Source organism: Candidatus Seongchinamella marina (assembly GCF_026262685.1).
Classification (GTDB): Bacteria; Pseudomonadota; Gammaproteobacteria; order Pseudomonadales; family Halieaceae; genus Halioglobus; species Halioglobus marinus.
Map to the genome: position 1 here is coordinate 230687 of NZ_SHNP01000004.1, position 230686 is coordinate 461372.

The window sequence follows — 230686 nt, forward strand, 5'->3', positions numbered from 1 at the left end:
GAGCTTGTAGGAATTCATAGTTTTACCTCCGAGAGGCGTTATACCAGAGGGCACAGCGCCGCACCAGTAATCGCCACCTTCACTCTCCCTTAAACTGCGGCTGGCGCTTATCGCGAAAGGCCCTGGGGCCCTCCCTCGCATCCTGACTCATCATCACAGCAGCTGCTTGCTCCATTTCGTAATGGAAAGCGTCAGTCCAGGGTAGTGTATGGGTTTCAAGCGCTGTTCGTTTTATCGCTTGCAAAGCCAGGGGCGCCTGTCGGCAAACATTGTCTGCATAATGTTCGGCCCTGGCCTGCAGTTCGCCAAACGGCACGACCTCAGATACCAGGCCCATAGCCAGGGCTTCGGCGGCGTTGATGGGTTCGCCACCCAGTAAAATTCGCATCGCGTGCGCCCAGGGTAACTGCCGCGCGAGTCGCACCATGGAGCCGGCACCGGGAACAATCCCCAGCTTGGGCTCGGGAAGTGCAAACTGGGCATGATCTGCTGCAATGCGAATATCGGTGGCCTGCAACAACTCAGTGCCGCCGCCCAGTGCTCGCCCATTAATCGCAGCAATAATCGGCTTGAGCAGGGGCTCACCTTTTAACATAATTTTTTCAGGGATAGCGGGGTCTGCGAGCAAACGCTCCTCTACTGGGTTCTCTGGTTGCCTGGCCCCGGTCCAGAGGGGAATCACCTTGCCGAGATCTCCGCCACAACAAAAATCCTCTTTCCCTGCTCCCGTGAGAACAGCCACTCTGATGTCATCATCGTCGCGAACCTCCTGCCAGGCATCTGCCAGTTCCACGAAGGCGTCCCCATCGAGCATATTTTTCGCTTGTGGACGGTTTAACGTAATCCAGGCCTGCTGTCCGCGCTTTTCCAGGGTGATGGCTGTCATCTGCAGTACTCCTTATTGTCGCCACTTTCGAGCTTAAGCCAAAGCCTGCTTTCGCGTAAGGCTATCTGCGGGAAAGACTACACAGATTTATCGCTTTAAACTATGCATCAAAGCCCTGCTACTCCTTCCCAAAGCAACTTCACCCCCACGATCATCAAGAAGAAACTAATCACTTTGTAATAAAAAACAGGGTCGGATATTTTCACCAAATAATGGCCAATTCGGACGCCTACCGGAGCCAATGGAACCAGCACCAGCGCACAAACGAGATTCTCTTGACTGAACTGGCCGAGCATTGAATAGGGAACCAGCTTTATTACATTAACGACCGCAAAAAAAATGCCCGCGGTGCCTGCGTAAAGCAGTGGTTTCAATTTTTTAGGCAATAAATACAGTGTAAAAGGCGGTCCACCGGCGTGAATACTAAAGCTGGTGAAGCCGGCGAGAGTGCCAAAAAAACCAGCTGCTCCAGCATTGTGCTGAGCGGCGCTACGAGACTGGAGCCCGGTCAGTTGCTGCACGCCGAATACTAGAGAAAGCACACCGATAAGAATGCGCATGTAATCATCGTTCATGACGTCGGCAGCAAGGTATCCAATACCGATACCCACCAGGGCACCTGGCAGCAGCAGTTTAAGTGCTTGGCGATCAAACTGCCCCCAATAGGTTCTTACGACAAAGGCATCCATCACCACAAGAATTGGCAACAGGACTGCGGCAGCCTGGGTGGGCGACATCACCAGCGCCATCAGTGGTACGGACAATACAGCCACCGCACCGCCAAAGCCCCCCTTGGCGATTCCATACAGCAACACCGCAGGGACACTGACCAGATAAAACGCGGGGTCAGTTAACAATGGTTCGCTCAGCTAATCAGTCCGTACTCATTTTTGAGAACATCAATGATCTCTGCTTTGGGGTTCTGGGAAAGCGAAATAGGTTTGCCCGTGATTTTCTCTGCAATATCGGTATAAGTTGCAGAAACCTGCATCAATACTTCTTCTGGCAGTGCGTTGTCTCTGGCCAGCGCTGTACGCTCTTCCATACGCGCCTTGTTCAGCAGGATATCGGGGTCGGGAAAGTGCTTCAGCAACAATTGGCGGAAGCTCTCTTTGGAGTTTTCCACCACCTTACCGTCACGCCAGGCAGGACCATCCCAGATACGGGAGGAGTCCGGCGTACCCACCTCATCCATATATATCAGTTTTTCCTGGCCTAACTTATCGGTGACGTAGCCAAACTCGAACTTGGTATCGACAAAAACCTGGTCGAGTGTTGCAAGTCTCGCACTAATGAGATCGAAGCCGTCTTTCAGCAGTTTTTCGTAGAGATCTACATCGGTGAGATTATTGAAATGAAAGGCCTGGTAATTGGCTTCGATATTGCCGCGGGTAATGTTCACATCATCAACCGCAGGAACGCCCGGTATGCCTTCCAAAATCCCCTTGGTGGAGGGCGTAATTAGCAGCTCTGGCAATTTTTGATCTTTCTCAAGGCCATCAGAAATTTCAATACCACAGAATTCACGTTCGCCCTTGGCATAGGATCGCCACATCGAACCGGTAATGTACTGCCTGGCAATGGCCTCGATCATTACTGGACGTGCTTTTTGCACAATCCAAACCAGCGGATGTGGCACCTCCAGAATATGACTATCGGCAAGACCCTGGCTGCGAAAACTATCGAACCAGTAATTGGAGATTGCGTTGAGAGCTGCGCCTTTACCAGGCACCCCGTTCATTCCACCCTCACCGTGCCATATACATTCAAAAGCAGAAATTCGATCGGAGATCACCATAATCGCGAGCGGCGCATCGGCCGCCACGTCATAACCACGCTGTGCAATGAGGCGTGCGCTATCGGATTCATTCAGCCAGTAAACCGATCGCACCTTGCCGCTATGGACAGGCGCTCCGGTGCGAATGGGCAGGTCGTTGTTAACAGCCAGTACTTTGTTGGCAAGACTCATGTGAAGGTTCCATTAACGGGTAGTGAAATTACAGCAAGCCCAAGCTTGCCCGGCTCGAGAATTTTAGCAGAGCTGATCCTGAACGACACCTGTTCAAGAGTGCTTTCTTGGGGACTTTTGCGGCCCAGTAGGTGTAGAATGCACGGCGTTGTGAACTGCTTCTGTTGCAAGGGAAAAACCTATGAGCCAAGCCCAAACACCCTACCAATTGCTGGGCGAAGACGGTATCTGTGCACTGACAAACGCCTTTTACGACATTATGGACGAGTTACCTGAAGTGGCCAGCTTGAGAGCGATGCATGCACAAGACCTCACACCCATGAAACAAAAGCTGGCGATGTACCTCATCGGTTGGATGGGCGGACCCCCACGATACGCAGACAAGTACGGTACGGTCTGCATGACCGAGCCCCACGAGCCCTATCACATAGGCCCGGAACAACGTGACCAGTGGTTATTGTGCATGGACAAAGCACTGGAGAAGACCAATGCCAGCGAAGAGTTGGTAGAAATGCTGAAGGTTCCCATGTTCCGGATAGCAGATGCAGTACGGAACCGTGACGGAGCCAGCGCTGCCAGTTCAGATTCAAATATTATCGCCTCCCACTGAGATTTTAACATGCTCCACTCCAAATCGAGCGCGCTAGTCGCGGCTTGCTGGCTTTTGGCAAATCCGCTAATGCTAGCTGCAACAGAAATCTATCAGGAAGAAATACTGGTGTCCGCGAGCCGTTTGCCAGAAAACGCGGCGACGCTGCCGCTGTCATGGGCACGGGTGAACAAAGACGAGTTGGCACTCACCGGTCATGTCCACATTACCGAGGCAATGCAGCGTGTCGCGGGGGCCTGGATCAGCCGCGGCAATGGTCAGGAGAGTCTGCCCTCATTGCGCTCACCCGTGCTCACGGGCGCGGGCAGCTGTGGTGCGTTTTTCATGGCAGCAGATGGTATCAGCCTCAGGGCGCCCGGCTTTTGCAACATAAACCAGCTGTTTGACGCAAACACCGAACAAGCAGCAGCGATCGAAGTCATCAAGGGTCCCGCTACATCGCTTTATGGTTCCAACGCACTTCACGGGGTTATCAATATACTAAGTGCCGCACCTGCGGTAGAAAATGACCTGAGTGTCGAAGCGGGCCCCTATGACTACTATCGCGCTAAGTATGCCTACGGCAGCAGCGGCGACACCCACGGGCTTAGCCTTCGTGCCAACGCCACCACCAACGGCGGCTACAAGGACGACTCAGGCTATGATCAGCAAAAGCTGACATTCCGGCACGATTTTACGGGTACCGAGTGGGACATCAGCAGTGTTCTCAACTACAGCAACCTCAACCAGGAAACTGCCGGCTTCATAAAAGGCTACAAAGCCTACGCGGACGAAGACCTGAAACGACAAAACCCCAATCCCGAAGCCTACAGAGACGCCTGGTCTGTTCTCGCTCACAGCCGCGCCAGCCGGGAACTGGGCGACAACCACCAGCTGATCCTTACCCCGTACTTGCGTGCTAATGACATGGAGTTTCTGATGCATTTTCTGCCCTGGCAACCAGTGGAGGAAAACGGTCACAGAAGCCTGGGATTTCAAGGCGCGATCTATAGCGAACTGGGCCAGTGGCGCTGGATTAACGGCCTGGACGCGGATTACACCGATGGTTGGCTAAAGGAGGTGCAGGCAGACGGGTTTAGCCCTAACCAACCGGCGGGTGTGCACTATGACTACCAAGTCGATGCCACCATGGCGGCAGCTTTCAGCCAGTTTGAATGGGCTCTCAACAAGCTGGAGCTCAGTGCGGGCTTGCGCTATGAGTACAGCCGCTACGACTACGATAACAAAACCGGTGACGGCCCTGCCTGCGCGCCCGAAGCCACTGCCTGTCGTTTCTATCGTCCCGCCGACAGGAAAGACAATTTTAACAACTGGTCTCTCAATGCAGGTGGCAGCTACACCCTGGGAGAAAATCATCAAACCTACTTGCGTTATGCCAATGGCTTTCGCGCGCCCCAAGCCACCGAGCTCTATCGGCTACAAGCCGGCCAACAGGTCGCCGACCTGGATTCTGAAGAGCTGGATAACCTCGAAGTAGGGCTTCGCGGGGTTTTCTCAGACAAGCTGAACTACGACCTGTCTTTATTTTATATGACAAAAGACGATGTCATATTCCAGGATGCCAATCGCCAGAACATCAGTGGTGCAAGTACCAAACACCAGGGTCTGGAATTTAATCTCGGCTATCGCTTCAACGATAACTGGTACGTCAATGGCGTGGGCAGCGTTGCTCGCCACCGCTATGACAGCCGGATTAACCTGCTGGGTTCATCAGGTGACATCAAGGGTAACGATATCGACACCGCCCCGCGCCATTTTGGCAGTGCAAGACTGGGTTGGGAGTTCAACCCGGAGAGTGTGGCCGAGCTGGAATGGGTATACATGGGTTCTTACTATCTCGAACCCGACAATAAACACAGCTATGACGGACATACATTGATGAACCTGCGTGTGAGCTCGCAGTTTTCGTCGCACTGGCGGGGAACCCTGCGGCTGACCAACTTGCTCGACGAGGATTATGCTGAGCGTGCGGATTTTGGCTTCGGCGACTATCGGTACTTTGTCGGGCAGCCTCTGGGTGCCTATGTTGAAGTGGGCTACAGTTTTGGCCGCTAGCAAGTTAATCGACTGAGCGGCTACGCGTCACCGGGGCCGCGCTAGCCATCGGCAACAAAGTCCCGCGGTTAACACTAGCGAATACGAGAAATACCCACGGCATCACGCACTTTGGCCATCAAAACAGAACTATGCTCCCTGGCGCGCTCCGCGCCTTTCAGCAATTCGCTCTCAATATGCCCCGGGTCTTCCATCAGTTCATCGTAACGAACTCGCGCCGGTGCCAACTCAGCATCAATCAATTCAAACAACTGCTTTTTCGCCTCACCCCAGGCAATGCCCTCCTCAAATGCCTTACGCATGCGCGCAGTCTCGGCCGCGTCGGCAAAGGCCGCCCACACCTGGAAAACGGTAGAGTCATCTGGATCTTTGGGTTCGCCGGGCTCAAGCAAATTGGTTTTGATCTTGTTGATGTGCTTGCGTAGTTTCTTTTCCGGCAAGAACAGCGGAATAGTGTTGTTATAGCTCTTGGACATCTTGCGACCATCCAGTCCCTGCAGTACCGCAACATTGTCATCGACCGCGGCTACCGGCAGGGTAAATACTTCGGCAAAGTTGTGATTAAAGCGGCCCGCGATGTCACGGGCCATCTCCACGTGTTGAATCTGGTCACGGCCAACGGGAATACTATTGGCATTAAACATCAAAATGTCGGCAGCCATTAACACCGGGTAACTAAATAAGCCCATGGTGATCGCAAAATCAGGATCTTCACCAGCATCCTCATTAGCCTGCACCGCCGCCTTATAAGCGTGAGCCCGATTCATAAGACCTTTGGCGGCATTGCAATTGAGTACCCAGGTAAGTTCGGGAATCTCGGGAATATCGGATTGACGATAAAATAGGGCGTGGTCAGTATCCAAACCAAGGGCCAGCCAGGTTGCCGCAATTTCCTTAGTGGACTGCCGAACCAGTTCAGGCCCCTGCCCCTTGATCAAGGCATGATAATCAGCGAGGAAGAAAAACGAATCCAGCGTTGAATCTTGCGACGCCGCTATGGAAGGACGGATTGCGCCGACGTAGTTACCTAAATGAGGAGTGCCGGTAGTGGTGATACCGGTGAGCACGCGTTGCTTGGCCATGAACTTTGTCTGTCAGTGGAAAAGGCGCCAATGATACCTAGCTTGGCTGTGGCTGGCTATCCTGCAGTGATTGCAACAAGCGCAGGTAACGTGGCCGCAGCTGCTCAATGCTGTAAGCAGACATATCGATAGGCACTGAGGGCCGGGCTGCCAGTTCCAGCAGAAGTGTTATCGCGGAGTCGGCCTCCTGTTGCAGATTGTCGGGACAGGATTGATACCGGCAATGTTCGGGATACATCTCACGATAAGCCAGACGGTCTGGCACGAGGGGCATACAGCCGGCACGAACCGCCTGCATCACCGCCAAACCCTGAAATTCATGTAACGCCGTTGACAGAATAATATCGGCGCCGGCTTGCAGTGCATGGTAATCGGCGGCGGAGTCCATATAACCAAACTGAACCAGACGGTGCTCGAAATCCCGTTGGATTGCAGAAAACACCGCGGGTGAATTGCGAAACTGTTGCCCGGTAACAGCGAGCTGATAATGGAGCCCTGACGGTTCCAGGCCCTTGAGAATACGATGAAGTCCCTCGCCACCCTTATCGTGCTCAAAGCGAGCGTTCCAAAGAATGCGAAGCGCCCGCGATTTCTCTTCGGGTCGCCACGCGCTAGCCTGTGCCTCAACTACTGGCAACAGTGGCACGGGAAGCACCTCGGTTTTTTCCTCCATAGCATCAACAACACGCTCCGGCACGAAATCAGGCAGACGCGCAAACAACTGGCTACAACCCGATAGAAAGCTGTCTCTGTTGTACGCAGAATTGAAAGCCAGACGATCGGCAGCCATCGCACTGTAAATGCTCACCATTTGCGCTTCCAGCAAGCTGTGCTGCTGGCGATCCTGGGGAAACTCAAACTGGTTTTCATGAAAGTAAAGCAGACTGGGGACACTGGCCAACGCGGGCACAAGCCCCCGCAATGTCGCCAGGTCAACCATGGAAGTAGCAACCAGCAGTTGAAACCCGCTCTCTAAAACCTCCCGCTCAGACACACTCCAAAACAGGGGGTTGCCGCGCACCCTCCAACTGAAGTGCCGGGCAGGCAGCTCCAACTCTACCCATTGCCAATGGGGGAACATCTGCCGTAAGCCGAGCTGCCAGTAGCGATGGCTCTGGGCAGCATAAGCGGATAAAAGAAGAACACGCACAGCGAATCAGCGGGCGCTCAGACTGCCTCGATAATTATAGAAGCGCCTTAACACTTTGCTCAGATTATGAGCATCCGCAGTCCCCGCGAGCTCTCTTATGGAATGCATACCAAAAGTGGGCACGCCGATATCCAGAGTACGCACGCCGACCCCACCCGCAGTTATAGGGCCAATCGTACTGCCGCAGGCCATGTCGGTGCGCACTACAAAAGATTGCACCGGCACCCCCTCCTGCGCCGCCAGCATGCGATAAAGACCGGTGGTCTCAGCGTTGGATGCATACCGCTGGTTGGCGTTAATTTTGATCACCGGCCCTTTGTTGAGGACTGGCCCGTGGTTTTCATCATGTCGATCCGCATAATTTGGGTGTATGCCATGGGCATTATCCGCAGAGATCATCATCGAACGCTCTGTGAGCGCTGCATAAGCGGCCTGGTCATCGCCGGCAATCCGCTTTAGCACTGACTCAAGCAATGGCCCTTGTGCTCCCGCTGCAGACAAGCTCCCCACTTCTTCATGATCATTACAGACCAGCAACACACTGGCGGCACCGTCCCACTCTTGTAGGGCATGCAGACCGGTGTGACAGCTCAGCAGATTATCGAGACGAGCAGATGCAATAAAGTCACCCCGCAGCCCAACGATGGCGGCTGCCTGCGTATCATAAAAACAAAGCTCGTAATCCAGCACCTGCTCAACATCGCAGTCCGGATGCTCATGCAATAAACGCTGATGCAGTAACTCACGGAAGTTGCCTTTTTCACCCTCGGACATTTGACACAACACAGGGGGAATATCTTTTTGCGGATTAATGCTGCGGTTCTTGTTGGCCTCTCGATCTAGATGAATCGCCAAACTTGGAATGGTTGCTATCGCATCTCGAAAATCGATCAGCGCGGTTCTCAGTTCAGCGTTTTTACACTGAAAACTGACTCTTCCGGCCAGAGACAAATCCCGGTCGAACCAGGGATTGAGTAAAGCCCCTCCATAGACCTCTACACCCAACTGGAAGTATCCCTGGCTGGTTTTCTCAGGCGTAGGCTTAACCATAAGGCACGGGCTGTCTGTGTGCGCTCCCACCATACGCAGGCCTTCTGCCGGGCCAGCCTCTGCGCCAATACCAAAAGCAACCAGGGAGCTCCCGTTTCGGGTAAGAAAGTAACGCCCTCCTGCTTGCAACTGCCAGCTTTCATCTTCCATCAACTGCAAAAAACCTGCATCCTGCAGTTGCTTTACCATCTCAGTAACTGCGTGAAAAGGCGTGGTAGCGCGAGCAAGAAATCCGCACAGCTGGCTATTGAACTGTTGCTGATCAGACATCATTTATTCCTCTTGTGAAACGTTTTGACCCATTGCACGCATGCGGGCAAACAAACTGGAAGTATCCCATCGACCACCGCCCATAGACTGTACTTCACTATAGAAGCCGTCCACTAAGGCAGCGACCGGCAAATCGAGCCCCATCGCGTCAGCCTCAGCGAGCACCATCCCCAAATCTTTGCGCATCCAATCGACGGCAAACCCGTGCTCATATTTCCCTGCCAGCATGGTCTGATAGCGATTCTCCATTTGCCAGGATTGGGCTGCCCCCTGAGAAATCACTTCAATAACGGCAGCTGAATCCAGCCCGGCCTGCGCTGAAAACTCCAAAGCCTCCGCGAGTCCCTGCACTATGCCAGCGATACATATCTGGTTCGCCATCTTCGCCAACTGACCACTGCCAGAGGGACCCAGCAGCCGAGCGCAACGGGCATAGCAATCAATGACCGGGAACGCTCGTTCGAACACCGACTGCTCGCCCCCTACCATTACGGTAAGTGCGCCGTTCTCCGCGCCGGCCTGGCCGCCGGAAACAGGCGCATCTAAAAACCCTGAATCAACCTGAGCGGTGGCAACATACAATTCTCTGGCAAGGTCAGCCGATGCTGTAGTGTGATCGATCACAACCGTTCCCGGGGAACAAGCTGTGATGATTCCTTGCTCACCCAACATTACACTCCTGACATCGTCATCGTTACCGACACAAAGACAAACTACTTGAGCGCCGATGACTGCCTGATGTGGCGTTTCTGCTGAGTCTCCCCCATATTGTGCGACCCATTTTTGCGCCTTCTCAGCGGTCCGGTTATAAACAGTCACCTCATGTCCCGCACGCTGCAGATGCCCTGCCATAGGAAAGCCCATGACACCGAGGCCAATAAATGCAAGTTTCATAAACTCTCTCCCAGCTCAGGCCAACCAAACTGCAAACAGAATAAAGGCCAATAAAATGCGGTAGTAGACAAAGGGCATCATGCCAATACGATCGAGCAACCGAAGGAACAATGCGATACAGGCATAGGCTGTAATCGCAGATACAAGCGATGCACAGCCGATCAGCAACCAGTTTACCGGCTCTGCGCTTTGGATCAGCTCCCAGGCTTTAACTGCGCCTGATCCCGATATCACCGGAATTGATAGCAGAAACGAAAAGCGTGCCGCGTCTTTTCGACTCATGTTCAAAAGCAGTGCTGCTGTTATCGTGATCCCGGAACGTGAAACTCCCGGCACGGGCGCCAGCGCCTGCGCCACCCCAATAAACAGGGCTACGCCGAAGCTCAGCGAGCGACTACCAGCTGTAACCCTGGCACGACGATCTGCAAAGCCCAGAAGCAGACCAAATAGCAGTGTCGTCGAGGCAATGACCGGCAGATTACGAGCATGTTCCTCAACAAAACCACCGAGAAACGCCCCCGTCAATCCAACGGGAGTCGATGCGAGCAGCAAATACCACACCGTCCGACTGTCGCCATTGGACGGGGCTCCAGCCAAAGACCGAAGCCAGGCGATCGAAATCAGCCGCAAGTCCTGTCGATAATAGAAGACCACCGCCGCAAGCGTCCCAACATGAACCGCTATGTCAAATGCGAGGCCCTGGTCCGGCCATTCCAGTAGTAACGAAGGTATAACCAGGTGAGCGGAACTGGATATGGGTAAAAACTCAGTGAGTCCCTGTAAAACAGCAAGAACAAGCGCCTGGGGCCAGTCAATCATTCTTGCTTGCCCTGCTCAGCTATCTTTTTCCAATTGATTTCATCTCGTACGTACACCGGTTGCACTTGCCTCGCGGACTGTAACTCGCCTCGTTTCGCAGCCGATAAGGCAAGCGGGATGAGGTCTCTCGCTTCTGGCACCAGCTGCGAATGAGCTTCGTCGATTGCCTCGCGCACAAACTGGGTACTTTCATCCAGAAATTCACAACCGCTCCCCACCGCCGTGACCCCAGTTACGCTTTCCGGCAAGCTCAACTGAGAAGGTGCGCAAGCCTGTGCGGGCCCAAGAGCAACGGGCAGACCATTCTCGACGCGATAACAGGCGCAATAAATCTCATTAATACGCGCGTCGATAGTGCTGAGAATAATATCTCCCTCCCGAACAAGCTCCGTTCGAATCGCCGTTTGTGCCTGACAAGCCAGTGTGGATACTGGAATGGCAGGCAGCCCGCTTGCGTATGCAAGTCCTTGCACGGCACTGGCGGCAATCCGCAATCCTGTGAAAGAGCCGGGACCGGAACCGTAGGCAATAGCCTCCACTCCATGCGCTTGCAGACGCCCGTCCGCAAGCAATTCACGCAACATGCCAAACAGCCTCTGACTGTGCTGGCGAGGGGTGATTTCGTGCTGCTGTTGAAGTTCTGGTTCGCGCCACAGTGCCACGGAGCAAGCTTCCGTCGCAGTCTCGATGGCCAATATGCCTTTCATCGCTTTGTACTTGATTCCGCGGGTAGGTGTTAAACTGAATTATCACACAGCAGCCAGACAGTAAGAACCACCCGTGAGCAATTTCGTGACCAGACCACCCTTAATAAGCGGATTGATACTTGCCGGTGGTGCAGGCCGAAGGGCCGGCGGCCAAGACAAGGGGTTGCTCAATTGGCAAGGTCTACCACTGATCGACCACGTCTATCGCAGAATTGCCCCCCAGGTTAGTGAAGTGCTGATCAGTTGCAATCGCAATCGTGAACGCTACGCTGCACTATCGACAGTGACCAACGCCGACCTTCGCCCCGAATATCAGGGCCCATTAGCTGGTCTGGAGGCGGCCACCGCAGCGATTACCCATCCACTGGTAATGATTGTTCCCTGCGACACGCCTATCTTGCCTGCCAACCTTGCAAAGCATTTACTGCAAGCACTGGCACAATCACCAGAGGAATCTGTAGCCTACGCAAAAACCAGGGATGGCGGGCAATACCTTTGTGCGCTCATGCGCACAGAATGCTTGCTATCACTGCCGGCGTTTCTCGACAGTGGCCAACGCGCAGTTCGTCACTGGTATGAGCAAGTAGGTGCAGTGGCCGTTGATATGGATAACCAATCAGAGAGTTTTCTCAACATAAACGCACTGGCTTAAACCAGAGGGGCAAAAAAAAGCCCACCGACATTGCTGCCGGTGGGCTTTGTTATTCAGCTGCCACTACTTTTTCTTTGCAGCTGCTTTTTTCTTGGGAGCGGCCTTTTTCTTCGCTACCGCTTTTTTCTTGGGAGCGGCTTTTTTCTTCGCTACCGCTTTCTTCTTGGGAGCCGCTTTTTTCTTAGCTACCGCTTTTTTCTTGGGAGCCGCTTTTTTCTTAGCTACCGCTTTTTTCTTTGGTGCGGCCTTCTTGGCTTTTTTCTTGGCCGCAGGCTTTTTCTTAGTCACTGCAGATTTTACTTTCTTAGCAGCAGCCTTCGCCTTAGCCTCAGCTTTCTTTTCCGCAGCCTTGGCCTTCGCTAGCGCCTTTTTCTCTGCTGCAGCGATCTGCTTGGCTATCTTTTTCTCTAGTGCAGCCAGCTTCTTAGCATCTGATTTGGCACGATCCTTCATCCACTTTTCTGCCGCTTTCGCCAGGTGAGCCGCCTTGTCCAGTTCGGCCTTAATCGCCAACTCGGCCTTTTTAGCCAGTGCTTTCTCTTGGGCAGCAACTTTTGCAGCTTTGAGTTTCGCAGCATCTGAAGCGTCTGCTGCCCGCTTTTTCGCCACGCCTAATTTCTCACGCATTGCTTTAATCTTGGCGGAGTTTCTTTTCGATGCATTCTGCGCTGCTTTTACAGCACGCTTGTTGGCGGCCGTTGCTTTCTTAGCGGCCTGCTTGCGAGCTGCATCAATTTTTTTACGCGCAGCTGCAAGCGATTTTTTCTCTGCGTCCAATGCTTTTTGTAATTTACCCATCGCTTCATTCGCACGAGCAACTGCTGGTGAGACTTCCACTTTTTTCGGTGCCGCTTTCTTAGCCGGTGCTTTTCGGGTTGCAGCTTTTTTTGCAGCGGGACGTTTCTTAGCAGGCGCCTTTTTGCGTGAAGCCGGCGCCTTCTTCGCAGTAGTTTTCTTCTTTGCCTTTGCCATTACGTTTATCTCCAGAGTTAATAGTCAGGTAACGCGCCTCAAAAATAGCAACAAAGGTCAACGCTTACAACCATAGTTGACAACAAAAAGATCGTTTAAATCAAGGACCTGCGAAGAAAAAAGCCTTGTGAAAAATTTTTAAAAAAAGAAAAGCAACGCGCTACCTCTTAAAAATCACTGTATTTATAGTGTAAATGGGTTTTTTAGGCATAAAAAAAGAGGAGCTAAGCCCCCCTTTTTCATGCAATTTACGCTACTAGCCGTCGAGTTCCGCAAGCACTGCATCACGAATTTCTTCCACTCCACCAACACCAGGAACGCAATGATAAGCGGGTGAGTTGTCTCCAACCATGTTTTGGTAGAAGTCGATTAAAGGACTGGTTTGGGAATGGTAAACCTCCAAACGTTTGCGCACCGTGGCTTCCTGATCGTCTTCACGTTGCACCAGAGCTTCGTTTGTTTCGTCATCCAGCCCTTCCTGCTGAGGCGGATTGTAGCGCACGTGATAGACGCGTCCAGAGCCGGGATGGACTCTGCGGCCACTCAGCCGGGCCACGATATCTTCGTCTTCAACGGCGATTTCGACGACATGATCAATAGAAACTCCGGCTTCTACCATCGCCTGTGCCTGCGGAATAGTGCGAGGAAATCCATCAAAGAGAAAGCCGTTAGCGCAATCATCTTCGGTGATACGTTCTTTCACCAAGCCGATAATAATATCGTCAGAAACAAGACCGCCTGCGTCCATCACTTCCTTCGCCTGCAAACCTAATTCTGTTTGGGCTTTTACCGCTGCTCGAAGCATGTCACCGGTAGATATTTGCGGAATGCCGAACTTTCCCGTGATGTACTGGGCCTGTGTTCCCTTGCCTGCGCCGGGGGCGCCCAACAAAATCAATCGCATTGGCGAGTTTCCTCGTTTGTGAATGGATGCGGTCTAGCCGCTTCGCAATATAGGTGAAAATGGGTATTTTGAAGGCCAGTAACCATACACAGCGCGCATTTAGGTTACAACCCCTACCTCAGGTAAGTATCAGAGGGCTTTTGCCCTTTCCCAAAGTGAATCCAGCGCAGTCTCATCAAGTTCATGAAGAGGTGTTTCAGCTTTAGCTGCCATCAATTCCATTGCCCTGAAACGCTGTTCAAATTTACTGGAGGATTCTCTTAAAGTGGCTTCGGCATCTAGCTTTAAGTGCCTGCTCAAATTAACGCAGGAAAAGAGCACATCACCCATTTCCTCGCGGACTGCTGCTGCATTATCATTGCCAATAGCCGTGCGCAGTTCTTCTAACTCCTCTTCCAGCTTTTGCATAACTGAGCCGATTTCATGCCAATCAAAACCCACCGCAGCGGCTCGCTTTTGTAATTTCTGCGCCCGAGGCAAGGCCGGCAGCGCTACCGGCACGTCTGCCAGCACACCATGCTGTTCTCTCGCACTGCGTTCCTGTTGCTTTATTGCCTCCCAGCTAGCATTTACATCATCAACACTGACGGAGCCATTGGCGACGCCTTCAATTTCCCCGGCGGCAAACACATGAGGGTGGCGGCGCACAAGCTTTTCTACCAGGGTATTAACTACTTGTTCAAAATTGAACAAGCCCTGCTCGCTACCCAACTGGGCGTAAAACACCACCTGGAACATAACATCGCCCAACTCTTCACCAACGTGGTGATAATCCTCCTGTTCTATGGCGCTTGCCAACTCATAGCACTCTTCAAGAGTGGAGGGAACAATGGACTTGAAATCTTGTTTCAAATCCCAGGGGCAGCCGTGTTTTGGGTCGCGCAGGCGCTCCATGACCCGCAGGAGATCAGCGATTGAATACCGCGGTGTGGACAAAGCTTTATTCATTCACTGACTCTGGCAGCTGCAATAACGTTGTTCAAGCGATTAATCCTCTCCAGCAGCTTGGACAGTGAGCCGAGGTTCGGTACCTCGACTCGCAATCGCATAGTCGCGGTATGGCTCTTTTTATTAGTCTGGGTATTGATCGTAAGAACATTGATGTGGGCATTAGCAAACAGTCCTGTAATATCTCGCAACAGACCATGCCGATCATAGGCTTCAATTGAAACATCAACTTCGTAATTATCAGTCGGGGAGCGGCCCCACTCAACATCGATAACCCGTTCAGGTTGGGCATCCGCCAATTGAACCAGGCGAGCACAGTCGCTACGGTGAATGCTCACGCCCCGCCCCTGAGTAATAAAACCGGTAATTGCATCCCCAGGCAGTGGCTTGCAGCAGCCTGCCATATGGTTGAGCAGATTACCCACGCCCTGGACCTGAACTTCGCCGCGATGACGGGTAGCGCCCGGGCGGGCAAGCTTAAGCTGGGGTTCCTGTCTTCGCTCAATTAGCCCTTGAGCCGCATTAAGCACTTGCGCCGAAGACAAATCACCAGAACCGATTGCGGCATACATGTCCTCCACTTTATTCATTTGTACCTTTCTCGCGATTCGTCGATAGTCGACGCTCGTCAGTGCGAGGCGCTTGAATTCACGATCCAGGAGGTGGCGGCCGGCGTCCACGTTTTCCTCCCTCGCCTGTGCCCGGAACCAGTGCTGTACCTTGGCTCTCGCCCTGGAAGTACGCAGGTAACCCAGACCCGGTTGTACCCAGTCTCTTTTAGGGATTCCTTCTTTGCTGGTGAGGATCTCTACTCTTTCTCCGGTGCGCAATGAGTAGGTCAGCGGCACAATAGAACCGTTGACTTTAGCGCCACGACATCGATGTCCAACTTCGGTATGGACGTGATAGGCAAAATCCAGAGGCGTGGCGCCGTGCGCCAGATTGACAACATCCCCATCCGGGGTAAAAACATACACTCTATCCTGCGCCACATCGAAACTGAATTGCTCGGCGACATCACCACTGTCGCCGGTTTCCTCATGCCAATCCAGAACTTGACGCAGCCAGGCAATTTTCTCTTCATAGCTGCTGGCCATGCCAGGGGTAGAGTCCGACCCTTTGTAGCGCCAATGCGCACAAACACCCAATTCTGCCTCTTCATGCATTTGTCGAGTGCGTATCTGTACTTCCAGAATTTTACCCTCAGGACCAATTACCGCAGTGTGCAGGGAGCGATAACCGTTCTCTTTGGGACTGGCGATATAGTCATCGAACTCATTAGGAATATTACGCCACAGGCCATGCACTAAACCGAGGGTGGCATAACAATCTTTGATTTCTGGCACCAGAATACGCACCGCGCGAATATCATAGACTTGCGAGAAACCAATCCCTTTGCGCTGCATTTTTCGCCATATGCTGTAGATGTGTTTAGCCCGGCCTTCAATTTCGAACTCCAGGCCGGCTTGCTGTAAAACACCGGTCAGCAATGCTTTAACCTCAGCGATAAACTGATCGCGTTCTAGTCGTTTGCCGTCCAGCAAACGTGCGATTTTGCGATAGGCATCGGCGTATATGTAACGAAAGGATAGATCTTCCAACTCCCACTTCAAATGCCCAATACCCAACCGGTGGGCCAAGGGGGCATAGACGTCAAACACTTCCCTTGCTATGGGTTCCCGACGGTCTTCATCGTCTTTGACCGCGCGAATAGCGCATGTGCGTTCCGCTAACTTGATCAGCGCAACCCTAACGTCATCGACCAGGGCTATGAGCATCTTGCGCACATTGTCTTTTTGCGCGTGTGCCTGGCCAAGTACCGGCTGGTCCTGCTGCGGGCGTAGATCTCCGATCGCGGCCATTCGCAGCACCCCGCGCAGCAAACTGGCGACACCCGCGCCAAAGCGCTCCTCAACCTCAGGGATTTCTATCCGTTTTTCGCGCACCGTCCGATACAACATGCCGGCCAGCAAACAGTCAGTGCCGACGTGCAACTCAGCAAGAATAAGAACGACATCAAGTCCCGCCCTGAAGCAGTCGCTTTCGCTGGCCCAGTCATTCTGGTCTTCACCAGGCCCTTCAGACAATGCTCGCACCAGCTCAGCAGTGGCAAGCAACTTCTCATGCTCTCCAGAATCGACATTGGGGGGGAGACTACCCAACCAAACCTCAAGATCGACCTCATGGCGACCGGACTCGTGGTGTGATTGATGCCTAACCTGGACCACGCTAACCCCCTGTAAATACGCCGGTAGACAGATAGCGATCGCCTCGATCGCAAATGATCGCCACGATGACAGCGTCCTCCAGTTCCTGTGATAGACGCAGTGCCGCGACGACAGAACCGCCAGAGGATACGCCACAAAAAATGCCCTCTTCCGCCGCCAGGCGACGCATCATGTGCTCAGAATCTGACTGCGATATATCCATGACCCGATCCACTCTTGCAGCGTCAAATATTGACGGCAAGTAAGCTTCTGACCAGCGACGAATACCAGGGATACTGGAACCGTCTTCAGGTTGCAGCCCGACGATTTGAATTTCAGGGTTTTGCTGCTTCAGGTAAGCTGAGCAACCCATGATCGTTCCCGTAGTCCCCATGGAGCTCACAAAATGGGACACGGTGCCGTTTGTTTGCTGCCAAATCTCAGGTCCTGTCGACGTCAAATGGGCAAGGGGATTGTCCGCGTTGGCAAATTGGTCCAATACCCGACCCTCTCCACGTTCCTGCATCGCCATAGCGAGATCACGAGCGCCCTCCATACCTTCGCCCTGGCTCACTTCTATTAGGACGGCGCCATAAGCAGACATGGCCCGTTTACGCTCGTCGCTCATGTGAGCAGGCATGATTAACAACAAGCGATATCCGCGAATGGCAGCGGCCATTGCAAGCGCGATACCGGTATTGCCACTGGTGGCCTCGATAAGAGTATCGCCGGGGCGGATATCGCCCCTGGCTTCCGCCTGCACTATCATGCTCAATGCAGGGCGATCCTTAACTGAACCGGCGGGATTAGTCCCCTCCAGCTTAAGCAGGATCGTGTTGCTGGTCTCTCCCTGCATACGCTGTAGTCGCACCAGCGGCGTGTTACCTACGCAGGCTTCAATAGTCGGATAATCGCGCATATTTCCTCAGCATCCTCTCGCCGGTGGGCAGTGTAACTTGTCAGGTAACGCCGTGCATTGTAGTGAACGAATTTGTAAGAAAACAGCGGAAAAAAAACGTCAGGCAAGCACCGCAAAAGCGATCACACAGTTCACTTCATCCGCCAGACTGAGCGCCACTCTGGAGCCTCCCCTTTGGCCAGCCACTCGCAAGGCGCCGCCGCTAAGCTCAACGTAAGGTGCACCATTATCATCGTGAGTGATACGGATATCCTGCCAGCTAACACCCCGCCCAATGCCAGTTCCAAGTGACTTGGCTACCGCCTCTTTGGCAGCGAAGCGCTTTGCCAGCAGATTGATCGGGCGGGCACTCGCCGCGTATTCCTCCCGTTCTCCGGGCGTCAGAATACGTTCTACAAAACGATCACCTTGACGCTTTACCACGTCCTCGACGCGCTCAAAATTCAGGATGTCAGTTCCCACTGCAATCATTGGCTTTCTCCGCCCTGCGGGCTACGACCGTGAAACAAATCCCTGCTCTTCAACGGCTCACTACCGAGATACTGTGACAGGACCTCACGCATCAACCGGCGGGCGACACTGCGCGCCTCCCCGCCATATTTGCCTTGAGACAGGAGCAAGAGCTCCGCTCCCGAATAGGCTGGCCGAGCCGGATTTGCGCCCTTCACACCGGCAACCAGGCCACAATCGGGGCTGAAATGATACCAGCCGTCCTCGCTAATTGCTTCACCGCTCAGGCCATCCTCAGCCAGAGAAAAACCGTAGCCCAACTCATCCAGCAGCCCCAGTTCAAAGCGCCGCAAACAGACCTCAACCTGCTCTGCATCACCCAACTCACCGAGCGCTGTGCCATAGTTGGCGAACAGCTGCGGATGAGGGTCGTGACGATGTAAAAGGCGCATCAATAACTCATTGATATACATGCCGCTAAACAAGCGCTCACCGCGCAATTGAGGCGCCACCCCGGCGGGCTCTACATGGGTCAGGGTTTTCATTTCGCTGCGCCCTGAAAATGATAGCAACAGCGGAATGAAAGGTTGTAACAAAGCAACACTGCTGCCGCCTTTAGAGCGCCGGCGCGCTCCCTTACTCACCAGGCTCAGACGACCATGTTCAGCACAGAACACCTCAAGGATCAAACTGCTGTCTCGGTAGGGACGGCTGTGAAGTATATAGCTGGGTTGCAAGCTGACACGCATAGCAGACGACTCAGGTGTCGTCGTAGCCCAGACTGCGCAGGGCACGCTCGTCGTCAGACCAGCCACTTTTCACCTTGACCCAGAGGCGCAACATAACCTTGCAGTCAAACAAGCGTTCCATATCCACCCGCGCTTCGGTGCCAATAGAACGAAGTCGCGCTCCTTTCTCACCAATAATAATTCTTTTCTGCCCCTCACGTTCAACCAGGATTAGTGCCGATATATGGGCGATCTCGTTGTCCAGGCCAAACTCCTCAATTTCCACCGCTACCGAATAAGGCAGCTCATCTCCCAACTGGCGCGTAATTTTTTCACGGACTATTTCAGCGGCGAGGAAACGCTGACTGCGGTCGGTAATTTGGTCTTCCGGGTAAAAGTGCTCAGACTCAGGCATGTACTTAAGAATTTCCTGCTCCAGCATATCAACGTTGCGCTGACGCAATGCCGATACCGGCACTATGGCCTCAAACTCCCCTCGGTCCGCTAATTCCTGTAGATGAGGCAGCAGTATGTTTTTGTCCTCCAGCAGGTCTACCTTATTGACGACCAGCAAAGTGGGAATTCTCGTCCGCTGCACCTGTTCCAGAACCATCTGGTCTTCTTCAGTCCACGCAGTGCGATCAATCAGGAACAAAATCAGATCCACGTGTTTGATGGCGGAACTGGCTGCCCGATTCATATAGCGATTGATCGCTTTTTCCTCGACTTTATGCAGCCCGGGGGTATCGACAAAAATGACCTGGGAGTCGTTCTCAGTTTTGATGCCAAGCACCTGGTGTCGGGTAGTCTGGGGTTTGCGGGAGGTGATGCTGATTTTTTGCCCCAGTATATGATTAAGCAAGGTGGACTTACCCACATTAGGGCGACCCACGATAGCGACATAACCACAGCGTTTACTCTGACTTGCCATGTGTCTCCAGCCTCGCGAGGGCGGTTCGAGCAGCGGCCTGCTCGGCTTTACGCCGACTGCTCCCATCTCCCTCGACGACCAGCACCGGCTTGGCGATGCGGCAAGCAACATAAAACTGCTGTTCGTGGTCCTCACCGACCACCCCCAATAATTCGTATTCGGGCAAAGGGCTTCGGCGGCCCTGCAAATACTCCTGCAACAGGGTTTTGGCATCTTTATCTGCGCCATCGAGGCTTAGCAAATCCAGGCGTTCCCGAAACCAGGTCAGCACACAATTGCGACAGGCCGCGACATCTGAGTCAATTAAAATGGCTCCAGCCACTGCCTCCAATCCGTCGGCGAGAATAGAACCTCGCCGTTTGCCGCCGCTCTTGCGCTCACCAGGTCCCAGTAAAAGATGCTCTCCCAGGTCCAACTCCCTGGCGACCTCGGCCAAGGTGTCTCCTTTGACCAGGGACGCTCGCATGCGGCTCATATCACCTTCTCGGGCATCGGGAAATTGACGGTATAGGGCTTCGGCAATGATGTGGTTGACGATAGAGTCACCGAGAAACTCAAGGCGCTCGTTATTACGCCCACCGACGCTACGATGCGTCAGCGCGAGTTGCAGCAGGCTCTTGTCGGCAAACTGGTAGCCCAGCGCTCGTTGCAAGCGCTCCGAATTTGCCTGCTGGTCGGTCACTTGGCGTTGGGCTGCCCCGCCACAAAGAGCAGGTCATTAAAGTTTAAAACAGCATCAATGCGGCCGGCGATCGGAATTCGAGCTTCATAACTGGCATCAATGAACGTTTTGCCCTTTTCGCGATAAACCTCTACGTCACCGATTTTTATCGCGTAAATTTGATTGGTGTTGAACAGCTTATCGAGCCTCCGACGCACTTGACCGACAGTTGTAGTACCAGGCTGGTGCTCAGCTGCGACCTGGGAAACGATGTCTTTAATCGTAAAGTATTCCGAGTAATGCGGTACCATTTTGACAAAACACATCACGTAAAAACCAAGCATGATTGCGATAGCCAGCATTCCTGGTATCGACATCCCTTTCTGATGCTGCAGTGAGCGCATATCCCTACCCCCCAATTAAATTATTATTCTCATTCTATCAAGCCCACCCGGCTGAAGCTGGGCACGCTGAGGAACGAGTCCCAATGCATCCATATTGCAAAGGCCTTGCCTACTATATCCTTTTCTGGCACCTGACCCCAAACCCGGGAGTCTGAACTGTTATCACGATTATCGCCCATCATGAAATAGTGCCCTGGCTTAACCACTACCGAAAAGTTACTGGGCATGCGGGCCTCGTCGACCTGCATGAGGTGATTGGCATCGCCTAACTGCTCCAGTCCCAGCCGATAACGGGTATTGATGCCAGGGGCAATCGCCAGCTCTTCGCGTCCTATAGCCTTGCCATTAACGAACAAGCGCTTGTTGCGATAACTGACAGTATCACCCGGCAATCCCACTACTCGCTTGATGTAATAGGTCTCATTCATATGCGGAGGAAAAAACACCATGACATCACCACGCTGCGGCTCGTTCAAATCCAGCACCTTAGTGCGTGTCACCGGTAGACGAATGCCATAGTTGAACTTGTTGACCAGAATATAGTCGCCAACCTGCAGGGTGGGCACCATAGACGACGAGGGGATTTGAAAAGGCTCCACAAGGAATGAGCGGAGTACAAAGACGATAAACAGCACTGGAAAGAAAGAGCGTGCATACTCCACCAATATCGGCTCCGATGCCTGGTCTGCGACCCTGGCCTGGAACTGCTGCTGTTGCGGGTTTCCTTCTTTTTCCCAATTTGGATACTTGCCCTGTAATTCAGCAATAATTTTCTTGCGACCAGGCGCAAGAAACAAGCTATCCAGTAACCACACCAGCCCTGACCCACCGACCAGAATGACCAGGATAAGCGGAAAATCTATGGTTGCTCCACCCATTAGCCATCCACCTTGAGCACTGCCAGGAATGCCGACTGGGGAATTTCTACGTTGCCAACCTGTTTCATACGTTTTTTACCTGCTTTCTGCTTTTCCAGCAGTTTCTTTTTACGCGTAGCATCACCGCCGTAACATTTGGCCGTCACATTCTTGCGCAAAGCTTTCACGGTTTGCCGCGCCACAATTTTGCCACCAACGGCAGCCTGAATGGCGACATCGAACATTTGTCGGGGTATCAATTCTTTCATTTTTTCCGTCAACGCCCGGCCGCGATACTGCACGTGATCCTGATGCACAATAACCGCAAGTGCGTCCACCCTGTCACCGTTAATCAATACATCCAGTCGCGATAATCGGGCCGCCTCAAAGCGCTCAAAGCTGTAGTCGAGTGAAGCATAGCCACGGCTAACTGATTTGAGTCTGTCGAAGAAATCCAGTACCACCTCCGCCATCGGGATGTCATAAACAATCGACACCTGGGCGCCGAGGAATTGCATGTCTTTTTGCACGCCCCTTTTTTCCACGCACAAAGTAATCACATTGCCCAGATAGTCCTGGGGAACCAGGATATTACAGCGGGCAATAGGCTCACGCGTCTCTTCGATGTCGCCCACATCTGGCAAAGACGAGGGATTATCGACCCTGACCACGTCGCCATTCTTCTTCTGGATCTCGTAAATCACCGTCGGCGCAGTGGTGATCAAGTCGAGATTATACTCGCGCTCCAGACGCTCCTGAATGATCTCCATATGGAGCATGCCCAGAAATCCGCAGCGAAAGCCAAAACCCAGCGCGTCAGAACTTTCCGGCTCATAAAAAAGCGAGGCATCATTAAGGGTTAGTTTACCGAGCGCATCGCGAAAATCTTCGTAATCATCAGACGAAATTGTAAAAATACCCGCATAAACCTGCGGTTTTACCTGTTTGAAACCTGGAAGTGAGCCCACGTCCGGGCTCTTGTCGTGGACCAGCGTGTCGCCCACGGGAGCACCGTGGATGTCTTTGATCCCGGCAACGACAAACCCCACTTCTCCCGCTTGCAGGCAATCGGTCTCATGTCGTTTCGGTGTAAAGATGCCAACACTGTCGACCTGGTGAGCCTTGCCCAGAGACTTGGCTACGATTTTGTCACGCTTACGCAATACGCCCTGTTTAACCCTGACGAGGGAAACGACCCCGAGGTAGTTGTCAAACCAGGAATCGATAATCAATGCCTGCAGGGGGGCAGCGCGGTCACCTTCCGGAGATGGAATTTCCTCTACCAGGTATTCAAGTGCATCTTCTATCCCCATGCCTGACTTGGCGCTGACCGGGCAGGCATTACTGGAATCGATACCGATGATTTCCTCGATTTCCAGCTTTACCCGGTCAGGATCAGCCTGGGGTAGGTCCATTTTGTTGAGAATGGGAAGTACTTCGAGTCCTTGCTCTATGGCGGTGTAACAATTCGCTACGGATTGTGCCTCCACACCCTGTCCGGCATCGACAACCAGCAGGGCCCCCTCACAAGCGGCAAGGGAACGTGACACCTCGTAGGAAAAGTCCACGTGGCCGGGGGTATCGATAAAGTTGAGTTGATACACTTGCCCGTCACGAGCCCTGTAATCAAGCGTCACACTTTGGGCTTTAATCGTAATTCCACGCTCGCGCTCTATGTCCATGGAATCGAGCACCTGCTCGTCCATCTCCCTGGCACTGAGTCCACCGCAGTGTTGGATAAAACGGTCGGCCAGGGTCGACTTGCCATGATCGATATGGGCGATGATGGAAAAATTTCGGATGTGCTGGAGATCACTCACTCGTTCGGGCCCGGAAAAAGGTCAAGCGGCGACTCCGAAAGAGCCGCTGCAGAAAAACGCGCGATTGTACCCGAATCAGCTTGCGGTCGCTATCCATGCTCCGGCGGTAATCGATATCAATCCTTAAGCTTCAGGCCGATGAACATAGGAGACCCTCGGCGCATCAGGCGCAAAGGGACCGAGCTGCCACTGCTCAATCTATCCACAGCCTTGTCAAAGCTCGAAACCGACTTAACAGGCGTGCTGGCGATCAGGGTGATGATATCCCCGTGCATCACTCCCGCCTGCGCTGCCACGGAACCCGGCACCACCTCGCGGACCAGTACGCCACCGGCGAGTCCCGACCGCTCCAGAACCTCCTGTGGGGCCTCCTCAACGACCAATCCCAGACGGCCTCCCTGGTTTGCTCCGTCCCCTCCTGAGTTGAGGGTATAGCTGTCATCCGCATCCAATCCGCCGACTTCAACCTTGATGGTCTTGGATTTCCTGTCTCGCATCACTACCACCGGGACTCGGCTGCCCGGTGCGATCAAACCCACCACATGGGGCAGATCAGATGATGCCGGAATATCTTTACCGTCGAAGCTGATAATCACGTCACCTTCGCGCAGATCAGCGTCCGCCGCCGGACCACCGGGTGCCAGCTGCACTACCAAAGCTCCGCGAGGGCGTTCAAGACCGAAAGACTCCGCCAAATTTTTGTCCACATCCTGAATAGTCACACCAAGCCAGCCTCGGGTTACGCGACCACTTTCCTCGAGTTGAGCGACTACGTTACGTACCACGCTTACCGGGATAGCAAACGACAGCCCGATAGAGCCGCCACTGCGGGTGAATATCTGCGAGTTAACCCCAACCACTTCGCCTTCAAGGTTAAACAGGGGGCCGCCTGAGTTCCCAGGATTGATAGCTACGTCTGTTTGAATAAAAGGCACGTAATTTTCGCCAGCTTCCGTGGGTAAACTGCGTCCCTCTGCACTCACGATGCCTGCAGTCACTGAGTAGTCAAGGCCGAAGGGAGAGCCAATCGCCAGCACCCACTCCCCGACATCGAGATCATCATGGGGGGCAAGCTCAAGTACGGGCAGCTTACTGGCATCAACCCTGAGCAAGGCGAGGTCGCTGCGGGGGTCTGTTCCCACAACCTGGGCATCGAACTCCCGACGATCACTCATCCGCACCAGAACGCTATCAGCTCCTTCAACGACGTGGTTGTTAGTCACGATTAAGCCGTCCTCTGAAATAACAAACCCTGAACCCATACCCATACGCTGACGGGGTGTTTGAGGCCCCCCTCGAAATTCGAAGAAGCGGCGCAAATACTCGGGCATTTCCTCAGGACCAGGCTGCGCCTGACCGGGCCGGGGACCGCTCGCTTCGACGATAATCTTCACCACCGCCGGAGAACTTTGCTTAACGATATCTGTGAAATCGGGGAGTTGAGCGGCGCTAGCGGCTCGCCCGGTTAACAACAGGGCTATAAACAGCGTGATGTATATCAGTCTTGATAATAAAGTCATTGGTAAATCCGCAATCAGGGAAATGGGATGATGTCACGCAATGCAGGGGTCAACCGAACCGCACTGCCTCGGTGCCATGGTGTAAAACTTTGACAAGCGTTGGCTGCAGATTCTTGTCATCGCGATGCCGGTGAGCGTGCAAGCGCACCAGCACAAACCCTAGTGTAATACCCGCTACCGCGCCAAGCGCACTACCCAGGTCAACATTAGTGGACAACAATTTGGCGCCCAGTGCTGCACTGGCCAACATCAGCAGCAAAGGCAAAATATAAACCACCATGGACCCGCGTAAAATCACTGCCTCAGGTATCGATATGCTTACTTCGTCGTCTACCCGGCAGTCCTGCGGATTAATGCCGCCAGGCAAAGCCCTGATGAGAGAGCGATGACCTTCTGATATCCGGTTGAGCAAACCGTGTCCACAGCCCTTTTGTGCTGCGCAACTTCCGCAGGTGGTCTTGCGGATGGTTTCTACCCATACGGCATCCGTTTCAACCGCAACTACACGACCAGTCTCTAGCAGCATGTCAACGCACCCATTTGACGGAGTCAGCGACCATTCTTGCAGTATTCACTGGCACCTCGCCCACCACTGTCACCAGCACAGGGTCTCCAGACAAGGCCATACCCCGACTATAAGATGTGGTGCTGCCTGCTTGGACCACCCCTTCACCAGGGCGAATTTCACGGTCGAGTGCCTCAATAAATACCGAGAACACGGCCAAGCCGTCGGTATAAGTTTTACGCCCTGCATTACGCTGCTGTGAATCGGTTGCCATAAAACCGCTGGGCAACCACTTCACATCCCAGCCATATCCTGCAGCAGATACCTGCGGCGCATTGTGCCCCGGCACGGGGTGCTGTGCCTCATGCACGAGGTTTGCATCTGCCCCCTCAAGGTCTTTGCCTTTGTACGACAAGTCGGCAAACTGGAATTTTTCCAACACTTTATCCCCACGCCCCATGGTTGCCGTCTTAAGTAACAGGCCAGTCCGGCGGTCCAATTCCATGACGTAGCCATAGCGATACATATCACCGGGCGCAACAATAATGCGAACGGCTTTACGGCCAGCAACCCGTTCACCGTCAGTGACACTAAACCGATAGTGCTCGGCCACACCGCATTCACCGGCGCTGATATCGTCGCCTATGCGCAGCAGCTTATGCCCGGGATGAATACAGTCCAAGGGGTGTTCAGCGCGCACAACTTTGGCACCCTGCCCCGTAAGCTGCGTCATGCTCTCAGTGGTGGTGCCATCGGTAACGGAGTGAGAAACCTGCATTACCTGCATGTCTTCCTCCCCCCTTTGAAAAGTAACAACGCCGTGATAGTTCACCTGATGAACGCTGCGAGACATCTTATCGAGCCATTTGATCGCTTCACTGTCGGCGCCGGGGCAGGCCGCGGAGGCAGCGAGCGATGCAAGCATCAGAAAGACACCGAGCGCGCCCGCGCTAAGCCATTTAATGTATCGCAAAAGAGTCACCGATAATCTACTCGCGAATCTCCGGCACCCGGGCGAATGGAATTAGCCCGTGAGGTGAATTGAGAGCGGAGTGTTCAGCATGTTCCTGCATGTACATTTGCATACGCTGACGCGCCAATTCCTTATAGGCAGTTCGTGCCGCAGGCTGCAAGACGGGTATCGCCTCTGTGCCATAACTCGCTTGCACTGTTGTCGCTCCCAGACTATTGACCAAGCCCACGGGAGAGGCACCTGAAGCAGCGACAGGGCCGCCACTGTATGGCTCTGCGCCACCAATCTGTGCAAGCTGCTGCCCACCAATGACCACGGTGGCTGCGACTGAAGCGGCGACCGCAAAACTGGCCATCGGACGAAACAGTCGTTGCTTCAAAGTTTCTCGAGTGACGCCGGACTCCACTTCAATAGCAGCCCTCACCCGGGATGAAATATCCAGTTGCATGTGACTGACGTCCTGACCCGACATGACTGCACGAGCGGCGTTATAACGCGCCCAGGTTGCCCGAAGCTCGGCATCGCTACCCACCTGCTTAAGCAGACGCTGCAACTCCAATTCATTGGCTTCGTTATCCATCAATGCGGATAATGATTCCCCCAACTGTTCACTCATTTCTTCATTCCTTCACACCCGTGGTGCGTTATCGATATATCGCCGATATTCCAAACTGTTTTTGTCAGTCAAGTCACGTTGCGTCGACCTGTTCTCGTACTTTGTTGTCTATCGCCTCTCGGGCTCGAAAAATTCTCGAGCGGACTGTGCCCACCGGACAATCCATTATGTCTGCGATGTCCTCGTAACTGAGACCGTCAAACTCCCGTAAAGTTACCGCGGTTCGCAAGTCGTCCGGTAAATCGCTAATCGCTGCCTCAACCACCTGCTTAAGCTCTGCGCCAAACAGTGCATTTTCAGGCGTTTCTATATCCCTGAGCGCTGCACCGCCCTCGTAATACTCAGCATCTTCTACGTCCACATCAGATCCCGGCGGTCTGCGAGAACGGGATACCAGATGGTTCTTGGCGGTATTCACCGCGATGCGGTACAGCCACGTATAAAACTGACTGTCACCCCGAAATTTCGGCAACGCTCTATAAGCCTTGATAAAAGCTTCCTGGGCTACGTCCTGCACCTCGTCTGCATCATGCACGTAACGACCGATCAGGCTGAAGATCTTGTGCTGGTACTTTAATACCAGCAAGTCGAAAGCTCGCGAATCACCTGTTTGCACTCTGGCCACGAGCTGCTGGTCCGTCTCGACAGCCGTCACTCCCCTAACCCCCTGTGGTCAGAGGCACCACTGCCCTGACTCTTATATACGTTCTGCCCAAATAGACCGTCAAAGCACACTGGAGTTCACTCGCTATCGGTGAATGGTTCAAAAATGCGGAAAATTGCCTTGGAATGAATTCCACCGTGAGATTTCCTTATTTCGCCAGAGGTCGTATATACTCGCCTGCGGCGTAGAGCCTGGACGCTAAGTCGTTGAGGCACATCATATATTTCACTCCCGAGCGCAGCAAGTGAACAAGACCGTGCCCCAGACCTACAAACACGATGTACTGATTATTGGCAGCGGGGCCGCCGGGCTCAGCCTCGCCCTGCATCTACCCTCCGACTGTCGGGTCGCCCTGCTTTCCAAGGCCGACCTGAATCAGGGGTCCACCTATTGGGCACAGGGCGGCATGGCCGCAGTGCTCCACGACAGGGACACGATAGACGCCCACGTTCAGGACACGCTCAGTGCGGGGGCAGGGTTATGCCAACGTAAGGCCGTTGAATTCACCGTGAGCAACAGCCGACGTTGCGTAGAATGGCTAGTGCAACAGGGAGTCGATTTTGACCTGCGCCAGGACCGGGCTGACGGCAAAGAATTTCACCTGGCAATGGAGGGTGGTCACAGTCACCGGAGAATCATTCATTCCGCCGACCGCACCGGCAGAGCGATTTCCGAGGTACTCACAGAGCAAGCCCTGGCAGCCGATAACATTGAGGTATTCACCCATCGGGTGGCTGTAGACCTGATCAGGGACGAAGATCGCTGCCACGGCGCCTATATTCTCAATCAAAAAACAGAGCGGGTAGATCTCTTCCAGGCTTCTGCGGTCGTGCTAGCGACCGGTGGAGCCAGTAAAGCCTATCTTTATACCAGCAATCCCGACGGTGCCAGCGGCGATGGAATCGCCATGGCTTGGCGGGCGGGATGTCGCGTAGCGAATTTGGAATTTAACCAGTTTCACCCCACCTGCCTATACCATCCGAAGGCCAAATCTTTTTTAGTAACCGAAGCAGTCAGGGGAGAAGGGGGCAAATTGTTACTCCCCGATGGCACTCGCTTCATGGAAAAATTCGATGAACGCGGTGAGTTGGCGCCCCGCGATGTAGTCGCCAGGGCGATAGACCACGAGATGAAACGACTGGGGGCGGACTGCCTGTTTCTGGACATTTCACACAAATCCAGAGAGTTTTTGGAGAGCCACTTCCCCACTGTCATGCAGCGCTGCAGCGAACTGGGCATAGATATGAGCGCTGAACCTATCCCGATTGTACCGGCGGCCCACTATACCTGCGGTGGTATTATTGTCGACACCGCTGGACGCACCGACCTGGTGGGACTATATGCTATTGGTGAAGCCTCTTCCACCGGCCTGCATGGCGCCAATCGTATGGCTTCGAACTCGCTGTTAGAGTGTATTGTGTACGCAGAATCTGCAGCTCAGGACATTGCTGCCAACCTCCCTGACCTACCCCAAACCGCCGTTAGCCACCCCTGGGACGAAAGCCAGGTAACCGACTCGGATGAAGACGTCGTTATTTCTCACAATTGGGACGAATTGCGTCGTTTTATGTGGGACTACGTCGGCATTGTGCGCACCAATAAACGCCTGGAACGAGCCCTGAACAGGGTCAACTTGCTGCAATCAGAGATCGCTGATTATTACGGCAATTACAAGGTTGGGAATGACCTCCTGGAACTGCGCAACCTGGCAATGGTGGCGGAGCTGATGATTCGCTGCGCCATCGAGAGACGGGAGAGCCGGGGTCTGCACTACACCCTCGACTACCCCAATCAGTTAGCTGAGGCAAAAGACACCATTTTGTCGCCATCAAACTCCCCGCTCAAGACGTAAGCGCACCCGCAGGCGCCGCAGGTCACAGGGAGGGGCGCTATCGTTGAAAAGCCAGGCCTGACCCAATTTTCCGGACGCGGACTGCCAGGCCATAAACGTCAACAAGGGCAGGCAATGCGCTCGGCGCAGGTCAACAGGTACCAACTGCCCGTCGGATTCAATGGTCCACTCTCCGCGCCGCCAACGGATGACCACACCAATGTGACGTTGCCGCCGGCTCCGCCAAAGGAGGAGCGCCAGCATAGGCGTCCAAGACACGACCACAATGGGGTAGCCGCCTCGCGCCAGTTCCCACAATGCCAGAACAACAGCAACGATGAAAAGGTACCTTACGCACTCATGCAGGGATGACTCAGCGATCGTCAGGTGAAGTGTGGGTGAAGTCGAGAATTTTTTTGACAATGAGTGCTAGCTCTCGGTCTTGTGGCTGCTCGCGACGCATAAACCACGCAAACAGGTCCTGGTCCTCGCTTAACATCAAGTCCTTGAAACGAATCCGGTCTGCTTCATCCAGAGTAGCGAAGCGAGACTGCACGAAAGGCTCCAGCACCAGATCCAGTTCCAACATGCCGCGTCTTGCAGCCCAGCGCATACGATTAAGTTCTTCGTCCGATACCATGCCAGTTACACACTCAAGTTTACACATCTACAAGCGAACATTATAACGTCATATCTGATCACAAGGGGGCTACTGACAGGATGGTCTCCAGGCCCTATCATTGGTGTCCCGTTTCACCTGAAAGGACCATCCCTTGAGTGCCCACTTCGCTCTTCTAGACTCCGAACAACTGTTGCACATTATCGGCCCTGATACGCTCTCCTTCCTCCAGGGTCAGGTGACCTGCGACACCCGCGAGGTCAGCTCACAACAAGCCGTTGTTGGCGCCTACTGTAATCCTCAGGGACGTATGGTTTGCGATTTTATGCTGGCCGAGCTCGGTGAAAGTCATTATGCGCTGCGCCTGAAAGCGAATACTTTAGCGACGGCGGCCAAAACTTTTAGTAAATACATTGTTTTTTCCAAGGCTGATTTGGAAGCCGAACGTCAAGATTGGCAAGTCATTGGGTGCTGGGGCAATGAAGCCGCGAAGGACCTTGCCAAAGCGGGCTTTGCAATCCCCGAAGCTAAATACCAGGCCGCCACCGGTGACGGTTATGTCGTGGTTCAGATGGACGATGCCGGCACACAATTTGAAGTACTGATTGATACTCAAAACCACAGCGAGCGCTTGAACTCACTTGGTCGAAATTTGAACAGCGGCAAAGAGAGCCAGTGGCAGGCACTGCAAATCCGCGCAGGTATCGGAAGAATAGAACAGGCCAATATTGAGGAGTTGTTACCGCAAATGCTCAACTACGATGTCACCGGACATGTCAGTTTCACCAAGGGCTGCTATACGGGCCAGGAAATCGTTGCCCGGCTGCATTATCGGGGCAAAGCCAAGCGGCGCTTGTACCTAGGCCAATTCGACGAAACGGAATCTCCCGGTGCCGGAGCCGCGCTGTTCTCTAATGCTGCAGAACAAAGCGTTGGCGTCCTGGTTAATGCCGCCAGCGCCGATGGGGGCAACATTTGTCTGCTTTGTGCTACCGAGAAAGGCGTTGAACAAGGGCTGCGCCTTACATCGCAGCAGGGTGCTGAAATTCAAGTACTCGAATTACCCTACGATATTCCTGCGGCGGACTAAGTACTGCGGCTTGCCGCTGCCGCTCCATCACAGCAATAAAGCAAGCCCTCTGAGTTCATAGAGGGCTCTTGCTGCTTACAAATTGGCTTCCACTGCATCCAGGAAGCCATTCATATCGACGATCTTCTCGATTGACGGGTCGCTGGTTTTCCCCTTCAAATCGCCGGTAATGGTGCCCTGCGCAACCGTCTCAATCAACGCCTGCTTGAGTTTGCCTGCATAATCGTCAAGCGCCTGGTTGTCTTCTCTTTTGCCCAGTTCTTCAAGTGCATTGGCGACCGCAAAAATCAACGCTGATGAGTTGAAGTTTGCCTCCTTTCCATCTGTTTCCACATAGCGTAGGTAGAGGTCGTGGGCAGTACCATGGGGCGCCTCATAGAGCATGGAGCCGTCCTTGCTCTTGATGATCGAACTGGCAGTGGCCAGGCTACCGCCCAGGGCCGCAGAAATGTCGGAGAAAATATCTCCATCCAGATTCTGGGCAGGATATAAGCCCCAGCGTGGCGGATCGCAAATCATTTTGCTCAGCTGCCGCGATGGTCTCATTATCATGAAAGACGGAGGTGGTGTATCCAGAGCCGCCAATTCCTTGCGAATTTCCAGAATGATAGAGCTGTAGACCTCGTCGTAATTGACAAACTCTCGCTTCAGCCCAAAGTAAACTTCTTTTTTGCTCAGCGAGGCATCACGAAATACCTGCTTCACCCAATCCTTAATCGCGTCGCGATCGTTCGACATAAACAAGATTGGATCATGCGCCTTCACCGTTCTGGCGTGTTTTTCCTCACCGTCCATAATGACCTTGATAATGCCGTTCTCAGGGGCAGGCGTATTATAACTGCCGTACTGGTCCCCTCCTCCAGCGCTCATGCGTGAGATGGAAACATGAGCTTTTCGCTCGGGCAACCCGTAATGCTTAAGCTGTTGCACCAGCTTATACAGTTTCATCCCGCTGACATTATCGGGGACGCCCCACAGGGCTCGCTCGGGAGGGTTGGATACGATGCGGGCCGCTTGCGCATCAATCAACTCATAGTGGTAATTCAGACCTGCCTCGGCAACCTTACCCCTGTAGTGTTCCGCATAAATGTCCTCGATGGCGGCACGCATCACACCGTCGTAGCCCGACACTACCGTATCCTTGAGGCCAAGATAAATATCGCGTTTCTCATCCAGCGCTCGCTGAAAGAACCGGTGCGCCCAAGCCTTTACTTCTTCAAGGCAGTTGGTAGCGAGCATCCAGGGATCGCCTTTTTTCAGAGTTCTACGGTGCAATTCGACTGGATCGCCAGTTTCGCCAACAAACATAACTTTAGCCACGCCGGTAGCGTTGGATAATTCGCTATAACTGAAGTCAAGGCCACCGCTGTCCATGGTATCGACTTCAATATCGCGATCGACCCAATCAGGCCGAACGCTCTTCAGGTTTCGAAACTCGATGTCTTCGCGCGTGATATTGCCGCCAATGCCTTTACGGATAGCACCGTTCGGAGACTTGGTGGCTAATTTGTCGAGCTTGTCCTCATTCACTTCAGGGTACTTCGCCAGCAACTCGTCCAGTTGGCTACGATTGACCGTCATCCCCGCATTTTTGATGCCAATGCCATGCTGCTTCAGCGCATCAATGGCGTCAATGACCACCTGACCGTTGCTGGTAAATCGCTTTTCGGCCGACAGGTCAACCTCTACCAGTTCTATTTCCAGGCGAGAGGCTACGAACTGTTCGAGAATCCGCTCAAAGGCAATCTGCGCCATTTCATCGCCGTGAAGAATGACCAACGGTTTTTGAACCTTGATTTTCCCGCCCACTGTATTTGCTCCCAATTCCCAAAAAAGCGACACCATAGACGCTATTGATGAAATCTCCTAGTCGATTTTAGTCTATGCTGCGCTACTCGCTTTCGCACAGGCCTGCGATAATGCCCCGATGAGATCCTTCCTGCCCCTGATTCGCGAAGAATGGCGCCTGCTGCTGTTTGGCTTCGCCATGACCTTTGGATCCAGCTTTGGGCAAACCTACTTCATAGGGCTATTCAGTGGCGAAATCCGTGCGGACCTTGACCTCAGCCACGGTGAGTTTGGGGGACTTTACTCAGGCGCAACGCTCGCCAGTGCTTTGTTACTGCTCTGGTCGGGGTCGCTAATTGATCGTATGGATCTGCGCAACTATGCCTTTCTGGTCACCCTTGGCCTGGCTCTGGGGTGCGCCCTGATGGCTGTCAGCACGGGCCCACTGCTTTTGTTCTTTGCCCTGCTGGCACTGCGGCATTTTGGCCAGGGACTAATGAGCATTGCGGGAGCAACTACCATGGTGCGTTATCTGGACCACCACAAGGGCAAAGCCAATGCCCTGGGTGGAATGGGGTACTCACTTTCTGAAGCAACACTGCCGTCCCTGGTCATTGCCTCAATGGTGATTCTGGATTGGCGGCAATCCTGGGTAGTTTGGGGAGCAGCACTGGCGATCACCCTACCCACTCTGGCGCATTTCCTGTTAAAAGACCACACCAGCCGTCACCTGCGCTACCTTCGAGACTTACAATCCAACAACGGTATCGGCGTCGTCAGTTCACGGCGCCAATGGACCCGTTCTGAAGTCATTGGCGACCTGAACTTTTATCTGTTCCTGCCGGTGCTTCTGGCCCAACCATTATTATTTACCGGTTTCATGTTTCATCAGGTGCAACTGGTTCAGGAAAAGAACTGGAGCCTGGCGGCATGGGGCGGTCTCTTCCTGTTTTACGCCTTGCTAAATACCCTTTGCAAGCTGTTAGCAGGGCTTTTGGTAGATCGTTACAGCGCCATTAGACTAGCGCCTTTGATCTGTCTGCCAATGGGCGTTGGACTGATCGTTCTGGCAAGTGAGGATCACTTTTTCGGCGCTATCATCTATATGGGTTTGCTGGCAGTTTCGGTCGGCGTTTATTCCACTTTGTCATCGCCTTTTTTCTCCGAGATGTACGGCACTCTTCACCTCGGTTCCATAAAGTCCTTAACCACTGCGGCCATGGTTTTCGCAACAGCCATCGCGCCGGTTGCCATGGGTTGGTTGGTCGACCGAGGAGTAAGCATGGATACAATGGCGCTGGGAGGCGCGGGCTATACCGTCATTGCCAGCGCCCTGGCCTTCTATGCCCTTTATCGACGTGGGCGCCGCGACTAAAGGTAAACCCAGCGATGCTCGACCAATAGTGTCGACCAGGGTGCCAGTGCTGTTGCCCCGCGCCTGTGGACGTGGTGACGGGTGAACTGATTGCGCCGTAGGCCTGTTTTATTTCTCTGCAAGCAACATATCCTGTGTCTGCCCACACGTCTGTGTAATACAATCGCTGCCTTAATATGTGGCAGCGGGAATATTCATGACCATCCAGAAAACCTACATCGACGCTAACCAATTGTTACTGGACTCCTACGAGCTGGGTCTCATGGTACTGGAAAGCGGCTTTGAGCCTGACTATATCGTGGGTGTCTGGCGCGGCGGCGCCCCTGTCGGTATCGCCATACAGGAGCTACTCAAGTACGGGGGCTTAAATACCGACCATATTGCGATCCGCACATCCCATTACACCGGCATTGAACAGACCAACGAGTCAGTCATCGTGCATGGGTTGCACTACCTGGTCGAAAACGTAAACGCTGATGATAAAGTGCTTATCGTTGACGATGTATTTGATTCTGGCCGCAGTATTCAACAGGTTATCTGGGACCTGGAAAAAAAATGCCGACGCAACAGCCCCACCTTTAAAATTGCCACGCCCTACTTCAAGCCCAGCAATAATAAAACCGAGCTTTCTCCAGATTTTTATCTGCACGAAACCAGCGAATGGCTGGTATTTCCCCATGAACTGGAAGGTTTATCTGCTCGGGAGGTACGCGACGAGAAACCCGGACTGGGCGAAATTAGAGATCGGATCCTAAAGTATCACCAGAGATAGCGTTCAGGCGACTTCTGGTAAAGACCAGTCGATCGCTGATCTGCCGCGTTGCTTAAGATACTCATTGGTCGCCTTGAAATGACCGCAACCAAAAAAACCCCGGTAGGCGCTCAGCGGTGAAGGATGCGGGGCCTTCAGCACGCAGTGGCGATCGGTATCGATGCTTGCGCCCTTGCGCTGCGCATAGTTACCCCAAAGCAAAAAGACAACCGCCTCTCGATCATCATTAATGACCTCGATCACCTTATCAGTAAAAGATTCCCAGCCCATGCCTTCATGCGAAGCTGCCTTTCCACACTCAACTGACAGCACACTATTGAGTAACAAAACTCCTTGATCCGCCCAATTAGCCAGGCAGCCATGAGCGGGAACCGGTAAACCTAATTCCGCATTAATTTCCTGATAAATGTTGTTCAACGAAGGGGGAGTCTTGACACCGGGTTTTACCGAAAAGCACAGGCCATGGGCCTGGCCTTCGCCGTGATAGGGATCCTGCCCAACAATGACCACCTTTACACGATCCAGGGGCGTGTGTGAAAAAGCGCTGTAAAACTGGTCTTCCGCGGGAAAAACAGTCTTCCCCAACTCTTTCTCCGAGTTTATGAACGTCGCCAATTGTCGCATATAGGCTTTATCAAACTCCGGCGCGAGTCGCGCCCGCCAGCCGGGCTCAAGCTGTTCAATGCCTGAGTCCACATTAGTCACAAGCTGCGACCAGGAAAACCTGGTCGACGAAGGCAAGCTCCTCTGCCACTCGAACCGCTTCGCGAGCACCCAACTGTACAGTCGCGATTAGCTTGCTGCGCTCGACTTTGGCAGCAGCAGTGTTTTGGGGTGCGGCCAATGGAGACGCGTTAAAAGCTGCAACGCGCTGCGCACCAGGCGCATTGCCATAAAGCGTATTGCGCATACGGGGTCGCCTGTCGGCGCTGCGAATCTGGGCCTCCATTCTGGCCGGCGGCCACTCCTGGCCATGATCAGAACCAGCAGCGCGAGTAATGCTTTCATTCATGAGAGTGCCGCCTAGGTCATTGCAGCCCGCCTGCAAACAGGCCTGCACCCCGGGTTCACCCATCTTTACCCAGGATGTCTGAATGTTGTCTATCCAACCGTGAAAAACCAGACGGGCAACCGCATGCATCAACACCGCTTCACGAAAAGTAGGGCCTCGACGGGCATTACCCTTGAGATACATGGGAGCTTCCATGTGCACAAAAGGCAACGGCACGAACTCGGTAAAACCACCGGTGCGCTGCTGTAGCGCCCTCAGCTGCAACAGATGATGCGCCCAGTGCCGGGGCTTTTCGATATGTCCGTACATGATGGTTGCTGTCGTTCGCAAACCGATGCTATGGGCGGTTTCCATCACTTCCAGCCACTGCTGACTGTTTAATTTATCGGGACAAAGGCGAGCTCTCACCGCATCGTGCAGGATTTCCGCTGCCGTGCCCGGAAGTGTATTGAGACCAGCGGCCTTCAATTGACGCAGGAAAGTCTCTACATCAAGCCCCAGCGTCTCTGCCCCCTGTAATACCTCCAGTGGCGAAAATGCGTGAATATGCATATCTGGCGTCGCCGTGCGTACGGTGCGCAAAATATCCAGATAGGTCTGGCCCGTGTAATCCGGGTGAATGCCACCCTGCATACAAACCTCAGTTGCGCCACGAGCCCACGCCTCGCGACAGCGCCGTGCAATTTCATCGCCACTGATATCGTAGGGTTTGCCCCGCAGGTTTTCACTGGCTTTGCCTTTAGAAAAGGCACAGAACTGACATTTGAAGTAGCAAACGTTGGTGTAGTTAATATTACGATTAACGACATAACTGACGCGGTCAGCGGCTACGGTTTCTCGCAATTCATTAGCCGCACTCACCAAAAAAGAAAAGTCACGACCCCTAGCCTCAAATAAGCGAACTACCTCTGACTCATCAAGTTCAGCCATGTTCCTGCAGCGTTCAACAATACTTCGCAACTGTGGATCTACATCACGGCCCTGCGGTGCAGCCGTGCTTAACATCAACTGGGTCTCTACCGCTGGCACTGGGCGTTCCTCCCCCGGTACCCAGTCGTCCCGACGCGCAAAGCCCATACTGTCACTTTGATCGAGCACCGCAGCATGCAGCGCTTTATCCAGCCAGCGCTCCGGCGCTTGCGCGTAGGCGGGGTAAATCGTCAGCCGCTGGTCCAGAAACTTACCCGCTGAAGCCGTTTCACGGGCAAGCTTGTCCAGGTGTGGCCACGGCGCCTCAGGATTGACATGATCAGGCGTCAACGGGGAGACACCGCCCCAATCATTAATGCCAGCTGCCACCAGCTGCGGTAATACACCCGGACTCAGATTGGGGGGCGCCTGAATACTCATTTCAGGGCCAAAAACCAACCGAGCCACAGCAATAGTCCACAGCATGTCCTCGAGATTGGGTTCGGGAGCGTTGGCCATCAGGGTGCCGGGTTTAGCACGGAAGTTCTGTACAATCACTTCCTGCAAGTGACCATGGCGAAGATGAACGTCCCGCAAAGACAGCATTGACTCCACACGTTCCCGCCGTGTTTCACCGATTCCAATCAAAATACCCGAGGTAAAGGGCACCGCAGCCTGTCCCGCCAACTCCAGGGTCTCAAGTCGAACGTCTGGATTTTTGTCAGGAGAACCGTAATGAGGCATGCCCTTCTCACACAGCCGAGGCGATGCCGACTCCAGCATGATTCCCATTGAAGCACTGACTTCGCGCAGCGAGGCTATTTCTTCGGCGGTCATACACCCGGCGTTGATATGGGGCAGCAAGCCGGTTTCTGCCAATACCCGACCGGCAACCTCTTTCACATAATCGAGCGTTGACTCATAGCCCATTTCGGCCAGCGCTTTGCGAGCGATGTTGTAACGTAGCTCAGGCTTTTCACCCAGGGTAAACAAAGCCTCCTGACAGCCCATTGCCGCGCCCTCGCGGCATAGCGCGAGCACTTCTTCAACGGGCATAAACGGCTGGTCAATCTTCTTTGGGGTCTGGGCAAAAGTGCAGTAATGGCAAACATCGCGGCACAGTTTGGTCAGCGGAATAAACACCTTGCGTGAATAGGTGATGGTGTTGCCGTGGCCTCTGTCTCGCTGCGCACCAGCGAGCTGTGCCAATTCAGCGGTGTCGATTACGGTAGCCAGTGACAGAGCTTCGGGTCGGTCCGGGAGTTCGCCTCCCACTAGTTTCTCTTTCAGTGCCTGCCATTTATCCGCGCTGGGGGGCATGACTCTCGCAGCCAATTTAGATTCCTGCAAATAGGCGTGCGTGTGTGTCCCCGCATTAGCTTCACCCAGCAGTTGCACCAAATCCATTGGATCGTCGATGTCCAGGGCAATACCAGGTTGCTTGATCACTGCCACAGGCAGGCCTGCTTTTTCCGCCCAGGCGTGGTGCAGGTCACAGCTGCCTTCGCCGAAGTGGAACTGTGGCATGTCATTGACAGCAAACGCCAACAGGTTAGTGCCAACGCCATCATGATCCGTGCCAATAACCAGCCCACCGCGAGCTTTTAACGTGGCCAACACATTGCTCAAGTCATCAGAGCCCAGCGTGGGAATGTCGCCGTGCAGCACCAACAGGCGCTCTGCTCCAGTGCGCGCCAGTTGACTGGCCGCTGCGTCGATCACCGCATTGAGCCCACTCACCTGTAACTCGCCCTCGGCAATAAAGCCAACGCCAAAGGCTTCGGCAATCACCTGGACTTGCGGATCCTCGGACACCAGGCTAATCGCCTCTACTTCTGGATGTCGACACAGCACCTGCAACACATCTCGCACCATGGCGGCCACCAGCGATGAACGTTCTGCTGGCAGCAATACACCGGCGAGGCGGCTTTTTGCCTCTCCAAGCGTTTTTAAAGGCACCAACGCATGTACTAAGGTCACGTCGTCTCCAAAGCCAGGCAGGTTTGCGCCAGCTGAATTTTATCTTCTAGAGTTTTCATTACGGTTGGTGCGATATGCGCTCTCATTCCCAATGCACTGATTTCTGGCGCCAGTGTAGCGTCACTTTGGTCAATCAGGAAGTCATCCACAAGGCCGGGATACTTGTCCACGTAATGCTTGGCTACGCCCAATGCAGTAACCGGCACTGCCAGCTCAGTCATCATTTTTGCCGCAGGGCCCTTGATGGCCTGTCCAGCCACAATCGGTGAGACCATAGTCACCGCAGCGCTCGAGTCTCTGAGTGCGTGCCATATGCCAGATACTTGCAAAATAGGGTCGATGCTGACAAACGGATTGGAGGGGCAAACAATGATGTGGCTGAACTGGTTTGTTGCCAATAATTCCATCACTTGGGCATTCGCCTGCGCCTGCTCTAACCCTTCAAAGCTGAACCCGGTTACCGCCGGTTCGCATTGGCGGCGCACAAAATAGTGCTGGAAAGGCAAGTGCCCTTCAACGCTGTGCACGGTAGTGCGAACAGCTTGATTTGACATCGGGTGAATGTGACTGTTGATTTGCATGCGCCGCGCCAACTCCTGGGTGACGGCGGCTAGGTCTGCACCGCCGGCCAGGCGCTCTGTGCGCCATAAATGCGTTGCGATATCCCGATCACCCAGTCGAAACCAGGTGTCACCGCCCAGTGCCTCAAGTGCTTCCATGGTGTTCCAGCTTTCGCCTTCGAGGCCCCAGCCGAGGGTTTGATTGGAGCGACCGGATAGGGTGTAAAGCAAGGTGTCTATGTCAGGGCTGATAGAGAGGCCCAAATGTTCAAAGTCATCGCCAGTATTAGCCAGCACATGCAGGTCGCCGGGGGGTAGCACACGGTCTAGTCCCAGCGACAACTTGGCGCCGCCAACACCCCCCGAGAGTGCAAGCACACAGCCCGATTGCGCAGTCATCAGCGAAACATATCCATGCTGCGCTCACGCAACAAAGACGTCGATCCGCCATCAAACTCCGGGAACTCGGCCCCACGGACCAGTACCACAGGGCATGCTTCCGCAGCTTGCCCCATCACCAGAGACGCCGCGGCTGCAAGCTCGTCCGCCACCGCAGGCTCCGTTACTTCCAACACATTGCCGAATATGTCCCGTTCGCCTACCTGATTGAACAAGGGGTTCAACCCGGCAGTACCAATAGCGATACCGACCGTGCCATTGCGCCAGGCGCGACCGGCACTGTCATTGATAATAATTTGCGGGGTCACACCGGTGCGTGTACCCAGCGCCCGACGCAGCTCAGCCGCGGATTTATCGGGGTCGTGAGGCAGCAGTAACACCCGTGGATCTTGTTGATCGATACTGATGTTGGATTTATCAATACCGGCATTAGCGTGAACATAGCCATTGCGATGTTCAACAATGACTACTCCCGGTCGCACCCGCAATACCTCTCTGCTCTCTCGTAAAATCAGCTCCGCCTGTCGCGGGTCCTTATTCGCCTGACTGGCAAGTTCCAACGCTGCCGCCGAGGGCTCCACTTCTGACAATAGCGCGTAGCAGTCCTCCGCCTTGGAAACGATTTTCTGGGCAAGCACTAAAATGTCACCCGGGGTCAGGTCCAAGGCGTTATATGCCAACGAAGTGCAGATCAGCTGAGCGAGATCGTCCCCGGGCTCCACCAGGGGAAAATCTACCAGCGGAATCAGTTGCAGCGAGCCTGCCATCGAAACGTGCCTAGTCGTGGTCCAGGCCGGTAATTCGAATACCTGCGTGGCAGCTGTATTGTTTGTTGATCACGATCAGTACCGAGGTCAGTGCCTCCGCCGCGGCTGCGTTGTTGATCATGCCAGCGTGAAAACCGCGCATACCAGCGGCTTCTATCAAGGTGATAACCTGCTCCCGGGCGACCTTCTTGTTGCCACAAACCAGTACGTCACAATCCAAACCACTGCCTTCCTGCAGATGAGCCGCTGCGACGTTTTGGAACGCTGACACTACAGCCACCTCTTCACCGAGCAAATCCTGGGCAATTTGACCTGCGCTGCCACCTTCGGGCAGCTGAACCCTGGCTACCTTGGGTGGCACCAGAGGAACGGTTACATCAATCAGGATCTTTCCCTGCAAAGCCGGCTTGACCAGTTCCAGCGTGCTGGCTTGGTGACTAAACGGGACGGTAATCGCAACGATGTCAGCGGCTTGGGCAGCAGCCAGGTTTTCCATGGCTTGCACACTGATTTCGCCGACGCCTCGCTCTGCCATTACTTCTCGCAGGTCGGCCACTGCCGCCTCAGCCTTCTCCTGGGTTCGCGAACCAATTAGAACCTGGTAGCCAGCCTGAGCCCAGCGACGGGCAAGGCCAGTGCCAAGGTCTCCAGTGCCGCCTAAAATAGCCAGTATGGGTAGTGTTTCTGTTGTCATGATGCGTGTCCTGATAGGGGTAATAGAAAGGAGTACAGCAGTTGCTACCAACTCCACTTAGTCTCTTCTACGCAGAAAGGGCTCAGTCCGCTCAGTTCCCAGCCCCCTTTTGTTAAGTTAGGATTGGCGGCGCCGCAGGCATCTTATGTAAATCACTTGTTGATCACAAGCGCCCAGGGCTTGTCAGCCAGAGGAGTTAAAAGATATGGACAGTACCGCTAAGCTATTAAACCCCAATCCCATGGATTTTGAGGGTAAGGCCATCATTGTCACTGGGGGCGGCAAAGGTATTGGCCGAGGTATTAGCGAGCGCTTCCTCGCAGCCGGAGCCAAGGTGCTGATCTGCGGGCGTTCAGAGCCAGAAAGCCTGCCCAGCGCCGGCGGCAGGCAGGCACTGTTCATCGCCTGCGACGTGAAAAATTTTGAACAGATTGAGGCCTGCGTCGACTATGCCGTCGCTCAATTTGGTCGTCTGGATGTGCTGGTCAACAATGCTGGCGGTGCCCCCCATGCTGATGCCGCCGAGGTATCTCCTCGCTTCTCCGAATCTATTATCCGGCTGAATCTGATCGCACCGCTGAACTTCAGCCAGGCTGCCAACCGTATCATGCAGACTCAGGAAGGCGGTGGCAGTATCATCAATATCGCCAGCGTTAGCACCCTGCGCCCATCTCCGGGGACCGCTGCCTACGGCGCCGCCAAAGCCGGCCTGGTTAACCTTGGAAGTTCACTGGCCGTCGAATGGGCGCCCAAAGTCAGGGTGAACGCGATCATTGTGGGCCTCACTCGCACCGAGCAATCCCATCTCCACTACGGGGATGAGCATGGTATTGCTGCCGTGGAAGCCACCATCCCTATGGGTCGAATGGCCGTTCCTGAAGACATCGGCGACGCCTGTCTGTTTTTGGCTTCATCGCTCGCGTCTTATGTCAGCGGCACCAGTTTTGCGGTGCACGGCGGCGGTGAGAAACCCGCGTTCCTGGACGCGGCAAGCCCAGATCAGTAAACAACTGGCGGCTCCTGTTATAATTGCGTCATCAAGTCAGGCAATGAAGTGGATCCGCTGAAGTGAACAAACTGCTGCACCCCCTCTACGGCTATCCTACGGCCGCCCGGGAGTTATTAAACGCGGTTGGTCTATGCGCCCGGCTTATAGGCACTGATCACCAGCCGGACGCCGGTCTGGTTATTCCAAAGGATTTTTTTGGCGTTAACGTAGCACCAGGTGAAGACCCAGCCTGTGATGACTACGTTATCGATCGCCTGCAGGAGTTGGACATACGTCAGGTGCGCATGGACTTCAGTTACGGCAGTGCTGAGGGACCTGCCCATCGATTGCTGGAACGACTACTGGCAGCAGATGTGGAAATCATGTTGGACTTGTTGCCACCGATCGCCCAGGCCCAAATCCTGTTCGAAGATGTGACCGCGCAGCAGCGCTGGCGAGATTTTCTGGAAGACTGTTTCGGTGCCTACCAGGGCAGGGTCAGTCTGTTTGAAATTGGCAATACACCAAACCGAGGGAAATGGTCCGGATTATCCTCTCAAGGTTTTTTGCTGGCCAACATCCTCGGTCAAGAGGTCGCTACAAACTTCGACATACGCTTGGTTGGCCCTAACGTTTCGGACTTTGAACCTCTCTACAATGCCACCTACCTGGGCATGTTTCGACGTCTGGGCGTCACCCCCGATATTCACAGCGACAACCTTTTCGTTGAACGAGTGGTCGAACCCGAGGCCTTTGACCACCGCGTTTTGGGTGCAATGGCACGAAAGCCGTTAAAGCTCAACCTGATCAAAAAGGCACGCATTCTAAAAGCTATTGGCGCTCGAACAGGCACCAATGAGTTGATGTGCACTTACACCTGCTGGACGATCAAAAGACTGCAACGTCGTGCCGCCTGGCCTGAACAAAAGAGAACAGATTACCTGGTCCGCTACCTGGCCCTGGCCGCGGCCAGCAACGCCCTGTCTCGGGTCTACTGGGGACCGTTGATCTGCTCCCGGGATGGCCTGATCGATGATGGCGCGAACGACTATCCGATGATTGACCAAGTCAGTTTCTACGAGAAAGTAAAAGGAAATCCTGAGAACTTTGCACCGACACTCGCTTTTCACGCCATGGCCTATATCGCAAAACGTCTGGCGGGGGCTCAATGCCTCAGTGTAGAGCACGACCCGGACGGCGCCAGCATGTTTCAGTACAGCGACAAAACCGGACGACACTTCATGCTGGCATGGACCCGGGACGGTCAGGTTAAACACCTGGACGCAGTGTTGGCTCAAGGTGTCTTGGACCAAGCTATATTTCGCGATGCCACAGGACAGGAGCTAGCCAACCCACTGGTCATCAACGAGCATCCCATGGTCATCGAACTGCAGGGTCCTTGTCAGACGCAGGCAAGCGATAAATCGCAAAGCCTGTCGATCGACCAGGTTGTCCACCTCTCCTCGCCCCAATGGCAGTCGATCAGTTATAGCGATCTCCACTGGCACGGCGCACACATGTTGAGAGCCGAATCTCGAGAGCAGGATCTGGTTCTGGCCCAGCAGCTGCATCCGGGCAAACTAGAACAGCTAGAAGCAACCCAGGTACTCCGGGACGCCCGCAATCGACTCTGGAATGTTGCTGATCCCCGTGGGATTTGCGAGCAGGTCACAGTCAAGCTCAACCGCGTTAAGGGTATAAAGCACTTCACCTACCGCTTCTATCCCAGCAAAGGCCGTCGCCACTGGAATAACGCTTGCGATATGTTGCGTAAAGGCGTGGCAACCCCCCTTCCAATTGCGTTTTTCGAAGCCCGGCAACAACCTGGAATTCGTGATTCCTGGTATCTGTGCCAGTTCGTACCCGGAGCATTTTCTGCCCGCGATGTGTATGCCTCCATCAACCGGGGTGAGGCCGAATTCGAGGGCTTGGACAAAGAAGCCTGGTTCAGGTTGATTAGCGGGTTTGTATGTAGCATGCATAACAAACAAATCATTCACCGGGATCTGTCCTCAGGTAATTTACTGCTAGTAAAAGATCAGCAGGGCAATGTTTGTCCCATGGCGATAGATATCGGTCGAGTTCGCGCATGGTCAGGCCCCGGATCTAAAGTTCAAACACGTCACCGCATGCTGGACTTGATTAGAATTGCTTACAAACTCAATTGGAATGATCGTCAACGCTTTATCAAGCACTATGAGAATCATCTGGGCAAGTCACTGTCAGCGCTGTGGCGCGTACCCTTTTGGTACTATGACTGCAAACAGACGGTTAAAAAGGCACTCAAGGGCAAGCGTCGCCAGAAGCCAGCCAAACGCTAACCCATCCGGGGCGGTTTGAGGCAACTTGGTTAAAGGTTATACTCGCACCTTTGTCTACTCAATCATTTAGGAACACGATGCCCGGCACCCAGTCACAAGCGTTCCAACATCAGGCAAACCTGGAGTTGGATGGAGGAGCCAGGCTGGCCGGTAAGCTGGGTGCTAACCTCGAAGGTACGCTGCAATTAACTGAGGTTACTCTGTTAGCAGGCACCAGCGATGGTGGCAAGGTCAGTCTGCGTCCTGGCATGAAGGCGCAGCTCTCGCTGCCCGGCGATGACAGTGTCGAGAGTGTGGAAGCGCGCATTGACGGTGTTGCCGGTGGTGTGCTGTCGCTGACTCCCCTGTATCTCGATAAAGAGTCGGCCGAACGATACATACAATCCTTGACTGGCCAGCCAGCCACAATACCTGGGAAATCTGACACTCCCGCCATCACCGGATCCACGGCTGAAAACTCTCGCCTGCTTAAGCAATTCCACAGCGACGCTATTAAACAACTAGCCCGTTATTTCCCCGGCGCTCTCGATGATATGTTGGAAGAGCTATTGGCCCTGTCCAGTCGGATAAAACCGGACGAGAATGGCCGCAACCGAATCTACGACGCCGCAATACTTGTCCGTAGGCGCAAAAACGAAATCTGTAATATCGTTTTTGGAAAGGTCGAAGAGTATTTCCAGCAATTGGTGCCCGGCGAAGACGAGAACGAGGACGAATACTGGCAGCAGGACATCATCAGTCTCGATGAGCTAGGACTGGTGGATCTGTATGAATATGAGGGCCAACTCGCCCTGGATCGTATGGTTGCGCTGGCAGAAGAGCTACACCGGGTCGCGCTCGAATCCCTGGTTGTTCGTTTAGCCAGTCTCATCGACGAAGACCCTTTTGATGTCCGCTTACCAATTCACGCCAGACAGTTGAGCCGCGCGTTCCAGCAATCGATGGAAACCGTTGGTGTCTCCCTGGAGGCAGCACCTGTAGTGCTGGAATACTATTCTCAGCACGTGATCCGTCCACTGAGTCGCTATTACCAACCGCTCAACGCTTACCTGGCCCGCAATGGCGTAAAGCCAAATGTGGAACAACAGGTGCTCGACTCGGGAAGCTTGCTGAAACGCAAGACAAGAAAACCCCGCCGACCGTCTTGGGAAAAAACGCCGGCCACACAAACTACCGGAGATAGCGAATTTCTCAGTGAGGCTGCAGCCGCCCTGGACAACGTCCAAACCAGCGCAGTCAACTCCGCGGATCGCGACCTTGCGATGGACAGCGGATCCCAAGACCTCTACCAGTCAGTGGTCGATGCCCTGAACTTCCGACGTGAGGTAGAGGGCAGATTCGATGGCGCCACAGTAGATGCCAGCACTCCCATGAGTGGCACCTGGGACGGCAGCACCGTGCCCAGCTCAAAAATCGATCAACAGTCCCTTGCCGACGCCAACACTATTGCCCAGGCACTGCGCATTCTGCAAGGCGACAACGCGGTGCACCTCACCATGCAGGGGGAGAGCTCGCTCAGGGAATACCTGGCCAAACACAAAGAGCAATTGACCGGGATTCGAGAAACCAGCGGACTCACCGCTGCAAGTCTCAACCAACTGGACCTGGTTGACAATTTGTTTGGCACCATCAAATCTCAGGTAGACGTAACCCCTGAATTAAAGCCGGCGCTGGCAAACCTGCAAATTCCTCTGGCTCGCCTGGCCCTGCTGGATTCTCGCTTTTTTCTAAACGACGAACACTCCGCCAGAGCCGTAGTGGACAAACTCTCCGGTCTCGCCACCAGCGCAAACTTCCCTAACCGGGCGCTGGAGGACCGCATCAAACAAGTCGTCGATGATATTGTCCAGGACTATGAGACCGACGCTTCAGTATTTGATCGGGCTCTGCAGAACATTGAAAAACTCAGCGAACAGCAAGAGCGCGCGCTTTCTCGCAATATTGAGCGAGTAGTTCGCATTCAGGAGGGCCAGGAAAAACTACAACAAGCGCGGCGGGCGGTTGCCAGTATCATCAACGAGCGCATTCGTCCCCCTGCAGCACCGCGCGTATTGCTTGACCTGGTGGAGTCCGGATGGCGCGATTTAATGGTCCTCACCCACGTCAAAGAAGGGCCGCAGAGCAGCACCTGGTCTGATCAGATCAGCACTCTGGACCAGTTAGCGAGCTGGCTAAATGACAAACAGTCGGGCGAACTCAGTGATGATATGCTGATGCAACTAGGCTTGGAGGCTGAAACGCTAATCGATATGGTGGAGCAGCAGATTGTGCTGGCACTGCCCGCCAGCGTCGATCACCAGGATGTGCTGACGGAGTTACGCGAAATCCTGGCGGGAAACCTGGCCATAGACTCCACGGAAGTCAGCGACGACATTAGCGACAGCGCAGAGTCCGCAAAGGCATTCCGCGCCAAAGTAGATAATCTTCCGCGTCTGCGGCGGTGGGTACGCAGAGTCGAGCAACTGGATAATAATGTCTGGCTGACCTACCGTGATAAAGACGGGCAAAAAAAGCGCATGCAACTGGCCTGGACCAGTCCAGCCAAGGACCGCTATATTTTTGTTAACGAGCGTGGTCAGAAAATTGCAGACCTGAACGCCGTGCAGTTGGCTCGCAAGCTGAGTCGAGGTGTGCAGCCATCTGCGCCAGCCGACAAGCTCTCGGTGATTGACCAAAGCATGTACCAAACTCTGGAGCACGTGCAAAAAAACCTCAGCTTCTCACGTAACCACGACAGCCTTACCAAGCTGATTAATCGGGAAACCTTTCTCGGTCAGATGGGCCAGGCACTGCGTCATGCGCAGCTAAAAAACTCCCGGCATGCTGTGCTGTATATCGACATCGACCAATTCAAACTGGTCAATGAAATTTACGACGAAGTTAGTGGAGACGCAGTGCTGCTTGAGTTTAGTCGACTGCTGGCCCAGCTACACGGGAAAAAATCTTCTTCAGCTCGCATTGAAAACGACCAGTTCGCCGTACTATTGCTTGATCGCGAACTAGATCAGGCGATGCAATTGGCAGAGAGGGTTCGGCAGAATATCGAAGCGGGCAGCATTGAACTGGATGGGGAAAGTGTCTCCTTTACCGTTTCTATCGGTGTTGCTCCAATCCTGGAATACAGCCCGTCGGTGGATCAGGTGCTGGAGTCCGCTCGCACATCCATGGAAATTGCCAAGGAGGAGGGCCGTAACCGGGTTCAGCGTTACGAAGAAGACCAGGCTCTGGCGACCAGTTTCAACAACGACAAATCCAAAACGAAGCAAGACCTTGAGCAGGCGCTTGCCACCGACCGCTTTGTACTTCGAGCCCAACCCATCATGCAAGTCGCTGTTGAAAGTAAACAATCGACGGGGCGCCATTACGAACTACTACTGGGTCTTGCCAATCCTGACGGTAGTATTGCCTCGCCAGAGGAATTCATTCAAAGCGCAGAGCGCTATGGTTTTATGAACCTGGTGGATCGTTGGGTGGTGCAAGAGGCGTTTCGCTGGGTCAGTCAATTAATGGATGAGGAAAAGGAAGTGCCCAACCTGGCTATTAACTTGTCGGGTGGCAGTGTGACTGATGATGACTTCATGGAATACCTGCTGGAACAAATTTCAGAGTTTGGCGTGGGCACCAGTCACATTTGTTTTGAAATCACAGAAACTGGCACCATCTCCAACCTGGTCAAGGCAGCGGACTTTGTGCGCGCCTTCCGCAACATCGGTTGTAAATTTTCCATCGACGACTTTGGGACAGGACTGGCAAGCCACAACTACTTGCGCGAGTTGCCCGTTGATTACGTGAAAATCGATGGCACCTTTGTCACCCATATTCACAAAAACAGAGCGGACTACGCCATGGCTCGCTCTATTAACGACCTGGCCCACTTCCTGGGACAAGAAACCATCGCCGAGTCGGTTGAAAATGATCAAATTATCGAGAAGCTGCATGAGATCGGTGTGGACTACCTGCAGGGCTGGGGAGTGGGTATGCCCAAACTACTGACAGAGGTCACCGAGGACCTCTCGAATATCCAAAAGTAATTTATTCAATGACAGCGGGATCACCAGACCTCAGCTACGACGATCTACTGGGTCTGATCTACGAGGGTCCACTTGAAGATCGTCCTTGGCAAAGCGCCCTGCCCCAACTGCGAAAAATGCTGGATGCTCAGGTAGCGTCATTGGTTGTGCGCCCACCTTCGGATGAGGATCAAGGCGCAATACTCAATAGCGTGCGCCCGGAGCCAGGCGATACTGATGACACGCTCGCCGACCCCAATGCCTGGCAGGCCGCCTCCTATCAAGAGGAGTTCTTTTCGCTTGATCCCTTCGTTAACCTGCCGCTGGATAAGGTGGTAGCTCTCGAAGACGTACTATCTGATAAAGAGCTTGAAGAATCTGATTATTACCGTCATTACCTCCAGCCGGTAGGCCTGTTCCACATACTGGGCGTCGATACTGCAGAGCCAGGCGGTATGCTGGCGCGCTTGCGATTTTCCCGGCGCAGTGATGAGCCTCGCTTCAACGCCGAGGAGCGCCGCCTGTTGGAGCACATTGCCCCACACTTACGACGCGCCATACAAATTTACGCGACGATCAGTCGCAGAACTTCGGAGCGGGACATTTACGCCGGTGCAGTCTCTCAATTGGCAGTGGCGAGCATTATCCTGGATGAGCAGGCTCGGGTACTCAGTGCCAACCCGGTAGCCCAGGTATTATTGGAACAGGGAGATGGTTTGAGCCTGAAAGGCCAATGGCTGCATATCGAAGGCAGGGACATCAATAAAGAACTGCAGCAAGCAGTGGCCAACATTATCCGTGCCCAACACCAGGGTGAGCCCTCTGTAGTGAGGGCCCTGAGAGTTCCCCGTTCATCGGGACGCTCTGACCTGGGGCTGGTGGTACGCCCCGTTCCCGTATCCAAGTGGAGCGAGGGTCAATCAAGCCCCAGTGCGGCCATTTTCATATCCGACCCGGATCTGCACGAATCCGCCTCTCGCCAGACGCTGGCGGAGTTATTCGAACTGACCCCCGCAGAGGCTAATCTGGCCATTCTGTTGGCACGAGGCTTGAGCCTGGCAGAGGTCTCAGACACACAGAATGTCTCGCAACACACCGCCAGGGCTCAGCTAAAATCTATCTTCGCCAAAACTGGGGTCTCTCGCCAAGCCGAACTGGTGCGCCTGGTCATCAAAAGTGTTGCCTCGCTGGGCTAGGCCCCGTAACCGTAACCGTAACCGTAACCAGCGATTTCAACACACTGTGTAAGGCGCCGTTGATTCAGATCAACGTCCGGCAGTGCCGATACTGTTATCGTCACTGTCAATATATTCGAGAGCTTTATCCCCCGATGAACACCGTGCACTCCGACCTTGTCGCTTCTGCCGCCGTAGCCACAAGACATCAGGCCGACATGAATCTGGCTAAAAAATATGCCAGCCAAGGCCCTCGTTATACTTCCTACCCCACCGCTCCCCAGTTTCGCCGGGACTTCCCGATGCAACAGTACCGCGACTGGCAAAACAGTGATGGTGATCATAAACGTGCACCACTGTCGCTTTACCTGCACGTGCCATTTTGCAGCGATATCTGCTACTACTGTGCCTGCAATAAAATCGTAACGCGTAAAAAAAATGTCGCCCAGCAGTACCTGAAAAGTCTGCAGCATGAAATTATTTTGCAGTCTGAGCTGGTTGGCGATCAGCGACCCATCACCCAGATGCACTGGGGTGGCGGCACGCCCACTTACCTGGATCACGCCCAAATCACTGAGCTGATGCACCTGTTGGCGAGCCACTTTCGCCTTCTGGACAAGGGGTACCGCGAGTACTCTATTGAAATTGATCCAAGAACTGTTGAGAACAGCACCATCGCGTTGCTAAAAGGCGTCGGCTTTAACCGAATCAGCCTTGGCATTCAGGACTTTGATCCGCTGGTGCAAAAAACGGTCAACCGAGTTCAGTCCTACCCACAAATTGCGTCACTGGTCGATTGCATTCGCGCTCACAATTATCGATCTTTGAGTTTTGACCTGATCTATGGGCTGCCACACCAGGACCGCCATACCATGACTGAAACGCTAGGCAAGGTCATTTCTCTGCACCCGGATCGCATAGCCTGCTATAACTATGCTCACTTGCCGGAACGCTTCAGCAGCCAGCGAGCCATCGATCGGTTAAGTCTGCCAGAACCAAACGAAAAGCTGCTGCTGCATGAAATCATCAGCCACACTCTGCAGGATGCTGGCTACCTTCATATTGGCATGGACCACTATGTAATGCCGCAAGATGAGTTGGCCGTTGCCCAGGGAGAGGGACGTTTGCAGCGCAACTTTCAGGGCTACTCCCTCCACATGGCCGATGACTTATTGGGGCTTGGAGTCTCCTCTATCAGCCAGATTGGCGATTTCTACCTCCAAAACGAGCGCGAACTGGACGCTTACTACCAATTACTGGATGCAGGCGCGCTGCCTGTGACCCGGGGTTGCCGCGTCAACGATGATGACAAGTTACGTCGACACATCATCATGACACTGATATCAGAGCTGAAACTGGATATCAGTGATTGCAACCGTCAATTCGGTATCGACTTTAGTCACATATTCCAGCGACAGCTGGATCAACTGGCGCCAATGGTCGCCGATCAATTACTGGAGATTTCGGAAAACACGATCAGTGTGACCAAGCGCGGGAGACCCTTCTTGCGAAATATATGTATGCTTTTTGACGCATATTTGGGCACCCATAAAGGTGATGAATCTGCGCCTAAGTTCTCAGCAACTGTATGAATTTGGCACAGAAATCGAATTACAGAATGATGGAAAAATCGTCTATAATTTCGAAGCATTGCAAGGAGAAGCAAATGACGATTCATCTCACACGGGCCCAGGATACGGCCTCCAACCCCTGCACTCATGACTATCAGGTTAATTGCGGGAACTGTCGCCTAAACAGCATCTGCCTACCCCTGGCATTAGAGAGCGATGATATCCAGCAGCTGGACGACATCATCCAGCGAAGCAAACCCTTGCAAAAGCACCAGCACCTGTACCGGGAAAGTGACGATTTTCAATCGGTGTACGCCGTCCGCTCTGGAACTATTAAGGCCTATAAGACGACAGACGATGGTCAAGAACAGGTCACCGGTTTTTATTTTCCAGGGGAGATACTTGGCATGGACGGCATTAGCAACAATGCGCACGCGTCTTCTGCCAAAGCGCTGGAGACCGCTGCCGTTTGCGAGATTCCCTTCGCTTCACTCGAAAAACTCAGCACCTTGATGCCCAACCTTCAGCGCCACTTTTTCAAACTTCTGAGCCGCGAAATCACCGAAGATCAACAATTGATCACGCTGCTGAGTAAAAATTCTGCAGATGAGCGCGTTGCTGCACTCATGCTCAGTATCTCGGGCCGCAACGCCCGGCGCAAACTCAGCGCCACCCAGTTTCGCTTACCTATGTCCCGAGTCGACATAGGTAACTATCTCGGGTTAACCGTTGAAACGGTCTCCCGGGTCTTTAGCCGAATGCAAAAAATGGATGTTTTACGCGTAGACAATAAAGAAATTGAAATCCTGAATCCTCAAGGTTTGCAGGACATGGCGAATCTTGGCAGCTAAAGGCAGGCTCGCCATTAACGCACGCCTTAAACATTCACTTACATTAATTTCTTCAGCCCAACGTACATCAAAGCGAATTGACCTGCTCAAACTGAAATGTCATTGCGCCGCAAACAGAATCGCTTTTGGGGAAACCACATTATAATGATTCAGCACACCTTCGGCTTGTTAGTGAAACCCGGCTCAGGGTATGGCAGAGCGGTCTATTCCCATGGATGATCCAGCGTACGGCCGCAGCCTTGATAATTACGGTCATTAAGTTGAACTTGCACATTGTAAGGAAACTGGTCGCCCTTCATCGTATCGATACACGCGCTCTCAATGACGGTGACATTAATGCTGTCGTCATCGTCTTGAGACAAATAATGCAATTGCTCGCGACCTTCAGTGGTCTGGACATTGCTGAACATGATTTTAGTCGCACCGTAATCTCCGACAAAAAGCAGGTGCTGATCACCGCGCACCTCCAAATGCCACCCTGGCTCATTGCCTACCGCACGAAAATCCACACCGCGCCGTCTGGCATCTTCCCAGGGCGCGCGGACATGATTGATCTGGCAATTTGCATAGCGGACTCCCGCTGCGCTAAAAATCACCTGGTCTCCCTTCGACCAGAAGACGACATCACCCTCCTGGTATTTTGTGCCTGAGGCGGCACGCACCTGTGACAGAATCAGGTAGCGATCTTCAAACCACAAGGCCATTTCTCCTGGCCCTACCCTCGTAATGAATTCTGCATCGTCGCACTCATACACCATTGTCTTGGCCGTGGGGCGGGCATCAGGCTGAAAATCGTCAATTGCACTTGCTGTCACAGCCGGGTCTGTTCCTATCGCACAGGCCGCTATGGAGATGGCCAGAAGCAGTAGCAAAGTTCTTTTCATGGTTTCAATCCCTCCAGATTGACTCTAAGCCTAAGGTGTGCTCAACGAACACCAGCTAAAGGCATGGGTGAAAAAGCGACTAGTCAGGCATAGCAGCGACAAATCGGACGCCGACAAACATAATCAGCCCGCAGGCTCCATCGCCGCTAAAAACTCGAGATAATAAGCCTGCACCTCCAAGGGTGACTCGACCTGAGGGTAATGCCCGATCGCAGGCAAGCGTCTGATAAAGTGTTCACCACCGACAAGCTCCTCAAAGCGCGCCACCATGTGCTCACCTGAAACGGGATCAACACTGCCGTTGATAAGTCCGATGGGACAACAGGCCTGCTGAAGCGCAAGCAGCCAGCGCTCGCGATTGATTCGTCTGTCAGTCATAGAATGAATTAAACGATGCAGATTCCGTTGGCCATTATCAAGGGTGAATAAATCCCAAAATGCATTGAGCTCTTCGTCACTGGTGGGGGTGTCTGGGCCAAAGACCCGGTCAAAGGATTTCCGCATGCTCGCCTTACTAAATGCATGACGAACCAGAAAACCCAAACGGCCCAATAGCAAACGCTGTACTAGCAGTGCATTGTGCGTTTCTGGAAACAAGCCACCATTGAGAAAAAGACAGGACAGCCAGCGGCCTGCCCCCTGCTGCACATTTTGCCTCGCCAGCATTTCCTGCGCTACGGTATCGCCATAGTCGTGGGCCAACACATGGAACTCGTGCAGATTAAGATGACTCACCAAAGCCTCGCACAAATCAGCCTGCTCTACGATACGGTAATCATGAGGGCATGGCTTAGCGCTGAACCCAAAGCCCAACATGTCCATAGCCACCAAACGGTAGTGCTTGTTCAGCTCAGGCCAAATCTTCCACCAGTCCCAGCTGGCAGTAGGAAAGCCATGTATCAGCACAATAGTACCGCGAGGACTTTCAGTGGGGTGTTCGTCAATGTAAAACAAGTTGTGCCCAAGCAGTTCAACTTGCTGCCCTCTAGCTCGCCACTCTTCTATTTGTATCAAACTGATATCCCTTGCGTAAATACTGAACCAACCGTGATGCTCACTCTACCATTATAGAGGCGCCTTGGTGCCTGTCAGTTAATGAAGCGACTGCATCGATTTATCGTTCAAACGGCCAGATCGCAACAGCAACGAGGCCGGTCGGTTTTAAGCACCGTTTATGGACAACCTATGGACAACGAGAATCCTTCCCGGAGATGTCTCCGTACCTTATAGGCAATCAGGAGAACATCATCATGCAAAAATTTATCGTCAATTGCTGGGACGCGGTTATGAATAGCGCCCACAATCCGCTGCGCAATCTCGACCTCGCATCGCAGCATTATTTTATGCAGGTCCTGGGATGGATGTGGAGTATGGTATTTAGCCTAACCTTCTTCTCTATTTTTCACTTTGGGTTGACCTGGATGGCACACTTATTGGTTTTCGGGGGCATTGCCATGACGGTGGCCCTGTTTAAGGAGGCTGAGGCAGATACTGCCCGCCAAGCGATTATCAGTAATGATTTTTCTCACGCCTCAAACTGCATATGGAAGCTTGACAGCGAAGCTTAAACCCAAATCCTAGTCGCTCCAGATTAATCCGGGGCCGTCCAGACTTGGTTCTGGGAGGCCCTTTTTTTTATTGAGGTAACACATGCCCAGATACGCCATCGTTATATCACTCTTCACTCTGTTTGCTTTTGGACTTCCACTGTGGGGCATGCAGAACAACAAATATACATCAGAGGACAATCACGGATGCTCCGGCGAGTGCTATGAGGCTTGGGTTGCGCAAACAGGCGGTGTGGTAGCCCTCGAAACAGCCTCTGCTCAAGCCCGAGCGGAGGCTTCGCCGGAAAAACTGGGTGAACAAGCGTACATCGGATGCATTGCCTGCCACGGTGCCAAGGGTGAGGGTGGCATTGGTCCAATGTTGGCCGGACAGAGTGCGACCGAGATCGCTGCTAAATTGCTCCAATATAAGGCGGGCGAAACACGCGGGAAGCAAAGTTCCTTAATGTGGAGCCAAGCAGGCCTCCTCAGCGACCAGGATATCGACAACATCGGCGCGTTCGTGGAGAGTCTGTAGCAGCGAGTTCCCCGCTGATGATGCAGCGCAATCCAACTGCCCTTCAAAAGCGTAATAACTAGCATGAACCCACCAAACGCCCACGTCCGCCCCGCAGCGCTTTTTTATGATGGTCGCTGCTCTATTTGCACGAAAGAAATGGACCGACTAGGGAGAATGAAAAACGAAGGTCTTGAGCTGATAGATATCCATGCAATGGAGCCTGACCCAGACTTGCCAGCTCCAGATTCGCTTCTGCGGGTGCTACATCTGCGCACGTCAGGCGGCTTGTTCCTGAAGGGTGTGGACGCTAATGTGGCCGCTTGGAGTTTTACGCGCATCGGGCCTCTTTTCAAGTGGATGCAGTGGCCTATTATTGCACCCGTTTTCAACATTTTTTACACCCGCTGGGCCCGCTGGCGGTATGACCGTCTGTACAGTCAGACTTGTTCCGCAAGGGAGACTTAGCGAGATGCGCCTTGATGGCAAGAGTCTGGCCGAGATGGCCAGCCGTCAGAGGGCCGCGTTGGTCAATTCCTTATCGGGCTTCAAATCTGCGAACTTGATCGGTACAACTGCCGCCTCGAGTCAAGATAACCTGTCTATAGTGAGCTCAGTCGTCCACCTTGGGTCCCACCCGCCACTTCTGGCTTTGGTGGTGCGACCAGGGGGTGATGAAAGGCACACACTCGCCAACATCCTCGCAACGCAGCAATACAGCATCAACCACGTCACTCATGACATTGTTGAGGCAGCGCATCAAACAGCAGCTCGCTACCCCCAGCACATCAGTGAGTTTGAGGCCACTGGCCTCACGCCTGAGTGGTGGCCCGGCTTCAATGCTCCGCTGGTTTCAGAGGCCTCGGTGAAGTTGGCTATGCAGTTGCGTGAGCATCAGGAGTTAGCCATTAACGGTACGCATTTGGTCATCGGTGAGGTCATTGGGCTGGAGGTCCCTGACCAGAGCATTAATCATGATTTTTCACTGGATTTAATCGCCACAGGGACGACGGCTTTGTCCGGACTCGACAGCTATCACAGCGTGCAGCTTGAGAAGAAAATGGCCTATGCCAAGCCAGACGTCCCTCCCAGAACGGTGCTCTGAGTGGAAGCTCTTAAGCAGCGGAAAAAGAATCTGAGACGGCTTCTCAGCTACCACGGTGCTCTATTGCTCTGCGTCTTTAGCGCCTTGTTTGGTACTGGAGCTGCATTGGGTGACAGTGAAGCCCTGCCAGCCCCACATTACCAAGCCACTACTGCCAGTCCAGACGGCATAGGCAAGGTCTTCATGGGACGTGAGATCTCCCATGTCATGGGACATAGAGGCGCTAACTGGCTCGAAAGACCACAACGGGTGCAGGAAGAGCGAACGGACCTGCTCATGGAGTCCCTTAACCTGAACCCCTCTGATGTCGTGGTCGATCTAGGCGCCGGAACCGGCTACTTTAGTTTTCCGATGGCGACGAAGGTGCCGGATGGTAAAGTGCTCGCCGTCGATATTCAGCCAGAGATGCTGGCGATTATCGAGCATCGAACCGCCAACTACGGCGTCCCCAATGTAGAAACCGTGCTCGCAAGCGAATGTGATCCCTCGCTGGAGGCAAGCTCTGCCGATGTCGTATTACTGGTAGACGCGTACCATGAATTTTCTTGCCCTTTGGAAGTGATGGCCGGGGTCGTCGCCTCACTGAAACCAGGCGGCAGAGTTTTACTGGTCGAATACCGAGGAGAGGATCCCACTATTGGCATTAAGCCGCTACACACAATGACCCTGGCGCAGGCAGAAAAGGAAATGGCGGCTGTTGGCCTTGCGCTTACGTCTGTCTCAGACGAGTTACCCAAGCAGCACTTAATGACCTTCCAAAAAAAAGAGCACGTGATTGACTAGCGCTTCTGGTGGCTAAGCCTGTCCCTCGCAATAGGCTTCGATACGGTCAAACGCTGGTCGTAAAATAGTGATCGGCTGAGCAAGAGATACTCTGACATAATGTTCGGTGCAATCACCAAAACCGATGCCAGGCAGTACTGAGACACCCTGCTCTGCCAACAAATTCTCGGCGAACGCTAAGCCGTTTGTGCCGGCCAGGTCTACGTGTATCATTACAAACATACCTGCCGCTGGCACGTCGCAGGATAGCCCCAAAATGCCCCCGACGCGTTCACAGACATAATTACGCCGCTGCCTGTATTCCTCGCGAACGCCATTAATGTACTCCTCGTCATTCACCAGGGCATGCGCGGCAGCGTCCTGAACAAACTGGCAACAACCGAAAATCGTCGACGACGTAAAAGCTAATAGACGATCGGCAACTTTTTCCGGTGCTACTGTCCACCCCAATCGCCAGCCTGTCATTGCATGCGACTTGGACATGCCGTCAACGATAATCACATTGTCCAAACTCTGGGCCGCCTTGCGCAACGAGATGTGCTCACCATCAAAGGTGATCATCGAGTAGACCTCGTCACACACCAACCAAATATTCCGCTCCAAACAGAAAGCTGCCAGCTCCTGCAATTTTGCAGCGGGGATAATATTACCTGCAGGATTCCCCGGCGTGTTGATGAACACCAGCCTGGTGGTATCAGTAACGGCCGCCTTAACGCTTGCGAGGTCGAACGTGAAACCCGAATCCACGTCTAACGGCACACCGATTTTGTTGAGCGCCAGGGATTTAAATATGCCGTCGTAACCGACGTACATCGGCTCCATAACGACGATGTCATCGCCGGTATCCAGCAGACAAGCTAGCACCGAATAAATCGCATTAGTCGCTCCCGGGTATATCACCACCTCATCCGGATCGCAGGGTTTGCCAGAGGCTCGCAACTCTATATCGGCTATAATTTCACGTAAGCCCAATTCACCGCGACCGGGCGCATAGTGAGTGCGCCCCTTCTCCAGACTATCGATAGCGGCTCGAATCGTCGTGGGAAGCGTAGCCAGGTCCGGGTCACCTACCGATAACAGATACACGTCTTCGCCATTGCTTTGACGTTCTAGTGCTTCGTCGTGCACTGCCCATACGGGCGAATCGTCTCCTTCTAAACGAGTCGACATTGCACTGAAATGTGCTTCGAAGCTAGAGTTCATCTCGCCGGCCTCTTTATCATAAATTTCATTGCAGAAAATCCTCTTCCCGCGCTTCAATCACCGTGGGGCCGGCAAAGTCCTGAGACGCGACAAGTGCCGCTTCGAGCTCTGACAGTGAGGTTACTTGCACAGCACGACAACCGTAACCTTGGGCGATAGCCAAAAAGTCTGGTGTGTGAATATCACAGGCAATCGGCTTCATTCCCGCAGCGTCAAAATTTTGCGCGATCATTTCGTAGCGTTCGTTATTCCAGACCACGACAGCTACCGACAACTCTGCTTCGACCGCCGTGGATAATTCGTTAATCGTGAATTGCAGTCCACCGTCTCCGATCAAGGCGATTACCGGAGTCTCTGGTAAACCCAGGCGAGCACCAAATGCAGCAGGCAGTGCATAACCCAAGGTGCCATAGCCAGTTGCGGCACTGGCAAAACGCCTTGGTTGTGGCGCGTGATACTGAGCGGCTGCGAAGTAAGCAGGCTGAGTAGAATCCCCCATGACTGCAGCACCCGGGAGAGCTCGCTGTAAAGTATCGAGAAAAACCTGATAGTCACTGGAGTCAAGAGCTTTGAGCTGGTCGTTGACAGCAGCAGTGCGCTCTTGACCGTTGCGTCTGGTCGACTGCAGCAGGGGTAGCAAAGCAGTGATGGCAAGCTCAGCATCAGCACAGATCGCAAGCTCTGGCCTGGCATTTCGACTGAGCTGTGCGCTATCAATATCCACTCGAATGAGCGACCCTCCCAATGAAAATCCCCCATCAAAAAAGAAATCATAGTCGGTTTCACTGAACTCTGTGCCAATGCCCAGAACGACGTCCGCATCGTGATAAAGATCACGCACCGGCTTGTAAGAAGGGCTTGAAGCCACCAATAAAGGATGCCCAGGCGGTATCACTCCTTTTGCATTATGAGTGAGTGTTACTGGAGCATCGACCCGTTCCACCAGCTCTTGAATACTGGTGAAGGCATCCGCGCTGCCTCCGCCCAGGGCGATAACGGGCCGCTTGGCACTTTGCAGCAAAACGGCAGCCCGCTGCAGGGCGTCCAAATTAGCTGCGGGTCTGGTCGGCAGAGACCAGGGTTTAATATCGACAGTATCAGCGGCAGCAGTGATCACATCAATTGGGATGGACAGATGCACGGGGCCAGGGCGCTGGCTACTAAAGATAGAAAATGCTCGGGCCAACACTTCCGGAAGCTGATCAGGGCTCATTAGTGTATGGCTCCAAACGCTGCACTGGGTCATGGCAGCCGCTAGGTTTTCAGTGTCGTGCAGACGACCCTGACCCAAGCCCAGCTGAGCGCGAGCATTATCAGCTGAGATCACCAGCATGGGTACGGAGTCCTGCAGGGCCTGTCCCATGGCGGTCGCTATATTTAGCGCGCCCGGGCCAGAAACAGTGAAGCAAGCCGCGGGCTTGCCGGTGACCCGTGCATAGCCATCTGCCATAAAACCACCTCCCTGCTCATGACGAGGCGTCACGTGGCGGATCCCGGTTTTTGGTAATCCTCTGTAAAGCTCAATGGTATGAGTGCCCGGTATACCGAAAGCAACTTCGATACCATAGGCCTCCAACGCCTGAACCAAGACTTCGCCGCAGGTGATCATCTCACCATTCTCCCATTGTTATCGAATATTTGAATTTTTATAATCAAGGCTTCTGACGCGCATCCTCCCATGACATGTGAAAAAAATCGAGCAAACCCCGGGGTTTCTCATCCTAGCCAGTGATAGGACTCTCTTTTCGCCAACTCTCTTTTTAATTATCGATCACATACGTAGCGGCTCGCAAGCCATTCAATTCTGCGGTGCTTGATAACACGCTGTCACGGGCGTCATAATGATTTTTCAGAATACGCCGATACAGCAGTAATCGACCACACAGGCACTCACAAATGCAGCAAACGCATGAAACCATCAGTTCTGGCAACTGGCCTGACCGATTGATACGAATATTCGGCGATGTAAGACCCGGCGAAGGCCGCATGGTTCTGATGATGTTTTTGAACGTCTATTTTTTGTTAATGGCATACTACATTTTAAAGACCGTGCGTGAACCGCTAATCCTTGCTACTGGCGGTGCAGAGCTAAAATCCTATGCTGCGGCATTTCAGGCCATTGTGCTCGTCGCCTATGTTCCCTTCTATGGCTGGCTCGCCGGCCGTCTTCCACGTCAAAAGCTACTCGTTTATGTTGTTCTTGGGTTTGCTGTCTGCATCGTGCTGTTTGCAGGCGCCCTGTCAATGAAAGTACCGTACATTGGTTTCGCGTTTTACGTATTCCTTGGTATTTTTAGTGTCAGCATGATCGCCCAGTTCTGGTCTTATGCCAACGAACTGTATAACAGAGATACTGGTGAAAGACTCTTTCCATTGATTGCAGTTGGCTCAACCGCCGGCGGACCGGTTGGTGCGGCAGTGGCGGGCTGGCTTTATGGCTCAGGCGTAAGTTCTGTCACCATGATGCATATCGCTGCGAGCCTGCTGCTCGTCCATCTGGCGCTTTACGCCTTGATTATGCACTCTTCATCCACACGTACTGCTATCGAGCAGGAATCAAAACCCCTGACCAACAGCAGTGGCTTTGCACTGGTATTCAAGAGTCGCTATTTGATACTGATTGCCGGGCTGCTGGTCTTGTTAAATGTGGTCAACACAACCGGTGAATATATTCTTAGCCGAGTTGTACTGGATTATGCGGTGGAGCTAGCAGCGGGCAAGGCCGACTTCGATACAGAGGCGTTTATTGGAAAGTTTTATGGCCAATTTTTCTTTTGGGTCAATGTTGCAACTATCGTAATCCAGGCTTTACTTGTCTCCAGACTAGTGAAGTTTTTCGGCATAGCCGGCGTTTTGTTCGCCCTTCCCATCATCGCCTTGGGAACCTATGCATTGCCCTTGCTCGGGGCCAGCGTGATGGTATTCATCGCGACTAAACTCGCCGAAAACTCAACCGATTACTCTGTCATGAATACAGCTAAGCAAATGCTGTGGCTGCAAACCACTCCCGATGAAAAGTACAAAGCCAAACAGGCTATAGATACCTTCTTCGTGCGCGCTGGTGATGTCATCGCCGCCGCACTGGTGTTTGTGGGCACTCAGTTTATTGGCCTGGATTTACTTGGCTTTTCTGCAGTAAACGTTGCCATGATTTTGATTTGGATGGTGGTCGCACACCGACTGCTGCAACAGTACAAACTCCAGTCTCAGGCCAGTAATGATCACTGATGCTGGCCAAGGTAAGCCAGTTTGTCCGCTTAACCTGAAGGCCTGGCTGGCACCTCTGAGAGTACGAATCCAGGCCTGCCAAATACCGTTAATGGGCCGAAGAAAGTCAACCCATGCCGCCCCAGGCTCGCGGCATCTGCATGTTCAAGCGTTCAAGGCCGCCATTGATACCGAGAATATCGCCGGTAACGTAGCTTGCAGCAGGAGAGCATAAATACACTGCACCAAGCGCTATATCTTCAACTTCTCCTAGCCTTCCCATGGGCGTCAGCTCGACCATAGTTTGCTCCACTTCTTGTGTCAGCACTGTATTGAGTGCGTCGGTGCGGGTAGAGCCTACCGCGATCGCATTAACCCTAATTCGGGGGGCAAATTCCTGCGCCAATTCGCGTGTTAACAGGCTTAATGCTCCCTTAGCCGTACCATAGGCCGAAAAGCAGGGGGTAGGTTTCTCCCCAGCGACAGAGGAAATATTCAGAATAGCGCCGTCTTGCTTCTCAGCCAGGTAAGGCGCACAAAGCCGAGAAAGTTCAAACGCTGTTGTCACATTAAACCGCATCGCAGCCTCAAACTCTTTTGCTGAAGTTTGCAGCATCGGTTTGGGCAGAAAACCACCCGCGTTATTGACCAAAATATCAATACGACCAAACCGAGCAATCGTGGCCTCTACCAGGGAAGCCAACTGTTCAAAGTCCAATACATCTGTAGGCATCACCAGTGATTCGCGGCCTAGCAGGGTGATCTCATCAGCCACCCCGTTCAAATCCGCTTTTGTCCTTGCAGCCAGCACAATATTCGCCCCCGCCTCGGCCAGAGCCAGCGCTATGCCCGCCCCTATGCCCTTGCCAGCGCCGGTAATGACCGCCACTTTGCCGTCCAGCCTGAACCTGTCCATCACGCCCATAATCTTATAACCCCATGTCACACAACATTGTTATCACTCCCGCAATTGCAGGGGTTCGGTAATGCGATTGGCCTCGATCGCATCATCGCAAAAAGGCATACGTACCCATTCTTTGCGCGAATAGAGTTCACTCTGATCGCTGTAATATGGCGACTCCGGGTTTATCGATTGGGAGGTTGTAATGATTGCATCCGCAATCGGACAGTCACTCTCATCCCAGGTCACTGTCTGGATATAGGAGTTACCACCGCCGATCGTACGATAGCCACCATCAGACAAGCCAGAGCTTATTGCACCGAACACGCCCATACCGCCATCACCTCCGTGTATGGGCACATCGATTCCATTGCGCAGCAGTACCTGTACTTCTCCCCACGGCGCATCAAAAGCAACGTTAGCGGCATCCAATGCATTTGCCGCTGTCGTTAACGCGCTAAGAATCCGCTCACGGTTCACTTCCAGCGACAGGTCGAAGCCTTTGGGAGTCTCCAATGCCCTGGTCGGATCGAAGTCTTCAAACCAGAGTGATTGATCTGTCACAGCATTTTCAAAGGCAGCACCGCCGGCAGAAATTGCTTTCCAGAATTCGGTAAAGACTTGAGTGCCACGACTGTCAATGTTGGCCAGACGATCCCATTGCGACAGCACGTCACAGGCTCTTTTCCCGCCGGGTGGCGGAAAGATTTCTGGCCATGCAGTTTCTGTACACACAGTAAGCACATCATCCAACGTCAAATCGGCAGCAAACACCCGGTTAGCGTACATCAACTGCTGCAAACTGCTGAGCGTAAACCCCGGGCTGGCGTCAAATCCGTCCGTCCCTTCCAGCCTTTGGCCAACCATCTCATGAGTAATTTGAGTTCTCAGGTTTTGTTGTTGCCCCTCATGGCCGATAAAGCCCATAGTCGTAGGGAAGCCCTCCAGTGGCTGTTCAGGGTTACTAAGCCAGTAGCTGTCATTGCTATTGGCAGCATATTCGGTAGTGAAAAAACTGGGCAAACTAGCAAAGCCGAATAGTCCAGAGTCTTGCGGAGCATCCGCATCGGCTCCCCACTGGCAGTCACTGCGAGTGCCGTCCAGCGCTAAAATCGCGTTATTAGTGAGTGAACGCACCACAGCATTAATGCCGACAATACACTCCTCCATTTTTTTCTCGGTCACATTGGGAATAGCCGAAATTTCTCCGTAGAAAGCATCGCCATTGCGGTCAGCGGCCAAGGAGTGGAACAACGGGTTACCTATCACTTTAAGCGCATCGGCAAACTCTCCGACAGTGGAGGATTTGCCCACATTCACCCACATTTCAATGCCGCGGAGATTTTCCAAATTAGCATCCCGCAATGCATACACAGTGCCCTGGGGTGTGGGCCAACCGTCAAACAGGCTGGCGAACTCGGGGGCGATGCCCCCTGCCGTTGAGGCCAGACTCACAATCAGACCGTATTCCCAGTGGTAAAACGTATGTGTTCTCTCTTCGAAGCTACCATCGGGCATTGCGACTTTGATGGTCACTTCCTCAGGCACAATATCCTTGAACTCCCCGTCTACTTGGTACTGCAAAGGATCGTCAGGATTGAGTTTCAACTCAAACAGGGTAAACCGGCTAGCAAAGCTCACGGTATGGGTCCAGGCCATATCCTTGTTAAAGCCAATTGCAATCTTGGGGAATCCCTTGAGTGCAGCGCCCATAGCATCATATTCACCAGGAATCGTCAGGTGTACCTGATACCACGAACCCACACCAAACCATGGTTGGTGTGGATTACCCAGCAGCATGCCACTGCCTGTCTGGGTCGCGTCTCGCCCCAGCGCAATTGCATTACTACCCTTGTCTGCATTGGCAAAAGCTCGCTGTAAATCGGCAGCAGACACAGGGGCTGGCATTGCAGAAGCGCCAGCTTGCCCGGGACCTTTAGCATCCAAAATGGCTGCTCTGACAATGCCCTGGTCGGTACTGCCCTGCAGCTGAATACGTCGGAAGTACTTCCAAAGATCGACCGCATTGATTTCCCGCACCCAGTCTGCACCGCGGCAGTCGGGGTCAGTTTCCGGCAAATTGTCTACTCCCGTTTCTCGCAGATAACGGTTGTAGCCGGCGGCATATCCCGCTACGAGATCAAGGATGTACTGAGGTTGTTGGCTGAGGTACCGCTCTTCCAGTTGTCCATCGGAATTATTGTTAACCAGGCTAAAAACAAAATCTGTACTCTCGCTGCCGCCCGCCTCGCCAAAAAATTCCAGAGACTGCCCGCTGGCACGAATAATTTCCTCCATCAGCATGCAGTAGTTATCCTCGGCGAAGACATAGCCATGGCCATAACCCAAACTGCCCCAATCCTCTGCAACGATGTGCGGTACACCATACTCGGTTCGGGTTAGCGTTGCGTCGTAGGAAAATTCCTCCACAGGGGGTTCAGTGATCGTATCGTCTGGCGACGTGTCCCTGTCACTGTCGCTGTCGCTGCAGCCCATCAAGCCAACGGATAGAACCAGTAAAAGCAACTGAAGTTGGGTTTTCATCATTATGGATCCACTCTTTACTCTATTTGATGGGGCCCTGTAAGCCGACCTGCATCGGCCCGACCCGTCCGCTTGTATATTGCCATGCTAGCAGCGCACGGAACCACTAACTGATGACCAAATTACCTGAGAGATGCCCACCGCACACGCTATGTCCAAGTTAGTGCGATAGTTTAAACTCAGGTCTCGATTTCAAAGCACTGGCAATAACACCCGTATGAAACTATCCGTTCTAGACCAATCATTGGCAAGGCACGCCGATGACGCCGCAACCGCATTGCAAGAAACACTGACCATGGCCCGTTGGTGCGAGGAGCTGGGCTACGAACGTTTTTGGGTCTCGGAACACCATGCTTTTCGCACAGTCGCAGGTAGCGCTCCGGAAGTGCTCCTTGCCGCGATTGGCGCCGCCACCAACACTATTAGAATAGGCTCTGGCGGGATTATGCTCCCGCACTACAGCCCCTATAAAATTGCCGAAGTTTTTTCAGTACTGGCGAACCTCTACCCGGGCCGAATAGACCTGGGCATCGGGCGCGCACCCGGGGCAGATATGACCACCGCTATGGCCCTGGCCACCGATGGTAGGCCTAAATTTGACCGATTTCCCGAACTCACCACCAAACTGGGAGAATATCTCTGGAGCGAAAATACCCAACCCCTGGTCAGTCCCAAACCGCCACCCGGGCTGCCTCTTTGGATGCTGGGTTCCAGTCCCGACAGTGCTGTGTTGGCTGCCAGCAAAGGACTACCCTACAACCTGGGGCTTTTTATTAACCCGCAGGCAGACAATCGATTGATTAGCCTGTACAAGCAGAATTTTCAGCCCAGCGAGCTGCAACCCGCCCCTCACGCGATTCTAACAATCAGCGTTTTCTGCGCCGAGGATGAAGAGCGAGCCCTAGCATTACAGTTGGCATACGATCTGAACTTGTTCCGGTTTTTCAGCGGCCAAAGCGATGGCAAATCACTCACCCCGCAAGAGGCCTGCGCCTACCCATTAGGGCCGCGTGAAGAAGCGTTTATGAGGAGCCGCGCGCCCAGTAGGGCTGTAGGAACTCCTGAACAGGTTTGGCAACAAATCAGCCAACTGGCTCAGCAGCACGATGCGGATGAAATTATGGCGGTGACTAATATGTATTACTTCGAAGATCGCCGCCGTTCCTTTGAACTACTGATCAAACATCGTTGATACGGCAAAACACTGAGCATAAGCTCCCTCACCTGCAGCGATCACTGATCAGGGCTTGCGCGCTTTTTTTGACATAGCGCAGGCGCTGGCTGCACCTGAAAAAAAACTAGTCGATATAAAGAGTGCCAGACACTATTGCACCTCCGCTAACAATGCCGGTGGTTTTTTATACTCTTGCCGCTTACGCAGCCACTCAAGGGAAACTAACATCAGCCATGCATAAATCGTCACTCCGAGAAATAGCCCTATCCTGATTACTGACGCCTTATAAGGGTCTTTACCATTTGCCGTATCCTCTACCGCAGGACCGATAAAAATAAACAAGGTGACCATCACATTTTGCCAAAAACTCTGGCTAAACCGACTTTCCAGAACCGCGTAGAACTTGGCGACAAAATACATGCTAAATACCAGCGTCCAAAGAAAATACATCCAGAGATTGGGCGCCAGCTTGAGGCAGCACCAAAAAAGGATTGCCACTATTCCCGCCATGCAGGTCGAGCCCAGTAACTCTCTGCCTGCGTGCCTTGCATCGGTTTCGGTAGCCTGCTGCCCCAAGGCAACCGATTTCATAATAATGGGAGCGTAGGCGGTAGGGTTGTAAAGTACGAGTAAATAGCTGGGGAAAATAATAAGGGTAGCGCGCAACGCCAGCCAACTGGACTGCAATCGTTCAGGAGGAGCAGGTGGCGCCGGAGCCGCGTCATCTTCTGGAAATAAGGGATAGACAATCCATTGACAAATCACAGCAATGGCAACGTTGAGCAGAAGAGCGGATATCACCATCATCGCTATACCGTGACCTAGAAGGCCCAGCGCAGAAATCAAGGTAATTCCAACCGTAAGAAACACGCCCACCGGGCCTTTACCCATGTTGAGCGACAGGTAATTGGCAAAGAATAGCCCCATTAGCACCAGCATCAGTGCCGTCATGGGGTAATAGGTCAGCAGCGGAATCAACAACAAGCCAGTGCTAAGAATCATGCCCAGAATCAGAATCAAGCCTATTAAGCCCTTAAACCCCATCGGTGGCTTAGGGGCGGCACCCAACATGAAGGCAAAGAGCGGCGCTATGTAGGGCATGGTATTGGCCATGCCATAACTGACCGCCAAAGAAAGCGCCACGGTCAGGCTCAGCCTGAATACCCGCTTGGCACCGATATGCATCACCAGTGCTCCTCTGCCTAGTATGCGTAAGACATTATGCTCATGAAGCGGATGTAGACCTTACCCAATATCCGCGTTATCCAGGCGCCTTCAGCGTAAGCCATAACAGACGCCTGCCCACCCATTCTCAATTGAGTCATCAAGTCTTCTTGCTTTACATCGAACGTAACGACGACAGGAAAACGTTGCGAGGCACGCAGCCAGTCTCGGTTATTATCAATCGTGGGCAGTGTCCCCGGTTGAGTTGAGCCTCCTGCGCTTACCCCCAACCCTATATTGTCTATTTTTCCATCAAACACCCGGCCCGGCAGTGAATCAAACAGGATTTCTACCGGCGTACCCGCCACGATATTACCGAGGTTATTCTCTGTAAATTCGGCCTGGATCCAAACATCGTTCAAGGATATCAGCGTTATGACAGCCTGCCCCGCGCCGGCAAAAGCGCCTACATCTGCGCGCAAGTCAGTAATTTCTCCGCGATCAGTGGCTGTCACTAGCGTGTTGTCGAGGTCTAACTGCGCCTTATTCACACCCGTGCGCGCGATCGCCAAAATGGTATTTTCTTCTTCGCTGGAGTCACCACCTTTGGCATCAATCGCCTGTTTGATCGCAGCCTCCGACGCTGACACTGCGGCTTTCGATTGATCCAGATTTGCCCTGGAAACCTCAAGGCGTCGCGTAGAAATTGTCCCCGGGTCTTCTTTGTACAGGCGTTCTAGTCGATTGGTATCTTTTTGCGATTTCTCGAGGTTGGCCAGTGATGCACGTAAATTCGCTCTGGCAGCGTCGACCCCCGCATCGCCGGCCTCAACCTGTCTCAGGGCATTGTTATAGTCGGAGAGGGCCTTGGCCAAGGCAATCTCATACTGGGAGGTATCGACCTGAAAAAGTGCCGCCCCGGCTTCCACTCGCATATTGTTTTTCACATACACCTCGGTGATGACTCCCGAAACCTTAGGAGCAGCGCCAATCACATAACCCTGCACACGTGCCTGCGTTGTATAGGGGGTGTACCTGTCTGCAGCCAAATACCAGGTCAGACTTAGAATAATCACCAGACCGATCGCGAGTCCGCCCCGCTTAACCGCTTCGGGCGCTTGACTGGCGGCGACCTCGGCCTCCGGTTTCTCAGGGCTATCCGCTGTTACTTCTGAGTCGCTCATAGTATTTCAGCCTTTAAATTATTGTTCAGCAAGCGGTACGGGGTCATTGAGCATGCCATTCCAATCTGTGCGCTCTTGCATAATGTCGCGAATTTCCTGCGGTACAAGATCTTCGGGGCCTGCAGGCTGCCAGCCACCGCCCAGCGCTTTATAAAAGGCAATAACGCCACTGATGTGTGCACCCTGGTTTGCGACATAGGCAGAGGAGCGTGCTGCCCTCGCCTGCTGCGCCGACAACACCCGCTGAAAATCGGAGTAACCCTCCTGATAACGTTTGGTCGACAACACCAGGGAACGGTCAGCCGCTTTCAGCGCTTCAGCCAGTAATAATTGTTGTTCCTTGGTCTTAACCACGCTGATCGCAGCGTCATCAATTTCTGAGGCCGCCGCCAGTACCGTTAGCTGATAACCTTCAATAGCCTGCTGCAGGCGCGCGTCCTGCACTCGCACACTGTTCTCGATTCTGTCGTAGTTAAACAGGTTCCAGCTAAAACTGGGGCCGATGCCAGTCGATAGGGTATCAGTGGTGGCATTGAGAGAATTACCCGACCACCCGATAGTGCCAAACAAGGAAACTGAGGGGTAAAGGTCAGCCTTGGCAACACCGATCTGGGCCGACTGGGCCGCTACACTCCAGGCCGCCGTCCGCACATCGGGGCGGCGCATTAATAAAGCTGCCGGAAATGCATCAATAAACACAGGGTTCAGAGTCGGCAAGCCTTGCGCGACATCCTCCAACTCTGGCATATCTCCGGGGGAGCGGCCCAAAAGCACACTAAGCGCATTCTCAACCTGGCGCAAACTAATCTCCAGGTCCGGTATGCTCGACAAGGTGGCCAGGTACTGGGTGCGCGCTTGCTGTACGTCCAGTTCTGCCGACTGCCCGCTTTCAAACAAATTGTTGGTAATCTCCAGGCTACGCTCTTGCAGCTCGGCGTTTTCTTTGGAAATTTCAATCTGATTGGCGATGGTAAGGTAACTGTAGTAAGCCTGTGCAACCTGGGCTGCCATGAGAACCTGGGCGTTTTGTTGGTTAGTTAACGAGGCGAAGAAGGCTGCATCAGCAGACTCTATACTGCGACGATAGCGCCCCCAGAAATCCATCTCCCAGCCCACGTTGAAGCCCACGTTATAGCTATTGAGATCGGAATGGTCGCCAGAACTGCGACCCTCGGTGGGCCAATTGTCAACGCGGGCCCAGGAGCCATTAGCTTGCTGAACTTGAGGGTATTGACTGCCGGTAGCGATACCCAACAATGCCCTGCTTTCCAGAACAGCCAGGCCAGCAAGGCGGAGAGAAGGGTTCTCTGTGCGCGCCGTATCTATAAGGCCGTTGAGTGTAGCGTCGTTAAACGCCTGCCACCAAAACTGGAGGTCCTCCTCTTCTGTGGGAGAAGACAGCACCTGACCGTAGAGATCAGTTTCCCAGTCTTGCAGCCAACTGACCTCAGGCTCCTGGTAATCTGGGCCAAGATTAGTACATGCCTGCAAGGCAAGCGTGGCGCAAGTGGCCGCCAACGCCCTCCTCAGGCAGGTCATTCCGCAGCGTCGTCTGCGACTGGCATAGTTTCCAATTCTTCTTCATGCTCGGCAACCCATTGCATGAATATCTGGTAACCGACGGCGAGCACAACTGCACCAATGAACAAGCCGATGAAACCGGCTGAAATCATGCCACCCAATGCGCCGATTAGAATCACCGGCATTGGTGCATCGACACCCCGACCGAGGAGCAATGGCTTTAAAACATTGTCGGCCAGACCCGAAACCAAAATCACCACCGTCCAGAATGTATTCATTGTGGCTCCCGCGTCACCTCCGTTCCATACCCAGATAATCACCGGGATTCCAACCAACATAGCGGGCAGCTGCACGATCGCCAGCATCATAATGATGAGCGCCAAAAGGCCTGCAGCCGGGACACCAATTAGAATAAATATCAGGCCCATCAAAACGGCCTGAATAACCGCTACGCCAAGCACGCCAACGGCGACCGAACGCGTCGTCATGGTCGCAAGGTTGTGCATTTTAGGGCCCTGTTCAGGGCCGGCAATGCGACTAAAAATAGTCAGCGTCGCTCCACTACCGCCATGACCAAAAGCCATCATAATGCCCGCCAGGATAAACGCAGCCATGAACAAACCAATACCGCCGGCAGTACTTTTGGCAACAGCCAATCCAGATTTGATGACGGATTCGATAGTCGCCTTATTATCCGCCAAAAATTTCGGAAGATTATTGGCAGCTTCCTGCCACGCGCTGTAAACATTTTTTCCAATAACAGGCCAATTCTCTACTGATGCATTAGGCTCGGGAAGCGCTAACGTACCCGCCTCGTAGGCGTGGTGGATATCAGTGAGTTGACTCGCTAAAGATGAGCTCAGCTTCACCGCGGGGTAGCCCAGAAGCAGCAAGCCTGCCAGTACCATAACCGTTGCAGCTCGCCCCTGATTGCCACCAAATTTTGATGCCAGTTTCTGGTGCAGAGGAAAAAGAGTCATTCCCAAAATCAATGCCCACAGCATCAAATTCAAAAACGGGTTGAACACTCGGAAGCAAAGCACGACCAAGATAAGGACAATACCGACACGTATCATTACATCAGTAAATTCATTCGCGGTCATTGCATGTGACTCGCTCGTATTATTATTCATAGTAACCCCAAAATTCGATTGCTGAACCAACGGCTTGCGACCGAAAGAGTAGCACAATGATGTGCATTTGTTAGCTTTTGCTAGTGCGTTAGCAGCGCTGGAGTTGCAATGGCTTATCTGCCTCCAATCTATAACTCTATACCGGAGCTCTTTCGTCCAGCCACAAAAAAAGGCCTTACCCGCCGACCGGTAAGACCTTTACGCATTTCACCAATCGCTAGAGAGTGCCGCGCTCCCTGGCCATGTCGAGCGCCAGGTCTTCGATCATATCTTCCTGACCGCCTACGGTCCGCCGACGTCCCAGTTCCACCAAAATATCCCGGCTCGACAAGTTGTATTTCTCCGCGGACCGTTTCGCAAACAACAAAAATGAAGAGTAGACCCCCGCGTAACCCAGAGTCAGGGCATCGCGGTCGATTCTCACCACGTGATCCATCATGGGTGTGATCAAATCCTCGGCTATATCCATTGCCTTGAAAGTGTCAACACCGGTTTCGATTCCCATGCGGTCGCAGACAGCAATAAAAACTTCCAGCGGCGTATTCCCAGCGCCCGCCCCCAAACCTGCCATCGAACCATCAATGCGATTTGCGCCCGCTGCAACTGCAGCAATAGAGTTGGCCACACCCATCGCCATGTTGTGATGACCGTGAAAACCAAGTTCTGTTTCAGGCTTTAACTCGGCGCGAGCCAGTGCAACCCTGGCGGTGACATCTTCAGGCAGCATGTAGCCAGCCGAGTCAGTGATGTACACGCAGTTTGCGCCGAACTCCTCCATCAATTTTAGCTGAATAAGCAACTCTTCAGGCTCGATCATATGAGCCATCATCAAAAAACCCACTGTATCCAGGCCATTCATAGTGGTGGCCATCTTGATATGCTGCTCGGAGACGTCCGCTTCAGTGCAGTGCGTTGCCACACGAATAGTGGAAATTCCGCAGTCTACCGCCATTTTCAAATGATCGACTGTTCCAATACCAGGCAATAGCAGCGCAGAAATCTTACTGTTTTTCATTTCTTTGCAAACAGCGGTCAGGTACTCCTCGTCTGAAGCTGCAGGAAAACCATAGTTCACAGAAGCACCGCCCAGGCCATCGCCATGTGTCACTTCGATCAGCGGCACGCCAGCCGCGTCCAACGCCTTTGATACGTTGACCATTTCATCGACACTAATCTGGTGCATTTTTGGGTGCATGCCATCACGCAGACACATATCGTGGACGGTGATTTTTTTGCCTTTAAGATTCATTATTTTTCTCTCGTTTTTGCTCGACGTCATTCCCGTTAACAAAGAAACAACTGATGGCGTTAGGCCGCAGTGGGCACGAAATTACCAGCTAATATCTCTTCGGCGTACATTTCTGCCGTGCGCAATCCGGCTGCAGTCATAATATCCAGATTGCCAGCATACTTTGGCAAAAAGTCACCCAGGCCTTCCACCTCCATATAAATGGACACGCGTTTACCGTCGAATACTGGACCGTTTTTCAAGGTGTAGCCCGGCACATATTTTTGCACTTCTACAATCATGTCGTGGACAGATTGAGTAATCGCCGCCTGGTCCGGCTCATCCACGGTCAGGCAGTGCACGGTATCGCGCATGATCAAAGGAGGCTCTGCCGGGTTAATAACAATTATGGCTTTGCCACTATCGGCACCACCGACACTTTCAATGCCATTGGAGGTTGTGCGGGTGAATTCATCGATATTTTTACGCGTGCCCGGACCTGCAGACTTTGAGCTCACAGTAGCGACGATTTCACCATAAGAGACTTTTTGCACCCGGCTAACAGCAGCTACCAGGGGTATAGTCGCCTGGCCGCCGCAGGTGACCATATTCACATTCATCGCCTTTTCGGCAACCGCTTCGCGCAGATTCACTGGAGGCACACAAAATGGACCAATGGCGGCTGGAGTCAGGTCAATCATCACGGCTCCCTGCTCGTTAACCTTGCGGCTATTCTCTGCGTGAACATAGGCTGAAGTCGCGTCAAAACAGATTTGTACACCATCCTCTCTCATCGTAGGCAGCATGCCATCCACGCCATCGGAAGTGGTTTTCAAACCCAGCTCAGTGGCCCGCGCAAGTCCGGGGGAATCGGGGTCGACTCCAACCATCCAAACAGGTTCCACCCAATCGCTGCGCATTGCCTTTACCAACAGGTCAGTGCCAATATTTCCGGGGCCGATAATAGCCACCTTGATCTTGTCGTTCATATTACTCCTTCATCACTCTCACTTTGTGAGAGCAACTGGCTATTAAACAAATGTACAGCTGCAACCACCCACACCTTCGATTTCCAAACTCATCCTGTCACCGGCGACCACCGGAATCAGAGGCGCCAGAGAACCGGAGAGAATCAATTCGCCAGCCTTGAATGGAATACCAAACTCGCCCAAGGTGTTAGCCAGCCAGGCAACGGCGGTCAAGGGGTTTCCCTGCACTGCGCTACCCAGGCCCTCGGCATGCAGTTCATCGTTCTTGTAAATTCTCATTTTCAGGTTAGGCAGATCATAGTCCCTCGGCTCGACTTCATTTTTGCCCAATACGTAAACACCACAGGAAGCGTTATCAGCCACAGTGTCCTGAATTTTGATTTTCCAATCTTCAATACGGGAGTCGACAATTTCAAAGCAGGGGATAATCGTTTCTGTGGCATCCAGCACATCGGCTTCAGTCACACCCGGGCCCACAAGATCTTTCTTCAGTCGAAACGCAATCTCACCCTCGGCACGCGGGGAAATCAAATGACCGGCAATCGGGATATCGGCCATGTCCGGATAGGCCATGGCGTCGGTGAGAAAGCCGAAATCAGGCTGAAATACGCCCAACATTTCCTGCACAGGCTTGCTGGTTACGCCAATTTTTTTGCCGACCACCTGCTCACCATCGCCTTCCACCCGACGGCTCAGCATTCTCAAACTGATATGGTAGGCATCTTCTATAGTGATGCCAATTTCGCGGTCGGTGAGCGGTGTAAGAGTGCGAAAGTCACGCAACGCCTGGTACAACTCATCGCCGAGGCGCTTTATTAGCTGGGAATCCATCATAGTGGTACATACCCGAAGGGAGAGGCGTAATTTTACACCCCTGCAGCCATTTTATGGTTTAAATTACTGGTTGATCAGCCGTTCTGCAGGAAATCCACACAGGCCCGATTGAACATCGCCTCATGTTCGACCATGACCCAATGGCCGCATTCATTAACCAAAATGGTGCGCATATGCTTGATATTCTTGACCATGGCCATGATCCCTTCCTCAGGCATCATCTTTTCATCCATACCCCAGAAGCCCAGCGTGGGGCATTGAATCTCGGGCAACCGATCTACCAGCACTGGCACCTGCATGGTAGCCATTACATGACCATTCATGATCTGCATGATTTGCATACGTTCCGCCACCAACTCCTCAGTGGCGTGCTCGGGGTTGAACATCAAGCCCGTCGCAAACAGGTCTTTCATCACTTGGGGTGTCACTGGCTCGCCAGAGCCGAATACCTGAAAAACCTTCTGCATGCCCGGCATTTTCTGGTACTCAGCAAGCTCACTGAGACCACCTGGGGCCATTAAAATCAATTTCTCAACCAGATCGGGATAATCCAACGCCAGGCCAAATGCGATCGCGCCACCCAGGGAATTACCAACAAGGGTGCATCTTTCGACCTCCGCACAATCGAGCGTTTGCTTGATACATTCCACGAAAAACGAAAGCGGATGATCGACGTCATCAGGCTTATCCGAAAACCCATAACCCACGTGATCCGGAACGATACAACGATAACCCGCTGCTACAAGCGCGGGGTAGTTACCCTTGAAGTTTGAGTGGCCGCTGGCGCCCGGGCCTGATCCATGAAGAAAAACCACAGCCTCGCCCTGACCCTCGTCGAGATAGTGCATTTTGTAGCCGTTAGCACAGTTAGCGTAGTTGCCTTCGGGCAGCAGACCGACCTTTCCCATCGTCATTCTTCCTTAATTTTCCACGTTGACAGTCCTCCGTGCAGGCTTACTCCTGCACGGCGCCGATCTCCAGTCGCACGGACTGTTATACAGCGTAGTCCAGGTTCTCCTCGCCGAACATCATTCCGCCCATATTATTGGCGAACGGCACGGAGTTATTTGCCACGTGTGCCTGGCTGGCAAGCATATCCAAATGGAAATCCAGTAATTCACTGCCCTTGCGAATGCCACCGCTGCCGGAAGCCTTCAGCATGCGACTGGAAAGTTCAAGACAGCGGTCGGCAACCACAGCAGAGTCATAACGATAACGCACCCGGCTATCCACCGGAATCGCTTCTCCAGAGCGACAGCTCTCCATCATGGCGTCAAAATTACGGACCATAGTCAGTTTCATCTCTTCAATCGAAGCGCGGACTTCCGCAGCTAACTGACGAGCATAGGGGTCGTTACTCATTTTATTTGGACCAACCTGACGAGTTTTTGCGACCTCAATGAAAGCCTGCAATGCGCCCTCACAGGCTCCCAGCGTAGCCGTGCACACCGCACGCACGAAAACTTGCATGAATGGCATTCGGTAAAGAGGGGCGTCATTTACTGCATTGCCGGGATTATCGCAGAGGAAGCCGTCCATTGACTTGTGGGTGCGGTATTCGGGTACAAATACATCGTCTACAACGATGTCATGGGAGCCCGTGCCCTGCAGGCCGACAACGTCCCAATTGTCCGCTATCTCATAGTCCTCGATCGGCACCAAAAAAGTACGATAGTTGGCCATGTCGAACGGCGCTTCTGGTGTCGGCACCACCGCTCCCAGAAACGCCCACTTGCAGTGTTCAGATCCGCTGGAAAAACTCCATCGGCCGCTTAAGCGAAAACCGCCATCGACGACTTTAACCTTGCCAACGGGAGCATAAGACGAGGAGATCAACACGCTGGGGTCATCTGTCCAAACATCCTGCGCTGCCTGGTCATCGAACACAGCTAACTGCCAATTGTGAACAGCAATCACGCCCAGTATCCAGGCACTGGAGGGACAGAACTGGGCCACTTCGTAGCCCACCATATAGAAAACCTGGGGATCCATGGCGTATCCACCCCACTGCTCGGGCTGCAAAATCTTGAAAAAGCCGGCCTTTTCAAAATCAGCCACTGTGGCGTCCGAGACTCGCCGGTCTGTTTTACATTGCGAGCGTCTTTGAGTCAGTGCAGGTCCCATAGCGCGGGCCGCATCAATCAACTCCCGGGCGCGAGGGGATTCCAGTCCGTAATCATTCATGGCTTCACCTATTGTTTTGTTATGTGCTGTTTTATGACATAGGCCGCTTCGTGAGCGGAAGAGTCACTATTACACCCGCCCAGATCAGCAATTGCATCCTCCATTTGGGCTATTTTCTACTCTACTACGGCATCGCCGTAGGTCGTAGTTTCACCAAAAAAAGCCCGATGCGAGGGCGGTTGCCGACCATTGATATCAGTGACACCGTACTCTTCGCCCAATTCTGCCCCTATCCAAACCTTACCGCTGCGCTCCATTAACGTCGGATCTCGATAAAGAGCTTCAATCACTCGACCGGTAAACTGAGGGGTCTCACAGGTATCGACCAAATCTGCATACATCTCGGGCTCTGCCTCAAAAACCAGCCGAGTCCTTTCGGTTAGCAACAAGCCCATCCAGATAGAAACAACCGCCACATTGTGGGGTCTGAAGTCCACCGCCATATCGTGGGCCAATTTATCTACCGCGGCCTTTCCTGCACCGTAAGCGGGACCGTGCATGTAAATCCTTCCACCAAAGGAAGACGTATTAACGATCAGCCCCCTATCGCTGGCCAACAATAGAGGAGCAGCATAGTAACTGGCGGTATAGTGGGATCGCATACCCACATCCCAGAGTTGGGTTAGACCCAGTGGCTTTTCCCAGAAAGGACCTTTCACCGTAAGTGCATCGTGAAGATTGGTCGCATTATTGACCAAAATATCGATTTTTCCTTGCTGCGCCTCTACCCGCTTAAAAGCGGTCTTTACCTGATCGTCGTCACTGTGGTCACAATACAGGGGTATGCCTGTTCCACCTGCCTCGGTAATCGCTTGAGCCGTTGCCTGGACCGTGCCCGGAAGTGCTGCATCGCCCTCATTGCGAGTGCGACCGGTCACATAAACTGTTGCGCCAGCTGCCCCCAGTGCAATGGCGATACCTTTCCCTGCGCCGCGGCTCGCACCGGTAACAACGGCTACCTTATCGCTGATCTGCATGCACGCTCCAATTCTGATGGGCAAATTCAGCACCCATCCTAATGTGGGTGACGGCGGACGCCAAGCTGATTACCATGACCACTGGTTAAAAAGTTAAGCCTTAAATACAAATTTATGCCAACGATCACTCGATTACTGCTGTCCACCATGTTGCTGGTTGCTAGTGCCCAAGCTGAACAACGTCAGGCCTATAACAGCCAGTCTCCAGACTGGTTACAAGCGGTGGGGAAGCTGAATGTCCCCGGCGTTCAATACAAAAACGGTTACAGTCGACATCAACTGGAGAATTGCAGCGGCACTCTGGTGGCTCCTCGCAATAGCAGCCATGCAGATACCGTGGTCACCGCATGGCATTGTCTGGAGTATTACCGAGACCTCAGCAAACCGATTACGTTTACCCTCACCTCTGTGGCTGGGAAGACCCTGAGTAGAGAAGCTTACCGAGTGGCCGATGGTGGCGGTATGTATGCTGATTGGGCTGTGTTGAAACTCTATGATTCGGTGAGTACCCGCCAAGTCGCCGCGCTGGAAATTCACCCCCAGCGCGCAGATATGCAACGCCCGGTCACTATGGCGGGCTTCTCCGGGGACGCGGGAGTAGGCGCTGACGGCGCAGTACTCACCTACCATGCAAGCTGCAATATTACCTGGCAGGCATCTGCCCAAAGCGAAAGTGATTGCAGCGCTTACAAAGGCGCCTCTGGCGGCGCGGTGATTCAGCTATCAGCAGAAGGCCGCGCGCAGCTGAGTGGCGTAATATCGCAAGGCAATAATCAAACAGTCAGCATTTACGTGCCAGTTTCAGGGTTCAGGCGTCTTTTGAAACAACACTTGAACTAGCGCCCTGCTGGTGCTCCGGTGCAGTAGCTCCCACATGACTCTCACCGCGAGCGTTCGCGAGTTCAATTTGCTTTTGCCGTTCGCTAAAGCGGGCGATCTGGTCGGGAGTCAGTTTATCGTAGCAATGGGGGCAGCAGATCCCCTTTTGGTATTTATCTGACTGCTTTTCCTCTTCGGTAATGGGCATCCGGCAGCCATAGCACTGGTCGTACTGGCCTTTTTCAAGCTGATGATTAACCGCCACTCGGTTATCAAAGACAAAACATTCGCCCTCCCAGGTGCTGCGCTCTTGGGGCACCTCTTCCAAATACTTGAGGATACCGCCCTGCAGGTGATAGACCTCATCAAATCCTTCCTGCAGCATGTAAGCTGACGCTTTTTCGCAGCGAATACCGCCAGTACAGAACATGGCCACTTTTTTTTGTTTGTCAGGATCCAGCTGACTGCGCACATACTCAGGGAATTCACGAAAGCTGGTGGTGTGTGGGTCAACCGCACCCTTAAACGAGCCAATGCTGCATTCGTAGTCGTTTCGAGTGTCAATCAATAACACATCAGGATCGTTGACCAGCTGGTCCCAATCTTGTGCTTTGACATAGGTGCCCACAACCAGATTGGGATCGATTCCCTCAACTCCCATGGTGACAATCTCACGCTTGAGCTTCACCTTCATCCGATAAAACGGCATGCTTTCATCGAAGGATTCTTTATGGTCCAGTTGCGCCAGGCGCGGATCACCCTTTAAGTAGCCAAGCACCCGGTCTATCCCTTTACGGGTTCCCGCGATGGTGCCGTTAATTCCCTCACTGGCCAGCAACAAGGTCCCCTTCACTTCGGCGGCTAAACACTCGTCCAGCAGCGGCTCACGCATTTCTCGATAATTATCCAGGGCAACAAATCGATACAGGGCAGCAACAACGACTCCAGACATAACTCAGCTGTCCTTGCTTTTCGATCCACCCAAGCAATCCGGTGAATCCGGTGCCGCCTGTTGGCGCTGTGCCCACTCGTCTGGGGAATAAGTATGCAGTGCAAGCGCGTGAACAGGCCCTTCGAGCTGATCCGCGAGCACCTGATAAACCTGCTGATGACGGGCGACTTTGCGTTTACCGTCAAACTGAGCTGCAACAACAACCACTTTGAAATGGGTTTCAGAGTTCGGGGGAACACTGTGCATGTGACTCTCATTGCTGACTTCAAGTAAATCGGGCTGAAGTTCGGTGCTGAGGTTCAGTTCTATTTCAGTTTGTACGTTCATGGTGCGCCTCGAAAAGGGGGCTTTATTGTACGCTACTGCAACACTCAAATGTCAGCTGAGCTGCAATGAATGATTCTTCGATGTTGGCATTTGCGGCACTGGCAACGCGACAGCCCTGCCACTCGTTGAGGCCTCGATGTTATTAGAAGAGGCCACTGAAGCCTATTACTGCGTGTTTTTCGATCTCCAAACCGTGTTCAATCCCGCCTTAGCTGGCGGCGGAATTGCCCCGGTGTTTGTCCAGTCCATTTTTTGAATGATCGGTGAAAGGCGCTGGGGTCAGTAAAGCCCATCTGCATTGCAACTTCGTTAATCGAGAGATCGTGGCGGTTCAGACAAAGTTTAGCTGCCTCGCAACGGGAGTCGTCTTTAATCTGTTGAAACGTTGTTCCCTCTCTTTTCAGTCGACGCCTTAGGGTAGGCGCTGACATGCTCAGAGCACTGCTGATCATTTCAAAGCTGGGAAAGCCCTCGCTGAAATCATGGCCAATCATAGCCTTGACCTGGGCGGACAGGTTGTTCCCTGCAGGATCATTTTCCATGATTAGCATCTGGTAGGGTGCCGTGCGCAAAAACTCGCGCAGAGAGTGCTGGGTGTGAACCACAGACCAGGCCAGGCAAGTACTATCGAAATACAGCAGATCATTAGTCTGGTTAAAATAGAGCGGACAGCGAAAGAGGTTTTCGTATTTTTCAATATTAGCGGGGGGCGCGCCGGTGAAATCAACGCGCTTTAGTTCGATAGGGCGACCGCAAAGCCAGCCAAAAAAACGATGCCAAACAGAGAGTCCGTAAGCATCTGCGGGACCAACCTGTGGACGACATTCCCTGTCAATGGTGCGATAACCTACCCGGGCAAACTCCTGGCTGAAGTTTGCATATAACTGACTGCGTTCATCAAAAAAAGTGCGATAGAATTCAGAAGCTCTCTGTATCGCCTGCCCCAGGTTTTCGCAGGAAATGACGCAATAACACATCATTCGAAACGCACCAGGCGCAACCAGCTCACTGCCAGTAACGCCAAAGGTTTCATCCTGCAGCAAACTCAGCACATTTTGGTAAACGCGCGAGTACTGCATGGCACTCACCTCCGAGCGATAGCCCGGGGATTGTTCGTTCAGTGGGTCAAAATCCAGACCTGCCTCAGCAAGAATACCGGAGAAATCATAGCCTCTCTCACCCACCATCTTAAGCAGGGTCTTCATAAAACGTGTGGGAACGCGGTCGCTCATTAATTCAATACTTCAAATCTGTGTCGCGAATATTACCAGACTTGGCGCTGGAGCAAAGGTGCTCCCATGGGCGTATACTGTGACTGCGAAAGCTAGGGAGAAGAGCCATGGAATCGCTCTACAATATCTACTACTCGGGAGAGTTACTGGAGGGACAACAGCTTGATCAAGTAAGAGCCAAGCTAGCGGCCCTGTTCAAAGCAAATGACGCGACCCTGGATAAACTATTCAGCGGTAACCCACAGCTGATCAAGCGAGGGTGCGATAAGCCCACCGCGCTTAAATATAAGCAGGCAATGGAAAATGCCGGCGCTAAACCCCTGATCAAAGCGGTGGAGGTTGCCAGTGCTCATGAAGCCACCCCTACTCCCAAACCGGCAAAGCAGCAAACCGCGGCCGAACGCATCGCCGCCTTGGCGTCTGCGCCCGATATAGGTGCCTATGATGATTCTCAGGCGTCCACTGAGCCCTCCACTAACGCCGCAAATAGGGCTCCCGGAGGGGACTCAGGTCTGAATCTGAGCCCGCAAGGCACTGAAGTACTCAAACCGGATGAACGCAGTGAGCAAATAGTTGCGGATATCGATACCTCTGCGCTGGATCTTGACGCAGCGAGTCAGCGGCTATCTGAAGAAGCGCCCTCGCCTCCCCCAGCCCCCGATACCAGCCACCTTGCCATGAGTGAGGCGGGTGAGAGCATTCCTAACTTGGTTACCAATCAGGCGACGACCGTACCTGATACCGAGACTCTTGACCTGTCGCCGCAAGGGACAGACTTTTCCGACTGCCATGCACCCGAACCTGAGATTCCAAACCTGGATTTATCAGCTATCAGCCTGGCTCCCGAGGGCAGTGAAGTACTTGAGGAAAAGGACCGCAATCGGCCAAAACCGCCCCCTCCTGCCACAGATCATATTAGTCTGCAGAGCTCAAACGGGCAGGAGTAGTCGAACAAACTACGGCAGGTTGATGAGTACCCTCAGACCGGGCTGATTGTCTTCCAGGTCTACTGTCCCACCATGATAGTGGGCAATTGCCTGGGCCATGCTGAGACCTAGCCCATGTCCAGGCTGGGAAGATCGACTGGGCTCTACCCTATAGAAACGCCTGAATACATCTTCCCAGTGTTCCGCCGATATACCCGGCCCCGTGTCTGAGATCACAACTCTGTATCCAGAATCTTCGTTAGATGAATTGTGAGCCAGCTCAACTCTCACCGAGCCTTGCTGTTGCGTGTATTTAATCGCGTTGTCCAGAACATTGGCAAACATCTGGAACAATAGATCCGCTTCTCCCTGGCAACTCGCATTAGGTACAGTTACCCAATCCAGTTCAATCTCACTTTCCTGGGCCACTGGCTCGTAAAGTTCTACGACATCGCTTAACAGCTGGCGCAGGTCCACTTCGCCGCCACCGGCGTGGCGATTACCTGACTCCATCGTAGAGATGCGCAATACCGCATTGAAAGATGCCAGCAAACTATCGCAGTCATTGAGCAAGCGTTCTACGTCTTCACTTTTCTCTACCGGCAAGCTGTGGTGCAACTCACTCAATTGGTTACGCAAGCGGCTCAGAGGGGTGCGCAGATCGTGAGCAATATTGTCGGACACGCTTCGCACCCCGTGCATCAGGGATTCAGTCTGGTCCAGCAAGTGATTGAGAATAATCGCAAGTTCGCCCACCTGGCCTCTTTCAGCACTGGCGTCGAGTCGCTGGGAGGGATCACCCCTGATGATTCGCGACATCTCCCTGCCCAGCATTTCCACTCGCCGTAAACTTCGGGCCGCAGCAAAATACCCGCCGATCAAACCCAATAAAATAGTAATGAGCATGGTGCGGGCCAGAGTGGCAAAAACCAGGCGCGCCTGATGAACTGCCTGCTCATAACTGCGCGCTACAATCACGCTGTATTCATCACCCAGGGTTACTTCGCGGGCAAGAAAATCGACTTCAATTGACTCTCCCCATTCCAGCAGTGCCAGCTCGAAACCTACCCAGCCATCGTCGAATTCCCGGTAGCCTGCAGACTCGGGGAGATCCCCCGCCATCTTATCTCCCGCTCTGTCACTCACGAGATAATGAAAGCGATCCAGTATCTGGGTGTCGCGTTGATCCTGCAGATAACGGCGAACCCCCTCAAGTGACTGGCCCTCGTAAACAATCTGCAGGGTCTCCTGCTCTTCGATGATGCTCTGCGAAAAGTCGCGAAAATAGTTGTAACTGAAGAAAGCGTAAAGCCCAACCACTACCAGAAAAACGGTGGCACTCAGTACCAGCAGGTACTTGGCGATGTAACGGAAGGTCAAGCTACCAATGACCTTTTGCATTATTGAGCCTCAGGGCCGAGTCGGTAACCCGCGCCTCTCACTGTCAGCAACAGTGAAGTATCAAAATCCTTATCAATCTTCTGGCGCAGACGCGATACATGCACATCAATCACATTGGTCTGCGGGTCAAAATTGTAGCCCCATACATGCTCTAACAGCATCGTGCGTGTCACTACCTGGCCGGCATGGCGCATCAGGTATTCCAGCAGTTTATACTCGCGTGGTTGCAATAAAACAGCCAGCCCTCTGCGGCTAACATCCTGCTTCAGTAGATCCATCACCAGGTCTTGCACCTGAAGCCGGGTAGTGCCGTCCTGGTTGTTGACACCGCGCCGCGAAAGCGCCTGCAGCCGGGCCAACAACTCATCCATAGCGAATGGTTTCACCAGGTAATCGTCGGCGCCGCTGCGCAAGCCCTTCACTCTATCGTCAACCTCGCCCAGTGCACTAAGCACCAGCGCAGGGGTTTCATTGCCGATTTCTCGCAGATCCTGAATCAGCTGCAGACCATCTCTGCCCGGCAGCATGCGATCGACAATCCACACATCAAAGGCTTGATCCCGGGCTGTGTCATAAGCCAGATCACCTTCAGTGCAGTGCACAGACCGGTGCCCGACACGCTCCAACTCCGAGCAAATAAATTTTGCCACGGACTGATCGTCTTCTACCAATAATACGTTCATGTTGTCATCCACTTATACCGGCAATGTAGCACGGGGGTGAGTGCCGACCAACGTGGCGATGACACTAAGGAGGCATCATTACCAATCCTTAATCTGGCGCAATTAATGATAGACTTATCACCTATGGATGATACTCAGGAAAAGCGGCCCTCCCCTTCGCTACTGCGCCACCTTATAGCCATGGTTTATGACGCGTTACTGGTGATAGCACTGGTATTCGTAGTGAATGGCCTGGCACTAGGTCTGTCTGTACGATTGACTAATGGTGCACAGGAGGTCTTGAACCCGCATATCGGCCAGGCTCTCATCGTAATTTGCCTGGTCGGTTTCTACAGCGCGTTCTGGTTGAAAAGTGGCCAAACGCTGGGAATGCAGGCCTGGCGAATTAAGCTGGTGAGTATTGGCGGCGAAAATCCGACATTTACCCAGGCACTATTGCGCTGCGCTGGTGCCGTGGTGTCCGTCGGGTGCCTGGGTCTTGGCTACTGGTGGAAACTCATTGATCGCAACGGCCGCTACTGGCATGACTACTTATCAGGTACTGAATTGGTACTGTTGCCCAAAAGTAGCCGTAACTCTGACCGCTAACGCGCTCTGAGTAACAGCAGCATACCTGCCGCCCCACAGAGTAAAATTGGTATCAAAGCCGCGTAAATCGGTGCAAAGCCAAACACCAGACTAGCCGGGCCAAGCAAGTCCTGACTGGTGCGAAACACAATCCCCACAATCACGCCGGCAAAGATTCGAAAACCCATAGTGCCCTCGCGCAAGGGTCCAAAGATAAACGATATCGCCACCAATACCAGCGCACCAATCGCCGCCGGTTGCAATATCTTGCCCCACAACGCGAGTTGGTAGTCATCGGAATCCAGCCCCTGGGATTGCAAGTAGCGACTGAAGCGATAGAGATCAGAAATGGGCAAATACTCGGGCTCTACTGCCATTACAGTCAGGAGTTCAGGTGTAATCCCTGTATCCCAGCGCATTACCTTATGGGTTTCCCGGGTGGTCTGCCAGCTGCTGAAGTTGGTCAGCACTGCATCCTCCATGGTCCAGTAGCCGCCCTCAAAACTGGCCCGGCGAGCCCGCAGGGAATACTCCATTAGCAAGTCTTCATCAAACTCCAGCATGGTAATACCGTGAACTACACCGCCGGCTTCCACCGCGTTAAAGTGAAGAAAGGTATTACCCTCCCTGTTCCAGATGCCGTAACGCCCTCCAAAACTCTCACCCGGATTTTGGGCGAGCGCACGCTGCGTTTCGGCCATCTGCTCAGTCTCTGGGGCGACAAATTCGCCCAGGGAAAAACCCATTATCGCTATCAGCAGCGCCGGCTTCATGGCCACCCAAACCAAACGACCTGTAGAGACGCCGGCAGCTCGCATAACCACCAACTCGCTGGACGTAGCCAGTTGACCCAAACCCAACATGCAGCCAATAAGAGCGGCAAAAGGAATAAATTCATAGAGGCGACCAGGCAATGTCAGCAAAATATAAAGTCCGACCTGACCAAAGGTATAGGTCTTGGAAATGTCGTCCGCCTCGTCAATAAAAGCAGCAATCGCGTCCAGGCCGACGATGATTGCCAATACCAATAAAATCGCAACGAATACTGTCCACCCGACGTGTCGATCAAGCTTTCGCATTGAGATACCTCCGGTGCTTGAGCCCGCCCAACACCGCCGGCCCGTAAAGCATCGCCAGTGCCACCGCTAGAAACAGTGCGTGCACCGCCCAAATATTGACTGTCCCGCCTTCTCCCGATGCAATGCCAGATCTCGCATTGGCCAGCAGAGTCAGGTAACCCAAATAAAGAATAAACGCCGGTGCCATCTTGATATAGCGGCCACGCCGGTGATTTGTCTGGCTCATACACATGGCAATAATGGCGACAATCGGCACCATCACAGGAATAGAGAGACGCCAGTGCAAAGCGGCTTTATCTTCGAGCAGCACTGAGCTCAAAAGGTGGGCAGTCGTGCGGCCATCGACTGGGTCAGCCGTACGGACCCCCCCCTCTGGCTCAGGGATAAGCTCCCCGAACTGTTCAAAACTAACGACCTGGTAGTCCAGATCACCCGGATAGCCCACGTAGCGCACGCCGTTGCGCAGTTCCAGGTAGCGAGCGCCTGTTGCGGAGTCAAATTTCACTTCACCTTCACTGGCAATGGTCAGCAGCATAGTCAGCTCTCCATCATCTTCCCTCTCTGCCTGGGAGAGGAAAACGGAATGCATAACTCCACTCGCATCGACAGCCTGTGCGTAGCTCACCATGTCATTACTTCGTCGGGTCTGGAAACGACCAGCTGCCAATGCGTTGATGCCCTGTGAGGACTCCGGAGCGTGGAGCAAAGCTTCAGAGCGCGCGGCACCCAGTGGAGAGATGAACAAGCTGAGGCCGCCGACAATCACCATGACCAGCAGAGCGGGCACCAGGGTGTAGCCAGCCAAACGCTGCGGACTGATACCTGTGGCAGTGAAAATCACCATCTCACTTTCTACGTAAAGACGGCCGTAGGACATTAGAATCCCAATAAAGAGGCCAAGTGGAATAATCAGCTCCATAAATCCCGGCAGGCGATACAACAGCACCGGGACGAGAATACCGGCGGCCAAATCACCCACGGCAGCTTCAGCCAGGTATTTAACAAATCGACCACTGATAATAATCACCAATAAGACAAAGCTCACGGCGACCATGTGCATCAGCACATCCAGTGCGAGATAGCGGAGAATTTTCATAGCCTACTCAGTTCGAAATCTGCATATTCTGGTTGGGTTTACTGGCGCAACATCATACACTAGCGCTTGCCAAAACAGCGAGATTATTAGCCATGACTGCGATCAAGTTTTCTGCCCGAAAAGTCAACGACCCCACCACCGCCACCACCGAATGTGCTGTTGTGTACATTTTCAGTGACAGTAAATTATCCGGCACTGCCTCAGCCCTGAACAAAGCGTCAGGAGGGGCGATAAAAGCAGTTCTTGATTTGGGTGACTTTACCGGCAAAAGCGGCCAGTGCTCAACACTGCCGGGCACCGGGAAAATTAAAAGACTACTACTCGTAGGATGCGGAGAGAAAAAGCAGTTCGATCGCTCCGCTGCCAGAGATTTCGCCCAAGCGGTTTACAGTGGGATAAACGGTACCAGCGCCAAAAGTGCGCTGTTACTGCTGGACGACATGAAGGTCAAGGGCGCGGACGACCAGTGGCTGCTGGAAATGCTCTCTCGCACGCTGGAAAGCAAAAGCTACCGCTACACCGAGACCGTTTCCAAGCCAAAACCTGCGTTAAGCCTTCAGCGTGTAGTGATTAGCTGCGCTGCGCCAAAAGCCGCTGCACAGCGCGCGCTGGATCAGGGCAGCGCTACTGGTAATGGCATTAATATCGCCCGCAACATGGCTAACTTGCCGGGCAATATTTGCACCCCCAGTTACCTGGCACAGCAGGCTCGTAAAATGGGCCGCAGCAGTAATGCACTGAGTGTACAAATCCTCGAAGAAAAGAAAATGCGCGAGTTGGGCATGGGTTCATTGCTATCGGTCACTGCTGGCACCGATCAACCCGCCAAACTAATCGTTATGAATTACCAGGGCGGCAAAAAGAACGACAGCCCCCATGTTTTGGTCGGCAAAGGGATTACCTTCGACAGTGGAGGCATTTCCCTCAAGCCCGGCGCTAAAATGGATGAGATGAAGTACGACATGGGTGGCGCCGCAGGTGTATTTGGTACCATGGACGCAATTACCACTATGAAGCTTCCGCTCAACGTCATTGCTGTTATTGCAGCGGCCGAAAACATGCCCAGCGGCGGGGCCACGAAGCCCGGTGATGTCGTCACCAGCATGGCAGGCAAGACCATTGAAGTCCTCAATACAGATGCAGAGGGCCGACTGGTCCTTTGCGACGCGCTTACCTACGTCGAGCGTTTTAAGCCTGCCTCGGTGATCGATATTGCAACCCTCACCGGCGCCTGTGTCGTCGCCTTGGGCTCACATGCCACAGGGCTCTACGCCAACAAAGAACAACTGGCGCAGCAATTACTTGCCGCGGGTACAGAAAGTCACGACCGCGCCTGGCACATGCCCTTGTGGCACGAGTACACCAAACAACTCAGGAGCAACTTTGCCGACCTGGGCAATATCGGCGGCGGCGGCGGTGGCAGCGTCACAGCAGCCTGCTTCCTGGCAGAGTTCGCCAAAAGTTATGATTGGGCCCACCTGGATATCGCTGGTACCGCCTGGGACAGCGCGCCCAAAGGCGCCACAGGGCGTCCGGTAGGATTGCTGACTCGTTACCTGATGGATCGCGCTGGGAAGTGACTCGCGTAGGCTTTTACGTGGTACAAGCTGCTGCCGCTGGCCAACGCCTGGAGGTAGCAGCCAGACTCGCGGATAAAGCCTATGCTCAGGGTCACAACATTTATATCAACGCCACTGACAAACCCCAGGCCCAGGCACTGAACGAATTACTGTGGAGCTTTAGGCCAGCCAGTTTCATGCCACACGCCCTCGCTGGCGAAGAGCAATCAGAGCAAATAGCCATTGGCTGGGGGCAGGATCCGGGTAAACACTCAGACCTGCTGATCAACTTGCAACTGGAAATACCTTCTTTCTTTTCCCGCTTTGCCAGGGTCGCCGAAGTCGTCACCCAGGACGAAGACAGTCTCGCCGCGCTCCGCAAGTCCTGGCTCTTTTATAAAGAACGGGGCTACCACCTGGAAAAGCACGACCTCTAGGCCAATTGTTCACTCCTACACAGCCTTTAACGCATGGCGTATAATCGCGCTCCTTGCATGACTACCCCTGGACCTCCCGACTGATGGAAAAGACATTCCAACCCGCCGACATCGAAACCCGCTGGTACCAAGAATGGGAATCCAAGGGCTATTTTGCTCCTCAAGGAGGAGAGGAAGCGTACAGCATCATGATCCCACCGCCGAATGTGACCGGCAGCCTGCACATGGGCCACGGGTTCCAGGAAGCAATCATGGACGCCCTGATTCGCTATCACCGCATGGCTGGTTACAACACGCTATGGCAAGTGGGTACCGATCACGCTGGCATTGCGACTCAGATGGTGGTTGAGCGTCAACTGGAAGCCAAAGGCATTAGTCGCCACGACCTGGGACGTGAGGAGTTCATCAAAAAAGTCTGGGAATGGAAAGAAGAATCCGGCGGCACCATCACCCGCCAACTGCGTCGCCTCGGATCCTCTCTGGACTGGTCCAGAGAACGCTTCACCATGGACGAAGGTCTTTCCAATGCAGTGCAGGAAGTGTTTATTCGCCTTTATAAAGAAGGCCTGATCTACCGCGGCAAACGCCTGGTGAACTGGGACCCGGTACTGCATACCGCCATCTCTGACCTTGAAGTTATCTCTGAGGAAGAGCAGGGGCACCTGTGGCACTTTGACTATCCTTTAGTGGGGGGCGAAGGCCATCTCACCGTGGCGACAACCCGCCCTGAAACTATGTTGGGAGATTCTGCGGTAGCAGTTCACCCCGAAGACGAGCGCTATACCCACTTGATTGGTCGCATGGTAGAACTGCCGCTTACCGGCCGCGAGATTCCCATCATCGCCGACGACTACGTCGATAAGGAGTTTGGTACTGGCTGCGTAAAAATTACCCCAGCTCACGATTTCAATGATTATGAAATGGGCAAGCGTCACGGTCTGCCTCTGCTGAATATTCTTGATGACAACGCTGCGATCGGCTCAGATGCACCAGAGGCATACTTTGGTATGGACCGCTTCGAGGCTCGCAAGAAAATCGTTGCCGATCTGGATGCGCTGGGACTGCTGAATAAAATTGACGACCATACACTTAAGGTTCCACGCGGCGATCGCTCTGGGGTAGTCATCGAGCCATACCTCACGGACCAATGGTATGTTGATGCTCGCGAACTGGCCAAGCCAGCCATTGCCGCGGTAGAAAATGGTGACATTCAGTTCGTCCCTAAACAGTGGGAGAACACTTACTTCGCCTGGATGCGTGACATTCAGGACTGGTGCATCAGTCGCCAGCTATGGTGGGGACATCGAATCCCAGCCTGGTACGATGACGACGGCCATATCTACGTAGGCGAGTCAGAAAAGGCCGTACGTGCTGAACACAAATTGGCGGACTCAATAAGCTTAAGCCAGGACAACGACGTGTTGGACACGTGGTTTTCCTCTGCGCTTTGGACTTTTTCTACCCTCGGCTGGCCGGAAGAAACCGAAGACCTGAAAATCTTTCATCCCAGTTCAGTGTTGGTCACGGGCTTTGATATTATTTTCTTCTGGGTTGCCAGAATGATTATGATGACGCTGCATTTTCGCAAAGAGGTACCCTTTGATACGGTTTATGTGCATGGACTGGTGCGCGATGCCGAGGGACAGAAAATGTCCAAGTCGAAGGGCAACGTGCTGGACCCGATTGACCTGATTGACGGAATCGAACTCGAACCACTGGTCAGCAAGCGCACGGCAGGAATGATGCAGCCAAAACTGGCTGCGAAAATTGAAAAGGCAACCCGCAAGCAATTTCCAGATGGTATCGCGGCCTACGGCACCGACGCACTTCGCTTTACTTATTTTTCTCTGGCTTCAACCGGGCGCGATGTGCAGTTCGATATCGGCCGCATCGAAGGCTACAAGAATTTTTGCAACAAAATCTGGAATGCAGCTCGCTATGTGATGATGAATTGCGATGGCGAAGACTGCGGTCAGGACGAATCACTGCCGTTTGACCGCAGCCTGGCCGATCGCTGGATTATCAGCAGACTGCAGGAAATAGAAAGCGATGTTGCACGTTGCGTTGCGTCCTACCGCTTCGACCTGGCATCCCAGGCGCTGTACGAATTCATATGGAACGAGTACTGCGACTGGTACCTCGAACTGTCCAAACCCGTGCTCTGGGATGACAACGCCAGTCCGGAGGCAAAACGAGGTACCCGGCGCACCCTGATCCGCGTTCTGGAAACCTGGCTTCGGCTGCTGCACCCCCTGATGCCCTTCATTACCGAGGAAATCTGGCAAACTGTGGCGCCATTGGCCGGAAAGTCGGGCCCAACCATTATGCTACAACCCTATCCGGTGGCAGATGACAGCGCTGTGGACAGCGCCGCAAACGCGGATATAGAATGGCTGAAGGGCGTTATCGTGGGTGTCCGTAACATTCGCGGGGAAATGAATATTCCTCCCGGTAAGGAACTCACAGTCCTGATGAAGAACGGCGACGAAGAGGATCAAAGACGACTGACGCAGAACGCCCCCTTCCTCAGAAAGCTTGCGAAACTGGACGAAGTCACCTGGTTGGACACAACAGAAGAAGCACCAGTAGCTGCTACTGCCCTTGTTGGTGAACTGGAAATTCTCGTCCCCATGGCGGGCTTGATTGATACGGAAGCAGAACTGGCCCGGTTGGCCAAAGAGACCGAAAAATTGGAGAAAGACCTGAAACGTCTTCAGGGTAAGCTGGGCAATAGCTCCTTCATCGACAAAGCACCCGCCGAGGTGGTAGAAAAAGAACGAGATAAAATGCAGGCACAAGAACAGGCACTGCAGAAGTTAAAAGAGCAGGAGCAACGTATCCGCAATATCTAGTAGCTCCGGAATCTCTCCTGCGCCAAAGGTTTCACGTCTGCGTCACTCCCGGTGAGTGGCGTAGCATAATAAAAGCAATACGCTAAAACCGAGGTAAGAGGTATGAGTGATCGTGTAAGCGGCACGGTAAAGTGGTTTAACAATGCCAAGGGGTTTGGCTTTATCACCCGGGAAGAAGAAGATGCTGATGTCTTCGTGCATTTCCGTTCCATCGAGGGTGATGGTTACCGCACCCTGAATGAGGGACAAGAGGTGGAGTTCAGTCTGATAGAGGGCCCCAAGGGCCTGCAAGCGGAAGACGTCCACAAGGTGTAGCCTGTTCGTCGGATTTAATACTCCGGAACAAAAGCGCAACTCAAAGCCCAGCCGGCGACGCCTCCAGCGCCGTCCGTGATTTCTATTTGCACTATTTTTGCGTTATTAGCCGCGTTAGGTGGTAGACTGCCGCCGCCTTCGGGCTTCACTAACAGGGGTATACATGAATTTTTTCGGAAAAATTGTCATCAGCGTCCTGGCCGCAACCGCTGCCTGGGCCCTACTTACATTTGTACCAGAGGCTCAACCGGCCCTGGTCTTCCTAGTCTTAGTCATCGCCACACTTGCAACTGCTTTTCTGGTAACAATTCCAGTGAGCAAAGCAGCAGTGACAGCCAGCAAGCCCTCCAATGGCAGCAGCAAGAAGCAAACAACCAAAGCCTCCGTTACTGAAGGCCCAAGGGAGGAAGGCGAGGTAAAATGGTTTAATGTATCAAAAGGCTTTGGCTTCATTACCAAAGACGATGGCGAAGAAATTTTCGTTCATTTCCGCTCAATTATTGGCGAGGGTCGCCGCGGCCTTAAAGACGGTCAAAGAGTGAGCTTTGTAGAGGCCAATACAGACAAAGGCCCGCAAGCTGAGGATGTAGAGCCTCTTTAAGAGGCCCCTTGCTCTACGACCGCAATTAAACTGGTCTCCAGCATCGCAGCTCCCCGCCGTAGGGCTTGTTCCGCAGGCAGGGCCTTATCCTCCAGTGCCATCTCAACCAGGCAGTAACCTAACTCCACAGTAATTCGTGACTGTAGAATCACTGCCTCGTCCACGGGGCGATTAAACCACTCAGCAATAAAGTTCGCCAATTGCCGCGCCAACAGCTGATGTGAGGTCAACCTCAGCTCTCGCAGGGGCTCCACAGCGCGCAGCGCCTGGGCTATTTCCAAACCACCGACCTGCTTCAGCGTCACGTCATAGGTGAGCCAGAGCACCTCATAAAAATTAGCGAGCAGCCGCTCGGGTTCACCCTCTACGTAGTTTTGATCCACCCACTTCTGGAACGCGTCATTTTGACGGTCCATCAGCACAGCGCCCAAGGTGTTTATTACCGCATACTTATTTGGGAAATAGCGATAGAGGGCAGGAACTGTTATTCCAGCTCTCTCAGCGATCAGATTAGTCGATATACGCTCAACACCCACTTCTACAAGTAGTTCGGCGGCGGCGGCGAGAATCGACTCATAGGTACGTTTCGCCCGCTCTTGCCGTGGGCGATTTTTCTCCAGCAATTCAACCTGCCGTCGGGGTGCAGTCGTCATCTAATGTGTCCTTGTCCGCTGCGCTTGCATTCGAAGTCACTTCACAGGAGAGTATTAGAGAACTCCGTTAGCGCACAGCATGCTGGCGGGATGTTAAATGTGTGAGAGACTTCAATATAGTAGGGCACTGACCTGACTAGGTTATTTCCTCGCAATTCAGGTTATGGGAAAAAAGGGTGGTGTAAGGCCTGCAGAACTCAGTTTAATAGCATTGGATGCAAGCAAGAACTTCAACTCCCCTCTTATGAACCACCGGTGCATGCCAATGGTTCTTTTATACAATCTTATCCCAATCGTGCCATTTTAACCACCGTGACCATCGCCTGCTTTAAACGCGAAAGCCAAGAGATGCAGACTGGGCTAATATACCGACCTGATTTGACTCCGCATGGCAGGAACAATGACCGCCTACAAGAGAACGGTATTACTAAAGAGAGCGATACTCGCCAGCACAATCACGCTCGTCTGCAGCCAGGTTGTTTCGGGCTTTGAGCGTACAGAACAACGAGAGCCCTGCGCGGACTACAGTGAAACTCGCAAACCCATGTTCGGGGACTTGCACGTGCACACCAGTTTTTCGTTTGATAGCTATGTATCCAGTCAGCGCAACGGACCCGGTGCAGCGTACAGTTATGCCAAAGGTAATCCCATTATTCTTTCGGATGCTGATGGTGAACAAACCTTAAAGGCCCAGATTCAGCGGCCACTGGACTTTACCGCAATTACAGATCACGCTGAATTTCTTGGTCCGATAAACCTTTGCACGCAGGATTCATCAAAAGCCGCTTACTGGTTTCCGGCCTGTATCGCCGGACGCAGCAGTTGGTTCATCGCGCAGCTACTGGCAGCTAATTATTGGGCCAAAATCGGTGTAGTCGATGACACCTCAGAAAAAAACATTTCTCTTATCTGCTCAATGGGAAATTGTGATGCTGCGCACAGCGAGGCGTGGCAGGGAATTCAGGACGCCGCAGAACAGCACTATGATCGCAGTTCAGAGTGCAGCTTCACCACCTTCATCGGTTATGAATACACCGATGCTCCGAACTACTCGAATCTCCACCGCAATGTGATATTCCGCAATGCGCATGTCACTGACTCGGCCATCTCCACTTATGACACTGGTTCGAAGAACGTGCCAGAACTCTGGCGCAAGCTGCGCGATCAGTGCATAGACGCTGAGACAGGCTGTGATGTGCTGGCCATTCCTCACAATTCCAACCTCAGTCGGGGTTTGATGTTTCCTGATCCGCGCAACGAGCAGGAAGCGCTCGACAGGTCCTTCTTCGAGCCTCTGGTGGAACTGGTTCAGCACAAGGCGGCCAGCGAATGCCGCTTTGACCGCCTCGCCGGTGCTGGCCTGGATACCGAGGACGAACTGTGTGACTTCGAGCAGGTGGAAGCAGACAATCTTTCCATGTTGGGAACGCTTTACGGTGAAGTGCGCACCGATGAAGCCAGGGCGGTGCCGCTTGAAGAATTTGGCCGCCGAAATATGGTTCGTAATACGCTCAAAGACGGTCTGGCCCTGCAAGCCAGCACTGGCATTAATCCGTTTATGTTGGGATTCATTGGCAGCACCGACACCCATAGCGCCTCCCCCGGTGGTGCCGAAGAAAACAACTACACCGGCCATCTGGGTCGCAGAGACGCTGGCTACCGCAACGTGCAAGATCATTTTTTCGACAACCCTGGCGGCGTTGACACTGAAAGCTGCTTACCGACCGGCACAGGGCATAAAAATCTTTGCACCGTTTGGCACGATCCACAGTACAATAGCAATGAGTCCGCATTCTATTATGCTCGAGTTTTAGAAAACCCTTCTTGCCGATGGAGCACGCTGCAGTGCCAGGCTGCAGGAGTAAATCCTTTCGCCGAGAACTGTGCTGAGCAAGCGGAGCACCAGACTGCAAAACTTCAGGGAAAAGGAGCCATTGGCGACGTGTTTGGTCGCTGCTGCCTGGATCCCGCAACAGAACCATTTTACTCACCAACAATTCAGGAACGGGCATGGACCTCGCCCATCTGGATCAATGCCAACAAGGAGTAAGCTTGGCCACCAAATCACGCACAGAGAGACGTTTTCGCGGTGTCGTTATGCCCACCGGATCTCACCCCACAATCCGCAAGGTCAAGCGCCAGGGGCTCGAGCCCTCTATTCATGGCAACAAGCTGTGGAAATCCAGTTGTCTGCTGATCGACTACCTGAAGAAAAATCCGCCTGAACACAGTCGACACATCCTCGATGTGGGTTGCGGCTGGGGCATTTCGGGTATCTGGTGTGCCAAGAATTTCAACTCCAGTGTTACCTCTGTAGACGCTGATCCAGATGTATTTCCGTTCCTTCAGGCCACCGCCGAAATCAACGGCGTACAGACAGAGCATTTAGTATCGCGCTTCGAGGACCTGAGCACCAAACAACTATCTCGTTATGACATGTTGATTGCAGCCGATATCTGTTTCTGGGACGAACTGGTAAAGCCAGTGACCAAAATGGTCGACCGAGCAGTCAAGGCCGGGGTTAAACAAATTCTGATCGCTGATCCTGAACGTGCACCGTTTTTTGAAGTGGCAGAACGCTGCGCCGACAAGCACTATGCAGAAGTGCTGGAATGGAACACCCAGGGTGCAATAGAAGCTTCCGGTGCCATTATGGTCCTGGAGAACGCGTAAGTTCAGTTTAGGATCTGATAATCACGCTGCAGTCCCGTGACCGCCTCAGGCTCACCGTTGACCCATCGCGGGCGAAATAAAACAGCCGACAGTTTACGCCGAAAGCTATTGAGAGACGTGTCCTCGCTCCCACTGATCAAAGTGGTTTGTAATTGACTCAACCTGCCGCGGGAAGAGACATCATAACTGGCACGAACCACCGGACCTTCATCCACCCCTATCAACTGAGGCACCCAAAAAACGCCATTGTCCGGCAGTTCCACCGGCGTACCCAACCACTGTTCCAGCAGTCCGCTCTCACCGGCGCCCTGCAGTTCTGCGACGACTGCCGCATAGGCCTCGGATGACCGCTGCTTACTGCCGCACCAGAGGTACCAGTCGCCCAACGCCAGCTCCACCGATGCATGCTCCGCCGGCCCCCGCATTCGTGCCGCACTCATCAATTGCTTTAACAGATCAGCGCCTTTCGCCGGCGCTGATCGCAAGAGCGAGTTCATACGCTGCTCCTCCAGTTCAGCAACTGCCGGCTTTGCTCCCATATACTGGCTAGTAGTCAACACTTGACTCTCCTGCAGCAGGGGAGAATGGCGCTGCAATAAGAGGTATAGGTTTTTCAATTGGCTGAACGCCATCTCCCTGCGCCAAAGGTAATCGACCTCAACATCCTGTTGCAGTCCCAGCAACAGTTCCTCGTTGGCATTGATCAGATCCAGTAAGCGTCGTGAATTCTTTCCCACATCCCGGCGCAATGCCTCGCGTTGCCAGCGGAAGTACTCCCGGGCTGCACGCAGCCGCAACTCGGTAAATGGCGGCTGACCGCCGCCATAAAGCCGAAAGAAATAGTCGTAACGCTGATCCAGAGACTTCAGGTCTCCTGCTTCACGGTAAGAAACCAGCAGTTCTCGCAACAGGGGAATCTGTCTCTCACTGTATAGCCCATCATTAATACGAACCACGTGCATGGCTCGACGATAAAGGTTTACTGCTTCCTGATATCCACCCTGCCGTCGATAATAGCGACCCAGGGCCGCCAGTGGCTCGGCAAGACCGTCGGCATAAGGGCCGTCACGTAATTCCAGCGCTTCTAACTGCTTCATGTAGGGCTTGGCTTCAGCGGGTCCCGGTGTGGCGCCAGCAAGCTCCTGCCAGCGTTCACCGCCCTCTTCCCAGGAGGCACCAAATCGAATGAAGTCTTCTCCATAAAAAGTGGGCGCACAGAGGCCAGCGAACGACTGCAGACAGAGCGTCACAAACAGCGTCCAACGTAGGGGCCAACTATTCAGATTAATGGACAAACTTTAATCACCTTTATGGCACGCATGCGGCAACAATGATATAACGGCGCCTCATTTTGGCAGACCCATCGGTTCCCTGCACAGGGCTCGGAAAGAATATGAAACAGTTAGGCATTCTAGACTCCGCTTTTATCAATCTGGAACAAACCAATACGCCCCAACACGTTGGGGGGCTGGGCATTTATGACCCCTCCAGCGCCCCGGACGGATTCGTCCGTTTCAAGGATGTTATATCAGGCTTTGAGCGACGTCTCTCCAAACAGCCCCTGTTCAGAACACGTCTCATCGAAGTACCCGGTGGTCTGGATAGACCCTACTGGGTAAAGGACGCAAACTTCGATGTAGAGTTCCACCTGCGTCATATCGCTCTGCCGGAGCCGGGCGACTGGCGCCAGCTATGCATTCAGGTTGCCCGCCTGCACGCCCGCCCATTGGACATGTCCCGCCCGCTTTGGGAAGCCTATATTATCGAAGGACTGGATAATATTCCCGGTCTTCCCAAAGGCTGTTTCGCCATTTACACCAAGATGCACCACTCCCTCGTCGATGGCGCCGGGGGCTCTTCTTTCATGGCCCTGATTCATGATCTTGTGCCAAACCCCTCGCCTGCCGATGAAGAAGTGGAAGAACCTCGCCTGGTAGACATCGAGCCCAGCATGGCCGAGTTACTATCCAAAGCTTCAGTTAACAGCATTAAAAACACGGCAAGCCTACTGCGTGGCACGGTAAAAAACAGCATCGGGTTGGGCAAGTATGCACTCAACGTTGCTCGCGACCAGATTCCCGCACCGGACATATCCGCACCCAAAACTATTCTTAACAGGGCGGTGGGGCCGCACCGGGTCTTTGATGCAGCAGAATTTCCGCTAGAGGGATTCAAAGACATCAAAAACGCCGCCGGAGTCACCATCAACGACGTGGCCCTTTCCATAGTCGGTGGCGCGCTACAGAGCTACCTGACAAAAAAAGACGAAGCGCCGTCTGAGGGGTCGCTTGCAGCTGGCATTCCTTTGAACATGCGTACCCGTCGTGGGGTAACCGACGACAACAATCAGGTGGGATCAGTTTATTCATCGCTGCATACCGATATTATCGATCCACTGGAAAGGCTGATGGCTGTTACCCAGTCTGCAGCTGAGGCCAAGGAAAGCGGCGAAAAGAGCCCTCTGGTTGATGTGCTGAAAATTGCGGGCGCATTCTCCCCGGCCGTTACCAAAGCGGCCGCAGGTATCTGGTCACGCAACCAGCTCTCCTCACTGCTGCCGGTAAATATTTCCACTGTTGTGACCAACGTAATGGGGCCCGATTTTCCCCTCTACTGCTCTGGCGCCAAGATGGTCGATTACTACGGTCTTGGGGTGCTGACGCCAGGCATGGGCCTGTTTCACGCGGTTTTCAGCTACGCCGGCAAGGTCACTCTTTCGGTATTGGGTGATCGCACCATCATGCCAGACCCCGAGCTTTATCACACTTGCCTGGTCGAGTCTTACGAGGCTCTTTATGCTGCCGCAACCCGCGCGGATGGTAAAAGCGCCACCAAGAAGAAAGCCAAGGTAGACGCTTCTCGCCGTGCGCGCGCGGCGGAATCAAAACCGAAAACCAAAACCAAAACTCAGGCCAAAACCAGTCAGTCTGCTTCCGCAGATAAAGCATCGGCAAAAGCCAAGACTTCAGCGAGCAAGAAAGCGGTGGCTAAAGCGCCGGTGAAGAAGAAGGCGCCGGTGAAGAAGGCTGCAGCCAAAAAGAAAGCCTCGACAAAAACGGCCCCCAAGAAAGCGACGGCCAAAAAAGCACCCGTAAAAAAGAAGGCCCCCGCCAAACGCAAGGCAACGGCCAGGCCCAAGGTAAAGCCAAAGCTGCAAAACTAAGCACACCCCAAGCGGAAGGCCGGGGCTCAGTGCAATAGAGCCCTGGGGTATTCCTGTCCCCCCAAAAACCCCATCCACGCTGTCGCCGGGATATGCCATGCGCACACCCATAAAAAAACCCGCCATAAAGGCGGGTTCGAAAATAACTCTTGTTGGACCTGGATGGGTTGCCATCTGCAACGCCCCGCGGGGCATATTGCCAGCCCCGGCATTTGGGGCTTCTGTTTCGAGTTGGAGATAGCTTAATAGGGGGGTTGATATTCATCAAATGTATTATTATTATGCTTAGTATGAACTAAAATCATATCACTATTATGAATACTAAAGAACTCGCAAAAATAGATCTTAACTTATTGATTTCATTGCAGGTATTACTAGAAGAAAGAAACGTCTCCAGAGCAGCAGAGCGCTTGTTTATCACTCAGCCTGCTATGTCAAAGACCCTTTCTAGGCTAAGGGCGGTATTTGATGACGCTCTATTCACCCGCTCCAGTCACGGCATGCAGCCCACACCCAGAGCCCTCGAGTTGACTGACAGGCTCACCGAAATACTCTCCGGCATTGGCCAGCTGGTCTCTAAGCAGGCATTCAACCCCGCCCTGATTGATACTGAAATTACCTTGGCCTTGTCGGAGTACATCGGTGTCGCCCTGCTGCCGACTCTGGCAAAACGCCTTCAGATGCAAGCGCCAAACCTACACCTGCGCATTGTCACCCGGGTAGAAAATCAGCTAGAGCAGCTCGCCCTGGGCAAGCTTGATTTCGCTATACACATTCGACATCAGCATTACAGTCCAGACTTTCGCACCATAGACCTGGGGAGTAGCCCACCTGTGTTGCTAATCCGCGAAAACCACCCGTTACAAGCCGGTAATATCAGTCTGGCAGACTTGGCTAACTACCCGGTGGTGCGCCTTTACGTTTCTGACCGGGAGCAGTTGCAAGTGAAGGCTGGTGAAGACTTATTTGACGGCCTTGGCACCAACACTCGAGGATCGTTGGAAATATCGCACCTAATGACCGCGATGGAGGTACTGCGTAACACCGATTATTATATGCTGGGTCCGGCTTTTCTGACTCAGAACGAAAGTATCAGTCACGGCATTACGGCACTGCCAGTGCCGCGCACAGGAAATAGCAGCGTGAATTATGTTCTTGCGACCCATCAAAGAACAGAAAACTCTCCCTTACACAACTGGCTATGGGAAGAGATCACCTGTACCATCCGCGAGCTGCGTCCAACCCAACCCCGCAAGCTCCGACAGCGAGTTGCGGCCGGCGCGGCCCAGCACCGGTAAACGATCCAACCGAGCCAGCCATGAGCAAGAAAAAACGTCGCGAAATCCCCCGTTTTAAAACGCCTATCATCGAGACTCACTGCCACCTGGACTACTTGCAAGGTGATCAACTAACGGAGACCCTCGATAAAGCCAGGGATGTAGGCGTCGAAAAAATCATTACCATCGCCGTCTCTCCCGACAATCTGGACACTGTCAAGGCGCTGGCCAATAGCGCCACAGATATCTGGGGCACCCAGGGCATACATCCGCACGAGGCAGAGCACTACGATGACGGTGTTGAAAGCCGCATTCGAGAAAACCTGAAAACCGACGCACGACTGCTGGCAGTTGGCGAGATTGGCCTGGACTATTTCTATGATCACGCTGACCGCGCGGTGCAGTGCAAAGTATTTGAGCAACAGCTTCAGATTGCAGTGGATTTGCAGCTTCCCGTTGTTATTCATACCCGCGATGCCGATGAAGACACCCGCGCCATTCTAGCCAACTTCAGCGGTCGCTTGCCTAACAAGGGCGTCATACACAGCTTTACCTCGGGCATGAAGTTGGCCCAATACTGTTTAGGCGAAGGTTTTATGCTGGGCTTCAACGGCATTTCCACTTTCAACAGGGCTGACAACGTGCGTGAAGTCATCGCAGCCACCCCCGTAAAACAGGCGCTATTGGAAACGGACGCGCCTTATCTCACCCCCGTGCCTTACCGCGGCCGTCCTAACGCCTCATACTATCTTCCTTTTATTGCTGAGCAGGTAGCTGAAACAATGCAGATGGAAGTGGAAGAACTGCTGGGACAGGTCTACCGTAATAGTCAGACTTTATTTTTCGGGAACGCTTAATGGAATACCTGGTAGGACAGCGCTGGGTCAGCCACGCTGACGCACAACTGGGGCTGGGCATCGTCGTCGATGTCGAGCCGCGCAGAATTACCCTCAGTTTCCCCGCGGTTGGCGAGGAGCGAACCTACGCCAGCGAAAATGCGCCCTTGACTCGATTGCGGTTTAAAGAAGGAGATCATATCAGCACTGTTGAAGGTGTGGAGCTCACTGTTTCTGCAATCAACGAGCATCATGGCCTGCTCATGTACACTGGCACTGACCACCACGATCAGCAGCTTGTGGTCTCTGAACTAGAGCTCGACGCTTTTGTTCAACTCACCACCCCACAGCAGCGCTTACTCAATGGCCACTTCGACAAGAACCAGGATTTCGCCCTACGAGTTGCGACCTTGCAGCACACCAACCGATTGCAGGGTAGCGCAGCCCGCGGACTGATGGGCTCGCGCACCAGCCTGCTCCATCACCAGCTTTATATCGCCAATGAGGTAGGCCAACGGCACGCTCCAAGAGTGCTGCTGGCAGATGAGGTCGGCCTGGGCAAGACCATCGAGGCTGGCATGATCATTCACCAGCAGCTACTCACTGGGCGAGCCACACGGGCGCTTATATTAGTACCTCCCAGCCTGTTGCATCAGTGGCTGGTGGAGATGTTACGGCGCTTTAACCTGCACTTTTCACTGTTCGACGCAGATCGCCTGGCAGAGATGTCCGAAGGCAATCCCTTTGAAGCCGAACAACTCGTTCTATGCAGTCTTGATCTGTTTGAAGGCAGGGACGAACTTCAGCAAATGGCGTTGGCAGCGGGCTGGGATCTGGTTGTAGTCGATGAAGCCCATCATCTGCACTGGTCTGAGGATGAAGCAGGTGAGGACTACGGGTTCGTTGAAGCACTGTCTACTTGCAGCGCAGGCTTGTTACTGCTCACCGCAACGCCTGAGCAGATCGGTCAGGCCAGCCACTTTGCCAGGCTGCGCTTGCTTGATCCCTCTCGCTTCCACGACCTGGAAAGCTTTCGTGAAGAAGAGACCCAATTTCGTGCGCTCAGTGAAATGACTGATGCCCTGGATCGCGGAAAAATGCCCAGCAACTTACCGGAAGATCTCGACGCCAGCCAACCACCGGCGCAACTAATCGAGCAATTACTGGACCGCCACGGCACCGGCAGAGTGTTGTTTCGCAACACTCGCGCCGCAGTAGAAGGGTTCCCTCAACGCCACCTGCACCGTTATCCGTTGCCACAGCCTGAGCAATACGAGCACGCTGTGGTCGAATTAGAAGAACGCCTGCACCCGGAGCTACCGTATTTTGACGACAGCTGGCTGGACTTCGACCCGCGGGTAGACTGGCTGGAAACAACGCTCAAGGCACTGCGTCCGGAAAAAGTGCTGATCATTTGCGCTCATGCCAGCACCGCTATTGCACTGGAGCATCACTTGCATATGCGCGCGGGCATTCGTTCGGCGGCTTTCTATGAGGCTCTGTCTATTATTGAACGGGACCGCGCGGCCGCCTACTTTGCGGACGAAACCGGAGGCGCTCAAACCCTGGTGTGCTCGGAAATCGGCAGTGAGGGTCGTAATTTTCAGTTTGCTCATCACCTTATCCTGTTCGATCTGCCGCTGAATCCAGACTTGCTGGAACAGCGAATCGGTCGCCTGGACCGCATCGGCCAGCACCATGACGTCGAAATCCACGTGCCCTACCTCCAGGGCAGTGCCCAGGAAACCCTGTTGGACTGGTATGACAGGGGTTTAGACCTGTTCCGCGATTCCTGCTCGGCTGGCTACATGATTTTTCAGAACTTTCAACAGCGCTTGTTGCCCCAGCTGGAGCAGCGAACGGCAGCGTTTGATGAACTGCTAACTGACTCCGCTGAATTCACCCTGCGCACCAGAGACGAGCTACGTGAAGGCCGCGACCGGCTGCTCGAAAGAAACTCATGCAAGCGTGAAGTTGCCGATACTCTGATAGAGGAAATCGAGTCCCTGGAGTCGGGGGACACACTGGAAAACTATCTGGAAGCACTGTGCGAGGCTTTTGGTGTCGACCAGGAATTTCATTCCGAGCATACGCTGATCCTGCGTCCCTCGGAGCACATGCTAACCGGACACTTTCCCTATGTAGGCGAAGAAGGCACGACTGTCACCTTCAGCCGGGAAAAAGGCCTGTCCCGGGAAGATATGGAGTTTGTTACCTGGGAACACCCGATGATCCAGGAAGCCATGGAAATGGTGTACTCCACCGAGCTGGGTAATGCCGCCATCGGAACGCTGAAATTGAAGGGTGTTCCCGCGGGTACCATGTTGCTCGAGGCCGTGTTCACCATCAACTGTGTAGCGCCAAAAGCGCTGCAGGTAGAACGCTTCCTGCCCCTGTCGCCAATCCGACTGCTGGTAGATGCTCGCGGCAAGCAACTGGCTGAGCTGGTACCTCATGAGCGCTTGAATGCGCTGGTAGAAAAGGTCAAAAAAGCCACGGCCTTGGCCATCATTAAACAGGTTCACAAGGAAGTGGATGCCAAGATGAGCCTTGCCAATGCCCAGGCAGAGGCAAAGCTTAAAGCAGTGTTAACGGAAGCCGAGGATCGGATGCGCAATGATCTGGGCGCAGAATTGGCACGACTCGAAGCGCTGCGACAACTCAACCCCGCCATCCGGGAGGAAGAACTGGAGCACCTGCGCTATCGCATCGAGGAATGTGCGATTCACATACAACACGCCAGTCTGCAGCTGCAGGCTTTGCGCCTGGTTATAACGACTTGAGCGATTTGTGGGTGGCATGACTCACTGCCTGCCAGTGTACTTTTGTGCCTGAATACCTCAACCTTTGCTCTATCAGTGGCCTCAGCACGAGGGTAAACACCACCTCCGTGGTTTACATTATTGAGTCCCAAAAAATGACTTCGATATTCGATCAAGGCTCAAATCGGCAACGGCATAAACACCGAACCTGCGGCGTGAACCACCTTAGTCACACGCCTATCATCGGCATCACCGGCGATTCGAGCCATCATTTCCTGCAAAACAATCAATTTTCCAAACAGGCGCTCGAAGCTCAAGTTATCCGTTACGCCCTGGTATTCACTACTAATTAGCCAGGGAGCACCGTTGTCCATACGATTATTACGCAGCTTCCAGGCCAATACTTCCACGTTGTGAGCACTTGTCCATAGGGGTTCTGGCTCTAGCGAGTCAAATAGAAAGGACTCGTCGTTGTAGCCATAAGCGTGACGTAGCATTCCGCCCAAACCAACTGCCAGGGCAAATACTCGATCACCATCGAAATCAGGATTGAACACCAGTTCCAGTGCTTCTGTTTCCTGACGTCCCGCCAACTCCACGAAATTGAGTTCGCCAGCAGAATTCTGCAGTAGCGTCAGGCGCTTCTCAATCGTCATGCCCGGAGTTTTGTGCAGCTGAGAAGGGTTGCGCTTATACAGCTTCACCGTCAGTTCTCGCACCAGGCGCCGCGATTCGTCAATGAACTCATCGGTGACCAGGTCTACATCTGACTTGGCAAGATTTTTAAATTCATACCCGCTGCAGGCGGACACAGACAATGAAACAAGAATAACTAACAGCAGGCGCATTGGATCAGTTTACCGCACACTGCACGTCTGGGCCGGTGAAAGCGCGATGATTATCAACGTCGTATATTGAGCTGCGCATCCAACAATATCTCTCTGTCTAATTGTTCACCGATCATACGTTTGAGTTCATCCAGATGGGTGTTTTCCAATCTTTCAGCTGAACTCACGACCACCGATACCAGAAGAGGATTGGCCAGTGTTACCGTCACCTCACCGACTTGAACCGTCTGGTCCAGCAACTGGAATTCGCCAGCAGGCACCCGTTCTTGCAAGCGGCTGCGTTCGATAAGGTGATCATAAGCGATATATAAGGGAACACTGACTATGGCCGCGATCATCAGAGAGACTGCCAGACCGCGACTCGCCCGTGTAAACGGCGCAAAGCCCAGTACAAGAAAAGTAGCGCTGGCCGCCAGAGAAATACCTACCAGGTTTGTGGTCAGTAGCAATAATGCCCCCCGCGCCATATCCCAGTCTCCCCAGCCAAGACCGATGCCGGCCACACTCAGCGGAGGCACCAGGGCGACGGCTATGGCGACACCAGCAAGGCTTTTCGCTATTTCGTCCTTGGCGTGAGCGTACGCCCCGGCGACACCCGATATTACTGCAATAAACAAGTCCAACAGGTTGGGTGACATGCGCGATTTCATTTCGTCGGTCGCGATGTCAAAGGGCATGAGCCAGGCCAGCAACACCGCGCAGCCCAGGCCCCAGGCAGTGCCAACTGCCAGCGTTTTAACCGAACCCCGAATAAGATTAGGCTCAGAGCGCGCCAGCCCCATCGCAAGAGAAACAATGGGCGCCATCAGCGGTGCCAGGATCATCGCACCAATGATCACTGGAGCAGAGTTCGCGTACATACCTGCCAGGGCCAACATTACCGACAGCACCATCAGCACCTGAAATGAGGATGAAGGCGTTGCGTTATCGCGAAGTGAAACAAAAAGCTCCCGATACTCATCTTCGCTGGCATGATTAAACAACGGCAGGTGCTTGCCGATCAGAGCACGAGCGGCGCTATCTACGGGCACATGATTCAGGCGCAGAGTCTCTTTATTACTTACGCTGGCGTCTTCCCGGGTTACCAGCGCGGGACCAGGCAGCAGGCAAAGCCGTTCTGGCTGAACGACAAGCTCCAGTTCGGCAGCATGAACAGGCTTGCCGTCGAGCAGGTATTCAAAACCGCTTTGCGCTTCCAGGTGCAGTCTTTGGCTTTGTACCAGTGCCAGGGAGCCTGGTAACGCCGACAAACTAATTCTGCCGGGCATGATCAGGTGCAACATAAACCATAGGTAAGCAAGAATGCTGCGAGGCGCAATGGCAAGCAAGGAAACGCGTCCATCGGCGATACTCAGATTTTCGTCGAAACGCCTGCCCACCAGAGAACTCTGGGTATGAGCAACCGCCACCATTCCCAGCGCTGCTAGACTGACCCCCTGGTCTTTGGCAGTGGTCAATTTATAGCTGCCCAGGCTCAGTTGCCCCAAGCCCTTGAGGGCGCCGCGTAAAAGGCTCCAGGTAGTTTGTGGCCGGTTAATGTCGTAGGGCCGTAATGACAGTACCGAGCCGATAACCACTGAGGAAAATACCAGCTCACCATTACAAAAGAGCGCATCTGCACCGACAGGTTCTACCGCGGCGTAGTGCACCAACAGCTGTGCAGGGTCGCCCTTGGCGCCCAGCGCGGCGCAGGCTTGCCGCGCATCCGGATGGGGTAACAAACCAATTTGCCATTGTCGTTGCAGCGCCAACGTTGCCAGGTCACGAATCTGTTCATCCCCTAACCAGAGAAGCACGCGACTGTTGTCGGCTAACTTGTCCCTATCGGAAAACGGTACTAGCGCAATTGACGAATCCTGCAGCCACGAAGACGCTCTTTCTGTTTCAAAGCTGGAATCATGCAGCAGGAAAAATGCTTCGGTTTCTATTGCACTCAATCAAGGTCTCCCAATAGTGCTTCCAGGGTAGCAAACAAGCGCTGCAGATCACGGGGGCGAGAAAGCCGATGGTCACCATCCTTGACAAGCTGCAGCTCGACGTTTTCACTCGCAAGTTTTTCTGCCAACAACAGGGAACGATTCCAGGGCACATCCTCATCTCGCTGACCATGCAGCAATCTTACCGGCGAATCGATCGCGATAAATTCCCGCTCTAGCAGGCAGTGTTCCCTGCCCTCATCCAACAGGGTTTTACTAATCAGGTAAGAGTCTCCGTCATCATAGCAATTATCAATGGCACAAGACCCCGAAAGCTCAAGCTGCAGCATTTGCTCTGGCAAAAGACCACCATGAGCCAACGCCTCGGTAAAGTCTGGCGCGGCGGCGATACCCACCAAGCCGATAACACGGTCAGGCCTAGCCAGCGCCACCTGCAGCATGATCCAACCGCCCATGGAAGAACCGACCAGCACCAGCGGACCGCTGGCGACTTCATCCAGCACAGCCAGAGCATCATCAATCCAACGACCAATACTGCCATCTTCAAACTTTCCGCTGGAGTCACCATGCCCCTGATAATCGAAACGTGTGAACTGCCTACCCGATTGCCGGCACCAGGCGTCAAGCGCAACCGCCTTGTCACCCTGCATGTTTGAATTGAAGCCGCTCAGAAAGACAATGCCGGGACCGGCGCCTTCGAAATGCTCATAAGCAATATGCTCGTCATTACCTCGTTCAAGTTTCATGCCGACTCCTTTTGCAGCCACACAATTAATCCCTTGGCATTAAGTTGGGCGTCTGGAAAAAAATGTTCACGCATGAAGCTCATGTCCTGCCCGGGATTCAATGCCTGCACCCGCCCAAGCGAATAATCGACAATCGCCGTTTCCAGATACTCAGGATTTGCCTCGTATTGGCGCGCCAACGTTAAATAATCGTCTATCTGCTCCAGCAATGACGCCTGCAATTGCGTCGAATAACGCAGTTCACAGAAATGGGTAAGGTAAATTCGCTGCGGGTTGCGCTCGGCAAGAACGGCAAGAGAAGCTTTCAGCGCCTCAGGCCGAAACTGGCTGGGCGTTGTCGCTGGCATCGAAAAATCTCCACCCGGAGTTCGAAACCAGCGGTAGGAGGTACCAAAAACATCACCACTGAACCAACCTTGGCTAATCTCATCCCAAACGCAAAAGTGATGGTCAGCATGTCCGGGAGTATCGCGAAACAGCAGAATACGCTCGCCAAACTGAAAACTTTCTCCGTCTGCCACTTCAGTCACTCTTTGCACTGGCACTGGCACAATCTCACCATAGAGTTGCTCAAACAGGCTATCACCATAAACTTGGCGCGACGCGGCCACCAGTTTCGACGGATCGACCAGATGGCGAGCGCCCCGTTGATGGACCAACAACTGCGCCTCTGGGAAGCGCTGTATCATCAAACCGGCGCCGCCGGCATGATCAAGATGCACGTGAGTAGGAATGACATAGCGAATCTGATCCCTGCTGATATCGCGTGCCTGTAGCACCTGCTCCAGCATATCCACGCTGTGCACAGTACCGGTCTCTATGACTGCAAACTGCCCTGCGCTCTCGAGCAGGTAAAAACACGCGAAACCGGGCTTCACGTAACCTGCGTCAATTCGAGTGATACCGAAGCCCAAATCTTCGGTGAGGCGTTGTTCCATGTGCTGCTCTCCTGAGAAGCTCTACCGCGGCACCAACGGCGGCAACACTAGCATTATGACTCACAATGAGCCGGGATTTGAACAAAACCTCAATGAAAGATCTCTTCCTCTCAACTCACTTGCTTGCCTGCGCTGTCTTTGTGTTGTGGGCCCTGTCCTCTAATTTACCGACCAACGGGCCTGCTTTGTGTGCGGCTGGAATAGATGACGTCCCAGCGATAGACATCACCGATAGTCGACCTGGCGATATCGCACTCTGCGATCGACAGTTGAACGATGCTGTAGCGGATAAGCCGGATTTCTGCACGCTTATCTCTCCTGAGAGTCGCCTTCAGGAAATCTAAAGCCAGGTTGCGCTTGCTACCCTAACAAGAGAATCGCCGGGTGGACGCTTGCGTGAATCCTGTCTCAGGCTCGATGTAGCGCCACATTGAATGAGCAAGAAAGCCCACAGGCAGAGGTAATAGGTGAGTCTGCTACCAGTCAGGTCAATGCAGTAGAAAGAGCGGAACCAGCAGCCGCCAGGAGGGCCGCTGCAGTCAGGGATAAGTCATTCGGACAAACCCGCGCCCGCTTGAAAAGTGGGCGACGGTCCCGCTATCGCCCTTTCCAGACCGGCTCACGTTTTTGCAGAAACGCAGCGCCGCCCTCCTGCGAATCTTCACTGGCAACGCATATGCTTTGCAGCGCTGCCTCATCTGATATTGTCTGGGCCAGGCTTGCTTCCGCCGCCTGATTAACTGCCTGTTTGGCATAGCGCAGTGAAAGCGGAGCCTTCGCCGCCAACTCTTCGGCCCAGGCCAGCGTCGCATCAAGCAATCCATCAGCGGCGACAACCCGGTTACAAAGCCCCCACTCAAGGCACTTTGCTGCACTCAATTTCTCGCCTGTAGCAATCACTTCGTAAGCCCGCTTGCTGCCCAGGGTGCGCACCAAATGCCAGGTGGCACCGCCGTCTGGCACCAGCCCGATCGCGGCAAACGCCTGGTAGATATAAGCAGTCTCAGCCATCACCATCAGGTCACACGCCATCGCAAAGGCGCTTGAAACACCCGCAGCAGGGCCCGCAACTGCGCTGATCCAGGGCTTAGGGGCATTCGTGATTTCCATCAACAATGGCTTATATTCCAGGTTCAGTTCATCCTCAACCCGCCAGTGTTCCTGTTTAGATTCCGCAAGATCGGCACCGGCACCAAAACCTCTGCCAGCGCCAGTGAGAATGACAACGCGCACTGTGTCATCATCGTTCACTTCACGGGCAGCCAGCAGCAAGTCACGACGCAAAACCTGATCAAAGGCGTTCAATACCTGTGGTCGGTTCATCGTAACTATGGCCACTGAACCACGTCGTTCAATCGTTACCGTTTCATAGCTACTCATTTGTTTACTCCCTTAACTGATAGCGCCAGCATTCTTGAGTTCATCAACTTCATTTTCAGAAAAGCCCATCTCCGCGAGTATCGTCTCTGTATCAGCGCCAGCAGCGGAACCTCCGTTGCGGACTTCGGAAGGTGTGCGAGAGAAACGAGGAGCCGGCGCAGGCTGGGTTACGCCATCCACTTCAATATAGGCATTGCGCGCAACGTTTGCAGGGTGACTGGGTGCATCAATAAAATTGAGAACAGGGGCAAAACAGACATCGGTTCCCTCCATGATTTCGCACCATTGGGCCTGAGTCTTCTGCTTAAATACCTCTGTGATCTTTGCCTTCATCTCTGGCCATTTTTCGGCATTATTTTGATCGCCAAAGTCTTCCTCAGACAAGCCAGCATGCTGTTTAAGCAGTGCATAGAACTGGGGCTCTATAGACCCAATAGAAATATACTCGCCATCGGCGCATTCATAGCTATCGTAGAAATGCGCAGCCCCGTCGAGCAAATTGGATTCCCGCTGGCTTGCATCCCACATGCCCATAGCTTCGAAGCCATGAAACATCCACATGAGCTGCGCAGCACCGTCGACCATGGCCGCATCGATCACTTGCCCCTTGCCAGAGTTGGCTGACTCAAGCAGGGCTGCTAATACACCGTTGACCAGCAACATACCGCCGCCGCCCATATCACCCACCAAATTCAGTGGCGGCACCGGCTTTTCGCCCTTTCTGCCCATGGCGTAAAGTGCGCCAGTGATTGATATATAGTTGATATCGTGGCCTGCAGCCTGCGCCAGCGGTCCGTTCTGCCCCCAACCGGTCATGCGAGCAAAAACAAGTTTGGGGTTGCGTTCCAGACACACATCCGGACCAATACCCAGCTTTTCACAGACGCCAGGCCGGAATGGATCGATGAACACGTCAGCGTTCTCGACCATGCGCAGCAGAGTTTCTATGCCCGCAGGGTCCTTGAGGTTGAGCGCTACAGACTTCTTGCCTCTGGTGCTGACGTCTTTCATGTGCAGCCCAGGAGCATTTCCAGCACGATCGATGCGAATCACTTCCGCGCCCATGTCAGCCAAAATCATGCCGCCCATAGGAGCGGGACCGATGCCCGCCAGTTCCAAAACCGTGTAGCCGTTCAAGGGTCCCATAGGCTTCTCCTTAGCGAGGCTGCATACGGATAGCACCATCGAGACGGATACACTCAGCATTGAGGTAATCGTTCTCCGCGATGAACACCGACAGATGTGCAATTTCAGAGGGCTGACCCAGGCGCGGTGGGTAACACACTGATGACTCCAGCGACTGATAGGCCTGCTCAGGCAAAGCTTCAAACAGTGGCGTATGAATCAGACCGGGTACGATGGTATTGACCCGAATGCCATAGCTGGCCAGGTCTCGTGCCATAGGCACCGTCATACCAATAACGCCGCCTTTTGAAGCCGAGTAAGCGACCTGCCCTACCTGTCCTTCATAGCCTGCCACCGATGCGGTATTGATAATCACTCCGCGACCGCCGTCGGCATTAAACGCTTCGTTCTTGCTCATCGCTTCTGCAGCAAAACGAGACACATTGAATGTGCCGACCAGGTTTACATTAATAACAAACTGATACTGGTCCAAGGGGAAAACCCCTTTTTTGCCAAACGTTTTACAAGCGTTGCCGATACCGGCAAAGTTATTGCAAATATGCAATGCACCGAACTTTTCTACTACGCCCGCCACTGCATCTTTGACCGAGTCTTCATCGGCGACATTCACCTTCCAAAACGCCACACTGTCGGCACCCAGCTGGTCGATGACTTCTTTGGCGTTGTCTTCGTTCATATCGAAGATTGCGACTTTGGCGCCCTTGGCGACATAAGCCTCTGCGGTGCCGCGTCCCAAACCCGATGCGCCCCCGGTGACTATTGCTACTTTGCCTTGCAGATCCATGATGGTTTTCCTCCAGTATTAAACGTCGTATTAAAAGTTTCGCGTATTAAAGGGAACGTAGTCATCCCCCAGGCAGTCCCGGCCAATAATCAGTTTCATGATCTCGGAACTACCAGCATAAATCGTCGATATTTTCGCATCGGTGTACTGACGGCTGATCGGGTACTCGTCCATATAGCCATGACCGCCGTGAAGCTGCACGCCCAGCTCGGCCACTTTCACCTGCAATTCGCTGGTGTAAAGCTTGGCTTTGGCTGCATCGACCGCCGTGAAACTGCCCCCGTTAAACGACTTTACGCACTGATCGACATAAACCTGAGCAATGTCCAGCTCGGTTCGCATTTCGGCCAATTTGAATTGGGTATTTTGGAATACAGCGACGGGCTTACCGAAAGCTTTGCGATCTTTTACATAGTCAGCCGTCAGATCCCAGGACAGTTGGGCACCTGCCAGGTAGCCCGCTGCGCCTAACAGACGCTCTTCGGCCAGGCCCATCATCAGGTAATAGAAACCCTTGCCCGGCTCACCAAGCACATTATCTTTGGGTATTTTCACGTCGTTAAAGAAAAGCTCTGCAGTGTCCTGAGCCTTCATACCCATTTTCTTCAGGTTGCGGCCCCGCTCAAAACCTTCCATTCCCCGCTCCACTAGAAACAAAGTCATGTGATGGGGATCATTCTCAGGGTCGGTCTTAGCCGCTACAACGACCAGGTCAGCGTTAATGCCATTGGAAATAAAAGTCTTGGAGCCATTCAGCACCCAATGGTCGTCTTGCTCGTTCGCTGACGCTCTCATACCGGCAAGATCAGAACCGGCATCGGGCTCAGTCATCGCCACTGCTAGCACACACTCACCACTGGCGCACTTGGGCAGGAAACGTGCGCACTGCTCTTCGCTGCCAAAGCGAGTCAAGTAGGGGCCTACGAGGCGACTGTGTAAACTGTTAAACCAGTCACCTACCCGCGCATAATTAGTCTCTTCGATGATAATCTGCTCGAAGCGGAAATCGTCGTCTCCCATGCCTCCGTAGCGTTCTTCTGGCCAAATCATCAGGAAACCCTGTTCACCCGCTTTTCGAAAAGCTTCACGATCTACAATTCCAGCCTCACGCCAATCCTCCATATGTGGCACAATCTCTGCTGCCAGGAATTTGCGATAGGCATCGCGGAACATATTTTGCTCTTCGGTAAAATCTCTGGACAGCATAATGGGGGACCTCAAAGATCGCTGTGGAATTCGGCGAACAGTATGGTGAGCCACCATTCGGTCAACAATGACCGCCCCCGACAAATTAATTGACTGGAACTAACAGCGATTTGAGCTGACACAGGCATGGAACAAATTTTTCCTGAAAACTGGGCTGTACTGCATCTTGGACTGATTTTTTCGATCACTCTGGCGCAGATGCTAGTTGTCTATGTACTGAGCGATTCAAGCAATCCGCCGGCAGGACTGGGGCTGTTTTCCGTTTATTTCATGGCAGCTCTGCTGGGCTGGATTGCGTTTACCCTGCAACAAGAAGCTGCCGCGCCGCTGGCAGTAGATGTTCCTGCCGTCGCAGCAATACTTAACAGCTACATTCTATTCATGGCCGCGGGGCAGCGTTCAGGAAACCAGCGAGGTCGTATTTTATTGGGCATAGTCTGCCTGCTCGGATGCCTCAGCGTCTTCTTCCTGCCCGCCCAACTCATGTTCGCAACCCAGATATCGCTGGCAACACTGTTTTTTGCCGCTGCCGGAATACTAAGCGCCTTGCGGAGCCTGCGAGAAAAAAATGTCGGCGACATGGTCATCGCCTATGCGGCACTGCTGATGGTCGTAGGCACACCCATCGCGCTTTATCAGGTCTCAATAGGCGGCGACAGTAATCTGGGTCAGATCATCGCTTTTGGTGCCCACAGCTGGGCTTATGTGCTGGTGGCAGTTGGCTTTCTAGCCAGCGTGCTGATCGAATACCAACAGCATCTGTCTCACCTTGCCACTGAAGACCCACTAACCAGGCTGCTCAACAGGCGAGGCCTGCAAGATGCGCTGCGAATAAGCATCGCCCATGCCCGCCGCCATGGCCTGCCCACCTCAGCCATTATGATTGACATCGATTATTTCAAGAGGGTGAATGACAGTTTTGGTCATGAGACGGGCGATCATGTTATCCAGCTGGTCGCGAGCATGATTGAGCGATTATGTCGTGAGAGCGATGTGGTGGCGCGCACCGGAGGCGAAGAATTCCTGATCATTCTTGCCGATACTGACTCGGCATCCGCTCGCATACTGGCAGAGCGGGTTCGTCAGGCAGTAGGTGAACGTCCCTTGGTCGTTGACCAACATCGTATCCCGGTGACTATCAGCCTGGGCGTCGCCAGTGCGAGTGGCGAGTTTAATCTCGACGAGCTTTCCCAAGAGGCAGATCAGGCCATGTACCTCGCCAAACGTGGTGGCCGCAATAGAGTGGCATCTGTCGAGAATAAACCCGTACATCTCAGTAACGACAGTATGGAAATCTAGCCCTTGCCATTACGCGACTTCTCAGTGTCGGTTTATTTTGCCAGGGCAGTCTTAAAAAACGCCGTCTCACAGGGGCTCGACCCCGTTAGCCTGTTGCGAAAAACTCGAATCTCGCCGCGACTATTGCTCGAGGATGATGCACGAATTTCCGCTGAGCGTTTCGCCGACTTACAAGTCAACACTATGCTTGCTATGGGCGACGAAGCGTTGGGTTACGCTTCCAGGCGCATGCCCATTGGCTGCTGGACAATGATGTGTCATGCGGTTCTCGGCTGCGAAACACTTGGCCAGGCGATGGCACGCTACTGCCGCTTTTACCAGTTGTTCGAGTTTGGGGTTAATCCCCACCTCATCATCGAGGCAAATGAAGCGCGCTTGCGAGTGGAAAACACTGAGCAACAAGCTAAACATGACCCTTACATGATCGAACTGCTCATGTTCAACGCCCATCGCTTTGCCAGCTGGTTAATACAGGAACACGTTCCCCTGCAACAGGTGGACCTCGCCTATCCGGCCGCGGCACAACTGAAGGACTACCGCGCCATGTTCCTGGGTAATCCGGTGGTTTTTGAACAAGATTACTCACAGCTGGTAATGTCATCTGCGATGCTGGATCGAAGAATTAAACAGACAGAGCAATCTCTGCGCCATTTTTTACGCCATCCTGTGCTGATGCTGTTAACCCAAACCTACGACCGGAACAGCTGGACATCGCAGGTCAGGGAACTGGTTCACCAAAACCTGGTGAACATGCCAGAGCTAAACGACGTGGCTGCCATGCTGGAGGTTCATCCGCAAACCCTGCGCCGAAGATTGTCTGCTGAGGGCACGACCTTTAAGGAGGTAAAAAGTCAGGTGCGCCGGGATACCGCCCTGCACTTCCTCGGCAAACAGGGTCTGTCCATTGAAGAAATTGCCCACCGCGCCGGATTTTCCGAATCCTCCGCTTTTATCCGTGCTTTTAAAGGATGGACGGGGGTCACTCCCTACACTTATCGTAAGGGACTCTAGTCAAAAGTTGCACTCAAGCTAGAGATTACCTCTAGATTGGCTATAGTTATTCTCTAAGTCTGTGGCGGAGTCACTAGGTGCTAAAAATCTTTACCCGCGCGCTGGCAGCGAGTTCTGCGAGGCGCTGGGCCAGCGCCCCGGCTTAACCCTGATTATTTCTGGACGACTTAATCTGGAATCGGATCTGAGTCATCTGCGCAGAAAGCAGCTGGATGCAGAGCTACTCGCCCAAGGTATTGCCCAGGAAGACATCGCCCAACGCGGACCGGACTACATGAGTGCCGTCAGTAAACGCTACCTAATGCTGACCAAAGACAGTTCTGAGGAGGTGAGTTTCAGCGAGCATTTGGATACGGTCACAGCCAACATGGAAATAAGTCAGGAGCAACTGCGTGACCTCGCCCAGGACCGCGCCGTGGCGACCAAGGAATATCTGGTCAATAAACTCGGGCTCAACGCAAACCGAGCGGTCATCAATCAGGTGGGCGAATTACTGGCAGAAGACAATACCTACAGCGGAATAGAACTGGAGCTCGATATCTGAACCGATTCAGGCACAGTAGACCAAACCGCCGTTACAGTAACGACAGAGGTAGCTCCCTTTGCCACTTAGCATTCGATTGTGCCTGGTAGTTGAAACCTCATGATCGCGGCAATCGCATCGATAAGCGTGCGTTCGTTGCCGGCGCTGGGGGATATCCTCAAGGTCGGCCTTGAAGGTGACCGTCGGGTCGGCGTCAAAATAATGCATCAAGGCCTGCCACTCTTCCCCATGTGGCTTCACCTTTTGGAAACCATAGACCTCATGGACGATATAGTGCGCCACTTCGTGAGGCACTGTTTCTTGAAAGTTGACGTCCCAGTATTTGGAGAAAATCCACGGGTTGTAGCGCAGCTCCCTTTGCCGCCCATGGGCCCTGAACATGCCGGCGGTAGTTCCACTCAGGTCAAACAGCACCGGGATACGGTCAAAGCCCCGCTCCAGGGCTTCTTCTGCGGTAACAATAAAGTGCTCGGTTCGCGCCAGCACCTGCCTTTGTTGGCTGTTATCAATGGGTTCTATCACGGGATGGTAAGTCTTCCAGGCATCATCTTAAAATCATACCAGAGAGTCGCCTGACAGGCTGTCACCTATGGTCTATTTTTTTGTTGTACTGCGTCATTGTTAGCGCTCCTTGCAAGCCACAGACTTTGGCTCGGTTAATATCCAGTAAGGAGCTCACTGGCACCGCCAGCCGGGCCCCTCGATCCCATCGCCAAAAGAGATGTTATGAGCACACAAGATCTGGACACATCCACACTGGATGAATACCTGACAGCGCACATTCCAGGCTTCAGCGGGCCCGTCAGCGCAGAGAAATTTGCTGGCGGGCAATCCAACCCCACCTTCAAATTAACCGCCGGAGACACCTCCTACGTCCTCAGGCGCAAGCCCCCGGGAGAGCTTCTCAAGTCCGCGCACGCGGTGGATCGCGAATATCGGGTGATTTCTGCCCTACAGAACACCGAAGTACCAGTCCCGAATACTTTTTTATTGTGTGAGGACGAATCCGTCATAGGTTCCATGTTTTACGTGATGGAATACCTTGAGGGCCGTATCCTTTGGGATCCGTCGCTGCCAGAGGCCAAAGACAAGAAAGAACGAGGCGCTGTTTTCGACAGCATGAATGCGACGATGGCTGCCTTACATAACGTCAATATCGAAGCAGTCGGCCTAGCCGATTACGGTAAGCCCGGAAACTACTTTGAACGTCAGACCGGCCGCTGGAGCAAGCAATATCGGGCCTCCAAGACTCAGGAAATTCCCGAAATGGAGCGCCTGATGGACTACCTGGTGTCCAATATGCCTGAGGATGACGGCCAGGTGAGCCTGGTGCACGGTGACTACCGTCTCGACAACCTGATGTACCACTCCACTGAACCCAGGGTAATCGCGCTGCTCGACTGGGAGCTGTCTACCCTGGGCAACCCACTTGCCGACCTTGCAAACCAGTGTATGGCCTGGATGCTGCCTGGCGGTGGTGGCATTGCCGGTATGGCAGGGGTCGATCGCGGAGCGCTCGGTATTCCCACCGATGAAGAGTACATCGCCAGATATTGCGAACGCACCGGGCGCCAAAGCATTGAGAACTGGAATTTCTATCTTGTGTTTTCAATGTTTCGCCTCGCCGCAATTTTGCAGGGCGTTGCCATGCGCGCGGAGCTTGGTAACGCCTCAAGCCCCGAGGCGAAGGCCAGGGGCGAACTGGTGAAGCCACTTGCGCAAAGCGCTGTCGCCTTAATCGATTAACTGACACACACTTTCACTAATGCCCGATACGGGGCGAATTAACGCGGAGAAAAAGACATGACTGAAGAGCAACCTGTACTGGTAGATGTTACCGATGGTGTGATGACCATTACCCTCAATCGCCCAAAGGCAAAAAATGCCGTCAACCTCGCCGTAGCAACCGCAGTGGCGGCGGCTCTGGAAGAATTGGATAGTAACGACGACATCCGCGTCGCCATCCTGACTGGCGCCGGTGGCTCATTCTGCGCGGGGATGGACCTGAAGGCTTTTGTCACCGGTGAAATGCCGGTGATACCGGGGCGTGGTTTTGGTGGACTGGCGGAATGCTCGCCCAAGAAGCCGCTGATTGCTGCGGTGGAGGGCTATGCTCTTGCAGGCGGTCTGGAATTGATGATTTCCTGTGACCTCATTGTTGCTGCCGAGGATGCTCAGTTTGGTATTACCGAAGTCAAGCGCGGGCTTGTCGCCGGCGCCGGCGGCCTGATGAAGCTTCCACGTCAAATACCCCCCCGCCTGGCAATGGAAATGGCGCTCACAGGAGAATTTTCCAGTGCCCAGCGCGCCATGGACATGGGTTTGATTAATCGCGTCGTGCCCTCCGGCACTGCGTTGGATACCGCACGGGAACTTGCCGTGCAAATTGGCGCCAACGGTCCTCTGGCCGTGCGCGTCAGCAAACAGGTCATGATGGAGCAGGAAGACTGGTCCACTGACGAAATGTGGGCCAAGCAGCAGGAACTGGTAAACCCCGTGTTTGTCAGCGCCGATGCGATCGAAGGCGCCACCGCCTTTGCCGAGAAGCGCGCACCCAACTGGACCGGTAAATAAGGAATATAACGATGAATGAAGCATGGATTATTGATGCCTGTCGCACACCTCGCGGCATCGGCAAAAAAGGCAAAGGCTCACTGGCCGAGCAGCACCCACAGCACCTTGGCGCCGTGGTACTGGAAGCCCTGGCCAAACGCAACAACCTGAACACTGCCGACGTGGGCGACATCATTTTTGGCACCAGTTCACAACGTGGCCGCCAATCCGGCGACCTGGCACGCATGGCGGCTCTGGAGGCAGGCTACGACATACGATCTTCTGGCATGACCCTGGATCGCTTTTGCGGCTCAGGTATTACTTCGGTCAATCTGGCCGCTATGCATATCATGTCCGGCACTGAGGACGTGGTTATTGGTGGCGGCGCTGAAATGATGTCCGTCTATGGAGAGGAAGGTGCCACGCCATCGATGTTCATGGACAATGGCAACCTGAAGCTTCGCTCAATGCATCCCCAGCCTCACCAGGGTGTGTGTGCAGACGCTATTGCCACCATGGAAGGCATCACCCGTGAAGACCTGGACAAACAGGCCTACGAAACCCAGATGAAAGCAGCACAGGCTATCGCCGAGGGCCGCTTCGACAAGAGCCTGGTGCCGGTACATGACATCGACGGCAACCTGATGCTGGACAAAGAAGAGTTTCCACGCCCCCAAACCACGCTTGAAGGCTTGGCTGGCCTGCAGGCATCTTTCGCTCCAGTTGCCGATTATCCGCTGGATGAGTCCGGTATTACCTACCGCCAGATGCTCAACCAGAAATATCCGGAAATCGATATTCAGCACATGCACCATGCGGGTAATTCATCCGGTGTAGTCGACGGCGCAGGCGCTATCCTGTTGGCCTCTCCTGACTATGCAAAGGCACAGGACTGGACGCCCCGAGGCCGCATCGTTGCCATGGCTAACCAGGGCGACTGCCCTACCCTGATGCTCAATGCACCCGTTCCTGCTGCTCGCAAGGTACTGGCCAAGGCGGGCCTAACCATCGACGACATCGATGTCTGGGAGATCAACGAGGCTTTTGCGGTGGTTTCCGAAAAATTCATGCGCGACCTGGGTATGGACCGTTCCAAGGTGAACATCAATGGCGGCGCCATGGCCCTGGGTCACCCCATCGGCGCCACTGGCTCACTGCTGATCAACACCGCTCTGGACGAACTGGAACGGCAGGGCAAGCAGTTTGGCCTGGTCACCATGTGTGCCGCCGGCGGTATGGCGCCTGCCATCATCATCGAGCGGGTTTAATCCACTCCAATGCGCGAGTATCGCCTTGACGTCGGTGACGTGGAACTAGCCGTTGTGGAATGGCCGGGGAGCGATAGCGCTGCCCCGGCCTCTCCAGTGCTGCTGTTGCACGCTACCGGGTTTCACAGTCGCTGCTGGAACCAGGTGGTTAAACACCTTTCAGGCAGACATGTATTCGCCGTCGACCTTCGCTACCACGGCAACAGCGGTAGCACAGGCGAAGCTGACTGGAACGTGCTGGCCAACGATATCAGTGTGCTGGTAGAGCGCTTGGATTTACATGACATTATCGGCGTCGGCCATTCTGTAGGTGGCTATATGGTCGCTCGGGCAGCTGCGGCCCATCGTGATCGCTTCAAGCAGCTGGTGCTGATAGACCCGGTTATTACCGCACCGGAAACCTATGAATTTAGCCGGGAAATGGCGGCCAAAATCAACGCGGAGGATCATCCAGTGGCTCGCCGCAGGAACCGTTGGCAGGATGCAAATGAAATGTATCTGCACTTTAAGGACAGAGCCCCCTTTAGTACCTGGCAGACCGATGTCTTACGAGATTATTGTGACTATGCGCTACAACCCGCAACAGGAGGTGATTTTCAGCAACTGCTTTGCGATCCCGCAAACGAAGCATCGGTATACACCAGCCAGGCCTACAGTGACGCGGTGCTGCAGGATTTACCCCGGCTACATTTGCCCATTGCCCTGCTGCGGGCGAAATACACCGGCATCCATACCGGCGACTTTTCAAACTCTCCCACCTGGCCCGAACTGGCCTCGGCACTACCGGACTGCGAGGACCACTACCTACCGCAGCTCAATCACTTCATTCCAATGCAGGACCCTGCGCTGGTCGCTAAATTTATAGAGCAGGCACTTATCAGGTGATTAAACACCTCTTAATCTCTTTTTTTACCGTGATAGTCGTCCTAACTTTAGCGATCGCTGCATGGGTCGGTTATCGCTATGCGTCTTTTGAACAGTTGGATGACAACACTCATCTGCAAGCCAAAGCCGAGTATCTGGAGCACCTTGCCAGCTCAGCAACGAGCGTCAATACTGCTCCTAATATCCTATTTATCCTCTACGATGATATGGGCTACGGAGATATCGGCGCGGGTGAAACCAACCCTGATGTGATTGCCACACCCAACATCGATGCTCTGGCCGCCGCCGGACTGGTGCTGAGCGACTTTCACTCACCCGCACCCGTGTGCACCCCCTCGCGCGCTGGTTATCTCACCGGGCGACTGGCGCCTCGTGCCGGACTACCTGACGTCGTATTCCCCAGTGGCAGTACCAAGGCGTTTATCTCCAGCCTGCTATTGAAGTCTGGCAGTCCTGTACGTTTGCCCGCCGAGGAAATTACTGTTGCTGAAGTACTGAGAGCCGCGGGCTACCGCACAGGAATGGTGGGCAAATGGCACCTGGGTGACAGCCGTCCGTCTCTGCCCAACGATTTAGGCTTCGAACACTACTATGGCGCGCTGTACAGCAACGATATGGAGCCCTTTGCCCTCTACCGGAATCGAGTAGTTGAGGTACCGGCACCGGTCGACCAGCGCTACCTGAGTGAACGTTACACCGAAGAAGCACTTGCTTTTCTGCGCGCCAGCGATGAAAGATTTTTCCTCTATTTTGCGCACAATTTTCCCCACGACCCTCTGCATTCGCGGGATGAGCGATTAGGCACCTCTGATGGCGGTCTCTATGGTGATGTGTTGGAAGAAATTGATGATGGCGTTGGCATCCTGGTGGAGGAACTGCGATATTCCGGCAAGCTAGACAACACCCTCATTATTATCACATCCGATAATGGACCCTGGTTTCTGGGCAACGCCGGAGACCAGCGTGGGCGCAAGGGAAATACTTTCGAGGGCGGCATGCGCGTTCCTTTTATTGCCCACTGGCCTGCAGAAATCCCGCAGGGTCGCTCCGAACCGGCCATGGCCATGGGCATCGACTTGCTGCCGACTGTTTTGGATATATTGGCGCTACCCGCGCCCAATGATCGCATACTGGACGGTCGCAGTATGTTGCCGACATTGACGAGAGGCGCAGCCAGCCCACATCAATACCTCCATTACTACGACGGCGAGACTTTATTTGCGGTTCGCGACCAACGATTCAAGTATCGCGGTCCAGCCGGCGTTTTCTACGGCACAGATCAAATGCTGATCAGTGGCTCAATCCCGCAAAAAGAATGGTTATTTGACCTGCAGTCCGATCCTGGCGAATCCTATGATGTGTCGGCTCGTCATCCGCAAAAACTGGCGGAGTTGCGGGCGGAGTTCAACCGCAAGAATGCCGAGATGCAGTCAAATTTGCGAGGCTGGACTCCCTAACTCGCCCCTGGGCCTGACTTCGGCTAGGTACTGGCTACAGCGCTTCCAAATCAACGGTACAATCGTAGTAACAGGCGCCGCCGGCAAGATCTGCCTTGTGCCCGGGAATCAGTCCATTCGCTGTAAGTCCCGTGCTGCTGTCGCGCATCCACGCGCCTTTGGGCACATATAAAGTACCGCGGCGAATTCGCTCGCTGATCAGAATTGGTAGCTCTATCGCACCCGCATCATTGACCACGCGCACCGGCTGACCATTACTAAAACCATGGTCCTTGGCATCGCCTGGGTTGATTTGGACCTCCAGATCACTATCGTGTCCCGCAACGCCTCCAAACGTGGAATTAATTCTTTTTTCTGAGGCGGGAGTTACCAATACAAACTGGTGAGCACGCTGCAGTGCCCGGTACTGGGGCAGCCCCATACCGCACTCTTGTTCAAGCGTTTCACTGTAAAGCTCAATTTTTCCGCTGGGTGTAGTGGCCTCACCGCCTCGCAAAATACTATCGGGGTGATTTATCTCCATATTAAGGGCACTGCCAACGGGAATGGCACTAGCCCGATCAATATCGGGTCCCAGATATTTTGCATCGATTGCCTGATCCATCAACTGTTCATCAGAATCAGTGAAACAGGCTTCACTGAAACCAAATCGTTGGGCCAGACGGCGAAACAGCTCCATGTTGGCAATTGCCTCTCCCTGGCGTTGCAGCACCGGCGCAGAACGCTGCAGGTATTGATGCCCGTATGACTTATACAAGTCGCCGATTTCCAGATGACTGGCCGCCGGCAAAATGACGTCGGCGCAGGCCATGGAGTCGGTCATGCTGATTTCAGAGCCGACAACAAATAAGCCTTCACTGCACAATGCAGCTTTTAGCTTGCCTTGCTGCGGCGTCACGGCCAATGGATTGTGGTTGTAAATAAACACGCCCTTGAGAGGCAGTTCGTCGCCCGGGTCGAGGATATGTGACGCCAGGTCAAGAGTATTGAATTCCCGCACCTCAGTTTCGAGCAGGTCGGGGCGGGAAAGCTCATCCCCATTGATAGGGAAATAACCGGAAACATCGCAAATACCCGCGCCCAAAGCGCCAAAGTTACCCGTCAGGGCAGGCAGTGCGAAGGCCGCCCGCAGGCCTGAGCCTCCATTACGATTGCGCTCAGGCGCCACACCCACAGAAATGGCTGCGGGGCTCAGGTCTCGCCACATACGTGCAAACTCACGTATATCCTCAGCGTCTATACCGCAAATAGCGGCGGCTTCTTCCACAGAGTACTTCTGGGCCTCATCAAGGTAGGCTTCAGCACCGTGCACCTGCTGATCAATGAAGGCTTGGTCCAGGCCGCCAATTCGCTTTAGCTCTGCCGCTACTGCATAGGCCAGAACCACATCGGTGCCCGGCATTAAGCCAAGATGCAGATCTGCCTCGTCAGCAATACGAATGCGCTTGGGGTCAACAACAACCAGCTTCGCACCCTCTTTGCGCGCCCTGCGCAGCAGCGTAATCATATGCAGGTTGCAGGCGGTAATATTATTACCCCAGATGACAATCAACTTTGAATGCTGTAATTCTTCGTAGGAAATTCCGGCGGCATCACCAAAAACGCTCTCCCAGGCTGCGCTGGAAGTGGCAGTGCACAATGTTGTGGTATCAATTTTGCTGGAGCCCAGGCGATTGAAAAAGCGCTCTGCCATCGACCCTCCGGCCAACATGCCCATCGGGCCTCCGTAGGTCAAAGCGGCAATCGCTTGAGAGCCATATTCGTCCATAATTGAGGTGAAGCGCTGGTAAATGGTATCCAGGGCCTCGTCCCAACTCGCTCGACGATAAGCGCCAGCGCCTTTAGGCCCATCACGCAGCAGTGGTGAAAGCAAACGATCCGGACCATGAACCTGGTGCGGCAGCCCGGTCGCAACCTTGGCGCAAATCTTGCCGCGGGTAAACGGGTTCGCATCACTGCCCCTGACTTTTTCTATTTTGCCTTCAGCCACCTCGATCGAAAGACTGCAGGTGTCGGCGCAATCAAGAGGGCAAACGGCATCGTGCGTGCCGTTGGGAAACTGTGGTTGATTCATGTGAAAACCTCAGTGGTCTTATCTCACCAAGTATAGTCCATATCTACAGGGCAGTATCAATGATATCTAGACCCTATTCGGCGAGACAGAGACACCTGAAGTGGGCAGATAACGCTGACGAATCACCCGTGATGCCAGCAACCCCAGGGGCACAAACAGACACGGTATGGCGATGACAATTAATGCCTCGCCCTGGCCCCAATTGACTCCTCCGCTAGCCGCTAGCTCTCCCGTCCCCTGTTGATAAGGAACAACGTAGTAGTAAAGTAACAGCAAGGGCATGACACAGCCATAAACAATCAACAGACGAGGCCCCCAGAGGGTAAGGCGGGTCTTTCCCGTGGCCAAGTCTTCAGCGGGAGTGTGATGTAGCGCCTCCCGGTAGGATTGCTCCTGGGGCGTCACTTCGCCCATCCGTGACACTAATAAAATTGTGATAATACTGGCACTAGCACCTATCACCACCGGACTCCAGTAAACAGGCCAGTTGACCATCCCCAGATACTCCAGCGCTGCAGGCACTACGTTAAATCCGAAGCCAGTGACGATTCCCCAGAAAGCGGCGTCCGCTGTGATGCGTTTACTCCAGATACTCATGAAGCCGACCGGGCCCCAGGACGAGGCAAACACGGTGCCAATAAACAACATCAGCCAGAAAATATTGGGCGGGAAGTAGAAACTGGCCAGCAATACCACCAGCCCTGTAACCAGCATGACCAGTCGCGTACCCCAGAGGGTCGGTGAGTGCCGCTTCACCATATCGTTGCTTACGCTGAATCCCACCAAAGACAAAAATGTTGAGGCCGATGACAACGCCGCTGCGACAATACCAGCCAACAACAGTGCCCCCAGAAATTCAGGGACCAGGTTTTTAGCCGCCCAAATCATGACGGTTTCAGAAGGATTAATATTCGGATTCGCCAGGTTAATCAGGCCGCCCAGGCCATAGATAAGAATCTGGATCAGAATAACTGCAAAGCAAGCATAGATCGCGGAACGGATGACAACATGTTCATCCCTGGCCATCAAATGACGACTGGCCTGCCATGGACTCACCGCGTAGACGATGCCCCAGGACATATCAATAATTACTGTCCAGATCAAAAATTCGGTCGGGGTTGCCCACTCGGTTCCCGGACCTACCGTGCCGTGCCAGGAAGCAATATCGGGTTTTTCTTCTAACTGTGCCATATTTTCAACTGCCGTCCGTAAACCTTCCATGTCAGCAACAATGAACGCTGCGAAAAACAGGGTCGCACCGGTAAACAACATAAACATCAGGGTATCGGTAATGATCACACCGCGAGATCCGGAATACAGGGTGAACAGGGTATAACTCATCCAGGCGCAAACAATGGCTTGCCCATAACTCAAACCAGTGAGATCAGAAAGGAGAATCGCGGCTCCCTGAGTCACCACCAGGAGATATCCCCCCAGACCCAGGATAATGGTCACGCCCGCCGCCTGCTGCACCCGGTGACTGTTAAAGCGCTGACCCAGGAAGTCGGCAACAGTGGGTGCGCGACTGCGCCGTAAGTAAGTGCCAAACAGTAAAGCACCGTAGACGTAACCGACCACCGCTATTCCGGGAAACAGAATGTAGGGCCCCATCTGACCATCATAGGTAAAGCCCGCTTCGCCAAGAAAAATGGAAGTGCTGAAAACGCTGGCCACTAAGGTGCCCACGATTAACAGGGTGGGTGCTTGACGCCCGGCGACGAAATAGTCGTCCAGTTGCTTTACGCGTCTGCCGCTGTAACTGCCGATGAAGACGAATAGCAGCACGCTCAATGCGATGGTGACGGTGTAAATGTCTATATTGCTGTCTCCGGCAGTGCGCTGCGCTCGAATTTTACTGCGCTGTTCTGCATGACTGTAGTCACTTACTGTGCCTGATTATAGACGCTGCTGCATTGCGACCGGGCAGCCCGCTCACCCCACCCCCGGGATGTGCGCCGGAACCACAAAGGTAAACACCATCCACTGGCATTTTATAATCCGCATAGCCTGGCAGCGGTCTCAACGAGTAGAACTGATCAAGGTGCAAAGCCCCATGAAAAATATCGCCACCGACCATGTTGAGATCTCGTTCAATATCCAGCGGCGACTTGATCTGGCGCCCTACTACAGAGGCTTTAAAGTTGGGTGCGTAGTTATCGATGGTACCAATAATCATGTCCGCCACTTCGTGTTTCACCTCATCCCAGCTGCGACCATCAGGCAAATGGCGCTGGAAATGTTGACAGAACAGACTGGCGACATGGCCTCCTTCTGGCGCCAGTGATTTGTCCTGAGTACTGGGCACCTGCATTGAGATTACCGGTTTTTTTGCCCAGCCCTGCTGTCGGGCGTCATAGTAGGCATTTTGTATATATTGCAACGAGGGGCTAACCTCAATGGCGCCCATGAAATGCTCCTCGCCCCTGCCCGCCATACTGGTGAATTGTGGTAATTCCGACAACGCAACATTCATCCGGAAAGTGGCAGAGTGACTGCGATAGCCCTCAATTCTCCTTTGCTCTGGCGGCTCCAGCATTTTTTCATCCAGCAGCTTTTGCAGGAGTATTTGCGGATGTACGTTAGCCGCCACGCACTTGGCGGTTATCTCGCGACCGTCAGCAGTCAGGACTCCGCGCGCACGTCCGCCTTCGGTAATAATTTTTTGAACCGGTGTATCCGTTTCAATTTCAACACCCTGAGCGCGCGCAAATGACGCCATCGACTCGCTAATCGCACCCATGCCGCCACGAGCAATGCCCCAGGCCCCCGCCTTGCCTTTCACCTCGCCAAAGGCATGGTGCAGCAGAACATAAGCAGTACCTGCCTGGTAGGGCTCGGCAAAGTTGCCAATCACCCCCTCCAGCCCCAGCACACCTTTAAGAGCTTCACCTTCAAACCAGGCATCAAGATAGTCGCCCAGGGATTTAGTCATCAGTTCAGCCAGAACGATCTGATGCTGCTTTGATAGCTTGCGAAAAACATTGCCCGCCTTTACCAAGGTCCAAGCATCAGCCCAGCCACCACCGAAGTTCGGCGGAGCTTGAATCGCCAGCGCTCGCAGAGCCATTGCCACCTCGGCAATTTCATTATCAAACTCTGCTATGCGTTGCGCATCCCGCGAGGAAAAGCGGGCGATCTCGGCCTGCGCCTGAGCGTCATCACGAGTCAGCAGTAGATGATCGTTGTCCAGCAAGCTAAGTGTTCCCGCCGGTCGCTCCATGATCTCCAGTCCGTGCTGTTCCAGTTGTAAGTCGGTAATCACCTGCGGGTGCAGCAAGCTGACCGAATAGGAATAAACCGAGTTACGAAAACCGGGATGGAACTCTTCAGTAACCGCGGCGCCGCCTACCACCGAACGAGCCTCCAGCATTTTTACTTTGAGCCCAGCCTTGGCCAGATAGCCTGCACAGGTCAGGCCATTGTGGCCTGCGCCGATGACGATTACGTCTGTTTCTTGTTTCATTTTCCCGGTTTACTCCCAAGTGAAGGGCATCAGGTCTGACTGTATTGCAGTATAGACAGCCTACGCTCATAAGAGCCTCCGTGCCGATGGGCTAGGAAGATTGGTCTACCCAGCTATGCTGTACTCTCCTTCCTGCAATGTTTCATTGCTATCACAACAGGAGAACAACGATGCCCGAAATCAGCATCCAGAAGCAATGCGCTGGTCTCACCGACCTGGTTAATGTCGAGTCGTTCGGCGAGCCAATTGGAGACTTGCCCCTACAAACCGATAATGGATTTTACTCAGAAGGAAATATGATCTGTGGCACCTGGGAATGTGACCCCGGCAAGCTGCAGCTTGATCTCGACGTCACCGAATTCTGCCACCTACTGGAGGGGCACTGGAAGTTCGTTTCCGAATCAGGTCAGGTATCAGAGGTAAAGGCAGGTGATAGCTGGGTATTTCCTCGCGGCTGGAAGGGAACAGCAGAAGTCATCGAGAAAGTCCGCAAAGTCTACATGATGATCACTGACTAAAAGTTCGAGCAATACGATGCTGACCCCAAGGTCTAATCCTCGGGGTCCGTGTCGAATTGCAAAAGGTCATCTGTAATGCTGTGCCAGCTTGCCTTAGAGCCCACATAAATGTGATAGCCAGCAGGCAGGCTTAGCTCGCCATCCATGGTTCCCATTGCGATATATAAATCATTTGGCTCAGACGTGAGTTCAACCATAATATTGGAACCGCAGTTAGGGCAGAACACCCGCGAGTGTGTTGAGGATGAAGCATAGCTCGCAATACGATCCTTACCTGGTAGGTAACTGAATGTATCCCGCACCACGCCGGCGAACGACGCAAAGGCAGCGCCATGCAAGCGTCTGCATTGACTGCAGTGACAGTGGCTGTAGTCGTGAATTTCCCCATCGACCCTGTAGGCCACCCCACCGCATTCACATTTGCCTGAGATCATTTCACTCTCCCGTTGTTAACGCGATCGCATCAGAGTTCATCCAGTAATTTGAAATAAAGCATACCAATAGCCAGACCTGGGCGACGCAGCAATTTCCCGCCGGGAAACGGCCAGTGGTTGATCTTGGAGAAGTAATCGAACCGTGTCGGCGATCCGGCAATCATTTCTGCAGTGATACGCGCCATGATGTGAGTGGGCGCTACGCCATGACCCGAGTACGCTTGGATGTAGCTGATATTATCGCCGATGTGGCCAAGCTGAGGCATTCGATTCAGCCCAATACCCATGTGGCCGCTCCAACCATAATCAATTCGGACCGATTCCAGCTCTGGATAAACCATTGTCATCTTCTTGCGCAGCGTACTGACAAGGTCCTTGGGTTCCAGCCCTGTATAGTTAGACAGGCCACCAAACAGCATGCGTCCATCCGCAGACAAGCGAAAGTAATCCAGTGCGGTGCGGGGATCACACACTGCTACGTCGCCGGGCAGTAACTGCTTGACCATTTCTTCTGACAGGGGCTCAGTTGCAATGACCGAACTGCATGAGGGTAATACTCGTTTAGCAAGCTTCGGCACCAGGTCGCCCATATAGGCATTACCGGCCAGCACCACTCGCTTGGCGGAAACACTACCCTGCTCGGTGCGAACAACAGGGCGCGCACCCTGGTCAATGCCAACAACCCGTGATTGTTCGTAGATTCGGGTGCCCATTTTTTCAGCGGCACGGGCCTCACCGATACACAGGTTGAGTGGGTGTAGGTGACCATTGCCACCATTGTAGAGACCACCCAGGTATTTCTTGGCACCCACGTACTGCTGGAGTTCATCTTTTTCCAACAGGCGCAGGTCATTGGTATTACCCTGGTCCTGCTCCCATTGCTTCCACTGGGCAAACTGTTTCATGTGGCGCGGCTTGATCGCCACATCGCAATATCCCCACTTGATATCACAATCTATCTGGTACTTGGCTACTCGCTCACGAATAATTTCAGGGCCTTCGAGTCCCATCTTGTAAATGGCTTCAACCCCATCGCAGGATATCTTTTTCTCAAAGCGATCCGCATCATGCCCAACGCCGCCAATAATCTGGCCACCGTTGCGACCAGAAGCGCCCCAACTGATGCGATTAGCTTCCAGCAGCACAACGTCATAGCCTCGTTCAGCTAACTCAACGGCGGTATTTACGCCAGTGAAGCCGCCACCGACAATCACAATATCGGCGCTCACATCATCCACCAGCGAGGCGTAGTTGGTCTGCCAGTTAGCAGTGGCAGCATAGTAAGAACTAGCGTGCTCTGAAGTCTCGGCGATTTTTTTCAATCCAAACATAGTCTCTCTCCAATCGGCAATACGGCATCACCCCGCAGGGCTAGCAGCTGAGTGTAATGGTCAGAAACTTATGAACGGATCGGCGTCCTCACCGCGAAAGAAGTTTTGCCAGGCCGAGGATGTACAGGCCCAGTGACTCCAGGCTATAAATGGCATCTTGTACGCTGATAAAATCATAGCGCCCGGCAATAAATTTGAATGGAACTGCTTTTTTGTACTCCTCTAATTCAGCCCGATGAAGCTCTGGAAGTCAATCCCCGAAGACCCCGCGAAAGACACTCCCGCCCTATACGACAGGTAGACAGTCGCTATTTCGATTACTATGTTCGATGGGTAATCAGAACAGGACGAAAATCTCTTGCAGCAGATCTGCGCCCAGTCCCATACCGGCTCTTACTACGCCGCTAGCGTTAATCATAAAACTGATTATCCGCAGCTGCGCGGTGAGCACAGTGCCGACGTATGCGTCATCGGCGCAGGATTCACCGGGGTTTCAACTGCCCTGCACCTTGCGGAGAAAGGCTACAAGGTTCATATCATAGAAGCCAACCGAGTCGGCTGGGGTGCCTCCGGCCGCAATGGCGGCCAAATCATAGGCGGCATTTCCGGCGAACAGAGAATGGCTCAGGAACTGGGCCAACAGGGCGAAAAGATCATGTGGGATCTGCGCTGGCGGGGCCATGACATCATTCGCCAACGCGTCGAGAAATACCAGATAGACTGTGACCTGAAGTGGGGCTACCTGGACGTTGCCATTAAACCCCGGCATTTGCGCAGTCAGCAGAACGAAAAAAACTACCTGGAAAGCCATCAGTTTCCACACGAGGTGCGCCATCTTTCTGCAGCTGAAACAGCTGAACTTATTGGCACAGAAAGCTACATTGGCTCATTGCTAAACATGGGTAATGGCCACTTGCACCCACTCAACCTGTGTATTGGTGAAGCACTGGCCGCCTGCTCTCTCGGTGCCACAATTTCTGAACAGACACCGGTGCTTCGCATTGAACGCGGAGCAAAAGCCAGGGTCATTAGCGAACAAGGATCGGTAATCGCAGACAGCGTTGTTCTGGCGGGTAATGCCTACCACCTCATAGAGCCCGAATTGAGAAACCATTTGGCGCCAGTAAACAGTTTTATTATTGCCACCGAGCCACTTAACGATGCCCAGGTTGAACGCTATAACCGCGAGGACATCGCGGTTTGCGACCCGAATTTTATACTGGAGTACTTCCGCCTTACAGCCGACAAGCGATTGCTATTCGGTGGCAGAAAAACCTATTTCGGCTCAGACCCCGAGCACATCAAAGGCATGCTATTGCCCAAGCTACGCAAGCATTACCCTGAGCTCGCCAAACTGAATATTGACTATGCATGGGGAGGCACGATTGGTGTCACAGTCAACCGCGTCCCGCAGCTGGGAAAACTCGATGACAATATTTTTTTCTCACAAGGTTACTCCGGTCACGGTGTTAACGTCACTCATCTGGCGGGCCAAATTATGGCCGATGCGGTCAGCGGCACATTGGAGACAATGGACATATTCGCTCAAGTCAAACCCATATCCATCCCGGGTCTCAGGCGCCTGCACAAACCGGCGGTCTCGCTCGGTATGCTGTACTATCGATTAAAAGATCTATTATAAAAAACCACTCTGTCAGATTAGAACCAGAACCATCAACACGACCACGGAGCGAGTGATGAACGTCGCCGATAAATCGGAGCTGGAACAGTTCCTGCAAAAAAACCCCGACATTGAAATGTTGGAACTCATGATGCCTGATATGAATGGTATTCTGCGCTGCAAGCGCATCCAGAAAAGAGAATTCGACGGTCTTTTTTCGAGTAACTTGAAAGGCCCCATAAGCATTCCATTTTTGGGCATTATGGGTACATTTTACGACGACGACACACCTGATGTATTTGAAGGCGACCCGGACGGCATAATACAACCCCAGTCTGGCACACTCTCCAGAATTCCCTGGCTTAAGTCAGCCACAGCGCAGGTGCTCACCAGTTTTTCCGACCTTGATGGTAGCCCCTCATGGACCGACTCACGCAATGTACTGGCCAGCGCTCTTGAGCGCTTCACCAGCGACGGCTTACACCCAACAGTTGCCACTGAGCTGGAGTTCTACCTGATAGAAACGGGTGATGACGGCGTTGCCAGGCCTTTACTGGGCCGGGTTCCCTGCAGCGACAGGCCACAACAAGGCATTCAATACTGCATGGCTGACGATCTTTTCGATCAGGACGCTTTCCTGGACGAGGTGCGCAGAGCCTGCGATATTCAGAACGTTCCACTGACAGCAATACACTCCGAGTTCTCTCCGGGTCAGTGGGAAATCAATACACAGCATACTAGTGATCCGCTGCTAGCCTGTGATCACGCCATGCTGCTGAAGCGCATTGTAAAGGGGGTCGCCCGCCAGCATGGAATGGCAGCCACATTTATGGCCAAACCTTTCGGAGAAATCGCAGGCAGTGGTCTCCATATTCACGCCAGCGTCTACGATAGCGACGGCAACAATATATTCAGTGAATCTAACAACACTAAAGGCGTCGACTCGCCAGCGATCTCTACCACCTTACGCCACGCCATAGGAGGCCTTGCAAAGGCCATGGCCGAATCCATGGTAATTTTCGCACCCAACGTCAATTCCTATCGCCGTTTCAAACCTGGTGCGTATGCACCAGTCAGCCCAACCTGGGGCTATAACCATCGCGATGTAGCCCTGCGAATCCCGGTCTCTTCTGACGATAACCGCAGGATTGAGCACAGAGTTGCAGGTGCCGATGCTAATCCCTACCTGACAATGGCCGCCTTGCTCGCCGGAATGCACTACGGCATCACCCATCAATGCGAGCCGGGACCCGAAACCCGGATGGGCACGGCACTGGAAAGCGATGAAGTTTTACTACCCAAACGCTGGGACGCCGCTTTGGCGCTGTTTCGCGATGCAAAAATACTTCCCGAATATCTGGGCGAACAATACTGCGCCTACTTCCAGAAAGTGCGCCAGGGTGAGTGCGATGACTATCACGCTCAAGTTCCTAGCTTGGATCACGACTGGTACCTGCGAGCACTTTAAAGTACCGCGTATTATTTTTCCTTGCGGGTGCGGCGATATTGAGCAGGAGTTTGTCCGGTGCTTTTTTTAAACGCCGCATAAAATGTTGAGGTAGAGTTAAAGCCCACGCTTAACGCAATGTCGAGTATGGCGCCCTTGCGACCACCCTGTGCAGAAAGCTGTTGTTCTGCTGCGTTAACCCGATACTGATTTACATAGTCGAAGAAGCTCATGCCAAAGCCCGAATTGATCGCCTGCGATAAATGATTAACGCTGCAATTCAACTCTGTAGCAAGCTGCGGCAGCGACAAGCTAGAGTCCAGAAACATCCGGTCCTCTTGCATCAGCTCAGCCAAACGTTCCATGACTCGCTTCAGGCCAGACTCGTCCAACCCAGATTTTGCGTAGCGGCGAGTGACAATGCCCCGTCCTGCCTGCATAGCGTCAGCGTCCTGATAATAGTCCTTGATCTTGCCTGCAGCATCGCCTTCCATGGTGATGAATTCTGCCCCCATCCAATCCAGGGAATCATCATCGGAGTCCATGGGTGATGCGCGGTATTGAAAGGCGATCGAATTTTTTGCAGTGTGAATTTCGCCTAACAGGCTGTAGCGATTTCTGTCTTGAGCAAAAAAAGAATTCAGGTGTTCAATGAATTCGTCGCGATTCCATTCCTGCTGCACGGGGATATCGCAGTATTTTCCGCTCCGGGACAGATGTTCTGCAACACCACCCGCATCATGCTGGTTCCATGCCTCGAAATAACTGGTAACAAAATCTTTTGAAGTCATTGCATAAAACCACCGCCATCAACATCAGGCGACCGCTGCACTCCTTATAGCATTTGCATCATTTAGCTCGGAAAGTTCAAGCGCTGCTGGTTTGCACCCCATGCTTTATGGAGGAAGATCACAACCACCTGCCGCAAACGCTCCGGCGCTGAAGCTTCGAGCTCCTCGAAAAACAGGGCGACGTCCACGTCCTACACCCTGTCAGAGTTGTTCACAGACTATCACTGGCTATTACAACATGCCATAAGACGAGTTGTATCCGGGCACAGAGCCAGTCAGGCATCAATTAATCACCGGGCCTGGGGGGAACTCAGCGATAGGGATATCTCGCAAATAATTTTCAGCATCAGGATTATCCAAGCCACGAGACCAGGCGTGCCCTGAGTGCACAGCATGCACCAGAGCGCCCGCAGCAAACGCATCTCCAATTCGCTCAACGGACTCAATGCCAGCGCCTTGCCATTGGGCCTCGCGATCACATAGGGACTGATACAGATCATCCGCAGGCAGCCTAAGCCCCACGATAACCACTGAACTCACCTCTAACGTTGATAATTCCCCAGTAAAAATATTACTAAGGGTAGCCAGCCCCGCTTCAAAGCTGTCCAGCAACGCCTGGGTAGTGATATCTACTCCCAGTTTGTGCAGATTCTGATGAACGAACGGCTGTTCGTTAGTCATGATTGTCCATGCTGACGCATGCCCAGCGGGCGTAGCATAAGTCACTGACATGCCCTGACCGGCCAGGGATTCTGCAATCGCCCCCCCCAGATAATAGTTGTCGAAGTCATAAACCAGTATCGGACCCCGGGGCACTTTACCTGCCGCCAGGTCGTCAGGCGTGTACACACCCGGCCCCTTTAACTCGCCTTTAGGGATTTCCAAAGAAGAATAGAGGGCTTGCGTCCAGCGGGCTCCGGTGGCAATAGCGACCCGCTGATGGCCCAGCCCCAGCACTTCATCCACACCCATCTCACTGTTACTGTAAAGGTTCACATTGCCCATTTTCTGTAGCGCATAGAGTCGGTAATCGCGCACTCTGCCCCAGGTGGCCAGGCCAGGAAGACTGGTTTCAAAACGCAGTCGGCCACCGAATTCAGGCGCCTTTTCAGCGAGCGTCACCTGATATCCGCGCCGAGCTGCGATAAGCGCGGCCTCCAGCCCCGCAGGACCACCGCCTACAATTAAAATGTTGTCATTGCTGGCTGCCGGGGAAACTTTTTCAGGATGCCAGCCACGGCGCCATTCTTCTCCTGCTGTGGCGTTCTGGGTACAGCGTACCGGCACCCCATCGTGCCAGCTGGAAATGCAGATGTTACAGCCTATGCATTCACGTATTTCATCTTCCCTGCCCTCACGTATTTTATTAGGCAGAAATGGATCGGCGATCGAGGGTCTTGCACCCCCTATTAAGTCCAGCACACCTCGCTTGATTTGCGACACCATAGTATCGGGGGAAGTAAAGCGCCCTACCCCCACAACGGGCTTGTCAGTGACCGTGCGTACAAAATCAATGACCGGCTCGTGCGCCCCTTCCGGGCGGAAGCGAGAGGCTCCGCAGTCTGTGGGGCTGGAGTCCATTTTAACGTCCCACAGATCCGGCAGGTCGGAGAGCAGGCTTACTACTTCGTGCGCCTGTGAAGCGAAATTATCACTGGCCTTGCCACGCAGCTCTTCCAGGCTGATACGCAGCGCCACGCCACAATCCTGGCCCACGGCGTCCTTGGTAGACTCGATTAATTCGCGCACAAACCTCACCCGGTTCTCCACACTGCCACCGTAGGCATCAGTGCGATGGTTGTAGTCATCCAACAGAAACTCGTAGCCGAGGTAACCCATGCCCGCATAAATATAAACAATATCAAAACCGGCACTGCGAGCACGCCGAGCGGCAGCCACTTGCCAGCCAATAACATCACGAATGTCTTGTTGATCCATCACCCGCGGCCGTAATTGCCCCATGAAACCCACATGAGTGGCAGCCCAGGGAATACCCGAAGGAGAGTAAGGCGCAATACGCGAACTACGATTCATCACCGCTGCGCCGCCGTGCCATAACTCTACAGCGGCAAGAGCGTCGTGCTGATGGATTGCATCGCAGGTCAACGCGTGAGAGCGAATGTCATTATCGTCCCATAGCCTGGCAAAAGGCAGCGGACTATCGTCGGACGAGGGATGGGTAGAGACCGCTCCCGTAGTGACGACGCCCCAGCCACCCTCAGCCTTGGTAGCCCGGAAAGCGGCACGGACCCGTGGATTGGCCTCGGTCATGCCACTGGCATGCGGCACCTGGTAAAAGCGGTTAGGTGCCGTGACGGGACCAATTTTTACTGGCTCAAACAATATCTCATAGTTAGGGTTCATTCACTTTCTCCCGGTAACTGCGCTGGCATTGATCAAGCTGAAAGCTTATTCAGTAAGGTCCGAAACATGAGCGCCGATACGATCAGTAACATAGCGCCTGATATCCAGATTCCAATCCTCCATGGGTGAAAATATACCGGCTCGATGCACCCTCGAATTCATACCTTGTTGCACTCGCTCGCAAATAGCCCAGTCCTGGCAGTTGACCTTGTGCCAGAAATCAACAGCGTCTGAAGGGTCAAAACCGGGCTTGCTCATTTCATGGGACTCGAACAAAAAATGGCAATCGATGGTCGTAAGATTGGCAGATTTTGCCTGCAATACGAACACCGCAACATGGTCACTGGAGGCACTCAAAAACAGGTTGGGGTAAACCAGATCGCCCTTGTGGCGAATCCGCTCATCAGCATTAAGTCCGGGGAACATTCTTCTTTCGGTAGTACCAGAAGCCGTAAACGTGACCGCACCCTCCCGATGAGGAACACCCCGGTCCCAGTCGAGTTCAGCGCCCCCTCGCTGCTTGAATACCGGAACCACTTCGCAAAGTTCCGGGTGCACAGGGCCACAGTGATAACACTCATTATAATTTTCGCAGATCACTTTCCAGTTCGCGGCCACCTCATAGGAAATGCTGTGGCCAATTCCAAGTTCCGCAAGAGGATAACGCTGGAACTGAGTGTCGGTGGTTGCGATCTGGGCAGGAAAATCTGGCGCTTCATCTGGAGTCAGATGAACGAATACAAAGCCGCCCCAGCTTGCCACAGAAACCGAATGGAGACTCAAATTCGCTAAATCTATCTCAGTCTCAGCTTTCAGGTGCGGCGCTCTCAGCAAGTCTCCGTCAAGACTATACGTCCATGCGTGATAGGGACACCTTATAGAGCGGCTTTCCATTACGCCGCCGCTCAAAGTGACTCCATGGCTACCCAAAGCATCGTGTGCATCGGGACAAAGGCGCGCACCTCGATGTCTGCAAACATTATAAAAAGCGCGCAATTGGCCGTCGCTGTTACGCAGCAGCAAAACACTCTCTCCGTACAAATCGAGTACTCGGTGACTGCCCGGATTCGGAATTTGCTCTTTCCTGCCTACACATAACCACTCGCGCATGAAAATATGTTCACGCTCTATCTGAAAAACATCGTTATTCAGATACCAAAAACTCGGCAGCGTAGATTCAAGCATGGGCGGCATTAAGCTGAAACCGTTTCTTGGTATTACGCATAATTTGCCAACTTGCCAAGGCCCCAGCCGCACAGAAAATCGCTATCGCGAAGTAGAAGTAGCGATAGCCCTCTGCACCAGGATAAGCATCAAGCAGAACACCGCCTAGCAACGGCATGAAAACATCAGGTGTAAAGCCAACCGCCGATATAACACCTGCAGCAGTGCCGGTGACTGCTGCATCGACCCCGCCTTCTTCAAGAAGCGCGAAGTAAATACCCCTTAAAGCAAAAATTGCCGCAGAAACAATCGCCGCGTTGATTAGCATGACAATCAGCCAAGACTGACCACCCGGTAAAATACCAAACACAATGAACCCTGCAGTGACGATTATAAATGAAACAAAAACGGTTTTGGATACACCAAAGCGGTCGGCGATGAAGCCTGCACCAGCCGCTGCAAAAGGTTTAAGCCACATTTTTCCAACCGCTATGGCACCGCCCAAAACAACACTCAAACCGAAAACATCTGTTGCGTAGGGAGTCAAGTAGTAGACACCCCAATAGGCACTGTAAGCAGTCATTACCACGATAGCGATCAGCCAGACGGCGGGCATCCTTAAAACTTCAAGAACCTCCTGTACGCCAACCTTGGTGGGAGCATCGCCCTGCTGCCGAACCTCATCATCGAGAATAAGCCAGGCCATCACAGCAAGCAGTATATTTGTAGCCGCGAACAGATTAATCACTTGGGACAGAGCAGTCGCATTACTGCCCAGCCAGGCGAATATTGCCAAAAATATACTCGAACTCATGAGTTCAGCAATGCCCCGGCCACTTTCAAGAATGCCGAAAGCTCGACCCTGTTGACCGGGTTGAGCCCAACTCCTTGTGGCCTTAATCATCGCCGCCCAGAACATCAGAGAGATGCTCACTCCCCAGAAGGCATGGATAGCAATGCCAATTTCATAAGACGGAAAACTCGCGAAGTAAAATCCGCCCACGCCCGTTGCTATCAGACTGCTGGTCATCAGTTTGCGTGGGGAGAATCGATCAGCCATCCAGCCGCCGGGAAAATAGCTGAGCAGCGATGTGAATCCAAACACGCTCATCTGCACGCCCATCTGGGTATTGCTGTAGCCAAAGGCTTCCTGCATGGGTATGTAATACACTTCACGCAGAAAGGGCAGCAGAAAAATGATACCGCCGGAAAAACACAGTATGGCCATCACCAGCCAGCGTTTTAGACTTTGCATTAAGCGATAAGCTCTTGGAGGCCAACGCTATAAAACACTACCCAGCACCCTGGCCAATATTTTGTGGAGGCACGTAATCAAAGATAAAATTGATACGTCCGGCATCGCCCTTGTTCATGACACTGTGCTTTTTCTGGTTGTTGATTTCGTAAACTTTGCCTACCTCAAACCGGTAGGGTCTTCCGTCTAGCATGAAGCGGACCCGTGGGTTACTGACAATTGGTATGTGAATACGATGCCCGTAGTGAAACGATGGATGGCTATCTCGATGCGGCTTGATCACCCCACCGGGCACTAATTTTGCCGCCATAGCTCTAATTATGGTGCCTCCGGGCGGATAATACTGCTCAAGAATCGCATGCATCAAGGGCACAGCCTGTTCTGAGAGCATGTCCCAACCGGCCTCCTTGCGCACCTCTATATCGGGCCAACCGGATCCATCAGTGAACACCAGCACGACTGACTGGGTTTGCTCATGAACCTCATAGGTCTCCTGGCGATACTCGTTACCATGCCAGACACCCTCGTCCAGACCCAAAATAGCCTGTTTCAGTGGCTCAATATCGAACTCGCCTAATTCCCGCAGCGGGACTCCTATATCCATAACTAGCTCTCTTTCATGACACCTGAACGCAGAAAAACACTGGCATCTGTGTCACTATATTACTATGCTTTAACGCCTAATTCAGGCAGCTATTTTTAGCATAGAGGTCGTCTGATCATCAACGCCCTTGAATGCACCATAAAGCCGCCACCCCTATATTTCAGGATTTTCAGTGACCGACCCAATGAACTTGAAAGATCTATTCAAACGCGCCGTAGACCTGATGAAGGAAAATGCCAACCAGGAGGCAGAGTCTGTCTGCCTGCAGGCGCTTGAAACTGATCCCTCGGATGTCAACTTCATTGCATTACTGGGCACCAGCCTTATGCGTCAGGGCAAGTTGAATGAGGCAGAGCAAACTCTACGTCGCGTGGTAAAAATTGCTCCCGGCTTTCCGCGCGCACAGGAGGACTTGGGTACCGCTTTGCTAAACCTGAAAAAGCCCTCAGAAGCGATTCCTTTTCTTGTAAAGGCTGTTGAACTCAATCCGCAAAGCGCCGAGAGTTTCTTCAAGCTTGGCGGCGCATTAAAAGCGACGGGGCATGACGATAAAGCGGAAGAAGCGTTTGCGCGATCGCGTGCTCTATCACCACAGAAAGGACAAATAGAGCAGGCATCTGTTTTGTTTGCCCAGGGCAAGTATAGAGAAGCTGAGACTGTCGCTAAAGAACTGGTCAGACAAAACCCGCAAGACGTCAACGCAGCCGCGCTGCTGGCGAGAATCGCAATACAAGCCCATTGCTATGACGATGCTGAGGCACTGCTGCGCAAGGTTGTTCAGATGGCTCCTCCATTTATTCAGGCCTGGCATGACCTGAGTACTGCTTTGAAAGAACAAAGTAAATTTACCGAAGCCATTGAAGCCCTGAAAAAGGCCCGTGAAATTGAGCCCGACAATGCGATAACGCATTATTTTCTTGGTGCTGCACTGGCAATGGACTCCAGCCCCGAGTTAGCTGAAGCATCCTACCAGAGGGCCTTGCAGATCGACTCTTCGTTATCAGGCGCTCACCTGGGGCTTGGTCACGTGCTAAAAACGCTGGGCAAGCAGGAAGAAGGCATCGCCGCTTACAGGGCAGCCATGAAGCTCAGGCCCAACTTTGGCGAAATTCACTACAGCCTCTCGAACCTGAAAACATTCGTTTTCGATGACGCCGAGATTGAGGATATGACCCGTCGACTGGAAAGCGAACAACTCAGCAAGGAATCCGTGGTGCATTTTTGCTTCGCCCTTGGCAAAGCTTTTGAAGATGCCAAGGATTATGACAAGGCATTTGAGTATTACAGCAGAGCAAACGAAACGCATCGCGAGACTATTGCTTATGACCCAGTACAAACAGAGGTTATCCATAACAAGATTCGCGATGTGTTTAGCGCTGAACTGTTCGAACAATTTGCCTCACAAACAGTTGGCTGTGAAGACGCAGCACCAATTTTCATTCTGGGCTTACCGCGCTCAGGCTCTACATTGCTAGAGCAAATTCTGGCCAGTCACAGCCAGGTCGACGGCACCAGTGAGCTTGCTGATCTCAGCCTGGTTTCTCAATCACTCACCGACAGAACTCGCGGAGTCGCTTATCCTGGAATCATTTCAGAGTTAAGCGGTGAGCAGTTGCGCGAACTGGGCGACAAGTACATTTCTCAAACTCAGCGTTACCGAGCTGGTGGCGTTTACTTCACCGACAAAATGCCTAACAATTTTCCCCACATCGGGTTCATAAGCCTGATTCTGCCCAACGCAAAAATCATTGATGCCAGACGACACCCCATGGACAGTTGCCTGGGTTGTTTTAAACAGCATTTTGCGAAGGGCCAAACATTTACTTACGATTTATTTGAGCTGGGTGAATTCTATCTTGAGTACCAATCGATGATGGATTACTGGGATTCAGTGCTACCGGGTAAGGTACTCCATGTACAGTATGAGGACGTGGTCTCAGATCTGGATAATCAGGTTAGGAGAATACTCGACTACTGTGATCTCCCGTTTGAAGAGGGCTGCGTTAACTTTCACAATACCGATAGGGCCGTAAGAACGGCAAGCTCTGAACAAGTCAGGCAGCCTATTTACTCACGGTCCGTCAACACCTGGAAGCGGTTTGGCACCAACCTGAACCCTCTGATCGACGTACTATCAACCATTCTTCCCACCGAGAAAGGAGATATCTCTAATGGCAGCTGATCTCTCACAGCTTCCAAAACTTGTGACCACATCTGTTGTAAGAGGTAGCGAAAAGGGCCAAAGCCATGGCGGCCTTTACATTGTTGATTTTGCCGAGGGAAAAGTAGAACAACGTCTGGATTGGAATACGAGTGAAATAGACTTCACGGGACGAGGCTGGGACCGAGGATTACGTGGCATTGAGTTTAATAGTGATCAGGTGTTTGTAGCCGCCAGTGACGAACTATTCTGTTACACGCCCGATTTCAAGCTTGAGGCGTCCTATACCAACCCTTACCTACGTCACTGTCATGAAATTAGCCGCCGTGATGACAAACTCTTCTTAACCTCCACCGGTTACGACAGCGTGCTCGCTTTTGACCTGATTAAACGCAAGTTTACCTGGGGCGTGTATTTGAGTCGCAACGGCAAGCAATGGGTAGCGCAAACCTTTGACCCTGAGTCCTCGGGAGGCCCGTCTCTCAGCAATAACTACCATATCAATATGATACATGTCGCCCGTTCAGGCATTTTTATCAGCGGCCTGAATACGCGCGCCCTGTTGCAACTCACAGGCGAAATGACAGTCGATGAAGTCTGTAACCTGCCCCAGGGCTGCCACAACGCCCAACCATTTAACGGCGGCGTGCTGTTGAATGATACCGGCAACGATGTGATTCGTTACGTCTCTAGAGAGGGCCGTCAGTGCGCCTTGCCAGTGCTTACCTACGACCGGGAAGCGTTAGATTTTGTCGGCGTTGACGACTCGAGAATCGCTCGCCAGGGCTTTGGTCGCGGGCTTTGTCCATTGAACGAGAGATTTGTGGTGGGCGGGTCTTCGCCTTCAACGCTTAGCATCTATGATTTGCAGGAAGGACAACGAGTCGCTGCTGTTAATCTTACAATGGACATTCGCAACGCCATTCACGGATTAGAAGTCTGGCCCTACTAGGGCTAATTTAACGGACACAAAAAAGGGCACGTAACAACGTGCCCTTTTTTGTTCCAATACAAATTCAGCTAAGACTTAAAACCTGTACCTGAAGCTGATACCTGCGTTCCTCGGTCTGATGATGTTGACGCTACTTCGCCCAAAGAACGGGTCAAAATCACTGGAGTCGTAATAAGTTACGCCCCTCTCGTCATCAAGGTTATTGACATAAATCCTCGCCATCCAGCTGTCTGTCGACAGCCCCATGCTTATGTCAGTTTGGGAATAATCTTCCTGCAACACGCGTGGGGATGAGCTAGCATCGAACAACTGGTTGTAGGACTCGCCGGTATAACTGTGTTGCAGCCTTATGTAGATGTCCGACCCACCGAACATTCCCATTTCCCAGCCATACTCAGCGTAACCAGACCAGGATTGGTCTGCGAACAAGGGTAAGTCCGAGGTTGGTTCAAGGCCCAGTGTGGCCTCGCCTCCAGGAAAGCGATCATCAGGATAGCTTGTGGGAGCTTCAACTTCAGCCTTATCGATATAGGTCATGTTAAAGCCGATTTGAAAATTCTTGGTAATGACAGCCTTTAAGTCCATGTCAATACCCTGAACCTCGGCATCGCCAAGGTTTGCCACAACAACCTGGAACGGTTCACCTACATTGAAGCTCGGGTCAGTTGCCTCTAACTGAACATCTTTCCACTCCATATTGTAGGCAGTCGCGTTAAATTGGAAACGACCATCCCACCAGACGGACTTAATACCAATTTCCATATTTTCGAGTGTATCGGATTCATATTCGAACGGCAGGGTAGGATCGCCACGGCCTCGGTTAACACCTCCCACCCGATAACCCTCGGAATAAAGACCATAAACCATCACATCATCGGTGAAGTTATATTGCAAGCCTGCCTTGGGCACAAAACCATCATCTTCACCTCCGGCCTGCAGATCTTGCTCCAATCGCGTTTGTGGGCGATACACCTGATAGTCACGGTCAATATCGACATCAAACCAGCGACCACCAAGAATCAGAGAAAGCTTTTCAGTCAGGTTGTAGTCGACTTCACCAAATACGGCCATATCAGTCCTGGTACTCTCCTGTATCGACAGCCACCAACCGTCCGTGGGCGCAATACCTGGGTAGTAATACGACCAGGTTTCGAAGGCCGGTGAATTACGATAATCGTCAAGGTAGGAAATAAAGTCCCAGCGCTCTTCCGTTTCCTGATAGAAAACGCCCGTCGTCCACTGCATCTTTTCTGTTGAACCACTCAGGCGAAATTCCTGCGTGAATGCTTCGTTGCTCTGGTCGTTTGATTGCGCGCCGATGGGGTCAAGCCCGAAGTTATAAGCCTGGTAACCCGCGTAGATGCCTAACGTATAGTGGAAGTAAGCTGAGTAGGCCTGTGTATCAGTTTCATAATAGATCTCACGGTCATAATAAGATGTCGCAGAGACCAGCTGCGCGAAACCCAAATCTCCCTCTATAACAAGGCTAATCTGGTACCACTCGTCCTCGCGAGTTTCTTTATTAAATTTGATCGTCTCCAAATCACCAACCGTTTCGTCGTAATCGTTCCATCCATCAGCTTCGATTTTCTGATAGTTGATACCGACCGTGGCAGCCCAGTCGTCGTTCATAAGCCAGCGCACCTGAGCGCGAGCACCCAGCCAATCTACGCTATTGATATCGTCATCAACGACGGAAGCGTTGGTTTTTTTGCCTCCGAGGCCAGATCCATATTGGTTTGGACCATCGACTACAGTTGTGCCCAACACATTATCGATGTAACCGCCTTCGGTGGCACTAAAGCCCGTTAAACGAATAGCCAGTTTATCTTCGATAATGGGAATGTTGACAGTGGCGTCAAAGTCATAGCCCTCTTCGCCATCTTTGGTGGTGTTAACTTCTGCACCGACCACCGCACTAAAGGCAGAGGCATCTGGCTTGTTGGTGATGTAGCGCACGGTTCCGGATTGTGAACTTGCGCCGTAGAGTGTTGATTGCGGCCCAGCCAACGCCTCAATACGAGCGATATCTGCGGGATAGATATCAGGCGCTTGCGATGTGACGGTCATGGGTTGCTCGTCGAGATAAATAGCGGCCGTAGGATCCACCAGGAAGCCACCGCCGTCACTCACACCACGGAAGGTGATGGTATTCTGACCCGGTGAGGTGCTCGACACACTTAAGCTAGGAACAAAACGGCTAAAATCTTCCAGGGTAACGAGGCCCTGCTTCTTCATTTGATCGCCGGTGAGCGACAGAATGTGCATGGGCACATCCTGCGTACTTTCCGTGCGTTTTCGTGCGGTAACAACGACCTCTTCAAGCGCCAAGCTTTGCTCATCCTGGCCACTGGCAATGCTTGCACCTGTCATGCCCATTGCTGCAGCTACGGATCGAGCAATTATTGTCATCGAAAAATGTTTGGGTAGGTTCGCGCCACTTTGTTTAATCGACATACGCTATCGTCTCATTGTTAGTTATTTTGCGGTACTTCCCAATGCCATCACGCTTCTATGTGCTGCGAATGACGAACAACGGAATGGATTGACCTACGCCTATACTCCGATAAATTTTGATCCAGATCAAGCGATCTTGGACGGGAGTCATTAAAAAGTTAGCGAAAACAATCGTTCGATTGATATCAGCTCTCCTGCTAGACTCTTTTGGCGTCAGTTTTCATGCTTGCACCCGGTAAATTCAATATTTCAGCGTTTAAGGGAACACCCATTATGAGTCTTGCCCCGCTATGCTGCCGCACAAGCCAATTTCCCGAGACTCTCTCATAAGATCATGGTCAGCGCAAACCCAAAAGCGAACGAGCAACGCTCCCAACCACTGACAAATATCCGACAGTGGATAAAACTAACGGTTTATAGCCTTTTGCTCGCTAACTTCGCTTTTTATATCCACGATGACTGGACCATTGCACAACACACGCTGAATGAAAACAGCTCGTTACTGGACTGGACTTCAGCATTTGCCGCAAGTATCGATGAACTCGCCTGGTTCGTATTATTGTTTCTTTTCGAACTGGAGACCTATGCATTACCCGACGAAAAATTCACCCGAGCACGAGTCATACTCATGCATTCCGTCAGGGCAGTATGTTATGTGTTTTTAGCGCACACATTATTCGCTTATGGCACCGCAACGGTTGATTTGAACAGTCTTAGCCAGGTCGAAGGCAGCAATAATCTCTGTGATTTCGTCACAGAAGAACTCTCGTTCGGCTATAACCTCGACTACACCGAGCTGGATGCAGAAAATTGCGCCCATCTTTCTTCAAGCACACAGTTTTACCTGATCGATGAAAACCTGATAGTGACTGATGCCGCGGGATTGGTCATCGAAAAGCAGCTGACCCAGCTGGACCTGATGGAGGCCCTCATTTGGCTATTGATCCTGCTGATTATCGAGGTCATGGTCAGAATGCAGGAGCGTGACATTACCCGCAGCCGGATGATGAGCGCACTTAAAGCACTGAAGTTCATGCTGTACGGATTGCTATGGGGTGCCGCAGCCTACTGGATATACCGAGGCCATTACGTTTATGCCTGGGACGAAGCCCTTTGGATTTTGGGGTTCTCGGCCATTGGCATGAACTTGTCAGAGTGGCGTAAAGAAATCGAACAAGAGCAAGAAGCCGCCTCCTAGAAAGGCGGCGGTGGTGTTTGCCGGGCTCTCGCTGGCGCCCAAAACGGCTGATCCTTGATCTCACAGCGCGCCACTTTTTCGTAGTACCGCAACTCTTTCTCATAGTAAATTTCTGCCCATACAGAGCCGTTTAAACGAGGGGTCTCTATCATCGCCAGGGCGATATTGGCCTTGGCCGATGGGGACCACATCGCGGAAGTCACGTAACCAATTTTTTTCCGACAGGCCTTATCACTGTATAGCCAAGAGCCGTCCGCAACCTTGTTACCTTCGATATCCAATTTGACTAGAGTGTAATGAGGCCCTTGCTGCTTTTCAGCCAGTAACGCCTTACGGCCATTGAAATGCGGCTTTTTAAAATCAACCAGCCAACCCAGGCTCAGTTCATAAGGCGTATGGTCGTGTTCGAAATGAACCGTTTTCAATGCCTCATTAAATTCCATGTCGGGCATAATGAAGCCCGCTTCCAGACGCGCCATATTGGTAGCGGTTTCGCCGTAGGGGTGAATACCGTAGTTCTCGCCCGCAGCGTAGAGCACATCCCATAGCGTCAGTGCCAACTCCGGCGTCACCCAGAGTTCATAGCCAAGATCCCCGGTGAACCCGGTCCGAGAAACCATTAATGAACCTCCGTGGAACGGGAAATGAGCAATACCAAACGGTTTGAGTGTTGCAATGTCTTCCAATCCCATTTGCTGTAAAACAGTACAGGAGGTAGGTCCCTGTAATGAGAGTGCGGCGGTCTCGTCAGTAACATCACGCACTGTCATCTGATCAAAACCCAGCACGCTTTTGCGCAACCATGCTACGCTGGGACTGCCACAGGTGAGCATAAAGCGGTCGTCGGCGAGTCGAAAAATCGTCCCGTCGTCTATCATCCGTCCCTCGTCTGTACACCAGCAAACATAGGTCACTCGATTAATACCCAGCTTACTGACATCCCGGGTCACCATCCGGTTGAGCATGGCCTCGGCATCGGGTCCCGATATTTCGTATTTCTGCATGGGGGTAATGTCATAGGTGCCACAGGTATTGCGAATGCAGAAATATTCGTACTCCGCATCGTAGTAGTAGTCGGCAAACTTGTAGCCATTCCAAGACGACCAGGCCTCGCGTAAATTCAAGGCCGACTGGCGAGGGTGAAAGGGTGATTCCCTCAGGCGCTCACCGGCAAAACGATCTTCTGTATTCATAATCTACTCGTCGTAACAGTCATCTTGGGGAACAGTATTGGGCCTCTTTAGGTCCAGTAAAATCTCACGGGCAGCGTTTGCACCGCAGGCCGACGACACACCACCACCGGGATGGGTCGATGAACCACACATATACATATTTTTCACCGGCATACGGTATTGGCCATAGCCCGGGAAAGGCCTGTTGAATAACAACTGGTCAATAGTCAGCTCACCCTGGAAAATATTGCCCTCAGTGAGGCCAACCTCATTTTCTATTTCATGTGGAGTACGCACTTCCATGTGCACGATCAAGTCTTTGAAATCGGGACTGTAGCGGGCGATTTTATCCACAACACTTTGACCAAAGGCATCGCGCTTCTCTGGGGTCCACGGGCCATCTGCCAGCTCGGGTGGACAGTACTGTACAAAGTTGGACATCCAGTGTTTTCCCGGGGGCGCAACGGTTGGATCCCAGGCTGAGGGAATAACTGATTCAACAAAGGGGTCGTCAGACCAGCGACCACGCTTCCAGCAGTCGTAAGCGCGTTCCATAGTTTCCAATGAACCACAGAAGCCCTGGCCTCCCCGGTTGATATAACGGTTATCAGGCACACCACTAAAGGTCGGCATGCCGGACAGGGCGATATTCACCTTGCCGGAAGAACCCCGAATCTTGAAGTTATTCGCCTTTTCATAAATTCCGGGAGGTAAGTCCTTGCGATCCACCACCTTGGTAAAGGTTCGTTTGGCGTCCAGGTTGGAAACAATAATACCGGCGTAAAGCTCTTCACCGGACTCCAGCGCCACACCGCACGCTTTACCATCCTTGACGATGATTTGCTCTACCCCGGCGCCGGTTCTCACTTCTCCTCCCGCCGCCTGCATGGCGCTGCACAAGGCGTTAGAGATTGCACCCATACCGCCTCTGGCAAGACCCCAGGCACCCACGCTGCCATCCACATCGCCCATCACATGGTGCAGCAGAATATAAGCGGAGCCAGGAGAATAGACGCCCAGTGCAGTACCGATTATCCCCGGGCTGGCCATCGCTGCCTTGATCAGGTCGTTCTCAAAATAATCTTCTAAAAATTCAGCCGCGCTCATGGTAAAAAAGCGCACGTATTCGTACAGCTCCTTTTCTCCCAGCGACCAGAACTCTTTTGCCAGGAACAGCAGCTCTTTAATATCCCGTGGTTTAAAGGACGTTGGGTCTGGCGGGGTGCGCAGCAAAGTCTTGCGAATTAATTGCGCATAGCGTCCCAGGTCGGCCTGAAAACGAAACATGGCGTCGGCATCGTGCGGCGAATGACGACGCAGTTCGTTATAGGCAGCGCCCTCGTCACGGTAATCAATCAGCCTTTGACCCTGATCACCAAAGTTGACCGTGCCGAGGTAAGGCACAAGCAGCAAGCCATGGCTGGAAAGATCGAGGTCACGATGAATAGCCTGGCGCATCATGCTGCAAACGTAGGAACAACTGGAATAGAACCAACCATCGTGCATCTCGCGGGTAACCGCTGCGCCGCCTATGTAGTCATTCTTTTCCAGCACCAGAGTGTCTAAACCAGCACGGGCAAGGTAGGCTGCATTGGTCAAACCGTTATGACCGGCGCCAATGATGATCGCATCATACTTCTTCATTTGAGAATCTCCCGGGCCGCATTATGTCCAGGAGCACCTACCAGACCGCCGCCAGGATGACTGCCTGCGCCGCAAAGATACAAACCGGGTACGGGCGCACTGTATTGGGCGGCCTCATAGGTAGGTCGCATCATCAGCAACTGATCTACTGCAAATTCAGTGTGGTGCCAGTGACCGCCGGTTACGTTATGGGTTTGTTCCAAATCGTGTGGCGTTAACAGCTCAGCATGTATGACCTGTGCCGAAATACCGGGAGCATATTGCTCCAGTTGCACTAACAGCCTCTGCAATAAATTGCTTTTTGCCTCGTCGGTCCATCCACCTCGCAACTCTGCTGGCACGTACATGACATTCGCCGAAAGAACATGCTGCCCGGCAGGTGCCAATGTCGGATCTTGCATTGAGGGCACCAAAACCTCCATCACCGGGACCTCTGGACAACCGCCATATTTAGCATCGTCGAAGGCAAACTCAATGCTATCCATTGTCGGCGCTATGATCATTCTATTATTGGCTCTACCCATACCAGTAAATTTGGGCTCAGCCGACAGGGCGAGATGCAGCTTTGCGACCAGTCCCTCAGTGCGCAATCGATTGATGCGGTTAGCAAACTCGATTTCTAAATTGGCACCACCAAGTAACTTGAGAAAGGTTCGCTTGGGGTCAGCACAAGAAATAACGCGGCTCGCCTCAATGACTTCGCCACCAGCTAGCTCTACACCCGTGACTCGCAAACCACTTTCATCACCGACCACAGTAATACGTTCTACCGCTGTGTTCAGGCGCAATTCGGCTCCAGCGACCGTAGCAGCACCCACCAGCGCATTAACCAGACCGGCGATCCCCCCGGCAGGAATGGCATGCATTCCACCTGAGGCTTCAAACATTTTAAACAGCAGTGCAAACACCGGGCTGTTAGGTGACCGCGGTGCCAGCCTGGAACCGGCAAGGCCATCCCAACTCAAGGCGGCCTTAAGCACCTTGTCGTCAAAGTTTTCGTCCATCAAATCCCGCATTGGTAACGTTGCCATGCGCATGAACTCCAGCAGGTCCTCCTTGCCCAGCAAACGCAGCTTCAACCCCAGCTGAGCAAAGGTCATAAGCTCGCCGGGGCTGTTATTACCAATCCGCGGCATGGTCTTCATCCAGAATGGCGCCAGGGCCTTGGCAAAACGCTTTAGCTGCCGCCGCAGCTCGACATAGCTGCGCGCGTCCTCAGGACTTACGCCGCTGACCATTTCATCGCCTATTACCACATGCTTGCCATCGAGCCCCATGCCGATGGTATCCATTGTCCGACCGGACAAGTTCAAGCCGTGTGATTGCAGTTGTAAATCCTCAATGACCTTACTGGAAAAAGAACTGATCGAATGGGCAACCGAGGACATAAAACCGGGATAGAATTCTCGCGTGGCTGCAAGCCCACCTGGCTCTGCGGATGCCTCAAGCACCAGAACCTTTTGGCCGGCTTTTGCGAGATATGCTGCACACACCAGCCCATTATGGCCTGCGCCAACAATTATTGAGTCATAGCGATTCAAAGTTTACTGCCTGTATACGAGGGATGAGGCGCAGATTATCCGGCACAAGGCGATAGAGCCACCGCGCCTATACGCCGGGATTTTGCCGGGCGAGACATCCTGTCCACTTGATCACACGGCGCTCATACGCTAGTTTGCGCTAAGATTGCTTATTTTAGGGCACAGGAAAATGAACGCACAAACTCACGATGAGGGCTATAACGGCCTGACAAAAAATGAGCCCAGCCTGCCCGCAGAGTGCTACCTGACCGAAACCGCATTTCAGCGAGATCTGGATACTATCTGGTATCGCCAGTGGGTTTACGCCTGCCGCACCGAAGAGGTGTCAGAAACAGGCAGCTATCAGGTACAGAAAATTGGCGATCAGGAAATTATCGTGCTCCGTGATGAACACGGAAAGCTACAGGCCTTCCACAACACCTGCAGACATCGGGGATCCGTTTTACTGACAGAAACCTGCGGTCAACTGCGCGGAAAATCCATCACCTGTCCCTATCACGCCTGGAGCTATAGCCTGCAAGGTGACTTGAAGCGCACCCCCAGCAAGTTCCTACAAAAGGACTTTGATCCGAGCAGTAAATCCCTGTTCTCGGTGGCGGTTCAGGAGTGGCGCGGGTTTGTGTTTATCAATCTGGACAGCGACCATGCACCTGCGATTGAAACGGTGATGGACGGCAAGGGACTGGCCCACAAAAACTGGCCCGCTGAAGACCTGCGGGTAGGCCACCGATTCAGCAAGCAAATAAACTGTAACTGGAAAATATTCTGGGAGAATTTCAGCGAATGCTTGCACTGCCCGGGGGTGCACCCTGAACTCAGCCGTCTAGTGCCTCTTTATAAACGCTCGCTGATGGAAACCAGAGATGACCCAAACTGGAAAACAAACAGTGTCAGTCAAGACCCTCGATATAAAGCCGGCCTGGCGCCTGATGTAGAAAGTTGGACCACCGATGGCAAAGCGGTTGACACACCTTTTAGCGCGCTGACCGAAGCGGACATCGAACGGGGACACACCTACGAAACTCTTTGGCCGACGATGTTTTTGGTAGGCCATGTGGATCATATGCGAATTGTCTGGCTGCTACCTTTAGGACCAGAAGCAACCCAGGTGCACGCCGAATGGCTGTTCAGGCCAGAAACGCTGGCGACAGATGACTTCAATGCTGCGGAGGTTGCGGCCTTCGCCACTACCGTCCTGGAACAAGACGGAATGGCCTCAGAGATGAATCAACGTGGGCTGCGCAGTATCCGCTTTCAGGAAGGTTCATTAATGGCCGAAGAATATGAGGTCTACGACTTTCAGCAATGGGTGCGCACCCAGTGGCAGCGCGGCGCAACGTGAAGCAGTTACTGACGACTTAACATCAATCATGAGTCCGCGGGTAAGGACTGCGCGTGAGTTTGATTATTCAATGATAACAAACCTATGCACATCCAAAGATCCGGACCTAAAATCACGCTACCTGAACCTCTATGTTTCGGCGGCATGAACTCTCTATGCTTCAGTCTTCTTTGAGTGTTCTTCCCGCCCAGTGCGCCCCAGCCATGTTTCCAGTAACAATTCCAGGTCTTCAACTTGCATCGGTTTGCTGAGATAGTCGTCCATGCCTGCGAGCAGAAAACGCTCTCTATCGCCGGACATTGCGCTGGCGCTGAACGCGACAATTGGCAATGAACCTGCCTTCGCATGCGCCTTTTCCCAGCTACGTATCTTACTGGCGGCTTCAACGCCGCCTATGTCAGGCATTTGTATGTCCATAAAAATCAAATCAAACGCGTTGTTCATGACCGCCTCAATTGCGGCATGCCCACTGTCTACGGAAAAAGAATCAAGACCGTATGTCTTCAAGGTCTCAACCATAATAAATTGGTTGACGTCACAATCATCAGCAATCAGAACACGTCCGCTATATTGCGTTCTTTCTGAAGTTTCTTGGGCCTCGCTGGATGGCTCATTGAGCCTCTGAAGCTTTGAGTCAGCAGCGCTCAAGCGTGAATTCTGCTGCAGCAAAAACGGCACTTTTAACCAGAAGCGAGAACCTTCGCCGCTTCTGCTTTGTACCCCTATTTCTCCACCCAACAGCTCTACGAGTTTTTTGGATACAGACAGTCCGAGACCGGTTCCACCGAAACGTCGCGTAATAGATCCATCTACCTGAGAAAAATCATCGAAAATATTCTTCTGGGCTTCGGCCGTTATTCCAATGCCTGAGTCGAAAACCTGAAAATGGAGAGTGGCAGAATCGAGCGAGACGTCTTCAGCCGAAATGGCAACGGAGACAGCACCTTCTTCTGTGAACTTCAGCCCGTTGCCAACAAGATTAATTATTACCTGAGTCAGTCGCCGTGAGTCCCCCGTCAAGTCGAGTGGAGTTCTCGGTGCCAAAACTGCTTCAAACGCAATTCCTTTCTCTTTTGCAGACGGTTCGAAAACTCGCCTAACATGATTAGCCACTTCATCTAGCTTAAAGTTTGACTCATCGGGCTCAAACCTCCCCGCCTCGATACGCGACAAATCGAGAATGTCGTTAATTATGAGTAGCAATGCATTGGCTGAATTTTCTATCGTCGTGTAGTAGGCGCGTCTCTTTTTGTCGTCGGTGGTCTGATCCAAGAGGGATGTTATTCCTATTATCCCGTTCAGCGGAGTTCTAATTTCATGGCTCATGTTGGCCAGGAAAGCCGATTTTGCTGCTGTGGCAGCTTTGAGATCGTGGACCAGGTTTTCTGATTCGCGGTCCCGTTTCTCGATCACTTCCAACATCGAATTAAAGCCATCAGCCAGCTTACCCAACTCATCTGCGGTCTGGTTTTTTAAGCGCAGTGAATAATTTTTGTTGATGGAAACATCGTTAAAAGCATTTGCCAGTTTATCAATTGGCTTGGTCACCGCTTTCTGCAGCTTTCTAGACATGCCATAAACCAAAAAAATCGAGAGAATAAAACTGATAAAAACCGCGCCCAGCAACGACAATGAGCGCGACTGCAATCCGGCCAGATCGATTCGAAGTGAAAATATTCCTTGCTGTTTTTCGTCAAAAATTATGGGGGTGGCGTACTCCAAAAAATCATCGGTGAACTGACTAACCCCAGTGAAACTGACCCGCTTTTTAGATGAACTCTGCGCCAGTGTCGTATCAGTTTCCGAGTAAGCTGACTGTAGCTTTTGATGCCGCAAGTGCGGACTTTTAAAGACGCCGAAAACGACCCCCTCGTTTGATAAGATCGTAGCCTCAATGATGTGTGGATAGTTACCAATCATAGAAAGGCTATCGTTGGCGGCGGTTCTGTCTCTGAACGCCAAAGCAGTACCGGCATTGTAACTGACGATATTTGCTAGCACGCTGGCCGATTGCACAAGCCTCTCACGTGCCTGCATATAGTCTCCGGCAATGATTAGCGTGGCAGATAGAAACAACGCCATGGCAGAAGAGAACACTGAAATGACAATAATCCGGTGTTTTAAAGATAGTCTGGTAAGGAAAGTGGTTAATTTCACGGTGTCCCACCTTTAGTCGACCGCAGCTTTGCTACAGAAAGTAGCTTAGAACTAGCCTGTAAACCTTGGGTGGCGAGAGCGTCCATGTTTATCAACACAGCGACTTGTGAGCTTTCTCGCTTCAACTCTATGACGCCGCCTGCATCAGCGAAGCCATCTATGTCACTCACAGTGAGAATCGCTCGTCCTCGCGTTGTGGCAATAACGGGCAGCGAAAAATCACTGTCGTCTGAGTGTATGTAAACGTAATCGCATTCGGTCGCTTCTTTAGGTGTAGCAATCAGTGCAAAGTCTGCGTCAAAGCTTTTATGTTCGCTGACAGCAATTAAGCTCTTCAGAGCCGAAATCACGTGGCTTTCTCCCGCAGTACAAAACCGCACTGGTCTTGCCTCCACGCCCTCTGGCCAGCGAATGAGCTGGAAAAAGTAGTTTAAGAATGCAGCTTTGAGTTCATCCTCTTCCATCGCAACTGACTGTGGCGGCCAAAAAAAGATAAGAAATGTCGAGAGTAGTAACGCGAGAGATGAGCATCTTGCATGGCGTTGCGTGACTGCCATCGACTCCTTGTGTTTACAAAGTGCCCTCATCGATCAATGGCAACCCGAAAAAGAAGTCTCAAGCTATGCACCTTACGCCTGTTGCATGTACCCAAGAATCGCATCATCCGTTGGTCTAACAGTCTTTTTTTCAAGGTATTGATCCTGCGTTGCTGCGCAACTAGGCACAAGCGCAGCAAGTTGCATGCCAAGGGTTTTAAAATGCAAAGGGTTGCTGATAGCAATCTAACTCGTTGAAAAAAATGCATAAAATAGCTTGTCTCCAGTTTTTTTACAGGTGAGCCATCATGGATATAATCTCGCGCTGTGCCGTTGACCTCAACAGAATTGCATATTGAGAAGCAAAATGCATTGCATATTCCACATCGAAAGAGACCATCCAGCTGCTGCTTCTGCGAACTGGTATGCCAATGTACCGTAGCCCGTGTATGCACAGAGCATGGCTTGATGTGTGCTACTTCCGAAATGATGCCAAGCTTAACCCCAAACCATTCCTGTCTTTGACGATGCCGGTGATATAATTTACGCGACTAATAATCCTTCAACGTTGAGCAGGTAGATGCGAAAAAAACTGATTCTCTTGGTATCACATTTGTTGTTTGCAGCAGCTGGCTTTGCTCTGGGTATTTACGCTCTCCCAATTCTTATGGCACCAGAGGCACCATCAGCCGCCAGCATTGCTCAGCTGCAGAGTCGTTCGGATTACCATGGGCAGTTCAGTCGTGACCTGGGCGACAGCGATTTGCTGCACTGGGGGGAAGGTGAGGTATCGGTTTCGGACGCAGAAGTAACGCTTGTGGGGCAGATTGCACCGGGCCCGGATTACCGGCTATATCTGTCGCCGAAGTTTGTAGAAACCGAAGCGGATTTTGCTGATTTAAAGCATGCGATGGTGCAAGTAGGTCCGGTGAAAACCTTCGAAAACTTCGTCGTCTCCGTTCCTCAGAGTATTGACCCCTCTGACTACAACACGGTAATCATTTGGTGTGAAGCTTTCGGACAATTTATCACTGCAGCTCAATATCGTTAACGAACCGTCGAACGACGGCATCACTGTGCTTTGCGGTGCTCCAGTGGCGTTTGACCCGACCAACGTCTGAATGCAGTTCGAAAACTTCGAGCATCAGCGTAACCCAAGCGCCGACCGATCGCCTCTACCGTCATATCTGTTGACGCCAGATAGCGCTTCGACTCTCGGTAACGCGACTCATCCAATAGCGATTGAAAGGTCACACCCGCAGCACGTAATTGCCGCCGCAGAGTTCTGGCACTTACGTCGAACTGCTGTGCAAGCTGCTCCAACGAGGGCACCCTGCCGTCCTCCTCCAAAAGCCTGTTGCGCACTGCGGCTACCAGTCCCCGTTTTTCGGTCAACACCCTTGTACTTTGCTGACAGAGGTCTCTAAACAACTTCTGATGCTCTGGCTGTGGATGAGGCAAGTGCGTGTTCAAAACAGATTGCGCGATCAATAGGGCATTTCTTTTTCGGCGCGTGCGCAGCGGACATGCGAACAAACGCCGATGATAGCTCAAGGAATCCGCAGAACCGGTTCGCGTCATATCCAGCAATGCAAACTGCACCGGTTTCGCACTAAGCTCATTAAAGACCACCTGGATAGATGCAAACGTACTGTCGATTTCCAGCTCTGCCGCTGCCGGGTCTGTCGCCGTTGGAAAAATAGTGAGGCAGGCGCAATCCTCTTCGCCATATCGCTCTGCCGTCAGTTGACTGTGCGAAGCCCAACTTACCAGTGGAGCGAATTCAGCGAGAAGCTCCAGTGCCTCACCCAGGTTATATGCGGCCATCATCGCACTGGCCAGAATGCCGTAATTTGGCAAATTAATGCGCTCTCCCACCCTGATACCCAGGAAGGGATCTCGATTAAACCGGGCCAGTCGAGTGTATAGCGCTAGCTCCTGTTCCGTAGTCAACAACTGCGCTGTCTCGCGCAGTAACCTCTCTGTAGCCCCTGTACCCTCGACGATCTGGGCAGGGCTAATGCCTTGCTCACGCTCAAGCAGCTGCGACATCAAACGCAGCTCGTAGTTATTGAGCAATTGTTGACTCGGGCTATTTGTCCGCTCTATAAGGGGCATTTTGGGTCTTATACGTGGCCTTAATTATTCCCTAATTGTCCCCTATCGGCTCTATTGAAACCAGTGGCAAACCCCTATTATTTAAACCTGCGTTCCATCAGGTGACACATCACACTATGAAATCGAAATACGATGCTATCGTCATCGGCGCCGGCCACAACGGCCTCACCAATGCCGCCTACCTGGCCAAGTCTGGCCTGGATGTGCTGGTCGTCGAGAAAAATGACTATATCGGTGGAGCCGCCGTAAGCCGCGAACTGCACGAGGGCTGGCTGTACTCAAACTGTTCCTATGTCTGCAGCCTGCTACGTCAATCAATACACCGAGACCTTAACCTGACCCGACACGGACTGATGATCGTGCCCTACTCTGGCACCACCAATTTCAGTCTCAATGGTAATTACATCGCGGAATACGGTGATCACGACATGCAGTACCGGGAGATCAAGCGACACTCCCTACGCGACGCTGATGCGATACATCGTTATGAGACTGACCTGATGCGCTACGCCAAGCTCATCCGGCATTTTCTTTTACGCACGCCCGCAGACCCCACCTCTTTCAAGCCTCGCGACCTGGGAGAGATGATGTTCATGGCAAAGAAGTTCGCCGGCATGGGCGAGGAACAGGTTTACGAATTTATGCGCTTCATGACCATGAGCGCAGGCGACTTCCTGGATGAGTACTTTGAAAACGACCTGGTCAAAGCCCTGTATTCAACCAGCAGTATTATCGGCACAGCTCTGGGGGTGTATTCTCCCGGCACAGCCTATGTATTGCTGCACCATGTCATGGGCGACGTTGATGGTGCAGTCGGGGCCTGGGGCCTGGCACGCGGCGGCATGGGCGCAATTTCCAATGCATTAGCCGGCGCTTTAAAAGAGCATGACGGCGCAATTCTCACGGAAGCCCCGGTAGCACAAATTATCGTAAAAAACGGCTGCGCCAGGGGTGTCGCCCTGGAAGATGGCCGAGAAATTAACGCCGATATCGTGGTCTCCAATCTCGACCCCAAACGCACCTTCACCAACATCATGGACGCAGCAGACATTCCGTCAGACTTGCGCAAAAAGGCTGAGAATTTCAAGATTCGCGGATCCTCCGGCAAAGTCAATATCGCGCTGACTGGCAAGCCGGACTTTCCATCGCTTCCCGCAGATCACAAACTACGCAATGGCTCTTTTCAGTTCCTGGATTCCATGGAGCGTATGGAGCGCGCCTACGATGACTGGAAACACGGCCGCTGGTCTGACGATCCATTTATTGAGATGACGCAATCTTCTGTGTGGGACCCAACGCTAGCCAGTCCTGGCCATTACTTCGTGTCCTGCTTTATCCAATATTGCCCGGCGGAAGTGGAAGGCGGATGGACACCCGATAAACGCGACGCATTCGGCAAAACAGTGATCGACCAAATCTGTAACTACTCTCCCAATTTCCGCGACCACATTGCTCACATGGAAGTTCGCACACCTTTTGAGATTGAAAATGAAATCGGCCTGACCGAAGGCAATATTTTTCAGGGCGAACTCACCATAGATCAGCTGATGTTTAACCGCCCCTTTCCGGGCTACTCACAATATCGCGGTCCGGTTAAAGGCATGTACATGTGCGGCTCCGGCACCCACCCCGGCGGCGGCGTTTCATCCGCATGCGGCGCAAACTCGGCCCGAGAAATCTTGATGGACCTAAAACGTCCCAATGTCGTACCGGAGGACGATGTCGATGAGTAATTACGACATAGTGATAATCGGCGCAGGCCACAATGGTCTCGCCTGTGCAGCATACCTGGCCAAAGCCGGCCGCAAAGTGCTGGTACTGGAAGCTAATGACGAAGTGGGTGGACTGGCTGCCACGCGTGAGTTTGCTCCAGGCTTTCGCGCCTCAGTCGCGCAGACACTGCCGCAACTTAATCGCGGACTGGTAGACGACCTGAACCTGGAAAAGCACGGCTTCAAGCTCGCTTTGGATGCCATGCCGACGGTTGCAATGGCGCCGGGAAAGTCACCCATTTCCATTACATCCGGCGCCCTTAGCGGAGCAAACGCTGAAGACAGTGCAGCCTACCCTGAGTACCGGCGTCTGCTCAATAAGTTTGCTGACGCTATTAACCCCTTCTGGCACAAGCGTCCGCCCATGATTGCCGATGGCGACATGGGCGACCTGGCCACGCTGGGCAAGTTTGGCTGGAATCTGCGGCGCCTGGGTAAAGATGATATGCGCGAGTTGATGCGCATGATCGCCCTACCTGCCCAGGATCTGATGGACGAATTCTTCCAGGACGACGCGCTAAAGGCAGCGCTGAGTTGGGATTGCAACATCGGCAGCAAGCTGGCCCCGCGCTCACCAAACAACGCCGTGCTTGCTCTGCTACTAAGAATGAGTGGCGACCTTACCGACGGCCTGCCCCTGCCAGCAGGCGGCGCTGGAGGCTTCACCGACGCTCTCGCCGCCTCGGCGACCAGTTTTGGCGCTGAAATTCGCTGTGGCGCGGCCGTGGAAAAAGTCCTGATCGACGATATGTCTGTCAGTGGCGTGCAACTTAGCAACGGCGAACAGGTGCAAGCCACCACCGTAATCTCCAATGCAGACCCGAAAACCAGTTTCCTCACGCTGCTTGGTGCACAACACCTAGATGTGCAATTCACTCATCGGATCAGCCGTTTGCGCAACCAGGGTTATGTCGCCAAGTTACACCTGGCGTTGGATGAAATACCGAAATTTACTGGTCTGGAAAAGCCAGCCGGCCGCCTGATGCTGACGCCTTCAATGAAGTACATCGAGTGCGCCTTCGACGATGCTAAATACGGCGGCTACGCTAATGAACTGCCGATGGAAGTTATCATCCCATCGCTGGTTGACGACAGCCTGGCACCGGTCGGTAAGCACGTATTATCGGCAAACATCCAATATGCCCCCTATGCTGTAAAGGGTGGCTGGGACCAACATCGCGAGCAATTCCTCGCTAACGCTCTGGCAACGCTTTCTCAGTACTCACCGGGCATTGAAAGTCAGGTCAGTGCGGCAGAGTTACTCACCCCGGCGGATCTGGAACAACAGTTCAACCTGGCCGGCGGTCATTGGCACCATGCTGAGTTTGCCATTGACACCTGGTGGATGAATCGCCCCACCTATGGCGCATCACAGTACACAACACCGATATCGGGCTTCCACCTTTGTGGCGCTGGGGCGCACCCCGGTGGCGGTTTAATGGGTACTTGCGGCGCTAACGCCGCTCGCGCCATTTTGGAGGATCGTTAACATGCCCATGCAAGCAAATCTGCAGGCTGCGGACACTATTGACCATGTGCACGAGGGTGTCATTTACTCGCCCTTTCACCGTCGAACTTCAGCGAAAAATATTAACCAGCAGTGGTCCGTCTGGAATGGTTACGCCTCGACAAAATATTACGCTGACGCCCACCTTGAATACTTCTCCACCCGCAACACCTGCGGCGTTTTCGATGTCTCGCCGATGCGAAAATACCGCATCAAAGGCCCGGATGCAGAGGCAATGCTCAACCGTATGGTGACCCGCGATGTTACTTCCCAGGCGGTAGACACGGTGGCTTATAACATCTGGTGCACGGATGCCGGAAAACTGATCGATGACGGAACCCTGTTCCGGGTGAGCGAGGACGACTTCTGGCTTTGTGCAGCTGACCCCAACTTCGACTGGTTGCAGCTCAGTGCTGTTGGTTTCCCCAATCTTGAAATTACCGACATCAGCGAAGACCTTGCATCTCTCGCCTTACAGGGACCAACCTCTTGTGCACTGCTCAAGGCAATGGGCTTTAGCGGGATCGAAAACGCCACCCCCTTCAGCATAATGCGCTTCCCCTTTGGCGCCGGCGAAATCACAATTTCCCGCACCGGCTACACCGGCGACCTGGGCTATGAGCTATGGGTAGACCCAGCCGATGCTGAACTACTCTGGGACCAGCTATTCAGTGTCGGCCAGGTCTATGGTATCCAGCCACTGGGTGAGGACTCCCTGGAAATGGCAAGAATTGAAGCAGGGTTCCTGGCTCCTGACGTTGATTTTCACGGTTCACTTCACACCGTGGATCGTGGTCACGACCATTCACCTCTCGAACTGGCGCTGGGATGGATCATCAACTTTAAGAAAGGTCATTTCAGCGGTCGCGCTGCACTTGCGAAGGAGAAAGCGGCCGGCAAGCATCGGCGACTGATCAAGCTGGATATTGAGGGTAACAAGCCCGCTGAAAACAGTATTTTATACTGTGACAAAGGTTGCAAAAAGACCATCGGCTATGTCACGTCAGCCATGTGGTCACCTGTGGTCAAGGCCAATATCGCCTATGGGCTGGTAGAGGGACAGTACGCGGACGGCCCTATCTGGGCAGAAATCTACCACCAGAAAGAACTGCGCTGGGTGCGCAAGCTCGCTCAATGCACCCGGGTAACAAAGCCTTTTTGGGCACCTGAACGAGCCAGGCAAACACCGCCGCCTGACTGCTAGGCCGCTTTATTACGTCAGTTCAGGTCTGGGCAGGCAGCTCGCCCTTGCTCTAACCAGGCAGCGCACGACTCGCTGAGCGAACGCTGTTTGAGCGCCTCATAAAGTTTGAGGTCGTTTTCGTCAAGCACTTCTCGCCAGCGACCATTGGTCCCCTTATTGAGAAATCGCTTACCGCCCCCATTCCAGAATACCTGGGCATTTCCAAGAACATTGTCGGAGTTTGCTTGCATCGTTTTAAAGCTGACAGCCTCAACAATCTTGGCCAGATTATTCGCACTGGTGTCAATTTCGAGAAACTCCGCGATACGCGCGATTTCGCCGGACGGGTCATCCAATAAGTCCTGATGATGAATAAACAAGATATTCGATAAATGACGATAATCCCACCAGGTCTGTGCATGATGACTGGCCGACCAGTGCGGGTAGCCGTCATGCTCCCAATCAAAAGACCCTTTAGTGCTCCACTGCCGCCAGTACGCTTTAATATCCTCAGGACATCGGGGTAGAGGTTCACCGTGGAGACTGTCAGGGTTATTAATTACGTCGAAAAACAAGTCACTGTGGTTTCCATAATGATTCCACATGGACATGAACACGTCGCGTAAATCCCGGCCCACATAGATATAGCGCATATCTGATTTGAAAGGGATACCGTCTAAGGGCAAGTGTGTTTTGAGAAAACGGCGATGGCTTTGGGCAGCGGTGATTTCTTGAATGGCAGTAAAGTCATTTGGCCGCATATCAATCCAGGGGGAGAGATCCATGATTGGCCCCGGGATTTCCTGCTCCTGGAACAGCAGGTTGGCAACAATCGTCTGCATCCAGGTGGTGCCCGACTTGTATGCCGTGGTGACAAGGATGTCTCCAGGGCGCGTGGCGAAACGCTCCCAGCGGGGACTATCAAGGTGATGATTTTCGTAAACTCGAGTGACGCTAGGTAGATTCATCGGCAGACCCGCCTTGGTTTACCGCAAAAGTATAGACCACTTTCGTCTATTTAAAAGCCAACATTGCCGCTGGGCATCGGTGGGTAATCGCCGATACTAACCCCCTCTCGCTGCACTTGATCAATGGACTCTTCCATCAGGTCCAGTGCCTTTGACAAAACATCCGGTGCCATATTCAGCGCTGGATACATACGCACCTGAGGCTCATTGTCGCAAATTGCCCACACCCCGCGGCGTAACATGGCGTCGCGCACCGAGCGTGCGAAATAGTAGTCCTCGCTAACACCTTCTGGGTCCCTGAAAGCAACCCCCATTAACAGGCCATGGGTACGCACCTGAGCCACGATGTCGTAACGCTGCTCCCAAGTGGACATTCTGCTGCTGGCTAGTGAGCCAAGCATGGCGGCGTGCGCGAGAATGTTGTCGCGCTCGAAAATCTCAATCGTTTTCAGGGCAGCAGCGCAGCCCGCTGGCGTTCCAGCGAAAGTAGAGCCGCCGGATGCACGAGGATTGTCTCCCAGAATATCATTCCGGGCAGCAACACCTGCACAGGGTTCGATGCCGCCCGAGAGATTTTTACCTACGACTAAAATATCTGGCACCACATCATACTGGTCAATAGACCACATGGTGCCGGTACGACCCAGCCCCGTCAGCACCTCATCAACAATCATCACCCAGTCATACTTGTCACAAATCCGGCGGATACCTTGAATGAATTCTGTAGTCGGAATCCAGTTACCACCTTCGGCAAGACCGGGCTCAACAATAATTCCCGCGATATTCTCTGCAGGGACTACGTATTCGGTGAGATGGGTCTCCAGGTACCACAAACAGTACTCGACATATTGGTCCTGAGTCATACCCGCTGGAATGTTGTCGGAGTATGGGTAAGGTGCCTTGAGGACGCCGCCCGACCAGGCTTCCATATATATATTTTTCTGACTATCGTAAGCACTCACCATCTTAGTGCCCAGCCCTTCGCCGTGAAAGCAGGAGGTAAAGCTGATCATATACCGGCGACCGGTGTGGCATAGCGCGAGATGTATTGCAGACTCAGCGGCCTCGGTCCCGGAGACCTCAAAACTGAACCTCGGTAATGCTCCCCCGGGCATCAAAGATGCTATTTTCTCCGCCGCAGGTATCCGCAGCGGATGCTCCCACTGGAAGCCATACTGCAAATGCGCCTGATGCACTGCTTCGATGATCTCCGGGTGACAGTTGCCCAGAGGATTGGTCGCCCAGCCATTTTGTAAATCAATATAGCGGTTATCGTCCACGTCCCAGACGAAGTCGCCCTCTGCTCGACCAACGATCATTTGTGCCGGGGCCGCATAACCCTTCTCAGCGCTGCTTGCGGCTCGTCGCTGATAGCTGAGGCCATCACGAAGCGAAGGTAAACCCTGATCTAACAACGCTTTACTTTTATCACCCGGCAACCGGTAACTCATGGCGTAAACACCACCGTTTTATTGCCTCGCACGATCACTCGATCCTCCAGGTGGTAGCGTAAGCCGCGGGATAAAGCTGAGCGTTCAACATCACGTCCCAGGCGCACCATGTCATCTTTATCACAGCTGTGGCTCACGCGGATAACATCCTGCTCGATAATAGGGCCTTCGTCCAAATCCTCGGTTACGTAATGGCAGGTCGCTCCAATTAGTTTGACGCCTCTGTCATAGGCCTTTTGGTAAGGGTTGGCACCGATAAACGAAGGTAAGAAACTATGATGGATATTGATTAAGCGGCCTGAATAAGAAGAGCAGATAGCCGGAGGAATAATCTGCATATATCTCGCCAGCACTATTGTTTCCGCCTGATGACGTTCAATAATATTGGCTGTTTTTTCAAAGGCCTCGGACTTGTCTTCCTTTGGAACTGGCACGTGATGAAAGGGTATACCGTGCCACTCCACCATGCTGCGCAAATTTTCATGATTGGAAATAACGCAAGGAATAGTGCAGTTGAGCTCGTTGCTCTTCCAGCGGTGCAACAAATCTGCCAGACAGTGCGACGAATGGCTGGCCATGATAGCCACCCGCTGAGGCACGCTGTTATCGCGCAAATACCACTCCATCGAAAACTTATCTGCCAAGGGAGCAAACTCTTCACGAAACCGATTTTCATCGATGGACAAGGACTGCCCGTCAATGACGTTGCGCAGGTAAAACCAGCCTTGTTCAACGTCGGTATGTTGATTGGACTCAATCAGGGATCCACCACGTTGAGCGATAAACTGACAAATGGCGGCAACAATACCAACCTCGTCGGGGCAGGATATTATTAAGGTAAAACTGGATTTACTGGGCGACTCACTCATACATATTTCTCACTGCTATTAAGCTCACATTGACCGACATAACACCGTCCAACGCGCTCATCTATACATCTGTTTAATTTTTTGTATCGGTATATAATGCCAGCTCTGGCACCTCAATCCAAGTTAAACCCAGCATCACCAATACAGGTTTCCTGGCGCATGAGCGAAAAAAAAACAGCTGCAAACAAGGCCATTCAGATCGAACGCCGCCGCTTGCTCATTGACGCTACGATGAGCGCTATTTCTGAACACGGGATGTCTGGGCTGACCCTGGCAAAAATAGCAAAAGAAGCAGGCTTGAGCGCAGGTTCCGTCAATTTCCACTTCGACAGTAAAGAATCTTTACTCTTGGAGACCCTGAACTGTGTCGCGAAAGAGTTCGAGCACGGTATCGACCTTGCCATCGCCCAGTCTGAAGAAGACCCCGCGGCAAAATTGCTGGCACTTATGGAAGCCTCACTGGATCCCAGTGTTACTGAGCCAAGAAAAATGGCGGTCTGGTATGCGTTTTCTGCGGAGGCACGCAGCCGCAAGGATTACCAGCGAATCTGCGGCACTCAAGACCAGAAAATCCTCAACCTGACCCACCAGTTTTGTCGTGAGATCATTCGCAAGGGCGAGAAAGATTCGCAAATGAATGCCTTGGCGATGGCAAATGCAGTACAAGGCCTGGTGGATGAAATTTGGCAAGAAATGCTCTTTGCCGGAGACAATTACGACAGGGAGAATTCTCGCTACCTTTACCTCTCTTTTCTCGCAAGCGTTTTTCCCTGGTGTTTTGCGCCACCTGAACAAGTGGGCCTTCGTGGCACATCGCTCTCAACCGCGGACAAATCGCTACGCATTGTCGTTGCAGATGAAAGTCACATTGGCGAAGTCGCCAAACTGTTTGACCTCTACAGACAATTCTATAACGAGCCAAGCAACCTGAAACTGGCCAGACGCTTCATTGGCAACAATGTGCGCCAGCAGCGCTCTACGATTCTTCTTGCACTGGACAAAGAAGGCGGTGCACTTGGATTTGCTCAGTTATATCCCGGCTGGTGCTCTTTGGCGGCAGCGCCGCTGATAACGCTTTACGATCTCTACGTTGACAAAGAAGCGAGGCAGCGCGGCGTTGCAAGGGGACTGATGGCGGCGGCAGAGAAGGTAGCGAAAAAAGCAAAGGCCTGTCGAATAGACCTTGAAACAGACACTGACAATCACCAGGCGCAAGCCCTGTACGAAAAACTAGGCTACGAGCGAGACACCGCTTTTTACAAGTATTCTCTAGCGCTTGGCGATTAGCCTGCTTTTCGCAATGCCGCTTGGGTCAGGTCCAGAGCCTGGCGCAATGCACCGACCAGATCATCTATCTGTTCCCGGGTAATAATGAGCGGCGGGGACATAATGCAGACATTGATCAGCGGTCGTACAAGCAAGCCCAGGTCGTGGCAAAAATTGTCCACCATCTCACCCAGGGCGTAGTCCTGGGCTAACAAGTCGTCACCCGTAGCGCAGTTGTCGACTCGCATCTCAACGGCAGCCATCAGCCCGATACCACGAACAACACCTACCAGAGGGTGATCTTGCAAGATTCTTAACTGCGCCTGAAAATATGGGCCCACGTCACGAACATGATCCAGCAAACCCTCTTGCTCAATAATGTCCCAACTGGCAATAGCCGCGGCACAGGATACCGGGTTGGCTGACCAGGTATAGCCATTGGAATAACAGTTGCCGCCGCTTTTATCTCCGCTAATTTCGGCCATGAACGCATCCGAGACTGCATAACCGCCCAGGGGCAAGTATCCAGAAGTGACACCCTTGGCAAAGGTAATGATGTCGGGAACCACAGCAAACACCGCTTCGGATGCAAACCAGTGCCCCAGACGCCCGAAGGCAGTCACGACTTCATCGGCGATGTACACAATTCCGTGCTTTTTAACCACTTCCCAACAACGCCGGTTATAACCGTCGGGCGGCACGATCACACCACCCGAACCCAGCACGGGCTCAGCGATGTAACACATAATATTTTCAGGACCTACGTCAAGAATCTTGCGCTCAAGCTCACTCACCAGGTCATCACAAAAAGCCTGCTCTGTGCGCCCCTTACCATTCGTATAAAAACAGGGTGCGCTCAGGAAGTGAACGTTCTCCTTAAGGACGTCCATAGCGGTTTTATCACGCTCTTTCCCGGTCACTGAGGCTGCGAGGAAAGTACTTCCGTGATAGGCCTTATCACGCGTCAAAATATGCTTCTTGTTGGGCAAGCCTTTAATATTGTTAGCCAGCTGACAAAGACGCAGGGCTGAATCGACTGCCGTGGACCCTCCGGTGGTAAAGAACACGCGATTCAAGTCACCAGGCGTTTTATCCGCAATACGCCGTGCTAGCTCAACTTCTCGCTCGTTGACCACATTGAAAGCACTGGCAAAGCCCAACGTCATAATCTGGTTGGAAACAGCATCTGCAATTTCCTGCCGACCATAGCCCGTCTGCATGCACCACATGCCCGCCGGACCGTCGATCATCTTGCGACCCTGATCATCGTACAGGTAAACGCCATCTCCCCGGGTCACTATCGGAGTTTCCTCGTCTTCCCCTAAGGCTGATAAATCGGCCCACGGGTGCAGCGAAACCTTGTTGTAACTCTCTCGAATACTCATTGAGCGCTCGCTAAACTGTTGTCCAAAGCCTGAAGATACCAGTCGATAAACTGCTGCAGCGTTTCCTCGAACTCAGGATGATAGGGACCAGGCTCGAAGAACCGGGAATTAACACCCTCGCTGTTGCGGGTAATAATGTACTCATCCTCCAGAGTCGTGTGGTGCCATAACCAGATCAGCTTATCGATATCGTAGTCGACGCCCTCCTGGGCATCACCATTCACGTACCAGACCACTTCCATATCGGTAGAAGTTAAGCCACGTGGAATAAAACGGTACAAAACACAGTGGTCTGGGTAATTGAGCATAAAGCTCAGCGGACCCATCTGATAATCCCCCGCTCCACCGTCATAACCTTTTATGTGTCCCATTAACGGCGCCACTGGCTGACCATCTTCACTGCCCGTCAAATAGCCATCGTAAAGACCATAACGACTGGTGTAGGAACAGGCTCCGAAGCTCTCTGCATTATTGTAAATGGCGTAATAGTCAGCAGACATGCCGTCAATTCCGGTGACTTCATCGCTGCGGTCCAGCATTGCCTGCACAAATTCCCGGGTATTGCTCTCCAGATCCTTGAGCGTGTGCAAACGGGCATAGGCTCTATGTGAGGTGGCGCAGTGGTAACACTCCAAATAGTTTTCCAAGACCAGTTTCCAGTTGGCGTCAACGCGATAGCTTTTCTTGTGAGCTACTTTGGCGTTTGGCAGATCATATGCGCCCAACTGTCGATCGAGATGACTCAAAGGGCCCAGGAAATCGGGGGCGTTCTGGTCACAGTTAATGAAAATCAATCCCTGGTAAACGACACACGGGACCTTTTTTAGACCGTAGTCTGCTTTGTCAAAACCCTCTTTCATTCCCATTTCGCGCGCGGCCTTGAGTTCACCGTTGGTTTTGTAAACCCAACCATGATAAGGGCACACAAACGTCTTGCGATTACCGCTGGCATGTTCGCAAACTCGCGCGCCGCGATGACGGCAGATGTTCATCAACGCATGAATTTCACCGTCTTCGTCTCGGCTGATAATAATTGAGTCCTCGCCAACCTCGAACAGCTGGTAATCGCCAGGACTAGGGACTTCTGACACATGGGCAGCATAGAGCCAGCTGCGAAAAATCAGGTTTTCCAGCTCTCTTTCGTAAACCAGATGTGATCGGTAGAAGTAGGAATTGATAGCTCGACCACGATTCGCCATCGACTCTTCGAGTCGGTCGGCCATTTTTTCCAGGGAGTCGCTTACATCCGTGGCAATAAACTTCATCGACTGAGACCTGCCTTGCGTTCACTTCAGAAGCAGAGAATTCTACTATAAGCTGTATGCTCATACAATTTTCTATATACCCGTATAGAGCAACATAAAGCGACGCACAACGCCCTGAAGACCAGAACGTTAAGCAAGGGGATGATAATCGCCCCCGCACAAGAATCGAGCCAGCCTAATAGGGCAGCGCTGGCGTCTGCCGCCGCCGGGGAGGATCAAACACCGGTGACTCGAGGACTTTGCAGGGCGCGTTCACCTTGGTCCAATGCAGTTCTCGCTGGTAGTAAATTTCCGCCACCAGCTCTTCACCTATCGCACCGTGGGGCATCTCCAATTGAGCCAGCGCCACATTGGTCTTGGCGGTCGGACACCAGGCAGCGGAGGTGACCACCCCCACCTGCTTGCCATTTTTGAGGATGAATGAGTTGTTGGCTGGCTTGTTTCCGGCCACATCCAAAATGGCAAAACGATACCGCGACCCCCTGGACTTCTCATCCAGCAGCGCTTTACGGCCATTAAACACTGGCTTATTCAGGTCCACCAGCCAATCTAGCCCCAACTCATAGGGAGACCGCGAGCGTCCCTGCCGAATAGTCTCTTCTGCCGGAATAAAATCCACGCCTGCCTGTATAAACCCGGTTTCAATGCGCGCCATCTCCAGCGCTTCCATACCGAACGGTTTGATAATATGTGGCGCACCGGCGGCAAAAAGACGATCCCACAAATCTTCGGCTTTTTCTGGAGCTATCCATAATTCGTAACCAAGATCACCGGTGAAACCGGTTCTACTCACCATTAGCTGTTCCCCTTCGAAATCAAAATACTCGATTCCAAAAGGCTTTAAGGCATCCAAACCTGACAAGCCCATCGCCATCAGCGCGGCACAAGAAGTCGGCCCCTGCACTGCCAATGCAGCCACGTTCTGGGTCTCTTCCTCGACACAGACATCGAAGCCCTCAGCCGACCACAGCAACCAATCAATGGCTCTGGCATAGGCACATATTCGATAGTCATTTGGGCCCAGGTGGAAAATAGTGCCGTCATCCAGGACCTGGCCCTCATCGTCACACCAAACCGTGTATCCCACGCGTTTTTCTCGTATCTTGCTTACATCACGGGTAATCAGTCGATTCAGATAGGCCTCGGCATCCTGGCCAGTGACTCGATATTTACCCATGGGACTAAGATCAAAGACGCCGGTAGTACTTCGAATCGCGAAATATTCCAGCTCCAAATCGATGTAGGAGTTGGGCGTGGTATAGCCCTTCCAGTTGCCCCAGCAGTTGGTCTCACACGCCGCCGCCACCCGAGAGTGAAAAGGTGTGGTCAGTAACATTCTCTCGTCTGCACCTGCCATTATGCTGCCCCCACTCGCTTGATGATTTCGTTGGCGGCATTGAGCCCGGCCAGCCCCATAACACCGCCACCTGGATGAGATCCCGCACCACACAGGTAAAGCCCATTCACCGGCGTGCTGTACTGATTAGCCCCATGAAATGGCCGCATCATCATTACCTGATCCAAACTGAGTTCGCCGTGATGCCAATGACCGCCAGTCATGCCAAATTCTTTTTCAAGGTCCTGTGGCGTCAACAATTCACTCGCAGTTACCAAACCACGAATCCCCGGCGCATAGCGCTCCAGTAGGTCCAGCACAATGTCGGTAAAGGCTTGACGATGCCCGTCCCAGCCACCTTCTGGCTCATGGGGCGCAAACTGAACAATGGCCGAAATAACGTGCTGGCCATCGGGGGCAAGACCAGGATCGTTCACCGTCGGTATACTGATGTCCATCACTGGCTCTTTCGAATATTCGCTGTACTTGACCGCATTGAAGGCTCGTTCGGCATAGTTCATATCTGGCGCGATCACCAGGCGATGGCCCGTCAATTCGGCCGAGAGACCGGCAAAAGACGGTAATCCACTCAGAGCAAGATGAAGCTTGGCTGTGCCGCTCTTGTTACGAATATTGCTGACACTGCGCACCACGCCGGTTTCAAGATTGCGGTAACCCACCAAGTGCTGAAAGGTAGTGACGGGGTCGACATTCGAAACCACTAGCTTGCCACTGAATTGTTCTCCGCTCGCGAGAGTGACCCCTATGACCTGCCCTGCTTCGCTATCAATACTGGCGACAGCCTCACCGCAGCGAATTTCAACGCCTGCTGCTTTGCAGCTCGCCACCATCGCGTCGGCCAATGCACCCATGCCGCCGCGCAACTGAGCCGGACCATCGTATCCGAACAGGTTTCCCACTCTTCTGTAAAGATAACCAAACACCGTATTCGGCGAGCGCGGACCCATATGCGAGCCCAGCATGCCATCAAGAGACAACAATGCTTTAAGCCGGGGGTGATCAAAGTTCTCTTCCATCACGTCATACATGTTGATCAAAATGATACGCATCAGATCGTTCATATCATTCTTACCCAATAGCTTCAGGCCCAGTCCCAGCTTGATCAGCGTAAGGCGATCTGCAAAATTGGATTCCACCAACTTGGGGGCACGCGTGGAAAATGCCTTTGCCAGAATTTTAGTGAAGCGCATCATTCGAGCACTAAAATCTTCATAGGCCAGCTGATCCTCTGCAGAGATATTCGCTCCCTCCAGCTTAGCGCCTCGCAACACCAGGTGATCTCCATCTTCTGCCAGCGATACGGAGGCAAGATCGCGCGCGGCGAACTGTAGCCCATGATCGACCAGTGACATTGAGTCCATGACCCGGGGACTGAGCTGAGTTAACCACTGGGCGCAAGACGACACCGAAAAACCCGGCGCGAACTCTCGAGTAGCCGCACAGCCGCCGGCAACATCGCCAGCCTCCAGCATTAGCACTTTACGCCCAGACTTGGCCAACGCATGTGCACACACCAGCCCATTATGGCCAGCGCCAACCATTAACACGTCATAGTCAGTCATCGGCATAGCCCTCCGGCACGGTGTTGGGTTTTCGCAGATCGCGCAAAATTTCTCTCGCAGCATTCGCCCCCGGCGCCGCCATGACGCCCCCGCCGGGGTGAGTACCTGAGCCGCACATGTACATGCCTTTTACCGGACCACGGTACTGGGCATATCCTGGGAACGGTCGATTAAACAGCAACTGGTCAAAGGTGAGCTCACCCTGGAAAATATTGCCTTCAGTCAGGCCGACCTCTGCCTCGATTTCTTTTGGTGTGCGAGTCTCACAATGCAGGATCAGATCCTTGAAATCCGGGCTATGAGCGGCGATTTGATCGATCACAGATTTTTCAAATCCTGCTTTATCCTCTGCGGTCCAATCATTGCCATGGACCTTGGGTGGGCAGTACTGAACAAACACCGTCATCATATGCTTGCCAGGGGGAGCCATGGTGGGATCTGTTTGCGTTGGAATCAGCACATCTACGTAAGGATCTTTGGACCAGGTGCCGTCTTTCCAGTCGTCATAGGCACGTTCAATGCGTGGCAGGGAATCAGAGAAGTGATAGTCACCCAGCATCAATGGGCTGCCCTGATCAAGACCGGTAAACGAAGGCAGTCCGTCCAGTGCAATATTCAACTTGCCAGAAGAACCGCGTATTTTAAAGTTCTGGGCCTTCTTAATAACCTCACCAGGCAAGTCTTTCTCATCCATCACATCAAGAAAGGTACGCTTGGGATCCAGGTTAGAGACCACGGTATCGGCATACAACTCGGTACCATTTTTCAGCGCAACGCCCCGCGCCTTGCCGTTGCGAACAATAATCTGGTCAACATCGGCGTCGCAGATAATTTCACCGCCAAAGCCCTGAAAAGACTTGGCCAAGGCTTCGGCCACAGACCCCATGCCCCCGCGGGCAAAGCCCCACGAACCCACATTGCCATCGACATCGCCCATATAGTGATGCAACAAAACGTACGCGGTACCCGGTGAATAAACCCCCAATGCGGTCCCGATCACGCCAGTGCCGCCCAGGTGCGCCTTGATGACATCTGACTCGAAATATTCGTCAAGAAAATCACCCACGCTTTTAGTCCAGAATTTGAGCGCATCAATCAGCCCCGCCTCACCCAAGTCCATAAAAGACTTACCGTATTCCATGAGATCCTTTAGATCGCGCAGTTTTAATGAGGTGGGGTCTGGCGGGGTTTTTAACAGAAACGGCCGAATCAGGCGGGTCTGCTTCATCACATCTGCGGTGTAACGCTCGTAGGCATTGGCGTCGCGCTTGGAATGGCGAGCCATTTCCCGATACTGTCGCTCGTGATCGTAAAAGTTGCCGTAATAATCGCCGTTGCGCATGAAGGTGACTCCACCCCCGTAGGGTACGACCTGGAGTCCATGGCGGGGCAATTCCAGATCGCGCACCAATTCCGGGCGCAGCAGACTGCAGACGTAGGAACAGTTAGAGTAGGTCCACCCTTCATAGAGTTCGCGGCTCACCGTCGCCCCACCTATATAGCTGTTCCTTTCCAAAACAGCCACGTCCAGCCCGGCTTTCGCCAGGTAGGCCCCATTGGTGAGGCCGTTGTGGCCAGCACCAATCACTATCGCATCATACTTTTTCACAGCAATGTACGCCTGTGGCGCCCTCTTTGCCTTGTTTTACATTGCCGAAGAATGCCACGAGAACTTTCTCATTGTCCAGCATTGAATGAATGGTCATTCATTTCAATTTGACCGGAAAGCATGCTTAAATGGTCAGCAGATTAATAAGAACGGTTAATATTGAGTGAACTCTCCTGCCAAAGCACCCCGTGTTCAGCCTCCCGAAGTTCGCCGGGAGCAATTGATCAGTGCAACCATGAAAAGTATTGCCCGCAACGGCCTGTCGGGCACCACGATGGCGGAAGTGACCAAAGAGGCTGGCCTGAGCCTGGGTATTGCCAACCTGCATTTCAAGAGCAAAGAGAAGCTGCTTATTGAAACACTCACCCATATGACCGGGGAATATCACGACGGGCAACAAGAAATACTGGAGGGAGGACGCTACCCCACCGTGGCGGAAAAAATAGAGGCGCTGCTGCAATTTGATTTTTCCAGTCGGGTCGCCACTCGCGATAAAATTGCCGTCTGGTTCGCTTTTTGGGGAGAAGCAAAATCGCGCCCTACTTATCAACGCATTTGTCGGGATATCGATATTCGAGCGGAAAAATCGCTATCAAACCTGTTCCAGAAAGCCATCGATGAAGCTGGCTATAAGCACGCAAGTGCCGCTACGCTGGCCAATGGCTATACCGCACTGAGCAACGGGCTCTGGTTGAATCTATTGCTCTCCCCAAAACAATCCAAACGCAAGCAGGCCAGACAGGTCGCCCGCGACTACCTTGCCAGTGCCCTCCCCGAGCACATCAGTGCGGTGGAACCCACCAAATGAAGCGCCTCATTACAGCCACCATTGCCCTGGCACTGAGCGCTACAACCTGGTCTGCAGAAGAATCCGTGCTGAATATTTACAACTGGGCCGACTACATTGACCCGGACATCATTGAAGAATTTGAAGCCGAGTACGACATTAAAATCAACTACGACATTTACGATTCCGCAGAGATGGTTGACACCAAACTGCTCACCGGCGGCAGCGGCTACGATATTGTTGTTCATGCTTCGACTAATTCAGAGCTGCTGGTTCCTATTGGTGTGTACCGACCAGTAGACCACTCCCGTCTGCAGAACTGGAGCAACATTGAGCCCTCGATCCTAAACGCGTTAAAAGAAGCCTCAGGCAGAGACACCATAGGGGTTCCCTATATGTGGGGCACAACGGGCTTCGCCTATAACGTGGATATGATTCTCGAGCGCATGCCAGACGCACCGGTTGACAGCGCAGACCTGGTATTTGACCCAGAAATAGTCAAGCACTTCGCCGACTGTGGTGTAACGCTACTAGAGGGAGCCTCTAGCGTCATTCCTTTTGCCATGATTTACCTGGGACATCCTAACGATTCGGTGGAGCCCGAGCACCTGGCCGAAGTTGAGGAAATGCTGAGCAGCATCCGTCCTTATATCAAGTACTACAACTCAGCAAAAATGCTGCTCGACTTGCCCAGCAAGGAAGTCTGCATAGCCATGAGTTGGTCCGGTGACTATTCGGTAGCGAGCTCCAGGGCTGCAGAGGCAGGCGTCGACATCAACCTTGCGTATTCAGTTCCAATTGAAGGCTCCACCAGCTGGTACGACATCATGTACATTCCCGCCGATGCTCCCCACCCCGATAACGCGCACTTATTTCTGGATTTCCTGCTAAGACCAAACGTCATCGCCAGGGCCAGCAACTATACGGGTTATGCCAACGCCAACGCCAAGGCGACAGCACTGGTGAACCCCTCAATTCGAAACGATACGGCGATCTACCCAGACCAGGCGATAAAAGATCGACTCGAGGTGGCGCCAACCCTGGTGCCAAAGCTGGAAAGACTTCGTTCGCGAGTCTGGACTAAAGTGAAAAGTGGGCTGTAAGGAACAGCAATGACAGATACCGACAAAAATAACGAACCGATAAGCCAAAGCTGCCAGGGAACCCCCTGGAAGGATGAGACGCAGACGCCGTTCATCAAGATCATCGAAGTCAGCAAACGTTTCGAGGACGCCACCGCCGTCGACAATGTGAGCCTGGATATCTATCGTGGTGAACTGTTTACCATACTGGGCGGTTCCGGCTGTGGAAAATCCACACTGCTGCGAATGTTGGCGGGCTTCGAACCACCTACCAGTGGCCGCATTTTCATTGATGATGTCGATATCACCGACATGCCTCCCTACGAACGACCGATCAACATGATGTTCCAGTCTTACGCCGTGTTCCCGCACATGAGTGTTGCCCAGAACATTGCCTACGGCTTAAAGAAAGAAAAGCTCGCCAAAGCTGAGATCAAGGAGCGAGTTGAAGAAATGCTGGAATTGGTACAGTTGACGGACTTTGCCAAACGCAAGCCAGACCAGTTAAGCGGTGGTCAGCGCCAAAGGGTAGCCCTGGCGCGCGCACTGGCCAAACGTCCCAAAGTACTGCTGCTGGACGAACCCCTCGCAGCCCTGGACAAAAAATTACGGGAACAGACCCAGTTCGAGTTGATGAACCTACAAGACAGACTGGGCACCACGTTTGTCGTAGTCACCCACGATCAGGAAGAAGCCATGACCCTGGCCACCCGCATTGCCGTCATGAAGGAGGGCAGCTTCATTCAAACCGGCACTCCGGGTGAAGTCTACGAATTCCCCTGTAACCATTACGTCGCTGACTTTTTTGGCAATATCAATGTTTTTGACGCTACAGTGATTGGCAACGGTGAAGGTAGGGTCGAGGTCGAACTGGATACCAGCGGCACCAGAATCATCGCACCACACCACGAAACAATCAGCGAGGGATCTCGAATCCAGATCGGCGTTCGCCCTGAAAAATTGCTGATCAGCACAGAGGCCCCGACAGGTGAACAATACACAATTACCCGCGGGGTGGTAGAGGATCTCGCCTACTACGGAAATCGTTGCGTTTATCGCGTTCGCTCGCACACCGGGCGAATTATTCAAGTCAGCGCCCAGAACTATCAGCGCAGCGCAGAATTGTTACTGGAATGGGATGATGAGGTATATCTGAGCTGGGACACCCAGTGCAGCGTGGTACTTAGCGAATGAGTATCATCGCCAACCCCGGAAACCGGGATCGACTTTGGCGCAGCAGCGTTATCGCCCTACCCTATCTCTGGCTGGGTCTGTTTTTCCTGGCCCCCTTTGCCATTGTCTTCAAGATCAGTCTCGCTGAACCCCTCATCGCGCAACCGCCTTTCAGCCCCCTATGGGGCATAGCCGAGGACGGTACGCGCAAACTATTGGCCACACTGGATAACTACCTGTTCCTACTGGAAGACAAGCTGTACTGGGTCAGCTACCTGAAATCCATTAAGATCGCGTTGATCTCTACCCTGCTCTGCCTGCTGCTGGGCTTTCCCATGGCCTATGCAATTGCCAGAACTCCGCAGCCCTGGCGAAACCTGCTACTGCTGTTAGTCATTCTGCCCTTCTGGACTTCTTTTTTGCTGCGGGTTTATGCCTGGATCATCATGCTGGGGAAGGAAGGGCTCATTAACAATGGGTTGCTGGGAATTGGGATAATCAACGAACCTATTAGCCTGCTTTACACCGATGTCGCGGTATACATCGGCATTGTTTATACCTACCTGCCCTTCATGATTTTGCCGCTTTACACCACCTTGGAAAAACTGGACCTGGATTTGCATGACGCCGCGGCGGACCTGGGCGGCAAGCCCCTTCATGTTTTTCGCGACATCACGCTACCAATGGCAATGCCAGGCATCATTGCTGGCAGCTTGCTGGTGTTCATTCCTGCGCTTGGAGAATTCGTGATTCCGGCGCTACTGGGTGGCCTGGATTCACTAATGATTGGACGTACTCTTTACGACGAGTTCTTTATGAATCGCGATTGGCCGCTGGCTTCAGCAGTGGCCACCATCTTGCTGTTCATACTAATACTGCCGATCATGCTGTTTCAGCGGTTACAGCAGGAGCCGCAGCAATGAAGCGCTCACCCACCTTCCTGTACTCCATGCTCGCTTTCGGCTTCGCGTTCCTTTACATCCCGATTTTCGTCATGATGCTTTACTCGTTCAATGACTCACGCCTGGTCACCGTTTGGGGAGGCTTTACCACGCGCTGGTATACCGCCCTTCTGGAAAACGAGCAGATTCTTGAGGCTGCATTACTAAGCCTTGAGATAGCAGTAACCAGCGCAACGCTGGCAACTGTCCTGGGCACATTGGCCGGTCTCGCCATGAACCGCATGGGACAGTTTCGTGGGCGCACTGTGTTCAGTGGCATGATTGCGGCGCCGCTGGTCATGCCGGAAGTTATTACCGGCCTGTCATTGCTGTTACTGTTCATCAGCTTACAAGAACTCACTGGATGGCCGGCCAGCCGCGGCGCTAACACGGTTACCATCGCCCACACCACATTTGCCATGGCCTATGTTGCGGTGGTTGTGCAGTCCCGACTGGCCTCCATGGATCAGTCGCTTGAAGAAGCCGCAATGGACCTTGGCGGTCGCCCATTCAATGTCACCTGGGACATCACTTTGCCGCTGATTATTCCCGCAATGGCATCGGGATGGCTGCTGGCATTCACCCTTTCGCTGGACGACCTGGTGATCGCCAGCTTTACCTCTGGCGCCGGCGCCAGTACCCTGCCAATGGTGATTTTCTCCAAAGTAAAACTGGGAGTCACACCAGAGGTGAATGCTCTGGCCACATTAGTGATTGCCATCGTATCCTTGGGCGTACTCATTGCCGGCTGGAATATATTAAAAAAACAACGGAGCGCTCATGGCTAAAGAACTGACAGATCTCGCTATCACCCGTGAAAGTCTTTATGGGATGACAGAAGAGCCTACTTATTCCGGAATCACCAGCTTCCTGCGCCGCCGCTACACCCGAGACCTTACCGGCGTAGACGTTGCCGTAACAGGCGTGCCCTACGATCTCGCTACCACCAACCGCCCTGGCACGCGACTGGGACCCAGGGGAATTCGCGCCGCATCCACCATTATGGCCTGGGGAGACGCTGTGGACGGATGGAACTTCGACCCATTCAAAGACCTCGCGGTTGTTGATGTCGGTGATTGCAACTTCGACCCGGGTCGACCCGAGCAAGTGCCCGAGGCTATTTATCAACACGCGCGGGATATATTGAACGAAGACGTGGCTCTGCTTAGCCTGGGCGGTGACCACTTTATTTCCTACCCCTTACTGCGAGCCCATGCGGAAAAGCATGGGCCTCTATCGCTTATTCATTTCGACGCGCACTGCGATACCTGGAAGGATGAAGAGGGTCGTATTGATCACGGCACGATGTTCTACCACGCTGCAAAAGAAGGCGTTGTCGATGCCGCGCACTCTGTTCAGGTTGGAATGCGGACCTTTAATGTGGATTCCCACGGCTATCAAGTTTACGACGCCGATTGGGTCCATGAAAATGGCGCCAAGGCCACCATCGACGTGATTAAAGAAACCGTAGGCAATCGTCCCTGTTACCTCACCTTTGACATCGACTGCCTTGATCCAGCCTTCGCACCCGGAACCGGTACACCTGTTATCGGCGGTCTGAGCACTCAACAGGCACGAAAAATCTTACGCGGCCTCGCCGGCATTAACATTGTTGGAATGGATCTGGTAGAAGTCGCACCGGCTTACGACGTCAGTGAAATCACCGCCCTGGCCGGGGCAACACTGGCGCTGGACATGCTCTGTCTTTATGCCAAGCGACCCACGTGAAAAGAAAGTCCACCTGCGCGCGAAAAAAATATTTCAGAGCATTCGCGGATGCTCACTCACAGTCCCCCCCTCTACCGGAAACTGGCCTCCGGTACAGAAGGCCGCTTCCTCAGAAGCGAGGAAAAACGCCATTGCTGCGACCTCGTCAACTTTACCCATGCGCCCCATAGGCGACATACGCGCAAGTTTGGGCTCCAACTCGGGCATCTCGTTCACTGCCTGCTTCAGAATGGCTGTCATGGTAGCGCCGGGGTGGATTGAGTTGGCGCGAATATTCAGGCCCTCGGTGGCGCAGTGCACCGCTACCGATTTAGTGAGGCCAACGACGCCAGCCTTGGAAGTGCAATAAGCCACGTCACCTGGAATGGCAAGGTAAGAGGTAGAACTGGCCGTATTTACGATAGATCCTGCTGACCCTTCCGGATTTTTCTGCATCACTTTTATCGCCGTCTGACACCCTAACATCATCCCGGTCAGGTTTACCGAGAGCAGGTTCGACCAGGTTGAAATATCCGCCTCGACGATCGACTGATTAGACACAATTCCGGCGTTGTTCATCAGCGCATCCAGTCGCCCGTAATCACTGCCAAGAAGATGTTCCAAGGCCTGCCAATGCTCAGGCAAACGCACATCAAGATGCAGAAACTGCGCTCCATGCTGCTCAGCAACGCGCAACCCCCCGGCGTCATCGACATCACCCAACACCACCCTGGCGCCCTCAGCACAAAAGCGCTTGACCATTGCCTCTCCGATGCCAGATGCGCCGCCGGTCACCACCACCACTTTGTCATGCATACCTGTCTCCACGGGTTTACTAATGATTTTCGGTACAACTGTGCCCTACAAAAAAAATCGGGGCATTGACAATAGCCCGATCTCTGAACAGACTCCTTGCTCGCTTCAGTCATAAAAACAAGGATCTATCAGGACCATGCTAGTCCATCACTTTCTAGAATACTACGCTCGCAATACGCCTGAACTACCCTGCCTGACATTGGGGGAGAACACCTCCAGTTACGGTGAGGTAAACACTCTTTCCAATCAGATCGCTCACGGCCTGTTGGCACTGGGAATATCTCGTGGGCAAAGAATCGCGATTCTGGGCGAGAATAGTCTGGAACACCTGCTGCTCTTTATGGCAGCCAGCAAAATAGGCGCAGTCACAGTCTCATTGAACTACCGGCTGGCGCCGGCTGAGCTGGCATTTATCATTAACGACGCCAACTCCCGTGTACTGGTTGCGCTGGATGGAATGGAAGACTCTCTCACCGGACTGCGTCAACAAATTGATGACGACATCACAGTAATCTCCCATGGTTTTGCTGACACGCTCTCGTGGAACGAATGGGTCTCGCAATATCCAGAAAGCTCACCCAACATTGAATCAGACCCACAAGACGCCTACATCCAGCTATATACCAGCGGCACTACAGGCAATCCCAAGGGCGTTGTCAGCTCACACTTTAATATGCTGTCGCTGGTCACCATGAACTCTGTAGCGACACCACACAGGCCCAGTCCAGGCATGGCAACCATACTCTGCGCTCCCTTGTTTCACATCGGCGGAGCAGGATCGATCGCCTATAATATTTTCTCGGGCATTCACACCCTGTTGCACCGAACGTTCGACCCCACCAAGGTGGTCGCGGACATGGAAAACCATCCGGTCAGCAATATCTTTATGGTGCCTGCAATGATTATGGCAGTGCTCCAAATGCCAGACATAGAACAACGCGATTTCAGCAAACTGAAGCAAATTTTTTACGGTGCCTCACCGATATCAGAAACAGTCCTGCGCCGAGCCATAGAAGTCTTTCAATGCGATTTCATCCAGATGTATGGAATGACTGAAACGACAGGGACAGTGGTCAACCTTTCGGCGGAAGATCATCGACTGGCACTGGAGGGTCAACCGGACCTGCTTCGTTCCTGTGGTCGCACTTCGGTAGGAGGACAGGCCAAAGTGGTTGATCTTGAGGGTAATGAACGGCCCACGGGCGAGGTTGGGGAGATCTGGTTAAAGTCTGACACCAATATGAAATCCTACTACAACCTGCCGGAAGCGACGGCGGCCAACCTGACAGACGGCTGGGTGCATACCGGGGATGCCGGTTACATGGACGAGCAAGGCTATCTTTACCTGAAGGACCGGATGAAAGACATGGTGGTCAGCGGCGGAGAAAACATCTATCCAGTGGAGGTCGAAAATGCATTGGCCAAACACGACGCGATTGCAGATGTGGCTGTGATCGGTGTACCTGACGAAAAATTTGGCGAAGCCCTTCTCGCTTTCGCAGTGTTAAACAAGGATTCCTCCCTGGACCTGAATGAAATGGTCGAATTCTGCCGCGACAAAATTGCCGGCTACAAAATACCGCGGCAATTACAGATTGTTGATGAACTGCCGCGCAATCCGTCGGGTAAAATTCTCAAGAAAATACTACGGCAGCCCTACTGGGAGAGCACAGAGCGAGGCATCGGTTAAGGCGTGCAACGCAGCTCTTTTTCTGTGCTTTAACTATTCTACGCGGGGGATACCCCATCAGCACCCGCAGCGGGTTTAAGCCGCCTCGCTTTTTGGAGCTTTATTTTTTGGTGCTTTTTTCTTTGTTGCCTGGCTTCTTTTCGAAGACTGCGCCTTGCTGGTGGTCTTCTTGGGAGCAGGCTTCTTGCGCGTAGCTGGCTTCTTCACGTTATCCGATTCCACCCGATGCTCACGCAAAGCCTGGCGATCCGAGCGCGTCGGAGACGGACGCCGACGAGACGCCCTGGGGCGATGGTATTGATCAGCATCGGGACGAAGGTCTCCCGACTCGAACCGATGCAGCAATTCTTCCATCGTACGACTTATTTGGGTACATAAGCGGATAGTTTCAACCTGGGGATACGCGGTTCGCTCACCCTCAAGCATAAGCTGTACCAGATCATTTTCTGAGAGATGCGAAATTAATTTTGCCGGGTTATACCAACGGAAATTGGGAACGATGTTAACGTCACCACTGTAATCCTGGTCGATCAATGCGTGCACGGTGTTCATCGCCATATTGAAGCGAGGCCAACTGTCACCCTTGTTCTGAACCATATCGCGATAGAGATTCAACACCTCTCGCCCTACACCGACACCAAACCCGGTAAGAGAACGGGTAAGCGCGCTGCGCTCCTCTTCGGTATCAATAAACGGGGTCACAATCGGATTAACCATACTGACAATATAATGGTTAGTGCTGTAAAGGCGTGACAATCGCTTGGCCGGGAGGTCGTCGGCAATGGAACCGTCTACCCACCGGCGTGTAGGCAAATAAGGTTGGGACTCACCGTGCACATTTTTGGCCATTAACATCACTGGCGGGAAAACGCCGGGCACCGCACAAGAAGCCATAACAGCAGAGCGTACATAGACGTTGGGGGAGGTAATGGCATTGAGCAAACGTGAGCGTTGATGCGGTTCGGCTGAAGACACTGTGATACTGATCTGGCGACCGGTCTTTTCATACGCCTCCTGAAAGGTCATATCCGGGATCATGCGAGCAATAAGACGCTCCAGATCACCGACATCGATCTGAGGGTTGGCACCGAAAAACATGCGCGAAAACATGCTCGCCTCGCGCTCCGCCTCAAAATGCACATTGGCCGGCTCATAGAAATGTTCCAACTGCTTTTCGGTATGCGTTCCGACCACGCCGGCTACCAGTGAACCTGCGCTGGAACCGGAAATAACCCGCGGTAACAATCCCCGATCAAGCAGCGTCTTGACCACCCCAAGGTGATAAAAACCTAACACGCCGCCACCACTGAGCATCAGCGCGGAACGACCGAAACAAATATTCGCTCGATAAAAAAAGTCCAGCTTGTCCTGCACGTCCAGCTGGTCGGCGGGCAACTCGGCCAAATAACGCAGAGCGTCGTCCACTTCCTCAATATACTGTTCAATGAGGCCTTTGGTACCGAAGTTGGCCTTGCGATATAGAGAGGAGCGACCCATACCGCCCATATTGCCGTGAATACCTTCATTCAAGGTAAACAACAGGCCCTGATAATCATGCCGGGCTCGCAGGCTGCGCAATCGGTCTAACCGCAGCCGAATCTGGGCGTAGTCGTACTGAGTTGACTGGTCTACTTGACGCCAACGTCTGGCACCAGACAGTTCATCATGCTCAACTGCCAAAAGTTGCCACTGCTCATAGCTTTCGGCCGTTGTCATCTGCTTTTGCAGTTTCTTGAGCCTGGTTGATTTTCTCACCAAATTACCTCTTTGAGACCGCCTTGATTAGGGGGCTTTGGCTTAGCATAAAGCAATTTGTAGGCAGCGAACACATTGCAATCTTGATCATAATCGAGTGGGATACCTGAATGACCCCAAATCTCGGGTTTGCCTCGGCCCCGCTGCCTCCCCCACGCTGCAGTATTTCTGCCATTAACCGTGAAATAACTGTAAAACTGGCCTAGACTGAAGCCATCTCCCTGAAAACAACAGATAAAGTGAGACCGCATTGCGCCCTTACCTGACCGTTATTTTAATCCTGGTGCTGATTTTCGGCTCGATTACCGGCTACCTCTTCAACAAGTTTCAAACTCTGGCTAATACAGATTTCACACCGCCGCCGACCCTGGTAACAGCCACTGAGGCAAGAATTGATACCTGGCCCACTACCCTGGAGGCTGTCGGTACGATTCGTGCCGCCCGCGGAGCCAATCTCGCTGCGGAGACCAGCGGCGAGATTATTGCGATACCGGTCAAATCAGGCGAGCGGGTGCAGGCAGGGCAACTCCTGCTAACGCTCAACGACAGTGTTGAACAGGCGAGCAAAAAGCGGCAGGAGGCGAACGTAGTGTTGGCCCGGCAGCTTCACAAGCGGGACGCCAGCTTGATCAAACAAAAATCCATTCCCCAAACCCAATACGACCGCTCTCGCGCCGCGCTGGATGCGGCGATAGCCACCTTGGCCGAGACGGAAGCACGCTTGGACAATAAACGAATTGTGGCACCTTTTGCTGGCACTGTTGGCATTACCGAAGTAAAAATCGGCGATTACATCGAATCAGGTACGGTCATTACTACCCTGCAGGACTTAAGCGACCTGGAGGTAGATTTCTCGGTGCCAGCACGATTTTTCCCTCGCTTGCGCTCCGGACTTGGTATCGAGCTGAGCACAGCAATATCGGAGCAGGTATTTACTGCAACCCTGGAGGCCCTGGACATTGCGGTGGATCAGGCCACCCGCAACCTTGCGCTGCGGGCTCGCATCATCGACAGCAACGGTCTACTCCCGGGAATGTTTGCCCAACTGCGAATCGATCTGGACCAACCTATGGACTTGGTTACCTTGCCCGAGACGGCGGTCACTTATTCACTGCAGGGCAATACTGTTTACATTATTGAAAAAGATCCTGAGGGCATGACGGTCACACCGCGAGTGGTGCAGACTGGGCCGGTCAAGGACGGTCGAATCGCGGTGACCTCTGGATTGGAAGCTGGCGACCGGGTCGTTAGCGTCGGCCAGAACAGGCTGTACCGCGGAGCCAGGGTCACCCTGCAGGACAATTCTCCGGCATTCACCCAATGAAATTCACCGACGCCTTCATCCAGAGACCCGTACTCGCCATCGTCATCAGTTGCCTGCTGCTGCTACTGGGCGGTGCATCCCTGTCAAAAATTGGACTACGCCAGTTTCCCGAACTGGAGCGCAGTGTCATCTATGTCAACACCTACTACCCTGGCGCCTCTGCGCGCACCGTTCAGGGTTTCGTCACTACGCCACTGCAGGTGGTCATTGCCGGCGCTCGTGGCATTGAATACATGAGTTCGGAGAGCAATCCCGGCGAATCCAATATCACCATTTATGTTCGTCTTGGTGAGGATAGCAACAACGTTCTCAATGAAGTCATCGCCAAGGTGAGTGAAGCCCGGGGCAACCTACCCAGAGACATTGAAGAGCCGATTGTTTCGGCCACGGGTGGAGGAGACGGATTAATCTGGCTGGGGTTTTACAGCGAACAAATGACTCTGTACCAGGTCACCGACTTTCTGTTGCGCAGCGTACAGCCGGAGTTGGCAACATTGCCCGGCGTTGGCAAGGCGAACGTTTTTTCATACAAACTGGCCATGCGCATCAGGCTGGATCCTGTGCGTATGGCGGCGCTGGGAGTCACCGCTACTGACGTCAACGCCACCATCCTGCGCGACAACTTTATATCGGCTGCAGGGGCCACCGAGGGTAACCTGGTAAGGGTCACCGTGGACGCACGAACCACGCTTCAAACCGAGGAAGAATTCCGCGGCCTGGTGGTAAGGCAATCTGGCGATGAGCGAATTTTACTTGGCGATGTGGCAGACATCGAACTGGACTCTGAGACCGATCAGGTAAAAACACTTTCAAGCGGTAAAGCTGCCGTTTTTCTATCAATCACTCCCACACCGGATGCCAACCCTCTGGAAGTCTCCAGGGCAGTGCACGCCACCCTGCCGAAGATAGAAGCCGCACTGCCAGCCGACATGGACATGTTAATCGACTGGGACGGCAGCGTAGTTATCGATGAGGCCATCAGTCAGGTACTCACCACATTGATTGAGGCCAGCGTCATTGTCATTTTAGTGATTTACCTGTTTCTGGGCTCACTGCGTGTCGTGCTGATTCCGCTGATCGCAATACCGCTGTCGCTCATTGGCGTGGTCTTCCTGATCATGACCATGGGATTCAGCCTAAACTTACTGACATTGCTTGCATTGGTCATTGCCATCGGTCTGGTGGTCGATGACGCCATTGTCGTGGTAGAAAACGTGCATCGTCATATTGAAGAAGGTGCAAGCCCATACGCCGCGGCAATTGCCGGCGCTCGAGAAGTAGCTTGGCCGGTTGTTGCAATGACCCTGACCCTGGCGGCCGTTTATGCGCCCATCAGCTTTATCGGCGGCCTTACCGGCGCACTGTTCAGCGAGTTCGCCCTGGCCCTGGCGGGAGCCGTCATCGTGTCGGGCGTAGTCGCATTGACGCTGACTCCCATGATGTGCTCCCGGGTACTCAAAGATTCAGCGCATCAGGGGCGATTCGCTAATTGGCTGGACCATCGCTTTGAGACGCTAATCCAACACTATCGCCACTTCCTAGCGACTTGCCTGGACAATCGTGGTGCAGTGCTGCTGCTCGCCGGCGTGCTTCTCGCCAGCCTTCCGGCTCTCTTCTTTCTCGCTCAGGAAGAACTGGCCCCTGAGGAAGACACTGGGGCTGTCTACATTACGGGCAGTGCACCTCGCTATGCCAATCTGGCCTATCAGGATTTTTATCTGTCCCAGATCGTCGACATATGGCAGGAAATCCCAGAATTCAGTCACAGCTGGCAAGTCATCAGGCCCGGCAGCAACTTTGGTGGAGTAACACTGCACCCCTGGGACGAGCGCGAACGCGACCAAAAGGAACTGCTGGCAGAATTGCAGGGTAAGCTCTCACAGATTACCGGCATGGAATTATTCGCGTTTGGCGAGCCATCGTTACCCGGTTCTGACGCGGGACTGCCGGTCAGCTTCGTTGTTGCCTCAACCGCCGAATACCGGGAAATAATGCGCGTCGGCGAAGAACTGCTTGCCGCGGCCAGAGAGTCCGGTTTGTTTGCCTTTGTCACCCAGAGTCTCAATTTTGATCGGCCGGAAATTACCGTAGAAATAGACCGGGACCGTGCGTCTCGCCTGGGTATATCCATGCAGGAAGTCGGCGAGACTCTAGCCGTGATGCTAGGCGAAGCCGAAGTGAATCGCTTTACCCTTGAGGGTCGGTCCTACAAGGTGATACCGCAAGCCGGCAGAAACTTCAGGCTAACCAGTGATGAACTTGAGCGCTATTACCTGCGCACTGATAGCGGCACATTAGTGCCACTTTCCGCCGTAGTCACCCTGAACTCTCGAGTTGAGCCTAACTCCTTGACCCAGTATCAGCAGCTTAACAGCACCACGATTCAGGGTTTTATGATGCCTCCCAACAGCCTGGGTGCGGGCCTGGAGTTTCTCGAACAAAAGCTTAATGAAATAGCTCCCAGTGGATTTCGCGTCGGTCACACGGGCGCGTCGCGACAATTCGTGCAGGAATCGGCTTCGTTCCCGGTATTATTTGCCCTATCGCTCTCGTTGATCTTCCTGGTGCTAGCGGCTCAATTCAATAGCTTTCGAGACCCGCTGGTGGTGCTAGTCACCGTACCGCTATCAATCTTTGGTGCCGTAGTGCCCATCGCCCTCGGCTTTGTGACGCTCAACATCTACTCTCAGGTAGGGCTACTGACACTGATAGGCCTGATCAGCAAACACGGCATATTGATCGTGGAATTCTCTAATAAGCTGGCTGGGCAGGGAATGGATAAAAGGGAGGCGGTGCTAGAGGGCGCATCCAAGCGTCTGCGTCCCATACTAATGACAACTTTCGCAACTGTGCTGGGAATCTGGCCGCTGGTGATTGCCAGCGGCGCTGGCGCGCAGAGTCACTTCAGCATTGGAGTCATGATCACCTGTGGAATGCTGGTTGGCACCCTTTTCACTCTGTTTGTGGTGCCAGTGTTCTACCTGCCATTTTCCAAAGCGGGAAAGCGAACGTCGAGCCTTAAAGTGGAAGTAGAACTCACCCGACCTACCGCGACCTAATTGCTATTGTTCTGGCTTGTCGTCGGAACGGGAGCCGCCCTTGTATTCTTCCATCAAGTGACGCTTGTAAAGCTTGCCATTATCCAGCCGTGGCAAGCTGGGGTGAAAATCCAACGCCTTGGGCAACTTAATATGCGATAACCGCTCACGCAGCCATTCCATGATCTCAATAGCGGTTTCATCGGTTGCATCTGCCCAATTCATGGGCTGCACAACGGCCTGTACTTTTTCGCCAAACTCATCGCAGGGCAAACCAAATACAGCAACATCGGCCACCTTGTCGTGAGTGATCAGCAGGTTCTCTATTTCCTGGGGATAAACATTAACCCCGCCAGAAATAATCATGAAATTTTTGCGGTCTGTGAGGTACAAAAAGCCATCTTCATCGAGATAGCCCACATCTCCGGTAGTAGCCCAACCTTCTTTGCTATAAGCACCAGCGGTCTTTTCGTCTTCCTGATGATAGTGAAAGACTGCCTGTTCACCCCCGAAGTAGACCGTGCCGATTTCACCAACCGGAAGCTCACTACCGTCATCGCTCACTATGTGCAGCTCTCCAGACACTGCAGGACCCACGGAGCCCCGGTGAGTCAGCCAGCCCTGAGAGTCAATCATGGTCGCACCAATACCCTCGCTGGCGGCGTAATACTCGACAATAACCGGACCCCACCAGTCAATCATGCTGGCCTTCACCTCGATCGGGCACGGTGCTGCGGCGTGGATAGCAAACTGCATTGAACTTACATCGTGGCGATCTCGCACTTCCTGTCGGAGTTTTAGCATCCGTATAAACATGATCGGAACCCATTGGCTATGCGTCGCCCGGTGTTCTGCAATCAAGGCGAGGGCCCCTTCAGGATCGAATTTCTCCATAACGACCGTGGTGCCTCCCTGGTAGAGAGTCATCATGTTGTAGTGCAATGGAGCTGCGTGATAAAGGGGCGCAGGAGAAAGATAGACCGTTTCTTCGCCAAACCCGAAAAGCTCCCCAAGCCGCGCAGCCATTGGCGGAGTATCAACTTCCTCGCTCGGAGGTGGCACCAGAACGCCCTTGGGCTGACCGGTAGTACCCGATGAGTAAAGCATGGGGACTCCATTTTGTTCATCCTCTATAGGCGACGCGGCTTGCAGACTTAAAGCTTCCTCCCAGGAGTCGAAGCCATCTGTAATACCGCCGACCATCAAGAAGTGTTCCACCCCGGATGCATCTTCCTTTGCGTGTATCGCCGCCTCTTTTAGTGGATGCGAACCAATGAACAAGCTGGCACCGCAGTTGGACAAGACATATTCTGTTTCATCTCGCTTGAGGTGCGTTGCAATGGGGGTAAAGATCAAACCGGATCGCTGCGCCGCCCAGCATATTTCCAGGAAACGAGCGTTATTTTCCATCATCAGGGCAATATGATCCCCGGCCTTCAGTCCCAGCGAGCGAAACAATTGGGCGCCCTGGTTTGAGCGTTCATCCAGCTGACGGTAGGTGACCATTTCTCCGGAGCCACCCATAATAATGGCGGGCTTGTGAGGAAAGGTTTGAGCGGTAATACAAGGGTGCGGCATAGAACAATCCTGAGGCTATTGCTTATCCATAAACACTAAAGGGTCTAGTCGGCCAAAGCAACCGACTCAACGCTTGCGCATCAAACCTTGCTGCATGACAGTAGCCACATGCACACCTTCACGACTGTAAAACCGTCCACTAACCAGCGTCCTTCCTCCACTATTGCGTTCCAGGTCAGCAGAGTGCAGCAGCCACTCATCGGTTCGGCAGTCCGCGTGAAACCAGATAGCGTGATCAAGGCTGGCGATCTGCAAGCCCCTGTCCCAGTAGGATCGACCATGCTGAATCAGGCCCGCATCCAACAGCATCGTGTCGGAGAAATACGCTAGCACATTGCGGTGCAGCGCAGGGTCATCCGGCATAGGCCCGGTAGTTTTCATCCAGTTGAACAATTGTCCCCGACGCTGTTCAGGATTGGCCCATTGAATCGGGTGAACCATACGCACATCAATATCTTCGCCGGTGGTGATCATGAAGTCCTCATCAAAAATTCCATCAGTCTTGGCGCGCTCGCGCTCTGACGGTAAATCTTCTGGAGCTGGAACTTCCGGTACGGACTCCTGAAAGTCGAAACTGTCGTCGGGCCTCTGAAAAGACATGGAAGACACCAGGATTGTTCTGTCGTCTTGCGATGCAACTACCCGGCGAGAATTGAAACTACCGCCGTCCCTGGCCCGCTCCACCTGATAATGGATCGGTCGGTCTGTTTTACCCTCACGCAAGAAATAGGCATGCTGCGAGTGCACAGCCCGATCAATGTCGACCGTGCTTTGAGCCGCTTCCAGCGCCTGGGCCAGCACTTGTCCGCCATATACCCTGAAACCCTTGGGGTGCATGATCTCACCCACGAAGCCATCATCACCTGAGGGCTCAAGGGTCAGAATGTCCAATAACTGCTGCAGCATGGTACTCGTCCAAATAGTGAAACTAACGCGAGCGGCTATTATCCAGATATCCGATTCTGTGCCAAACTTATATGCAACAAATATTCAGTACAGGATTTTTCATGAATCAGGACATCTCCCCCGCGGCGCTGCGCCAAGCCATTCGCACGGGTGAATTTACCGGGAATACGTCTGGTTATTCACCAGGATTCGTACAGTGCAACCTGGCCATTCTGCCCGCCGACTGGGCTAACGATTTTTTGCGCTTCTGTCAGGCAAACCCCAAACCATGCCCGCTGGTAGCGACATCTAACGCCCCGGGGGACGTGGGCTTACCTCTTTTGGGGGATATTGACATACGGACTGATGTGCCAAGCTACCGCGTTTTCCGCGATGGTCAACTTAGCGAAGAAGTTCCGGATATTTCCGACTACTGGCGAGATGATCTGGTCATTTTTGCACTGGGTTGTTCATTCTCCTTTGAAGAGGCTCTGTTGGCGGATGGCCTGAATGTACGCAATGTCAGCGAGGGCGTGAATGTACCCATGTATCGCACCGATATTAGCTGCGCACCTGCAGGTCCGTTCTCGGGCGAGATGGTCGTTAGCATGCGTCCTTTCAAGGCTGCGGATGCGATACGGGCTATACAGATTTGTACGCGCTTTCCCTCGGTGCACGGGGCGCCTATACATATGGGTGACCCTGGACTGATTGGAATAGACAATCTGGAGCTACCGGATTACGGCGATGCTGTCCATATTGCCGAGGATGAACTGCCCGTGTTCTGGGCCTGTGGTGTTACTCCACAGGTGGCGTTGGAGAAGGCCAGACCTCCCTTCGCGATCACCCACAGTCCCGGGCATATGCTGGTGACAGACCTTCGAAACAGCCAGCTGGCGGTGATGTAAACAGGTGAGAGATATATGCGACTGAATTGCGATTTGGGAGAAAGCTATGGCAGCTGGACGATGGGGCTGGACGCTGAGGTTATGCCTCATATCGACCAGGCCAACATTGCCTGCGGCTTCCATGGGGGCGACCCGCTGACTATCCGCAACACCCTGCAACTGGCAGCTCAGCATGACGTTAGTGTCGGTGCGCATCCCGCCTACCCCGACCTGGTAGGCTTTGGACGACGATCCATGGCATTGAGCAGCGACGAAATTATCGCCTCCTTGCACTACCAGATATCAGCACTGGATGGCATGGCGCAAAGCGCTGGTTTATCCCTGGACTACATCAAGCCCCACGGCGCTCTTTACAACGACATGATGGCAAAATCAGAGGTACGTCTGGCGATCATGCAAGCTATCGCTGACTATCAGCGCCCCCTGCCCCTTATGCTGCAAGCTACGCCTGACGCAACCAGCCACAGGGCTGAGGCCGGTCAATTGGGTCTGGACCTTATGTTTGAGGTATTTGCTGACCGATGCTATGACGACGATGGGAAATTGTTATCCCGCCGCAAGCCCGGGGCAGTGCATGACCGCGAGAAGATGCTCGCCCAGGTTGCACAACTGATAGAGCATGGTTCGCTGACCACTGTGAGTGGACATACCTTATCACTGGAAGCTGACACGCTATGTGTTCACGGCGACAACCCGGAGGGCGTACAGGCTATTCGCGAAATCCGGTCCCTGGTAAACAGAAGCTAAGCTGCCGTGGAACTGCACTCTGCCGGCGAGAACGCCATGATGCTATATCTGGGCAAGGAAACGAGCCCTGAGGTATCTGCGCGAGTGCAAGCTGCTGCTCTGGCGGTAGAGGTAGCGCTAGGCGATGACCTGATTGACCTAGTGCCATCCTACGCGTCTTTGCTCATTGTCTACAATGCCCTAACCACCGATCACCTGTCGGTGGCCCATCGAGTTCACCAATGTCTTGACAACCTGGGCTCCGGAGAAGCGACGGAAGGCAACACCGTGGTTCTGCCGGTTTACTACCACCCTGAAGCAGGGGAAGATCTGGAAGCACTGGCCGAGCGCGCCGCCCTGAGCTTAGCCGACGTTATAGCTTTGCACAGTAACGCTGAATACCGGGTTTATGCCATCGGCTTCGCGCCTGGATTTGCTTACCTTGGCCAGGTTGACGAGCGCATTGCTGCGCCACGTCTGGCGACACCAAGACAAAAAGTGCCCCGTGGCGCAGTCGCCATTGCCGACAGGCAAACAGCAGTTTACCCAGCGGTCTCTCCCGGAGGCTGGAACCTGATCGGTCGTTGCCCGTTAAGGATGTTCGACCCCCAAGCCACTCCTACCATGCCGGTTTCTGTGGGTGACCGAGTGCGCTTTGAACCCATTGATCGAGATCGTTTCTTGAGCCTGGGTGGTGAATTGTGAGTCTGACAGTGACCCAGCCCGGTATTCTCTGTCTGCTGCAGGATGGTGGCCGCATGGGTCAACATCGCATTGGTTTGACCAATGGTGGCCCACTGGACCCGCAGGCTTTTGAATACTGCAATCGCCTGCTACAGAACCCGGAAGGTGCAACCGCACTGGAGATCAGCTTTGGCGGTCTGCAATTGGAAGCCACAGTGGACACCTACATTTGCCTCACCGGTGCGAACATGAATTTGCGCATTAACAACATCGAGCAAGCTCGCTGGGAAGTACTGGCAATCAAGGCCGGTGACATTATCGCGGTGGAATTTGCCGAGCAGGGCTGTCGTGCTTACCTGGGCGTAGCCGGCGGCTTTCAGGTAGAACCCACTTTTGGCAGTACTGCCACCGTGATGCGAGAAAAGGTCGGCGGTCTTAACGGCGACAAGCTACAAGCGGGCGATGTGCTTCCCTGCGCACAGGTAACCGAGTGCAAGCACCTGTATTTGCCGGCCTCGAGCCAACCACGCTACCAGAACCTCATTACCGTCAGAGTCATTCCCGGTTACCAACAGCAACACTTTAACCGCTATGAACAGCGCCGCTTTTTCAGTCACACCTATACCGTCTCTGATCGCTGTGATCGAATGGGATACCGACTTGAAGGCCCAGCCATTGACTGTGATATACAGGGCATACTTTCCGAAGGCATATGCTTTGGGGCAATTCAGATTCCTGCGGACGGACAACCCATCGTTTTGCTCAACGACCGACAAACCATTGGCGGCTATCCCAAGATTGGCTCAGCTCTGTCGCTGGACTGTGGACGCCTGTCGCAGCTGCGTCCCGGTGGCAGGGTACACTTTGCCCCTGTCAGCCCCCACGGAGCTCACAATGCCTTGCACCTGGCCGCCAGTTTTTCCCGCCGCCAGCCACTGATGGAGCGCACCGCTTGACTGAATTAGAACTCAGCACAAGCATTGAAGCGACTCTGGTGGCGCGCAACCTGCGCAACATGAAGGTCGCCAGGGATGCACTGGCGCCCGGCTACTACATGCGGGCTGCACGAATATTGAACGAGGTCACGGGCAAAGTCATCATAGGCACTGGCTTCCCCGTTATGGAGACCTTTGAAACAGATGGACCCGTGGGTGCCATCGCCTTGTACGACGCCCTGGAGCAACTGGGAGCAGAACCCTGGCTAGCCTGCGGAGCGCCGCTCTCAAAATGTCTTATTAATAACTACCGAGTACTGGAGTTAAACGCGAAAAACCTTGTTACCGCCCAGCAGGAAGCACGGGGAAAACTGGAGCAACTGCAACCTCAGGCCATCATTTCAATTGAACGCCCCGGACTCAGTGCTGATGGCTGTTATTACAATATGCGTGGCGAAGACATAACGCCCCGCAGTGCTTTTTTTGACCCCTATCTGACCAACGCACGGTGCCCGACCATGGCCATTGGTGATGGCGGTAACGAAATCGGTATGGGCAATATTCGGGACGCGATAGCTACCCTGGACATTAATGCAGCCGCAACTAAGTGCGATGAATTATTGGTGGCAGATGTCTCCAACTGGGGTGCCTACGGCCTTATCGCCTTTCTGGGGTATTGGCGCGGCCGAGATATGCTTGGCGAAATATCGCCATTGGATATTCTCAACTACCTTTCGGCGCGCGGTAGTGTTGATGGAGTCACCCGGGAGAACACCCTGACCGAAGATGGCCTGCAAGCCGAGGAAGGGCAAAACGTCATCGATGAACTTCGGAGTCTCACTGGATTCCAGTAACGTATTATAAGTTCCCACCCTGTGGGACATTCAGACAGGAAAAACTATGAGCATTGTGTATTTAAACGGCGAGTACATGCCAATGGAAGAGGCTCAGATCTCACCCATGGACCGAGGTTTTCTTTTCGGTGACGGCATTTATGAAGTGGTGCCTTCCTATGACGGAAAATTAGTGGGGTTCACCCCTCACCTGCAGCGTATGCAGGAGGGTCTTGATGCGATTGAAATCAAACTGGTCGTTGATCATGCCGCCTGGCACAATATTTCCGAACAGCTGATAAAACGCAACGGTGGCGGAAACCTGGGCATTTATTTTCACGTAAGTCGCGGCGCGGACAGTAAACGGCATCACGCTTATCCGGATAACATTGCACCGACCGTTTACGCCTTTGCCTTTGAAATCCCACCGGCGCCCCTGCCCGAAAAAAGCGCAGCTAATCCCTACACCGTGTCTACCGCCGAAGATCTGCGATGGAAACGCTGCAATATTAAATCTACCGCCTTGCTGGGCAATGTCATGCACTATCAGGACGGTCACGCAAAGGGACACTCGGAAACCATTTTGTACAACGAGCATGGTGAACTCACCGAGGCTGCTGCCTGTAACGTCTTCATCGTAAAGAACGGCATCGTCTCTACCCCTTTGCTGGACCACCAGAAACTACCGGGAATCACTCGTCTGATGCTACTGGAAATTTTGCGCAAGGACGGCAGCATTCCGGTGCAGGAACGAGTCGTGACGATGAAAGAGGTGGATGACGCCGACGAAGTCTGGATTACCAGTTCATCCAAGGAAATTGCACCGGTCATAGAAATTAACGGTAAGTCAGTGGGCGATGGCGGCGTTGGAGATGTCTGGCTGGCGGCACAAACGCTGTACACCGGCCACAAGTTCGACTTCTGATGGCACGTGCCAACCAGGCCAGGCTCGATCTCGCGGCCCTGCGCCATAACCTAGCGCATGCCCGGCAACTAGCGCCCGAATGCAAGGTAATGTGCGTGGTCAAAGCCAATGGCTATGGCCACGGTGCACTTAACGTTGCGCGTGTGTTTGCTCCGATGGCCGATGCACTGGCGGTCGCCTGCATTGAGGAAGCTATTGAATTACGTGACGGAGGCATAGAGACACCCATCCTGTTGCTGCAAGGTGTGTTCGAGGCGCAAGAGCTGATTATCGCCTCGCAGCAAAATTTTTGGGTGATGGTCGATAACCGCCAACACCTTTACTGGCTTGAACAGACACGACTTCCTGCCCCTGTTACCTGCTGGCTCAAGATAGATACCGGCATGCATCGACTGGGCGTGCAGCCCGAGGAAGCGGCTGAGTTCCATCAGCGCTTGAGCTCCTGTGAAAATCGTACCGGGGAGTTAGTCACCTGCACCCACTTTGCCAGCGCCGATGAACTGGACAAGCCCCAAACTACAGAACAACTGGCACTGTTCGAGAGCATCACCGCTGATCTTTCCGGTCCACGCAGTGCGGCCAATTCGTCGGGCTTACTCGGCTGGCCGAGCTCGCATTATGATTGGATTCGTCCGGGCTACATGCTCTATGGCAACTCCCCTTTCACTGCAACCCACCCCAACACAGACACGCTTCGCCCGGTGATGACACTCTGTTCCGCAGTGATTTCGATACGCAACGTTGCCTCCGGTGAGTCCGTTGGTTACGCCGCAAACTGGACCGCCCAAAGACCCTCGCGAATTGCCACAGTGTCCATAGGCTATGGTGATGGCTATCCCAGACTCGCAGCCAACGGCACGCCAGTGCTGATCAACGGCCAACGCGCGCCCCTGGCGGGCAGGGTCTCAATGGACATGATCACTGTGGATATCACCGACCTGGACGACGTGAAGCTTGGTGACCAGGTCATACTGTGGGGGGAAGAATTGCCCGTGAGCGAAGTTGCGGCCCATGCCGGCACAATAGGCTACGAACTCACCACTCGAATGCCGGCGCGTACGCCCAGAGTCGTGACTGACTAACTGCCAGCGCTTTGCAGCCTTACCGCGGCGTGCTTAAATCAAGGCATGCCAAACATAAAATCCGTATTCAAATATTTGCTCTGGGCGCTTTTGCTCCTCCTGTTCACCTTGGTTGTAGCTGGACTTTGGCTGCGCCAAGAATTCGCCAGGGTGCAGTCAGCAGGCGCGAACAGTGCCTACTGGCAGTCCGTGCCCGTGGTGGCAGCAGGTAAAGATGTAAACATCGACAAAGAGTGCTTGCAGCAGTACCCGCAAAAACGCGCGTTCTTTGGCGCCCTGCACGTCCACACCGCCGCCTCCTACGACGCTACCGCGTTTGGGACCATGACCACCGTTGACGATGCCTATCGTTTTGCCCGCGGTGAAACTCTGCCCCTACGATTGCGCACAGACCCCGAGGGCTTCGATGCGCCCTTAATTAGCATTAATGCTCCGCTGGATTTTATGGCAGTGACCGATCACGCCGAATCCCTTGGCGAAGTCCAGCTCTGTTACGCCCCCGCTAGCCAGGCTTACGGAGCATTGGTTTGTCGCCTGTATCGAGGAGACCTGCAGTTGCCGGCAGGCGACGATATGCAGGCGATCTTGCGACTGGCCTCGCTGGCCATTTTTGGTAAAGACCGTTCGCAAAAAGTTTGCGGTAAAGACGGCACCCTTTGTCTACAGCAGGCCGCTCAGGTGTGGCTGGAAAATCAGCGCAGCACTGAGCAGTGGCAAGATCACAGCAGCCGTTGCAACTTCAGCACGCTGCACGCCTACGAATACACCCTCGCCGAAGACTCCTCCAACCTGCATCGCAATGTTATTTTCAGGTCCTCCCGGGTACCCCAGGCGGTCATCAGCGCCAAGGATGCACCGGAGCCAGAACAACTATGGGGCTGGCTAAACCGCACTTGTATTGAGGGCGATACTGACTGTGATGTGCTCGCTATCCCTCACAATAGCAACTGGAGCAGCGGTCGTATGTGGTACCCATACAGCAACAGGGACCTGCCTACAAAGACTCGCGTAGAGCATGCCCAACTGCGTGCAAGACTGGAACCACTGGCGGAAATACTGCAAACCAAGGGCGACTCGGAATGTCGCAATGGTATCGCCAGCGTTATGGGTGCGGCAGACGAGTTCTGTGACTTCGAAAAGCTGCGCTCTCCGGCAGAGTCCATTGAAGATTGTGATGAAACCATCGGCAGTGGCGGCATGATGCTGCGCGGATGCACCTCCCGTTACAATTTTGTCCGCTACGCACTGGCTGCTGGACTTAAGGAGAGAGCCGCACTGGGAGTCAACCCTTTTAAGCTGGGGATTGTCGCCGCCACCGACACTCACAACGGCATAGCAGCAGCGGACAGCGAGGAATTCTACCAAGGGTCTCACGGCATAGACCGCAATGTACTCAGTCGCCTGGAGGGTCATACCGAAGTGCCTGGCGACATCGGTGCCGGCTCACCGGTGCGTTATAATCCCGGCGGCCTTGCAGGCATTTATGCACAGCAAAACTCTCGAGAAGCTCTGTTTGATTCAATGCGAAACAGAGAGACTTTCGGCACCAGTGGTCCCAAAATTACGCCCAGATTTTTTGCCGGCTGGGGTATGGATGAGCTGGATTGTGATGATCCGGCGCTGCTCCAAAAGGCCTACCAGCAGGGCGTACCTATGGGCTCGACCCTGACTGGTGAACCGCAAACAGCAGGGCCGGTATTTCTGGTTACTGCAAACAGGGACGGTCGAGATAGTGCCAACCTGCTACAGCGTATCCAGATCATTAAATCCTGGGTGGACGCCGACGGGAAAACCCACCAGGCAATTTACAATGTAGCCGGTGATCCAAAAAACGGAGCGAGTGTAGACTCCGATAGCTGCGTCACTCGTGGCTCCGGATTCAATCAGCTTTGCGCTACCTGGCGTGACCCCGGGTTCGATCCGGATACGGCTGCGGCTTACTATAGTCGGACATTGGAGAATCCCAGCTGTCGCTGGAGCCAATGGGATTGCAACCGTCTGCCGCCTGAAGAGCGCCCTGCAAGTTGCAATAACCCGGATATTCCCTGGAAGATTCAGGAAAGAGCCTGGACGTCTCCCATCTGGTACTACCCGAAATGATTTGCAAGCCATGCACCAGCACCGGGAATCCATTACCATAAGCCTTCATCGAAAAGACAGGGACAACAAACACCTTGGCTGCAGCACCGCAAGATCCCCTACCCGATGGTAGCCTGCTGGCGGCTATAGACCTGGGCAGTAATTCATTTCACCTGATCATCGCCAAGATAGAGCACGGCGAGATGCGACCGGTTGAGGCCCTGGCTGAAAAGGTTCAACTGGGAGCGGGCCTGGAAAACGGACGCCTGTCTCCCGATGCCATTGAACGCGGCCTGGAATGTTTGTCCCGGTTTGCCCAACTCCTGGAAAGTGTCGAGCCAAAGCGTATTCGCGTGGTCGGTACCAATGCACTGCGTCAGGCAAAAAACCGTCTGGACTTCACCCTGCCTGCCCGTGACATTCTGGGCACCCGGGTAGACGTGATCTATGGCCGGGAAGAAGCGCGACTGGTGTACCTTGGCGTTGCTCACAGCCTGGCAGATGACGCTCAGTCTCGACTCGTCATTGATATTGGCGGCGGCAGTACTGAGTTCATTATCGGAGAACGCTTTGAGCCCCAGCAACTGGAAAGTCTGCAAATGGGTTGCGTCTCTTTTACTCGCGATTGCTTCCTGGGTGGGGAGATCACCGCCACCAATTATCAACGGGCGTACAATCATGCTCGCGTAGAGACATCGCATATCCGTCATCGCTACAGTGCCAGTCACTGGGCGGAGTGCGTAGGTTCGTCGGGAACACTGAATGCAATAGCAAGTATTCTTCTGCAAAATGGCTGGAGTGATGGCAACATCACCCGCAAGGCGCTGAGTAAGCTAGAGCATAAAATCCTGACGTTTAATCACGTCGACAAAATAGAACTGGATGGCTTGTCTGAAAACCGGCGTAGTGTCATTACCGCTGGCACTGCCATCACCAGCGCGCTGTTCGATATTCTCGGTATCGATCAAATGCGCACGTCAAAAGGCGCTCTGCGTGAGGGAGTAATCTACGACTTGATGGGGCGTTTAAGCCACGAAGACGTGCGCGAACGGACCATTAATGCACTAATGCAACGCTACGCCGCCGATGAAAACACAGCTGAAATTGTAGAGCGCCGCTGTCGTACACTATTCTCTGCCACCCGCGGAAGCTGGAAACTGGGCAACGAAGACTGGGAACTACTGCACTGGGCGGCCCACACCCACGAAATTGGCATGGCCATTTCACACAAGCATTTCAATCGTCATACTGCTTACTTGCTGCGCAATGCAGATTTACCGGGCTTTTCTCAAGAAGAACAGGAGCAATTGGCTATTCTAACCCAGGGTCAACGCGGAAAAATCTCAGCGGAACTGCTAGAGGACCAACCCAAGAGCCTGCAACGTCGTTTGGGCTATTTACTCACCATTATGCGCCTGTCGGTACATTTCAAGTACGTGGAAACACTGGAACAGCTCCCTGAATTCGCAGTTCAGGTGGATGATTCATCCTTGGCACTGGGATTCCCGGAGACCTGGCTGGAAGATCATCCATTAACCTTGAGCGAGCTGGAGCAGGAGCAATCTCATCTTGCCAAGTTGGGTCTGGAGCTCAATTTTTCCTGACAGCAACGCTCAACCCGAGTTGGCGATCTCCGCCAGGTAATCGAGCAGTATTGCATTCACCTTTTCAGAAGCCTCCAACTGCACCATGTGCCCGGCGTCGGACACCATGCGCACCTGGCGCAAGTCGGGAAAAATCGCTCGCATCAGACCAATGGGGTCCTCCCCGTGAAAACCCTCCAGATCAACATCGTTTTCGCTGCCGAGAAAGTAAGCCGGCACTGCGCTGCGAACACCCTCAAAAGGCTTTCGCTGCTGCCATTTCATGTCCATAGAGCGGTACCAGTTCAGGCCTCCTGTAAAACCACTGCGGGTGTACTCTTCAACAAAATAATCCAGCTCTTGCTCGGACAGCCAGGACCAGGGCAAGGGCGGAGGCTCTTCCATGGCATCGATATAAGCAGTCTCAGGGGGATATTTAAAACAGTCGAAATAGTTCGCTGAGCCGCTGAGCGTATAGAACACCTTGTGTAAAAAACGCCGCGGTTGCGCCGCAAGCTCTTCATCGGCGCGGGGAGGCTCGCGAAAATATTCAATGTGCAGGAAGTGTTGCTCGCCCATGCGACGATATTCAGCAAGTGGTGACTCTTGCGGATTATGTGGAGCCGCCGGATTTTCCAAACCAATAACGGCCATCACCCGCTCCGGGTGCCGTAACGCCAGGTCGTAGATCGCAAACGCACCAAAGTCCAGACCCGCGAAAACAGACTGTTCCAGCTGCAGATGATCGAGCAGCCCTATCAGGTCTCCAATGATGTGATCAATGTCATAATAGCGAGGGTCTTGCGGGGCATCGGTCTGTCCCATGCCGCGCATGTCAGGCGCAATCACGCGATAGCCAGCAGCAGCCAGAGCCGTTATTTGCCGATGCCAGCTGAACCACAGGTGGGGAAATCCATGGCAAAGAATGACCGGCATCCCCTGACCCTGGTCCACATAGTGAACCCGGATGCCGTTAATCGATGCGTACTGGTGGTTCCAGTTCATTCGCGGCCTTGCAGGTCGCGATTACAGGTCGTAGCCGCGCTCGTCGTGCAATACAAGGTCCAAACCCTGGGTCTCTTCATCAGCATCTACGCGGAGCCCGACCATCAGGTCTACGACTTTAAGGATAACCCAGGTAGCAACCGCCGTATAAGTGAAGGTAGCAACAACACCGGTAGCCTGCACCATGAGCTGACCCCCAATACTGTCAATGCCGTCCGAGAAACCGTTCCCGCTGAAAACGCCCAGTTGGGTAGAACAAAAGACACCCGCCAACAGGGTGCCCAGAATACCGCCAACACCGTGCACAGGAAACACATCCAGGCTGTCATCTATCTTCAACTTGTTTTTGATCCAGTTGGTCGCGAAGTAACAGACCACGCCCGCCGTAAGGCCGATGACGACCGCTGCGGCAGGGCCAACAGAGCCAGAGGCTGGCGTGATTGTACCCAGACCGGCAACCATGCCGGTTACGATGCCCAACACAGAAGGTTTGCCATGGCGAATCCACTCCATTGCCATCCAGGCCAGTGCTCCGGCTGACGCCGATAGATGAGTTACCAGCATTGCCATAGCGGCACTGTTGTCTGCGGCGACCGCAGAACCGGCATTAAAACCAAACCATCCCACCCAGAGCATGCCTGCGCCTGCGACTGTCAGGGTCAGGTTATGTGGAGGCATTGCAACCTTACCAAACCCGCGCCGGGGGCCCATCATCATGGCCGCAACCAGCGCCGCGACCGCTGCGGTAATGTGCACCACGGTACCGCCCGCGAAGTCCTGCAGGCCCATACTGCCTAGCCAGCCGCCGCCCCAGACCCAGTGACAGACCGGGGCATAAACGACAATTAACCAGATCGCACTGAACAAAAGCATGGCGGAAAAGCGCATGCGCTCCGCAAAGCCACCCACGATCAGCGCCGGTGTGATAATCGCGAAGGTCATCTGAAAAATAGCGAACAAGGTCGCAGGTATACCGCCATTTAAACTGTCCATGGTGATAGCGGCGAAAAAGACATTGCCAAAATCGCCAATAAACGCGCCCTGTTCCACGCCATCGGAACCAAATGCGATAGTGTAGCCAACTGCAAACCACAGCAGCGACATTAAGCAGGTCAGTGCGAAACACTGCATCAGTATCGACAGTACGTTCTTTACCCGCACCAAACCGCCGTAAAACAGTGAGAGACCGGGAATCGTCATAAACAGCACCAGAGCGGTAGCCGTGAGGACCCAGGCTGTGTCAGCCTGATTCAACTCCTGAGCACTGGCGCTGGCAGAAGCAGTTCCTACCAGCATTAGAAGAGCCATTTGTTGTAGTGATTTCATCAGTTATTTCCCGTTAAAGTGCGTCTTCGCCGGTTTCACCGGTGCGAATGCGAATGCCCTGTTCCAAAGGCGCTACAAAAATCTTGCCGTCACCAATCTTGCCGGTGGCTGCAGCTTTACAGACTGCGTCTATCGCTGCGTCCAGTTGACCATCGCTCACCGCGATCTGGATTTTTACCTTAGGCTGGAATTCGACCAGATATTCGGCGCCTCGGTAGAGCTCGGTGTGCCCCTTTTGTCGACCGTAACCTTTAACCTCTTCGACAGTCATTCCAGCAATGCCAACCTGCTGCAGCGCTTCTCTCACATCATCCAGCTTAAAAGGCTTGATAATGGCGGTCATCATTTTCATCAGACTCACCTCTCTCTATGTTATTTTCTGGCAGTGGGCCGAAAGACCCGGTTTTTGTTACACCTTTGGCGCTGACCAAAGGCAGGAGACGAATCCTGCCACAACACAGGGCAAATTTTAAGCGGTGCGAGGCGGCAATCGTCTCAAATGTGCCCACAGCAGCGATAAATGTGGCCGAGTCATCCAAATCAGACTACCCTGCATCCGCAGCGGCTTGGCAGCGTGCATCTGGCACGGCATCATGGTATCACTAGCGCCTCGAATTTCGCCCGTTGGACCCAATCGATATGAATTACCACCGCCTCATTCTGATCTGCATCCTGCTCTTGAGCGCCACTGCGCAGGCTCAAGTACCGACCGAGTCCTCCCTAGAACAGGCAGTAGCGGCTGCAACTGACGACCTACCCCATCACGTCATCCTGATTATCGGCGATGGCATGGACGAGCAACAGGTGACTATTGCTCGCAACTATCTCAAAGGCGCCAATGGCCGACTTGTCATGGATCGACTGCCTCTGCGCGCGGCGTCCCAGATACTCACCACCGAAGACAAGTTAAATGGCAGGCCCGTTTACGTTGCCGATTCAGCCAACACGGCGACCAGCATGGCCACCGGTGTAGTCACCAGCCGTGGTCGATTGTCGACCACAGCAGGCGGTGACAAAGACATACCCACTATTGCCGAACTGGCTAAAGCGGCCGGCTTTAAAACTGGCATCGTCAGCACCTCCAGCGTAACCGACGCCACTCCAGCCGCCTTCGCCACCCACATCAGTTACCGCCTGTGCGAAAACCCCGACATTGTGGAGCAAGTTGAATACAAGGGGATAGATCTGGGGGGCTGCCCTCAGGACGCCAGGAAGAATGGCGGCTTAGGCGCGGTTTCCGAGCAGCTTGCCAATTCGAACATGGATGTCATTCTGGGCGGAGGTAGCAAGCATTTCGCGGTGAATGCCGAGGGACAGGACATTAGCGTATTGGCCCTGGCCCAGAGCAATGGCTTCCAGACGATAGATAGCGCTTCGGCCCTCGAGGCAAGCAAACCCGGCCAACCCTTACTAGGGCTGTTTGCCGAGAGCACTTTGCCGGTGCGTCTGCGGGGAGAAGATGGACGTCAGGCAGAAATGCCTGAGCCTAGCCTGCTCAACAGAGTGCACGAGTACCTTGGGGATGCAGAGTTACCAGAGGTCATGATTTGCGAGCCCAATCCGGATTTCGCAGAGATGCCCACACTCAAACAAATGACCGATGCAGCCTTAGCGCATTTGTCCGCGAATAACGACAAGGGATTCTTTCTGATGATAGAGTCCGCCTCCATCGACAAACAGTCCCACGAGCGCAAGCCCTGTGGCTCCATTGGTGAAGTTGAACAATTGGAAGAAGCGTTGCAAAGCGCGCTGGCTTTCTCCAGGACACACCCCAAGACCCTCATTCTGGTCACCGCCGACCACTCCCAGGCGGCGCAACTCATTCCCTATGAGAGCCTGTTTTCCGCCTATCCAATCCCTGTTTATACACCCGGCTATCTGGCACAAATCGAAACGCCTGAAGGCAGCGTGATGTCAGTCAACTATGCGACGACTAATTTTATGATGGAGGAGCATACCGGGGCCGCTGTTCCCCTTTACGCTAATTCACAGGGTCAGGGCAAAATACCGGCCTTTGTGCAGCAGCCAGAAATATTCAAAATCATGATGGACTATTTGGGGCTTTAAAAAGCGGCGTGCTGGGTGCACTACCTACAAGTTCACCCAGCTATTAAGAGCACGCAGGCGAAACCGGGTACCCCGATAGTTCAGCACCGTGGAATCAGGCAATATTTCCTCAACCTCAAGGCCAGAGGCGGGACTGCCTCCCACCTTAAGTTCTTTGCCATTAAGCACGACCCGCGACTGGCCCGGGCGGCCAGAATAGTCGTGCCGCTCGTAAAAAATGCTGGGAATGCGGTCTTTGGTTTGCTGCGACAGGCCATTTACAAAGGGCGCTGAGTGTTCCTCCAACCTGGCATTTTCCAACTCATTCTCTGCGCTTTTCAGCAAGCGCTCGATATCCACACCCTCCTCTACGACTGCCGAGGTTCCGGAACCGTCTGCGGTTTTTTCGAGCAATGGCGCCTCTGGCTTGGTAATTTTGACGACAGCAGAGGATTGCGTCACCTGAGAATTACTGTCTTGGACAGGCTTTTCTGATGCATACAAAGCGCTAACGGCTGTATTAGCTGCGACCCCGCGTTTGGCCGGAGTCGCCTCGCTCGCAGCTATAGGCGACTGTTGCTTAACAGTGGCCAATTCGTCAGCACCGGGCGCTAATCTCTGCTCGGACTCGGCCTTTGATGTTGTCACGACTTTAGCTTGCGCTTTTTCTAGCCGCGGCGCGGCCTGCTGGACAACTGCGGGCGTATCGGCATTCTGCCCCCTGTCCCACAGCAGCCAGGCGATGACTGCCACTGCAGCAACAAGTGCGAGTACAACGGCCAGCAGCCAGAAGTTTTTCGCAGGCGTCTCGGCAACATAAGCATGGCGTGTGCCCAGGGTAGGCACATCATCCGTGTCATCATTGGAGCGATTAAGAGCATCTAGAATCAGGGACATGGCAGGCTGCTTGTCATTGTGTTTCATCCATCGGCTGCAAGATTGCGCGCGCTGCAACCGCACTGGTATCAATACCTAATGCGTCGTTCAGCTTGAGCAATGTCTGCACGCCAATCACCCCGTCTGCTTCCAGCCCCTGCGCTCCCTGAAACAGCATGACGCGTTGTTTCAATGCCTCATTAAAGCGATTAGCCGTTAACGCCCGGGCCTGCCCATCCAGGCGAGCGAATAATTGGGCGACTTCACCGACAGCGGGACTGCTGTCGCCTTCAGCCAATAAGCGTTCAAACCCTTTAGGTCGATGCCAGAGAAAACGGTACCCGCCATTCCAAAGGGGGCCGATTTCCGCGAGTTTCACAAATTCAATACCGCTGGAGTTCGCCACCCAGGCAGATCGTCCCTCGATTCCCAGCAACACCAGCGCGGCGGAAAACCTCTCTGCAGTTATCAAGTCCAGTAGTAGCGGTCGTTGCAACTCCGAAATTTCATCCCAGGTATCGGCATTGTCCTCTATGCAGGCAATGGCTTCCATGTCTTGGCCACAAATGTCAGCAGGCGCGGGATAATCGCTGGCCAGGGACCAAATAATCGCTTGTGCATCTTCCGGAGACAGCAGCCATTTGAGCCCGGTATCGTCCGCAACAGGTAGCGCGTCGACTTTCTCACCGTCCGGGGTCAAAGTCGGCGCCGCCAGGGTCGTCAAATCAATGGCTGCTTGATTCTCTTTGAGCACAACCCTCTCGACTTCCGGCGCGCTTATCTCCTGCGCGACACGGGGCTCGGGCGCATTAACCTGGTTGATGCCCCACCATGCAGCCACCGCCCCAAGCAACACCAATGCGGCGAGCGCCAAGGGCCACAGAGCAGCCTTTTTGGCGCCCTCTTCTCCTAACACTTCTTTGGCCGCCAAGCGCAACGTGGCAAGGTCGGCTCGGCTTTTGTTGCGTCCGTAGGCACCCAACATAACCCGATCACACAGCACATTGATCAGGCGAGGAATACCCCGCGTGCGCTTATAGATTCCCCTGACCACGGCCGGCGGGAAGATCACTCTGTCGGCGGACATCCCCGCGACTTGCAAGCGGTGATGGATATAGGAACCGGTTTCCGAAAAATTCAGGGGCTCAAGATTGTACCTGGCAGTAATGCGCTGATTCAGCTGACGCAATTCGGGCCTGGCCAACAACTGGGCCAGCTCGGGTTGGCCAATCAAGATGATCTGCAACAATTTTTCGCTGTTGGTTTCCAGGTTGGTCAACAAGCGAATCTGCTCAAGCACCTCAAAATCCAGGTGCTGAGCTTCGTCGATCATCAGCACCGTCTTGCGACTCCGAGCGTGATTTTCCAGTAAGAAGGAGTGCAAAGCATCAGTCAGCGTTTTCAAACTGTGCTTGTCTGGATCGTAGCGAATACCCAGTTCATCACAAGCAGTGGCTAACAATTCGATGGCATTGAGCGCCGGATTTAAAATAATGGCGATGTCTGTATCGTGGGGTAGCTGTTCCAATAAACAGCGGTTAATGGTGGTTTTGCCAGTACCTACCTCGCCGGTGAGCAAAATAAAACCGCCGCCAGCGCCCACCCCGTAAAGCAGGTGCGCGAGAGCGTCCCGGTGCCTTGCGCTCATAAACAGGTAGCGCGGGTTAACGGCAATCGAGAAGGGAGCTTCGTTGAGACCAAAGTACTGGTGGTACATGGTTAACATTATGCACCAAGGCTCTCGCAGACGCGAAGCGTTTACTGGTGAATACCAGCGTAGACCTCGCCTGCTGCTGCTGGGATAATGAATCTTCAGTTTATCCCGGTACAAAACAATGCGCTCTGCACAAATAGCACTCACTTTCCTGTGCTTGTCGCTGACTTCCCCCTCCTCTGCGTTAACCCAAGAAGAAGGCGTGGGCCTGGTGCTGGCAGGCGGCGGCGCTCGAGGTATTGCCCACGTGGGAGCGATTACCGCGCTCGAAGAAATGCAAGTTCCAGTCAGCGCCATTGCTGGCACCAGTATGGGCGCCCTGGTGGGAGGACTCTACGCCATAGGCCTCAATTCTGAGGAACTGCGTGAAGTGGTCGAAAACATGGCTTGGGACGAGGCCTTCGAAGACTCACTTGAGCGTGACAGCCTACCTCAGCGTCGCAAGAGCGATGATTACGACTACCCATCCTCTGTGTCCCTGGCAGTCAATAATGGCACCCTGTCGATACCCTTGGGCTTTGTTCAGGGCCAGCAAGTCAGGCAAATCATTAAGCAATTGACCATTGATGCAGACCACATCAATGATTTCAGTGCTCTGCCAACGCCGTTTCGCGCGGTCGCTACCGATATCGAAACCGGTAATGCTTATATTTTCAGCGAGGGCGACATCGTTACTGCCATGCGCGCCAGCATGTCACTTCCCGGTCTTCTGGCGCCAGTTGAACACGATGGTCGCCTGTTGGTAGACGGCGGACTGGCAATGAACATTCCGGTCAGTGTTGGCCGATCTATGGGCACTGATCGTCTTATCGTTATCGACATTGGCACACCGCTGCGTGAGCGCGAGAACATCAACAACCTGCTGGACGTTGCGGACCAGATGCTGAACTTCCTTACCCGCAAAAACTCACTTGAACAACTGGAACAGCTAACCGAGAAAGATATTTTGATTAACCCTGATTTACAGGGCATCGGCATGCTCGACTTTGAAGATACCCAGGAAATTTACCGCCGGGGTTATGAGGCCACTATGGCCCTTGCCGAGGAGTTGCAAGGACTCGCACTCAATGATGGCGACTGGGCGACTTACCTGGCCAGCCGAGAACTGGTTTCACCTGAAAACCCGGTGATCGACCATATCGCGATATTCAATAACAGCGCGCTACGCGATGACATCATTAGAGTACGGTTGTCTCAACAGGTGGGCAAACCCCTTGACAGGGAGCAGTTGAGCACCGATATGGCAGAAATCTATGCCCTGGACCAATGGGAGATAATTGATTACGACGTGGTCGAGGAAGAGCGAGGCACCGTCTTGCAGATTCGTGCCTCGGCTAAGACCTGGGGTGGCGATGACCTTAAATTTGGGCTGAATTTTGTCACCGATCTCGATGGCGGTAGCGATATCAATCTGGGCGTAAGTTACCTTTGGAAAGGCCTGACAGATTTGGGCGGAGAGCTCTACGCGCGCACTCAACTTGGCGACACCATAATGTTCAGCGCTGAGTTCTATCAACCACTGGACCTGCGCTCAAAATTCTTTGTCGTGCCCTATGTCGGTTACCGTGATTACGACGTAACAACACTGGGGCCGGAATATGACGTCACAGATCCCACAGGCATCTGGCGAGTGCGTCGGCTGAGCACACAATTTGACACCGGCTGGAACGCATTCAACAACACCCAGCTGCGTCTGGGCGTATTTCGCAATAAAGGCGAGTATCGCTCTGACGCAGAATTTGGTGGAGCACTGCCGGAAGCACGTTTTGACGAAGGCGGAGCCATGTTCAGCGCTCGCTACGACACACTGGACAACGCGTTCTTCCCCACTAGCGGTGCGTTCTTCTATGGTGAATATCAACTGCTAAGAAGCGCCATGGGCGCTGATGAAGATTACGAACGCTGGCAAGCAATCGCCCAGGGGGCGTTCAGTTTTGGCGATGATGATCGCAATACGGTTATTGTCACAGGTAGAACAGGACAATCAGTCAACGCCAGCAATGCACCGCAAAACTATTTCCAACTGGGTGGCCTGTTTAACCTTTCCGGGGTGAGCCAAAACTATCTCTCTGCCCGACAGATGGCATTCGCTATGGTTCAGTATCAGCATCGCCTCTCTGATACTTCAGTACTCCCGTTCGACATGCCCGCCTATGTAGGCGCCTCGCTGGAGGGCGGTGAACTCTGGTCCGACCGCTCAGACGTTAATAGTGGAGACTTTATCAATGCGGGTAGTGTCTATCTTGCAGTGGACTCGCCGATAGGTGCGATCTACCTCGCCTACGGGCGTACAGAAGACTCGCAGGATGCGCTTTACCTTGCGCTAGGCTGGCCGTTCCTGAACAACCAGTTACGCATTGGCAGATAGCGTGCTCTGAGCCGCTCTGTATTAACAAACAACTCGGAAACTGATTATGCCTCTAGCTTCGCCACCGCCCCGAAATCCACATTGCAGCCGACCTGACCTGGTTCGAATAACATTTCTTGCCTCGCTTTTATTCCTTGCAGGCTGTGTCACATCGGTGGTGAGTCCTGAACAGGAGATCAAGGCCGGTAGCGCAATGTCACAACAGGTTGCCAATCAGATAGGCGTCTACATGGATCCCGAATTGGAACAGTACCTGGACGCTGTTGGCCAGCGCCTGGTAGGAGCTCTGGGGGAGTCTCCCTATGCGTTCCAGTTCGTCATCGTTGACCAGTTTGAACCCAATGCCTTCGCTACCCCCGGAGGATTTATCTACGTCTCCCGAGGCTTGTTAGCACAAATGAACGACGAGGCAGAGCTTGCCGGAGTGCTGGCGCATGAAATCAGCCACGTCACCCAACGTCATCACGTACGTCAGGCTGGCCGCAGTATTGGCGCTAGCTTGTTTACGCTGCCCGGTCGTGCAGTAGGCATTGTCAGCAAGGACCTGGGCGATATGATCAATAGCCCGATCGAACATGCTGGGCAGGTTTACCTCTCATCGTATTCAAGGGGACAAGAGAGCGAGGCAGACGCCTACGGAATGCGCCTGGCCAACGCCGCAGGGTACGATGCTCTCGCCCTTGCAGACGCGCTGGATGGCATTGAAAGCAGTCTGTATTTACTAACCGGTGAGCATCACGAAGCCAATTACCTGGACACACACCCTACTACCCCAAAGCGGGTGGCTGACATCAACAAGCTGGCTGGTGGGTTAACCCTTGACCCTATGCCACCGCTGGCAGATCGGGCTCAGCTTTATCAAAAGCTGAATGGGCTTTGGTGGGGACCGCAAAATCCGCAGCAGGGAATATTCCAGGATAACCTCTTCCTCAGCGCTGACCTGGGACTGAGCGTTACCTTCCCTAAAGACTGGGAAAAAAATAATACCCCACGCGTTGTCGCTGCCATGGAGCCAGAAGGTAAAGCGTACCTGGCGCTGGGCAGTAATAGTGGCGAATTCAGTCCGGAAGGTTATGCAGCAGCACTGATTACCAAAATGCGCGATGGCACCGGTCTGCAACCGGATGTCAATCGCAGTTTTCAGATCGGTAACTGGCCAGCGCACCTGGTTCGCTACGACGACGCCAGCGAGGCCGAGACCGTAAGCCTTTATTACGTGTTCCTGAACACCGGGAAAAACAGTTTCACTTTCGTCGCCATGGGTTATGAACACCTCAGGGAAGCTCTGCGCAGCTCAGTGATGAGCATCGCCAAGCTAACGCCGTCGCAAGAAAAAAGTATCCGTAGCTTGCGCTTGCGCATTGCCGACATTGCACCCGGTGAATCCCTGGCAGACTGGGCCCAGCGCGTAAACAGTGACTGGTCAGCCGAGTTCATTGCCTCCATGAATGGGATTGACGACACTACAGTCAGGGGCAGCAATGGAGAGTCGCTGAAGTATGCTCGTGAAGAGCGTTACGTGGCACCCTAATGGCATTGGACCAGACTCGCCACGCCATCTATCTTTCGCTGATGATGGTCATTATCGCCAGCACCGCAGCAGTGGCGACAAAGTTTGCCTCTGCCAGGGTGAGCATTGAGGCCATAGTGACCGTTCAATACATGGTGTGCCTGCTACTGTGTCTGCCCCTGACATTGCGCGGTGGGCTTGCCCATATAAAGAGCTCGCGAATCGGATTGCATTTTTTTCGCGGGGCGGTGGGCGTACTCGGCTTTTATCTCTTCTACAGTGCGCTGGAACATATTCCCATGGTCGATGCGATGCTGCTGCGGCAGAGCGCACCCCTCACTGTCCCGCTGGTCATCTGGGCCTGGAACAGAGAACGCATAGCGGGCATCGACTGGCTACCCCTGGCCATTGGTTTTGCCGGCGTTTTGGTCATACTCAGGCCCAGCCCGGATGGGCTCAGCTGGTGGCATGCCGGCGGGTTTCTCTCAGCACTCTGCCTGTCCGTGTCTATGGTCGCCACCCACAAACTGGCGACTACAGAACCCTCGTCCCGAATACTGCTTTATTATTTTGTGCTGTCCCTGGCTTGCGTGGGGCCATTCAGTCTCAACGACTTCACCGGACTGCGCTGGCAAGAGTGGGCCGCTATGGTCTACGTGGGCATTGCCATTTACTTCACTCTGCTTCTCTACACTCGGGCATACGCCATGGCACCCGCTCATGCCATTGCTCCGGTTAACTACTTCGCCGTCGTTATGGCCGCTTTCTGGGGTTGGTTGATCTGGGGACAGGTTCCTGACGGATGGTCGCTGGTAGGCAGTGCTCTGGTCATATTGGGAGGCCTAATAACCATTTATCTGGCCAAAAGCGCGTTCAGCCGCTCCGCCGCTAGCATCTAATCCGTTTAACATGTTGTTTTTTATAGCAATTAGGAAAAATATCTAGGTTTTTACCCGTTTCAAGAGATCATCAAAAAGTCGAGTTATTTCAGACAACACACTTCCAATCAGGTATTTTTCGTTCTACACCACGGTTTTTACTAGGGGGCGAGCGCGATGCTCCAAACGGTAAAGGTCCCAACATCGGACCTTTCGAAAGGCATGTTCGTCAGTGGCCTCGACAGGGACTGGCTGGGCACGCCATTTCTCACCCAGGGCTTTTTGCTGGAAAGCGACGAGGATATTACCCGTGTTCGCGACTACTGCAAGCATGTTTGGATTGATATTCATAAGTGTGTCTACGTCAGCCCCACTTTGGCACGTCACGCCAAGGGAGAAAGACCGCGTATTCCCATACCTGAAATCTTCAAAGATCGAGAGTTAAGCGACTACGCCGAAGAAACCGCATGGAAAGACGAGCACCCAAGAGCGAGCAAAGCTCTCGACAATTTGCTTAACGATATTACCGACATTTTTGATCAAGCAGCAGACAGCGGCAAGCTGGATGCCGTTAAGCTTAGAACTTCTGCCGACCCCATCGTTGGCAGCATCGCCCGCAACCCGGATGCCTGCCTCTGGCTTGGCCGACTAAAAAAACACGACGAATACAGTTACCAGCACTCGCTCAGCGTGGCTATTTGGGCGGTCGCATTAGGTAGACAGATAGGCTTGCACAAAAGAGACCTGCGCTCCCTGGCTATTGGCGCCATGCTGATGGATGTGGGCAAGCTACTGGTGGACCCTGAACTGCTCAGGGCCGACCGCGATTTAACCGAAGAAGAAACCAAGGAAATGCGCCACCACGTCGCCCACGGCGTCCACCTGGTAAAGAAGAGCGGCATCATCAACCAGGATGTGCTCGACATGGTGGGTTTCCATCACGAGCGCTATGACGGCAGTGGCTACCCGCGAGGTTTAAGGGGCGACGAAATTCCCACTTTCGCGCGCATCGCCGCCATCGTGGATACCTATGACGCAATTACTTCAGACCGCTCCTACGCCGAAGCAAAGGCACCCTCAGAGGCGGTTAAGGTTCTCTATGAGGCCCGAGACAAACAGTTCCAGGCGGAGTTGGTGGAAGCATTTATCCAGGCCGTTGGTATATACCCGGCCGGCACTATTGTAGAGCTTACCTCTGGTGAGATTGGCATTGTTGTCGCTGAAAGCCGCACCCGACGCCTGCTTCCCAAAGTAATCCTGGTGCTGAATCGCAAAAAAGAAGAGTACCCCCGCCCCAAGCTGGTAGACCTGCAAGACACGCAGGGACGCTATCAGGACAAGCCAATCTCAATATCCAGGAGTCTCGAGCCCGGCGCCTACGACATAGATATTGGCCGCTACAAGTTCTAGAACGGACCTTTCATGCTCGCAGCCTAGTCCAGATATTGGGTTCGTCAGCAGAATAGTGACAGGACTATTATCAGACGTATATTCGTAATACCCTGACCCAAACGTGAGCAGGGGCTAAAGTGCATGATCCTCGGGCAATTTCGCAAGAAGATAAACAGCCATTTCAATGCCACCCCCATTCCTCGGGACCTGGATGAAATCACCAGCATTGACCGGGCCAACGAAGTCATACCCGCTGAAGCTGGTTTAAGCCAGGCCGCCGTTAATGCTATCTGGGCGGACACCCTGAGCCTCTATCGCACCGGCATGTATCCCATGCTCAGCATCTGCATGCGACGCCACGGAAAAATCATACTGAACCGCAGTATCGGTTACCAAAGCGGCGATGCAGACAGTGAAGACGCCATCATCGGCGACTTGAATACACCCATTTGCCTGTTCTCCGCATCTAAGGGCGTGAGTGCAATGTTGCTCCACTTGTTGGCAGAGCAAGGAAAAATTCACCTTCTGGACCCGGTGAGCTACTACATTCCGGAGTTTTCACAAAAGGGCAAAGGCTTCATCACCATTTATCAGTTGCTGGCCCATCGCGCCGGCGTGCCTGGTTTAGGTGAGAATGGCGATGCGGCACTGCTATTTGACCGCGAGGCAGCGCTGGCGGCAATCTGCGCAGCAGACCCCATTGACAACCTTGGCAGAACATCCGCTTACCATGCAATTACCAGTGGATTTATCCTCGATGAGCTCATCCGCCGAACCACCGGTATGACCGCACAACAGTATTTGAGCAAGCACATCAGCAGGCCAATGGGCATGCGCTACTTCCGTTACGGCCTCACAAAGAAAGACATGAAAAAAGCCGCGGTCAATCGCTTTACGGGCTTGCCTCTGGGCCCACTGGGGCCCCGCATCAAAGACGCTTTGGGACTGGACTACAGCGAGGTAATCCCTCTCACCAATACCGAGGAATTCAAGGGCGCAGTGCTACCGTCCGGCAATATGTATGCTACCGCCGAAGAAGCCAGTCGATTTTTTCAAATGCTGCTCGATTATGGTGAGTACAAGGGAAAACAGATCTTACAACCGCTCACAATTCACCGCGCAATACAGGAATCTGGTAAGGCTCAGATGGACGCATCACTAGGCCTGCCTATGCGCTACAGCCCAGGCTTTATGCTGGGGGGCAATCCGGCGGGTATTTACGGCAGGAACAGCCACTACGCCTACGGACATGTGGGGCTGTCCAACGTTTTTGTCTGGGCCGACCCGCAGCGGGATATTTCCGTGGCGATTCTCAATAGCGGTAAACCGGTGCTAGGCAAACACCTGGCTGCCCTTCCCCGCCTGTTGTTCAGCATCCCAAAAAACTGTCCCACCGTGAGAGACATGCACGAAGAATCACTGGAGTTTCTCGCCAGCTAACGACGCGCTGCGCCTAATGGCCGGCGCTGCCAGTGACCGTTGCCAACAGAGTTAAAGCTTCATCGCACCAGGATAAAAACTGTTCTCCCTGATGAATACCCGATGCCAGCGCCAGATACACTCCCTTGTGACGTACTGGCAAACTACCGGGGTCATCGTAGTGACGACGCCTGATTGCTTCATACAGGTACAATCGCTGCATCACTTCTTCACGGCGATGGGTGATTTCACCGATGACGTGCTCGACGTTGTCGTCGCTGAGGTTATAGAGCTTTAATAATAACTCGTCTTTGGTTGGCTGAACCTTGGTAGGCCCGAACACCCAGTCCGCTAGCGCCTCACGGCCGGCGAGTGTTAGCCCATAGACGTTCTTATTGGGCTTGCCCGATTGATTGACTTCTCTTTTGTTCAGCCAGCCTTTAGCAGCAAGCTTGCGCAGCTCCTGATAGATTTGCTGATGGGTTGACTGCCAGAAGAAGCCCATGGATTTCTCGAAATCACGGGCCAACTCGGAGCCGGAAAGGTCGGCATCCAACAGGGAGGTCATTATTGCCTGGGCGAGAGCCATGGCGGGATCCACTCGAAGTTCGTTATTATCATCATAGACCCTGTAGCTATTAGTGCAAAAAATTGCATCGATTACCTCATTTTTCCTCGCCTGTCACAATCAGACCAGCGCCACCGCGCGTGCTCCCTCTACCAGCAATGCTGCCCAATTTTGACGACATCGAATTTGCTTGATAAATTGCCTCCGCGAGCTGCAGGAAACGCTAGCATCATAAGGCCCTCTTATCGTCAGGCCTCCCGCATATGTTGGCGAGAATTAGCGCGCTAAAAGAAGGTCCAGGCATCCATGTTGCGAGCGTTCAATCAGCTATTCAGGTTTTTATTGATAATCATCTCCTTGGCCCTTGTGGGGGCCTGTGCCGGATCACAGCAGCGATTATCAAACGACGAAATCTTCGCCACTAGCAAGCCCGCCAATCAACACACCACGATCGCGCTGCTCGGCGGCACCGGCATGGTAGGTGGCCATATTCTCCAACAGGCACTGGCTCAGGGCTACGATTTACGCATCCTGTCCCGATCACCCGAGAAGCTGGCCTACCTGGGAGAACGGGTAACGATAGTCCAAGGCGATGCGCGCGACCCGCAGGTCATTGAAACCCTGTTGGAGGAGAGCGACGTGGTGATCAGTGCCATCGGCCCCGGTAGTAACAAAAAATCAGCCCCCGATCTGACGAGCACAGTTAGTCGGAACGTGCTCGCAGCGATGGCAAAACAGAACATTGAACGCTATATCGTGATTTCAGGCGCTGCAGTAACGATGCCGGGGGACCGGCGCAATGCCACTGGCTGGCTGATGCGCCAATTGGCCAAACTCCGCTTCGCCTCGTTACTCAAAGACCGACAGGCGGAATATGAATTGCTGTTAAGGAGTAGCGCCAAGTGGACCCTGGTACGCTGCCCGTTGATTGAATCCAGCAATTCTGAGAGCACCGCTAACGTGTCCCTGCTCAGCCCACAGAGCTTTCACCTGAGGGCGGGCGAGCTCAGCCGTTTTGTAATCGACCAGATTTTTTCAGACACCTATGCTCGTCAGGGGCCTTTCGTTTACAGCAGGTAACTCATGTGGCAAAAAGCTGCTCATCAATATTTCGGAACGCCTTAAACTCTAGGGCATTGCCCGATGGGTCACTGAAAAACAGGGTAGCTTGTTCCCCCGGTTGCCCTTTAAACCTGATGTAGGGTTCGATAATAAACTCACTAACCACCGCTCGAGCCGTCTCGGCAAACGCTTCCCATTGATCCAATTCCAGTACCACCCCAAAGTGGGGCACCGGCACGCCATGACCGTCCACCTCGTTGGCGATGCTGGCAATGCTGCCTTGTGGGCCTATGCTGGCATTGAGGTGAGTGACAAATTGATGCCCAAACATATTGAAGTCTATCCACTGGTCACTGCTTCGCCCTTCTGAAAACCCCAGACCGGCGCCGTAAAAGTCACGTGCTTCATCGATGTCCCGCACCGCTACGGCAATGTGAAAGGGGGTTAACATTAGGCAGGATCCCTGGTGAAAAGTGCCTTGATGTCCCTGCCCACAAAATAAAGCACAGGCACCAACACAAGCGTCACAAAGGTCGCAAACAATACCCCGAACGCCACTGACACCGCCATGGGTTTCACAAACTGAGCTTGAATTGCGGTTTCCAACTGTATCGGCACCAGGCCAATAAACGTCGTAATCGATGTCAACACCACGGGGCGGAATCGCCTTACGGCGCCATTTATTACTGCCTCTCGCCAGGCTTCGTCTCTATCGTTGAGACGATGGTTGATATGATCAACCAGTACGAGGCTGTCGTTCACCACAATACCGGTAAGACCAATCATGCCTATCGCCGACAAGACACTGACATCACTCCCAACAATAAAGTGCCCCAGAACAGCGCCGGTTAACCCGAAAGGAATCACCGACATAATGATCAGGGGTTGACCATAACTGCGCAGCGGCACCGCTAACGCAGCATAAATCATCACCAGAATTGCGAGAAAACCGAATTTAAGCGAACTGGTAGATTCTGCCTGATCTTCCGCTTCCCCGCTCAAGCGCTTACTGACCTTGGTATAGCGAGCCAAAATGTCAGGCAAAACCTCGCTAGTGATACGCTGGTTAACTTCTCCAGGCTCCACCACGGCTTTGTCCAGATCTGCTTTTACGTTCACCACTCGCTGGCGATTAAAACGATTGATCACACTGACCCCAGTCTGTTCTTGAGCCGTGCCCACCACATCGAACGGCACCTTGCCGCGACCGGGCACCTCAATCCAAAGCAGATGTAACGCATCAAGCGACTGGCGATGTTCTGCTGGTAAGCGCACATATACCCGAACTTCATGCCGGCCACGTTGGACACGTTGAATCTGAGCGCCAAAAAACGCCTGGCGTACCTGTCTTGCAAGCTCCACCTGTCCAAGACCCAATGCTTCACCCTCGGCACTCACCCTGATATCCAGTTCGGGCCCTCCGGCATCAAAGGTATCGCGTATGTCTGACAGGCCATCAAACCGAGTGAGTGCCACTTTTAACTCCGAAGCTGCACTGCGCAGTTCCCCAAGGTCATTTCCTGCCAGCTCGATATCCACGGGGGCACCACCGGGTCCGGAGTTGGCATCGACAATTAATGACTGAATACCACTGAGCTCGCCCAAAGCCTCTCGAAACCACTTGCCCAGCGTCACTGACGAAACGATACGACGCTCACTAGGCAGAAGATCCAGCCAGAGTTCGGATTCAGTGTCAGAGTTAGACAGCGTTAACATTTCAGCGATGACGCTCTCGTCGCTGCCAGTCTCCAGTCGATAGCGTTCGTCCATTTCACCAGCGGCTTGTTCGATGCGTAAGGCGTATTCATGTGTTTTCTGCCAGGGCGTCCCGTTGGGCATTTTAAGATCAACCCGAATGGAATCAGACGGCACGTTGGGGAAGAAAACAAAGCGCACAATACCGGCAGGCACCAGTGCCAAACAGACCAGAAGGCCACCTACGAAAATCGCCACGCTGACATAGCGATAGTTCACGGCCCACTGCAGCAATGGCCGATAGACCTCTTCACTGAAGCGCACCAAGCCGCCTGCACAAGCCTGCTGTATGTTTCTCAGAAAACCAAGCGGCGATCGGCCGTCAGAAGGCTTTGGATCGATACGAATGTGACGCAAGTGCGCTGGCAAAATCAGCTTCGTCTCAATCAGAGAGAACATCAGGCTAAGCACCACCACCGGCACAATTACAGAAACCAAGCGACCTATGCCCTCTGTTAAAAGGGCTGCCGGCGCGAAGGCAATCATGGTCGTCAGGGCGCCGAAAACGGTGGCAACCGTCACCCTGCGGGTGCCCCGTACAATGCTATCAACCCCTTTACGTTCTTCCTCCAACTGGGCGTAGGCACTTTCCGCAGTCACAATGCCATCATCCACCAACATACCCAGTACTAAAATAAAGCCAAAGACCGAGAATATGTTGATTGTGAGACCGGTATTAAAGACATCGAGCACCATCAATGCCCCGAGGAAAGAGAACGGCACGCCAAGAATCACCCAGAATGCGAGCGAGGTATTCAGGAACAGGGCAAGAAAAATCATCACCAACACCGCGCCCTGGGCTGCGCTCTTGAGCATCAGGTTAATACGCCCTTTCAGAATCACGCTGCGATCAGCCCATGCCGTAATTTCAACACCCGGTGGTAATTCCGCTTTTTTCCCAGCAACAAGCGCTCGCAAATTGTTGGTCATGGCAAGCACATCCTGATTACCCACCCGATCAACGACCAGGGTTACGGAGCGTTTCCCATTAAGCCGGGTAAGCACCGGCTGCTCCTCAAAGCCATCGCGAACAGTGGCTATATCACCCACACTCAGCACTGTGCCATCACTGCGTGTTACCAGTGTCAGGTCGGCAAATTCTTCGGCGGTATAAGCTTGTCCCACTGAGCGCAGAGTGATTGAGCCCTCATCGGTCCGCAGCTTGCCACCCGGCAGATCTCGGGAGCGCTGCTGCACCGCAGAGACCACATTATCGAAACTCAACCCGTACCGACGCAGTGCCGTATCAGAGACCTCGATAGATATTTCGTAGTCCCGGGCGCCGCGCAGAGCCACCTGGGTAATCCCGGGTATGTTCAACACCTCATCGCGCAGGTTATCGGCCAAGTCCTTCAACTGATACTCGTCAAGATCGCCATAGACACTGACGTTCATGGTGCGAGTCCTATAGAGGACTTCATCGACAATAGGTTCTTCAGCATTGGCCGGGAAAGAAGCGATACCATCCACACGCGTTTTAATCTGCACCAGGGCACGCGAAATGAGCGTACCCGCCTCCATTTGCACAGTGACGGTGCCAGAACCTTCACGAGAGACCGAAGATATTTCTTTTACGCCGACTAGATCGAGCACTTCTTCTTCGATGATCCGAACGATTCCCGCCTCGACTTCCTCCGGTGAGCTACCGGGATATGGCACGGTAATGGTGACCCGCTCAGTGGGAAAGGACGGAAAAACCTCCTTGGTGAGGTTATTGATCGCAGCAAGGCCGCCTATCATGACCACTAGCATCAACAGATTGGCCGCCACCGGGTTGTTGGCCATCCACGCGATGACCCCACGCTCCTGCCCCATTTCAGCCATCTATCTGAACCGCCATGCCATCGACCATCAGGTCCAGCCGACTGAGAACCACACGGTCTCCCGGCTGCAGTCCTTCACCAACGATAACAGTGTCGCCTTCCCGCCGAATCAGGGTGACATCCCGGCGAGCAAGCTTTTCGTCGGTAACAACGTAAACATAGTTTTGCTGGTGCAACGCAGAGCGAGGCAGTCGAACCGCATTGGGTATCGCATTGCCTTCAAAGCCGGCCTCGACGAATAGCCCCATCGCAAGAATATGCGAGTGCAAGTCCTTGTCGTAAGGCTGGTCAACCTGGGCGACCAGGAAGAAGACCCGGGTTTGCTCATCGACCCGCCTTTCCAGGCGGGCGAGGCGCGCCTGCCAGCTATGTTGCACGTTACCAAAAGTCGCGGTCAGCGTAAGCTCTTGCCACTTGCCCTCGGCATCCTGACCGTACTTCACAAAAGGCACATCCGAAGCGAGCAGCGGCAGTCGCACCTCCGCTACCCCGGTACTCAACAACTTCATCAATGCAGAGCCCGCTTGCACGTATTGGCCAAGGTCTACCCGTTTAATATCCACCACCGCATTAAAGGGTGCCCTCACTTCTGTATTGGCAAGGTCTGTTCTGGCCTGCCGCAAACGATCCTTTGCTGCGACCACACCTGCTTCTGCCTCAGCAATCGCGGCCTTCTTGACCAGCACCTTCACCTCAGCAAGCGAAAGCTCTGCGCTGGCCAACGATGCCTCAGCCTCGGAGCGCGCCACCTCATAATCAATGGGATCGATACGCAACAACAGTTGGCCCTCAGCGATCTCCTCGCCCTGGAGAAAACCCGGATCAACCCAGATGACTCGTCCCGACACTTCAGACACCAGCTCGATGTTTCGCCGCGGCGTGACTATGCCGCGAGATTCCATCTCCACCGGCACAGGACCTGGCTGCACCTCCCGAACCTCGACAACGGGCACCGTAATAGTGCTCTCTCGTTGCGGTAAGGGTGGCCTGCTATTTATCAGCGCATAAGCTGTAAGAGCGGCTACCGCTAATACCAACAGAGGGACAACCAGGTTTTTAACCAGCCTCGACATAATTATTTTCGCCACACAGCCATTTGATGGAAATACTTGCCTAATGCATAGTCTACGCGAGAACCCAAAGATTGGGTGTGTCTGTCAGTAAAAGAAATGTGAAGTGGCACTGGCTATGACAGCTCACTCACTGAGAAAGTCTCGCCCACACTCCGGTGTGCCGCCATCGCTATCAGCAACTCTGCTGTCGCCAGAGCATCCAGCAGGGCATTGTGGCCGTGAACGTGCAGCAGATTATAGCGACTGCGGCAGTCCTGCGAGTGCAGTGCCCCGGGTTCTATGATCCGACCATGTCGCCTGAGCAACGCTTCTTCCTGCAATAAAGTGCCCACCACAGGCATCAATAACGGCGTCTTGCGCCAATCTGCCTTTTAGGATGGTTTGGGCTGTTGCCAGCATTGCAGCAACGCTGTTCTCGTCATCCGATGACCATATGCGAGGCGCTGCGCTCGCAATTGCCACATTAAGCCATTCCCGCTCGGTAGGTTTGCCTAATAGCTGACTGAGCTTCATCAATAATAGTAAATGCGTCTCGCAACTGCTCTCTGGCCATCTTCGGCAGATCGCGAGGGTTCAGGAAATTCGAAACACTTTCGCCACGCATAACCTGCTCGCACTGATGCGTGATTCGCAAGTGCTGGATGAAGTGCAGGGCATCGGCAAGGTTCCGACTATTGGTGATTGTCAGATGCTTCTCCGCCGCCAGTGCCTTGAGACGCTCATCGGTGTTAACCGCAGAAATCTTGTGCGCCAGTGCGTGCAAACGAACAATTTCAGTCAGAGGCAGTACGCCTCGTTTTTTTAAATCTAACTCCTTGCGGTGCTCTCCGTCACGATCTACCACAAAGCGACGAAAAATACCCAGAGGCGGCCTGGCCTCCAGTGCATTAGCGCACAAAGCCGCCAGAAAAATCGAGTTTTGCGATGCTTGCTCAAGCATGGTCTCTTGCAAACGGTCTGCCAGAGAGCAATCGCCATAAATACAACGCACATCGAAGAATATACTCACCCGCATCACCGCGTCCTGCGTAGGTGAACGAGTCCATCGACGCACAGTATCCTGCCAGGTGACCAGTGGCTGACACCATTCATCGGTCATTGCCATAATGCCACCGGGACAATGCACGTAACCGCATTCACTCAAAGCATCACAAACAAATCGTGCCAGCTTCTCAAACCAGGGGAGTTGATCGGCAGTCACTGCGTCAGAAATCACCAACCCATTGTCCTGGTCAGCGCCTAGCAGTTGCTCTGACCTGGCCTGGGAACCAAAACCGGCCCAACACCACGGCACCGGAGCTGGGCCAAATTGTTCCTCTGCCAACTGAATCAAGCGAATGGTGATTGCATCGGATACAGCGGTTAAAATCTGGCTCACTTGCTGGGCCCGCATGCCAGAGTTAACCCACTGAATCATCAGCTTAGACATCCCGGAAACTAACTGTTTTATACTATTTACATCGGCTTGCCGCGAAATATGCTGTACCAGATAAACTGGGTCATCCTGTTTCGACAGTACTAAATCCGAGGTTGTTACTATGCCGGCTGTCTCACCATTTATTTTTACCGGCAGATGGTGAAATCGACCCTGAGTCATTAGCAAGGTGGCTGCAAAAACAGTCTCCTGCCCCTCGACCCATTCTGGATTTGCCGTCATTACCTGACTTACCGGTGTTTCGGGAGCCAGAGCTTTCGCCACTGCACGTACTCGCAAATCTCGATCAGTAACAATGCCCAGCAAATCCGTATTCTTCACCACAAAAGCGGAAGATACCCTGCGCTTAGCCATGGCTTGAGCCGTTCCCTGAACCGTGGCGGATGGTTCCATCATGAGCAAGTTGGTGCTCATCAGCGTGTTCACTTGCTGCATCATGGTATTGGGTTCAGGCTGGTAGCGAGCCGCCCTGCGCAAGCGCCGGTTTCGTTGCCCACTAAAGTACCGATCAAAACTCCGATCGTTCTTCCGCAAACCTCTATACACATCGTCGGGCACGAAATAGACCAGGGCATCCTCAATAACGGTGGCTATCACCGCCCCCCGTTCAGCATTTAAACCGATAATATGAAAGCTCTCGCCTTCGCCGAGTCTATCCAGCAATTTATTATCACTATTGCGCAACTCCACGGCGCCGCTGCGTATAATTCGCAGTCCTTTATCAGGCGTATCTGCGCTAAAACTCTCGCCTCGGCAGTGGTACTGCACCAGAATTTTTGCAACACAGGGATAGAGGATACTCGCAGGCAGCTCATTAAACGGCAGAGTTTGCCGAATGAATTCAGCAACCGTCACTAGTTCTGGCGTACCAAGCGCGTCAATGTGGTTGGCATGCTCTCGATCGTATGCGTGCTGCGTTGATATTTTGTCACTCATGAGACAGCTTAGCCTCTTGGTTGCAAAAAAGTCGTAGACGCATCGGCGAAATAGCTGCTGCCATCTGCACTAGCCGCAATTCGAATGCGCTCCGCAGGCCCTGGCTGCGCCTTCAGGGCGATGCGCCACTCCAAGCCATTGCCATCAGATGCTCTCATAGCGACCGGTATGGGATTCGTGCCCGCTGCGCTGACTGCCAGTACCACGCCCTCCAGGGGATGAGTAGAAGTCAGGAGAATCTCCGAGCCGACAGTGCCATCCTGCAGAGTAAGGCGAAATTTAAAATCTTCATTCTCCAGGTCGCAGGCACCACTGTCATAGCGGCAGTTACTTTTTTCCAGCAGCGGATAAGATTGGCCCGGCTGCGCCAATTGAGGTTGTTCACCGGTGAACTGGCCAACGCCAACCCAAGCCAGTATCGAAAGAATGGGGGCTACAATGATGGCAATGACTACATGCTTATTCTTGAACACTGAATGCCGCTCCGATCGATGGTGCACTGCTATCCAGGAATACCAGATACCAGCGAGACAAGTTTAGGCCAGCGTCAAGACGCTGCAAAGCGGCGCCTCCCTGATAATGGTCATGCTGATTTTAGTGCGCATTCGCCTCGCCAGAACCCACGGGCACACGGATATGTTCTACTAAATCCTGAACTTCCTGCGGAGGTTCAGACGTTGCTCTGGACACCACAAAGGCTACCGTGAAGTTGACTGCTGCACCAACAACGCCAAAGGCATTGGGCTCGATACCCAAAAACCAGTTGGGGAGGGTGTCACCGAGGAACGCGGTATCCGGGATAAACATGATGCCCTTGTGCTGGAACACATAAAACAAGGTCACACCAATGCCGCCAACCATGCCAGCGATGGCACCTTCTTTGGTAATGCTCTTGGAGAAGATACCCATCATCAGCGCCGGGAAAATCGAGGATGCTGCAAGTCCAAAAGCGAGGGCGACGGTTCCCGCGGCAAACCCCGGCGGATTGAGCCCCAGGTAACCCGCTCCAGCAATAGCAAACGCCATTGCTATTCGAGAGGCATTCAACTCCGCTTTCTCACTGATGTTTGGCGTCAGAATACCCTTGAGCAAGTCATGTGAGATCGCTGAAGAAATTGCCAGTAACAGACCCGCGGCGGTCGATAGCGCAGCAGCGAGACCACCGGCGGCTACCAGCGCAATCACCCAGTTGGGCAGCTTGGCAATTTCCGGATTGGCCAAAACCATAATGTCATTATCAATCTTGACCATCTCGTTGACTTCCTTGTCCGCAGAATACTGGATTCGACCGTCGCCGTTTTTGTCATCAAAGTTCAGTAGACCGGTTTTTTCCCAGTTCTTGAACCAGACAGGGCGATCTTCAATGATCAAACCCTGGCCATCTTCACCACCGAGGGTGTCAATCAAGTTCAGACGAGCCATACCCGCTACTGCAGGGGCAGTCGTGTAGAGGATTGCGATGAATACCAGCGCCCAACCCGCAGAAGAACGTGCATCTTTAACTTTAGGCACAGTGAAAAAACGGATAATAACGTGAGGCAAACCCGCCGTGCCAATCATCAATGACATGGTATAGGCGAACATATTAATACCACTCAATCGCACATTGGTCGTGTACTCTTTAAAGCCGAGGTCTGTAACCACCATATCGAGCTTGTCCAGCAGGTAGACATCGGTGCCGACCAACGTGCTTCCCAGGCCGAGCTGAGGCACTGGATTGCCGGTCAATTGCAGGCTGATAAAAATAGCAGGAATGGTATAAGCCAGAATCAGCACGCAGTACTGGGCGATCTGGGTATAGGTTATACCCTTCATACCGCCCAGCACGGCGTAGAAGAAAACGATCGTCATGCCTACATAAAGTCCAGTGTCGTAGTCCACTTCCAGGAAGCGGGAAAACGCCACACCAACACCTTTCATCTGGCCGATAACATAAGTGACAGAGCAGATAATGAGGCAAATCACTGCAACAGTGCGCGCTGAGTTGGAGTAGAAACGATCACCAATAAACTCTGGCACCGTAAATTTTCCGTACTTACGCAGGTAAGGCGCAATCAGCATGGCGAGGATGACATAACCGCCGGTCCAGCCCATCAGGAACACCGAACCACCATAGCCTCCGTAACTCAGGGCTATAAGGCCAGCCATAGAAATAAACGATGCAGCAGACATCCAGTCTGCTGCAGTGGCCATACCGTTTTGAATGGGATGAATACCACCGCCTGCGACATAAAAATCTTTTGTCGATCCTGCGCGGGCCCAGATGGCGATTCCAATATAGAGGGCAAAGGTAAAGCCCACGACAACATACGTTAATGTTTGCAGGTCCATGCCAGAGTTCCCTATTCGTCTTCTTCCACACCAAATTCTTTGTCCAGCGCGGCCATCCTCTTGGCATAATAGAAAATCAATCCTACAAATACGTAAATTGAACCCTGTTGTGCGAACCAGAATCCCAGCTGATAGCCGCCAATCTTAATCTGGTTGAGCACATCAACCAGAATAATGCCGAAGCCATAGCTGACGATAAACCAGATTGTCAGCAGCTTGAGCATCAAGGACAAATTGCGGCGCCAATATTCTTTACCCTGCTCTTCATTGAGTGGGGACATCACACACCTCCTGTTGGTGTTGTTATCATTAACTACCATCCAGATATTACTCCAGATGCTCTCTACTTACTCTTAAACCTTAATCTGGCAGGGCTACCCAAAAGGCATATATACTCTCCAGCAATGACCAGCGCTCAGCATATTCTAAAACATACCTTCGGCTACGACCGTTTCCGCCCTCCCCAGGATGACATCATCAACGCCGTTGTTAACGGCCAGGATGCTCTGGTACTCATGCCCACCGGTGGCGGAAAATCATTGTGTTACCAGATCCCGGCTCTGGTTCGCCCCGGTTGCGGTGTAGTGATATCACCCCTGATCGCGCTTATGCAGGACCAGGTCAGTGCGCTGAGGCAGCTGGGGGTGAAGGCGGCTTTTCTTAACTCCACTCTCGAACCGGGTCAGGTAGCACAAATTGAACAGGACCTGCTACAAGGGCAACTGGATCTGCTCTACATCGCCCCTGAACGGCTGACTCAGGCGCGCAGTATAGAACTGCTACAAAGGGCGCCGATTTCACTGTTTGCAATCGATGAAGCACATTGCGTGTCCCAGTGGGGCCACGACTTCAGAGCCGATTACCTGCAACTGAGCCTGCTGCACCAGCAGTTTCCCAGTATTCCCCGCATTGCCCTGACTGCCACTGCTGACGAACGCACCCGCAAGGAGATCATTCACAGACTCGATCTCGATAGCGCCGATCAGTTTATCGCAGGGTTCGACCGACCCAATATCCGTTACCGAATCAGTCTGAAGCAGAATGCCAAGCAGCAGTTGTTGGGTTTCCTGAAGGAGGAACATCCCACCGACGCGGGTATCGTCTACTGCCTTTCCCGCAAAAAGACCGAAGACATCGCTTTTTGGCTGCAAGAGCAGGGCTTCAACGCACTGCCTTACCACGCCGGTTTGGACGCCCGAATTCGGGCTGATTACCAATCCAGGTTTTTGCGGGAAGATAGCGTCATCATGGTGGCCACGGTGGCCTTTGGTATGGGTATAGACAAACCGGACGTGCGTTTTGTGGCTCATCTGGACATGCCTAAAACAGTAGAGGCCTACTATCAGGAAACGGGGCGTGCTGGACGCGATGGCTCGCCGTCCAACGCCTGGATGGTGTATGGCTTACAGGACGTCATTAAACTGCGGCAAATGGTCGAGTCATCAGACGGCAGTGAAGAGCACAAGCGCGCTGAACGCCATAGGCTCAATGCAATGCTTGGCCTTTGCGAAATCACATCCTGCAGGCGACAGAGCTTGCTCAAGTATTTCGGCGACATTTTGGAGCAACCCTGTGGCAACTGCGACAGCTGCCTTGAACCTGTAGATACCTGGGACGGCACAGAGGCTGTCCGCAAGGCGCTGTCGGCTGTTTATCGCACGGAGCAGCGCTTTGGCGTTAATCACTTAATCGATGTATTACGCGGTGGCGAGGGTGAAAAAATCTATCAGTTCGACCATCATCGCTTGGCAACTTACGGCCTGGGGAAGGACCTTGACGCTAACCAGTGGCGTTCGGTGTTCAGACAATTAGTAGCACGCGGTTACCTGCGCGTTGATATGGACCGATTTGGTGCACTGCGCTTGGAAGAACAGTGCAGGCCGCTATTGCGCGGTGAAGAGACCATCCAGTTACGCAGGGATGTTCCCAAAAAAGCAGGGAAGCAAACGACCAAAACAAGTCTGCCCGCGGACATAAACGTTGCCCTTTGGGAAGCGCTTCGGGAGCGGCGCAGAGAGCTGGCTGAAGACCAGGGCGTCCCTCCCTATGTCATCTTTCACGACCGCACATTGCAAGAAATGTGTGTCGCATTGCCACAGAATCTGGCCCAGTTTGGCCGTCTGACCGGTGTGGGGGAGCGCAAGCTCGACAAATACGGTGCCGATTTCATTCAGGTAATTGAAAACCACCTCGCAGAACAGCCCGCTTCCACCGCTTAAACGGGCTACTTACACAGCCCGCCACCCAACAGCTCGTATGGCTCACAATTATAAATCAGGCGCCCTGCTTCGCCGTGCTGAAAATCCAGGGGTTTTAAGGCAAATGCAGGGGGCATGCCGGGTGCCGAAACAGCCTGAGTTTCTTCAAACGAGCGCGGGTACGTCGCCCAGTCTTTCGGCGCACGCCAGCCCGGTGGCGGCACCAGTTCAGATCGCGCACCGGCTACAGGGTAGAGTGTGCGCCAATAATGAATTTTTCCCGCCAGGCTTTCGACGACCCTGGGGAACTGCGCAGCGAGGTTATTGTGTTCATTCGGGTCTTCATTAATGCGGAATAAATAGTTCGTCACCGTCGCTGACAACAACCCCTGCTGAACTTCCTGTACCAGTTTCCAGTGGTCATTAAACGCGGTTAGCATGAAGGAACCGCGGATGGGTGTTTCTGAGGCAAAGTACAACAACTCTTCACGGGGAATGGTTTTTCCTTCTGCCAGGGCAGGCCACATGCTCCTCCCATCCAGCTCAAACTGATCGTTGGCTGGTTTTACTCCGGCAGCTTGTGCCAGCGTTGGAAATACGTCCATGGCACTCATAATCTGATTCATTTTTTTACCCGATGCCAGACCATCGGGCCAACGCATTAATGACACCACGCGTATTCCACCCTCCCATGTCTCTCCCTTGCCGCCGCGCAAAGGGACGTTATCGGCTCCGCCGGTCGCATAAGCTGCACCGCCGTTATCGCTGAAAAACAACACAATCGTATTGTCAGCAATTTTTTCTTCATCGAGAGTCTTTAGCACTCGGCCAATCGCCTGGTCCATACCATCCACTACCGCGGCATACATTGGTCTGGCGCTGTCTCTGCCCATCACGCGACTTATTTTACGGGTCTCATCAGTATTTTTGCTGCGGGCCGGTCGGCGCTTATCCTCCAGGTCAGCGTACTTTTCTATTAAATCATCTGGGGCATCCAGAGGAGTGTGCGGTGCAATGAAAGGCATGTAGACGAAGAAAGGCTTTTCTTGATCACGCTCGCGAATATAGCGAGACACCTCGTCAGCCAGTAAATAGGACTCATAGCCTTGTTTCTCGATGGAGACGCCGTTTTCCTGAAAGTCCTTACCTCCTTGGTTAGCAAACGGTGGAAAATAGCCAACTTCCGTGTGCAGGTGCCCATAAAAGTGTTCGAAACCACGAGCGTTTGGGTGATATGCCTGCAGGGAGTGACCCAGATGCCATTTGCCGACCATCGCTGTTTGATAGCCGGCAGCCAAAAAGCTTTGCGGCATAAAGTGCTCTTGTGGGTGGATGCCAAGATTGGTCCACGGCATGATGACAGCATAGGATACGCCCAGCCGCATTGGGTCGCGCCCTGTCATCAGCGCTGCCCGGGTGGGAGAGCATATCGGCGTAGTGTAAAAACGAGAAAGCTCCATTCCCTCCGCAGCAAGGCGATCCAGTGAGGGAGTATCGATTTCTCCACCATGAAAGCCCACGTCAGCCCAGCCGAGATCATCGGCCACCATGACAATAATATTGGGACGCTCCGTCGCGTGAACTGAGGCACTCAGCACAACGAAGCTTGAAAACAGAATGATAATCAGGCGCATCGGTTCGGCCTCACTGGTGGGTTTTATTTGGGACTAGCATCTCATAAGTTAGCAACGCTGGTAGTAAAGAAGATAACTTGATTGACCCATAGTGATGATCAGCGTAGTTTTTTATACCCGCCAACAAGGAACGCTCATGAGCGGTTTACAAATATCCAGTGCCGTTGCCCTGCCACTAGAAGAGGTAGAGATCACTGCTATACGCGCTCAGGGGGCTGGAGGCCAGCACGTAAATAAAGTGTCGTCGGCTATTCACTTGCGCTTTAACATCGCCGATTCCTCGCTGCCCGAGTTTTACAAGCAACGTCTAACGAGGCAGCGCGACAACCGCATATCCAACGATGGGGTTATTGTCATCAAAGCTCAGCGCTTTCGCAGCCAGGACAAGAATCGAGCAGATGCTTTAGAACGTTTGCAAGACTTGATACGCAGTGCTGCCGCTATCCAGAAAGCGCGTCGACCGACCAAGCCTACTCGCAGTTCAAAAAAGAAAAGAGTAGACGGCAAGACACGCCGAGGGAAAGTAAAATCGTTGCGTGGAAAGGTTCGCGACAGGGATAGCTGATTCAGGCGCGATAGGGACCCTGACTCACTGGAGCGCGGTGTCTGTCTTTCGGCACGGCTGATCAGAATCTATTAGCCAGATCAGCGCACTCTGCAGAAGTTGCAGGTGCTGAGGCGCTTCAAAGGCCTCTTTCTGGTGACCCAGAGCGCTATAGACAGTTTTCCCCTGCCCCAAACAATTCGTCCATACCACCGGGTGATCGCCCATCCGCAAATCTCGTTCAAAACCCGGGCCATTCTGGATCGGTGAGTAACTACTCTCGTCGATAGTCATCAGAACATTAAAGCCCCTGGCTCGCGGCGAACGCTCCCAGGAATACCACTCTTCTTCATGCTCCCAAGTTGCAGGAAGGCCCTGAGCCACGGGATGGCCTGGGGACTCAACCTCAACGCGGGCGACCTGGAATTGCGGTCCGAGAATATGAGCGGTGAAGTCAGCGCCGATCAGGTTCTGCCCGTACCAAGACCAGCCTTTGTGCGAACCGTCTCCCGCAGCATGTATCCCCAACCAGCCGCCGCCAGCGACCAACCAGCTTTCGAAAGCTGCTTCCTGCGGCTCACTCAGCATATCGCCCGATGCATTGAGAAATACGACTGCGGAGAACTTTGCCAGTTGCTCTGAATTAAACACAGCCCCGTTTTCAGTCGCAAATATTGACCAGTCATTGTTGTCGCCGATAGTTTCCAAGGCCCGCAAACCGCCTGCAATACCGTCTCGATGTCGAAACGAATTGGTCTTGCTAAAGACCAAGATCGCTGGCTGCTGAAGGTTAGCGGGCAGGCGGGGTGCCTGGCTGTCATGCTGATCGTTTGGAAAAATCAGATTCCATGCGCCTACATACCATGCACCTAAAAGTGCTGCGCCTGATAAGGTGAGCAGGGTAAACAGCAATAGCAAGGCAAGCTTCTTCATAGCGTATCTCTAGGCAACGATGAACTAAGTCGCTCCGTCAAACCAATCTGCGAAACCGTGACTCGCTGAAGGGCCAATATGCATCTGCTCCAGCACACCATGGCCAATCTTGTCGCCGCAGCGCGCGATGACAATCTGCTGAATATGAAGATTCTCCAAGGCCAGCGGATCCAGGTCGCTATCCGTCCAACTCTCGCCAGATATGACGAGTTCCCCATGCCACTTGCCATGCCCCCATTCAGGGTGCTGATAACCCAGTCCCTTCATGCGATGGAGCATTACCGGCTCCAAACTGATTTCAAGGCTCTCTCCCGACTTGTCGTTCATGGTGATGACCGCGGAACTGGCACGCCGGGTGCCCGCAATCATATTCAGCTTGTGTTCAACTTTGCCATTCCAGGTGCGGGCGGCAGGGTCATTGGTCCCGGGAATTTCATCCATGCTGGCATAGTGTGGCAGGAAACCCTGGTCTGTGTGCCACTGGTAGCCTTCACCGTCCTCAAACCAACCGGCTAGACTGCATTCGTCTTCCCAGTGAATAGGGGCCCAGTTGAAGTGAACCGCC

General features: G+C 53.3%; 197 protein-coding genes (2 of these 197 cut by a window edge). 82 read left to right on the forward strand and 115 right to left on the reverse strand.

Annotated elements, in window-relative coordinates; genetic code table 11:
- From EYC87_RS12405 to EYC87_RS12420, 4 genes are all read right to left on the reverse strand, one after another.
- A protein-coding gene (locus tag EYC87_RS12405) for a protein tyrosine phosphatase family protein (protein ID WP_279253161.1) crosses the window boundary here: on the reverse strand, positions 1-18 show its 5' portion. Its footprint begins 390 nt before the window's first position; only the first 18 of its 408 coding nucleotides appear in the window; it begins with the start codon at positions 16-18; the stop codon falls past the left edge of the window.
- Between the two features lie 61 nt (positions 19-79).
- On the reverse strand, positions 80-886 hold the full coding sequence (locus EYC87_RS12410; protein WP_279253162.1) for an enoyl-CoA hydratase-related protein: 807 nt from the start codon (positions 884-886) through the stop codon (positions 80-82).
- Between the two features lie 107 nt (positions 887-993).
- Positions 994-1743, reverse strand: a complete 750-nt coding sequence (locus EYC87_RS12415; RefSeq protein WP_279253163.1) for a sulfite exporter TauE/SafE family protein — start codon at positions 1741-1743, stop codon at positions 994-996.
- Positions 1744-1751: 8 nt separating this feature from the next.
- Positions 1752-2855, reverse strand: coding sequence for a phosphoribosylaminoimidazolesuccinocarboxamide synthase (locus EYC87_RS12420; RefSeq protein WP_279253164.1), 1104 nt, complete (start codon positions 2853-2855; stop codon positions 1752-1754).
- A 181-nt stretch (positions 2856-3036) separates the two neighbouring features.
- Here EYC87_RS12420 and EYC87_RS12425 point away from each other — a divergent pair, with 181 nt between their 5' ends.
- Both EYC87_RS12425 and EYC87_RS12430 read left to right on the forward strand, forming a co-directional pair.
- Complete coding sequence (locus EYC87_RS12425) at positions 3037-3465, forward strand: group II truncated hemoglobin (protein ID WP_279253165.1); 429 nt, start codon at positions 3037-3039, stop codon at positions 3463-3465.
- A 69-nt stretch (positions 3466-3534) separates the two neighbouring features.
- Complete coding sequence (locus EYC87_RS12430; RefSeq protein ID WP_279253166.1) at positions 3535-5520, forward strand: TonB-dependent receptor; 1986 nt, start codon at positions 3535-3537, stop codon at positions 5518-5520.
- A 74-nt stretch (positions 5521-5594) separates the two neighbouring features.
- Here EYC87_RS12430 and trpS read toward each other — a convergent pair whose 3' ends face one another.
- From trpS to tsaB, 6 genes are read right to left on the reverse strand one after another with little or no spacing between them, the layout of a single operon-like run.
- The gene (gene trpS, locus EYC87_RS12435; RefSeq protein ID WP_279253167.1) at positions 5595-6602 is read right to left on the reverse strand and encodes a tryptophan--tRNA ligase; all 1008 of its coding nucleotides are present in this window, start codon (positions 6600-6602) and stop codon (positions 5595-5597) included.
- A 37-nt stretch (positions 6603-6639) separates the two neighbouring features.
- The gene (locus EYC87_RS12440; RefSeq protein ID WP_279253168.1) at positions 6640-7752 is read right to left on the reverse strand and encodes a tRNA-queuosine alpha-mannosyltransferase domain-containing protein; all 1113 of its coding nucleotides are present in this window, start codon (positions 7750-7752) and stop codon (positions 6640-6642) included.
- Positions 7753-7758: 6 nt separating this feature from the next.
- Positions 7759-9075: a M18 family aminopeptidase gene (locus EYC87_RS12445; protein ID WP_279253169.1), complete on the reverse strand. Its 1317-nt coding sequence runs from the start codon at positions 9073-9075 to the stop codon at positions 7759-7761.
- A complete protein-coding gene (locus tag EYC87_RS12450; protein WP_279253170.1) occupies positions 9076-9966 on the reverse strand; it encodes an NAD(P)-dependent oxidoreductase in 891 nt (296 codons plus the stop codon).
- Between the two features lie 15 nt (positions 9967-9981).
- Entirely contained in the window at positions 9982-10782 is an 801-nt protein-coding gene (locus EYC87_RS12455) for an undecaprenyl-diphosphate phosphatase (protein WP_423243979.1), read from the reverse strand.
- On the reverse strand, positions 10782-11492 hold the full coding sequence (gene tsaB / locus EYC87_RS12460) for a tRNA (adenosine(37)-N6)-threonylcarbamoyltransferase complex dimerization subunit type 1 TsaB (RefSeq protein WP_279253172.1): 711 nt from the start codon (positions 11490-11492) through the stop codon (positions 10782-10784). The genes EYC87_RS12455 and tsaB overlap by 1 nt, the downstream gene beginning before the upstream one ends.
- An 85-nt stretch (positions 11493-11577) precedes the next feature.
- Between tsaB and mobA the strand changes: the two genes are divergently transcribed.
- Positions 11578-12144, forward strand: a complete 567-nt coding sequence (gene mobA, locus EYC87_RS12465; protein ID WP_279253173.1) for a molybdenum cofactor guanylyltransferase MobA — start codon at positions 11578-11580, stop codon at positions 12142-12144.
- A gap of 63 nt (positions 12145-12207) precedes the next feature.
- Here mobA and EYC87_RS12470 read toward each other — a convergent pair whose 3' ends face one another.
- The 17 genes from EYC87_RS12470 to rpoE form a co-directional block, all read right to left on the reverse strand.
- On the reverse strand, positions 12208-13116 hold the full coding sequence (locus EYC87_RS12470; protein ID WP_279253174.1) for a hypothetical protein: 909 nt from the start codon (positions 13114-13116) through the stop codon (positions 12208-12210).
- 256 nt (positions 13117-13372) lie between these two features.
- Positions 13373-14020, reverse strand: a complete 648-nt coding sequence (adk, locus tag EYC87_RS12475; protein WP_279253175.1) for an adenylate kinase — start codon at positions 14018-14020, stop codon at positions 13373-13375.
- A gap of 129 nt (positions 14021-14149) precedes the next feature.
- Positions 14150-14968 carry a nucleoside triphosphate pyrophosphohydrolase gene (gene mazG, locus EYC87_RS12480; RefSeq protein WP_279253176.1) on the reverse strand — a complete coding sequence of 273 codons (819 nt, stop codon included), beginning with the start codon at positions 14966-14968 and terminating at the stop codon, positions 14150-14152.
- Positions 14965-17196, reverse strand: coding sequence for a GTP diphosphokinase (gene relA, locus EYC87_RS12485; protein WP_279253177.1), 2232 nt, complete (start codon positions 17194-17196; stop codon positions 14965-14967). Before relA ends, mazG begins: the two co-directional genes overlap by 4 nt.
- Position 17197: 1 nt before the next feature.
- The gene (gene cysM, locus EYC87_RS12490) at positions 17198-18094 is read right to left on the reverse strand and encodes a cysteine synthase CysM (RefSeq protein ID WP_279253178.1); all 897 of its coding nucleotides are present in this window, start codon (positions 18092-18094) and stop codon (positions 17198-17200) included.
- A 99-nt stretch (positions 18095-18193) separates the two neighbouring features.
- Positions 18194-18565 (reverse strand): holo-ACP synthase, encoded by a 372-nt coding sequence (gene acpS, locus EYC87_RS12495; protein ID WP_279253179.1) that lies wholly within the window; start codon positions 18563-18565, stop codon positions 18194-18196.
- Positions 18562-19293, reverse strand: a complete 732-nt coding sequence (gene recO, locus EYC87_RS12500) for a DNA repair protein RecO (protein ID WP_279253180.1) — start codon at positions 19291-19293, stop codon at positions 18562-18564. The genes acpS and recO overlap by 4 nt, the downstream gene beginning before the upstream one ends.
- A gap of 10 nt (positions 19294-19303) precedes the next feature.
- On the reverse strand, positions 19304-20203 hold the full coding sequence (era, locus tag EYC87_RS12505; protein WP_279253181.1) for a GTPase Era: 900 nt from the start codon (positions 20201-20203) through the stop codon (positions 19304-19306).
- Complete coding sequence (gene rnc / locus EYC87_RS12510; RefSeq protein WP_279253182.1) at positions 20187-20885, reverse strand: ribonuclease III; 699 nt, start codon at positions 20883-20885, stop codon at positions 20187-20189. Before rnc ends, era begins: the two co-directional genes overlap by 17 nt.
- On the reverse strand, positions 20882-21268 hold the full coding sequence (locus tag EYC87_RS12515) for a DUF4845 domain-containing protein (protein ID WP_279253183.1): 387 nt from the start codon (positions 21266-21268) through the stop codon (positions 20882-20884). Before EYC87_RS12515 ends, rnc begins: the two co-directional genes overlap by 4 nt.
- Positions 21269-21297: 29 nt before the next feature.
- Entirely contained in the window at positions 21298-22146 is an 849-nt protein-coding gene (lepB, locus tag EYC87_RS12520; RefSeq protein ID WP_279253184.1) for a signal peptidase I, read from the reverse strand.
- On the reverse strand, positions 22146-23945 hold the full coding sequence (gene lepA / locus EYC87_RS12525) for a translation elongation factor 4 (protein WP_279253185.1): 1800 nt from the start codon (positions 23943-23945) through the stop codon (positions 22146-22148). The genes lepB and lepA overlap by 1 nt, the downstream gene beginning before the upstream one ends.
- A gap of 116 nt (positions 23946-24061) precedes the next feature.
- Positions 24062-25465 (reverse strand): DegQ family serine endoprotease, encoded by a 1404-nt coding sequence (locus EYC87_RS12530; RefSeq protein WP_279253186.1) that lies wholly within the window; start codon positions 25463-25465, stop codon positions 24062-24064.
- 49 nt (positions 25466-25514) lie between these two features.
- Entirely contained in the window at positions 25515-25991 is a 477-nt protein-coding gene (locus EYC87_RS12535; RefSeq protein WP_279253187.1) for a SoxR reducing system RseC family protein, read from the reverse strand.
- A 1-nt stretch (position 25992) separates the two neighbouring features.
- Positions 25993-26943: a MucB/RseB C-terminal domain-containing protein gene (locus EYC87_RS12540; protein ID WP_279253188.1), complete on the reverse strand. Its 951-nt coding sequence runs from the start codon at positions 26941-26943 to the stop codon at positions 25993-25995.
- A gap of 16 nt (positions 26944-26959) precedes the next feature.
- A complete protein-coding gene (locus tag EYC87_RS12545) occupies positions 26960-27559 on the reverse strand; it encodes a sigma-E factor negative regulatory protein (protein WP_279253189.1) in 600 nt (199 codons plus the stop codon).
- A gap of 73 nt (positions 27560-27632) precedes the next feature.
- Positions 27633-28214 (reverse strand): RNA polymerase sigma factor RpoE, encoded by a 582-nt coding sequence (rpoE, locus tag EYC87_RS12550; RefSeq protein WP_040540847.1) that lies wholly within the window; start codon positions 28212-28214, stop codon positions 27633-27635.
- Between the two features lie 253 nt (positions 28215-28467).
- On the opposite strand from rpoE, the gene nadB reads away from it, so the two are divergent.
- Positions 28468-30075, forward strand: coding sequence for an L-aspartate oxidase (gene nadB / locus EYC87_RS12555; RefSeq protein WP_279253190.1), 1608 nt, complete (start codon positions 28468-28470; stop codon positions 30073-30075).
- Here the strand turns inward: nadB and EYC87_RS12560 are convergent.
- Positions 30052-30477 carry a protein YgfX gene (locus EYC87_RS12560; protein WP_279253191.1) on the reverse strand — a complete coding sequence of 142 codons (426 nt, stop codon included), beginning with the start codon at positions 30475-30477 and terminating at the stop codon, positions 30052-30054. The genes nadB and EYC87_RS12560 overlap by 24 nt on opposite strands.
- Entirely contained in the window at positions 30428-30694 is a 267-nt protein-coding gene (locus tag EYC87_RS12565; protein WP_279253374.1) for an FAD assembly factor SdhE, read from the reverse strand. Before EYC87_RS12565 ends, EYC87_RS12560 begins: the two co-directional genes overlap by 50 nt.
- Before the next feature lie 133 nt (positions 30695-30827).
- On the opposite strand from EYC87_RS12565, the gene ygfZ reads away from it, so the two are divergent.
- On the forward strand, positions 30828-31763 hold the full coding sequence (gene ygfZ, locus EYC87_RS12570; RefSeq protein WP_279253192.1) for a CAF17-like 4Fe-4S cluster assembly/insertion protein YgfZ: 936 nt from the start codon (positions 30828-30830) through the stop codon (positions 31761-31763).
- Between the two features lie 75 nt (positions 31764-31838).
- Here ygfZ and EYC87_RS12575 read toward each other — a convergent pair whose 3' ends face one another.
- Positions 31839-33572 carry an isocitrate/isopropylmalate family dehydrogenase gene (locus EYC87_RS12575; RefSeq protein ID WP_279253193.1) on the reverse strand — a complete coding sequence of 578 codons (1734 nt, stop codon included), beginning with the start codon at positions 33570-33572 and terminating at the stop codon, positions 31839-31841.
- 118 nt (positions 33573-33690) lie between these two features.
- Here EYC87_RS12575 and EYC87_RS12580 point away from each other — a divergent pair, with 118 nt between their 5' ends.
- Both EYC87_RS12580 and EYC87_RS12585 read left to right on the forward strand, forming a co-directional pair.
- A complete protein-coding gene (locus EYC87_RS12580; RefSeq protein ID WP_279253194.1) occupies positions 33691-34926 on the forward strand; it encodes an MFS transporter in 1236 nt (411 codons plus the stop codon).
- A 202-nt stretch (positions 34927-35128) separates the two neighbouring features.
- Positions 35129-35698: a phosphoribosyltransferase gene (locus tag EYC87_RS12585; protein ID WP_423243980.1), complete on the forward strand. Its 570-nt coding sequence runs from the start codon at positions 35129-35131 to the stop codon at positions 35696-35698.
- A 3-nt stretch (positions 35699-35701) separates the two neighbouring features.
- Here EYC87_RS12585 and ung read toward each other — a convergent pair whose 3' ends face one another.
- The 5 genes from ung to npdG are packed head-to-tail and all read right to left on the reverse strand — an operon-like array spanning position 35702 to position 42019.
- Positions 35702-36394, reverse strand: coding sequence for a uracil-DNA glycosylase (gene ung / locus EYC87_RS12590; protein ID WP_007228679.1), 693 nt, complete (start codon positions 36392-36394; stop codon positions 35702-35704).
- A 1-nt stretch (position 36395) separates the two neighbouring features.
- Positions 36396-39599, reverse strand: a complete 3204-nt coding sequence (gene cofH / locus EYC87_RS12595; protein ID WP_279253197.1) for a 5-amino-6-(D-ribitylamino)uracil--L-tyrosine 4-hydroxyphenyl transferase CofH — start codon at positions 39597-39599, stop codon at positions 36396-36398.
- Positions 39596-40558, reverse strand: a complete 963-nt coding sequence (cofD, locus tag EYC87_RS12600; RefSeq protein WP_279253198.1) for a 2-phospho-L-lactate transferase — start codon at positions 40556-40558, stop codon at positions 39596-39598. The genes cofH and cofD overlap by 4 nt, the downstream gene beginning before the upstream one ends.
- The gene (cofE, locus tag EYC87_RS12605) at positions 40558-41325 is read right to left on the reverse strand and encodes a coenzyme F420-0:L-glutamate ligase (RefSeq protein WP_279253199.1); all 768 of its coding nucleotides are present in this window, start codon (positions 41323-41325) and stop codon (positions 40558-40560) included. Before cofE ends, cofD begins: the two co-directional genes overlap by 1 nt.
- A 10-nt stretch (positions 41326-41335) precedes the next feature.
- Positions 41336-42019 carry an NADPH-dependent F420 reductase gene (gene npdG, locus EYC87_RS12610; RefSeq protein ID WP_279253200.1) on the reverse strand — a complete coding sequence of 228 codons (684 nt, stop codon included), beginning with the start codon at positions 42017-42019 and terminating at the stop codon, positions 41336-41338.
- Positions 42020-42224: 205 nt separating this feature from the next.
- Here npdG and EYC87_RS12615 point away from each other — a divergent pair, with 205 nt between their 5' ends.
- From EYC87_RS12615 to fnr, 6 genes are all read left to right on the forward strand, one after another.
- A complete protein-coding gene (locus tag EYC87_RS12615) occupies positions 42225-43025 on the forward strand; it encodes an SDR family oxidoreductase (protein WP_279253201.1) in 801 nt (266 codons plus the stop codon).
- 62 nt (positions 43026-43087) lie between these two features.
- Positions 43088-45328, forward strand: coding sequence for a lipopolysaccharide kinase InaA family protein (locus tag EYC87_RS12620; RefSeq protein ID WP_279253202.1), 2241 nt, complete (start codon positions 43088-43090; stop codon positions 45326-45328).
- Between the two features lie 77 nt (positions 45329-45405).
- Entirely contained in the window at positions 45406-49359 is a 3954-nt protein-coding gene (locus EYC87_RS12625) for a DUF1631 family protein (protein ID WP_279253203.1), read from the forward strand.
- A gap of 8 nt (positions 49360-49367) precedes the next feature.
- On the forward strand, positions 49368-50534 hold the full coding sequence (locus tag EYC87_RS12630; RefSeq protein ID WP_007228449.1) for a helix-turn-helix transcriptional regulator: 1167 nt from the start codon (positions 49368-49370) through the stop codon (positions 50532-50534).
- Between the two features lie 134 nt (positions 50535-50668).
- On the forward strand, positions 50669-52105 hold the full coding sequence (gene hemN, locus EYC87_RS12635) for an oxygen-independent coproporphyrinogen III oxidase (protein ID WP_279253204.1): 1437 nt from the start codon (positions 50669-50671) through the stop codon (positions 52103-52105).
- Between the two features lie 74 nt (positions 52106-52179).
- Entirely contained in the window at positions 52180-52935 is a 756-nt protein-coding gene (fnr, locus tag EYC87_RS12640) for a fumarate/nitrate reduction transcriptional regulator Fnr (RefSeq protein WP_279253205.1), read from the forward strand.
- 203 nt (positions 52936-53138) lie between these two features.
- Here the strand turns inward: fnr and EYC87_RS12645 are convergent, their stop codons facing one another.
- Positions 53139-53819 (reverse strand): COG3650 family protein, encoded by a 681-nt coding sequence (locus EYC87_RS12645; RefSeq protein ID WP_279253206.1) that lies wholly within the window; start codon positions 53817-53819, stop codon positions 53139-53141.
- A 123-nt stretch (positions 53820-53942) separates the two neighbouring features.
- On the reverse strand, positions 53943-54833 hold the full coding sequence (locus EYC87_RS12650; protein WP_279253207.1) for an alpha/beta fold hydrolase: 891 nt from the start codon (positions 54831-54833) through the stop codon (positions 53943-53945).
- 236 nt (positions 54834-55069) lie between these two features.
- Between EYC87_RS12650 and EYC87_RS12655 the strand changes: the two genes are divergently transcribed.
- The 5 genes from EYC87_RS12655 to EYC87_RS12675 all read left to right on the forward strand — a co-directional run bounded on the left by EYC87_RS12655 (position 55070) and on the right by EYC87_RS12675 (position 57771).
- A complete protein-coding gene (locus EYC87_RS12655) occupies positions 55070-55387 on the forward strand; it encodes a hypothetical protein (RefSeq protein ID WP_279253208.1) in 318 nt (105 codons plus the stop codon).
- 82 nt (positions 55388-55469) lie between these two features.
- The gene (locus EYC87_RS12660) at positions 55470-55904 is read left to right on the forward strand and encodes a c-type cytochrome (RefSeq protein ID WP_279253209.1); all 435 of its coding nucleotides are present in this window, start codon (positions 55470-55472) and stop codon (positions 55902-55904) included.
- A 63-nt stretch (positions 55905-55967) separates the two neighbouring features.
- Positions 55968-56351, forward strand: coding sequence for a thiol-disulfide oxidoreductase DCC family protein (locus EYC87_RS12665; RefSeq protein ID WP_279253210.1), 384 nt, complete (start codon positions 55968-55970; stop codon positions 56349-56351).
- A gap of 4 nt (positions 56352-56355) precedes the next feature.
- Complete coding sequence (locus EYC87_RS12670; RefSeq protein ID WP_007228456.1) at positions 56356-56988, forward strand: flavin reductase family protein; 633 nt, start codon at positions 56356-56358, stop codon at positions 56986-56988.
- Entirely contained in the window at positions 56989-57771 is a 783-nt protein-coding gene (locus tag EYC87_RS12675; RefSeq protein WP_279253211.1) for a class I SAM-dependent methyltransferase, read from the forward strand. It abuts the gene before it with no gap.
- Positions 57772-57783: 12 nt separating this feature from the next.
- Here the strand turns inward: EYC87_RS12675 and EYC87_RS12680 are convergent, their stop codons facing one another.
- Positions 57784-58974, reverse strand: a complete 1191-nt coding sequence (locus EYC87_RS12680; protein WP_279253212.1) for a pyridoxal phosphate-dependent aminotransferase — start codon at positions 58972-58974, stop codon at positions 57784-57786.
- 25 nt (positions 58975-58999) lie between these two features.
- Positions 59000-60583, reverse strand: coding sequence for a 5-guanidino-2-oxopentanoate decarboxylase (locus tag EYC87_RS12685; RefSeq protein ID WP_007228575.1), 1584 nt, complete (start codon positions 60581-60583; stop codon positions 59000-59002).
- A 287-nt stretch (positions 60584-60870) separates the two neighbouring features.
- Between EYC87_RS12685 and EYC87_RS12690 the strand changes: the two genes are divergently transcribed.
- Positions 60871-62202 (forward strand): NTP/NDP exchange transporter, encoded by a 1332-nt coding sequence (locus EYC87_RS12690; protein WP_279253213.1) that lies wholly within the window; start codon positions 60871-60873, stop codon positions 62200-62202.
- Positions 62203-62308: 106 nt separating this feature from the next.
- On the opposite strand, the gene EYC87_RS12695 is transcribed toward EYC87_RS12690, so the two are convergent.
- Both EYC87_RS12695 and EYC87_RS12700 read right to left on the reverse strand, forming a co-directional pair.
- Positions 62309-63097 (reverse strand): glucose 1-dehydrogenase, encoded by a 789-nt coding sequence (locus EYC87_RS12695; protein ID WP_279253375.1) that lies wholly within the window; start codon positions 63095-63097, stop codon positions 62309-62311.
- Between the two features lie 42 nt (positions 63098-63139).
- Complete coding sequence (locus tag EYC87_RS12700) at positions 63140-65629, reverse strand: penicillin acylase family protein (protein WP_279253214.1); 2490 nt, start codon at positions 65627-65629, stop codon at positions 63140-63142.
- Between the two features lie 214 nt (positions 65630-65843).
- Between EYC87_RS12700 and EYC87_RS12705 the strand changes: the two genes are divergently transcribed.
- Complete coding sequence (locus tag EYC87_RS12705; protein WP_279253215.1) at positions 65844-66818, forward strand: LLM class flavin-dependent oxidoreductase; 975 nt, start codon at positions 65844-65846, stop codon at positions 66816-66818.
- Positions 66819-66950: 132 nt separating this feature from the next.
- Here the strand turns inward: EYC87_RS12705 and EYC87_RS12710 are convergent, their stop codons facing one another.
- From EYC87_RS12710 to EYC87_RS12755, 10 genes are all read right to left on the reverse strand, one after another.
- Positions 66951-67985: a DUF2955 domain-containing protein gene (locus tag EYC87_RS12710; RefSeq protein WP_279253376.1), complete on the reverse strand. Its 1035-nt coding sequence runs from the start codon at positions 67983-67985 to the stop codon at positions 66951-66953.
- 17 nt (positions 67986-68002) lie between these two features.
- On the reverse strand, positions 68003-69148 hold the full coding sequence (locus EYC87_RS12715) for an HlyD family secretion protein (protein ID WP_279253216.1): 1146 nt from the start codon (positions 69146-69148) through the stop codon (positions 68003-68005).
- An 18-nt stretch (positions 69149-69166) separates the two neighbouring features.
- Entirely contained in the window at positions 69167-70666 is a 1500-nt protein-coding gene (locus EYC87_RS12720; RefSeq protein ID WP_279253217.1) for a TolC family protein, read from the reverse strand.
- 17 nt (positions 70667-70683) lie between these two features.
- Positions 70684-71802 (reverse strand): AI-2E family transporter, encoded by a 1119-nt coding sequence (locus EYC87_RS12725; RefSeq protein WP_279253218.1) that lies wholly within the window; start codon positions 71800-71802, stop codon positions 70684-70686.
- Between the two features lie 217 nt (positions 71803-72019).
- On the reverse strand, positions 72020-73051 hold the full coding sequence (gene dmpG / locus EYC87_RS12730; RefSeq protein WP_040540835.1) for a 4-hydroxy-2-oxovalerate aldolase: 1032 nt from the start codon (positions 73049-73051) through the stop codon (positions 72020-72022).
- Positions 73052-73110: 59 nt separating this feature from the next.
- Entirely contained in the window at positions 73111-74019 is a 909-nt protein-coding gene (locus EYC87_RS12735; RefSeq protein WP_007228647.1) for an acetaldehyde dehydrogenase (acetylating), read from the reverse strand.
- Positions 74020-74061: 42 nt separating this feature from the next.
- Positions 74062-74853 (reverse strand): fumarylacetoacetate hydrolase family protein, encoded by a 792-nt coding sequence (locus tag EYC87_RS12740; RefSeq protein WP_479723013.1) that lies wholly within the window; start codon positions 74851-74853, stop codon positions 74062-74064.
- A gap of 74 nt (positions 74854-74927) precedes the next feature.
- Complete coding sequence (locus EYC87_RS12745) at positions 74928-75761, reverse strand: alpha/beta fold hydrolase (RefSeq protein WP_279253219.1); 834 nt, start codon at positions 75759-75761, stop codon at positions 74928-74930.
- Positions 75762-75846: 85 nt separating this feature from the next.
- A complete protein-coding gene (locus EYC87_RS12750) occupies positions 75847-77037 on the reverse strand; it encodes an acyl-CoA dehydrogenase family protein (RefSeq protein ID WP_279253220.1) in 1191 nt (396 codons plus the stop codon).
- Between the two features lie 116 nt (positions 77038-77153).
- Entirely contained in the window at positions 77154-78014 is an 861-nt protein-coding gene (locus EYC87_RS12755; RefSeq protein WP_279253221.1) for an SDR family NAD(P)-dependent oxidoreductase, read from the reverse strand.
- Between the two features lie 114 nt (positions 78015-78128).
- Between EYC87_RS12755 and EYC87_RS12760 the strand changes: the two genes are divergently transcribed.
- Entirely contained in the window at positions 78129-78854 is a 726-nt protein-coding gene (locus EYC87_RS12760; RefSeq protein WP_279253222.1) for a trypsin-like serine peptidase, read from the forward strand.
- Here EYC87_RS12760 and trhO read toward each other — a convergent pair.
- The 3 genes from trhO to EYC87_RS12775 all read right to left on the reverse strand — a co-directional run bounded on the left by trhO (position 78823) and on the right by EYC87_RS12775 (position 81344).
- A complete protein-coding gene (trhO, locus tag EYC87_RS12765; protein ID WP_279253223.1) occupies positions 78823-79785 on the reverse strand; it encodes an oxygen-dependent tRNA uridine(34) hydroxylase TrhO in 963 nt (320 codons plus the stop codon). The genes EYC87_RS12760 and trhO overlap by 32 nt on opposite strands.
- 3 nt (positions 79786-79788) lie before the next feature.
- A complete protein-coding gene (locus EYC87_RS12770) occupies positions 79789-80112 on the reverse strand; it encodes a BolA family protein (protein ID WP_279253224.1) in 324 nt (107 codons plus the stop codon).
- Between the two features lie 197 nt (positions 80113-80309).
- Positions 80310-81344 (reverse strand): AraC family transcriptional regulator, encoded by a 1035-nt coding sequence (locus tag EYC87_RS12775; RefSeq protein WP_279253225.1) that lies wholly within the window; start codon positions 81342-81344, stop codon positions 80310-80312.
- Between the two features lie 107 nt (positions 81345-81451).
- On the opposite strand from EYC87_RS12775, the gene EYC87_RS12780 reads away from it, so the two are divergent.
- A complete protein-coding gene (locus EYC87_RS12780) occupies positions 81452-82291 on the forward strand; it encodes a hypothetical protein (RefSeq protein ID WP_279253226.1) in 840 nt (279 codons plus the stop codon).
- A gap of 9 nt (positions 82292-82300) precedes the next feature.
- Here the strand turns inward: EYC87_RS12780 and EYC87_RS12785 are convergent, their stop codons facing one another.
- Both EYC87_RS12785 and EYC87_RS12790 read right to left on the reverse strand, forming a co-directional pair.
- Positions 82301-83671 (reverse strand): sensor histidine kinase, encoded by a 1371-nt coding sequence (locus tag EYC87_RS12785; RefSeq protein WP_279253227.1) that lies wholly within the window; start codon positions 83669-83671, stop codon positions 82301-82303.
- Positions 83671-84354, reverse strand: coding sequence for a response regulator transcription factor (locus EYC87_RS12790; protein ID WP_279253228.1), 684 nt, complete (start codon positions 84352-84354; stop codon positions 83671-83673). The genes EYC87_RS12785 and EYC87_RS12790 overlap by 1 nt, the downstream gene beginning before the upstream one ends.
- A 105-nt stretch (positions 84355-84459) precedes the next feature.
- Here EYC87_RS12790 and EYC87_RS12795 point away from each other — a divergent pair, with 105 nt between their 5' ends.
- Entirely contained in the window at positions 84460-84942 is a 483-nt protein-coding gene (locus tag EYC87_RS12795; protein WP_279253229.1) for an RDD family protein, read from the forward strand.
- On the opposite strand, the gene lptG is transcribed toward EYC87_RS12795, so the two are convergent.
- Positions 84939-86000 (reverse strand): LPS export ABC transporter permease LptG, encoded by a 1062-nt coding sequence (lptG, locus tag EYC87_RS12800; RefSeq protein WP_279253230.1) that lies wholly within the window; start codon positions 85998-86000, stop codon positions 84939-84941. The two genes, EYC87_RS12795 and lptG, sit on opposite strands and share 4 nt — an antisense overlap.
- Positions 85987-87096, reverse strand: coding sequence for an LPS export ABC transporter permease LptF (gene lptF / locus EYC87_RS12805; RefSeq protein ID WP_279253231.1), 1110 nt, complete (start codon positions 87094-87096; stop codon positions 85987-85989). The genes lptG and lptF overlap by 14 nt, the downstream gene beginning before the upstream one ends.
- A gap of 92 nt (positions 87097-87188) precedes the next feature.
- Here lptF and EYC87_RS12810 point away from each other — a divergent pair, with 92 nt between their 5' ends.
- The 5 genes from EYC87_RS12810 to EYC87_RS19555 all read left to right on the forward strand — a co-directional run bounded on the left by EYC87_RS12810 (position 87189) and on the right by EYC87_RS19555 (position 92860).
- On the forward strand, positions 87189-88676 hold the full coding sequence (locus EYC87_RS12810) for a leucyl aminopeptidase (RefSeq protein ID WP_279253232.1): 1488 nt from the start codon (positions 87189-87191) through the stop codon (positions 88674-88676).
- Positions 88673-89092 carry a DNA polymerase III subunit chi gene (locus tag EYC87_RS12815; protein WP_007228617.1) on the forward strand — a complete coding sequence of 140 codons (420 nt, stop codon included), beginning with the start codon at positions 88673-88675 and terminating at the stop codon, positions 89090-89092. Before EYC87_RS12810 ends, EYC87_RS12815 begins: the two co-directional genes overlap by 4 nt.
- An 83-nt stretch (positions 89093-89175) precedes the next feature.
- Positions 89176-91944, forward strand: coding sequence for a valine--tRNA ligase (locus tag EYC87_RS12820; RefSeq protein WP_279253233.1), 2769 nt, complete (start codon positions 89176-89178; stop codon positions 91942-91944).
- A 102-nt stretch (positions 91945-92046) separates the two neighbouring features.
- On the forward strand, positions 92047-92259 hold the full coding sequence (locus EYC87_RS12825; RefSeq protein WP_007228697.1) for a cold-shock protein: 213 nt from the start codon (positions 92047-92049) through the stop codon (positions 92257-92259).
- A 163-nt stretch (positions 92260-92422) separates the two neighbouring features.
- The gene (locus EYC87_RS19555) at positions 92423-92860 is read left to right on the forward strand and encodes a cold-shock protein (RefSeq protein ID WP_479723014.1); all 438 of its coding nucleotides are present in this window, start codon (positions 92423-92425) and stop codon (positions 92858-92860) included.
- Here the strand turns inward: EYC87_RS19555 and EYC87_RS12835 are convergent.
- Entirely contained in the window at positions 92857-93513 is a 657-nt protein-coding gene (locus tag EYC87_RS12835; RefSeq protein ID WP_279253234.1) for a TetR/AcrR family transcriptional regulator, read from the reverse strand. The genes EYC87_RS19555 and EYC87_RS12835 overlap by 4 nt on opposite strands.
- 400 nt (positions 93514-93913) lie before the next feature.
- Between EYC87_RS12835 and EYC87_RS12840 the strand changes: the two genes are divergently transcribed.
- Entirely contained in the window at positions 93914-95563 is a 1650-nt protein-coding gene (locus EYC87_RS12840; RefSeq protein WP_279253235.1) for a DUF3604 domain-containing protein, read from the forward strand.
- A 2-nt stretch (positions 95564-95565) separates the two neighbouring features.
- Positions 95566-96186 carry a class I SAM-dependent methyltransferase gene (locus tag EYC87_RS12845; RefSeq protein WP_279253236.1) on the forward strand — a complete coding sequence of 207 codons (621 nt, stop codon included), beginning with the start codon at positions 95566-95568 and terminating at the stop codon, positions 96184-96186.
- A gap of 2 nt (positions 96187-96188) precedes the next feature.
- On the opposite strand, the gene EYC87_RS12850 is transcribed toward EYC87_RS12845, so the two are convergent.
- Positions 96189-97481, reverse strand: a complete 1293-nt coding sequence (locus tag EYC87_RS12850) for a tetratricopeptide repeat protein (protein WP_279253237.1) — start codon at positions 97479-97481, stop codon at positions 96189-96191.
- Positions 97482-97579: 98 nt separating this feature from the next.
- Here EYC87_RS12850 and EYC87_RS12855 point away from each other — a divergent pair, with 98 nt between their 5' ends.
- The 4 genes from EYC87_RS12855 to rapA all read left to right on the forward strand — a co-directional run bounded on the left by EYC87_RS12855 (position 97580) and on the right by rapA (position 104245).
- Entirely contained in the window at positions 97580-99349 is a 1770-nt protein-coding gene (locus EYC87_RS12855) for a WS/DGAT/MGAT family O-acyltransferase (protein WP_279253238.1), read from the forward strand.
- 314 nt (positions 99350-99663) lie between these two features.
- Complete coding sequence (locus EYC87_RS12860; RefSeq protein WP_279253239.1) at positions 99664-100647, forward strand: LysR family transcriptional regulator; 984 nt, start codon at positions 99664-99666, stop codon at positions 100645-100647.
- Between the two features lie 20 nt (positions 100648-100667).
- Positions 100668-101483 carry a TatD family hydrolase gene (locus EYC87_RS12865; protein WP_007228677.1) on the forward strand — a complete coding sequence of 272 codons (816 nt, stop codon included), beginning with the start codon at positions 100668-100670 and terminating at the stop codon, positions 101481-101483.
- Entirely contained in the window at positions 101483-104245 is a 2763-nt protein-coding gene (gene rapA / locus EYC87_RS12870; protein ID WP_279253240.1) for an RNA polymerase-associated protein RapA, read from the forward strand. The genes EYC87_RS12865 and rapA overlap by 1 nt, the downstream gene beginning before the upstream one ends.
- Before the next feature lie 158 nt (positions 104246-104403).
- Here rapA and EYC87_RS12875 read toward each other — a convergent pair whose 3' ends face one another.
- Genes EYC87_RS12875 through EYC87_RS12890 form a run of 4 tightly spaced genes read right to left on the reverse strand, consistent with a single transcriptional unit; the run spans position 104404 to position 108693 of the window.
- Positions 104404-105072, reverse strand: coding sequence for a hypothetical protein (locus EYC87_RS12875; RefSeq protein WP_279253241.1), 669 nt, complete (start codon positions 105070-105072; stop codon positions 104404-104406).
- Between the two features lie 53 nt (positions 105073-105125).
- The gene (locus EYC87_RS12880; protein WP_279253242.1) at positions 105126-107009 is read right to left on the reverse strand and encodes a TIGR00341 family protein; all 1884 of its coding nucleotides are present in this window, start codon (positions 107007-107009) and stop codon (positions 105126-105128) included.
- Positions 107006-107755, reverse strand: coding sequence for an alpha/beta hydrolase (locus EYC87_RS12885; protein WP_279253243.1), 750 nt, complete (start codon positions 107753-107755; stop codon positions 107006-107008). Before EYC87_RS12885 ends, EYC87_RS12880 begins: the two co-directional genes overlap by 4 nt.
- On the reverse strand, positions 107752-108693 hold the full coding sequence (locus EYC87_RS12890; protein ID WP_279253244.1) for an MBL fold metallo-hydrolase: 942 nt from the start codon (positions 108691-108693) through the stop codon (positions 107752-107754). The genes EYC87_RS12885 and EYC87_RS12890 overlap by 4 nt, the downstream gene beginning before the upstream one ends.
- A 92-nt stretch (positions 108694-108785) precedes the next feature.
- Here EYC87_RS12890 and EYC87_RS12895 point away from each other — a divergent pair, with 92 nt between their 5' ends.
- Positions 108786-109037 carry a hypothetical protein gene (locus EYC87_RS12895; protein WP_279253245.1) on the forward strand — a complete coding sequence of 84 codons (252 nt, stop codon included), beginning with the start codon at positions 108786-108788 and terminating at the stop codon, positions 109035-109037.
- 253 nt (positions 109038-109290) lie between these two features.
- Here the strand turns inward: EYC87_RS12895 and EYC87_RS12900 are convergent, their stop codons facing one another.
- The 4 genes from EYC87_RS12900 to EYC87_RS12915 are packed head-to-tail and all read right to left on the reverse strand — an operon-like array spanning position 109291 to position 113209.
- A complete protein-coding gene (locus EYC87_RS12900; RefSeq protein WP_279253246.1) occupies positions 109291-110073 on the reverse strand; it encodes an enoyl-CoA hydratase/isomerase family protein in 783 nt (260 codons plus the stop codon).
- 12 nt (positions 110074-110085) lie between these two features.
- Complete coding sequence (locus EYC87_RS12905) at positions 110086-111219, reverse strand: CaiB/BaiF CoA transferase family protein (RefSeq protein WP_279253247.1); 1134 nt, start codon at positions 111217-111219, stop codon at positions 110086-110088.
- Positions 111220-111229: 10 nt separating this feature from the next.
- Positions 111230-112003, reverse strand: a complete 774-nt coding sequence (locus EYC87_RS12910; RefSeq protein WP_279253248.1) for an SDR family NAD(P)-dependent oxidoreductase — start codon at positions 112001-112003, stop codon at positions 111230-111232.
- A gap of 30 nt (positions 112004-112033) precedes the next feature.
- The gene (locus EYC87_RS12915; protein ID WP_279253249.1) at positions 112034-113209 is read right to left on the reverse strand and encodes an acyl-CoA dehydrogenase family protein; all 1176 of its coding nucleotides are present in this window, start codon (positions 113207-113209) and stop codon (positions 112034-112036) included.
- A 126-nt stretch (positions 113210-113335) separates the two neighbouring features.
- Between EYC87_RS12915 and EYC87_RS12920 the strand changes: the two genes are divergently transcribed.
- The 3 genes from EYC87_RS12920 (at position 113336) to EYC87_RS12930 (ending at position 116063) form a co-directional block, all read left to right on the forward strand.
- Positions 113336-114508 carry a GGDEF domain-containing protein gene (locus EYC87_RS12920; RefSeq protein ID WP_279253250.1) on the forward strand — a complete coding sequence of 391 codons (1173 nt, stop codon included), beginning with the start codon at positions 113336-113338 and terminating at the stop codon, positions 114506-114508.
- A 3-nt stretch (positions 114509-114511) separates the two neighbouring features.
- Positions 114512-115519, forward strand: coding sequence for an AraC family transcriptional regulator (locus tag EYC87_RS12925; RefSeq protein ID WP_279253251.1), 1008 nt, complete (start codon positions 114512-114514; stop codon positions 115517-115519).
- A gap of 61 nt (positions 115520-115580) precedes the next feature.
- On the forward strand, positions 115581-116063 hold the full coding sequence (locus EYC87_RS12930) for a hypothetical protein (RefSeq protein ID WP_279253252.1): 483 nt from the start codon (positions 115581-115583) through the stop codon (positions 116061-116063).
- A gap of 6 nt (positions 116064-116069) precedes the next feature.
- On the opposite strand, the gene EYC87_RS12935 is transcribed toward EYC87_RS12930, so the two are convergent.
- Complete coding sequence (locus EYC87_RS12935) at positions 116070-116585, reverse strand: SprT family zinc-dependent metalloprotease (RefSeq protein ID WP_279253253.1); 516 nt, start codon at positions 116583-116585, stop codon at positions 116070-116072.
- 204 nt (positions 116586-116789) lie between these two features.
- On the opposite strand from EYC87_RS12935, the gene EYC87_RS12940 reads away from it, so the two are divergent.
- From EYC87_RS12940 to EYC87_RS12960, 5 genes are read left to right on the forward strand one after another with little or no spacing between them, the layout of a single operon-like run.
- Complete coding sequence (locus tag EYC87_RS12940; RefSeq protein ID WP_279253254.1) at positions 116790-117809, forward strand: phosphotransferase; 1020 nt, start codon at positions 116790-116792, stop codon at positions 117807-117809.
- 57 nt (positions 117810-117866) lie between these two features.
- On the forward strand, positions 117867-118637 hold the full coding sequence (locus tag EYC87_RS12945) for a crotonase/enoyl-CoA hydratase family protein (RefSeq protein WP_279253255.1): 771 nt from the start codon (positions 117867-117869) through the stop codon (positions 118635-118637).
- Positions 118638-118648: 11 nt separating this feature from the next.
- A complete protein-coding gene (locus EYC87_RS12950) occupies positions 118649-119884 on the forward strand; it encodes an acetyl-CoA C-acetyltransferase (RefSeq protein WP_279253256.1) in 1236 nt (411 codons plus the stop codon).
- Between the two features lie 9 nt (positions 119885-119893).
- Positions 119894-120769: an alpha/beta fold hydrolase gene (locus tag EYC87_RS12955; RefSeq protein ID WP_279253257.1), complete on the forward strand. Its 876-nt coding sequence runs from the start codon at positions 119894-119896 to the stop codon at positions 120767-120769.
- Entirely contained in the window at positions 120766-122226 is a 1461-nt protein-coding gene (locus tag EYC87_RS12960; protein ID WP_279253258.1) for a sulfatase family protein, read from the forward strand. Before EYC87_RS12955 ends, EYC87_RS12960 begins: the two co-directional genes overlap by 4 nt.
- A gap of 34 nt (positions 122227-122260) precedes the next feature.
- On the opposite strand, the gene EYC87_RS12965 is transcribed toward EYC87_RS12960, so the two are convergent.
- The 3 genes from EYC87_RS12965 to EYC87_RS12975 all read right to left on the reverse strand — a co-directional run bounded on the left by EYC87_RS12965 (position 122261) and on the right by EYC87_RS12975 (position 127763).
- Positions 122261-124300, reverse strand: coding sequence for a molybdopterin-containing oxidoreductase family protein (locus EYC87_RS12965; protein ID WP_279253259.1), 2040 nt, complete (start codon positions 124298-124300; stop codon positions 122261-122263).
- Between the two features lie 66 nt (positions 124301-124366).
- Complete coding sequence (locus tag EYC87_RS12970; protein WP_279253260.1) at positions 124367-126085, reverse strand: sodium:solute symporter family protein; 1719 nt, start codon at positions 126083-126085, stop codon at positions 124367-124369.
- A gap of 94 nt (positions 126086-126179) precedes the next feature.
- Entirely contained in the window at positions 126180-127763 is a 1584-nt protein-coding gene (locus EYC87_RS12975; protein ID WP_279253261.1) for a phytoene desaturase family protein, read from the reverse strand.
- A gap of 170 nt (positions 127764-127933) precedes the next feature.
- On the opposite strand from EYC87_RS12975, the gene EYC87_RS12980 reads away from it, so the two are divergent.
- On the forward strand, positions 127934-128281 hold the full coding sequence (locus tag EYC87_RS12980; protein ID WP_007228597.1) for a cupin domain-containing protein: 348 nt from the start codon (positions 127934-127936) through the stop codon (positions 128279-128281).
- Positions 128282-128313: 32 nt separating this feature from the next.
- On the opposite strand, the gene EYC87_RS12985 is transcribed toward EYC87_RS12980, so the two are convergent.
- Complete coding sequence (locus EYC87_RS12985; RefSeq protein WP_040540803.1) at positions 128314-128715, reverse strand: GFA family protein; 402 nt, start codon at positions 128713-128715, stop codon at positions 128314-128316.
- 29 nt (positions 128716-128744) lie between these two features.
- On the reverse strand, positions 128745-130046 hold the full coding sequence (locus tag EYC87_RS12990) for an NAD(P)/FAD-dependent oxidoreductase (protein ID WP_279253262.1): 1302 nt from the start codon (positions 130044-130046) through the stop codon (positions 128745-128747).
- A 358-nt stretch (positions 130047-130404) separates the two neighbouring features.
- Between EYC87_RS12990 and EYC87_RS12995 the strand changes: the two genes are divergently transcribed.
- Positions 130405-131688 carry an NAD(P)/FAD-dependent oxidoreductase gene (locus EYC87_RS12995; protein ID WP_007228640.1) on the forward strand — a complete coding sequence of 428 codons (1284 nt, stop codon included), beginning with the start codon at positions 130405-130407 and terminating at the stop codon, positions 131686-131688.
- Between the two features lie 55 nt (positions 131689-131743).
- A complete protein-coding gene (locus tag EYC87_RS13000; RefSeq protein WP_007228448.1) occupies positions 131744-133135 on the forward strand; it encodes a glutamine synthetase family protein in 1392 nt (463 codons plus the stop codon).
- Positions 133136-133146: 11 nt separating this feature from the next.
- Here EYC87_RS13000 and EYC87_RS13005 read toward each other — a convergent pair whose 3' ends face one another.
- The 5 genes from EYC87_RS13005 to EYC87_RS13025 form a co-directional block, all read right to left on the reverse strand.
- Positions 133147-133905 carry a helix-turn-helix domain-containing protein gene (locus EYC87_RS13005; protein ID WP_279253263.1) on the reverse strand — a complete coding sequence of 253 codons (759 nt, stop codon included), beginning with the start codon at positions 133903-133905 and terminating at the stop codon, positions 133147-133149.
- A gap of 282 nt (positions 133906-134187) precedes the next feature.
- Complete coding sequence (locus EYC87_RS13010) at positions 134188-136269, reverse strand: oxidoreductase (RefSeq protein ID WP_007228627.1); 2082 nt, start codon at positions 136267-136269, stop codon at positions 134188-134190.
- Positions 136270-136314: 45 nt separating this feature from the next.
- Positions 136315-137463 (reverse strand): aromatic ring-hydroxylating oxygenase subunit alpha, encoded by a 1149-nt coding sequence (locus tag EYC87_RS13015; RefSeq protein ID WP_279253264.1) that lies wholly within the window; start codon positions 137461-137463, stop codon positions 136315-136317.
- On the reverse strand, positions 137447-138688 hold the full coding sequence (locus tag EYC87_RS13020; protein WP_279253265.1) for an MFS transporter: 1242 nt from the start codon (positions 138686-138688) through the stop codon (positions 137447-137449). The genes EYC87_RS13015 and EYC87_RS13020 overlap by 17 nt, the downstream gene beginning before the upstream one ends.
- 37 nt (positions 138689-138725) lie before the next feature.
- Positions 138726-139292 (reverse strand): aspartyl/asparaginyl beta-hydroxylase domain-containing protein, encoded by a 567-nt coding sequence (locus EYC87_RS13025; RefSeq protein ID WP_007228639.1) that lies wholly within the window; start codon positions 139290-139292, stop codon positions 138726-138728.
- Positions 139293-139464: 172 nt separating this feature from the next.
- Between EYC87_RS13025 and EYC87_RS13030 the strand changes: the two genes are divergently transcribed.
- Both EYC87_RS13030 and EYC87_RS13035 read left to right on the forward strand, forming a co-directional pair.
- On the forward strand, positions 139465-141474 hold the full coding sequence (locus tag EYC87_RS13030; RefSeq protein WP_279253266.1) for a tetratricopeptide repeat-containing sulfotransferase family protein: 2010 nt from the start codon (positions 139465-139467) through the stop codon (positions 141472-141474).
- Entirely contained in the window at positions 141464-142405 is a 942-nt protein-coding gene (locus EYC87_RS13035) for a hypothetical protein (protein ID WP_007228547.1), read from the forward strand. The genes EYC87_RS13030 and EYC87_RS13035 overlap by 11 nt, the downstream gene beginning before the upstream one ends.
- Positions 142406-142480: 75 nt before the next feature.
- On the opposite strand, the gene EYC87_RS13040 is transcribed toward EYC87_RS13035, so the two are convergent.
- The gene (locus tag EYC87_RS13040; RefSeq protein ID WP_279253267.1) at positions 142481-144862 is read right to left on the reverse strand and encodes a TonB-dependent receptor; all 2382 of its coding nucleotides are present in this window, start codon (positions 144860-144862) and stop codon (positions 142481-142483) included.
- Positions 144863-145196: 334 nt separating this feature from the next.
- Here EYC87_RS13040 and EYC87_RS13045 point away from each other — a divergent pair, with 334 nt between their 5' ends.
- On the forward strand, positions 145197-146060 hold the full coding sequence (locus tag EYC87_RS13045) for a hypothetical protein (RefSeq protein WP_279253268.1): 864 nt from the start codon (positions 145197-145199) through the stop codon (positions 146058-146060).
- Here EYC87_RS13045 and EYC87_RS13050 read toward each other — a convergent pair.
- Genes EYC87_RS13050 through EYC87_RS13060 form a run of 3 tightly spaced genes read right to left on the reverse strand, consistent with a single transcriptional unit; the run spans position 146057 to position 150417 of the window.
- Entirely contained in the window at positions 146057-147253 is a 1197-nt protein-coding gene (locus EYC87_RS13050) for an aminomethyl transferase family protein (RefSeq protein WP_279253269.1), read from the reverse strand. The genes EYC87_RS13045 and EYC87_RS13050 overlap by 4 nt on opposite strands.
- 3 nt (positions 147254-147256) lie before the next feature.
- Complete coding sequence (locus EYC87_RS13055) at positions 147257-148876, reverse strand: phytoene desaturase family protein (RefSeq protein WP_007228585.1); 1620 nt, start codon at positions 148874-148876, stop codon at positions 147257-147259.
- On the reverse strand, positions 148873-150417 hold the full coding sequence (locus EYC87_RS13060) for a phytoene desaturase family protein (RefSeq protein WP_279253270.1): 1545 nt from the start codon (positions 150415-150417) through the stop codon (positions 148873-148875). The genes EYC87_RS13055 and EYC87_RS13060 overlap by 4 nt, the downstream gene beginning before the upstream one ends.
- A 169-nt stretch (positions 150418-150586) precedes the next feature.
- Here EYC87_RS13060 and EYC87_RS13065 point away from each other — a divergent pair, with 169 nt between their 5' ends.
- Positions 150587-151759, forward strand: a complete 1173-nt coding sequence (locus tag EYC87_RS13065) for an aromatic ring-hydroxylating oxygenase subunit alpha (protein WP_279253271.1) — start codon at positions 150587-150589, stop codon at positions 151757-151759.
- Positions 151760-151912: 153 nt separating this feature from the next.
- Here EYC87_RS13065 and EYC87_RS13070 read toward each other — a convergent pair whose 3' ends face one another.
- Together EYC87_RS13070 and EYC87_RS13075 are read right to left on the reverse strand one after the other, a co-directional pair.
- Complete coding sequence (locus EYC87_RS13070; protein ID WP_279253272.1) at positions 151913-153916, reverse strand: ATP-binding protein; 2004 nt, start codon at positions 153914-153916, stop codon at positions 151913-151915.
- Entirely contained in the window at positions 153913-154380 is a 468-nt protein-coding gene (locus EYC87_RS13075) for a YfiR family protein (RefSeq protein WP_007228567.1), read from the reverse strand. Before EYC87_RS13075 ends, EYC87_RS13070 begins: the two co-directional genes overlap by 4 nt.
- A gap of 652 nt (positions 154381-155032) precedes the next feature.
- Here EYC87_RS13075 and EYC87_RS13080 point away from each other — a divergent pair.
- Complete coding sequence (locus tag EYC87_RS13080; RefSeq protein ID WP_007228531.1) at positions 155033-155503, forward strand: DM13 domain-containing protein; 471 nt, start codon at positions 155033-155035, stop codon at positions 155501-155503.
- Between the two features lie 20 nt (positions 155504-155523).
- Here the strand turns inward: EYC87_RS13080 and EYC87_RS13085 are convergent, their stop codons facing one another.
- Positions 155524-156504: an AraC family transcriptional regulator gene (locus tag EYC87_RS13085; RefSeq protein ID WP_279253273.1), complete on the reverse strand. Its 981-nt coding sequence runs from the start codon at positions 156502-156504 to the stop codon at positions 155524-155526.
- A 182-nt stretch (positions 156505-156686) separates the two neighbouring features.
- Here EYC87_RS13085 and EYC87_RS13090 point away from each other — a divergent pair, with 182 nt between their 5' ends.
- Genes EYC87_RS13090 through EYC87_RS13100 form a run of 3 tightly spaced genes read left to right on the forward strand, consistent with a single transcriptional unit; the run spans position 156687 to position 161053 of the window.
- Entirely contained in the window at positions 156687-158303 is a 1617-nt protein-coding gene (locus EYC87_RS13090; RefSeq protein ID WP_279253274.1) for a phytoene desaturase family protein, read from the forward strand.
- Positions 158296-159831 carry a phytoene desaturase family protein gene (locus EYC87_RS13095; protein ID WP_279253275.1) on the forward strand — a complete coding sequence of 512 codons (1536 nt, stop codon included), beginning with the start codon at positions 158296-158298 and terminating at the stop codon, positions 159829-159831. Before EYC87_RS13090 ends, EYC87_RS13095 begins: the two co-directional genes overlap by 8 nt.
- A gap of 1 nt (position 159832) precedes the next feature.
- On the forward strand, positions 159833-161053 hold the full coding sequence (locus EYC87_RS13100) for an aminomethyl transferase family protein (protein WP_279253276.1): 1221 nt from the start codon (positions 159833-159835) through the stop codon (positions 161051-161053).
- 14 nt (positions 161054-161067) lie between these two features.
- On the opposite strand, the gene EYC87_RS13105 is transcribed toward EYC87_RS13100, so the two are convergent.
- The 3 genes from EYC87_RS13105 to purU are packed head-to-tail and all read right to left on the reverse strand — an operon-like array spanning position 161068 to position 164320.
- A complete protein-coding gene (locus EYC87_RS13105) occupies positions 161068-162000 on the reverse strand; it encodes a sulfotransferase domain-containing protein (protein WP_279253277.1) in 933 nt (310 codons plus the stop codon).
- Between the two features lie 50 nt (positions 162001-162050).
- Positions 162051-163451 (reverse strand): aspartate aminotransferase family protein, encoded by a 1401-nt coding sequence (locus EYC87_RS13110; RefSeq protein WP_279253278.1) that lies wholly within the window; start codon positions 163449-163451, stop codon positions 162051-162053.
- Complete coding sequence (gene purU / locus EYC87_RS13115; protein ID WP_007228648.1) at positions 163448-164320, reverse strand: formyltetrahydrofolate deformylase; 873 nt, start codon at positions 164318-164320, stop codon at positions 163448-163450. The genes EYC87_RS13110 and purU overlap by 4 nt, the downstream gene beginning before the upstream one ends.
- A gap of 159 nt (positions 164321-164479) precedes the next feature.
- On the opposite strand from purU, the gene EYC87_RS13120 reads away from it, so the two are divergent.
- Positions 164480-165607, forward strand: a complete 1128-nt coding sequence (locus tag EYC87_RS13120) for a GNAT family N-acetyltransferase (protein WP_157045040.1) — start codon at positions 164480-164482, stop codon at positions 165605-165607.
- Here the strand turns inward: EYC87_RS13120 and EYC87_RS13125 are convergent.
- From EYC87_RS13125 to EYC87_RS13145, 5 genes are all read right to left on the reverse strand, one after another.
- Entirely contained in the window at positions 165604-166971 is a 1368-nt protein-coding gene (locus tag EYC87_RS13125; protein ID WP_279253279.1) for an aminotransferase, read from the reverse strand. The two genes, EYC87_RS13120 and EYC87_RS13125, sit on opposite strands and share 4 nt — an antisense overlap.
- Positions 166968-168236 (reverse strand): aromatic ring-hydroxylating oxygenase subunit alpha, encoded by a 1269-nt coding sequence (locus EYC87_RS13130; protein ID WP_007228526.1) that lies wholly within the window; start codon positions 168234-168236, stop codon positions 166968-166970. The genes EYC87_RS13125 and EYC87_RS13130 overlap by 4 nt, the downstream gene beginning before the upstream one ends.
- Before the next feature lie 175 nt (positions 168237-168411).
- Positions 168412-169593, reverse strand: a complete 1182-nt coding sequence (locus tag EYC87_RS13135; RefSeq protein ID WP_279253280.1) for an aminomethyl transferase family protein — start codon at positions 169591-169593, stop codon at positions 168412-168414.
- Positions 169593-171155, reverse strand: a complete 1563-nt coding sequence (locus tag EYC87_RS13140) for a phytoene desaturase family protein (RefSeq protein WP_279253281.1) — start codon at positions 171153-171155, stop codon at positions 169593-169595. Before EYC87_RS13140 ends, EYC87_RS13135 begins: the two co-directional genes overlap by 1 nt.
- Positions 171148-172770 carry a phytoene desaturase family protein gene (locus tag EYC87_RS13145; protein ID WP_279253378.1) on the reverse strand — a complete coding sequence of 541 codons (1623 nt, stop codon included), beginning with the start codon at positions 172768-172770 and terminating at the stop codon, positions 171148-171150. The genes EYC87_RS13140 and EYC87_RS13145 overlap by 8 nt, the downstream gene beginning before the upstream one ends.
- Positions 172771-172927: 157 nt before the next feature.
- Between EYC87_RS13145 and betI the strand changes: the two genes are divergently transcribed.
- The 6 genes from betI to speB are packed head-to-tail and all read left to right on the forward strand — an operon-like array spanning position 172928 to position 178475.
- Complete coding sequence (gene betI, locus EYC87_RS13150; RefSeq protein WP_279253282.1) at positions 172928-173572, forward strand: transcriptional regulator BetI; 645 nt, start codon at positions 172928-172930, stop codon at positions 173570-173572.
- The gene (locus EYC87_RS13155) at positions 173569-174654 is read left to right on the forward strand and encodes an extracellular solute-binding protein (protein ID WP_279253283.1); all 1086 of its coding nucleotides are present in this window, start codon (positions 173569-173571) and stop codon (positions 174652-174654) included. The genes betI and EYC87_RS13155 overlap by 4 nt, the downstream gene beginning before the upstream one ends.
- A 9-nt stretch (positions 174655-174663) precedes the next feature.
- Positions 174664-175827: an ABC transporter ATP-binding protein gene (locus EYC87_RS13160; protein ID WP_279253284.1), complete on the forward strand. Its 1164-nt coding sequence runs from the start codon at positions 174664-174666 to the stop codon at positions 175825-175827.
- Positions 175824-176729 (forward strand): ABC transporter permease subunit, encoded by a 906-nt coding sequence (locus tag EYC87_RS13165; RefSeq protein ID WP_007228606.1) that lies wholly within the window; start codon positions 175824-175826, stop codon positions 176727-176729. The genes EYC87_RS13160 and EYC87_RS13165 overlap by 4 nt, the downstream gene beginning before the upstream one ends.
- Positions 176726-177535, forward strand: coding sequence for an ABC transporter permease subunit (locus EYC87_RS13170; RefSeq protein ID WP_007228542.1), 810 nt, complete (start codon positions 176726-176728; stop codon positions 177533-177535). Before EYC87_RS13165 ends, EYC87_RS13170 begins: the two co-directional genes overlap by 4 nt.
- The gene (speB, locus tag EYC87_RS13175) at positions 177528-178475 is read left to right on the forward strand and encodes an agmatinase (RefSeq protein ID WP_279253285.1); all 948 of its coding nucleotides are present in this window, start codon (positions 177528-177530) and stop codon (positions 178473-178475) included. The genes EYC87_RS13170 and speB overlap by 8 nt, the downstream gene beginning before the upstream one ends.
- 33 nt (positions 178476-178508) lie before the next feature.
- Here speB and EYC87_RS13180 read toward each other — a convergent pair whose 3' ends face one another.
- Positions 178509-179270, reverse strand: coding sequence for an SDR family oxidoreductase (locus EYC87_RS13180; RefSeq protein ID WP_279253286.1), 762 nt, complete (start codon positions 179268-179270; stop codon positions 178509-178511).
- Positions 179271-179406: 136 nt separating this feature from the next.
- Between EYC87_RS13180 and EYC87_RS13185 the strand changes: the two genes are divergently transcribed.
- Positions 179407-180960, forward strand: coding sequence for a long-chain-fatty-acid--CoA ligase (locus EYC87_RS13185; protein WP_279253287.1), 1554 nt, complete (start codon positions 179407-179409; stop codon positions 180958-180960).
- 75 nt (positions 180961-181035) lie between these two features.
- Here EYC87_RS13185 and EYC87_RS13190 read toward each other — a convergent pair whose 3' ends face one another.
- Positions 181036-182715, reverse strand: coding sequence for a DUF3336 domain-containing protein (locus EYC87_RS13190; RefSeq protein WP_279253288.1), 1680 nt, complete (start codon positions 182713-182715; stop codon positions 181036-181038).
- A gap of 250 nt (positions 182716-182965) precedes the next feature.
- On the opposite strand from EYC87_RS13190, the gene EYC87_RS13195 reads away from it, so the two are divergent.
- Both EYC87_RS13195 and EYC87_RS13200 read left to right on the forward strand, forming a co-directional pair.
- Positions 182966-184039, forward strand: coding sequence for an efflux RND transporter periplasmic adaptor subunit (locus EYC87_RS13195; RefSeq protein WP_279253289.1), 1074 nt, complete (start codon positions 182966-182968; stop codon positions 184037-184039).
- The gene (locus tag EYC87_RS13200) at positions 184036-187098 is read left to right on the forward strand and encodes an efflux RND transporter permease subunit (RefSeq protein ID WP_279253290.1); all 3063 of its coding nucleotides are present in this window, start codon (positions 184036-184038) and stop codon (positions 187096-187098) included. Before EYC87_RS13195 ends, EYC87_RS13200 begins: the two co-directional genes overlap by 4 nt.
- 3 nt (positions 187099-187101) lie before the next feature.
- Here the strand turns inward: EYC87_RS13200 and EYC87_RS13205 are convergent, their stop codons facing one another.
- Positions 187102-188655 carry an acyl-CoA synthetase gene (locus EYC87_RS13205; protein WP_279253291.1) on the reverse strand — a complete coding sequence of 518 codons (1554 nt, stop codon included), beginning with the start codon at positions 188653-188655 and terminating at the stop codon, positions 187102-187104.
- Between the two features lie 66 nt (positions 188656-188721).
- The gene (locus tag EYC87_RS13210) at positions 188722-189561 is read right to left on the reverse strand and encodes an acyl-CoA thioesterase (protein WP_279253292.1); all 840 of its coding nucleotides are present in this window, start codon (positions 189559-189561) and stop codon (positions 188722-188724) included.
- Positions 189562-189662: 101 nt separating this feature from the next.
- On the opposite strand from EYC87_RS13210, the gene EYC87_RS13215 reads away from it, so the two are divergent.
- The 9 genes from EYC87_RS13215 to EYC87_RS13255 all read left to right on the forward strand — a co-directional run bounded on the left by EYC87_RS13215 (position 189663) and on the right by EYC87_RS13255 (position 199316).
- Entirely contained in the window at positions 189663-190448 is a 786-nt protein-coding gene (locus EYC87_RS13215) for a putative hydro-lyase (protein WP_279253293.1), read from the forward strand.
- A gap of 15 nt (positions 190449-190463) precedes the next feature.
- The gene (locus EYC87_RS13220) at positions 190464-191195 is read left to right on the forward strand and encodes a 5-oxoprolinase subunit PxpA (RefSeq protein WP_279253294.1); all 732 of its coding nucleotides are present in this window, start codon (positions 190464-190466) and stop codon (positions 191193-191195) included.
- Between the two features lie 6 nt (positions 191196-191201).
- Positions 191202-191879, forward strand: coding sequence for a 5-oxoprolinase subunit PxpB (gene pxpB, locus EYC87_RS13225; protein WP_279253295.1), 678 nt, complete (start codon positions 191202-191204; stop codon positions 191877-191879).
- On the forward strand, positions 191876-192814 hold the full coding sequence (locus EYC87_RS13230; RefSeq protein ID WP_279253296.1) for a 5-oxoprolinase subunit C family protein: 939 nt from the start codon (positions 191876-191878) through the stop codon (positions 192812-192814). Before pxpB ends, EYC87_RS13230 begins: the two co-directional genes overlap by 4 nt.
- On the forward strand, positions 192811-193647 hold the full coding sequence (locus tag EYC87_RS13235) for a glutamate cyclase domain-containing protein (protein WP_279253297.1): 837 nt from the start codon (positions 192811-192813) through the stop codon (positions 193645-193647). The genes EYC87_RS13230 and EYC87_RS13235 overlap by 4 nt, the downstream gene beginning before the upstream one ends.
- Positions 193648-193693: 46 nt before the next feature.
- Positions 193694-194551: an aminotransferase class IV gene (locus tag EYC87_RS13240; protein WP_007228625.1), complete on the forward strand. Its 858-nt coding sequence runs from the start codon at positions 193694-193696 to the stop codon at positions 194549-194551.
- Complete coding sequence (alr, locus tag EYC87_RS13245) at positions 194551-195633, forward strand: alanine racemase (RefSeq protein WP_279253298.1); 1083 nt, start codon at positions 194551-194553, stop codon at positions 195631-195633. The genes EYC87_RS13240 and alr overlap by 1 nt, the downstream gene beginning before the upstream one ends.
- Before the next feature lie 150 nt (positions 195634-195783).
- A complete protein-coding gene (locus EYC87_RS13250; RefSeq protein WP_279253299.1) occupies positions 195784-197733 on the forward strand; it encodes a DUF3604 domain-containing protein in 1950 nt (649 codons plus the stop codon).
- 74 nt (positions 197734-197807) lie between these two features.
- Positions 197808-199316: a Ppx/GppA phosphatase family protein gene (locus EYC87_RS13255; protein WP_279253300.1), complete on the forward strand. Its 1509-nt coding sequence runs from the start codon at positions 197808-197810 to the stop codon at positions 199314-199316.
- A 9-nt stretch (positions 199317-199325) separates the two neighbouring features.
- Here EYC87_RS13255 and EYC87_RS13260 read toward each other — a convergent pair whose 3' ends face one another.
- Genes EYC87_RS13260 through EYC87_RS13270 form a run of 3 tightly spaced genes read right to left on the reverse strand, consistent with a single transcriptional unit; the run spans position 199326 to position 201978 of the window.
- Complete coding sequence (locus EYC87_RS13260) at positions 199326-200300, reverse strand: alpha/beta fold hydrolase (RefSeq protein WP_279253301.1); 975 nt, start codon at positions 200298-200300, stop codon at positions 199326-199328.
- Positions 200301-200321: 21 nt separating this feature from the next.
- Positions 200322-201626: an ammonium transporter gene (locus tag EYC87_RS13265; RefSeq protein ID WP_007228555.1), complete on the reverse strand. Its 1305-nt coding sequence runs from the start codon at positions 201624-201626 to the stop codon at positions 200322-200324.
- Between the two features lie 13 nt (positions 201627-201639).
- Positions 201640-201978 carry a P-II family nitrogen regulator gene (locus tag EYC87_RS13270; RefSeq protein ID WP_007228554.1) on the reverse strand — a complete coding sequence of 113 codons (339 nt, stop codon included), beginning with the start codon at positions 201976-201978 and terminating at the stop codon, positions 201640-201642.
- A gap of 287 nt (positions 201979-202265) precedes the next feature.
- On the opposite strand from EYC87_RS13270, the gene EYC87_RS13275 reads away from it, so the two are divergent.
- Positions 202266-203693, forward strand: coding sequence for an alkaline phosphatase (locus tag EYC87_RS13275; RefSeq protein WP_279253302.1), 1428 nt, complete (start codon positions 202266-202268; stop codon positions 203691-203693).
- 24 nt (positions 203694-203717) lie between these two features.
- Here the strand turns inward: EYC87_RS13275 and EYC87_RS13280 are convergent, their stop codons facing one another.
- On the reverse strand, positions 203718-204569 hold the full coding sequence (locus tag EYC87_RS13280; RefSeq protein WP_279253303.1) for a general secretion pathway protein GspB: 852 nt from the start codon (positions 204567-204569) through the stop codon (positions 203718-203720).
- Between the two features lie 13 nt (positions 204570-204582).
- A complete protein-coding gene (locus tag EYC87_RS13285) occupies positions 204583-206274 on the reverse strand; it encodes an ExeA family protein (protein WP_279253304.1) in 1692 nt (563 codons plus the stop codon).
- 109 nt (positions 206275-206383) lie between these two features.
- Between EYC87_RS13285 and EYC87_RS13290 the strand changes: the two genes are divergently transcribed.
- The 5 genes from EYC87_RS13290 to EYC87_RS13310 all read left to right on the forward strand — a co-directional run bounded on the left by EYC87_RS13290 (position 206384) and on the right by EYC87_RS13310 (position 213850).
- The gene (locus EYC87_RS13290; RefSeq protein ID WP_279253305.1) at positions 206384-208630 is read left to right on the forward strand and encodes a patatin-like phospholipase family protein; all 2247 of its coding nucleotides are present in this window, start codon (positions 206384-206386) and stop codon (positions 208628-208630) included.
- Between the two features lie 193 nt (positions 208631-208823).
- On the forward strand, positions 208824-210161 hold the full coding sequence (locus EYC87_RS13295) for a M48 family metalloprotease (protein WP_279253306.1): 1338 nt from the start codon (positions 208824-208826) through the stop codon (positions 210159-210161).
- Positions 210161-211039: a DMT family transporter gene (locus EYC87_RS13300; protein ID WP_279253307.1), complete on the forward strand. Its 879-nt coding sequence runs from the start codon at positions 210161-210163 to the stop codon at positions 211037-211039. Before EYC87_RS13295 ends, EYC87_RS13300 begins: the two co-directional genes overlap by 1 nt.
- A 156-nt stretch (positions 211040-211195) precedes the next feature.
- Positions 211196-212428, forward strand: coding sequence for an HD-GYP domain-containing protein (locus EYC87_RS13305; protein ID WP_279253308.1), 1233 nt, complete (start codon positions 211196-211198; stop codon positions 212426-212428).
- A 123-nt stretch (positions 212429-212551) separates the two neighbouring features.
- Positions 212552-213850, forward strand: coding sequence for a serine hydrolase domain-containing protein (locus EYC87_RS13310; protein WP_279253309.1), 1299 nt, complete (start codon positions 212552-212554; stop codon positions 213848-213850).
- A 13-nt stretch (positions 213851-213863) separates the two neighbouring features.
- Here EYC87_RS13310 and EYC87_RS13315 read toward each other — a convergent pair whose 3' ends face one another.
- Positions 213864-214418, reverse strand: a complete 555-nt coding sequence (locus EYC87_RS13315; protein WP_279253310.1) for a PadR family transcriptional regulator — start codon at positions 214416-214418, stop codon at positions 213864-213866.
- A gap of 321 nt (positions 214419-214739) precedes the next feature.
- On the opposite strand from EYC87_RS13315, the gene EYC87_RS13320 reads away from it, so the two are divergent.
- Positions 214740-215477: an NAD(P)-dependent oxidoreductase gene (locus EYC87_RS13320; protein WP_279253311.1), complete on the forward strand. Its 738-nt coding sequence runs from the start codon at positions 214740-214742 to the stop codon at positions 215475-215477.
- 1 nt (position 215478) lies between these two features.
- On the opposite strand, the gene EYC87_RS13325 is transcribed toward EYC87_RS13320, so the two are convergent.
- From EYC87_RS13325 to EYC87_RS13360, 8 genes are all read right to left on the reverse strand, one after another.
- Positions 215479-215910, reverse strand: a complete 432-nt coding sequence (locus tag EYC87_RS13325) for a VOC family protein (RefSeq protein ID WP_279253312.1) — start codon at positions 215908-215910, stop codon at positions 215479-215481.
- Positions 215910-219038, reverse strand: a complete 3129-nt coding sequence (locus EYC87_RS13330) for an efflux RND transporter permease subunit (RefSeq protein ID WP_279253313.1) — start codon at positions 219036-219038, stop codon at positions 215910-215912. Before EYC87_RS13330 ends, EYC87_RS13325 begins: the two co-directional genes overlap by 1 nt.
- Positions 219031-220110, reverse strand: coding sequence for an efflux RND transporter periplasmic adaptor subunit (locus EYC87_RS13335; RefSeq protein WP_279253314.1), 1080 nt, complete (start codon positions 220108-220110; stop codon positions 219031-219033). Before EYC87_RS13335 ends, EYC87_RS13330 begins: the two co-directional genes overlap by 8 nt.
- 113 nt (positions 220111-220223) lie before the next feature.
- On the reverse strand, positions 220224-220451 hold the full coding sequence (locus EYC87_RS13340; protein WP_279253315.1) for a 3'-5' exonuclease family protein: 228 nt from the start codon (positions 220449-220451) through the stop codon (positions 220224-220226).
- Positions 220452-220573: 122 nt separating this feature from the next.
- Positions 220574-222481: a DUF294 nucleotidyltransferase-like domain-containing protein gene (locus EYC87_RS13345; protein ID WP_279253316.1), complete on the reverse strand. Its 1908-nt coding sequence runs from the start codon at positions 222479-222481 to the stop codon at positions 220574-220576.
- An 8-nt stretch (positions 222482-222489) separates the two neighbouring features.
- Entirely contained in the window at positions 222490-222954 is a 465-nt protein-coding gene (locus EYC87_RS13350; RefSeq protein ID WP_279253317.1) for a hypothetical protein, read from the reverse strand.
- Positions 222955-223075: 121 nt separating this feature from the next.
- Complete coding sequence (locus EYC87_RS13355; protein ID WP_279253318.1) at positions 223076-224812, reverse strand: sodium:solute symporter family protein; 1737 nt, start codon at positions 224810-224812, stop codon at positions 223076-223078.
- An 11-nt stretch (positions 224813-224823) separates the two neighbouring features.
- The gene (locus tag EYC87_RS13360; protein WP_279253319.1) at positions 224824-225093 is read right to left on the reverse strand and encodes a DUF4212 domain-containing protein; all 270 of its coding nucleotides are present in this window, start codon (positions 225091-225093) and stop codon (positions 224824-224826) included.
- Between the two features lie 123 nt (positions 225094-225216).
- On the opposite strand from EYC87_RS13360, the gene recQ reads away from it, so the two are divergent.
- The gene (gene recQ / locus EYC87_RS13365) at positions 225217-227031 is read left to right on the forward strand and encodes a DNA helicase RecQ (RefSeq protein WP_007228540.1); all 1815 of its coding nucleotides are present in this window, start codon (positions 225217-225219) and stop codon (positions 227029-227031) included.
- Between the two features lie 5 nt (positions 227032-227036).
- Here the strand turns inward: recQ and EYC87_RS13370 are convergent, their stop codons facing one another.
- Positions 227037-228644, reverse strand: a complete 1608-nt coding sequence (locus tag EYC87_RS13370; protein ID WP_279253320.1) for a sulfatase-like hydrolase/transferase — start codon at positions 228642-228644, stop codon at positions 227037-227039.
- Between the two features lie 136 nt (positions 228645-228780).
- Between EYC87_RS13370 and arfB the strand changes: the two genes are divergently transcribed.
- Positions 228781-229209: an alternative ribosome rescue aminoacyl-tRNA hydrolase ArfB gene (gene arfB / locus EYC87_RS13375; RefSeq protein ID WP_040540781.1), complete on the forward strand. Its 429-nt coding sequence runs from the start codon at positions 228781-228783 to the stop codon at positions 229207-229209.
- A gap of 24 nt (positions 229210-229233) precedes the next feature.
- Here arfB and EYC87_RS13380 read toward each other — a convergent pair whose 3' ends face one another.
- Together EYC87_RS13380 and EYC87_RS13385 are read right to left on the reverse strand one after the other, a co-directional pair.
- On the reverse strand, positions 229234-230121 hold the full coding sequence (locus EYC87_RS13380; RefSeq protein WP_007228534.1) for a ThuA domain-containing protein: 888 nt from the start codon (positions 230119-230121) through the stop codon (positions 229234-229236).
- Positions 230122-230145: 24 nt separating this feature from the next.
- A protein-coding gene (locus tag EYC87_RS13385) for an Rv3169 family protein (RefSeq protein ID WP_279253321.1) crosses the window boundary here: on the reverse strand, positions 230146-230686 show its 3' portion. The gene runs 590 nt beyond the window's last position; 541 of the gene's 1131 nt are visible here — the last part of the coding sequence; its start codon lies off the right edge, out of view; the stop codon is at positions 230146-230148.

Excerpts from the sequence above, each read along its gene's own strand:
- EYC87_RS12410 (WP_279253162.1), bottom strand. The coding sequence starts at position 886 with ATGACAGCCATCACCCTGGAAAAGCGCGGACAGCAGGCCTGGATTACG.
- EYC87_RS12420 (WP_279253164.1), bottom strand. The coding sequence starts at position 2,855 with ATGAGTCTTGCCAACAAAGTACTGGCTGTTAACAACGACCTGCCCATT.
- EYC87_RS12425 (WP_279253165.1), top strand. The coding sequence starts at position 3,037 with ATGAGCCAAGCCCAAACACCCTACCAATTGCTGGGCGAAGACGGTATC.
- EYC87_RS12430 (WP_279253166.1), top strand. The coding sequence starts at position 3,535 with ATGCTAGCTGCAACAGAAATCTATCAGGAAGAAATACTGGTGTCCGCG.
- trpS (WP_279253167.1), bottom strand. The coding sequence starts at position 6,602 with ATGGCCAAGCAACGCGTGCTCACCGGTATCACCACTACCGGCACTCCT.
- EYC87_RS12445 (WP_279253169.1), bottom strand. The coding sequence starts at position 9,075 with ATGATGTCTGATCAGCAACAGTTCAATAGCCAGCTGTGCGGATTTCTT.
- EYC87_RS12450 (WP_279253170.1), bottom strand. The coding sequence starts at position 9,966 with ATGAAACTTGCATTTATTGGCCTCGGTGTCATGGGCTTTCCTATGGCA.
- tsaB (WP_279253172.1), bottom strand. The coding sequence starts at position 11,492 with ATGAAAGGCATATTGGCCATCGAGACTGCGACGGAAGCTTGCTCCGTG.
- EYC87_RS12470 (WP_279253174.1), bottom strand. The coding sequence starts at position 13,116 with ATGGCAAAGGCAAAGAAGAAAACTACTGCGAAGAAGGCGCCGGCTTCA.
- adk (WP_279253175.1), bottom strand. The coding sequence starts at position 14,020 with ATGCGATTGATTTTGTTGGGCGCCCCCGGCGCAGGCAAGGGAACACAG.
- mazG (WP_279253176.1), bottom strand. The coding sequence starts at position 14,968 with ATGAATAAAGCTTTGTCCACACCGCGGTATTCAATCGCTGATCTCCTG.
- cysM (WP_279253178.1), bottom strand. The coding sequence starts at position 18,094 with ATGCGCGATTATCCGACTATTGAAGCCTGCGTAGGTAACACGCCGCTG.
- acpS (WP_279253179.1), bottom strand. The coding sequence starts at position 18,565 with ATGATTGCAGTGGGAACTGACATCCTGAATTTTGAGCGCGTCGAGGAC.
- recO (WP_279253180.1), bottom strand. The coding sequence starts at position 19,293 with ATGCGTGTCAGCTTGCAACCCAGCTATATACTTCACAGCCGTCCCTAC.
- era (WP_279253181.1), bottom strand. The coding sequence starts at position 20,203 with ATGGCAAGTCAGAGTAAACGCTGTGGTTATGTCGCTATCGTGGGTCGC.
- EYC87_RS12515 (WP_279253183.1), bottom strand. The coding sequence starts at position 21,268 with ATGCGCTCACTGCAGCATCAGAAAGGGATGTCGATACCAGGAATGCTG.
- lepB (WP_279253184.1), bottom strand. The coding sequence starts at position 22,146 with ATGGGTGGAGCAACCATAGATTTTCCGCTTATCCTGGTCATTCTGGTC.
- EYC87_RS12530 (WP_279253186.1), bottom strand. The coding sequence starts at position 25,465 with ATGACTTTATTATCAAGACTGATATACATCACGCTGTTTATAGCCCTG.
- EYC87_RS12535 (WP_279253187.1), bottom strand. The coding sequence starts at position 25,991 with ATGCTGCTAGAGACTGGTCGTGTAGTTGCGGTTGAAACGGATGCCGTA.
- EYC87_RS12545 (WP_279253189.1), bottom strand. The coding sequence starts at position 27,559 with ATGAGTGAACAGTTGGGGGAATCATTATCCGCATTGATGGATAACGAA.
- EYC87_RS12565 (WP_279253374.1), bottom strand. The coding sequence starts at position 30,694 with ATGGTATCGGACGAAGAACTTAATCGTATGCGCTGGGCTGCAAGACGC.
- EYC87_RS12580 (WP_279253194.1), top strand. The coding sequence starts at position 33,691 with ATGAGATCCTTCCTGCCCCTGATTCGCGAAGAATGGCGCCTGCTGCTG.
- cofD (WP_279253198.1), bottom strand. The coding sequence starts at position 40,558 with ATGACTGCGCAATCGGGCTGTGTGCTTGCACTCTCGGGGGGTGTTGGC.
- cofE (WP_279253199.1), bottom strand. The coding sequence starts at position 41,325 with ATGGCAGGCTCGCTGCAACTGATTCCGCTGGTAGATTTTCCCCTGGTG.
- npdG (WP_279253200.1), bottom strand. The coding sequence starts at position 42,019 with ATGACAACAGAAACACTACCCATACTGGCTATTTTAGGCGGCACTGGA.
- EYC87_RS12615 (WP_279253201.1), top strand. The coding sequence starts at position 42,225 with ATGGACAGTACCGCTAAGCTATTAAACCCCAATCCCATGGATTTTGAG.
- EYC87_RS12625 (WP_279253203.1), top strand. The coding sequence starts at position 45,406 with ATGCCCGGCACCCAGTCACAAGCGTTCCAACATCAGGCAAACCTGGAG.
- EYC87_RS12630 (WP_007228449.1), top strand. The coding sequence starts at position 49,368 with ATGACAGCGGGATCACCAGACCTCAGCTACGACGATCTACTGGGTCTG.
- hemN (WP_279253204.1), top strand. The coding sequence starts at position 50,669 with ATGAACACCGTGCACTCCGACCTTGTCGCTTCTGCCGCCGTAGCCACA.
- fnr (WP_279253205.1), top strand. The coding sequence starts at position 52,180 with ATGACGATTCATCTCACACGGGCCCAGGATACGGCCTCCAACCCCTGC.
- EYC87_RS12645 (WP_279253206.1), bottom strand. The coding sequence starts at position 53,819 with ATGAAAAGAACTTTGCTACTGCTTCTGGCCATCTCCATAGCGGCCTGT.
- EYC87_RS12655 (WP_279253208.1), top strand. The coding sequence starts at position 55,070 with ATGCAAAAATTTATCGTCAATTGCTGGGACGCGGTTATGAATAGCGCC.
- EYC87_RS12660 (WP_279253209.1), top strand. The coding sequence starts at position 55,470 with ATGCCCAGATACGCCATCGTTATATCACTCTTCACTCTGTTTGCTTTT.
- EYC87_RS12665 (WP_279253210.1), top strand. The coding sequence starts at position 55,968 with ATGAACCCACCAAACGCCCACGTCCGCCCCGCAGCGCTTTTTTATGAT.
- EYC87_RS12670 (WP_007228456.1), top strand. The coding sequence starts at position 56,356 with ATGCGCCTTGATGGCAAGAGTCTGGCCGAGATGGCCAGCCGTCAGAGG.
- EYC87_RS12680 (WP_279253212.1), bottom strand. The coding sequence starts at position 58,974 with ATGAACTCTAGCTTCGAAGCACATTTCAGTGCAATGTCGACTCGTTTA.
- EYC87_RS12685 (WP_007228575.1), bottom strand. The coding sequence starts at position 60,583 with ATGATCACCTGCGGCGAAGTCTTGGTTCAGGCGTTGGAGGCCTATGGT.
- EYC87_RS12690 (WP_279253213.1), top strand. The coding sequence starts at position 60,871 with ATGCAGCAAACGCATGAAACCATCAGTTCTGGCAACTGGCCTGACCGA.
- EYC87_RS12695 (WP_279253375.1), bottom strand. The coding sequence starts at position 63,097 with ATGGACAGGTTCAGGCTGGACGGCAAAGTGGCGGTCATTACCGGCGCT.
- EYC87_RS12700 (WP_279253214.1), bottom strand. The coding sequence starts at position 65,629 with ATGATGAAAACCCAACTTCAGTTGCTTTTACTGGTTCTATCCGTTGGC.
- EYC87_RS12705 (WP_279253215.1), top strand. The coding sequence starts at position 65,844 with ATGAAACTATCCGTTCTAGACCAATCATTGGCAAGGCACGCCGATGAC.
- EYC87_RS12710 (WP_279253376.1), bottom strand. The coding sequence starts at position 67,985 with ATGCATATCGGTGCCAAGCGGGTATTCAGGCTGAGCCTGACCGTGGCG.
- EYC87_RS12715 (WP_279253216.1), bottom strand. The coding sequence starts at position 69,148 with ATGAGCGACTCAGAAGTAACAGCGGATAGCCCTGAGAAACCGGAGGCC.
- EYC87_RS12725 (WP_279253218.1), bottom strand. The coding sequence starts at position 71,802 with ATGAATAATAATACGAGCGAGTCACATGCAATGACCGCGAATGAATTT.
- dmpG (WP_040540835.1), bottom strand. The coding sequence starts at position 73,051 with ATGAATCTTAAAGGCAAAAAAATCACCGTCCACGATATGTGTCTGCGT.
- EYC87_RS12735 (WP_007228647.1), bottom strand. The coding sequence starts at position 74,019 with ATGAACGACAAGATCAAGGTGGCTATTATCGGCCCCGGAAATATTGGC.
- EYC87_RS12740 (WP_479723013.1), bottom strand. The coding sequence starts at position 74,853 with ATGATGGATTCCCAGCTAATAAAGCGCCTCGGCGATGAGTTGTACCAG.
- EYC87_RS12745 (WP_279253219.1), bottom strand. The coding sequence starts at position 75,761 with ATGGGAAAGGTCGGTCTGCTGCCCGAAGGCAACTACGCTAACTGTGCT.
- EYC87_RS12750 (WP_279253220.1), bottom strand. The coding sequence starts at position 77,037 with ATGAATGATTACGGACTGGAATCCCCTCGCGCCCGGGAGTTGATTGAT.
- EYC87_RS12755 (WP_279253221.1), bottom strand. The coding sequence starts at position 78,014 with ATGCAGATCAGCGATAAGGTAGCCGTTGTTACCGGTGCGAGCCGCGGC.
- EYC87_RS12760 (WP_279253222.1), top strand. The coding sequence starts at position 78,129 with ATGCCAACGATCACTCGATTACTGCTGTCCACCATGTTGCTGGTTGCT.
- trhO (WP_279253223.1), bottom strand. The coding sequence starts at position 79,785 with ATGTCTGGAGTCGTTGTTGCTGCCCTGTATCGATTTGTTGCCCTGGAT.
- EYC87_RS12770 (WP_279253224.1), bottom strand. The coding sequence starts at position 80,112 with ATGAACGTACAAACTGAAATAGAACTGAACCTCAGCACCGAACTTCAG.
- EYC87_RS12775 (WP_279253225.1), bottom strand. The coding sequence starts at position 81,344 with ATGAGCGACCGCGTTCCCACACGTTTTATGAAGACCCTGCTTAAGATG.
- EYC87_RS12780 (WP_279253226.1), top strand. The coding sequence starts at position 81,452 with ATGGAATCGCTCTACAATATCTACTACTCGGGAGAGTTACTGGAGGGA.
- EYC87_RS12785 (WP_279253227.1), bottom strand. The coding sequence starts at position 83,671 with ATGCAAAAGGTCATTGGTAGCTTGACCTTCCGTTACATCGCCAAGTAC.
- EYC87_RS12790 (WP_279253228.1), bottom strand. The coding sequence starts at position 84,354 with ATGAACGTATTATTGGTAGAAGACGATCAGTCCGTGGCAAAATTTATT.
- EYC87_RS12795 (WP_279253229.1), top strand. The coding sequence starts at position 84,460 with ATGATAGACTTATCACCTATGGATGATACTCAGGAAAAGCGGCCCTCC.
- lptG (WP_279253230.1), bottom strand. The coding sequence starts at position 86,000 with ATGCGAAAGCTTGATCGACACGTCGGGTGGACAGTATTCGTTGCGATT.
- lptF (WP_279253231.1), bottom strand. The coding sequence starts at position 87,096 with ATGAAAATTCTCCGCTATCTCGCACTGGATGTGCTGATGCACATGGTC.
- EYC87_RS12810 (WP_279253232.1), top strand. The coding sequence starts at position 87,189 with ATGACTGCGATCAAGTTTTCTGCCCGAAAAGTCAACGACCCCACCACC.
- EYC87_RS12820 (WP_279253233.1), top strand. The coding sequence starts at position 89,176 with ATGGAAAAGACATTCCAACCCGCCGACATCGAAACCCGCTGGTACCAA.
- EYC87_RS12825 (WP_007228697.1), top strand. The coding sequence starts at position 92,047 with ATGAGTGATCGTGTAAGCGGCACGGTAAAGTGGTTTAACAATGCCAAG.
- EYC87_RS19555 (WP_479723014.1), top strand. The coding sequence starts at position 92,423 with ATGAATTTTTTCGGAAAAATTGTCATCAGCGTCCTGGCCGCAACCGCT.
- EYC87_RS12835 (WP_279253234.1), bottom strand. The coding sequence starts at position 93,513 with ATGACGACTGCACCCCGACGGCAGGTTGAATTGCTGGAGAAAAATCGC.
- EYC87_RS12840 (WP_279253235.1), top strand. The coding sequence starts at position 93,914 with ATGACCGCCTACAAGAGAACGGTATTACTAAAGAGAGCGATACTCGCC.
- EYC87_RS12855 (WP_279253238.1), top strand. The coding sequence starts at position 97,580 with ATGAAACAGTTAGGCATTCTAGACTCCGCTTTTATCAATCTGGAACAA.
- EYC87_RS12860 (WP_279253239.1), top strand. The coding sequence starts at position 99,664 with ATGAATACTAAAGAACTCGCAAAAATAGATCTTAACTTATTGATTTCA.
- EYC87_RS12865 (WP_007228677.1), top strand. The coding sequence starts at position 100,668 with ATGAGCAAGAAAAAACGTCGCGAAATCCCCCGTTTTAAAACGCCTATC.
- rapA (WP_279253240.1), top strand. The coding sequence starts at position 101,483 with ATGGAATACCTGGTAGGACAGCGCTGGGTCAGCCACGCTGACGCACAA.
- EYC87_RS12875 (WP_279253241.1), bottom strand. The coding sequence starts at position 105,072 with ATGCGCCTGCTGTTAGTTATTCTTGTTTCATTGTCTGTGTCCGCCTGC.
- EYC87_RS12885 (WP_279253243.1), bottom strand. The coding sequence starts at position 107,755 with ATGAAACTTGAACGAGGTAATGACGAGCATATTGCTTATGAGCATTTC.
- EYC87_RS12890 (WP_279253244.1), bottom strand. The coding sequence starts at position 108,693 with ATGGAACAACGCCTCACCGAAGATTTGGGCTTCGGTATCACTCGAATT.
- EYC87_RS12895 (WP_279253245.1), top strand. The coding sequence starts at position 108,786 with ATGAAAGATCTCTTCCTCTCAACTCACTTGCTTGCCTGCGCTGTCTTT.
- EYC87_RS12900 (WP_279253246.1), bottom strand. The coding sequence starts at position 110,073 with ATGAGTAGCTATGAAACGGTAACGATTGAACGACGTGGTTCAGTGGCC.
- EYC87_RS12905 (WP_279253247.1), bottom strand. The coding sequence starts at position 111,219 with ATGGGACCCTTGAACGGCTACACGGTTTTGGAACTGGCGGGCATCGGT.
- EYC87_RS12910 (WP_279253248.1), bottom strand. The coding sequence starts at position 112,003 with ATGGATCTGCAAGGCAAAGTAGCAATAGTCACCGGGGGCGCATCGGGT.
- EYC87_RS12915 (WP_279253249.1), bottom strand. The coding sequence starts at position 113,209 with ATGCTGTCCAGAGATTTTACCGAAGAGCAAAATATGTTCCGCGATGCC.
- EYC87_RS12920 (WP_279253250.1), top strand. The coding sequence starts at position 113,336 with ATGGAACAAATTTTTCCTGAAAACTGGGCTGTACTGCATCTTGGACTG.
- EYC87_RS12940 (WP_279253254.1), top strand. The coding sequence starts at position 116,790 with ATGAGCACACAAGATCTGGACACATCCACACTGGATGAATACCTGACA.
- EYC87_RS12945 (WP_279253255.1), top strand. The coding sequence starts at position 117,867 with ATGACTGAAGAGCAACCTGTACTGGTAGATGTTACCGATGGTGTGATG.
- EYC87_RS12950 (WP_279253256.1), top strand. The coding sequence starts at position 118,649 with ATGAATGAAGCATGGATTATTGATGCCTGTCGCACACCTCGCGGCATC.
- EYC87_RS12955 (WP_279253257.1), top strand. The coding sequence starts at position 119,894 with ATGCGCGAGTATCGCCTTGACGTCGGTGACGTGGAACTAGCCGTTGTG.
- EYC87_RS12965 (WP_279253259.1), bottom strand. The coding sequence starts at position 124,300 with ATGAATCAACCACAGTTTCCCAACGGCACGCACGATGCCGTTTGCCCT.
- EYC87_RS12975 (WP_279253261.1), bottom strand. The coding sequence starts at position 127,763 with ATGAAACAAGAAACAGACGTAATCGTCATCGGCGCAGGCCACAATGGC.
- EYC87_RS12980 (WP_007228597.1), top strand. The coding sequence starts at position 127,934 with ATGCCCGAAATCAGCATCCAGAAGCAATGCGCTGGTCTCACCGACCTG.
- EYC87_RS12985 (WP_040540803.1), bottom strand. The coding sequence starts at position 128,715 with ATGATCTCAGGCAAATGTGAATGCGGTGGGGTGGCCTACAGGGTCGAT.
- EYC87_RS12990 (WP_279253262.1), bottom strand. The coding sequence starts at position 130,046 with ATGTTTGGATTGAAAAAAATCGCCGAGACTTCAGAGCACGCTAGTTCT.
- EYC87_RS13000 (WP_007228448.1), top strand. The coding sequence starts at position 131,744 with ATGAACGTCGCCGATAAATCGGAGCTGGAACAGTTCCTGCAAAAAAAC.
- EYC87_RS13005 (WP_279253263.1), bottom strand. The coding sequence starts at position 133,905 with ATGACTTCAAAAGATTTTGTTACCAGTTATTTCGAGGCATGGAACCAG.
- EYC87_RS13010 (WP_007228627.1), bottom strand. The coding sequence starts at position 136,269 with ATGAACCCTAACTATGAGATATTGTTTGAGCCAGTAAAAATTGGTCCC.
- EYC87_RS13015 (WP_279253264.1), bottom strand. The coding sequence starts at position 137,463 with ATGCCGCCCATGCTTGAATCTACGCTGCCGAGTTTTTGGTATCTGAAT.
- EYC87_RS13020 (WP_279253265.1), bottom strand. The coding sequence starts at position 138,688 with ATGCAAAGTCTAAAACGCTGGCTGGTGATGGCCATACTGTGTTTTTCC.
- EYC87_RS13025 (WP_007228639.1), bottom strand. The coding sequence starts at position 139,292 with ATGGATATAGGAGTCCCGCTGCGGGAATTAGGCGAGTTCGATATTGAG.
- EYC87_RS13035 (WP_007228547.1), top strand. The coding sequence starts at position 141,464 with ATGGCAGCTGATCTCTCACAGCTTCCAAAACTTGTGACCACATCTGTT.
- EYC87_RS13040 (WP_279253267.1), bottom strand. The coding sequence starts at position 144,862 with ATGTCGATTAAACAAAGTGGCGCGAACCTACCCAAACATTTTTCGATG.
- EYC87_RS13045 (WP_279253268.1), top strand. The coding sequence starts at position 145,197 with ATGGTCAGCGCAAACCCAAAAGCGAACGAGCAACGCTCCCAACCACTG.
- EYC87_RS13050 (WP_279253269.1), bottom strand. The coding sequence starts at position 147,253 with ATGAATACAGAAGATCGTTTTGCCGGTGAGCGCCTGAGGGAATCACCC.
- EYC87_RS13055 (WP_007228585.1), bottom strand. The coding sequence starts at position 148,876 with ATGAAGAAGTATGATGCGATCATCATTGGCGCCGGTCATAACGGTTTG.
- EYC87_RS13065 (WP_279253271.1), top strand. The coding sequence starts at position 150,587 with ATGAACGCACAAACTCACGATGAGGGCTATAACGGCCTGACAAAAAAT.
- EYC87_RS13075 (WP_007228567.1), bottom strand. The coding sequence starts at position 154,380 with ATGGAAGAGGATGAACTCAAAGCTGCATTCTTAAACTACTTTTTCCAG.
- EYC87_RS13080 (WP_007228531.1), top strand. The coding sequence starts at position 155,033 with ATGCGAAAAAAACTGATTCTCTTGGTATCACATTTGTTGTTTGCAGCA.
- EYC87_RS13085 (WP_279253273.1), bottom strand. The coding sequence starts at position 156,504 with ATGTCGCAGCTGCTTGAGCGTGAGCAAGGCATTAGCCCTGCCCAGATC.
- EYC87_RS13090 (WP_279253274.1), top strand. The coding sequence starts at position 156,687 with ATGAAATCGAAATACGATGCTATCGTCATCGGCGCCGGCCACAACGGC.
- EYC87_RS13095 (WP_279253275.1), top strand. The coding sequence starts at position 158,296 with ATGAGTAATTACGACATAGTGATAATCGGCGCAGGCCACAATGGTCTC.
- EYC87_RS13100 (WP_279253276.1), top strand. The coding sequence starts at position 159,833 with ATGCCCATGCAAGCAAATCTGCAGGCTGCGGACACTATTGACCATGTG.
- EYC87_RS13105 (WP_279253277.1), bottom strand. The coding sequence starts at position 162,000 with ATGAATCTACCTAGCGTCACTCGAGTTTACGAAAATCATCACCTTGAT.
- EYC87_RS13110 (WP_279253278.1), bottom strand. The coding sequence starts at position 163,451 with ATGAGTTACCGGTTGCCGGGTGATAAAAGTAAAGCGTTGTTAGATCAG.
- purU (WP_007228648.1), bottom strand. The coding sequence starts at position 164,320 with ATGAGTGAGTCGCCCAGTAAATCCAGTTTTACCTTAATAATATCCTGC.
- EYC87_RS13120 (WP_157045040.1), top strand. The coding sequence starts at position 164,480 with ATGAGCGAAAAAAAAACAGCTGCAAACAAGGCCATTCAGATCGAACGC.
- EYC87_RS13125 (WP_279253279.1), bottom strand. The coding sequence starts at position 166,971 with ATGAGTATTCGAGAGAGTTACAACAAGGTTTCGCTGCACCCGTGGGCC.
- EYC87_RS13130 (WP_007228526.1), bottom strand. The coding sequence starts at position 168,236 with ATGAAGTTTATTGCCACGGATGTAAGCGACTCCCTGGAAAAAATGGCC.
- EYC87_RS13135 (WP_279253280.1), bottom strand. The coding sequence starts at position 169,593 with ATGGCAGGTGCAGACGAGAGAATGTTACTGACCACACCTTTTCACTCT.
- EYC87_RS13140 (WP_279253281.1), bottom strand. The coding sequence starts at position 171,155 with ATGACTGACTATGACGTGTTAATGGTTGGCGCTGGCCATAATGGGCTG.
- EYC87_RS13155 (WP_279253283.1), top strand. The coding sequence starts at position 173,569 with ATGAAGCGCCTCATTACAGCCACCATTGCCCTGGCACTGAGCGCTACA.
- EYC87_RS13160 (WP_279253284.1), top strand. The coding sequence starts at position 174,664 with ATGACAGATACCGACAAAAATAACGAACCGATAAGCCAAAGCTGCCAG.
- EYC87_RS13165 (WP_007228606.1), top strand. The coding sequence starts at position 175,824 with ATGAGTATCATCGCCAACCCCGGAAACCGGGATCGACTTTGGCGCAGC.
- EYC87_RS13170 (WP_007228542.1), top strand. The coding sequence starts at position 176,726 with ATGAAGCGCTCACCCACCTTCCTGTACTCCATGCTCGCTTTCGGCTTC.
- speB (WP_279253285.1), top strand. The coding sequence starts at position 177,528 with ATGGCTAAAGAACTGACAGATCTCGCTATCACCCGTGAAAGTCTTTAT.
- EYC87_RS13180 (WP_279253286.1), bottom strand. The coding sequence starts at position 179,270 with ATGCATGACAAAGTGGTGGTGGTGACCGGCGGCGCATCTGGCATCGGA.
- EYC87_RS13185 (WP_279253287.1), top strand. The coding sequence starts at position 179,407 with ATGCTAGTCCATCACTTTCTAGAATACTACGCTCGCAATACGCCTGAA.
- EYC87_RS13200 (WP_279253290.1), top strand. The coding sequence starts at position 184,036 with ATGAAATTCACCGACGCCTTCATCCAGAGACCCGTACTCGCCATCGTC.
- EYC87_RS13205 (WP_279253291.1), bottom strand. The coding sequence starts at position 188,655 with ATGCCGCACCCTTGTATTACCGCTCAAACCTTTCCTCACAAGCCCGCC.
- EYC87_RS13210 (WP_279253292.1), bottom strand. The coding sequence starts at position 189,561 with ATGCTGCAGCAGTTATTGGACATTCTGACCCTTGAGCCCTCAGGTGAT.
- EYC87_RS13215 (WP_279253293.1), top strand. The coding sequence starts at position 189,663 with ATGAATCAGGACATCTCCCCCGCGGCGCTGCGCCAAGCCATTCGCACG.
- EYC87_RS13220 (WP_279253294.1), top strand. The coding sequence starts at position 190,464 with ATGCGACTGAATTGCGATTTGGGAGAAAGCTATGGCAGCTGGACGATG.
- EYC87_RS13240 (WP_007228625.1), top strand. The coding sequence starts at position 193,694 with ATGAGCATTGTGTATTTAAACGGCGAGTACATGCCAATGGAAGAGGCT.
- alr (WP_279253298.1), top strand. The coding sequence starts at position 194,551 with ATGGCACGTGCCAACCAGGCCAGGCTCGATCTCGCGGCCCTGCGCCAT.
- EYC87_RS13260 (WP_279253301.1), bottom strand. The coding sequence starts at position 200,300 with ATGAACTGGAACCACCAGTACGCATCGATTAACGGCATCCGGGTTCAC.
- EYC87_RS13265 (WP_007228555.1), bottom strand. The coding sequence starts at position 201,626 with ATGAAATCACTACAACAAATGGCTCTTCTAATGCTGGTAGGAACTGCT.
- EYC87_RS13270 (WP_007228554.1), bottom strand. The coding sequence starts at position 201,978 with ATGAAAATGATGACCGCCATTATCAAGCCTTTTAAGCTGGATGATGTG.
- EYC87_RS13275 (WP_279253302.1), top strand. The coding sequence starts at position 202,266 with ATGAATTACCACCGCCTCATTCTGATCTGCATCCTGCTCTTGAGCGCC.
- EYC87_RS13280 (WP_279253303.1), bottom strand. The coding sequence starts at position 204,569 with ATGTCCCTGATTCTAGATGCTCTTAATCGCTCCAATGATGACACGGAT.
- EYC87_RS13285 (WP_279253304.1), bottom strand. The coding sequence starts at position 206,274 with ATGTTAACCATGTACCACCAGTACTTTGGTCTCAACGAAGCTCCCTTC.
- EYC87_RS13290 (WP_279253305.1), top strand. The coding sequence starts at position 206,384 with ATGCGCTCTGCACAAATAGCACTCACTTTCCTGTGCTTGTCGCTGACT.
- EYC87_RS13295 (WP_279253306.1), top strand. The coding sequence starts at position 208,824 with ATGTCACAACAGGTTGCCAATCAGATAGGCGTCTACATGGATCCCGAA.
- EYC87_RS13300 (WP_279253307.1), top strand. The coding sequence starts at position 210,161 with ATGGCATTGGACCAGACTCGCCACGCCATCTATCTTTCGCTGATGATG.
- EYC87_RS13305 (WP_279253308.1), top strand. The coding sequence starts at position 211,196 with ATGCTCCAAACGGTAAAGGTCCCAACATCGGACCTTTCGAAAGGCATG.
- EYC87_RS13310 (WP_279253309.1), top strand. The coding sequence starts at position 212,552 with ATGATCCTCGGGCAATTTCGCAAGAAGATAAACAGCCATTTCAATGCC.
- EYC87_RS13315 (WP_279253310.1), bottom strand. The coding sequence starts at position 214,418 with ATGGCTCTCGCCCAGGCAATAATGACCTCCCTGTTGGATGCCGACCTT.
- EYC87_RS13325 (WP_279253312.1), bottom strand. The coding sequence starts at position 215,910 with ATGTTAACCCCCTTTCACATTGCCGTAGCGGTGCGGGACATCGATGAA.
- EYC87_RS13330 (WP_279253313.1), bottom strand. The coding sequence starts at position 219,038 with ATGGCTGAAATGGGGCAGGAGCGTGGGGTCATCGCGTGGATGGCCAAC.
- EYC87_RS13335 (WP_279253314.1), bottom strand. The coding sequence starts at position 220,110 with ATGTCGAGGCTGGTTAAAAACCTGGTTGTCCCTCTGTTGGTATTAGCG.
- EYC87_RS13340 (WP_279253315.1), bottom strand. The coding sequence starts at position 220,451 with ATGCCTGTGGTGGGCACTTTATTGCAGGAAGAAGCGTTGCTCAGGCGA.
- EYC87_RS13345 (WP_279253316.1), bottom strand. The coding sequence starts at position 222,481 with ATGAGTGACAAAATATCAACGCAGCACGCATACGATCGAGAGCATGCC.
- EYC87_RS13355 (WP_279253318.1), bottom strand. The coding sequence starts at position 224,812 with ATGGACCTGCAAACATTAACGTATGTTGTCGTGGGCTTTACCTTTGCC.
- EYC87_RS13360 (WP_279253319.1), bottom strand. The coding sequence starts at position 225,093 with ATGTCCCCACTCAATGAAGAGCAGGGTAAAGAATATTGGCGCCGCAAT.
- recQ (WP_007228540.1), top strand. The coding sequence starts at position 225,217 with ATGACCAGCGCTCAGCATATTCTAAAACATACCTTCGGCTACGACCGT.
- EYC87_RS13370 (WP_279253320.1), bottom strand. The coding sequence starts at position 228,644 with ATGCGCCTGATTATCATTCTGTTTTCAAGCTTCGTTGTGCTGAGTGCC.
- arfB (WP_040540781.1), top strand. The coding sequence starts at position 228,781 with ATGAGCGGTTTACAAATATCCAGTGCCGTTGCCCTGCCACTAGAAGAG.
- EYC87_RS13380 (WP_007228534.1), bottom strand. The coding sequence starts at position 230,121 with ATGAAGAAGCTTGCCTTGCTATTGCTGTTTACCCTGCTCACCTTATCA.